Source organism: Enterobacter cloacae complex sp. 2022EL-00981 (assembly GCF_028737495.1).
Classification (GTDB): Bacteria; Pseudomonadota; Gammaproteobacteria; order Enterobacterales; family Enterobacteriaceae; genus Enterobacter; species Enterobacter cloacae.
On the sequence record NZ_JAQZRK010000007.1, the window covers coordinates 1 to 173,991 of the forward strand.

The 173,991-nt window shown below is 55.2% G+C and carries 160 protein-coding genes and 1 pseudogene; 107 read left to right on the top strand and 54 right to left on the bottom strand.

Going from position 1 to position 173,991, the window contains the following annotated elements:
- Positions 1 to 244: 244 nt before the first annotated feature.
- From PUZ33_RS08515 to PUZ33_RS08530, 4 genes are all read left to right on the top strand, one after another.
- Complete coding sequence (locus PUZ33_RS08515; RefSeq protein ID WP_001324699.1) at positions 245 to 1,801, top strand: TnsD family Tn7-like transposition protein; 1,557 nt, start codon at positions 245 to 247, stop codon at positions 1,799 to 1,801.
- An 11-nt stretch (positions 1,802 to 1,812) separates the two neighbouring features.
- A complete protein-coding gene (locus PUZ33_RS08520; protein WP_058680833.1) occupies positions 1,813 to 2,739 on the top strand; it encodes a hypothetical protein in 927 nt (308 codons plus the stop codon).
- A 352-nt stretch (positions 2,740 to 3,091) separates the two neighbouring features.
- Positions 3,092 to 3,391 (top strand): helix-turn-helix domain-containing protein, encoded by a 300-nt coding sequence (locus PUZ33_RS08525; protein ID WP_001097216.1) that lies wholly within the window; start codon positions 3,092 to 3,094, stop codon positions 3,389 to 3,391.
- A 563-nt stretch (positions 3,392 to 3,954) separates the two neighbouring features.
- Complete coding sequence (locus PUZ33_RS08530) at positions 3,955 to 5,781, top strand: AAA family ATPase (protein ID WP_001239419.1); 1,827 nt, start codon at positions 3,955 to 3,957, stop codon at positions 5,779 to 5,781.
- A 168-nt stretch (positions 5,782 to 5,949) separates the two neighbouring features.
- Here the strand turns inward: PUZ33_RS08530 and copM are convergent, their stop codons facing one another.
- The 4 genes from copM to silR all read right to left on the bottom strand — a co-directional run bounded on the left by copM (position 5,950) and on the right by silR (position 9,278).
- Positions 5,950 to 6,300 (bottom strand): CopM family metallochaperone, encoded by a 351-nt coding sequence (copM, locus tag PUZ33_RS08535; RefSeq protein ID WP_000647570.1) that lies wholly within the window; start codon positions 6,298 to 6,300, stop codon positions 5,950 to 5,952.
- A gap of 147 nt (positions 6,301 to 6,447) precedes the next feature.
- Positions 6,448 to 6,879, bottom strand: coding sequence for a silver-binding protein SilE (gene silE / locus PUZ33_RS08540; RefSeq protein WP_000790485.1), 432 nt, complete (start codon positions 6,877 to 6,879; stop codon positions 6,448 to 6,450).
- Positions 6,880 to 7,123: 244 nt separating this feature from the next.
- Entirely contained in the window at positions 7,124 to 8,605 is a 1,482-nt protein-coding gene (gene silS / locus PUZ33_RS08545) for a copper/silver sensor histidine kinase SilS (protein ID WP_000555736.1), read from the bottom strand.
- Positions 8,598 to 9,278, bottom strand: coding sequence for a copper/silver response regulator transcription factor SilR (silR, locus tag PUZ33_RS08550; protein ID WP_000697968.1), 681 nt, complete (start codon positions 9,276 to 9,278; stop codon positions 8,598 to 8,600). The genes silS and silR overlap by 8 nt, the downstream gene beginning before the upstream one ends.
- Positions 9,279 to 9,467: 189 nt before the next feature.
- On the opposite strand from silR, the gene silC reads away from it, so the two are divergent.
- From silC to PUZ33_RS08585, 7 genes are all read left to right on the top strand, one after another.
- Positions 9,468 to 10,853: a Cu(+)/Ag(+) efflux RND transporter outer membrane channel SilC gene (gene silC, locus PUZ33_RS08555; RefSeq protein ID WP_000475506.1), complete on the top strand. Its 1,386-nt coding sequence runs from the start codon at positions 9,468 to 9,470 to the stop codon at positions 10,851 to 10,853.
- 27 nt (positions 10,854 to 10,880) lie between these two features.
- Positions 10,881 to 11,234: a cation efflux system protein CusF gene (gene cusF, locus PUZ33_RS08560; RefSeq protein ID WP_001246155.1), complete on the top strand. Its 354-nt coding sequence runs from the start codon at positions 10,881 to 10,883 to the stop codon at positions 11,232 to 11,234.
- A gap of 113 nt (positions 11,235 to 11,347) precedes the next feature.
- The gene (silB, locus tag PUZ33_RS08565) at positions 11,348 to 12,640 is read left to right on the top strand and encodes a Cu(+)/Ag(+) efflux RND transporter periplasmic adaptor subunit SilB (protein WP_000157620.1); all 1,293 of its coding nucleotides are present in this window, start codon (positions 11,348 to 11,350) and stop codon (positions 12,638 to 12,640) included.
- 10 nt (positions 12,641 to 12,650) lie between these two features.
- A complete protein-coding gene (gene silA, locus PUZ33_RS08570) occupies positions 12,651 to 15,797 on the top strand; it encodes a Cu(+)/Ag(+) efflux RND transporter permease subunit SilA (protein WP_000574029.1) in 3,147 nt (1,048 codons plus the stop codon).
- Positions 15,798 to 15,883: 86 nt separating this feature from the next.
- Positions 15,884 to 16,324 (top strand): DUF411 domain-containing protein, encoded by a 441-nt coding sequence (locus PUZ33_RS08575; RefSeq protein ID WP_000758228.1) that lies wholly within the window; start codon positions 15,884 to 15,886, stop codon positions 16,322 to 16,324.
- A 126-nt stretch (positions 16,325 to 16,450) separates the two neighbouring features.
- A complete protein-coding gene (gene silP, locus PUZ33_RS08580; protein ID WP_001353604.1) occupies positions 16,451 to 18,898 on the top strand; it encodes an Ag(+)-translocating P-type ATPase SilP in 2,448 nt (815 codons plus the stop codon).
- 40 nt (positions 18,899 to 18,938) lie between these two features.
- Positions 18,939 to 19,136 (top strand): DUF2933 domain-containing protein, encoded by a 198-nt coding sequence (locus PUZ33_RS08585; RefSeq protein WP_000843494.1) that lies wholly within the window; start codon positions 18,939 to 18,941, stop codon positions 19,134 to 19,136.
- Between the two features lie 33 nt (positions 19,137 to 19,169).
- Here PUZ33_RS08585 and PUZ33_RS08590 read toward each other — a convergent pair whose 3' ends face one another.
- Positions 19,170 to 19,907: a peptidoglycan DD-metalloendopeptidase family protein gene (locus PUZ33_RS08590; RefSeq protein WP_000287501.1), complete on the bottom strand. Its 738-nt coding sequence runs from the start codon at positions 19,905 to 19,907 to the stop codon at positions 19,170 to 19,172.
- A 288-nt stretch (positions 19,908 to 20,195) separates the two neighbouring features.
- The gene (locus PUZ33_RS08595) at positions 20,196 to 20,645 is read right to left on the bottom strand and encodes a copper resistance protein (protein ID WP_001023257.1); all 450 of its coding nucleotides are present in this window, start codon (positions 20,643 to 20,645) and stop codon (positions 20,196 to 20,198) included.
- Positions 20,646 to 20,879: 234 nt separating this feature from the next.
- On the opposite strand from PUZ33_RS08595, the gene pcoA reads away from it, so the two are divergent.
- The 8 genes from pcoA to PUZ33_RS08635 all read left to right on the top strand — a co-directional run bounded on the left by pcoA (position 20,880) and on the right by PUZ33_RS08635 (position 29,203).
- Positions 20,880 to 22,697: a multicopper oxidase PcoA gene (gene pcoA / locus PUZ33_RS08600; protein ID WP_000925240.1), complete on the top strand. Its 1,818-nt coding sequence runs from the start codon at positions 20,880 to 20,882 to the stop codon at positions 22,695 to 22,697.
- A gap of 5 nt (positions 22,698 to 22,702) precedes the next feature.
- A complete protein-coding gene (gene pcoB / locus PUZ33_RS08605) occupies positions 22,703 to 23,593 on the top strand; it encodes a copper resistance outer membrane transporter PcoB (protein WP_001378118.1) in 891 nt (296 codons plus the stop codon).
- Between the two features lie 39 nt (positions 23,594 to 23,632).
- Positions 23,633 to 24,013 (top strand): copper resistance system metallochaperone PcoC, encoded by a 381-nt coding sequence (gene pcoC, locus PUZ33_RS08610; RefSeq protein WP_000025662.1) that lies wholly within the window; start codon positions 23,633 to 23,635, stop codon positions 24,011 to 24,013.
- 55 nt (positions 24,014 to 24,068) lie between these two features.
- Positions 24,069 to 24,947 carry a copper resistance inner membrane protein PcoD gene (gene pcoD, locus PUZ33_RS08615; RefSeq protein ID WP_229692861.1) on the top strand — a complete coding sequence of 293 codons (879 nt, stop codon included), beginning with the start codon at positions 24,069 to 24,071 and terminating at the stop codon, positions 24,945 to 24,947.
- Between the two features lie 54 nt (positions 24,948 to 25,001).
- Positions 25,002 to 25,682 (top strand): copper response regulator transcription factor PcoR, encoded by a 681-nt coding sequence (gene pcoR / locus PUZ33_RS08620; RefSeq protein WP_001188930.1) that lies wholly within the window; start codon positions 25,002 to 25,004, stop codon positions 25,680 to 25,682.
- Positions 25,679 to 27,079, top strand: coding sequence for a copper resistance membrane spanning protein PcoS (gene pcoS / locus PUZ33_RS08625; protein ID WP_001211180.1), 1,401 nt, complete (start codon positions 25,679 to 25,681; stop codon positions 27,077 to 27,079). Before pcoR ends, pcoS begins: the two co-directional genes overlap by 4 nt.
- Positions 27,080 to 27,296: 217 nt before the next feature.
- On the top strand, positions 27,297 to 27,731 hold the full coding sequence (gene pcoE, locus PUZ33_RS08630; RefSeq protein WP_000723069.1) for a copper resistance system metallochaperone PcoE: 435 nt from the start codon (positions 27,297 to 27,299) through the stop codon (positions 27,729 to 27,731).
- A 446-nt stretch (positions 27,732 to 28,177) separates the two neighbouring features.
- On the top strand, positions 28,178 to 29,203 hold the full coding sequence (locus PUZ33_RS08635) for a TerC/Alx family metal homeostasis membrane protein (RefSeq protein ID WP_014833633.1): 1,026 nt from the start codon (positions 28,178 to 28,180) through the stop codon (positions 29,201 to 29,203).
- A gap of 60 nt (positions 29,204 to 29,263) precedes the next feature.
- Here PUZ33_RS08635 and PUZ33_RS08640 read toward each other — a convergent pair whose 3' ends face one another.
- The 3 genes from PUZ33_RS08640 to PUZ33_RS08650 form a co-directional block, all read right to left on the bottom strand.
- Positions 29,264 to 29,926 carry an HAD family hydrolase gene (locus tag PUZ33_RS08640; protein WP_072203581.1) on the bottom strand — a complete coding sequence of 221 codons (663 nt, stop codon included), beginning with the start codon at positions 29,924 to 29,926 and terminating at the stop codon, positions 29,264 to 29,266.
- Between the two features lie 106 nt (positions 29,927 to 30,032).
- A complete protein-coding gene (locus PUZ33_RS08645; RefSeq protein ID WP_020687718.1) occupies positions 30,033 to 30,827 on the bottom strand; it encodes an SDR family NAD(P)-dependent oxidoreductase in 795 nt (264 codons plus the stop codon).
- A gap of 32 nt (positions 30,828 to 30,859) precedes the next feature.
- Positions 30,860 to 31,741 (bottom strand): LysR family transcriptional regulator, encoded by an 882-nt coding sequence (locus PUZ33_RS08650; RefSeq protein ID WP_029883624.1) that lies wholly within the window; start codon positions 31,739 to 31,741, stop codon positions 30,860 to 30,862.
- Between the two features lie 99 nt (positions 31,742 to 31,840).
- Between PUZ33_RS08650 and PUZ33_RS08655 the strand changes: the two genes are divergently transcribed.
- From PUZ33_RS08655 to arnF, 8 genes are all read left to right on the top strand, one after another.
- Complete coding sequence (locus PUZ33_RS08655) at positions 31,841 to 32,347, top strand: phenolic acid decarboxylase (RefSeq protein WP_029883623.1); 507 nt, start codon at positions 31,841 to 31,843, stop codon at positions 32,345 to 32,347.
- A gap of 324 nt (positions 32,348 to 32,671) precedes the next feature.
- Positions 32,672 to 33,811, top strand: coding sequence for a UDP-4-amino-4-deoxy-L-arabinose aminotransferase (gene arnB / locus PUZ33_RS08660; protein ID WP_058650531.1), 1,140 nt, complete (start codon positions 32,672 to 32,674; stop codon positions 33,809 to 33,811).
- Position 33,812: 1 nt separating this feature from the next.
- Entirely contained in the window at positions 33,813 to 34,796 is a 984-nt protein-coding gene (arnC, locus tag PUZ33_RS08665) for an undecaprenyl-phosphate 4-deoxy-4-formamido-L-arabinose transferase (RefSeq protein ID WP_013099176.1), read from the top strand.
- Positions 34,793 to 36,775 (top strand): bifunctional UDP-4-amino-4-deoxy-L-arabinose formyltransferase/UDP-glucuronic acid oxidase ArnA, encoded by a 1,983-nt coding sequence (gene arnA, locus PUZ33_RS08670; RefSeq protein ID WP_058680279.1) that lies wholly within the window; start codon positions 34,793 to 34,795, stop codon positions 36,773 to 36,775. The genes arnC and arnA overlap by 4 nt, the downstream gene beginning before the upstream one ends.
- Positions 36,772 to 37,674, top strand: a complete 903-nt coding sequence (gene arnD / locus PUZ33_RS08675) for a 4-deoxy-4-formamido-L-arabinose-phosphoundecaprenol deformylase (protein WP_058680280.1) — start codon at positions 36,772 to 36,774, stop codon at positions 37,672 to 37,674. Before arnA ends, arnD begins: the two co-directional genes overlap by 4 nt.
- Positions 37,671 to 39,326 (top strand): lipid IV(A) 4-amino-4-deoxy-L-arabinosyltransferase, encoded by a 1,656-nt coding sequence (gene arnT / locus PUZ33_RS08680; protein ID WP_058680281.1) that lies wholly within the window; start codon positions 37,671 to 37,673, stop codon positions 39,324 to 39,326. The genes arnD and arnT overlap by 4 nt, the downstream gene beginning before the upstream one ends.
- Positions 39,323 to 39,661 carry a 4-amino-4-deoxy-L-arabinose-phosphoundecaprenol flippase subunit ArnE gene (gene arnE, locus PUZ33_RS08685; RefSeq protein WP_013099172.1) on the top strand — a complete coding sequence of 113 codons (339 nt, stop codon included), beginning with the start codon at positions 39,323 to 39,325 and terminating at the stop codon, positions 39,659 to 39,661. The genes arnT and arnE overlap by 4 nt, the downstream gene beginning before the upstream one ends.
- Entirely contained in the window at positions 39,658 to 40,062 is a 405-nt protein-coding gene (gene arnF / locus PUZ33_RS08690) for a 4-amino-4-deoxy-L-arabinose-phosphoundecaprenol flippase subunit ArnF (protein ID WP_038420767.1), read from the top strand. Before arnE ends, arnF begins: the two co-directional genes overlap by 4 nt.
- Here the strand turns inward: arnF and acpT are convergent.
- Positions 40,013 to 40,612, bottom strand: a complete 600-nt coding sequence (acpT, locus tag PUZ33_RS08695) for a 4'-phosphopantetheinyl transferase AcpT (protein WP_252107634.1) — start codon at positions 40,610 to 40,612, stop codon at positions 40,013 to 40,015. The two genes, arnF and acpT, sit on opposite strands and share 50 nt — an antisense overlap.
- 104 nt (positions 40,613 to 40,716) lie before the next feature.
- A complete protein-coding gene (locus tag PUZ33_RS08700; protein WP_013099154.1) occupies positions 40,717 to 41,766 on the bottom strand; it encodes an AI-2E family transporter in 1,050 nt (349 codons plus the stop codon).
- A 109-nt stretch (positions 41,767 to 41,875) separates the two neighbouring features.
- Between PUZ33_RS08700 and PUZ33_RS08705 the strand changes: the two are divergent.
- Positions 41,876 to 43,128: pseudogene (locus tag PUZ33_RS08705) on the top strand (MFS transporter).
- 4 nt (positions 43,129 to 43,132) lie between these two features.
- On the opposite strand, the gene PUZ33_RS08710 reads toward PUZ33_RS08705, so the two are convergent.
- Positions 43,133 to 43,690, bottom strand: a complete 558-nt coding sequence (locus tag PUZ33_RS08710; protein WP_013099152.1) for a DcrB family lipoprotein — start codon at positions 43,688 to 43,690, stop codon at positions 43,133 to 43,135.
- Between the two features lie 72 nt (positions 43,691 to 43,762).
- Positions 43,763 to 44,428, bottom strand: a complete 666-nt coding sequence (locus tag PUZ33_RS08715) for a 7-cyano-7-deazaguanine/7-aminomethyl-7-deazaguanine transporter (protein ID WP_013099151.1) — start codon at positions 44,426 to 44,428, stop codon at positions 43,763 to 43,765.
- A gap of 167 nt (positions 44,429 to 44,595) precedes the next feature.
- On the opposite strand from PUZ33_RS08715, the gene tusA reads away from it, so the two are divergent.
- Positions 44,596 to 44,838: a sulfurtransferase TusA gene (gene tusA / locus PUZ33_RS08720; RefSeq protein WP_014833603.1), complete on the top strand. Its 243-nt coding sequence runs from the start codon at positions 44,596 to 44,598 to the stop codon at positions 44,836 to 44,838.
- A gap of 4 nt (positions 44,839 to 44,842) precedes the next feature.
- Here tusA and PUZ33_RS08725 read toward each other — a convergent pair whose 3' ends face one another.
- From PUZ33_RS08725 to PUZ33_RS08745, 5 genes are all read right to left on the bottom strand, one after another.
- A complete protein-coding gene (locus PUZ33_RS08725; protein WP_040020760.1) occupies positions 44,843 to 46,129 on the bottom strand; it encodes a TRAP transporter large permease in 1,287 nt (428 codons plus the stop codon).
- Between the two features lie 10 nt (positions 46,130 to 46,139).
- Positions 46,140 to 46,649 (bottom strand): TRAP transporter small permease, encoded by a 510-nt coding sequence (locus PUZ33_RS08730; protein WP_013099148.1) that lies wholly within the window; start codon positions 46,647 to 46,649, stop codon positions 46,140 to 46,142.
- Positions 46,650 to 46,660: 11 nt separating this feature from the next.
- The gene (locus tag PUZ33_RS08735) at positions 46,661 to 47,632 is read right to left on the bottom strand and encodes a TRAP transporter substrate-binding protein (protein ID WP_058680282.1); all 972 of its coding nucleotides are present in this window, start codon (positions 47,630 to 47,632) and stop codon (positions 46,661 to 46,663) included.
- Between the two features lie 196 nt (positions 47,633 to 47,828).
- Positions 47,829 to 50,003, bottom strand: coding sequence for a Zn(II)/Cd(II)/Pb(II) translocating P-type ATPase ZntA (zntA, locus tag PUZ33_RS08740; RefSeq protein ID WP_252107632.1), 2,175 nt, complete (start codon positions 50,001 to 50,003; stop codon positions 47,829 to 47,831).
- A 76-nt stretch (positions 50,004 to 50,079) separates the two neighbouring features.
- A complete protein-coding gene (locus PUZ33_RS08745; protein ID WP_013099145.1) occupies positions 50,080 to 50,706 on the bottom strand; it encodes a lysoplasmalogenase in 627 nt (208 codons plus the stop codon).
- Between the two features lie 129 nt (positions 50,707 to 50,835).
- Here PUZ33_RS08745 and PUZ33_RS08750 point away from each other — a divergent pair, with 129 nt between their 5' ends.
- Positions 50,836 to 51,192, top strand: a complete 357-nt coding sequence (locus PUZ33_RS08750; RefSeq protein WP_050860023.1) for a DUF2500 domain-containing protein — start codon at positions 50,836 to 50,838, stop codon at positions 51,190 to 51,192.
- A 54-nt stretch (positions 51,193 to 51,246) separates the two neighbouring features.
- On the opposite strand, the gene PUZ33_RS08755 is transcribed toward PUZ33_RS08750, so the two are convergent.
- Positions 51,247 to 51,528: a DUF1145 family protein gene (locus PUZ33_RS08755; RefSeq protein WP_013099143.1), complete on the bottom strand. Its 282-nt coding sequence runs from the start codon at positions 51,526 to 51,528 to the stop codon at positions 51,247 to 51,249.
- A complete protein-coding gene (rsmD, locus tag PUZ33_RS08760; protein WP_029883606.1) occupies positions 51,512 to 52,114 on the bottom strand; it encodes a 16S rRNA (guanine(966)-N(2))-methyltransferase in 603 nt (200 codons plus the stop codon). The genes PUZ33_RS08755 and rsmD overlap by 17 nt, the downstream gene beginning before the upstream one ends.
- A gap of 127 nt (positions 52,115 to 52,241) precedes the next feature.
- On the opposite strand from rsmD, the gene ftsY reads away from it, so the two are divergent.
- From ftsY to livJ, 6 genes are all read left to right on the top strand, one after another.
- The gene (gene ftsY, locus PUZ33_RS08765) at positions 52,242 to 53,699 is read left to right on the top strand and encodes a signal recognition particle-docking protein FtsY (protein ID WP_038985055.1); all 1,458 of its coding nucleotides are present in this window, start codon (positions 52,242 to 52,244) and stop codon (positions 53,697 to 53,699) included.
- Positions 53,700 to 53,701: 2 nt separating this feature from the next.
- Positions 53,702 to 54,373 (top strand): cell division ATP-binding protein FtsE, encoded by a 672-nt coding sequence (gene ftsE, locus PUZ33_RS08770; protein ID WP_013099140.1) that lies wholly within the window; start codon positions 53,702 to 53,704, stop codon positions 54,371 to 54,373.
- Entirely contained in the window at positions 54,360 to 55,415 is a 1,056-nt protein-coding gene (gene ftsX, locus PUZ33_RS08775) for a permease-like cell division protein FtsX (protein ID WP_013099139.1), read from the top strand. Before ftsE ends, ftsX begins: the two co-directional genes overlap by 14 nt.
- Before the next feature lie 251 nt (positions 55,416 to 55,666).
- The gene (rpoH, locus tag PUZ33_RS08780) at positions 55,667 to 56,524 is read left to right on the top strand and encodes an RNA polymerase sigma factor RpoH (protein WP_008500093.1); all 858 of its coding nucleotides are present in this window, start codon (positions 55,667 to 55,669) and stop codon (positions 56,522 to 56,524) included.
- A gap of 136 nt (positions 56,525 to 56,660) precedes the next feature.
- On the top strand, positions 56,661 to 57,926 hold the full coding sequence (locus PUZ33_RS08785; RefSeq protein WP_038420762.1) for a 4-aminobutyrate--2-oxoglutarate transaminase: 1,266 nt from the start codon (positions 56,661 to 56,663) through the stop codon (positions 57,924 to 57,926).
- 196 nt (positions 57,927 to 58,122) lie between these two features.
- The gene (gene livJ / locus PUZ33_RS08790) at positions 58,123 to 59,223 is read left to right on the top strand and encodes a branched chain amino acid ABC transporter substrate-binding protein LivJ (protein ID WP_014833593.1); all 1,101 of its coding nucleotides are present in this window, start codon (positions 58,123 to 58,125) and stop codon (positions 59,221 to 59,223) included.
- Positions 59,224 to 59,314: 91 nt separating this feature from the next.
- Here livJ and panM read toward each other — a convergent pair whose 3' ends face one another.
- Entirely contained in the window at positions 59,315 to 59,698 is a 384-nt protein-coding gene (panM, locus tag PUZ33_RS08795) for an aspartate 1-decarboxylase autocleavage activator PanM (RefSeq protein ID WP_014833592.1), read from the bottom strand.
- A 424-nt stretch (positions 59,699 to 60,122) separates the two neighbouring features.
- Between panM and livK the strand changes: the two genes are divergently transcribed.
- The 10 genes from livK to ugpQ all read left to right on the top strand — a co-directional run bounded on the left by livK (position 60,123) and on the right by ugpQ (position 70,166).
- Entirely contained in the window at positions 60,123 to 61,232 is a 1,110-nt protein-coding gene (gene livK / locus PUZ33_RS08800) for a high-affinity branched-chain amino acid ABC transporter substrate-binding protein LivK (RefSeq protein WP_028028112.1), read from the top strand.
- A gap of 46 nt (positions 61,233 to 61,278) precedes the next feature.
- A complete protein-coding gene (gene livH / locus PUZ33_RS08805) occupies positions 61,279 to 62,205 on the top strand; it encodes a high-affinity branched-chain amino acid ABC transporter permease LivH (protein ID WP_013099131.1) in 927 nt (308 codons plus the stop codon).
- Positions 62,202 to 63,479, top strand: a complete 1,278-nt coding sequence (gene livM, locus PUZ33_RS08810; protein ID WP_058680284.1) for a branched chain amino acid ABC transporter permease LivM — start codon at positions 62,202 to 62,204, stop codon at positions 63,477 to 63,479. Before livH ends, livM begins: the two co-directional genes overlap by 4 nt.
- Positions 63,476 to 64,243, top strand: coding sequence for a high-affinity branched-chain amino acid ABC transporter ATP-binding protein LivG (gene livG, locus PUZ33_RS08815; RefSeq protein WP_013099129.1), 768 nt, complete (start codon positions 63,476 to 63,478; stop codon positions 64,241 to 64,243). Before livM ends, livG begins: the two co-directional genes overlap by 4 nt.
- Position 64,244: 1 nt before the next feature.
- The gene (gene livF, locus PUZ33_RS08820; RefSeq protein ID WP_013099128.1) at positions 64,245 to 64,958 is read left to right on the top strand and encodes a high-affinity branched-chain amino acid ABC transporter ATP-binding protein LivF; all 714 of its coding nucleotides are present in this window, start codon (positions 64,245 to 64,247) and stop codon (positions 64,956 to 64,958) included.
- A gap of 244 nt (positions 64,959 to 65,202) precedes the next feature.
- Entirely contained in the window at positions 65,203 to 66,519 is a 1,317-nt protein-coding gene (ugpB, locus tag PUZ33_RS08825) for a sn-glycerol-3-phosphate ABC transporter substrate-binding protein UgpB (protein ID WP_058680285.1), read from the top strand.
- Positions 66,520 to 66,621: 102 nt separating this feature from the next.
- A complete protein-coding gene (gene ugpA, locus PUZ33_RS08830) occupies positions 66,622 to 67,509 on the top strand; it encodes a sn-glycerol-3-phosphate ABC transporter permease UgpA (protein ID WP_013099126.1) in 888 nt (295 codons plus the stop codon).
- Positions 67,506 to 68,351, top strand: a complete 846-nt coding sequence (ugpE, locus tag PUZ33_RS08835; protein ID WP_013099125.1) for a sn-glycerol-3-phosphate ABC transporter permease UgpE — start codon at positions 67,506 to 67,508, stop codon at positions 68,349 to 68,351. The genes ugpA and ugpE overlap by 4 nt, the downstream gene beginning before the upstream one ends.
- Position 68,352: 1 nt before the next feature.
- The gene (locus PUZ33_RS08840; protein WP_020687753.1) at positions 68,353 to 69,423 is read left to right on the top strand and encodes a sn-glycerol-3-phosphate import ATP-binding protein UgpC; all 1,071 of its coding nucleotides are present in this window, start codon (positions 68,353 to 68,355) and stop codon (positions 69,421 to 69,423) included.
- Entirely contained in the window at positions 69,420 to 70,166 is a 747-nt protein-coding gene (gene ugpQ / locus PUZ33_RS08845) for a glycerophosphodiester phosphodiesterase (RefSeq protein WP_020687754.1), read from the top strand. Before PUZ33_RS08840 ends, ugpQ begins: the two co-directional genes overlap by 4 nt.
- Here the strand turns inward: ugpQ and PUZ33_RS08850 are convergent.
- The gene (locus tag PUZ33_RS08850) at positions 70,150 to 70,527 is read right to left on the bottom strand and encodes a DUF2756 family protein (protein WP_013099122.1); all 378 of its coding nucleotides are present in this window, start codon (positions 70,525 to 70,527) and stop codon (positions 70,150 to 70,152) included. The two genes, ugpQ and PUZ33_RS08850, sit on opposite strands and share 17 nt — an antisense overlap.
- 122 nt (positions 70,528 to 70,649) lie before the next feature.
- Between PUZ33_RS08850 and ggt the strand changes: the two genes are divergently transcribed.
- Complete coding sequence (gene ggt, locus PUZ33_RS08855; RefSeq protein WP_072203583.1) at positions 70,650 to 72,395, top strand: gamma-glutamyltransferase; 1,746 nt, start codon at positions 70,650 to 70,652, stop codon at positions 72,393 to 72,395.
- 54 nt (positions 72,396 to 72,449) lie between these two features.
- On the opposite strand, the gene yhhY is transcribed toward ggt, so the two are convergent.
- Positions 72,450 to 72,938: an N-acetyltransferase gene (gene yhhY / locus PUZ33_RS08860; RefSeq protein ID WP_045900943.1), complete on the bottom strand. Its 489-nt coding sequence runs from the start codon at positions 72,936 to 72,938 to the stop codon at positions 72,450 to 72,452.
- Positions 72,939 to 73,247: 309 nt separating this feature from the next.
- Here yhhY and PUZ33_RS08865 point away from each other — a divergent pair, with 309 nt between their 5' ends.
- The 5 genes from PUZ33_RS08865 to gntU all read left to right on the top strand — a co-directional run bounded on the left by PUZ33_RS08865 (position 73,248) and on the right by gntU (position 78,199).
- Positions 73,248 to 74,285 carry an oxidoreductase gene (locus PUZ33_RS08865; RefSeq protein WP_023621444.1) on the top strand — a complete coding sequence of 346 codons (1,038 nt, stop codon included), beginning with the start codon at positions 73,248 to 73,250 and terminating at the stop codon, positions 74,283 to 74,285.
- Positions 74,286 to 74,408: 123 nt separating this feature from the next.
- Entirely contained in the window at positions 74,409 to 75,104 is a 696-nt protein-coding gene (locus PUZ33_RS08870) for a pirin family protein (protein ID WP_000639796.1), read from the top strand.
- Positions 75,105 to 75,205: 101 nt separating this feature from the next.
- Positions 75,206 to 76,201: a gluconate operon transcriptional repressor GntR gene (gene gntR, locus PUZ33_RS08875; protein ID WP_014833579.1), complete on the top strand. Its 996-nt coding sequence runs from the start codon at positions 75,206 to 75,208 to the stop codon at positions 76,199 to 76,201.
- A gap of 126 nt (positions 76,202 to 76,327) precedes the next feature.
- On the top strand, positions 76,328 to 76,855 hold the full coding sequence (gene gntK / locus PUZ33_RS08880; protein ID WP_252107630.1) for a gluconokinase: 528 nt from the start codon (positions 76,328 to 76,330) through the stop codon (positions 76,853 to 76,855).
- Between the two features lie 3 nt (positions 76,856 to 76,858).
- The gene (gntU, locus tag PUZ33_RS08885) at positions 76,859 to 78,199 is read left to right on the top strand and encodes a gluconate transporter (RefSeq protein ID WP_014833577.1); all 1,341 of its coding nucleotides are present in this window, start codon (positions 76,859 to 76,861) and stop codon (positions 78,197 to 78,199) included.
- 153 nt (positions 78,200 to 78,352) lie between these two features.
- On the opposite strand, the gene PUZ33_RS08890 is transcribed toward gntU, so the two are convergent.
- A complete protein-coding gene (locus PUZ33_RS08890) occupies positions 78,353 to 78,799 on the bottom strand; it encodes a hypothetical protein (RefSeq protein ID WP_058680286.1) in 447 nt (148 codons plus the stop codon).
- A 407-nt stretch (positions 78,800 to 79,206) separates the two neighbouring features.
- Positions 79,207 to 79,800, bottom strand: a complete 594-nt coding sequence (yhgN, locus tag PUZ33_RS08895; protein ID WP_003861574.1) for an NAAT family transporter YhgN — start codon at positions 79,798 to 79,800, stop codon at positions 79,207 to 79,209.
- A 177-nt stretch (positions 79,801 to 79,977) separates the two neighbouring features.
- Between yhgN and asd the strand changes: the two genes are divergently transcribed.
- The 6 genes from asd (at position 79,978) to glgP (ending at position 90,689) form a co-directional block, all read left to right on the top strand.
- Positions 79,978 to 81,081, top strand: a complete 1,104-nt coding sequence (asd, locus tag PUZ33_RS08900) for an aspartate-semialdehyde dehydrogenase (protein ID WP_013099113.1) — start codon at positions 79,978 to 79,980, stop codon at positions 81,079 to 81,081.
- A 240-nt stretch (positions 81,082 to 81,321) separates the two neighbouring features.
- Positions 81,322 to 83,508, top strand: coding sequence for a 1,4-alpha-glucan branching enzyme (gene glgB, locus PUZ33_RS08905; RefSeq protein WP_023621440.1), 2,187 nt, complete (start codon positions 81,322 to 81,324; stop codon positions 83,506 to 83,508).
- Complete coding sequence (glgX, locus tag PUZ33_RS08910) at positions 83,505 to 85,502, top strand: glycogen debranching protein GlgX (protein WP_058680287.1); 1,998 nt, start codon at positions 83,505 to 83,507, stop codon at positions 85,500 to 85,502. Before glgB ends, glgX begins: the two co-directional genes overlap by 4 nt.
- Positions 85,495 to 86,790, top strand: coding sequence for a glucose-1-phosphate adenylyltransferase (gene glgC / locus PUZ33_RS08915; RefSeq protein WP_013099110.1), 1,296 nt, complete (start codon positions 85,495 to 85,497; stop codon positions 86,788 to 86,790). Before glgX ends, glgC begins: the two co-directional genes overlap by 8 nt.
- The gene (gene glgA / locus PUZ33_RS08920) at positions 86,790 to 88,223 is read left to right on the top strand and encodes a glycogen synthase GlgA (RefSeq protein WP_013099109.1); all 1,434 of its coding nucleotides are present in this window, start codon (positions 86,790 to 86,792) and stop codon (positions 88,221 to 88,223) included. The genes glgC and glgA overlap by 1 nt, the downstream gene beginning before the upstream one ends.
- A gap of 18 nt (positions 88,224 to 88,241) precedes the next feature.
- Positions 88,242 to 90,689, top strand: a complete 2,448-nt coding sequence (glgP, locus tag PUZ33_RS08925) for a glycogen phosphorylase (protein WP_013099108.1) — start codon at positions 88,242 to 88,244, stop codon at positions 90,687 to 90,689.
- Between the two features lie 86 nt (positions 90,690 to 90,775).
- Here the strand turns inward: glgP and glpD are convergent, their stop codons facing one another.
- The gene (glpD, locus tag PUZ33_RS08930; RefSeq protein WP_020687762.1) at positions 90,776 to 92,284 is read right to left on the bottom strand and encodes a glycerol-3-phosphate dehydrogenase; all 1,509 of its coding nucleotides are present in this window, start codon (positions 92,282 to 92,284) and stop codon (positions 90,776 to 90,778) included.
- A gap of 250 nt (positions 92,285 to 92,534) precedes the next feature.
- Here glpD and glpE point away from each other — a divergent pair, with 250 nt between their 5' ends.
- Genes glpE through PUZ33_RS08945 form a run of 3 tightly spaced genes read left to right on the top strand, consistent with a single transcriptional unit; the run spans position 92,535 to position 94,520 of the window.
- On the top strand, positions 92,535 to 92,867 hold the full coding sequence (gene glpE / locus PUZ33_RS08935) for a thiosulfate sulfurtransferase GlpE (protein ID WP_014833569.1): 333 nt from the start codon (positions 92,535 to 92,537) through the stop codon (positions 92,865 to 92,867).
- Between the two features lie 47 nt (positions 92,868 to 92,914).
- The gene (gene glpG, locus PUZ33_RS08940) at positions 92,915 to 93,745 is read left to right on the top strand and encodes a rhomboid family intramembrane serine protease GlpG (protein WP_058680288.1); all 831 of its coding nucleotides are present in this window, start codon (positions 92,915 to 92,917) and stop codon (positions 93,743 to 93,745) included.
- 16 nt (positions 93,746 to 93,761) lie between these two features.
- Positions 93,762 to 94,520 (top strand): DeoR/GlpR family transcriptional regulator, encoded by a 759-nt coding sequence (locus PUZ33_RS08945; RefSeq protein ID WP_013099103.1) that lies wholly within the window; start codon positions 93,762 to 93,764, stop codon positions 94,518 to 94,520.
- Between the two features lie 274 nt (positions 94,521 to 94,794).
- Here PUZ33_RS08945 and malT read toward each other — a convergent pair whose 3' ends face one another.
- Positions 94,795 to 97,500, bottom strand: coding sequence for an HTH-type transcriptional regulator MalT (gene malT, locus PUZ33_RS08950; RefSeq protein ID WP_058680289.1), 2,706 nt, complete (start codon positions 97,498 to 97,500; stop codon positions 94,795 to 94,797).
- A 584-nt stretch (positions 97,501 to 98,084) separates the two neighbouring features.
- On the opposite strand from malT, the gene malP reads away from it, so the two are divergent.
- A complete protein-coding gene (malP, locus tag PUZ33_RS08955) occupies positions 98,085 to 100,478 on the top strand; it encodes a maltodextrin phosphorylase (RefSeq protein ID WP_058680290.1) in 2,394 nt (797 codons plus the stop codon).
- A gap of 9 nt (positions 100,479 to 100,487) precedes the next feature.
- A complete protein-coding gene (malQ, locus tag PUZ33_RS08960; RefSeq protein WP_023619865.1) occupies positions 100,488 to 102,566 on the top strand; it encodes a 4-alpha-glucanotransferase in 2,079 nt (692 codons plus the stop codon).
- 88 nt (positions 102,567 to 102,654) lie between these two features.
- On the opposite strand, the gene gntT is transcribed toward malQ, so the two are convergent.
- From gntT to gntX, 3 genes are all read right to left on the bottom strand, one after another.
- Positions 102,655 to 103,971, bottom strand: coding sequence for a gluconate transporter (gene gntT / locus PUZ33_RS08965; protein WP_013099097.1), 1,317 nt, complete (start codon positions 103,969 to 103,971; stop codon positions 102,655 to 102,657).
- Between the two features lie 389 nt (positions 103,972 to 104,360).
- Positions 104,361 to 104,936, bottom strand: a complete 576-nt coding sequence (gene nfuA, locus PUZ33_RS08970; protein WP_013099096.1) for a Fe-S biogenesis protein NfuA — start codon at positions 104,934 to 104,936, stop codon at positions 104,361 to 104,363.
- A 61-nt stretch (positions 104,937 to 104,997) separates the two neighbouring features.
- Positions 104,998 to 105,681: a DNA utilization protein GntX gene (gene gntX, locus PUZ33_RS08975; RefSeq protein ID WP_058680291.1), complete on the bottom strand. Its 684-nt coding sequence runs from the start codon at positions 105,679 to 105,681 to the stop codon at positions 104,998 to 105,000.
- A gap of 35 nt (positions 105,682 to 105,716) precedes the next feature.
- Between gntX and bioH the strand changes: the two genes are divergently transcribed.
- The gene (bioH, locus tag PUZ33_RS08980; RefSeq protein WP_058680292.1) at positions 105,717 to 106,499 is read left to right on the top strand and encodes a pimeloyl-ACP methyl ester esterase BioH; all 783 of its coding nucleotides are present in this window, start codon (positions 105,717 to 105,719) and stop codon (positions 106,497 to 106,499) included.
- On the opposite strand, the gene feoC is transcribed toward bioH, so the two are convergent.
- The 5 genes from feoC to greB all read right to left on the bottom strand — a co-directional run bounded on the left by feoC (position 106,471) and on the right by greB (position 112,489).
- A complete protein-coding gene (gene feoC / locus PUZ33_RS08985) occupies positions 106,471 to 106,710 on the bottom strand; it encodes a [Fe-S]-dependent transcriptional repressor FeoC (protein WP_013099093.1) in 240 nt (79 codons plus the stop codon). The genes bioH and feoC overlap by 29 nt on opposite strands.
- An 8-nt stretch (positions 106,711 to 106,718) precedes the next feature.
- Entirely contained in the window at positions 106,719 to 109,037 is a 2,319-nt protein-coding gene (feoB, locus tag PUZ33_RS08990; RefSeq protein WP_058680293.1) for a Fe(2+) transporter permease subunit FeoB, read from the bottom strand.
- A gap of 30 nt (positions 109,038 to 109,067) precedes the next feature.
- Positions 109,068 to 109,295, bottom strand: coding sequence for a ferrous iron transporter A (gene feoA, locus PUZ33_RS08995; RefSeq protein ID WP_010436417.1), 228 nt, complete (start codon positions 109,293 to 109,295; stop codon positions 109,068 to 109,070).
- Between the two features lie 303 nt (positions 109,296 to 109,598).
- Complete coding sequence (locus PUZ33_RS09000; protein WP_058680294.1) at positions 109,599 to 111,929, bottom strand: Tex family protein; 2,331 nt, start codon at positions 111,927 to 111,929, stop codon at positions 109,599 to 109,601.
- Positions 111,930 to 112,015: 86 nt separating this feature from the next.
- Positions 112,016 to 112,489 (bottom strand): transcription elongation factor GreB, encoded by a 474-nt coding sequence (gene greB / locus PUZ33_RS09005; RefSeq protein WP_013099090.1) that lies wholly within the window; start codon positions 112,487 to 112,489, stop codon positions 112,016 to 112,018.
- Between the two features lie 232 nt (positions 112,490 to 112,721).
- Between greB and ompR the strand changes: the two genes are divergently transcribed.
- Together ompR and envZ are read left to right on the top strand one after the other, a co-directional pair.
- Positions 112,722 to 113,441 carry an osmolarity response regulator transcription factor OmpR gene (gene ompR, locus PUZ33_RS09010; protein ID WP_006177890.1) on the top strand — a complete coding sequence of 240 codons (720 nt, stop codon included), beginning with the start codon at positions 112,722 to 112,724 and terminating at the stop codon, positions 113,439 to 113,441.
- Entirely contained in the window at positions 113,438 to 114,784 is a 1,347-nt protein-coding gene (gene envZ, locus PUZ33_RS09015; protein ID WP_029882169.1) for a two-component system sensor histidine kinase EnvZ, read from the top strand. Before ompR ends, envZ begins: the two co-directional genes overlap by 4 nt.
- Before the next feature lie 96 nt (positions 114,785 to 114,880).
- On the opposite strand, the gene pckA is transcribed toward envZ, so the two are convergent.
- Entirely contained in the window at positions 114,881 to 116,500 is a 1,620-nt protein-coding gene (gene pckA, locus PUZ33_RS09020; RefSeq protein ID WP_014833557.1) for a phosphoenolpyruvate carboxykinase (ATP), read from the bottom strand.
- A gap of 335 nt (positions 116,501 to 116,835) precedes the next feature.
- Between pckA and PUZ33_RS09025 the strand changes: the two genes are divergently transcribed.
- A complete protein-coding gene (locus PUZ33_RS09025) occupies positions 116,836 to 118,584 on the top strand; it encodes a DUF4153 domain-containing protein (protein ID WP_058680295.1) in 1,749 nt (582 codons plus the stop codon).
- A gap of 34 nt (positions 118,585 to 118,618) precedes the next feature.
- Here PUZ33_RS09025 and hslO read toward each other — a convergent pair whose 3' ends face one another.
- The 4 genes from hslO to PUZ33_RS09045 all read right to left on the bottom strand — a co-directional run bounded on the left by hslO (position 118,619) and on the right by PUZ33_RS09045 (position 122,804).
- The gene (gene hslO, locus PUZ33_RS09030; RefSeq protein WP_058680296.1) at positions 118,619 to 119,497 is read right to left on the bottom strand and encodes an Hsp33 family molecular chaperone HslO; all 879 of its coding nucleotides are present in this window, start codon (positions 119,495 to 119,497) and stop codon (positions 118,619 to 118,621) included.
- Between the two features lie 24 nt (positions 119,498 to 119,521).
- Positions 119,522 to 119,923, bottom strand: a complete 402-nt coding sequence (gene hslR, locus PUZ33_RS09035; RefSeq protein ID WP_013099083.1) for a ribosome-associated heat shock protein Hsp15 — start codon at positions 119,921 to 119,923, stop codon at positions 119,522 to 119,524.
- Positions 119,920 to 120,603, bottom strand: coding sequence for a GMP/IMP nucleotidase (gene yrfG, locus PUZ33_RS09040; protein WP_058680297.1), 684 nt, complete (start codon positions 120,601 to 120,603; stop codon positions 119,920 to 119,922). The genes hslR and yrfG overlap by 4 nt, the downstream gene beginning before the upstream one ends.
- Before the next feature lie 62 nt (positions 120,604 to 120,665).
- Positions 120,666 to 122,804 (bottom strand): intracellular growth attenuator family protein, encoded by a 2,139-nt coding sequence (locus PUZ33_RS09045; protein WP_013099081.1) that lies wholly within the window; start codon positions 122,802 to 122,804, stop codon positions 120,666 to 120,668.
- Between the two features lie 325 nt (positions 122,805 to 123,129).
- Here PUZ33_RS09045 and nudE point away from each other — a divergent pair, with 325 nt between their 5' ends.
- On the top strand, positions 123,130 to 123,690 hold the full coding sequence (nudE, locus tag PUZ33_RS09050; protein WP_029882167.1) for an ADP compounds hydrolase NudE: 561 nt from the start codon (positions 123,130 to 123,132) through the stop codon (positions 123,688 to 123,690).
- 82 nt (positions 123,691 to 123,772) lie between these two features.
- Here nudE and mrcA read toward each other — a convergent pair whose 3' ends face one another.
- Entirely contained in the window at positions 123,773 to 126,325 is a 2,553-nt protein-coding gene (gene mrcA / locus PUZ33_RS09055) for a peptidoglycan glycosyltransferase/peptidoglycan DD-transpeptidase MrcA (protein WP_013099079.1), read from the bottom strand.
- A 120-nt stretch (positions 126,326 to 126,445) separates the two neighbouring features.
- Here mrcA and PUZ33_RS09060 point away from each other — a divergent pair, with 120 nt between their 5' ends.
- From PUZ33_RS09060 to trpS, 12 genes are all read left to right on the top strand, one after another.
- On the top strand, positions 126,446 to 127,222 hold the full coding sequence (locus PUZ33_RS09060) for a hypothetical protein (protein ID WP_058680298.1): 777 nt from the start codon (positions 126,446 to 126,448) through the stop codon (positions 127,220 to 127,222).
- A complete protein-coding gene (locus PUZ33_RS09065; RefSeq protein WP_013099077.1) occupies positions 127,219 to 127,707 on the top strand; it encodes a PilN domain-containing protein in 489 nt (162 codons plus the stop codon). Before PUZ33_RS09060 ends, PUZ33_RS09065 begins: the two co-directional genes overlap by 4 nt.
- A 3-nt stretch (positions 127,708 to 127,710) precedes the next feature.
- A complete protein-coding gene (locus PUZ33_RS09070) occupies positions 127,711 to 128,172 on the top strand; it encodes a HofO family protein (RefSeq protein ID WP_058680299.1) in 462 nt (153 codons plus the stop codon).
- Positions 128,162 to 128,554, top strand: a complete 393-nt coding sequence (locus PUZ33_RS09075) for a HofP DNA utilization family protein (protein WP_029882164.1) — start codon at positions 128,162 to 128,164, stop codon at positions 128,552 to 128,554. Before PUZ33_RS09070 ends, PUZ33_RS09075 begins: the two co-directional genes overlap by 11 nt.
- Positions 128,469 to 129,704, top strand: coding sequence for a DNA uptake porin HofQ (gene hofQ, locus PUZ33_RS09080; protein ID WP_058680300.1), 1,236 nt, complete (start codon positions 128,469 to 128,471; stop codon positions 129,702 to 129,704). Before PUZ33_RS09075 ends, hofQ begins: the two co-directional genes overlap by 86 nt.
- Before the next feature lie 286 nt (positions 129,705 to 129,990).
- Entirely contained in the window at positions 129,991 to 130,512 is a 522-nt protein-coding gene (gene aroK / locus PUZ33_RS09085) for a shikimate kinase AroK (protein ID WP_003861630.1), read from the top strand.
- Positions 130,513 to 130,569: 57 nt separating this feature from the next.
- Positions 130,570 to 131,658 (top strand): 3-dehydroquinate synthase, encoded by a 1,089-nt coding sequence (aroB, locus tag PUZ33_RS09090; RefSeq protein WP_058680301.1) that lies wholly within the window; start codon positions 130,570 to 130,572, stop codon positions 131,656 to 131,658.
- 92 nt (positions 131,659 to 131,750) lie between these two features.
- On the top strand, positions 131,751 to 133,052 hold the full coding sequence (gene damX, locus PUZ33_RS09095; RefSeq protein ID WP_029882161.1) for a cell division protein DamX: 1,302 nt from the start codon (positions 131,751 to 131,753) through the stop codon (positions 133,050 to 133,052).
- Positions 133,053 to 133,119: 67 nt separating this feature from the next.
- Positions 133,120 to 133,932: an adenine-specific DNA-methyltransferase gene (gene dam, locus PUZ33_RS09100; RefSeq protein ID WP_013099069.1), complete on the top strand. Its 813-nt coding sequence runs from the start codon at positions 133,120 to 133,122 to the stop codon at positions 133,930 to 133,932.
- A 41-nt stretch (positions 133,933 to 133,973) separates the two neighbouring features.
- Positions 133,974 to 134,651 carry a ribulose-phosphate 3-epimerase gene (gene rpe / locus PUZ33_RS09105; protein WP_008503032.1) on the top strand — a complete coding sequence of 226 codons (678 nt, stop codon included), beginning with the start codon at positions 133,974 to 133,976 and terminating at the stop codon, positions 134,649 to 134,651.
- Positions 134,644 to 135,405, top strand: coding sequence for a phosphoglycolate phosphatase (gene gph / locus PUZ33_RS09110; protein ID WP_013099068.1), 762 nt, complete (start codon positions 134,644 to 134,646; stop codon positions 135,403 to 135,405). Before rpe ends, gph begins: the two co-directional genes overlap by 8 nt.
- Positions 135,398 to 136,402 (top strand): tryptophan--tRNA ligase, encoded by a 1,005-nt coding sequence (gene trpS, locus PUZ33_RS09115; protein WP_020687783.1) that lies wholly within the window; start codon positions 135,398 to 135,400, stop codon positions 136,400 to 136,402. Before gph ends, trpS begins: the two co-directional genes overlap by 8 nt.
- 145 nt (positions 136,403 to 136,547) lie before the next feature.
- On the opposite strand, the gene PUZ33_RS09120 is transcribed toward trpS, so the two are convergent.
- From PUZ33_RS09120 to nirB, 4 genes are all read right to left on the bottom strand, one after another.
- Complete coding sequence (locus PUZ33_RS09120) at positions 136,548 to 136,718, bottom strand: YhfL family protein (RefSeq protein ID WP_008503029.1); 171 nt, start codon at positions 136,716 to 136,718, stop codon at positions 136,548 to 136,550.
- Positions 136,719 to 136,863: 145 nt separating this feature from the next.
- Positions 136,864 to 138,237 (bottom strand): siroheme synthase CysG, encoded by a 1,374-nt coding sequence (cysG, locus tag PUZ33_RS09125; RefSeq protein WP_058680302.1) that lies wholly within the window; start codon positions 138,235 to 138,237, stop codon positions 136,864 to 136,866.
- 135 nt (positions 138,238 to 138,372) lie between these two features.
- Entirely contained in the window at positions 138,373 to 138,699 is a 327-nt protein-coding gene (nirD, locus tag PUZ33_RS09130) for a nitrite reductase small subunit NirD (RefSeq protein ID WP_013099065.1), read from the bottom strand.
- Positions 138,696 to 141,239: a nitrite reductase large subunit NirB gene (gene nirB / locus PUZ33_RS09135; protein ID WP_013099064.1), complete on the bottom strand. Its 2,544-nt coding sequence runs from the start codon at positions 141,237 to 141,239 to the stop codon at positions 138,696 to 138,698. The genes nirD and nirB overlap by 4 nt, the downstream gene beginning before the upstream one ends.
- A gap of 241 nt (positions 141,240 to 141,480) precedes the next feature.
- Between nirB and PUZ33_RS09140 the strand changes: the two genes are divergently transcribed.
- Positions 141,481 to 142,782 (top strand): cytosine deaminase, encoded by a 1,302-nt coding sequence (locus PUZ33_RS09140; RefSeq protein ID WP_023619836.1) that lies wholly within the window; start codon positions 141,481 to 141,483, stop codon positions 142,780 to 142,782.
- An 18-nt stretch (positions 142,783 to 142,800) separates the two neighbouring features.
- On the opposite strand, the gene tsgA is transcribed toward PUZ33_RS09140, so the two are convergent.
- Positions 142,801 to 143,985, bottom strand: coding sequence for an MFS transporter TsgA (gene tsgA / locus PUZ33_RS09145; RefSeq protein ID WP_013099062.1), 1,185 nt, complete (start codon positions 143,983 to 143,985; stop codon positions 142,801 to 142,803).
- 278 nt (positions 143,986 to 144,263) lie between these two features.
- On the opposite strand from tsgA, the gene ppiA reads away from it, so the two are divergent.
- The 4 genes from ppiA (at position 144,264) to argD (ending at position 147,427) form a co-directional block, all read left to right on the top strand.
- Positions 144,264 to 144,836: a peptidylprolyl isomerase A gene (ppiA, locus tag PUZ33_RS09150; protein WP_013099061.1), complete on the top strand. Its 573-nt coding sequence runs from the start codon at positions 144,264 to 144,266 to the stop codon at positions 144,834 to 144,836.
- A gap of 105 nt (positions 144,837 to 144,941) precedes the next feature.
- Positions 144,942 to 145,526, top strand: coding sequence for a putative adenosine monophosphate-protein transferase Fic (locus PUZ33_RS09155; protein ID WP_013099060.1), 585 nt, complete (start codon positions 144,942 to 144,944; stop codon positions 145,524 to 145,526).
- Positions 145,527 to 145,556: 30 nt separating this feature from the next.
- Complete coding sequence (gene pabA / locus PUZ33_RS09160) at positions 145,557 to 146,120, top strand: aminodeoxychorismate synthase component 2 (RefSeq protein WP_013099059.1); 564 nt, start codon at positions 145,557 to 145,559, stop codon at positions 146,118 to 146,120.
- Positions 146,121 to 146,206: 86 nt separating this feature from the next.
- Positions 146,207 to 147,427, top strand: coding sequence for a bifunctional acetylornithine/succinyldiaminopimelate transaminase (gene argD / locus PUZ33_RS09165; protein ID WP_173647449.1), 1,221 nt, complete (start codon positions 146,207 to 146,209; stop codon positions 147,425 to 147,427).
- On the opposite strand, the gene PUZ33_RS09170 is transcribed toward argD, so the two are convergent.
- Positions 147,424 to 149,511 (bottom strand): YccS/YhfK family putative transporter, encoded by a 2,088-nt coding sequence (locus tag PUZ33_RS09170; RefSeq protein ID WP_058680304.1) that lies wholly within the window; start codon positions 149,509 to 149,511, stop codon positions 147,424 to 147,426. The genes argD and PUZ33_RS09170 overlap by 4 nt on opposite strands.
- 57 nt (positions 149,512 to 149,568) lie before the next feature.
- Positions 149,569 to 150,201, bottom strand: a complete 633-nt coding sequence (crp, locus tag PUZ33_RS09175) for a cAMP-activated global transcriptional regulator CRP (RefSeq protein ID WP_000242758.1) — start codon at positions 150,199 to 150,201, stop codon at positions 149,569 to 149,571.
- 310 nt (positions 150,202 to 150,511) lie between these two features.
- On the opposite strand from crp, the gene PUZ33_RS09180 reads away from it, so the two are divergent.
- Positions 150,512 to 150,916: an OsmC family protein gene (locus tag PUZ33_RS09180; RefSeq protein ID WP_028027906.1), complete on the top strand. Its 405-nt coding sequence runs from the start codon at positions 150,512 to 150,514 to the stop codon at positions 150,914 to 150,916.
- 66 nt (positions 150,917 to 150,982) lie between these two features.
- Here the strand turns inward: PUZ33_RS09180 and PUZ33_RS09185 are convergent, their stop codons facing one another.
- From PUZ33_RS09185 to PUZ33_RS09195, 3 genes are read right to left on the bottom strand one after another with little or no spacing between them, the layout of a single operon-like run.
- Positions 150,983 to 151,852: a phosphoribulokinase gene (locus PUZ33_RS09185; protein WP_013099054.1), complete on the bottom strand. Its 870-nt coding sequence runs from the start codon at positions 151,850 to 151,852 to the stop codon at positions 150,983 to 150,985.
- A gap of 30 nt (positions 151,853 to 151,882) precedes the next feature.
- Positions 151,883 to 152,101: a YheU family protein gene (locus tag PUZ33_RS09190; protein ID WP_013099053.1), complete on the bottom strand. Its 219-nt coding sequence runs from the start codon at positions 152,099 to 152,101 to the stop codon at positions 151,883 to 151,885.
- On the bottom strand, positions 152,098 to 153,120 hold the full coding sequence (locus PUZ33_RS09195) for a hydrolase (RefSeq protein WP_013099052.1): 1,023 nt from the start codon (positions 153,118 to 153,120) through the stop codon (positions 152,098 to 152,100). Before PUZ33_RS09195 ends, PUZ33_RS09190 begins: the two co-directional genes overlap by 4 nt.
- A gap of 228 nt (positions 153,121 to 153,348) precedes the next feature.
- On the opposite strand from PUZ33_RS09195, the gene mdcA reads away from it, so the two are divergent.
- From mdcA to mdcH, 8 genes are all read left to right on the top strand, one after another.
- On the top strand, positions 153,349 to 155,004 hold the full coding sequence (gene mdcA / locus PUZ33_RS09200) for a malonate decarboxylase subunit alpha (RefSeq protein ID WP_013099050.1): 1,656 nt from the start codon (positions 153,349 to 153,351) through the stop codon (positions 155,002 to 155,004).
- Positions 155,004 to 155,861, top strand: coding sequence for a triphosphoribosyl-dephospho-CoA synthase (locus tag PUZ33_RS09205; protein WP_252107628.1), 858 nt, complete (start codon positions 155,004 to 155,006; stop codon positions 155,859 to 155,861). The genes mdcA and PUZ33_RS09205 overlap by 1 nt, the downstream gene beginning before the upstream one ends.
- Positions 155,862 to 155,870: 9 nt before the next feature.
- Positions 155,871 to 156,170, top strand: a complete 300-nt coding sequence (gene mdcC, locus PUZ33_RS09210; RefSeq protein WP_029882152.1) for a malonate decarboxylase acyl carrier protein — start codon at positions 155,871 to 155,873, stop codon at positions 156,168 to 156,170.
- A complete protein-coding gene (locus PUZ33_RS09215; protein WP_013099047.1) occupies positions 156,163 to 156,996 on the top strand; it encodes a biotin-independent malonate decarboxylase subunit beta in 834 nt (277 codons plus the stop codon). Before mdcC ends, PUZ33_RS09215 begins: the two co-directional genes overlap by 8 nt.
- Positions 156,996 to 157,796, top strand: coding sequence for a biotin-independent malonate decarboxylase subunit gamma (mdcE, locus tag PUZ33_RS09220; RefSeq protein WP_058680307.1), 801 nt, complete (start codon positions 156,996 to 156,998; stop codon positions 157,794 to 157,796). Before PUZ33_RS09215 ends, mdcE begins: the two co-directional genes overlap by 1 nt.
- Before the next feature lie 123 nt (positions 157,797 to 157,919).
- The gene (locus tag PUZ33_RS09225; protein WP_029882149.1) at positions 157,920 to 158,879 is read left to right on the top strand and encodes an AEC family transporter; all 960 of its coding nucleotides are present in this window, start codon (positions 157,920 to 157,922) and stop codon (positions 158,877 to 158,879) included.
- Positions 158,880 to 158,881: 2 nt separating this feature from the next.
- On the top strand, positions 158,882 to 159,499 hold the full coding sequence (locus tag PUZ33_RS09230) for a malonate decarboxylase holo-ACP synthase (RefSeq protein WP_023619825.1): 618 nt from the start codon (positions 158,882 to 158,884) through the stop codon (positions 159,497 to 159,499).
- Complete coding sequence (gene mdcH, locus PUZ33_RS09235) at positions 159,499 to 160,395, top strand: malonate decarboxylase subunit epsilon (protein WP_058680308.1); 897 nt, start codon at positions 159,499 to 159,501, stop codon at positions 160,393 to 160,395. Before PUZ33_RS09230 ends, mdcH begins: the two co-directional genes overlap by 1 nt.
- A gap of 62 nt (positions 160,396 to 160,457) precedes the next feature.
- Here mdcH and PUZ33_RS09240 read toward each other — a convergent pair whose 3' ends face one another.
- Both PUZ33_RS09240 and PUZ33_RS09245 read right to left on the bottom strand, forming a co-directional pair.
- Entirely contained in the window at positions 160,458 to 161,390 is a 933-nt protein-coding gene (locus tag PUZ33_RS09240; RefSeq protein WP_013099042.1) for a LysR family transcriptional regulator, read from the bottom strand.
- A gap of 15 nt (positions 161,391 to 161,405) precedes the next feature.
- Positions 161,406 to 163,310 carry an ABC transporter ATP-binding protein gene (locus PUZ33_RS09245; RefSeq protein ID WP_058680309.1) on the bottom strand — a complete coding sequence of 635 codons (1,905 nt, stop codon included), beginning with the start codon at positions 163,308 to 163,310 and terminating at the stop codon, positions 161,406 to 161,408.
- 138 nt (positions 163,311 to 163,448) lie between these two features.
- Between PUZ33_RS09245 and kefG the strand changes: the two genes are divergently transcribed.
- The 4 genes from kefG (at position 163,449) to slyD (ending at position 166,698) form a co-directional block, all read left to right on the top strand.
- Positions 163,449 to 164,000 carry a glutathione-regulated potassium-efflux system ancillary protein KefG gene (kefG, locus tag PUZ33_RS09250; RefSeq protein WP_029882146.1) on the top strand — a complete coding sequence of 184 codons (552 nt, stop codon included), beginning with the start codon at positions 163,449 to 163,451 and terminating at the stop codon, positions 163,998 to 164,000.
- Positions 164,000 to 165,805, top strand: a complete 1,806-nt coding sequence (gene kefB, locus PUZ33_RS09255) for a glutathione-regulated potassium-efflux system protein KefB (protein ID WP_020690480.1) — start codon at positions 164,000 to 164,002, stop codon at positions 165,803 to 165,805. The genes kefG and kefB overlap by 1 nt, the downstream gene beginning before the upstream one ends.
- Before the next feature lie 13 nt (positions 165,806 to 165,818).
- On the top strand, positions 165,819 to 166,019 hold the full coding sequence (locus PUZ33_RS09260) for a YheV family putative zinc ribbon protein (RefSeq protein ID WP_013099038.1): 201 nt from the start codon (positions 165,819 to 165,821) through the stop codon (positions 166,017 to 166,019).
- A gap of 94 nt (positions 166,020 to 166,113) precedes the next feature.
- The gene (gene slyD, locus PUZ33_RS09265) at positions 166,114 to 166,698 is read left to right on the top strand and encodes a peptidylprolyl isomerase (protein ID WP_013099037.1); all 585 of its coding nucleotides are present in this window, start codon (positions 166,114 to 166,116) and stop codon (positions 166,696 to 166,698) included.
- A 51-nt stretch (positions 166,699 to 166,749) separates the two neighbouring features.
- On the opposite strand, the gene PUZ33_RS09270 is transcribed toward slyD, so the two are convergent.
- Positions 166,750 to 166,968, bottom strand: coding sequence for a protein SlyX (locus PUZ33_RS09270; protein ID WP_003861693.1), 219 nt, complete (start codon positions 166,966 to 166,968; stop codon positions 166,750 to 166,752).
- Positions 166,969 to 167,206: 238 nt separating this feature from the next.
- On the opposite strand from PUZ33_RS09270, the gene fkpA reads away from it, so the two are divergent.
- The 9 genes from fkpA to PUZ33_RS09315 form a co-directional block, all read left to right on the top strand.
- Positions 167,207 to 168,028: an FKBP-type peptidyl-prolyl cis-trans isomerase gene (gene fkpA / locus PUZ33_RS09275; RefSeq protein ID WP_013099036.1), complete on the top strand. Its 822-nt coding sequence runs from the start codon at positions 167,207 to 167,209 to the stop codon at positions 168,026 to 168,028.
- A 166-nt stretch (positions 168,029 to 168,194) separates the two neighbouring features.
- Positions 168,195 to 168,917 (top strand): helix-turn-helix transcriptional regulator, encoded by a 723-nt coding sequence (locus tag PUZ33_RS09280; RefSeq protein ID WP_003861697.1) that lies wholly within the window; start codon positions 168,195 to 168,197, stop codon positions 168,915 to 168,917.
- The gene (tusD, locus tag PUZ33_RS09285; RefSeq protein WP_020686857.1) at positions 168,917 to 169,303 is read left to right on the top strand and encodes a sulfurtransferase complex subunit TusD; all 387 of its coding nucleotides are present in this window, start codon (positions 168,917 to 168,919) and stop codon (positions 169,301 to 169,303) included. Before PUZ33_RS09280 ends, tusD begins: the two co-directional genes overlap by 1 nt.
- On the top strand, positions 169,303 to 169,662 hold the full coding sequence (gene tusC / locus PUZ33_RS09290) for a sulfurtransferase complex subunit TusC (protein ID WP_058680311.1): 360 nt from the start codon (positions 169,303 to 169,305) through the stop codon (positions 169,660 to 169,662). Before tusD ends, tusC begins: the two co-directional genes overlap by 1 nt.
- 7 nt (positions 169,663 to 169,669) lie before the next feature.
- On the top strand, positions 169,670 to 169,957 hold the full coding sequence (gene tusB / locus PUZ33_RS09295) for a sulfurtransferase complex subunit TusB (protein WP_013099033.1): 288 nt from the start codon (positions 169,670 to 169,672) through the stop codon (positions 169,955 to 169,957).
- A gap of 124 nt (positions 169,958 to 170,081) precedes the next feature.
- On the top strand, positions 170,082 to 170,456 hold the full coding sequence (rpsL, locus tag PUZ33_RS09300; RefSeq protein ID WP_000246815.1) for a 30S ribosomal protein S12: 375 nt from the start codon (positions 170,082 to 170,084) through the stop codon (positions 170,454 to 170,456).
- A 96-nt stretch (positions 170,457 to 170,552) separates the two neighbouring features.
- Positions 170,553 to 171,023, top strand: coding sequence for a 30S ribosomal protein S7 (gene rpsG, locus PUZ33_RS09305; RefSeq protein ID WP_003861706.1), 471 nt, complete (start codon positions 170,553 to 170,555; stop codon positions 171,021 to 171,023).
- A 96-nt stretch (positions 171,024 to 171,119) separates the two neighbouring features.
- Positions 171,120 to 173,234, top strand: coding sequence for an elongation factor G (gene fusA, locus PUZ33_RS09310; RefSeq protein ID WP_029882142.1), 2,115 nt, complete (start codon positions 171,120 to 171,122; stop codon positions 173,232 to 173,234).
- A 69-nt stretch (positions 173,235 to 173,303) separates the two neighbouring features.
- Positions 173,304 to 173,991 (top strand): GTP-binding protein (locus PUZ33_RS09315; protein WP_274205313.1); only part of this gene is annotated, 688 nt, incomplete at its 3' end.

Here is a 173,991-nt window from a genome sequence, read left to right on the forward strand (position 1 = left end):
CGATCAACAACCTGTTTGACTGCTTCAGTTTTAAACTCTTCGGGATAACGCTTACCGCTCATGGGCACCTCTCTTTAAGCCATCTTAAATGACTCTGAGGTGTCTGTTAAACCCGTGGCGATTCAAACAGCTGAAAAGAAAAATACCTACGATGCTCTTCAGCGTTGCGGGCTTATAAATATAGATCCACTTAATAAATTGTAATGAGGTAACAGTTCGTAACGGTCAAAGAGAGGTGTGGGAAATGAGAATGTTGCCTGTTTTGCCTGATGAATCCTTGTTCAGCCGGTTTTGTCGGACAACTACCGTGTACGGTATGTCCCCATCTTCTCTGTTAACGATCATTTTCAACAAACCTGATATGAACGTCCATCCAATTCTCAATTCAGGATTAAAGGCTATTTCTCTTCATACATCCGAAAGTGCAGATCAGCTCTGGCATGAACAGACTTTACTCCCTCTTTTTGCCTGGGCACTACCAATCAGTCGTAATGAAATTATGGATTTCAACACGACCCCTGCCAGGCTTAATCGATTGTGCCGCCTTAGTAATTTTTCACTAGGGCAGCGCACACTATTGAAGTTTTGCCCGGTTTGCGCTCGTGAAGATACTTTTCATTATGGTGTTACTTATTGGCATCTGGCGCATCAGCTTCATGGGGTTACAACCTGCCATCGGCATCCGGTAGCGCTTGAAAGCATCCATGTCCCTTCTTCACCGCACATACGTATTGGACTGATGCCTCCTGTTTCGTATACAGAACAACTTAGCAATGAGATAGACTTCGATTTTGCTAAGTTTTGTTATGAGTCCCTAAATATAATCAGAAGAAAAGATATTACACACCCCAATTACATGGATGTACTTAAAAAGTTGAATTTATTATCATTGGATGGAAATTTAAAGAAAAATGTATTCTACGCACATGTTTATGCTAAGTGCCAGTTATTTGGGGAGGGTTCATCGGGACTTATACCAACATCCCTAACTGATTATCATTACTGGGAGCCTATACTCAAAGACAAATGTTGTCAGCATCCCACAAAGCATCTTTTGCTTTGTTATTGTTTGTTAAATACTTGCTGGCCAACGTATGCAGGAAGTCGTACTAATAAAAAGAAAGAAATCTTTAAAAGTCATAAGAAATACAGTTTTCATATAGTTGAAAATAATACTAGTGTTAGCAACCTTGGGAAGGAATTTAGTCGCAGCAGATGTTACATTAAAACACTTATTTATAAAAAATACCTGAGGGCATTTAAGCGAAACACAAAAATTAATATATTCACTGAATTGCTTATCAAGTCTATGGCTGTAAGGGGGTTTAGTCTGGCATCCATAGCTGAGAAAAACTCATTATCGGAAGGAGCTGTATCCTCTGTAATTTCATCTTGTTACGGTTTATGCTCATGGCGTAAAAAATGTAAAAAAGATTCTTTAAGACGGCGTCATAAGCAGAAAATATTAAGATTTATACATAATCAATCCGTTTCTATAACACGAAAGTTAGTCAAAGAAAGTTGTTATGCAAGTTTCTATTGGCTAAATAAACATGAATGTGACTGGCTTAATTCCTGTCTTCCTAAAACAATACGATGCTATAAAAATAAAAGAGTAGACTGGAGCGAGAGAGATATTATCTCATCATCATTAATAAATGATGTTTTATCTCAGGGGCAGTACTCGATGTCACTTACAAGTCTAGATGCTTTACTGGGAGGGCATGGCTGGCTTTTGAAATACAGAGATAAACTACCAATGACAATGATACTTCTCAGAAAAATGGAACTAATTAAATAAGAGGGAGTTATATGGTTTACGAAAATGAATTGTGGCACAGTTTTCTTCTGCGTTCACAGATAATGTATAACTTATCCAATTGCAGGAACATAATATCAAAGCATGGCGCACTAAGGTACGATGCCTTTCCTCGTTTCGAACTGATTGATATGTACAAATTGCATAGCTTGCAGGATATATATGACATTCTTGCCACTAGAAATGGTTATATACTAACTTCCAATATAGTGTCGTTATCTTCTGGTGTTTACGGGTATTTTAACGCTGTTGAAGATGCCTGTCGGAAAAATTTTCACATAACTAATTCATATCCATTGGTAAACATCTCAAACATTCGTTACTGTCACAAATGTATTGTTGAAGATATACACTCTAAAGGCATTGGTTATCTGCGTCATAGATGGTTGTTTGAATCTAAATGTGCAGTTCATAGTACCAGTTTATATGAGGTTTGTTTTGATAACTATTTGAATGCAGTGAAAGGACTTAGTGACTTAATTATAAGTGGAATAAATCCTCATGGTTATTGTTCCCTTGTGGTTGACGTTTCAAACCCTTTCAAAAATCCAGTGTATATATTACCATGTGCACGTAATAAAATTTTAAAATGGATTTCGGACAATAAAAATATGCTGATTTACTTTCTCTTTGATCTCTTCAAATGTAAGTCGCATTCAAGTTTATCTAAGGTTATCGAAGTCAAGATAATGCATGATAGATATATTTCTGCGGTGTTCAAGATGTTAAGTGAAGTTAATTTTTGTAATTTCAACTCATTTATTTCTGATATTTTTGAGGACGTAAGTTATGCCTCTGTCGGACTTGATGATTATTCTGTTAATGTGCATTTTCTCAGGCTAAGGGCTGCAGATTGTAAATTTTGCCAGTTGAATGGTAAATATTTTTGCTCACTTTACAATGTAAAACTTCTTCGCTAATTTCACTTCATTTATAAAATACTAAGAAAGCTAGTTAGATAAGGTTTTATATTTTGACTGGGGCAGGAATAAATTATCACTCATAGAGTTTCCCTGGGGGTTACCACCTGTGTATGATGCCGGTTAGCAACAACGTCTAAAAGACCTGCGATCACGTGGGTCCCTCTCCAGCAAAGGGGCAAGGGGTGCTATATAACGGTGTACTGCTTACCCAATACGGCCTTGTATTTGAAAGATGCCGCATCTTGGCAGGATTCGTATTACAGCCTATAGTCTGTTAATGAGCATTACAGCCTATATGCTGTAAATCCCTGCGTTATGCTTGTTAACTCGTCGATACGGAAGGTCACTTATGAACACTCAATACGCTTTGAAGACTTTGAATCAGTTACGTCCTGTTTTAATCGGCTTTCGCAAAGCCAATGGACTGACGCAAAAAGATGTTTCTGAACGTTTGGGTATAACACAGCAAACTTATGCCCGACTAGAGGCCAACCCTGCAAGTGCGGGTTTTGAGCGTTTGTTTAGGGTGTTCAGCGTCCTTGGAGTGGAGATCGTACTTTCATCCAGGGAACCATTGTCAGATGCAAAGCCCGAATACGGAGCTATGCACAATTATTCTTCACTTCCAGCCAGGCGGGAGAAATGGTGACGCCTGGCGCTTCCCGGTCTAATTTTTCTTCAACAAGATTAACCCCTTAGCGGCCTGAAGTATCAGGTTGCGATAGAGCCTTTCATTTCTTCTGTTATGTTAAATACACCATTTTGAGCTATTTCGCTCGGCCTTAAATTATCTCTTCATTCTTCAGTGAAAATTTTATGTCGATCACATTATCGATGAATTTAGGAAATTATCCGTAAATGAAAATCTATCTTCTTTTAAATTCATCAGTGTCAGTAGCAAATATTACGCATAAAAGAATGGTTATTATTATCATTTAAATTATAAAGCTCATGAGTCAATTCCAAAAAATATAATAAGCATTGAAATCATTACCCGTGATTCTGGAGTTTTAACTTTGCCATGTAACCAACCACAAGTTAGTTTCCGGTGTTTTGAGGGGCAGTAAAGTTCTGAAAGCGCGACCAGATCATAATCCCGAAATGTCGTTAAGATATTCTGAATAACGGTTATCCCTGCTTGTTGGCAGGCATTTGAAAATATATTTTGTATTCAGGTTGCAGCAAAACGCTTTCTTACACACAGGACTTCATATGCGGCTCAGAAAATTAAAACTGAAAAACTTCAGAGGCTACAGAAACTCTACTGAAATCATTATTGATGAAAGCATGACGGGTATTGTCGGTCGTAATGACTTTGGGAAATCAACGCTTCTGGAAGCGCTGGCTATTTTTTTTGAAACAGAAGGAATGAAGGCTGACAAGAATGACATGAACTGTTTCAGCCTAAGAGAAGGGGACGGCCGTTTTGAAATAGCCTGTGAATTTGATGACCTGCCCGATTTTATCATGATCGACGACAGGGTGCAGACCACGCTCGCCTCAGAACATCTGCTGAATGAGGACGGCAATTTTGAAATCGTCAAAACGTTTAAAGCAACGACCTCAGGAAAACCGGAGCAGACCTGCATCCGCTGCATCCACCCGGATGAGGAGCCCCTGAGAAATTTACTGGGCATGAAAATTTCTGAGCTCAAGGCGGTGGGAAAAGAAGTTGAAAAAAATGTGGCGGATAAACGCACTGCATCGTTATGGCGTCAGGCCATCAGGGAAGCCGCAGCCCCCTATACCTGTTCGGAAATTATGCTGGATGTCGATAAAGAGTTCGGAACCGACACAAAATCATTATGGGGTAAGATCCTCGATTTGCTGCCCACGTATGCGATTTTCAAAGCCGACAGGGAAAGCAGCGACGGGGATTCCGAAGCTAAAAACCCCTTACAGCAGGCCGTAAAAGACGCTCAGGCTGCGCTGCAGGACAAAATTACAGCGCTGGAAAATGAGATTCAGGACAGCGTCCTGGATGTCGCACAGAGAACGCTGGATAAATTACGTGAAATGGCCCCCGAACTCGCCAGTGAACTGACTCCACGATTTAAGGAGAAACCCAAGTGGACCTTCAATTTCACCCTGGACGGGGAAAATGGCATCCCCATCAATAAGCGCGGCAGCGGGATAAGGAGGCTTATCCTGTTGAATTTTTTTCGGGCTGAGGCTGAAAAGAATGTCGCGGGGACGCCCAGAAATGTGATTTATGCCATAGAGGAGCCTGAAACGTCACAGCATCCGAACTATCAGATGATGCTGATGAAAGCGTTACTGGCACTGGCAGGCCAGCCGCACCGTCAGATTATCGTCACCACCCATGTCCCGGCGCTGGCCGGATTAATCCCTGTCGAAGGCGTACGTTATGTTACCCGAAATGAGGCGGGTGAACCCGTAGTAAAAATGCCGGATGACGCAGTGCTGAAGGAAGCCACTGAAAGCCTGGGGGTGCTGCCAGAGACCGGTATGGAAAGGGCGCAGGGGATTGTTCTGGTAGAGGGAAAGTCGGATGTTACTTTCCTGAGGCATGCGGCCAGTTCATTAAAACAGTCAGGTGCGCTGCCAGCCTCTCTGGAGGACGTGAAAATAGTGCCAGTCCTCATAGGAGGGTGTGGTAGCGTCAAACACTGGGTTACATTGAATCTGGCCAAAGATCTGGGGCTTCCCTGGTGCGTATTTCTGGACTCCGATATTGGGGGAGACCCTGCACAGGTTCTGTCCATCCAGAAGCGTAAAAAAGAAGTAGAGGAGGCCGGTAAGGTATTTTTCGCTACGCGCAAACGTGAGATAGAAAACTATCTGTGCCCGGATCTTATCGAGGAAATTACTGGTGTAGCCGTCACGTTTACGGACACCTGTGACGCTAAAAAAATAATCGGCCGGGCTGTGGGAATGAAACCCGATAATGTACTAGATAAATTCTGGCCTCAGATGACATCAGAAAGAATCATCTCAAGATCAACCTATCATGACGGAACGCAGGAGAGAAGCGAGCTGGTTGAGATCCTGAGCGACATTGTATCCATGACGAGATAATGTATTAAATAAGCATCTCAGGTGCATATATTCCGGTCCTCAACAAAGGACCGGAGTACAGAGTAGTAAAAACCCGAAATTAATCGGGTTTGAATTATATAAAGATTAACCGACTCCCGCGCCCAGGAACGATGTAAAATCACGCTTGTCGTGACATTTCTACAATGTTTACTTTTGACTATCAAGCCATTTATTCATCTGCTCAATTTCACCTTTTTGAGCTTTAATGATGTCCTGCGCGAGCTTTCTCATTTTCGGATCTTTTCCGTATTTGAGCTCGGTCTCAGCCATTGCTATTGCCCCTTCATGGTGCGCTACCATGCCTTTCGCAAAAGCCTTGTCGGGATCGGACTCATTTACGGCAGCCATCATTTTGTCATGCATGTCTTTCATGCCAGCCATATATTCCTGTGACGAAGCCGAGGTAGATATATCAGTCATTTTCATTTCTGAATGTTCTGCTGAAATCGCTGGCAGGGATAACATTAATACTGCAAATAAAGTGTTTCTGGCTTTCATAAAAAATATCCTTTTAGCGTTGATGCCCGTTAACTGTAGCAGAATCTGATAAAAATGCCCCCTGTAGGGGGCAAAGATGTTGCCATATATCCGGTTACGGAAAAATCTATCAAGGAAATAAGGACAGCACAGATACTTCCCTCGCCGTCAGCCTGCACTGAGCATGCGACGATGCGCTTCGGCCATGGCCTGATGTGGGCCAGACTGACCGTTATTCATAAATTCATGGGCAACTGCAGCTCTTTCATGCTCATTCATTGCCGCTAATGACTTCGACGGCCCGGTAGGGGAAACGGTCTGACTTCCCATCATCCTCTGATGACTTTCCACCATTTTCTGGTGCGCATCCGCCGACCCGTTCGTCATGGTTTCATGAGCAATAATGGCCTGTTCATGCTGGTCCATACCGGCCATACGAGGTGCAGTCCCCTGGATCCCGACAGGAGCCGCAGCAGACTGCATCTGGTGAGCAGGTGCCTGTGCATTGTTGACCCGCTCATGGATATTCACGGTTTCAGTGGCCCAGGCCGAAGAAATTAAGCCAAAGCCCAGCAAGGATGCTAATACGATATTTTTCATGATAACTCTCCATTTCTTAATTAGTGATGTCCGGGGGAGTACAACCGGTGTTTTCAGTTCCATAACTGAAACAGGTTCGGAAGTGTTTATTTCTCCGGGAGGGGACTGGATATTCATTTCCTGGCGTCCACTGACGCCGGATATTGATAAAGCAATCCAGCCTTCCTGATAAGTTGCACTAATTATATCGAATGGCTTCTGTTTGCTGCATGACAGGCTAATGACATCTTTGTCATTTAAATCTTTATTCCCAGCACTGGGTGTCCGGAATCATTTTCTCCAGTCTGGGCACGGATAAGATAAAACGCGTTGAGTGTACGTCCGATTCCACCTGCACTCTTCCGTGATGTGCTTCCACGATTGACTTCACAATCGCAAGGCCGATGCCGCTGCCTTCTCCTTTTCGTTGTCTGGACGGATCCACCCGATAAAAACGGTCAAACAACCTTGATAAATGCTCTTCAGGGATTGGTTTCCCCGGATTTTCAATCACAAGGTCAAAAAAGCTCTCCTGCTCTCTTATTGAGACGGTGATTGCCTGTCCCTCCGGGGTATAACGCAGGGCATTGGATAACAGATTATTGATCGCCCTTCTGAACATTTGTGGATCTCCCTCAACCAGGCAGGGCATCCCGTTAAATTTGAGCGTGATATTGCGTTCTTCGGCCCAGGCTTCGAAAAACTCGAAGACTTTCATGACTTCCGCTCTGAGGTCAAACATGACCCTGTCAGGTATCAGCTGATTATTATCTGCCTGTGCCAGGAACAGCATATCGCTGACCATTTTGGTCATCCGGTTATACTCTTCAAGACTGGAATAGAGGACATCCTCAAGTTCCCTCTGTGTTCGATCCTGACTCAGTGCGATTTCAGTCTGCGTCACCAGATTGGTGATGGGCGTTCTGATCTCATGCGCGATATCGGCAGAGAAATTGGCCTGGCGGGTAAAGACATCCTCAATCTTTCCAATCATATGATTGAACGAGATAACCAGTTGCTCCAGCTCAATGGGAACGCGTGTCGGTTCCAGTCGCGCATCAAGATTCTCGGAGGTGATGTTTTTAATGGCATTGCTGACATTACGAAGGGGCAGGTGCCCCTGACGGACAGCGATTCGAATGATCAGAACAATCAACAGGCTTATCACGACGGCAATCGCAATCAGGTTCTTTTTCAGCGCATCGAGGTAATGGAGATGGAAATTAATGGATAGGCCAGTCAGCATGACATAGTTCTGCTGTTTGCCCTGAAATATCGCCTGACCAGAGGAGGCGATAATCCTGTATGTTTCCATCTTCATTTCGGACCCGGTATCCATCGGTCCCGCAGGATCCTCCACCGTCCAGAGAAAGACATCCCGTGCGCGGCTGTGCTCGCTAAAATCTGCTGAATTCACTGCCGGGCGTAGTGCCGCCCCCTGAGCTGAGCTAAAGAGCACTTCCCCCCTGGGATTGAGGAGCAAAAGGGCAACGTTGCGGTAGCTGGCAATTGATTCCTTTATTTTGCTTATTTTTTTATCATCCGGATCCACCGGGGACTGCAGTATACGGTTCAGTGTGGTGCTGATTTGTTGAAGATCGCTGACATCCTGCTCGGCAAAATGATTTTCAACAGAATGCAGCATAAACCAGGTGAATGCGATAAAAGCCAGTATCGTGGACAGGCTGATAAAAAAGGTCAGCCGCAGAGCGAGTGAGAAAGGGCGTCTGGAAGGTTTGCTATGCATCCGGGACCTCCAGCATGTAGCCCACGCCCCGGACTGTCTGGATCAGCTTTGTCTCGTAATCGTTGTCTATTTTAGCGCGGAGTCGCTTTACTGCGACATCGATCGCATTAGTGTCGCTGTCAAAATTCATGTCCCAGACCTGAGAGGCAATCAGGGAGCGGGGAAGAACCTCTCCCTGATGGCGAATGAAGAATTCCAGCAGGCTGAACTCTTTACTGGTGAGCACAATGCGGTTTCCGGCGCGACTGACTTTTCTGGATACGAGATCAATCGAGAGGTCAGCCACCTTAAACTGGCTTTCCGTGATCATCGTGTTTCCCCGCCTCAGAAGGGTTCTCACCCGGGCGAGCAGTTCGGCAAACGCAAAGGGTTTAACCAGATAATCGTCCGCACCCAGTTCCAGTCCTTTGACCCTATGTTCGATCGTGCCGAGGGCTGTCAGCAGTAAGACCGGCATACCCTTTCCGGCAGTGCGCAGCATGCGGATGATATCCCAGCCGTTCACATCAGGTAGCATGATATCCAGAATGACTAAATCATACTCGGCTGTCATGGCGAGATGATATCCGGTAAGACCATTATCAGCGTGATCCACTACGAACCCTGCCTCTGTAAGCCCTTTGCTGAGATATTCACCTGTTTTAATTTCGTCTTCGACGATCAATATTTTCATCTTGCTCCCCGGCTGGCTGCTAATGTCATTCTATTGCGCCCACGATCGTTATCAACGGATTACAGCAAAAATGACAACATTGTCATTATCCTGTCACCCGGCAAACAGAGAGCGTTAGGTAAAGTACCCCTATCAATACTCTGGACTTCATTTGAACCATTTACCAGGTCTGCCTGGACGAGAAGCGTTATGTTCAAATTAAAATTACTCAGCATTAGCACGATATTCATCCTGGCAGGCTGCGTGTCGCTTGCGCCTGAATATCAGCGGCCCGCAGCACCGGTACCCCAGCAGTTTTCACTGTCCCATAACAGCCTGACGCCAGCGGTAAATGGCTATCAGGATACGGGCTGGCGTAACTTTTTTGTCGATCCCCAGGTTACCCGGTTGATCGGTGAAGCTCTGACTAATAACCGTGATTTGAGAATGGCTGCCCTGAAGGTTGAAGAGGCCCGAGCCCAGTTCAACGTCACGGATGCAGATCGTTATCCCCAGCTGAATGCCTCATCCGGGATAACATACAGCGGTGGTCTGAAAGGTGACAAGCCGACCACACAGGAGTACGACGCGAGACTGGAGCTCAGCTATGAGCTCGATTTTTTCGGCAAACTTAAGAACATGAGTGATGCTGATCGCCAGAACTACTTTGCCAGCGAAGAAGCCCGTCGGGCCGTACACATCCTGCTGGTATCCAACGTTTCACAAAGCTATTTCAGCCAGCAACTGGCGTACGAACAACTTCGTATTGCGCGGGAAACGCTGAAAAATTATCAACAGTCCTATGCTTTCGTTGAGCAGCAGCTCGTGACCGGGAGTACGAACGTTCTGGCACTTGAACAGGCGCGAGGACAAATCGAAAGTACCCGCGCCGAAATAGCCAAACGAGAAGGCGATCTGGCTCAGGCAAACAATGCCCTGCAACTGGTGCTGGGAACGTACCGCGCACTTCCGTCAGAAAAAGGGATGAAAGGCGGGGAGATAGCCCCAGTAAAATTGCCACCAAATCTGTCTTCACAAATTTTGCTGCAGCGACCGGATATTATGGAAGCGGAATATCAGCTGAAAGCGGCTGATGCCAATATTGGCGCAGCGCGAGCGGCCTTTTTCCCCTCAATTACCCTGACCAGTGGTCTTTCCGCAAGCAGTACGGAGCTGTCCAGCCTGTTTACGTCAGGAAGTGGAATGTGGAATTTTATCCCTAAAATTGAAATTCCTATATTTAATGCTGGCAGGAATAAAGCCAATCTGAAGCTGGCTGAAATTCGCCAGCAACAGTCGGTGGTTAATTACGAACAAAAAATTCAGTCAGCCTTTAAGGATGTTTCCGACACGCTTGCGCTGCGCGACAGCCTTAGCCAGCAACTTGAGTCACAGCAGCGTTATCTTGATTCACTTCAGATAACTCTCCAGCGTGCCAGAGGATTGTATGCAAGTGGTGCTGTCAGTTACATCGAAGTGCTGGATGCAGAACGTTCCCTCTTCGCTACCCAGCAAACCATTCTCGATCTTACCTATTCCCGGCAGGTTAACGAAATTAATCTGTTTACCGCGCTGGGTGGCGGTTGGGTAGAGTAAATTTATTTAATTAATCAGGAAATTAAAATGCGTAATTCACTTAAAGCCGTTTTATTTGGTGCCTTCTCTGTCATGTTTTCTGCCGGTCTTCATGCTGAAACACATCAGCATGGCGATATGAATACTGCCAGTGATGCTTCGGTACAGCAAGTTATCAAGGGCACCGGTGTCGTTAAAGACATTGATATGAATACTAAGAAAATCACCATTTCGCATGAAGCAATTCCAGCGGTGGGCTGGCCTGCAATGACCATGCGCTTTACTTTTGTTAATGCAGACGATGCTATTAATGCCCTGAAAACAGGCAACCATGTCGATTTCTCGTTTATTCAGCAGGGCAATATCTCTTTACTCAAAAGCATTAACGTGACGCAGTCCTGATTGGCTGTCCGGAGCGATTACATCCTGTGCGCCTGTACATTCACATAGGTATATGTGTGAGTTAACCGTCAGGCGCATATGCCAGGTGTTTTGATTTTTTAGCGGAAAATTGTATGGCTTCTTTAAAGATAAAATATGCTGCAATAATTATCAGCAGCCTCATAGCAGGGGGGCTGATATCGGTTACTGCCTGGCAGTATGTAAACTCAGCACAAAAGACAGAAAAAACAGAACAAAAGGCACCGGAACGAAAGGTGCTTTTCTGGTATGACCCAATGAAACCGGATACCAAATTTGATAAACCCGGAAAATCGCCCTTTATGGATATGGACCTGGTGCCAAAATATGCTGATGACAGTGGCGATAAAAGCAGTGGCGGGATCCGTATCGACCCAACCCAGGTTCAGAATCTGGGATTAAAAACGCAAAAAGTCACGCGAGGAATGCTGAATTATTCTCAGACAATCCCGGCTAATGTCAGCTATAACGAGTATCAGTTTGTTATTGTGCAGGCGCGTTCTGACGGGTTTGTCGAAAAAGTCTACCCCATGACGATTGGCGATCATGTGAAGAAGGGGACGCCACTTATCGATATTACCATTCCGGACTGGGTGGAAGCACAGAGTGAATTCCTTCTGTTATCCAGCACCGGTGGTACTTCCACGCAAATTAAAGGCGTTCTGGAACGGCTTCGCCTGGCAGGTATGCCGGAAGAGGATATTCAGAGACTGCGTTCTACCCGGAGCATTCAGACCCGTTTTACCATTAAAGCACCTATTGATGGTGTCATTACTGCATTTGACCTGCGCACCGGCATGAATATTTCGAAAGATAAGGTGGTGGCTCAGATTCAGGGAATGGACCCGGTCTGGATCAGCGCTGCAGTGCCAGAATCTATCGCCTATCTGCTGAAAGATACGTCGCAGTTTGAAATTTCGGTACCGGCTTATCCGGATAAAACATTCCATGTCGAAAAATGGAATATTCTTCCCAGCGTGGATCAGACAACCCGTACGCTTCAGGTCCGTCTCCAGGTTTCTAATAAGGATGAGTTTCTCAAGCCGGGCATGAATGCCTATCTGAAACTGAATACCAGAAGCCAGGAGATGCTGCTGATACCAAGCCAGGCCGTTATCGATACCGGCAAAGAACAGCGCGTGATTACTGTTGATGATGAAGGCAAGTTTGTGCCGAAACAGATCCACGTTCTGCATGAGTCACAGCAACAGTCCGGCATCGGCTCCGGCCTGAATGAAGGCGATACCGTGGTGGTCAGTGGCCTGTTCCTCATTGACTCTGAAGCCAATATTACGGGCGCACTGGAACGTATGCGCCACCCTGAAAAAACAGAAAGCAGTATGCCAGCAATGTCTGACCAGCCTGTAAATATGCATTCAGGGCACTGAGGAGACGACGATGATTGAATGGATTATCCGGCGCTCTGTCGCCAACCGTTTCCTGGTCATGATGGGGGCCCTGTTTCTCAGCATCTGGGGCACATGGACGATTATTAACACGCCTGTCGATGCCTTGCCTGACCTGTCAGATGTGCAGGTCATTATCAAAACCAGCTATCCCGGCCAGGCCCCGCAGATTGTAGAAAACCAGGTCACCTATCCACTTACCACCACCATGCTGTCCGTGCCTGGCGCAAAAACCGTGCGTGGTTTTTCACAGTTCGGTGATTCGTATGTGTATGTCATTTTTGAAGACGGCACCGATCTGTACTGGGCCCGTTCCCGCGTGCTGGAGTACCTGAACCAGGTACAGGGAAAACTGCCCGCCGGTGTGAGTTCTGAAATCGGTCCGGACGCCACGGGGGTGGGCTGGATATTTGAATATGCCCTTGTCGATCGCAGCGGAAAACACGACCTTTCAGAACTGCGTTCTCTGCAGGACTGGTTCCTGAAATTTGAGCTGAAAACCATCCCGAACGTGGCTGAGGTCGCTTCGGTTGGCGGCGTGGTGAAACAGTACCAGATTCAGGTCAATCCGGTAAAATTGTCTCAGTATGGTATCAGCCTGCCCGAAGTGAAACAGGCCCTTGAATCGTCTAACCAGGAGGCCGGTGGCTCATCCGTTGAAATGGCCGAAGCTGAGTATATGGTCCGTGCCAGCGGTTATCTTCAGAGCATTGATGATTTTAATAACATCGTCCTGAAAACAGGCGAGAACGGCGTGCCGGTTTATCTGCGGGATGTTGCCCGCGTGCAGACCGGGCCTGAAATGCGGCGTGGTATTGCCGAGCTGAACGGCCAGGGCGAAGTCGCTGGCGGCGTGGTGATCCTGCGGTCGGGTAAAAATGCACGCGACGTTATCACGGCAGTGAGGGATAAACTTGAGACGCTGAAGGCCAGCCTGCCGGAAGGCGTTGAAATCGTGACCACCTACGATCGCAGCCAGCTCATCGACCGGGCGATTGATAACCTCAGTTCCAAACTTCTGGAAGAGTTTATCGTGGTGGCCATCGTCTGTGCCCTGTTCCTGTGGCACGTACGTTCTGCCCTGGTGGCGATTATCTCTCTGCCGCTTGGTCTGTGTATCGCCTTTATCGTCATGCACTTCCAGGGACTGAACGCCAATATCATGTCGCTGGGAGGGATAGCGATTGCCGTCGGTGCGATGGTGGATGCCGCCATTGTGATGATTGAGAATGCGCATAAGCGGCTTGAGGAGTGGGATCATCAGCATCCGGGTGAGCAGATTGACAACGCCACCCGCTGGAAGGTGATTACCGATGCCTCCGTTGAAGTGGGACCCGCACTGTTTATCAGCCTGCTGATCATCACCCTGTCCTTTATTCCTATCTTTACCCTGGAAGGTCAGGAAGGACGTCTGTTTGGCCCGCTGGCATTCACGAAAACGTACTCCATGGCGGGCGCGGCCGCGCTGGCCATCATCGTCATTCCGATTCTGATGGGATTCTGGATCCGGGGGAAAATTCCTGCAGAGACCAGTAACCCCCTGAACCGGGTACTGATCAAAGCGTATCATCCATTGCTGTTGCGGGTTCTCCACTGGCCAAAAACAACCCTGCTGGTTGCGGCCTTGTCCATTTTCACCGTTATCTGGCCGCTGAGCCAGGTGGGCGGTGAGTTTCTGCCGAAGATTAACGAGGGCGACCTGTTGTATATGCCGTCGACCCTGCCGGGTGTCTCTCCGGCTGAAGCTGCAGCGCTCCTGCAGACGACGGACAAGTTAATCAAAAGCGTTCCTGAAGTGGCCTCTGTATTTGGCAAGACCGGTAAAGCAGAGACCGCCACGGATTCCGCACCGCTCGAAATGGTTGAAACCACGATCCAGCTCAAACCTGAGGATCAGTGGCGTCCAGGCATGACGATTGACAAGATTATTGAAGAACTCGACAGGACCGTCCGTTTACCGGGGCTGGCAAACCTCTGGGTGCCGCCAATCCGTAACCGTATTGATATGCTCTCAACCGGGATCAAAAGCCCGATAGGTATCAAGGTGTCCGGAACGGTTCTGTCCGATATCGATGCAACGGCGCAGAGTATCGAAGCGGTCGCCAAAACCGTACCCGGCGTAGTGTCTGCTCTCGCAGAGCGACTGGAAGGCGGGCGCTACATTGATGTGGATATCAACCGGGAAAAAGCCTCCCGCTACGGAATGACGGTGGGCGATGTGCAGCTGTTCATCTCATCAGCCATCGGCGGCGCGACGGTAGGGGAAACGGTTGAAGGCGTGGCCCGGTACCCGATTAATATCCGCTATCCGCAGGATTACCGGAACAGCCCGCAGGCCCTGAAACAGATGCCGATCCTGACCCCGATGAAGCAGCAGATCACGCTGGGCGATGTTGCGGATATTAAGGTCGTTTCCGGGCCGACTATGCTGAAAACGGAAAATGCCCGTCCAGCCAGCTGGATTTACATTGACGCGCGCGGCAGGGATATGGTGTCGGTGGTTAATGACATTAAAACGGCGATCAGTCAGAAAGTGAAACTGAGACCGGGTACCAGCGTGTCATTCTCCGGACAGTTTGAACTGCTTGAGCATGCCAACAAGAAACTGAAGCTGATGGTGCCGATGACGGTGATGATCATCTTCATCCTGTTGTATCTGGCATTCCGCCGGGTTGATGAAGCCCTGCTGATCCTGATGAGCCTGCCGTTCGCCCTGGTTGGCGGGATATGGTTCCTGTACTGGCAGGGCTTCCATATGTCTGTCGCAACCGGAACGGGGTTTATCGCTCTGGCCGGGGTGGCAGCAGAGTTTGGCGTGGTCATGCTGATGTATCTGCGTCATGCCATTGAAGCGCACCCGGAATTGTCCCGTAAAGAGACGTTCACACCGGAAGGCCTTGATGAAGCCCTCTATCATGGTGCCGTACTGCGTGTCCGGCCGAAAGCCATGACCGTGGCGGTGATCATTGCGGGTCTGCTGCCAATACTCTGGGGAACCGGTGCAGGTTCAGAAGTCATGAGCCGTATCGCGGCACCCATGATTGGTGGGATGATCACGGCTCCGCTGCTGTCCCTGTTCATTATTCCTGCCGCCTACAAATTAATCTGGCTGCGCAGACATAAAAAAAGCGTGTCCTGAACCTGAAAGGGCACCCCCTGTGGGTGTCCTTCTTTACTGATTCACCCTGACGTCAGGGTTTAAATCGATAATATACAGAGGTGAGTATGAAAAAAGTGGTTCTGATGGCGCTGGCTCTCGGCCTTTCACTGCCCGCGATGGCGAGTGAAAAAGTGATTGATATGTACAAATCTGAAAACTGTGGCTGTTGTTCCCTGTGGGGCAAAGCGATGGAAAAAGACGGGTTTGAAGTACGAACTCACGTCATGAATGATCAGGCGCTGTCAGCCCTGAAAGAAAAGCATGCTATTCCTGCAGGACTGCGAAGTTGTCATACCGCGGTTGCCGGTAATTTGATCATTGAAGGCCATGTGCCTGCGACAACGATACATAAGGCAATGCAGTCTGGTTCAGGTATATACGGTCTCGCCACCCCCGGTATGCCAGCAGGAAGTCCTGGAATGGAGATGGGAGCCCGAAAAGAGGCTTACGATGTTATCGCATTCTCACCGGATGGAAGTAAAAAAGTCTTCCAGCGAATCGAATAGTCAGCGGAACGGCTGATAACGGGACGCCGGTAGCAGGCACTCCTGTGCCGGCGATATTCGTGGTAATCGCATCCATGACATACCCTGAAGACAGAAGATGCTTCGGTATGCATAAGGAGAGTTACTGTGAAAAATGACAATGCAGTGCAACACAACAACCAGACTGCTTCTGAGCAGACATTATCCCCGGACGAGGGCCACGTATTGCATAAGGTGAGAGATCCCGTGTGCGGGATGGCCATCCTGCCCGACAGGGCGCACAGCAGCATTCGATACCAGGACCATCAACTTTATTTCTGCTCCGCCAGCTGTGAGAGTAAATTTAAAGCCCATCCCGATCGTTATCTTACCGAAGATGCCAGTGAACATTCCCATCACCATCACCACGATCATCACGAAGTCAGCCCTGATCAGATAAAACAGCCTCACCACCAGGCGGAAAAAGAGAATTCTGAAGGTGTGTGGACATGTCCGATGCACCCGGAGATACGCCGCAGTGGTCCCGGAAGCTGTCCTGTCTGTGGAATGGCACTGGAGCCGCTCGTAGCTACGGCATCCACGGGGCCGAGTGATGAACTTCACGACATGACAAGACGCTTCTGGCTGGGGTTGTTGCTGGCGTTTCCGGTTCTGGTACTCGAAATGGGATCTCATCTGTTTCCCGAGTTGAGGAATACAGTACCGCCACAGTACAACACATGGCTGCAGCTGCTTCTGGCCTCCCCTGTCGTGTTGTGGTGTGGCTGGCCATTCTTCGCCCGGGCCGGAATGTCGTTACGTAACCGCTCCCTGAATATGTTTACCCTTGTTGCAATGGGGACCGGCGTAGCCTGGGTTTACAGCGTCATTGCAACCGTCTTCCCCTCCTGGTTTCCTGCATCGTTCAGAAACATGGATGGCCTGGTGGCCGTTTATTTTGAAGCCGCAGCAGTTATTACGGTGCTTGTTCTGCTGGGACAGGTTCTTGAGCTGCGGGCACGGGAACAAACCTCAGGCGCCATTACTGCGCTTCTGAACCTTGCCCCCAAAACCGCCAGACGGCTGGATCATGACGGTCATGAAACGGATATTAATGCGGAAGATGTCCTGCCTGGCGATAAGCTCCGCATCAGACCTGGAGAGAGTATTCCGGTCGACGGTATCGTGATCGAAGGCAAAACAACCGTTGATGAATCGATGGTGACCGGGGAATCTATGCCGGTTACCAAAACGGAGGGTGACCCTGTCATCGGGGGGACCATTAATCAGACAGGGAGTCTCATCATCCGTGCAGAGAAAGTCGGTGATGAAACAATGCTCTCACGAATTGTTCAGATGGTCGCTGATGCACAGCGTTCGCGTGCCCCCATCCAGAGAATGGCTGACAGCGTTTCAGGCTGGTTTGTTCCTCTGGTGATACTTATCGCGGTTGTTGCTTTCGTGATCTGGTCTGTCTGGGGGCCCGAGCCCAGGATGGCGCACGGTCTCATTGCGGCTGTGTCGGTCCTGATTATTGCCTGTCCCTGCGCGCTGGGGCTGGCCACGCCGATGTCGATAATGGTGGGGGTGGGCAAAGGAGCCCAGGCCGGGGTGTTAATCAGGAATGCCGAAGCCCTTGAGCGTCTTGAAAAAGTGGACACGCTGGTTGTCGACAAAACAGGCACGCTCACGGAAGGTTCGCCTACGGTGACAGGGATTATCAGTCTCAATCCGGGTGGGGAAACATCTCTTTTGCGTGTAACAGCCGCAGTGGAAAAAGGCTCGCAGCATCCGCTGGGTATGGCAGTAGTTAAAGCAGCACAGGAAAAGGGGATCGCAATACCCGCAGTCACTCATTTCGATGCACCGTCGGGTAAAGGTGTCTCAGGCGATGTCGAAGGTCAACGGGTTGTTATTGGTAATGAACTGGCTATGCAGGAAAACAGTATAGTTATTGATAATCAAAAGGCCGTTGCGGATACGTTGCGGATGGAAGGCGCTACCGTTATCTATGTGGCCACAGACGGGGACCTTGCAGGCCTGATAGCTATCTCGGATCCCGTGAAAACAACCACGCCGGATGCGCTTAAAGCTTTGCGTCAGGCGGGGATCCGCATCGTTATGCTCACCGGGGATAACCAGCTTACTGCTGAAGCAGTCGCACGGAAACTGGGAATAGATGAGGTTGAAGCCGGAATTCTGCCGGATGGCAAAAAAGCAGTGATAACCCGACTGAAAGAGTCTGGCCATGTGGTTGCGATGGCCGGAGACGGTGTGAATGATGCCCCGGCGCTGGCAGCGGCTGACGTGGGTATAGCCATGGGAACGGGTACAGATGTGGCAATTGAAAGTGCCGGAGTCACCCTTCTCAAAGGCGACTTGATGATACTGAACAGGGCCCGTCATCTGTCAGAGATCACCATGAAAAATATCCGTCAGAATCTGTTTTTTGCATTTATCTACAACGCACTTGGCGTGCCTGTGGCTGCAGGTCTGCTTTATCCTGTGTATGGAATACTGCTGTCGCCAGTTATTGCGGCGGCGGCCATGGCTCTTTCCTCCGTCAGCGTCATTGTGAATGCGTTGCGTCTGAAAAGTGTCAGGCTCGGGAAATAACACTGAGTGAAGGGTCAGTTACGAACAGAAGGAGTCCAGTATGAAAAGTACCACCTATGCGCTTATTGCTGTCGCCGCGATCGCGGCATTTGCCCTCCTGCGCGAACACTGGTCACATGTGGCAGGTTACTGGCCATATCTGTTATTGCTGGTCTGCCCGCTAATGCATCTTTTCCACGGCCACGGAGGGCATGGAGATCATCAACATCACGGAAGTGAAAACGATAAAAAAAATTAATCCGGCAGACGGGGCCGCGTCGCGGTCCCGTTATCAGTCCAGGTATCGTTCGTAGTCTCTGGCATGCGCAAAGGCATGCTGTTCGAGTTTGTTATCAGCGGGTGCCGCTGCCCGGAACGCCAGAGAGTTAACAGGGTTGTTATTGATGACCAGCTCGTAATGCAGATGAGGACCGGATGAACGTCCGCTGTTACCGGATAACGCAATAGCACCTCCCCGTGTAACCCTGGCCCCTTTAGTAACGAGTATTTTATTGAGGTGGAGATAGCGAGTTTTAACACCGGCTTTTCCCGTTACTTCAACAAAATATCCCATGGTACTGTTGTATTCGGCCCGGGTGATTTTTCCGTCGATGACGCTGACTATTTTCGTGTTCATGGGCATGGAATAATCAATGCCATTATGGGGACTCACTTTTCCCGATACCGGGTTAAGTCTTGCAGGATTGAAAGGCGAACTGAGTCTTGCTGTGGCCGGTAACGGATAATCGAGACTGCCTTTCCCGGAAGTATCGGAAAGGTTATAGAACTTTTTATCTGATATACGATACGCCGTGTAATTAAATGAACCGGACGTAAATTTATAGGCCACGACACGTGATTTTCCCGCTTTCTTTTGCAGTACGAGTTTTAATGATTCATTTTTTTTCAAATGCCGCAGATTAAACCGGGAAGGCAAGGAGCGCTGAAGAGTAGCGATCTCGTTCGATTCCAGCCCCGAGCGGGTGGCTGAAAGGTAGGCATTTTCTTTTACGACATCGGTAGAATACATTTACTGGAATTCGCCGTTAGCATGAACACTGCGGCGTATGCTAGGGGTTTTCAGGAGGCGTGTCATCTGTCAGTTAATCGGGAGCACCGTTGATGGTCGTCATTTTTGTAACATATCTTGTTTCCCGTTTGCTCCTGAAGCTCTGGGAACTGTATGACCAGCCCGACGGTGATGATTAACGGGACTGAAACAGGTTACGGCAGAGCAATATGGGGCTCATGTCCTGCTACGTAACCCGTCAGTAAAGCCCTGCTGCGCACCTGACGCTAAGCACTAACCCGCCTGCAGTTACCTGGTCGAATACAGCCCGCGAAGCTTTCTTGCCTGCGTCTGATGTGCTTCCGCACCGGCATTATTGACCTGCTCATGCACGAGAGCGGCTTTTTCTCCGGCATTCAGTTCGTTAAAAGAAGAAGACGAGGTCTTTGAATTTGCATCACTGCCGGACAGCATTTTTTTATGTTCCTCAATCATTTTCTGATGCGCATAGGACGCGCTGTTGTTCATAAATGAATGAGCAACAATGGCCCTTTCATGTTCATTCATTTCAGAGAATGAGGGCGTGTTGTTTTTATTAACCCTGTCCGGTAAGTTTTCATGCGTCGAGGAATTCACATGACTGACGGCTGAGGCATTATTAACAAATCGATGTGCTTCATGGGCAATATCACTGGACTGAGCAAAAGCTGCCCCACAAAATAAAGCTGTAAACGCAGTGGTCGTGATTAATATATTCATGTGTAATTACCTTCTGAGGTAAATAAAAGATATCCTTATGATCATATATAAAAATAATCAACCTGTGGGGAAGATGACGTAAATGTAATACAGCTATGTACATTACACGATTGTAATGAATTTGTTTCTTAAGGTGTGCTAGATTCATTTCATTGTAAGTGGATGAACCAGTAATTTAATTTAAATCGGTTCTCGAATTCTGTCAGTAACCATACTTTAAATAAGGGAATGCGCATGCTGTTGAAAACGTCTCGACGAACTTTCCTGAAGGGGTTAACCCTCTCTGGCGTAGCCGGAAGTCTTGGCGTATGGAGTTTCAATGCGCGTTCCAGTCTGAGCCTGCCAGTTGCCGCATCCCTGCAGGGTACTCAGTTTGACCTGACCATTGGTGAAACGGCCGTCAATATCACGGGCAGTGAGCGTCAGGCCAAAACAATCAATGGAGGCCTGCCGGGGCCCGTTCTTCGCTGGAAAGAAGGTGACACCATTACCCTGAAGGTCAAAAACCGTCTTAATGAACAGACGTCCATTCACTGGCACGGCATTATTCTTCCGGCCAATATGGATGGTGTTCCGGGGCTGAGTTTTATGGGCATAGAGCCTGATGATACCTACGTTTACACCTTTAAGGTTAAGCAGAACGGGACTTACTGGTACCACAGCCATTCCGGTCTGCAGGAACAGGAGGGGGTATACGGTGCCATTATCATCGATGCCGGGGAGCCAGAACCGTTTACTTACGATCGTGAGCATGTGGTCATGTTGTCTGACTGGACCGATGAAAATCCTCACAGCCTGCTGAAAAAATTAAAAAAACAGTCGGATTACTACAATTTCAATAAACCAACCGTTGGCTCTTTTTTCCGCGACGTGAATACCAGGGGGCTGTCAGCCACCATTGCCGATCGGAAAATGTGGGCTGAAATGAAAATGAATCCGACTGACCTCGCGGATGTCAGTGGCTACACCTACACCTATCTCATGAACGGGCAGGCCCCGCTGAAAAACTGGACCGGACTGTTCCGTCCCGGTGAAAAGATACGCTTACGGTTTATCAACGGCTCGGCAATGACCTATTTCGATATCCGTATCCCCGGGCTGAAAATGACGGTCGTGGCTGCAGATGGCCAGTATGTAAACCCGGTTACTGTTGACGAATTCAGGATTGCCGTTGCCGAAACCTATGATGTCATTGTGGAGCCTCAGGGTGAGGCCTATACCATCTTCGCACAATCCATGGACAGGACCGGTTACGCTCGAGGGACACTGGCCACGAGAGAGGGGTTAAGTGCTGCCGTTCCCCCCCTCGATCCCCGTCCTCTGTTGACCATGGAAGATATGGGTATGGGGGGAATGGGACATGATATGGCAGGAATGGACCACAGCCAGATGGGAGGCATGGATAACAGCGGAGAGATGATGTCTATGGACGGTGCTGACCTTCCGGATAGCGGGACATCCTCCGCGCCCATGGATCACAGCAGCATGGCCGGTATGGATCATTCCCGGATGGCCGGAATGCCGGGTATGCAAAGTCATCCTGCGTCAGAAACGGATAACCCACTGGTTGATATGCAGGCGATGAGCGTCTCTCCGAAATTAAATGATCCGGGTATTGGTCTTCGAAATAACGGAAGAAAGGTTCTCACGTACGCGGATTTGAAAAGCCGCTTTGAGGATCCTGACGGACGTGAACCTGGCCGTACCATAGAACTGCATTTAACCGGCCACATGGAAAAGTTTGCCTGGTCATTTAACGGAATCAAGTTTTCAGATGCCGCACCGGTGCTGCTGAAATACGGTGAGCGGCTCAGGATCACGCTGATCAACGATACCATGATGACTCACCCCATTCACCTGCATGGTATGTGGAGCGATCTGGAAGATGAAAACGGTAATTTCATGGTTCGTAAACACACAATAGATGTTCCCCCTGGTACAAAACGCAGTTACAGAGTGACAGCAGATGCGCTTGGCCGCTGGGCGTATCACTGCCATTTGCTCTATCACATGGAAATGGGAATGTTTCGTGAAGTCCGGGTGGAGGAATGATGCGAATGAAGAGAAATTTGAAGGCCATACCTGTTCTGGTCGCCGGTTTGTTTACCTCACAGCTTTCTATTGCGGCGGGCTCCGTCTCTGCAGATCCCCACGCCGGGCACGACATGTCTGCCATGCAGATGCCAGCAGATGAGAATTTCACTGAGATGACGTCAATGGAGCCCATTGTAACTGAGAGCAGAACGCCAATTCCGCCTGTTACCGATGCCGACCGGAAGGCTGCATTCGGCAATTTACAGGGGCATGCGATTCACGACAGTGCGATTAATTATCTGGTTCTGCTGGATCAACTGGAATGGCAACGGTCGGATAACACCAACAATTTCAGCTGGAGTGTTAACAGCTGGATTGGAGGCGACACAGATCGGATTTGGCTAAAGAGTGAAGGTGAACGAAGCAATGGGGAAACGGAGGCGGCTGAAGCGCAGTTACTCTGGGGACATGCGGTTGGCCCATGGTGGGATTTGGTTGCGGGTGTCAGGCAGGATTTCAGACCTGCTTCTGCCCGGACCTGGGCTGCTGTCGGTTTTCAGGGGCTGGCACTCTATAATTTTGAGTCTGAAATTACGGGTTTTGTCAGTAATGGCGGAAAAGCAGCCCTTCGTCTGGGAGGAGAATACGACGTTTTACTGACTAACCGGCTCATACTCCAGCCATCCTATGAGGTGAATTTCTACAGTCAGGATGATGAATCGCGGGGTCGCGGCAGGGGACTGACTGACACAGAGCTGGGGCTCCGGCTGCGCTATGAAATACGCCGTGAGTTTGCACCCTATATAGGCGTTTCCTGGAATCAACTTTACGGGAAAACATCCGATATGGCGAAAAGAGAAGGTGAGAAAGACCATCAGGTAGTATTCCTGGCGGGAGCCAGAATCTGGTTTTAACGCACTGATATAAAACACTCAACTAAACAGGTAAATAAAATGTCGATTTTAAATAAAGCCATTCTTACAGGTGGCCTCGTTATGGGCGTTGCTTTCTCTGCTATGGCCCATCCGGAATTAAAAAGCTCTGTGCCACAGGCTGATTCAGCCGTAGCGGCCCCGGAAAAGATTCAGCTTAATTTCTCGGAAAATCTGACCGTGAAATTCTCAGGTGCAAAATTAACGATGACGGGTATGAAAGGCATGTCATCACATTCTCCGATGCCGGTCGCGGCAAAAGTGGCGCCAGGCGCTGACCCTAAATCGATGGTCATTATTCCGCGAGAGCCTTTACCCGCTGGCACTTATCGTGTTGACTGGCGCGCGGTTTCTTCAGATACGCACCCTATTACCGGTAATTACACCTTTACAGTGAAGTAATATTATGAACGACCTGATTATGATTGTTATTCGTTTTCTTCTTTATCTGGATTTGATGGTAATATTTGGATTGCCATTTTTTCAGATATATGGAATAAGCGGTGTCAGACATGAAACCTATAACCTGACTAATTTCAGGTCGTTTATAACTTTTGCTGTTGTTACAGGCATCATTCTTACTGGCATTAATATGCTCCTGGTATCTAATGCCATGAGTGGAGTAACTGACCTCAGAGAATTATCCATCCATGTTATCGAGATGGTGATAGAAGAAACTGATGTGGGTATTAGCTGGATTGTCAGGCTCTGTGCCCTGTTTACCACACTCGGTGCTTTGTTCCTTTACACTAATAAGAGAGTATTGTCCTGCCTGCTGATGACGATGAGTGGGGGCGTGGCGCTGGCTACACTTGCCTGGGGAGGACACGCCGTTATGCATGACGGTCTGCATTACTATCTCCATTTACTGAGCGATCTGACCCATCTCGGCGCTGCAGGTGCCTGGACAGGTGCTCTGGTTGCATTTGCTATCCTGCTGATGCGCAGAAACGAGCATAATGCACAGAGCGTCATTGTGATATCTGACTCCCTGGCAAAATTTGCCACGGCAGGAACGGTGATTGTTGTAGCCCTGATCCTGAGTGCGCTGGTCAACTATCTGTATATTGCTGAGGGTAACTTAACTCCCTTATTCAACAGTTCCTGGGGGAGGATATTGCTTGCCAAGACGGCTCTGTTTGTTCTGATGCTTCTTCTGGCTGCAGCAAACCGGTTTCACCTGGGTCCCCGGCTTGAAGTTATGGTCAGGGAAGGGAATTATGATCGCAGCGTTGCCCTGATGCGAAACAGCATCCTGACAGAATTCGTTGTTGCGATTATCATTCTGGGCGCCGTAGCGTGGCTCGGAATGCTTGCTCCGTCTCAGGTCAGCTAGGGGACAGCCAAAGCTCATGCGTGAGATTTTTACTTTCATATCAGCGAGTTGACCATGCAGCGTATTTTAATCGTTGAAGACGAACAAAAAACAGGTCGTTACCTGCAGCAGGGACTGGTTGAGGAAGGCTATCAGGCCGATCTCTTTAATAATGGCCGCGATGGTCTCGGGGCCGCGTCGAAGGGACAGTATGATTTGATAATACTGGACGTGATGCTGCCTTTCCTCGACGGGTGGCAAATCATCAGCGCACTGAGGGAGTCCGGGCACGAAGAACCGGTCCTGTTTTTAACCGCAAAGGACAACGTGCGGGACAAAGTGAAAGGACTGGAGCTTGGCGCAGATGACTACCTGATTAAGCCCTTTGATTTTACGGAGCTGGTTGCACGTGTAAGAACCCTACTGCGCCGGGCACGCTCGCAGGCCGCAACAGTCTGCACCATCGCCGATATGACCGTTGATATGGTGCGCCGGACCGTGATCCGTTCGGGGAAGAAGATCCATCTCACCGGTAAAGAATACGTTCTGCTTGAGTTGCTGCTGCAACGCACCGGAGAAGTGTTACCCAGGAGTCTTATCTCGTCCCTGGTCTGGAACATGAATTTTGACAGTGATACGAATGTGATTGATGTCGCCGTGAGACGTCTGAGAAGTAAAATTGATGATGACTTTGAGCCAAAACTGATCCATACCGTTCGCGGTGCCGGATATGTCCTGGAGATCAGAGAAGAGTGAGGTTCAAAATTTCCCTGACCACACGCCTGAGCCTGATTTTTTCTGCGGTGATGCTTACGGTATGGTGGTTATCAAGTTTTATCCTGATTAGCACCCTTAATGGCTATTTCGATAATCAGGACCGCGATTTTCTGACAGGTAAACTTCAGCTCACCGAAGAGTTTCTTAAAACAGAGACGTTCAGGAACAAAACGGATATTAAGTCATTATCAGAAAAAATAAACGATGCGATGGTGGGGCACAATGGCTTATTCATTTCTATAAAAAACATGGAAAATGAAAAAATTGTTGAACTCTATGCCAAAAATTCTGTTGTTCCAGCGGTCCTGCTTAATAAGTCGGGTGATATTCTCGACTATATGATCCAGACGGAAGAAAATAACACCGTGTACCGCAGTATCTCGCGGCGGGTTGCCGTGACGCCGGAACAGGGTAAAAGCAAACATGTCATCATTACGGTTGCCACGGATACTGGGTATCACACCCTGTTTATGGACAAACTCAGTACCTGGCTGTTCTGGTTCAATATCGGTCTGGTCTTTATTTCTGTTTTTCTGGGCTGGCTGACCACACGTATTGGTCTGAAACCGCTACGGGAAATGACCAGTCTGGCTTCCTCCATGACCGTACACAGCCTGGATCAGCGTCTAAATCCCGATCTGGCTCCGCCGGAAATCTCTGAGACCATGCAGGAGTTCAATAATATGTTTGATCGCCTGGAGGGGGCATTCCGGAAACTGTCAGATTTCTCGTCTGACATCGCGCATGAGCTGCGCACACCAGTCAGTAATCTGATGATGCAGACGCAGTTTGCACTGGCTAAGGAAAGGGATGTTTCGCATTACCGCGAAATTTTATTCGCTAACCTGGAAGAACTGAAAAGGTTGTCACGAATGACCAGTGACATGCTTTTTCTGGCACGTTCAGAGCATGGTCTGCTGCGGCTGGATAAACATGATGTGGATCTGGCAGCCGAACTGAATGAATTACGTGAGTTGTTCGAGCCCCTGGCAGACGAAACAGGAAAGACAATCACGGTTGAAGGAGAGGGCGTTGTTGCCGGAGACAGCGATATGCTCCGACGTGCTTTCAGTAACCTGCTTTCCAATGCAATCAAGTATTCTCCCGATAACACCTGTACAGCGATACACCTTGAGCGTGACAGTGACTGTGTGAACGTGATGATTACGAATACGATGTCCGGCCAGGTTCCCGCTAATCTGGAACGTTTGTTTGACCGGTTCTATCGCGCAGACTCATCAAGGTTCTACAACACGGAAGGCGCGGGGCTGGGATTATCAATTACAAGGTCGATCATTCATGCTCACGGCGGCGAGCTGTCAGCAGAACAGCAGGGGCGTGAAATTGTGTTCAAAGTGCGCCTGTTAATGGATTAATCCCGTTGTTCAGGAGAAACCTGGAAGGTGACAAAATTGTCATCATTCAGTCACGCGATAAACAGAGGCGGTTTTTTATAATTATTCATAAATCAGGAGCAGCGTGATAACACAATCACCTGGTTCCTGGAGTGATGATTAACCCGCCCTGAGATCAACTGCTTTCTCTGTTATAAGCCATTGATTGTTTGGGTATGTAAACACCGGAGACCCAACCATGAAAAAGATTCTCGTATCATTTGTTGCCATTATGGCTGCCGCTTCATCTGCCATGGCTGCAGAGACAATGAACATGCATGACCAGGTAAATAATGCACAGGCACCTGCCCACCAGATGCAGTCATCTGCTGAAAAAAGTGCAATTCAGGGAGACAGCATGACAATGATGGATATGAGCAGTCACGATCAGGCCGCAATGTCCCATGACATGATGCAAAACAGCAATTCTGCTGCCCACCAGGACATGGCTGAAATGCATAAAAAAATGATGAAAGCTAAACCCGGAGCTACCAACGAAACAGCAAAGTCATTTTCTGAAATGAGCGAGCATGAGAAGGCCGCAGCTGTACATGAGAAGGCGAATAATGGTCAGTCTTCCGTTGTTCACCAGCAGCAGGCTGATAAGCATCGCAGTCAGATCACCCAGAATTAACCCGCAGCTCCACTTGTTAGACCCTCATTTGACGCCGAAGTCACTGGCTTACGCTCCCGTCCGGGAGCGTTTTTTTTCCCATATATCAAACTTTAACTCTGAAGAGGTGGAAGTATCTGACCAACACTGTCACGTAACGCCAGATAACTACAAAAACACCTTTTTCCTCCTGTAAATTGCAGTTCCTGCAAGAACATCAAGGCATAATGTTGGAACAGCGTGTGATACACACTTAGCATCATGTTTTGTATGTGTTTTTTTAAAACTTTACAACTTTAAAGTCTTTTTCAGGTTAAAGGATACAACTTTAATGTCTCTACACAGCCGAAAAGAACGTTTAAACTTTTACTTTTCAGAGTGATGTGCCCAGGGCACCACTCTTTTTCTCTGCTGGCATATGCCAGTCTGCATGGTTTTTGTGTTTTGCCTCTACAAAAGGGTTGTGTATGTCTGCTGCTCATCTCGGTTTCCCGACGGAAACCGTTGTTGTCTTTGTGGTGATGGCTGTCGGGGCGATGTTTATCGACCTCTTCATGCACCGTCACGATAAGCCTGTCTCGCTGAAAAGTGCCGCGATGTGGTCCGTTTTCTGGTTCTCGATGGCGATGGCGTTTGCCGGGTTCCTGTATGTTCACCACGGTGCCGAGATGGCGAGCCTGTTCCTCACCGGCTACGCGCTGGAAGAGGTGCTCTCGGTCGATAACCTGTTTGTGATGATGGCGATTTTTGCCTGGTTCGGCGTGCCGGATAAGTACCGTCACCGCGTACTCTACTGGGGTGTGCTGGGGGCGATTGTCTTCCGCGGTATCTTCGTGGCCATTGGGACCAGCCTGCTGAGTCTGGGGCCGTACGTGGAGGTTATTTTTGCGCTGGTCGTTGGCTGGACGGCGGTGATGATGCTCAGGCGCAACGAAGAGAGCGACGAGGTTGAAGATTACTCCGGACACCTGGCCTATCGCCTGGTGAAACGCTTCTATCCTGTCTGGCCGAAAATCAGCAGCCACGCCTTTATTCTGACCCAGAAAGAGGTGGATGCGGAGCTGGAAAAACCAGAAAACCAGGACGTAATGGTTGGGCGCGTCAAAAAAGCGAAACGTTACGCGACGCCATTATTACTATGCGTGGCGGTCGTGGAGCTGTCTGATGTGATGTTCGCGTTTGACTCCGTACCGGCCATTATCGCCGTCAGCCGCGAGCCGCTGATTATCTACAGCGCCATGATGTTTGCCATCCTCGGCCTGCGTACGCTCTATTTCGTACTGGAAGCGCTGAAGCAGTATCTGGTTCACCTGGAGAAGGCGGTGGTCCTGCTGCTGTTCTTCGTGGCGTTCAAGCTCGGGTTGAATGCAACAGATCACTTCTGGCATCACGGCTACAGCATTGGCGCGACGACCAGTCTCTTCGTGGTATTAGGCGTGCTGGCGCTGGGGATTATTGCGAGCGTAATGTTCCCGGGGAAACGTGAGGCCTGATGCAACGCTCTTCTCCCTCTCCCTGTGGGAGAGGGCCGGGGTGAGGGCACCAGACCGCACCTAACCCTTAATCGGTGAGTTGCGGCGCTTGCGCGGTGGGTGGAAGTGCCGCCAGTGTGGATCCTGCGCTGCGGCCAGCAGTTCGTGGTCGCCACGGGTATCCCCCCAGGCGCGCAGGTGGTACTCGTTCAGATTGCCATACACCTTTTCCAGTCTGGCGACTTTCTGGGCGCAGCGGCAGTTGTTGCCGGTAATGCGCCCGGTCAGCTTACCGTCTTTCACTTCCAGTTGTGTGCCAATCAGCTTGATGCCAAGCTTGTCAGCCCACGGCTGGAGCACCAGTGCCGGAGAGGCGGAACAGATGGTCACTTCCGCGCCAGAGTTCACCTCCGCCGCCACCGCCAGCACCCCCTCGGGGCGCATCAGCTTGTCCCAGTATTTTTCGCAAAACGCTTCCGCCTGCTGACGTAACCAGTGTTCATCCACCCCTGTCAGGAACGTTTTGATCAGCACCTCTTTTAGCTCATCACGCGTTAGCTTGCGGCGTACGCAGTGGAGCGTCGGCAATGCCATACGCACCAGTCGTCCCGCGAAGTAACGTTTCCCGAAGGCAAAACGCAGGAAAGGGATGAAGCTATCGTGGTGTGTTAACGTTCCATCAAAGTCGAAGACAGAGAGCACGTTAGATTTGGCCACGGTCTCGTCGGCAATCATATTGGTCATAAATACGTCTTAGCTGAAATACACATTCTGCTCGTTAGTTTACCTGCTTTGGCGCCACAGTCCTTAAACCTCACGCTTTTTTTCTCATTCTTGCGGCCTGAGCCACTCAGATAATGTCATCCACCACGCCACCGTCGACGCGCAACGCCGCGCCAGACGTGGCGGAGGCCTGCGCTGAGCAGACATAGACCACCATATTGGCGACCTCTTCAACCGTGGCCGCTCGCTGGATCACCGAGCTGGGGCGGTTGGCCATCACAAACTCTTTTGCCAGCTGTTCCAGCGACTTACCGGTCTTCTCGATCTCGTCTTTCATCATCTCTGCGAATCCGTCAGACATCGTCGGCCCCGGCAATACGCTGTTGACCGTCACGCCGCTACCCGCCACGAACTTCGCCAGCCCGCGTGCCAGCGAGAGCTGTGCCGTTTTGGTCACGCCGTAGTGGATCATGTCCGCCGGGATATTGCAGGCCGACTCGGAGGAGATAAATACCACGCGGCCCCAGCCTTTCTTCACCATGCCGGGAAGCAGTGCGCGGGAGAGACGCACGCCGGACATTACGTTGGTCTGCCAGTAACGTTCCCAGGTGTCATCGTCGGTGGCATAGAAATCCTGCGGCCCGTAAATCCCGGCATTGTTGACCAGAATGTCCACGTTATTCGCCACCTTCAGCAGCGACTCGACCCCTTCCGGCGTGCTGAGATCGGCTATCGCGGCACGCACCTGCACGCCCGGCACCACCTGCTGCAGCTGCTGAATACCTTTATTCACCGACTCGGTACTGCGGCCATTGACGATCACTTCCGCACCGCTTTCTGCCAGCCCTCTGGCAATGGCGAAGCCAATTCCACCCGTTGAGGCGGTGACCAGCGCCACTTTCCCCGTAAAATCGATTTTCATCATCTGCTCCTTATCGTTTTAACGTTCGGACCTTAAAGCGTAGCAGGTGACGATGACGGCTCCTGGCTAAAAAGGCGCAATAGCGACTCAACCTGTTCGTCCAGCGGGCTAAGCGAGCGCTTCACAATCAGGTGAAGCGGCGTGGCTCGCCGCACGCCATGGCTGAGCGGCAGCATCTTCAGTACCCCTTGTTCCAGCTGAGTCTGAATGCGCTCCTCCGGCAGCCAGCCGTAACCCACCTGCGACATCACCGCCTCAATGGCCGCGTCAATGGTGGAAAAGGTCCACGAGCCACTGGCGGAGTGCGCCGCGGTCTGGTTGTCCGCAATTTTAATCAGCGGCCACGGGCGGAGCATGTCGTCGTTCAGCGGCGCGTCGAGCTGAAAGAGCGGATGCTGGTGATGGGCTACGGCAACAAAGTCGATATTCATCAGCCATTCGCCAAGCCCGGTCATATCCTGGCGGCGGGTTAAGACCATCACATCGGCTTCATCATTGATGGCATCGGCGCGGGTATTTTCCAGCACTTCGGTGAGACGGACCTGAGTCTGCGGATACTGCTGCTGGAACTGACGCAGGATGGCGAACAGACGACGGCGGGGAAAGATATTGTCCACCACCAGATCCAGCCGCGTGCGCATTCCGTTACGCAGGGTAAGCGCGCGTGTCTCAACGTACGCGAAGGCTTTCAGCAGCGGTTTGACCTGGTTGAGCAGCAGTTCCCCGGCAGGGGTCAACACCGCCCGACGGCCTTCCTGCACCAGAAGCGCCACCCCCAGCCGTTCCTGCAGTAGCGCCAGGTTATAGCTGACGGAAGACTGGCTGCGGTGCGTCTCTTCCGCGGCTCTGGCAAAACTGCCCGCATCCACCACCTTCTCCAGCAAGGACCATTGTTCGAGCGTCGTCTTGTGCATAATCAATCTAAAATTTGGATGAATTTGATTCAAACATAGCGTTATTCATTCATTTTTTGAAGGGGTAGGATCGTCTCATCAAAACAAAGGAGACATTATATGAGCACCTTCGACAAACACGACTTAAGCGGCTTCATCGGCAAACATCTGGTTTATACCTACGATAATGGCTGGAACTACGAGATTTATATCAAAAATGAAAACACCATCGACTACCGTATTCACAGCGGCCTGGTGGGGAATCGTTGGGTAAAAGATCAGCAGGTGTATGTTGTTCGCGTAGGTGAGAGTATTTATAAAATTTCCTGGACTGAACCCACCGGCACCGACGTTAGCCTGATTGTGAACCTTGGGGACAAACTGTTCCATGGCACTATCTTCTTCCCGCGTTGGGTCATGAACAACCCGGAAAAAACCGTCTGCTTCCAGAACGATCACATTCCACTGATGAACAGCTATCGCGATGCAGGTCCGGCCTATCCAACAGAAGTGATTGATGAATTTGCCACCATTACCTTCGTGCGCGACTGTGGGGCCAACGATGACAGCGTAATTGCGTGTGCGGCCAGTGAATTGCCCGCTGACTTCCCAAATAATTTAAAATAAGCGCGACAATTAACTAAAAAGAAAAGTTCCCGGTTATTTCTGTTTTTAAAGAAATAACCGGGATTTTTTTTGTTTGTTGAGCTTTGGTTTAAACGTTACATTTTGAAAAAATTGAGTGCTGTCACAAAATAAATAATTCATAATTTTATATCTTTATGTTTTTAAAGATATTTATATTCATGTGAAAACATTTTAATTCCCTCTCTTAATTTTTCCCTAAGAAATGAGCGCTACCTTGATATGAGTTTATGAACCGTTGAAATAAACGGTCCGCTAATTGGTTAATATCAAAAGCATGCCATTCTTATTGCAAGGAAATTAATGATGAGTGATTTTTTGCCTTTTTCCCGCCCCTCAATGGGTAATGAGGAAATCGCGGCGTTGCAGGAGGTATTAACCTCTGGCTGGATCACGACCGGGCCGAAAAATCAGGCGCTTGAAGAGGCATTTTGTCAGCTGACCGGGAATCACCACGCCATTGCCGTCAGTTCGGCAACGGCCGGGATGCACGTCACCCTGATGGCGCTGGGTATTGGCCCTGGCGATGACGTCATCACCCCCTCCCTGACCTGGGTCTCCACGCTGAATATGATCGTTCTGTTGGGGGCAAACCCGGTGATGATCGATGTGGACAAAGATACCCTGATGGTCACCCCGGACGCGGTAGACGCCGCGATTACGCCGCGTACCAAAGCGATTATCCCGGTGCATTACGCCGGTGCGCCGTGTGATATCGATGCTATCCGCGCGGTGGGGGAGCGTCACGGTATTCCGGTGATCGAAGATGCGGCACACGCCGCGGGCACGTACTACAAAGACCGTCACGTGGGCTGGCAGGGCACGGCAATTTTCTCCTTCCACGCCATTAAAAACATGACCTGCGCCGAGGGCGGTCTGGTGGTGACGGATGACGAACAGCTGGCACAAAAAATCCGCAGCCTGAAATTCCACGGTCTGGGCGTCGATGCCTATGACCGCCAGACCCACGGCCGCGCGCCGCAGGCCGAAGTGATCGCGCCCGGCTTTAAATACAACCTCGCGGATATCAACGCCGCGCTGGCGCTGGTGCAGTTGGGCAAACTGAAACAGGCCAATAAACGCCGTCAGGACATCGCCGAACGCTACCTGCGCGAGCTGGCCGACACGCCGTTCCAGCCGCTCACTATTCCATCATGGCCGCATGTGCACGCCTGGCACCTGTTTATTATTCGCGTGGATGAAGCCCGCTGCGGGATCTCCCGCGATAACCTGATGGCGGCCCTGAAGGAGAAGGGCATCGGTACTGGCCTGCATTTCCGCGCGGCACACACCCAAAAATACTACCGCGAGCGTTTTCCTGATGTATCGCTCCCGCATTCTGAATGGAACAGCGCGCGTATTTGTTCTCTCCCACTTTTCCCGGACATGACTCATGACGACACAACCCGCGTCATTACCGCGCTCCATCAGCTTGCAGGACATTGATATGTTCAGTGCGCCGCCTGTACAAAAAGTTTCTGTGGTGATCCCCGTTTATAACGAGCAGGAGAGCCTGCCCGAACTGATCCGCCGCACCACCGCCGCCTGCGAGACGCTGGGCAAAGCCTACGAAATCCTGCTGGTGGATGACGGCAGCAGCGATAACTCCGCCCTGATGTTGACCGAGGCTGCGCAGGCCGAAGGCAGCCATATCGTCGCGGTGCTGCTTAACCGCAACTACGGCCAGCACTCGGCCATTATGGCCGGGTTCAGCCACGTGACGGGGGATCTGGTCATCACGCTGGATGCCGATCTGCAAAACCCGCCGGAGGAGATCCCCCGGCTGGTCGCCAAAGCCGACGAAGGGTACGACGTGGTAGGTACGGTACGGCAGAATCGTCAGGATAGCCTGTTCCGCAAGCTGGCTTCCCGCACCATCAACCGCCTGATCCAGCGCACCACCGGCAAAGCGATGGGCGATTACGGCTGCATGCTGCGCGCCTATCGCCGCCATATTGTCGACGCCATGCTGCACTGCCATGAACGCAGCACCTTCATTCCGATTCTGGCGAATACCTTTGCCCGTAAGGCGACGGAGATCCCGGTGCTGCACGCCGAGCGTGAGCACGGGGAGTCGAAGTACAGCTTTATGCGTCTTATCAACCTGATGTACGACCTCATCACCTGCCTGACCACCACGCCGCTGCGCCTGCTGAGCGTCTTCGGCAGCATTATCGCGCTGGCCGGGTTTACGCTTTCCGTTTTGCTGGTCGTCCTGCGTCTGGTCTTTGGCCCCCAGTGGGCGGCGGAAGGGGTCTTCATGCTCTTTGCCGTGCTGTTCATGTTCATCGGCGCCCAGTTTGTCGGGATGGGCCTGCTCGGTGAGTACATTGGCCGTATCTATAACGATGTTCGCGCACGTCCGCGCTACTTTATTCAACGTGTTGTCCGCCAGGAACACAAAGTCTCTCAAGAGGAAAAACACCCATGAAAGCTGTTGTCTTTGCCTATCACGATATGGGGTGCGCGGGCCTGCTTGCCCTGCTTGAAGCGGGTTATGATATCGCTGCCATCTTCACGCATCCGGACGCCGCAGGCGAGAATAACTTCTTTGGCTCCGTGGCGCGTATCGCCGCCGAGCGCGGCATTCCGGTCTACGCGCCGGACGATATCAACCACCCGCTGTGGGTGGATCGCATTCGTGAAACCGCCCCGGATGTCATCTTCTCGTTCTACTACCGCAACCTGATTTGCGACGATATTTTACGTCTGGCGACGAAAGGGGCATTTAACCTTCACGGCTCATTGCTGCCCGCCTACCGTGGCCGCGCGCCGCTGAACTGGGTGCTGGTGAATGGCGAAACTGAAACCGGCGTGACCCTGCACCGCATGGTGCACCGCGCGGATGCGGGCGCCATCATCGCGCAGCAGCGTGTTGCCATTGATGCGGATGAGACGGCGCTGCAGCTTCATCAGAAACTCTGCTCGGTGGCACAAAGCCTGCTGCGTGATGCACTGCCGACCATCCTGAACGGCACCTTCAGCGAGACCGCTCAGGACGAGAGCAAGGCGAGTTGTTTTGGCCGCCGCACGCCGGAAGACGGCCGTCTGGACTGGAACAAGCCCGCCCGCCAGCTGCACAACCTGGTGCGCGCAGTGACCGACCCCTGGCCGGGGGCGTATAGCTTTGCCGGCGTCAGCAAATTCATCGTCTGGAAATCCCGCGTGCGCGACGATGTCCCGGCCGCGAAACCGGGCACTATCGTCTCTGTCTCGCCGCTGATTGTCAGCTGCGGCGAGCAGGCGCTGGAGATCGTGACCGGTCAGACCGACAACGGCGTTTATGTGCAGGGCGCGCAGCTGGCGCAGTCTCTGGGGCTGGTTCCTGGCGCCTTGATCACCAGCGCCCCGGTGGTGGCAATTAAGCGCCGCACCCGCGTGCTGATCCTCGGCGTAAACGGTTTTATTGGTAACCACCTGACCGAGCGTCTGCTGAAAGACGATAACTACGAAATTTATGGCCTCGACATTGGCTCCGATGCCATCAGCCGTTTCCTTGACTGCCCGCGCTTCCATTTCGTGGAAGGGGATATCAGCATTCACTCCGAGTGGATTGAGTACCACATCAAAAAATGCGACGTGGTGCTGCCGCTGGTCGCCATTGCCACGCCGATTGAGTACACCCGCAACCCGCTGCGTGTGTTCGAGCTGGACTTTGAAGAGAACCTGAAGATTATCCGCGACTGCGTGAAATACGATAAGCGCATCATCTTCCCGTCCACCTCCGAAGTGTACGGCATGTGTACCGATAAAAACTTCGATGAAGATACCTCTAACCTGGTGGTCGGGCCGATCAACAAGCAGCGCTGGATTTACTCCGTCTCTAAACAGCTGCTGGACCGCGTAATTTGGGCCTACGGCGAGAAAGAAGGGCTGCGCTTTACCCTGTTCCGGCCGTTCAACTGGATGGGGCCACGTCTGGATAACCTGAACGCGGCGCGCATTGGTAGCTCCCGCGCCATTACCCAGCTGATCCTGAACCTGGTGGAAGGCTCGCCCATTAAGCTCATTGAAGGCGGTAAACAAAAACGCTGCTTCACCGACATCAGCGACGGCATCGAAGCCCTGTTCCGCATCATTGAAAACAAGGATGGCCGCTGCAACGGGGAGATCATCAACATCGGCAACCCGGATAACGAAGCGAGCATTCGTGAACTGGCCGAAATGCTGTTGGCAAGCTTTGAGCGCCATCCGCTGCGTAACCAGTTCCCGCCGTTTGCAGGATTCCGCGAAGTGGAAAGCAGCAGCTACTATGGCAAAGGCTACCAGGACGTTGAGCACCGCAAGCCGAGCATTCGCAATGCGAAGCGCTGCCTGAACTGGACGCCAATGGTGAAGATGGAGCAGACCATTGATGAGACGCTCGATTTCTTCCTGCGCACCGTGGAGCTGTCGGAACAGGCCTCATGAAAAAAGTCGGTTTACGCATTGATCTCGATACCTTCAGGGGAACGCGTGACGGCGTTCCCGCACTGCTGAGGCTGCTGAGCAAGCACGATGTGCGTGCCAGCATCTTCTTCAGCGTGGGGCCAGACAACATGGGACGTCATTTATGGCGTCTGGTTAAACCGGCATTTCTGTTCAAAATGCTGCGCTCGCGCGCAGCATCGCTCTACGGCTGGGATATTTTGCTGGCCGGTACCGCATGGCCCGGCAGGCGTATCGGCGCGGGTAACGAAGCCATCATCCGTGAAGCGGCGCAGCACCATGAGGTCGGCCTGCATGCCTGGGATCACCATGCCTGGCAGGCCTGGGCGGGCGTCTGGGACATTCCTCGCCTGGCCCGGGAAATCGAGCGTGGTCTGCGGGAGCTGGAGGCCATTATCGGGCAGTCGGTGCGCTGCTCCGCCGTGGCCGGATGGCGTGCGGATCAACGCGTCGTGAAAGCCAAAGAGCCGTTCGCGTTTCGCTACAACAGCGATTGCCGGGGCAGCGGACCATTTTTACCGCAGCTCGGTGAAAACCGCGTTGGCACGGTGCAAATCCCGGTCACACTGCCCACCTGGGATGAAGTGGTGGGGCGCGAGGTGACCGCCGACGGCTTCAACCGCTACATTCTGGACTGTATACATCGCGACACCGGCACGCCGGTCTACACTATCCACGCCGAGGTGGAAGGGATTGCGTATCAGCATGATTTCGATGCGCTGTTGACGCTGGCGGCGCAGGAGGGGATTCAGTTCTGCCCGTTGATCGACCTGCTGCCAGACGATCTCAGTACGCTGCCCGTCGGCAAAATTGTGCGAAGTGAAATGGCTGGCCGGGAAGGCTGGCTTGGCTATCAACAAACCGTGAGTCCGGTACCATGAAAGTCGCCCGTTATGGCTTAGGGCTTTTCGCCCTGTTTATTGTTTACTATCTCATTCCGGTTGATATCCGTCTGTTATGGCAGCCTGATGAAACGCGCTATGCGGAAATCAGCCGTGAAATGCTCGCCTCCGGCAACTGGATTGTGCCGCATTTTCTGGGGCTGCGTTACTTTGAAAAGCCGATTGCTGGCTACTGGGTCAACAGCCTCGGGCAACTGCTGTTTGGCCATACAAACTTTGCCGTGCGTGCCGGGGCCATCTTTTCCACCGGCCTGACGGCGCTACTGGTTATCTGGATGGCCTGGCAACTCTGGCGCGATAAACGCGTTGCCCTGTTCTCCGGCCTTATCTTCCTGACGCTGTTTCTGGTCTATGGCATTGGCACCTATGCCGTGCTCGACCCCATCATCTCCCTGTGGCTGGCGGCGGCGATGTGCAGTTTCTGGCTGGCCTCGCAGGCGCAGACCCTGGCTGGCAAAGCGGGGGGCTACATATTGCTGGGGCTAGCCTGCGGCATGGGGGTGATGACCAAAGGTTTCCTCGCCCTGGCGGTGCCGGTGCTTGGCGTCCTGCCGTGGGTGATAGCCCAAAAGCGCTGGAAAGAGGTGCTGATTTTTGGCGGGCTTGCGATCCTGAGCTGCGTGCTTATTGTCCTGCCCTGGGGGCTGGCGATTGCCCAGCGTGAACCCGATTTCTGGCGCTACTTCTTCTGGGTTGAACACATTCAGCGTTTTGCCCAAAGCGACGCCCAGCACAAAGCCCCGTTCTGGTATTACCTGCCATTCCTGGTCGCGGGCAGTCTGCCGTGGCTGGCGCTGTTGCCCGGTGCGCTGCGTCTGGGCTGGCGTGAAAAACATCCGGCAGGCGGCGGGCTTTATCTGCTCGGTTGGGTGGTGATGCCGCTTTTATTCTTCAGCATTGCCAAAGGCAAGCTGCCTACCTACATCCTGCCGTGTTTTGCCCCGCTGGCGATCCTGATGGCGCGCTATGCCTGCCTCGCTGCGGAAAAGGGGGCCAGCGTGTTACGCATTAATGCCGGGATCAACCTGGCGTTCGGTACCCTCGGTGTCATCGCGGCGTTAGTCGTGTCGCCGTGGGGGCTGGCTAAGCACCCGGTCTGGACATCGGTCGAGCTGTATAAAGTCTTCTGCGCGGTGGTGGCCTTCCTCGTCTGGGCCGTGGTGGGCTGGTTTAGCTTCAGACGGAGCCAGCAGCGCTGGTGGCTGGCGGCGCTGTGCCCTGCCGGGCTGGCGTTGCTGATTGGTTTTGCCATTCCCAACCTGGTGGTGGACTCCAAACAGCCACAGTCGCTGGTGGATACCGTGCGCGACCCGCTCCAGCAGAGCCGGTTTGTGCTGGCCGATAACGTCGGCGTGGCGGCAGGGCTGGCGTGGGAGCTTAAACGTAATGACATCATCATGTTTGGTCAGAGCGGTGAGCTGCGTTACGGGCTGGATTATCCGGACGTGAAAGACCGCTTTATCACTAAAGATGACTTTGCGCAGTGGCTGGCGAGGCACCGCCAGCAGGGGAGCGTGTCGCTGGTGATCCTGCTGTCGAAGAACGACGATCTGAACCGGGATAACCTGCCAAAGCCGGACTACCTGTATATCCAGGGGCGGCTGGCTTACCTGCAGTATCTGCCGCAATGATGACCTGGCTTTGGCTGGTGCTGGCTAGTCTGCTGACCTGCGCCGGACAGCTCTGTCAGAAACAAGCGACTCGTCCGGCGAAAACCGGGCGGCGTGGCGCGCATATTGTGCTGTGGCTGGGGCTCGCCTTGCTGGCGCTGGGCTGCGGCATGCTGGTCTGGCTGGTGGTATTGCAGCGTCTTCCCGTCGGGGTCGCCTATCCCATGCTGAGCCTTAATTTTGTCTGGGTGACGCTGGCAGCGAAGGGGCTCTGGCATGAGAAGGTGGCCCGACATCACTGGCTGGGCGTAGGGTTGATTATGATCGGGATTGTTCTGCTCGGAGGAAGCCTGTGAAAGGGGCGTGCTGGGCGTTATGCAGCGTGGCGTTAGTCAGTGCCGCGCAGTTGCTGCTGCGCAGCGCCATGCAGGCGCTTCCGCCCGTCGGCGAGGCGCTGGCATTTTTCAGGGCTCTCTGGCATTTTTCGTCCGGTACCGGCGCGCTGCTGCTGGGGCTGATGGGCTATGTGGCCTCTATGGGCTGCTGGTATCTGGCGCTGCATCGCATGGCGCTCAGCAAAGCGTATGCCTTGCTGAGCCTCAGTTATATTCTGGTGTGGGGCGCGGCGATCCTGCTGCCCGGCTGGGGTGAGTCGTTCTCGTGGCAGGGGCTGGCGGGTGTCGGGTTGATTATGCTGGGCGTGCTGGTTATTTTTCGGCCAGCTCAGCGTGTACAGAATGGATCAGAGACGCCGTAATCTCAAAGGGCGTGGTGGTGCAAACGGCGAGGCTCAGCAAACCTGTCCGGCACTGGCTCGTTGAGTGCAGCGCGGCACTGCTGTCAATGCTGACCATTTGCCAGGAATGACCACCGCGTTGTTTAAGGATGGCCTTTTTTAGGGTCCAGATACGCCAGAATGTGGTGAGTTTGTTTTCGGATGTTTCCTTTTCCAGCGCGTCATGCTCGGCATTGCTAAATACGGCATTGGCGAGCGTAGGCCAGTTTTCCTGCGGACGGATATGCTCCAGCGAACAGCCTACGTCACCTTCATCGCTGATAATTAACGCAATATCATCTTCCGAGTGACTCACGCTGAACCACAGAGGATACTCGTCAGCAAACACGGGTTTGCCCTGTTCACGGTAGACAATCTCCGGTAAAGGCTGTGGTGCCAGCACACGCGACAGTAGCCCTCGACCCGCCAGCCAACGGGCGCGTTGAGCACCCTGCGGAGCGTATTGGGAGAGGGCTTGCGCCCACTGGTCTGTGCTCAGCGAGGAGATTTTTCCCAGCAAAACCTGGTACATATAACGTCTGGCCTTCAGTCAAAAACGCGATAGCTGTAAAGTTGCGCGGCGAAACCATTACTATAATCCATTGACCTCAACAATGGCTAATCAGTAACGGAAAATCACCCGGGAAGCCGACTCTTGGGTCGGCCCGGCCCCAGCAGTATCGCCAGTTTGCTGCCGCCTTTGGTGGTCTCCATCCAGATTTTACAGACGCTGGTGAGCGGTACCGACAGCAGCATCCCAACCGGGCCCAGCAGCCATCCCCAAATCAGTAAGGATAAGAACACCACCAGCGTCGACATGCCCAGCCGGTGGCCCATCATCCGTGGTTCAAGAATATTCCCCAGCACCATATGCACCACGAGGAACAGCGCCCCCACCAGCATGCACTCATAAAAGCCATTAAACAGAAACGCCTGAATCATGGGCGGCACGGCGGAGAGTACCGCGCCAATGTTGGGCACGTAGTTCAGCAAAAACGCCAGCACTCCCCACATCAGCGCGAACTGCACGCCCATCAGCATCAGCCCCAGCCAGACAATCACGCCGGTCCAGACGCTTAACAGGGTTTTTAAGGCCAGATATTTGGAGACGCCCTTTAACGCGCGGTGTAAACCGGCGATGTGAATTTGCGGATTATTCAGCGCGAAACGCAGCTTATAGGGCACGTGGCGCACTTCGAACAGCATAAACACCACCGTCATGACCAGCAGCAAAATGCTGGCCATGGCGCCGGACAGGCCGGTCATCAGCGTGGTGGCGTAAGTCATGATTTTTTCGGAATCCATCCGGCGCAACATCCGTTCCGGCGAAATATGCAGATTCAGAAACGGCATCATCTCCTGAAGCGCCACGATCTTGCGCGTCAGCTCTTTGTTGTATTGCGGCAGCATCGTGGAGAACTCGCTCAGCGAGGCGGCCAGCACGCCGAAAAGGGCGGTGAGGGCAATCAGCATCACGATAACCACAATGGTTATGGCCACCGGGCGGCTGATACCCCGGCGCAAAAACCAGGTCACCAGCGGGTTAAGCACAATGGCAAAAAAGAGCGCCAGCAGAAGCTGGACAATAATATCGGCGGCAGCATGGATACCGGCGAGGATCACCACCAGAGAGGCGAGTTTTAACAGGATGTGGAGTCCTGCTTTGTCGGGCGGGTTAGGGGTCATTCGTGTTCCTTAATGTGATTGCCCGTTAAGTGTAGTGCGCGGGTTTCGCTTCGTCTGGCACCGTTAATCTGAAAGTCGCTGCTGATTTTCTGCTGGCGTCGTGGTAATAGTGAAACACTGTTGCAAAAATCCAGGTAAAACCTCATGCCCGAACCCGCCGCCGAACCGGCATTAAGCGGATTACGCCTTAATCTGCGCATTGTCTCCGTTGTGATTTTTAACTTTGCCAGTTATCTGACGATTGGCCTGCCGCTGGCGGTGTTGCCGGGCTACGTTCATGACGTGATGGGGTTTAGCGCATTCTGGGCGGGGCTGGTGATTAGCCTGCAGTACTTCGCCACGCTGTTGAGCCGCCCGCATGCGGGTCGCTACGCGGATCTGTTCGGGCCGAAGAGCATTGTGATCACAGGATTATGCGGCTGTTTTCTCAGTGGCCTGAGTTACCTGCTGGCGGCAACGACCAGCCACTGGCCGTTGGTCAGTCTGGTGCTGCTGTGCCTGGGCCGGGTGATCCTCGGTATTGGGCAAAGCCTGGCAGGAACCGGCTCGACGCTGTGGGGCGTAGGCGTGGTCGGGGCACCGCACATTGGCCGGGTCATCTCCTGGAACGGCATTGTCACCTACGGGGCAATGGCGCTTGGCGCCCCGCTTGGGGTGATGTGCTATGCGTATGGCGGACTGTACGGGCTGGCGGGCACCATTATGGTGGTCGCGCTGGTGGCGATCCTGTTTGCCCTGCCGCGCCCGAAAGTGAAGGCCAGCAAAGGTAAACCGCTGCCGTTCCGGGCAGTGCTGGGGCGCGTCTGGCCGTATGGTATGGCACTGGCGCTGGCAACCACTGGCTTTGGGGTGATCGCCACCTTTATCACGCTGTTTTATGACGCCAAAGGCTGGGATGGGGCGGCCTTTGCGTTAACCCTGTTCAGCTGTGCATTTGTGGGTGCCCGTTTGCTCTTCCCGAACGGTATTAACCGCCTGGGCGGGCTGAATGTGGCGATGATCTGCTTTGCGGTTGAGATTGTCGGGCTGCTGCTGACCGGTATAGCGACCGCGCCGTGGATGGCAAAAGTTGGCGTGTTCTTCGCCGGAGCCGGTTTTTCGCTGGTCTTCCCGGCGCTGGGTGTGGTGGCGGTGAAAGCCGTGCCGCCGCAGAATCAGGGGGCGGCGCTGGCAACCTACACGGTGTTTATGGATATGTCGTTGGGCATTACCGGGCCGCTGGCAGGGCTGGTCATGGCCTGGGCAGGCGTGCCGGTTATCTATCTTGCGGCTGCGGGTCTGGTGGTGATGGCCCTGATGCTCACGTGGCGGCTAAAAAAATGGCCTCCGGTGCAGGCGCCGGAGGCCACGTCATCATCCTGACGTGTTACTGAATCACGATGGTGTTGATGATGTTTTCAGCGGCAGTCTGCGCTTTCTGCTGATCTTCCGCTGGCAGGGTGATCTGCAGGGTCAGCAGTTTGTTATCAACCTTACCCAGCACCACGGAAGAGTAAGCTGTCTGACCTTTTGCAGAGATAATGCTGTCCAGCTGCTGCAGCGTGTGGCCTTTCAGTTCGATGGACTTGTTCGTCACCACCTGCAGCTGCGGGTCGCGGCTGCGCTGCTGATCTTCCAGACGTTTGGACAGCACGGCCAGGTCTTCGCTGGTATCGTCGCCCACAATCACAATCACCGCTTTCTGCCCGGTTGCATCGGAATAGACGTGCATGTTGTTCGCCTGGGTACCCAGCTTGCCGCTCTGGTCAGTCATATCCGCTGGCAGAGAGAAGCTGAGTTTACCGTCCAGCAGGTTCACCGGCTGACCGGTTGCGTTGCTCTCTGCAGACGCGCCCTGAGCAGGCGTTTTCGTGTCGCTGTTATCACAGGCTGCAAGGCCGACAACCAGCAGGCCAATCCCGACATATTTAACCAGATTGCGCATTGACTTCTTCCTTTCGATAAACGGCCATAACGGCTCATTTGTCCATCTTATCACAACTGATAAAGCGAACCCTTAACCAGCCTGCAATGCTGTGATTTCAGATTTATCTGCCAGTCTTTTCAGCAGCATATTCAGCAGCACGCCGTACATCGGCAGGAAGAAGACAATGCTGATAAGCACCTTGAAGCAGTAGTCCACCAGCGCAATTTCCATCCAGTGTTCGGCCATAAACGCATCCGGGCTGTGCCAGAAGGCAATGAAGAAGAAGGCCAGCGTATCGCTGACGTTGCCGAACAGCGTCGAGGCGGTGGGGGCCATCCACCAGCGGTGATTCTGACGCAGGCGGTTAAATACGTGCACGTCGAGGATCTGCCCCAGCGCATAGGCCATAAAGCTTGCCGTGGCGATTCGGGCAACAAACAGGTTGAAGTGGGTTAACGCCTCAAAGCCCTGCCAGCTTCCCATGTAAAACAGGGAGGAAATAACGTACGACACGAACAGCGCCGGCAGCATGACCGCAAAAATAATGCGGCGAGCCAGCGGAGCGCCAAAAATACGCACGGTCAGATCGGTGGCGAGAAAAATAAACGGGAAGCTGAACGCGCCCCAGGTGGTATGGAAACCAAAGATGGCGATCGGCAGCTGCACCAGATAGTTACTGGAGGTGATCACCAGCAGATGAAAAAGCGAAAGCCAGAACAACGCTTTTACGCGCTGCGATTCAGAAAACGGCGTCATATTGTGACCTTTTTATACGTTGGGGTGAGGGAACCCAATAAAAACCGCAGCATGATACTGCTTTGACGGGACTTTGCAATGGTTAGTTTTTACGCAACCGTTAACCTGGTTTGCATTGCTGGCTACGGGGCGTAAACTACAGCCGTTTTTATCTGACCGAGAACACCATGACCGATCTGTTTTCCACTCCAGACCACACCCTTGATGCGCAGGGCCTCCGCTGCCCTGAGCCGGTAATGATGGTGCGCAAAACCGTGCGCAATATGCAAACCGGCGAAACGCTGCTGATCATCGCTGACGATCCGGCAACCACCCGCGATATCCCCGGTTTTTGTACCTTTATGGAGCATGAACTGGTGGCACAGCAGACCGAAGCACTGCCGTACCGGTATTTAATCCGCAAGGGGTAACCCCTTACTGCATGCCTAACAATCCCGGCAGCCACAGCGAAATCGCCGGGATGTACGTTATCATTCCCAGCACCAGCAGCAGCATGCCGTAAAACGGTAGCATCGCGCGCACCACATGTTCGATTTTCTGCTTGCTCACCGCACTGGCCACAAACAGCACCGAACCCACTGGCGGCGTGATAAGCCCGATCCCCAGATTCACCATCATGATCATCCCGAAATGCACCGGGTCGATCCCAAGCGACTGGGTCACCGGCAACAGCACCGGCGTCAGGATCAGAATGATCGGCGCCATATCCATCAGGGTGCCAATCAGCAGCAGCATGATGTTGAGGTACATCAGGATCACGTACTTGTTATCCGAGAGCGAGGTGAAGAACGCCGTGATGCGCACAGGTAACTGCATGTAGGTCATCACCGCGCCAAACGCCGCCGCAAAGCCAATCAAGATCATCACGATAGTGACCGTTTTCACCGTCCGGCACATCAGCTTCGGCAGTTCGCTCCACTTATAGTCGCGGTAGATAAACATGGTGACAAAGAATGCCCACAGGCAGGCGACCGCCGCGGATTCGGTGGCGGTGAATATCCCGGACATGATCCCGCCGAGGATAATTACCACCGTCATTAGCCCCCACAGAGCGTCCAGCAAAATCTTCAGTGCCTGTTTGAAGGGGATTTTTTCGCCTTTTGGATAGCCGCGCTTATGGGCAAAGCACAGACACAGCGTCATCAGGCACAGTCCCAGCAGCAGCCCCGGCAGCACGCCTGCGATAAACAGCGTGGCAATGGAGACCGTACCGCCTGCGGCCAGCGAGTAGATCACCGAGTTGTGGCTGGGCGGGATTAAAATCGCCTGCACCGACCCGCTGGCGGTGACCGCCGCCGCATACTCACGGGGATACCCCTTTCTCTCCATCTCCGGGATCATCACGCTGCCGATGGAGGCCGTATCCGCCACCGATGAACCGGAAATCGCGCCGAAAAAGGTGGAGGCCACGATATTCACCAGCGACAGTCCGCCGCGAATAAAACCAACAAAGACATACGCGAAATTCACCAGCCGTCGGGCGATGCCGCCTTCCGCCATGATCGCCCCCGCCAGGATGAAAAACGGGATCGCCAGCAGGGTAAATTTGTTAACCCCGCTGGTGATCTGGATCATCAGTGCTTCGAGCGGTAACTCGATCCACAACGCGCCCGCGACGGCGCTTAAGCCGACGGCAAACGCCACCGGCATACCCAGCGCCAGCAAAATGGCGAGGGTGAATAACAAAACGAATGCATCCATTGTTCACCCCTTAACTGTGGTTGCCGATCAGCACCACAGGACGGTTTTCCTGTGAGCCAAACAGCAGACGTTCAATGACAAACAGGATCAGCACTGCAGAACCAATCGGCAGCGGCAGATAACTCTCCCCTGACGTCAGGATCGGAAACTCGGCGACTGGCTGCTCCCAGAGTTCGACACACAGCCAGTAGCTGTACCAGAACATAATCAGCGAGATCAGCAGCATCAGCAGATCCACCACACGCGCACACGCTGTTTTCAGCATGTCTGGCAGTCGGTCGGTCAGCATGTTCACCGCGATGTGTGACCCGGCACGGTAGCTCACCGCCGCGCCGATAAACGTAAAGGTCACCATGCAGATGATGGCAATCGGCTCCGGCCAGGATTCACCGCGATTCAGCACATAGCGCGAGAAGATGCCAATCGGGATCACCACCGTCATGACCAGCAGCGCGCATCCCGCTACGCCCATGGCGAGCAGATACAGCCGGTCCATCCACTTCAGGTAGAGTTCGGACATACGTTCTCCGTTTACTGAACGTCAGCAATGGCTTTCATCAGGTCCTGATGCTTTTCGCCATACTGCGCGCGCACCGGCTCTGTGGCTTTGATAAATACCGATTTGTCGATCTCGTGGAACTGCACGCCACCGGCTTTCATCTTCGCCAGCGCCTCGGCGTTATAGGCCTGCCACAGTTTGCGCTGTTCGAACTGCGCTTCGCGCGCCAGGGTCAGGATTTTCTGCTGTTCGTCTGTGCTGAGCTTGTCCCATTTCACTTTTGAGTAGAGCAGCATTTCCGGGGTAATGAAGTGGCCGCTGAGGGTATAGTTTTTGGCGATCGGCATATAGTTATGGGCGATGAAGGTCGGCGGATTATTCTCAGCGCCATCGATTACGCCGGTCTGCATGCCGCTGTAAACCTCACTGACCCCCATCGCCACCGAGTTAGCCCCCATGTCTTTCAGTGTCGCCAGCGCCACCGGGCTTCCCTGAACGCGGATTTTTTTGCCTTTCAGATCCTCCGGTTTGACGATCGGCGTTTTGGTGATCAGGTTACGGGTGCCGGAATCCATCCAGCCGAGAAACACCAGCCGCGATTTGGGGTTGGCGGTCAGTTTGTCGCCAATCTGCTTGCCGATATCGCCGTCGATGACTTTGTGCATGTGGTCTTCATCGCGGAACACATAGGGCAGGGTAAAGACTTCGATATCGGGCAGGATCGCCGCCACCGGAGCCATGGAGACACGGATCATGTCGATCGCCCCCATCTGCGCCTGTTCAATCATCTGCTTTTCATCCCCGAGCACGCCGCCGGGAAAGACCTTGATCTCCAGCTTGCCGTCGGTTTGTTGTTTGAGTTTCTCCCCCATGTGCTGTACGGCTACCACGTTCGGGTAGCCTTCAGGATGAACATCGGCGGCTTTAATGGTTTGCGCAGAAACGGAGCAGGCAAAAGCAGACAGACACAGAGCGGCCAGTAACGGCTTGAGGGTCGTTTTCATCAAGTCAACTCCAGGGTAGTGAGGTAAGTGTTAAAACGGTGTTTTAGTTTTGTACGTTTAAAAATTACACTATGGCCTGGAAAACGGAGGTGAAGCGCCTCACAAAAGCGTGAATTTCTGAAACGCTGGTTTAGATTTTTGAGAAGGGAAGGCCGGGTTGCCGTTACGCTTTACCCGGCCAGGCGTGCATTGCGTGTTATTTGCGTCGCAGTAAGCGGAGCGCGTTGGCCGTCACCAGCACCGTCGCGCCGGTATCCGCCAGCACCGCCAGCCACAGGCCGGTGATGCCGAGCAGGGTGGTGACGAGGAAAATCCCTTTCAGCCCCAGGGCGATGCTGATGTTCTGGCGAATATTGGCGCGCGTGGCGCGTGCCAGGGAAATCATCTGCGCCAGCCCGGTCAGGCGGTTATGGGTGAGCGCGGCATCGGCGGTTTCCAGCGCCACGTCGGTACCGCTGCCCATGGCAATCCCGATGGTGGATGCTTTCATCGCTGGCGCATCGTTGATTCCGTCGCCGATCATCGCCAGCGGAGCATGGCTGTTCAGCTCCGTCACGGCACTGACCTTGTCCGCAGGCAGTAATCCGGCCTTAAAGTCCAGCCCCAGCTCTCCGGCAATCGCGGCGGCGGCACGCGGGTTATCGCCGGTGAGGATCACACCCTGGACGCCCAGCTGATGGAGCGCCGCGACGGCCTCTTTCGCATCATCACGCAGGGTATCGCGCAGTGCCAGCATGCCTTTGGCGACGCCGTCCTGCATGACGGTTACGACAGTTTGTCCGGTCTGTTCTAACGCCTCAACCTCTGGGTTAGAAAACTTACCCGCCGCGACAATCAGCACCTTTTTACCGTCGATGTCGGCCTCAATCCCGGCCCCAACCAGCGCCCGCTGCGCCGTTGCCGCCGGAATGGCCAGCCCGCGCGACTGCGCTTCACGCACAATCGCCTGCGCCAGCGGGTGAGTGGAACCCTGCTCAACGGCGGCGGCCAGCGTAAGCAGTTCATCTTCACCGATATCCTGCGGATACACGCCGGTGACCTGCGGTTTCCCCACGGTCAGGGTGCCGGTTTTATCGAACGCCACCTGCTGCACCTGGCTTAACTGTTCCAGCGCCGCGCCGCCTTTTATCAGGGCGCCGCGACGCGCCGCTGCCGCCAGACCGGAGGTAATGGCCGCCGGGGTGGAGATCACCAGCGCACACGGACAGCCAATCAGCAGCAGGGTCAGACCTTTGTAAATCCAGCCTTCCCACGGCGCACCAAAGAACAGCGGCGGAACGATAGTGACCAGCAGGGCAACCAGCATGATGGCGGGGGTGTAAATCCGGCTGAAGCGGTCAATAAATCGCTCGACGGGGGCGCGACGCTCCTCGGCCTCTTCGATCAGCTTCAGGATACGGTCGATGGCGCTGTCACCGGGTTCGGAAAGTACCGTGAGCTGGACCAGACGGTCGACACTGGTGGCGCCCGCAGGCACTTTTTCACCGGCCGCGCGTTCAACCGGAATCGACTCCCCGGTGAGGACGCTTTCGTCGAAGCTCGCGGTGGCGGTGAGCAGGGTACCGTCCGCAGGCAGGCGCCCTCCGGCAGCGACTTCAATCACATCGCCTGGACGCAGCGCGTTAATGGCCACCGTCTGGCGTTCGTTTCCGGCTACTCGTGTGGCGGTTTCGGGCTTAAGCGCCATCAGGGCGCTGACCCCTTTACGCGCCCGGCTTGCCGCCCAGCCTTCAAGACGTTCGCCAATTAAGAACAGCAGCAGCACCATGGCCGCTTCCGCTGTGGCACCAATGAACAGCGCGCCGATAGCTGCCACGCTCATCAGCGTTTCGATGGCGAACCAGCTGCCGCTTTTCATCAGCCGCAGCGCCTGACGGGCAATGGGATACAACCCGACAAGCGTGGTGGCGATAAACGCCAGATTGCCAAACGGGTGGTTGATCTGCTCCAGACCCCAGCTCAGGGCCATCATCATCACGAGCGCGATAAGGGGCAGATTTTCTCGCAGCGGAGCGGTTTTTTCGGCGGTGGCCGTTTCGCTACGCAGGGAATAACCGGCCTGGCTGACGGCGGACACAACCTGCTCGCTAACGTCACTCTCGGCGCTGACCAGCAGTTTTTCGGTCGCAAAGCGCACCTGCACGTGGCTGACGCCGGGGATCTGTTTTACCGCATTTTCGACTTTGCGGGCGCAGGCCGCGCAATCCATGCCGTCAACCACCCAGCTGTAATGGTTTCCGCTTTCAGGCAGCGGCTGCGCGTTTTGCGTTTCGCATGCCCCGTCACAGCAGCAGTCATCTTTCGCTGGCACCGGGCTGAGCTTAAATGCTGAAAATTGTGGGGCTTTTTTAGGTGTTTCTGGAGTCGACATGGCACTCTCCGGTAATGATAATTTTCTCATTAACCGCAGCATACACTCTGGAGTCGACTCCAGAGTCAAGGCTTATTTAGATATACAGCGAACGCACAATCAGGAAGTGCCCGGCAAAGTAACAGGCGGAGGCAATCGCGTTATCAGCCCGGAAACGACGGCGATAGTGGCTGCCCAGCCAGACGATATTGCCGATTAACAGCAGCGCCGCGCCAAAGAAAGCGGACATCGCCTGTGAGGTTGGGCGGAAGAACCACAGTTCACCGGCCAGCCACACCATCACCAGCGTCATGGCAATAAACGTGCAGACGGGCAGACGCATCTCTTCCAGGCGTGACCAGATCACCGCGATCAACAGCGCGCCGATCACCAGCAGCACCAGCGGGAGCGGCCAGAAGAAGGATAGCGTCATCTGGCTGGCAAAGTAGATGGTGTAAAGCAGATGCGACAGGAAGAACGCCCCCACGGCATACAGCAGACGCTGACGCGGCAGCAGGGTTAAGGCATCGCCAATCAGGGAAGCACACAGCCCGGCGAGGACCAGGTAGCTGATGGCGTTAAACATCGGCGCTTGCCAGGCAAGCAGCAGGAGCAGCAACAGCGTGACGGGTTTAAACAACCAGCGCTGCCAGGCCGGACCGCGGTATGACGCATCGACATAAAGCCATGCGGAAAAACAGACAGCGATAAATGACCAAAGCATATTAACTCCCTGTATCTGTTAAGGCTGAATAATCAGTTTCATCTTCAGTGTAGTGATGCGGGCAGGCGTTTGGCAATGCCGGGGGAGTCAGGGTATCCTGAATTCCGCATAATCTTATGGGATTGTTGAATGAGCAAGATGCCGCTGTTTTTCATTATCGTGGTGGCGATTATCGTCATTGCCGCCTCGTTCCGTTTTGTGCAGCAGCGCCGCGAGAAAGCGGATAACGACGCCGCGCCGTTGATGCAAAAGCGCGTGGTGGTGAGCAATAAACGCGAAAAACCCCTTAATGACCGGCGCTCGCGCCAGCAACAGGTTGCCCCTGCGGGAACGACCATGCGCTATGAAGCGAGCTTTAAGCCGGAAACGGGCGGCCTGGAGATGACCTTCCGCCTGGAGGCGCAGCAGTACCATCAGCTGACGGTAGGTGAGAAAGGGATGCTGAGTTACAAAGGGTCGCGGTTTGAGGGGTTCAGGGCTGAATAATACGATCCCCTCTCCCAGTGGGAGAGGGTTAGGGTGAGGGCATCAGACCGCACCTTACTTCTTCACCTGCGCCTTAAACTTCTTCATCCACACCAGCAGTTCAAACACGCCGAAAATAAACACGCGCAGCTGCTGCCAGCCGGTCATCTGCGGGCCGTCTTTTGGCAGGCCATTTTTCAACATCACCATCTGCAGGGCATGCATGAAGGTGGTAAAGATAAACGCCACGTTCACAAAGATATTCATCGGGCGCGGGAACGGATGCACCAGATTGAGCAGTAAAAACGCCCAGACGCACAGCATCAGCAAACGTCCCAGATTAATCAGTACTGGCATTGGATTCTCCTTGTGCCTGACGATGATACAGACGATAAGCGACCTGACCCGCCACTTTTTCGCGGTGTAAATCCCAGTGAACCGGCACTGGCGGTAGCCCGTTTTCTACTTCGCTTTCAACGTAAATCAGCGCGTCATCCGCCAGCCAACCGTTGCTTTCCAGCAGGGATAACGTCTCTTCCAGCAGCCCCTTACGGAACGGCGGATCGACAAACACCACGTTGTGCGGCGTGCCTGGCTGCGCGAGGAAACTGAGCGTATTGGTGTTCACCACTTTGGCGTTGGTGGCTTTCAGCGTCGCCAGATTTTGCTGCAGCGTCTGCGCGACGCCGCGCTCCATCTCCAGCAGCGTGGCGCTGGCGGCGTAGCGCGAGAGGGCTTCCAGCCCTAATGCGCCGCTGCCCGCAAAGCAGTCGAGGCAGTGGGCGTCTACCATTGACGGGGCCAGCCAGTTAAACAGCGTTTCACGCACGCGGTCGGTGGTTGGGCGTAAACCGGGGCTGTCCGGCACCGGGAGTTTCCGGCCTCGCCACTGGCCACCGATAATACGAATTTGACCGGCTGGGGCGCGGTTGGGTTTCTTCATCTCAGGAAAGCTCTGTTAACAATTGGCCTGCGATTGCGGGCGGTGATGTCAATTAAGTAAAGTGTTAGACTATTTCATCATTTTTTTAGCTTCCATGTATATAGCGCCGCGAGGAGTGTAGTCGCAGATGGCAAAACAAAAAAAACGTGGCTTCTTTTCCTGGCTGGGTTTCGGTGAAAAAGAGCAAGAAACAGAACAGAAAACCGAAGAACAACAAGCCGTTGAAGAGCAGTCTCAGCCTGAAACGCCTGTAGAAACCGCCGCGGTTGTCGAAGCGGAAGAGCATGCGCACAGCAAAGAAGAGACTGAAGCCTTTGCTGAAGAGGTGGTTGAGGTCACCGAACAGGTTCAGGAGAGCGAAAAGCCAGAACCTGTTGTTGAAGCGGTTACTGAAGCGCCGCAGGCCGTTATCGAACATGAAGAGTTGCCGCTGCCGGAAGAGGTAAAAGCGGAGGACGTTTCCCCTGAAGAGTGGCAGGCCGAAGCGGAAACCGTGGAAATTGTCGACGCGGTGGAAGAAGAAGCGGCACATGAGCCGGCGCTGACTGACGAAGAGCTGGAAGCCCAGGCGCTGGCCGCTCAGGCGGCTGAAGAAGCGGTTATCGTCGTGCCCGTGGAAGAACAGGCCGAAGAGGAGATCGTTCAGGAGCAGGAAAAACCGACCAAAGAAGGTTTCTTTGCCCGCCTGAAACGCAGCCTGTTAAAAACCAAAGAAAATTTAGGTTCCGGATTTATCAGTCTGTTCCGCGGCAAAAAGATCGACGACGATCTGTTTGAAGAGCTGGAAGAGCAGTTGCTAATTGCGGACGTTGGGGTGGAAACCACCCGTAAGATCATCGCCAACCTGACCGAAGGGGCCAGCCGCAAACAGCTGCGCGACGCCGAAGCGCTGTACGGCCTGCTGAAAGACGAGATGGGTGAAATTCTCGCAAAAGTTGACGAACCGCTTAATATTGAAGGCAAAACGCCATTTGTTATTCTGATGGTTGGCGTTAACGGTGTCGGGAAGACCACCACCATCGGCAAACTGGCACGTCAGTTCGAGCAGCAGGGTAAATCGGTGATGCTGGCGGCGGGTGATACCTTCCGCGCGGCGGCGGTTGAACAGCTGCAGGTGTGGGGCCAGCGCAACAACATTCCGGTGATTGCGCAGCACACCGGTGCGGATTCCGCGTCCGTGATCTTTGACGCCATCCAGGCGGCGAAGTCGCGAAATGTGGATGTCCTGATTGCCGATACCGCAGGGCGTTTGCAGAACAAATCGCACCTGATGGAAGAATTGAAGAAAATCGTCCGCGTCATGAAGAAGCTGGACGAAGACGCACCGCATGAAATTATGCTGACCATCGACGCCAGCACCGGACAGAACGCCGTCAGCCAGGCGAAGCTGTTCCATGAAGCGGTAGGACTGACCGGGATCACGCTGACCAAACTGGACGGCACCGCGAAAGGCGGGGTGATCTTCTCCGTGGCCGATCAGTTCGGCATTCCTATTCGTTACATCGGTGTGGGCGAGCGTATTGAGGATTTGCGTCCGTTTAAGGCGGACGACTTTATTGAGGCATTATTTGCCCGAGAGGACTAACAATGATTCGCTTTGAACACGTCAGCAAGGCCTATCTCGGTGGGAGACAAGCGCTGCAGGGGGTGACCTTCCACCTGCAGCCAGGCGAGATGGCATTCCTGACCGGCCATTCCGGCGCGGGGAAAAGTACCCTGCTCAAGCTTATCTGTGGGATTGAACGGCCAAGCGCCGGGAAAATCTGGTTCAGCGGCCATGAAATTAGCCGTCTTAAGAATCGCGAAGTGCCGTTCCTGCGTCGCCAGATCGGGATGATTTTCCAGGATCACCACCTGCTGATGGATCGCACCGTTTTCGATAACGTGGCGATCCCGCTGATTATTGCCGGTGCCAGCTATGATGATATCCGCCGTCGCGTCTCTGCGGCGCTGGATAAGGTCGGGCTGCTGGACAAAGCGAAGAACTTCCCGATCCAGCTCTCCGGCGGTGAACAGCAGCGTGTGGGCATTGCCCGTGCGGTGGTGAACAAGCCTGCGGTATTGCTGGCGGATGAACCGACCGGTAACCTGGACGACGCCCTTTCTGAAGGGATTTTGCGTCTGTTTGAGGAATTCAACCGCGTTGGGGTGACGGTATTGATGGCGACGCACGACATCGGGCTCATTTCCCGCCGTTCGTACCGCATGCTGACCCTGAGCGACGGGCATTTGCACGGAGGCCACGGTGAACAAGCGTGATGCAATGAACCAGATTCGGCAGTTCGGGAACCGGTTTGACCGTTTCCGTAAGCCGCAGGGTGGTGGTGACGGTAACCGTAATGCGCCGAAGCGGGCGAAAGCCGCGCCGAAGCCAAACTCCCGCAAAACCAACGTGTTCAATGAACAGGTACGCTACGCCTTCCACGGCGCGTTGCAGGATCTGAAAAGTAAACCGCTGGCGACGTTCCTGACGGTGATGGTTATCGCCATTTCGCTGACGCTGCCAAGCGTCTGCTATATGGTCTATAAGAACGTGAATCAGGCGGCGTCGCAGTACTATCCGTCTCCGCAGATCACGGTCTATCTGGACAAAGCGCTCGACGATAACGCCGCGGCGCAGGTGGTGGGGCAAATCCAGGCCGAGAAGGGCGTGGAGAAGGTGAACTACCTTTCCCGCGAAGAAGCGCTGGGTGAGTTCCGTAACTGGTCAGGCTTTGGCGGCGCGCTGGATATGCTCGAAGAGAACCCGCTGCCGGCCGTGGCGGTGGTGATCCCGAAGCTCGACTTCCAGGGAACGGATTCACTTAATACGCTGCGCGACCGCATCTCTACCATTAAAGGCATTGATGAAGTGCGCATGGACGACAGCTGGTTTGCGCGACTTGCCGCACTGACCGGGCTGGTGGGGCGCGTGTCGGCGATGATTGGCGTGCTGATGGTGGCGGCGGTGTTCCTCGTCATCGGTAACAGCGTGCGCCTGAGCATTTTCGCCCGCCGCGATACCATCAACGTGCAAAAGCTGATTGGTGCGACGGATGGCTTCATCCTGCGTCCGTTCCTTTACGGCGGCGCATTGCTCGGTTTTTCCGGCGCATTTCTTTCACTGATATTGTCAGAAATTTTGGTGATGCGGCTCTCCTCCGCCGTGACCGAGGTGGCGCAGGTCTTCGGAACTAAGTTTGATATCAGTGGTTTAGGGTTCGATGAGTGCCTTCTTCTGCTGCTGGTCTGCTCCATGATTGGCTGGGTGGCAGCATGGCTGGCGACGGTTCAACATTTACGCCACTTTACTCCCGACTAAGAAAAGCGTGATATAATCTTTCCCTGCACCGAGATGTTCGCTCTGCAGGGAAAGCGTCCCTGTTGTCTCTTCCCCTGTTATCATCTCCATGTCACATTTTGTGCGTAATTTATTCACCGTTGCACCTGGAACTTGTGGATAAAATCACTGTCTGATAAAAGAGTGAATGCTAATCTCGTTGCTCAAACGCTTTGGCATGGTTGTTGCCTGATGGGGACAACCTGGACCAGAAGAAACATTGAGAGGAATGAATGACCAAAGAAATGCAAACTTTAGCTTTAGCCCCTGTTGGTAACCTGGAATCGTATATCCGGGCTGCGAACACCTGGCCGATGTTAACGGCCGAGGAAGAAAAGGAGCTTGCTGAAAAGCTGCATTACCAGGGCGATCTGGAAGCAGCGAAAAAGCTGATCCTGTCTCACCTGCGCTTTGTTGTTCACATTGCTCGTAATTATGCGGGCTATGGCCTGCCGCAGGCGGACTTGATTCAGGAAGGTAACATCGGCCTGATGAAGGCTGTACGTCGCTTTAACCCGGAAGTGGGTGTACGACTGGTCTCCTTCGCTGTGCACTGGATCAAAGCAGAGATTCACGAATACGTGCTGCGCAACTGGCGTATCGTGAAAGTCGCCACGACAAAAGCGCAACGCAAACTCTTCTTCAACCTGCGTAAAACCAAGCAGCGTCTGGGCTGGTTCAATCAGGATGAAGTAGAAATGGTGGCGCGCGAGCTGGGTGTTTCCAGCAAAGATGTGCGTGAGATGGAATCCCGTATGGCCGCGCAGGACATGACTTTTGACATGTCTTCCGATGACGATGCGTCCGACAGCCAGCCAATGGCGCCGGTACTGTATCTGCAGGATAAGACCTCTAACTTTGCTGACGGCATTGAAGAGGACAACTGGGAAGATCAGGCCGCGAACAAGCTGAGCTATGCGATGGAAGGCCTTGACGAGCGTAGCCAGGATATTATCCGTGCCCGCTGGCTGGACGAAGACAACAAGTCCACGCTGCAGGAGCTGGCCGACCGCTACGGCGTGTCCGCTGAACGTGTGCGTCAGCTTGAAAAGAACGCCATGAAAAAACTTCGCGCCGCGATTGAAGCGTAATTCCCGCGAAGTATGACGAGAGCCCCTGGATGCGAATCCGGGGGTTTTGTTTTTTTAGCGCCCACTCTGGCGAATTTCTCCCCCCTGGCAAACACTTACTGATGCGCTAAGCAGGCGACTTTCTCAGGGGGACAGGGTGAAAAATAACGAACTGAACGACCGGCGTTTACAGGCGACGCCGCGCGGCATCGGCGTGATGTGTAACTTCTATGCCGATAAAGCTGAAAACGCCACGGTGTGGGACGTCGAGGGCAACGAGTATATCGACTTCGCCGCCGGAATAGCGGTGCTGAACACCGGGCATCGCCATCCAAAAATCATTTCCGCCATTGAAAAACAACTTCATGCCTTCACCCACACGGCGTACCAGATTGTGCCGTACGAAGGCTATGTGTCGCTTGCCGAGCGAATCAACGCGCGTGTGCCGATTGACGGCCCGGCTAAAACCGCCTTCTTCTCAACGGGGGCAGAAGCCGTCGAAAACGCGGTAAAAATTGCCCGCGCATACACCAGACGCCCTGGCCTGATCGCCTTTGGCGGTGCTTTTCATGGACGCACCTCGATGACCATGGCGCTGACGGGGAAAGTTGCCCCTTACAAGCTGGGTTTCGGGCCGTTTCCTGGCTCGGTATATCACGCCCAATACCCCAATGAACTGCACGGTGTCAGTACGGCGGAGGCATTAAAAAGCCTGGAGCGTATCTTCAAAGCGGACATTGCCCCGGACCAGGTGGCAGCCATTATTCTTGAACCGGTTCAGGGTGAGGGCGGTTTCAACATTGCACCGGCGGATTTTATGCAGGCCTTGCGCGCCCTGTGCGATACCCACGGTATTTTGCTGATCGCCGATGAGGTGCAAAGCGGTTTTGCGCGTACCGGAAAACTGTTCTCGATGGAACACCACTGCGTGAAGCCGGATCTGATCACCATGGCGAAAAGCCTGGCGGGTGGCATGCCGCTCTCGGCGGTGTCGGGCCGCGCCGAGGTGATGGACGCGCCTGCGCCTGGCGGACTGGGCGGTACCTATGCCGGTAACCCACTGGCGATCGCCGCCGCACATGCCGTGCTGGACGTGATTGATGAAGACGATCTTTGTACGCGCTCGGCGCACCTGGGTCATCATCTGGTGGAAGTACTGAACAAAGCGAAGGAACACTGTCCGTATATCGCGGATATCCGCGCACAAGGCTCAATGGTGGCGGTGGAGTTTAACGATCCGCAATCCGGGCTGCCGTCCCCGGAATTCACCCGTCAGGTTCAGGAGCGAGCCCTGCAGGAAGGCCTTCTGCTTCTGAGTTGCGGCGTGTACGGTAACGTCATCCGTTTCCTCTATCCGCTCACAATCCCTGAAGTGCAGTTCCGTAAAGCGCTGGACATTATTTCTGCGTCGCTGACTCGTTAAAGCCAGAAGCCCGGTGAAATTCCTGCCGGGCTTATCATATATTCATTTCAAATTTGCTATTCCAAAATCATAAAAATGGGGTATGTTTTAGCAGAGTATGCTGAAAAAGCGCGACTGGTATACCTATAACTGAAATAAAGCGCTACACAACAACATCACAACAATCGTAATAACCATAATAATGGGGAATCTCAGGATGAACATGAAGGGTAAAGCGTTACTGGCAGGATGTATCGCGTTGGCATTCAGCACCATGGCGCAGGCCGATATTAAAGTGGCCGTGGTGGGCGCGATGTCCGGTCCGGTAGCACAGTATGGCGACCAGGAATTTACGGGCGCAGAGCAGGCGGTTGCCGACATTAATGCGAAGGGCGGTATCAAAGGCGAAAAACTGCAGATCGTAAAATATGATGATGCCTGTGACCCGAAACAAGCGGTTGCCGTGGCGAACAAAGTGGTGAACGACGGCATCAAATACGTTATCGGTCACCTGTGCTCCTCTTCCACCCAGCCTGCGTCTGATATCTACGAAGACGAAGGCATCCTGATGATCACCCCGGCGGCAACGGCACCGGAGCTGACGTCGCGCGGCTATAAGCTGATCCTGCGCACCACCGGTCTGGACTCCGATCAGGGCCCAACGGCCGCCAAATACATTGTCGAAAAAGTGAAGCCGAAGCGTATCGCGATCGTTCATGACAAACAGCAGTACGGTGAAGGTCTGGCGCGCTCCGTGCAGGACAACCTGAAGAAAGCGAATGCTGACGTCGTCTTCTTTGATGGTATCACCGCCGGTGAGAAAGACTTCTCTACCCTGGTGGCGCGTCTGAAGAAAGAGAATATCGACTTCGTTTACTACGGTGGCTACCACCCGGAAATGGGGCAGATCCTGCGTCAGGCTCGTGCAGCGGGTCTGAAAACCCAGTTCATGGGGCCGGAAGGGGTGGCGAACGTTTCCCTGTCTAACATTGCCGGTGAGTCTGCGGAAGGCCTGCTGGTGACCAAGCCGAAGAACTACGACCAGGTCCCTGCGAACAAACCGATTGTAGATGCCATTAAGGCGAAGAAACAGGATCCAAGCGGCGCGTTCGTCTGGACAACCTACGCAGCACTGCAGTCTCTGCAGGCGGGTCTGAACCAGTCAGCCGATCCGGCTGAGATTGCCACCTGGCTGAAAGCGAACTCTGTTGATACCGTGATGGGGCCGCTCTCCTGGGATGAGAAGGGCGATCTGAAGGGCTTCGAGTTCGGCGTGTTTGACTGGCATGCCAACGGTACTGCTACTGACGCCAAATAAAAGCAAAAAGGCAACGTAAGTTGCCTTTTTTAATGTTTGCCCCCTCTCCCCGTGGGAGAGGGCTGGGGTGAGGGCATCAGGCCGCACAAATCTAGCGCTTCTCCCACCCATTTTTCTGCGCCGTAAACCCTAACGCCTGCATAAACGCCGCCATCACGCTACGGTCCTCCACGCCTACGTCGGCCATCCACCAGGAGGTAATGCTCGGGTTTTCACGGATCACTTCTTCAATCAGGTACTGCCCTACGCCGCGACGACGGGTGACGTCACGCACGCGCAGAGAGTCCAGCGCTCCTTCCGCGCCGCTCAGCGTCACGCGAACAGCCGCCAGCAGGCGCTCGTTGAAGCGCGCGGCGTAAATACGGTGGGTCTCGTCAACGTTGAGCGACGAAGGGGAATATTCCGGCCAGATCTTGCCCAGGTCGATATGATCCTGGTCGCTAAAGGTCACCAGACGAACGATAGTCAGTTTCATTAGCTGCTTGTCCAAATCAAATTGAGTAGAGGCAGTGTACTCAATTTATTCGCTCAGCGGCTTCCTCTTTTTATTCCCGTTTGCCAGGGGATTAGTTTTTTGCCAGGGCGAAGTGCAGTCTGAAAACACATGGATCGAAAAATAAGCAGAATTTTAACCTGAATGGCAGTGATTTATTCGGCGCTTTGTGCCGTTATTTTATGCTGCAAACTGCACTTTTATTTGTTTATCTCTGCCTGATTTCAGAATATTATCTTTGCTTAATCGCCTGAAAAATAGAGATTTTAGTCTGGTTTTTGATAAAAACCTGCGCTAAACCATTAAAGGCACTGGTAAAAATAGCGTTGTGCATTAAAAGTACAGAATGCTTTTTAACCATAATAAAACAAAATATATACACGACATCACGAATGGGGATTCAGAGATGAAAAGGAACGCGAAGACGTTAATCGCGGGCATGGTTGCATTGTCTCTCTCGCATGCAGCCATGGCGGAAGAGATTAAAGTTGCGGTGGTCGGTGCCATGTCCGGGCCTGTTGCCCAGTGGGGTGACATGGAGTTCAACGGCGCACGTCAGGCAATTAAAGACATCAACGCCAAAGGTGGCATCAAAGGCGACAAGCTGGTGGGCGTGGAATACGACGACGCCTGCGATCCAAAACAGGCCGTCGCGGTGGCGAACAAAATCGTGAACGATGGCATCCAGTATGTGATCGGCCATCTGTGCTCATCGTCCACTCAGCCTGCGTCTGATATCTACGAAGACGAAGGTATTCTGATGATTACCCCTGGTGCCACCAACCCGGAGCTGACCCAGCGCGGCTACCAGCACATTATGCGTACCGCCGGTCTGGACTCCTCCCAGGGGCCGACCGCGGCGAAATACATCCTCGAGACGGTTAAACCGCAGCGCATTGCCATTATTCATGACAAACAGCAGTACGGCGAAGGCCTGGCGCGTTCCGTTCAGGACGGGCTGAAAAAAGGCGGCGCAAATATCGTCTTCTTCGACGGGATTACCGCGGGTGAGAAAGATTTCTCTGCGCTGATCGCCCGTCTGCAAAAAGAGAATATCGACTTCGTTTACTACGGTGGTTATTACCCGGAAATGGGCCAGATGCTGCGCCAGGCGCGCTCGGTCGGTCTGAAAACCCAGTTCATGGGGCCAGAAGGCGTGGGTAACGCCTCCCTGTCTAACATCGCCGGGGATGCCGCTGAAGGCATGCTGGTGACGATGCCAAAACGCTATGACCAGGATCCGGCGAATAAGGCTATCGTGGATGCGCTCAAGGCGCAGAAGAAAGATCCAAGTGGTCCATACGTCTGGATCACCTACGCCGCCGTGCAGTCACTGGCCACCGCGCTGGACCGTACTGGCAGCAAAGAACCGCTGGATCTGGTGAAAGATTTAAAAGCACACGGGGCGAACACCGTGATTGGGCCGCTGAACTGGGATGAGAAAGGCGATCTGAAGGGATTTGAATTTGGTGTCTTTAAGTGGCACGCCGACGGTTCGTCTTCGGCCGCCAAATAATTATCCCGCCGCCCGGACCGCCGGGCGGGTATAAAAAGGTTTGCATATGTCCGAGCAGTTTCTCTATTTCCTGCAGCAGATGTTTAACGGCGTCACGCTGGGAAGCACCTACGCGCTGATTGCCATCGGCTATACGATGGTGTACGGCATTATCGGCATGATCAACTTCGCCCACGGCGAGGTGTACATGATCGGTAGCTACGTCTCCTTTATGATTATCGCCGCCCTGATGATGATGGGTATCGACAGCAGCTGGCTGCTGGTCGCCGCCGGGTTTGTCGGCGCGATTGTGATTGCCAGCGCCTACGGCTGGAGCATCGAGCGGGTGGCCTACCGGCCGGTACGCAGCTCCAAGCGCCTGATTGCCCTGATCTCCGCGATTGGGATGTCTATCTTCCTGCAAAACTACGTCAGCCTGACCGAAGGCTCGCGCGATGTGGCGCTGCCAAGCCTGTTCAACGGCCAGTGGATTGTCGGCGCCAGCGAAAACTTCTCTGCCTCTATCACCACCATGCAGCTGGTGATCTGGGTGGTGACCTTTATTGCGATGCTCGCCCTGACGCTCTTCATCCGCTACTCCCGCATGGGACGCGCCTGCCGTGCCTGCGCGGAAGACCTGAAGATGGCGAGCCTGCTCGGTATTAACACCGACCGCGTGATTGCCCTGACCTTCGTGATTGGCGCCGCGATGGCGGCCGTCGCAGGCGTCCTGCTCGGCCAGTTCTACGGCGTGATCAACCCGTACATCGGCTTTATGGCCGGGATGAAAGCCTTTACCGCGGCGGTACTGGGCGGTATCGGCAGTATTCCTGGCGCGATGATTGGTGGCCTGATTCTGGGCGTGGCAGAAGCGCTCTCCTCAGCGTATCTGAGTACCGAGTATAAAGACGTGGTGTCGTTTGCCCTGCTGATTCTGGTTCTGCTGGTGATGCCTACCGGTATTCTGGGTCGTCCGGAGGTAGAGAAAGTATGAAACCGATGCATTTTGCAATGGCGCTGCTCTCTGCCGCCATGTTCTTCGTGCTGGCGGGCGTCTTTATGGGCGTTCAGTTAGAGCTGAACGGCACAAAGCTTGTGGTAGACACCGCCGCTGACATTCGCTGGCAGTGGGTCTTTATCGGCACCGCCGTGGTGTTCCTGTTCCAGCTGCTGCGTCCGCTGTTCCAGAAAACACTGAAAGGCGTCTCAGGACCGAAGTTTGTCCTGCCGGCTATCGACGGCTCCACCGTTAAGCAGAAGCTGTTCCTCGTGGCGCTGCTGGTGGCTGCGGTGGCGTGGCCGTTCGTGGTCTCGCGCGGCACGGTAGATATCGCCACCCTGACCATGATCTACGTTATTCTGGGTCTGGGCCTGAACGTGGTAGTGGGGCTCTCTGGCCTGTTGGTACTGGGCTACGGCGGTTTCTACGCCATTGGCGCGTATACCTTTGCGCTACTGAATCACTATTACGGTCTCGGCTTCTGGACGTGCCTGCCGCTGGCGGGGCTGGTTTCTGCTGCGGCAGGTTTCCTGCTTGGCTTCCCGGTGCTGCGCCTGCGCGGTGACTACCTGGCGATTGTGACCTTGGGCTTCGGCGAAATCGTCCGTATCCTGCTGCTCAACAATACCGAGGTGACCGGCGGCCCGAACGGGATTAGCCAGATCCCGAAACCAACCTTCTTTGGTCTGGAGTTCAGCCGTACCGCCCGTGAAGGCGGCTGGGATACCTTCAGCAACTTCTTCGGCGTGAAATACGATCCGTCCGATCGCGTGATTTGGCTCTATCTGGTGGCGCTGCTGCTGGTGGTCATCACGCTGTTCGTGATTAACCGCCTGCTGCGTATGCCGCTGGGCCGCGCATGGGAAGCGCTGCGTGAAGATGAAATCGCCTGCCGCTCCCTGGGCCTCAACCCGACCCGCATTAAGCTGACTGCGTTCACCATCAGCGCCGCGTTTGCCGGTTTTGCCGGCACGCTGTTTGCCGCGCGTCAGGGCTTTGTCAGCCCGGAATCGTTCACCTTTGCCGAATCCGCCTTTGTGCTGGCGATTGTGGTGCTCGGCGGGATGGGTTCGCAGTTTGCCGTTATCCTCGCCGCCATTCTGCTGGTGGTCTCACGCGAGCTGATGCGTGACTTTAACGAATACAGCATGCTGATGCTGGGTGGTTTGATGGTGCTGATGATGATCTGGCGTCCGCAGGGTCTGCTGCCGATGACCCGTCCGCAGCTGAAGCTGAAGAACGGGCAATCAAAAGGAGAGCAGGCATGAGTCAGCCATTATTATCCGTTAACGGTCTTATGATGCGTTTTGGCGGCCTGCTGGCGGTCAACAATGTGAATCTGGATCTGCACAAGAAAGAGATCGTCTCCCTGATTGGCCCGAACGGTGCGGGAAAAACCACGGTCTTTAACTGCCTGACCGGTTTCTACAAGCCGACGGGCGGCACCATTATGCTGCGCGACCAGCATCTGGAAGGGCTGCCGGGCCAGCAGATTGCCCGCATGGGCGTAGTGCGTACTTTCCAGCACGTGCGTCTGTTCCGCGAGATGACGGTGATTGAGAACCTGCTGGTGGCACAGCATCAGCAGCTGAAAACCGGTCTGTTCTCCGGCCTGCTGAAGACGCCAGCCTTCCGCCGTGCGCAGAGCGAAGCGCTGGATCGTGCGGCAACATGGCTTGACCGTATCGGTCTGCTGCCGCATGCCAACCGCCAGGCAAGTAACCTTGCGTACGGTGACCAGCGTCGCCTTGAGATTGTGCGCTGCATGGTAACGCAGCCGGAAATCCTGATGCTCGATGAACCCGCTGCGGGTCTGAACCCGAAAGAGACCAAAGAGCTGGACGAGCTGATTGCTGAGCTTCGCGATCATCACGACACCACTATCCTGCTGATTGAGCACGATATGAAGCTGGTAATGGGTATCTCTGACCGTATCTACGTGGTGAACCAGGGGACGCCGCTGGCAAACGGCACGCCGGATGAGATCCGCAACAACCCGGACGTGATCCGCGCATACCTGGGTGAGGCATAAGATGGAAAAAGCGATGTTAACGTTTGACAAGGTAAGTGCCCACTACGGCAAGATCCAGGCGCTGCACGACGTCAGCCTGCATATCAATCAGGGCGAAATCGTCACCCTGATTGGGGCTAACGGCGCGGGCAAAACCACGCTGCTTGGTACCCTGTGCGGCGACCCGCGCGCCACCAGCGGTCGGATTGTGTTTGATGGCAAAGACATCACCGACTGGCAGACCGCCAGAATCATGCGTGAAGCGGTGGCGATAGTCCCTGAAGGGCGTCGCGTCTTCTCGCGCATGACGGTGGAAGAGAACCTGGCGATGGGCGGCTTCTTCGCTGATCGCGACCAGTATCAGTCCCGTATCAAGTGGGTGTACGAACTCTTCCCGCGCCTGTGGGAGCGTCGTATTCAGCGTGCGGGGACCATGTCCGGCGGTGAGCAGCAAATGCTGGCGATCGGCCGCGCCCTGATGAGCCAGCCGCGCCTGCTGCTGCTGGATGAACCGTCGCTGGGTCTTGCGCCAATTATCATTCAGCAGATCTTCGACACCATTGAACAGCTGCGTAAAGAAGGGATGACCATCTTCCTCGTCGAGCAGAACGCCAACCAGGCGCTGAAGCTCGCCGATCGCGGTTACGTGCTGGAGAACGGCCACGTGGTGCTTGAGGATACCGGCGATGCGCTGCTGGCGAATGAAGCGGTGCGGAGTGCGTATTTAGGCGGCTGAGCCGTCTGTATTGCCCGGTGGCGCTTACGCTTACCGGGCCTACGGGATCGAGTAGGCCGGGTAAGGCGAAGCCGCCACCCGGCTTTTTCACATATACCCCTTCACACAACCATCATCCCGCTGACCTTTTGTTGTCACTTATCTGTAAACAAACAGTTATTTTTCTGTCATTCGAGCATGTCATGTTACCTCGCGAGCATAAAACGCGTGATATCGCGCATCCGGCACAATAAGAGAGATGACAATGACATCGTTACGACACACAGCTTTGGGTCTGGCACTGGGTCTGGTTTTTGCGACGAACGCAATGGCTGTGACGACCATTCCGTTCTGGCATTCCATGGAAGGGGAGTTGGGTAAAGAGGTTGACTCCCTGGCGCAGCGTTTCAACGACACCCATCCGGATTACAAAATTGTGCCGGTGTACAAAGGTAACTACGAGCAGAGCCTGAGCGCGGGCATTGCCGCCTTCCGTACCGGTAATGCGCCTGCCATTTTGCAGGTGTACGAAGTAGGCACCGCGACCATGATGGCCTCCAAAGCCATCAAACCGGTCTACGAAGTGTTCAAAGAGGCGGGGATCAACTTCGACGAATCCCAGTTTGTGCCGACCGTAGCGGGTTACTACACCGATTCTAAAACCGGCCATCTGCTGTCTCAGCCGTTTAACAGCTCGACGCCGGTGCTGTACTACAACAAAGACGCCTTTAAGAAAGCCGGTTTAGACCCGGAGCAGCCGCCAAAAACCTGGCAGGATCTGGCGGAGTACACCGCGAAGCTGAAAGCGGCGGGGATGAAGTGCGGCTACGCCAGCGGCTGGCAGGGCTGGATCCAGATTGAAAACTTCAGTGCCTGGCACGGCTTGCCGGTAGCCACCAAAAATAACGGTTTCGATGGCACCGACGCGGTACTGGAGTTCAACAAGCCAGAGCAGGTGAAGCACATCGCGCTGCTGGAAGAGTTGAACAAGAAGGGTGATTTCAGCTACTTCGGACGTAAAGACGAATCCACCGAGAAGTTCTACAACGGTGACTGCGCCATTACCACCGCCTCGTCCGGCTCGCTGGCGGATATCCGTCACTACGCCAAATTCAACTATGGCGTGGGCATGATGCCGTACGACGCAGACGTGAAAGGCGCGCCGCAGAACGCCATCATCGGCGGAGCAAGCCTGTGGGTGATGCAGGGTAAAGACGCCGGCACCTACAAAGGAGTGGCCGAGTTCCTCGACTTCCTGGCGAAACCTGAAAACGCGGCCGAATGGCACCAGAAAACCGGCTACCTGCCGATCACCAAAGCTGCCTATGACCTGACCCGCGAGCAGGGCTTCTACAGCAAGAATCCGGGTGCGGATATCGCGACGCGTCAGATGCTGAACAAGCCGCCGTTGCCGTTCACCAAAGGCCTGCGTCTGGGCAACATGCCGCAGATCCGCACCATTGTCGATGAAGAGCTGGAAAGCGTCTGGACCGGCAAGAAAACGCCACAGCAGGCGCTGGATTCAGCGGTAGAGCGCGGGAATCAGCTGCTGCGCCGCTTTGAGCAGTCCACCAAATCGTAAAAAAATGCCCGGTGGCGCTGCGCTTACCGGGCCTACGACGTGCCATATGTAGGCCGGGTAAGGCGTAGCCGCCACCCGGCACTGTTCAGGAACCAAATCTCAATGTCATCATCCCGTCCGGTGTTTCGTTCCCGCTGGCTGCCGTATCTGCTGGTCGCGCCTCAGCTGGTCATCACCGTTATCTTCTTTATCTGGCCTGCGGGCGAAGCGCTCTGGTACTCGGTGCAAAGCGTTGATCCGTTTGGGCTTTCCAGCCAGTTTGTTGGCCTGGACAACTTCACCGCGCTGTTCCACGACAGCTACTACCTGGATTCTTTCTGGACGACGATCAAATTCAGCGCGCTGGTCACCGTGAGCGGCCTTGTTGCCTCGCTGTTCTTCGCCGCGCTGGTGGATTATGTGGTGCGTGGCAGCCGTCTGTATCAGACCCTGATGCTGCTGCCCTACGCCGTGGCACCAGCGGTCGCCGCCGTGCTGTGGATCTTCCTGTTTAACCCCGGACGCGGGTTAATTACCCATTTTCTGGCGGAATTCGGATACGACTGGAACCACGCCCAGAATAGCGGCCAGGCGATGTTCCTGGTGGTGTTCGCCTCGGTGTGGAAGCAGATCAGCTACAACTTCCTGTTCTTCTTTGCCGCGCTACAGTCCATTCCGCGTTCGCTGGTGGAAGCCGCCGCCATTGACGGCGCAGGCCCGATCCGCCGCTTCTTCAGGCTGTCGCTGCCGCTGATTGCCCCGGTGAGTTTCTTCCTGCTGGTGGTGAACCTGGTGTATGCCTTTTTCGACACCTTCCCGGTCATCGACGCGGCCACCGCCGGTGGCCCGGTGCAGGCCACGACGACGCTGATTTATAAAATCTACCGCGAAGGGTTTGCCGGGCTGGATCTCTCGGCCTCCGCCGCGCAGTCCGTCGTGCTGATGTTCCTTGTCATCATCCTCACGGTGGTGCAGTTCCGCTATGTCGAAAGTAAGGTGCGCTACCAATGATTGAGAACCGTCGCGGGCTGACGATTTTCAGCCATACCATGCTGATTCTGGGGATTATCGTCATCCTCTTTCCGCTGTACGTGGCGTTTGTCGCCGCCACGCTGGACACCAAAGCGGTGTTCGACACGCCGATGACGCTGATCCCAGGCACGCATCTTTTTGAGAACATGAAAACCATCTGGACCCAGGGCGTGGGGGCCAACAGCGCGCCATTCTGGCTGATGATGCTCAACAGCTTCATTATGGCGTTCGGCATTACGGTGGGCAAAATCACGGTGTCGATGCTCTCGGCCTTCGCCATCGTCTGGTTCCGCTTTCCGCTGCGTAACCTCTTCTTCTGGATGATTTTTATCACCCTGATGCTGCCGGTGGAGGTGCGTATCTTCCCGACGGTGGAGGTGATCGCCAACCTGAAGATGCTCGACAGCTACGCGGGCTTAACCCTGCCGCTGATGGCATCTGCGACCGCCACCTTCCTGTTCCGCCAGTTCTTTATGACGCTGCCGGACGAGCTGATTGAAGCCGCGCGCATTGACGGTGCCTCACCGATGCGCTTTTTCCGCGACATCGTGCTGCCGCTGTCGAAAACCAACCTCGCGGCGCTGTTTGTGATCACCTTTATCTACGGCTGGAACCAGTACCTGTGGCCGCTGCTGATTATTCAGGACGTCAACCTCGGCACCGCCGTGGCGGGCATCAAGGGCATGATCGCCACCGGCGAAGGCACCACCCTCTGGAACCAGGTGATGGCGGCGATGCTGCTCACCCTTATCCCCCCGGTCGTTATCGTTTTAGCCATGCAGCGTGCGTTTGTGCGTGGTTTAGTGGACAGTGAGAAATAAGATGGCAGGTTTAAAACTTCAGGCAGTGACCAAAAGCTGGGATGGCAAAACCCAGGTGATTCAGCCGCTCACCCTCGACGTGGCGGACGGGGAGTTCATCGTGATGGTCGGCCCGTCCGGTTGCGGCAAATCCACGCTGCTGCGCATGGTGGCCGGGCTTGAGCGCGTCTCCTCCGGCGATATCTGGATTGACCGCCAGCGCGTGACCGAGATGGAGCCCAAAGACCGCGGCATCGCGATGGTGTTCCAGAACTACGCCCTCTATCCGCACATGAGCGTGGAAGAGAACATGGCCTGGGGGCTGAAAATCCGCGGCATGGGCAAGGGGCATATCGAGGAGCGGGTGAAAGAGGCGGCGCGCATTCTGGAGCTGGATGGCCTGCTTAAGCGCCGTCCACGCGAGCTCTCCGGCGGCCAGCGCCAGCGCGTGGCGATGGGGCGTGCCATCGTGCGCGATCCGGCGGTGTTCCTGTTCGATGAACCGCTCTCTAACCTCGACGCCAAGCTGCGCGTGCAGATGCGTCTGGAGCTGCAGCAACTGCATCGCCGTCTTAAAACCACCTCCCTGTACGTGACGCACGATCAGGTCGAAGCCATGACCCTTGCCCAGCGGGTGATGGTGATGAACAAAGGCGTTGCCGAGCAGATTGGCACGCCGGTGGAGGTGTACGAAAAACCGGCCAGCCGTTTTGTGGCGAGCTTTATCGGCAGCCCGGCAATGAACCTGCTGGAAGGGCGGATCAGCAGCGCGGGCACCCACTTTGAGCTGGAAAGCGGGATGGCATTGCCCATCAACTGGTACTATCGTGGCTACGCCGGGCGTAAGATGACGCTCGGTATTCGCCCGGAGCATATTGGTTTAACCTCTCAGGCGGACGGCGGCGTGCCGCTGGTGATGGACACGCTGGAGATGTTGGGTGCAGATAACCTGGCGCACGGACGCTGGGGCGAGCAAAAAATGGTGGTGCGTCTGCCGCATCAGGAACGCCCGAAAGCAGGCAGCACGCTGTGGCTGCACCTGCCGGAAAATCACCTGCACTTATTTGACGGTGAAACAGGACAACGAGTATGAGCAACTGGCCTTATCCCCACATCGTCGCCCACCGTGGCGGCGGTAAACTGGCGCCGGAAAATACCCTGGCGGCAATTGATGTTGGCGCACGCTACGGCCACACGATGATTGAGTTCGACGCCAGGCTGTCGAAAGACGGCGAAATTTTCCTGCTGCATGATGACAATCTCGAACGCACCAGCAACGGCTGGGGCGTGGCGGGGGAACTGCCGTGGCGCGATCTGCTGAAGGTGGATGCCGGAAGCTGGTTCAGCGGCGAGTACAAAGGCGAACCGCTGCCGCTGCTGGCGGAAGTGGCCGACCGTTGTCGTCAACACGGGATGATGGCTAACATCGAAATCAAACCGACGACTGGTACCGGGCCGCTCACGGGCAACGTGATTGCGCTGGCCGCGCGCGAGCTGTGGGAAGGCATGACGCCACCGCTGCTGTCGTCATTTGAAATTGATGCCCTTGAAGCGGCACAGGCTGCGGTGCCGGAACTGCCGCGCGGGCTGCTGCTGGACGAGTGGCGCGAGGACTGGCGTGAGCTGACCACCCGCTTAGCGTGCGTGTCGATCCATCTCAATCATAAGCTGCTGGATGAGGCGAGGGTTAAGATGCTGAAAGCGGCAGGGCTGCATATTCTGGTGTATACCGTCAACAAACCCCAGCGTGCGGCTGAGCTGCTGCGCTGGGGTGTGGACAGCATCTGTACCGATGCGATTGACCTGATCGGCCCGGACTTTAGTTCTGCGGATTAAGCATACTGCCATTCGACTGCGACGGCAGCATATGCTGCTGTCCGCTGCCTGACGAACTCATCCCTCCCAGCATCCCGCCGTTTTTATTCGGCAGCGGTTGCTCGCGCATCTGCCCCTGCTGCACGCGCTGGGTGTTAGTGTTCATCTGATTTTGCAGGCTCTGCTGCTGCATTCGGGTCTGCGTGTTCAACTGCTGGTTCAGCATCCCTTTTTGCTGTTGCTGCTGACTCATCATCTCCGTCTGCATACGCTGCTGGCTCGGAATGACATAGCCCGGCTGGTTAGGGTTATTCATCGTATTGAGTGGCTGTGCAAGTGCGGCAAACGGGAGCAACGCCGTAAGGATCAGGAAGCGTTTCATGATCTTCTCCTTCTTTGAGGTTTCTCTTAAGTTTACCCCGAATTCACCATGACGATGATTTTTTAGGAGTTGTGAACCAGGCTTAAGCGGGGAATATGGCTCCCTTCACCTGGAGAACAATAATGATGAAACCAACCCTTTTGCGCTGGGTCGCCATCGCTGCGCTGATGGCAGGCGGTACATTTAGCGTGGCGGCTAACCCGCCTGCGGCTCCTCCGGTCTCTTATGGCGTGGAGGAAGATGTGTTTCATCCCGTGCGGGCCACGCACGGGATGGTGGCCTCGGTGGATGCGCTGGCAACGAAAGTGGGCGTCGATATTCTCAAACAGGGCGGTAATGCGGTGGATGCCGCGGTGGCGGTCGGCTATGCGCTGGCGGTAACACACCCGCAGGCGGGGAATCTGGGCGGCGGCGGCTTTATGATGCTGCGCACCAAAGACGGGAAGACGACGGCTATCGACTTCCGCGAAATGGCGCCTGCTCAGGCCTCCCGCGATATGTTCCTTGACGATCAGGGCAACCCGGACAGTAAAAAATCGCTGACCTCGCACCTTGCGTCCGGCACGCCGGGCACCGTCGCAGGCTTCTCGCTGGCGCTGGAAAAATACGGCACGATGCCGCTGAACAAAGTGGTCCAGCCTGCCATTAAGCTGGCGCGCGACGGCTTTGTGGTGAACGACGCCCTGGCCGATGACCTTAAAACCTACGGCAGCGAAGTCATTCCGAACCATGAAAACAGTAAGGCGATCTTCTGGAAAGACGGAGAGCCGCTGAAGAAGGGCGATAAGCTGGTGCAGAACAACCTTGCCAAAAGCCTGGAGCTGATTGCGGAGCATGGCCCGGACGCCTTCTACAAAGGGGCGATTGCCGACCAGATTGCCGAAGAGATGCAAAAGAACGGCGGGCTCATCACCAAAGCGGATCTGGCGGAGTATAAGGCGGTGGAGCGCGAGCCAATTAGCGGCACCTACCGTGGCTATGAGGTCTTCTCCATGCCGCCGCCGTCCTCCGGCGGGATCCACATCGTGCAGATCCTCAATATTCTGGAAAACTTCGATATGCACAAGTTTGGCTTCGGCAGTGCCGATGCCATGCAGGTGATGGCCGAGGCGGAAAAACGCGCCTATGCCGACCGCTCGGAATACCTTGGCGACCCGGACTTTGTGAAGGTGCCGTGGCAGGCGCTGACCAACAAAGCGTATGCCAAATCCATTGCCGATCAGATCGACATCAATAAGGCTAAGCCGTCGAGCGAGATCCGCCCCGGCAAGCTGGCACCGTATGAAAGTAACCAGACCACCCACTTCTCGGTGGTGGATAAAGACGGTAACGCGGTGGCGGTTACCTATACGCTCAATACCACCTTTGGAACCGGTATTGTGGCGGGGAACAGCGGCATTCTGCTGAACAACGAGATGGATGACTTCTCTGCCAAACCGGGCGTACCGAACGTCTACGGGCTGGTCGGTGGGGATGCCAACGCGGTGGGGCCGAAGAAACGTCCGCTGTCGTCGATGTCACCAACCATTGTGGTGAAAGACGGCAAAACCTGGCTGGTAACCGGCAGCCCCGGTGGCAGCCGGATTATCACCACCGTGCTGCAGATGGTGGTGAACAGTATCGACTTTGGTATGAACGTGGCGGAGGCGACCAACGCCCCACGCTTCCATCACCAGTGGCTGCCGGATGAACTGCGCGTCGAGAAGGGCTTTAGCCCGGACACCCTCAAACTGCTGGAGCAGCGCGGACAGAAGGTAGCGGTGAAAGAGGCGATGGGCAGCACCCAGAGCATTATGGTGGGGCCGGACGGGGCGCTGTTTGGCGCGTCAGACCCGCGGTCGGTGGATGATTTAACGGCGGGGTATTAATCTGTTGTCTAATTCCCTCTCCCGGTGGGAGAGGGTTAGGGCGAGGGCAACAAACTACTTCATTCGCGCCATATAATACGCATCCACATACTCGCCGTTGCGCAGGGCGAATTTTCTGCCGGTGCCTTCGATTTCAAAGCCAAACTTCCGGTACAGCGCCAGTGCGGAAGGGTTATCGGCAAAAACCGTTAACTCGATACGTTCGATGCGCAGCCAGTTATCGCACAGGTTGATCATCTCGCGCATGAGCACGCTCCCGACGCCGCGCCCTTGAGCGTGCGCCGCAACGCTGATACCGAACGTGGCCACATGGCTGCGTCGCGGGCTGGTTTCCACCTGAAGCATCAGATCGCCAACGATTTGCTCATCAATGCAGGCGACCAGCCGTCTTTGCCCGGGTTTTACAATAAGACGTTCTTGCCAGTACTCAAGGGAAGGATGAGGTAGCTGTAGCGTGTCGTGATACACCCCTGGATGCATGTAGTTCTGGCGTAAGGCTTCGGCATCTCCCGGTTCCGCATGGCGTATCACTATCTCACTCATTCCTTATTCCTCAGTCAGTTAAACATCCTTTCCAACATCAGTGACTTTGAAATTTGAGTCAACCGCTATTTTTTGCAAAAAGTATTGGACAAGTGCGAATGAGAATGATTATTATTGCTCTGCATTCAGGAAGACCACTACGGGAACCTGAAAGCACGACATTGCTCACATTGCTTCCAGTATTACTTTAGCCAGCCTTTAGCTGGCTTTTTTTTGCCCGTTTTCACCCTCTCCCCGTGGGAGAGTGCTGGGGTGAGGGCAAAACATGCGCTATGGTAAAACCCAGTAACCTTCCAAAAGGACTGAGCTATGACCTTACATTGCGCATTTATTGGATTTGGTAAAAGTACGACCCGCTATCACCTTCCGTATGTTCTCAACCGTAAAGACAGCTGGCATGTGGCGCATATCTACCGCCGTAGCGCGAAGCCGGAAGAGCAGTCCCCGCAGTATTCCCATATTCATTTCACCAGCGATCTCAATGAAGTACTGGGCGACCCGCAGGTTAAACTGGTCATCGTCTGTACCCATGCCGACAGCCATTTCGACTATGCGAAACGCGCGCTCGAGGCGGGTAAAAACGTGCTGGTAGAAAAACCCTTCACCCCGACCATCGCTGAAGCGAAAACCCTCTTCGCACTGGCGAAAAGCAAAGGGCTGACCGTCACGCCGTATCAGAACCGTCGCTTCGACAGCTGCTTCCTGACGGCGAAAAAGGCGATTGAGAGCGGCAAGCTTGGCGACATCGTCGAAATGGAAAGCCATTTTGACTATTACCGCCCGGTGGCGGAGACCAAACCCGGCCTGCCGCAGGACGGTTCCTTCTACGGTCTTGGCGTCCATACCATGGACCAAATCATCTCCCTGTTTGGCCGCCCGGACCACGTGGCGTATGACATTCGCAGCCTGCGTAATAAAGCCAACCCGGACGATACTTTTGAAGCGCAGCTGTTCTACGGCGACCTGAAAGCCATCGTTAAAACCAGCCATCTGGTGAAAATCGACTACCCGAAATTTATCGTTCACGGCACGAAAGGTTCGTTTATCAAGTACGGTATCGATCAGCAGGAGACCAGCCTGAAGGCCAATATCATGCCGGGTGAACCGGGCTTTGCGGCGGATGATTCGGTTGGCGTACTGGAGTATGTGAACGCAGAAGGTGTGACGGTCAGAGAAGAGCTGACGCCTGAAACCGGCGACTATGGTCGCGTCTACGACGCGCTGCATGCAACCCTGACCCGCGGCGTGGCGAATTACGTCAAGGAATCTGACGTTCTGACCAACCTCGAAATCCTCGAACGGGCCTTCGAACAGGCTTCTCCTGCCACGGTAACCCTTGCGAAATAAGCAAAAATGGCTCCTCTGCACTTGTTCATAATTTTTGAACAGAGGAGTCAATTTTCACCCTCTATGATCCCAGGCGGTTTGCGTCCACACTTACTTCATCGAAACGAACTGAGGGTGAAAACAATGATCTACTTACGCAAAGCAAACGAACGTGGTCACGCGAATCATGGCTGGCTGGACTCATGGCATTCATTCTCGTTTGCCGACTACTACGACCCGAACTTCATGGGCTTCTCTGCACTGCGCGTGATTAACGATGACGTGATTGATGCAGGCCAGGGCTTCGGTACCCACCCGCATAAAGACATGGAAATCCTGACCTATGTGCTGGAAGGGGCGGTTGAGCACCAGGACAGCATGGGCAACAAAGAGCAGGTTCCGGCGGGCGAGTTCCAGATCATGAGTGCGGGTACCGGTGTTCGTCACTCGGAGTACAACCCGAGCAAAACGGAAAAACTGCACCTGTATCAAATCTGGATCATTCCAGAAGAAACCGGCATCACGCCGCGCTACGAGCAGCGCCGCTTCGACGCCAAACAGGGCAAACAGCTGGTGCTCTCCCCGGATGCGCGTGAAGGTTCGCTGAAAGTGCATCAGGATATGGAACTGTACCGCTGGGCGCTGGCGAAAGACGAACAGTCTGTACACCAGATCGCCGCGAACCGCCGCGTCTGGATCCAGGTGGTGAAAGGTGAAGTGTCCATCAACGGCACCAAAGCGACAACGGCAGATGGTCTGGCCATCTGGGATGAGCAAGCGCTCTCCGTGCATGCCGACAGCGAAAGTGAAATTCTGCTGTTTGATCTGCCACCGGTGTAATAAATCATAAATAAATGCCCATCCTTCCCTTTGACAGGGGAAGGATGGGCTTTGTCCGTGATAAACTGAGCAAATCTCTCTCTTCAAGATTTCTCAGGACGATGAAAAAGAAACGCCCCGTACTTCAGGATGTCGCCGATCGTGTTGGTGTGACCAAAATGACGGTCAGCCGTTTTTTACGTAACCCGGAACAGGTTTCCGTAGCGTTGCGTGGCAAGATTGCCGCTGCTCTCGATGAACTGGGTTATATCCCTAACCGCGCACCCGATATTCTCTCCAATGCCACCAGTCGTGCGGTGGGCGTCCTCCTGCCTTCTTTAACCAACCAGGTCTTTGCCGAAGTGTTGCGCGGTATTGAAAGCGTCACGGATGCGTTTGGTTACCAGACCATGCTGGCACACTACGGCTACAAACCGGAACTGGAAGAAGAACGTCTTGAATCGATGCTTTCCTGGAACATCGATGGCCTGATTTTAACTGAACGTACTCACACCCCCCGTACGCTGAAGATGATCGAAGTGGCCGGGATCCCGGTGGTGGAACTGATGGACAGCCAGTCGCCGTGCCTTGATATTGCCGTGGGTTTTGACAACTTCGAAGCGGCGCGGCAGATGACGGCGGCGATCATCGCGCGTGGTCATCGTCATATCGCCTACCTGGGTGCGCGTCTTGATGAACGTACTATCATCAAACAGAAGGGATACGAGCAGGCGATGCTTGACGCAAATTTAACCCCGTACAGCGTGATGGTGGAGCAGTCCTCTTCCTATACGTCGGGTATTGAGCTGATGCGGCAGGCACGGCGCGAGTATCCACAACTGGACGGTATTTTCTGTACCAACGATGACCTTGCGGTCGGTGCAGCGTTCGAATGCCAGCGTCTGGGGCTGAAGATCCCCGATGATATGGCGATAGCCGGTTTCCACGGCCATGACATCGGCCAGGTGATGGAGCCGCGTCTGGCGAGCGTCCTGACACCGCGTGAACGCATGGGTCGCATTGGCGCAGAACGCCTGCTGGCGCGCATTCGCGGTGAAGCGGTTACGCCAAAAATGTTAGATTTAGGTTTCACCTTGTCACCGGGTGGATCTATTTAATCCGACAAATTTGAAGTAGCTCACACTTATTCACATCGCGCACGTTTGGATATTGCTTCTCTTTTGCCCCGGCAGGACAATGTTACCGATAACTGTTACCCGTAACAATTGACTGAGGGACACCCTTTGAGCACGACTAATCATGATCACCACGTTTACGTCCTGATGGGCGTTTCCGGTAGCGGTAAATCTGCCGTGGCAAGCGAAGTGGCGCATAAACTTAATGCGGCGTTTCTTGATGGCGACTTCCTCCATCCGCGCAGCAACATCATGAAGATGGCCTCCGGCGAGCCGCTGAACGACGACGACCGTAAACCGTGGTTACAGGCGCTGAACGATGCCGCGTTTGCCATGCAGCGCACCAATAAAGTTTCCCTGATCGTCTGCTCTGCGCTGAAAAAAACCTACCGCGATCTGCTGCGTGACGGCAACCCGAACCTCTCTTTCATCTACCTGAAAGGCGATTTCGACGTCATCGAAAGCCGTCTCAAGGCGCGCAAAGGCCACTTCTTCAAAACCCAGATGCTGGTCACACAGTTCGAAGCGCTGCAGGAGCCGGGTGAAGATGAAAAAGACGTCTTAGTGGTTGATATCGATCAGTCACTGGAGGGTGTTGTTGCCAGCACCATCGAGGTCATTAATAAAAGGCAGTAAGTTTTGAGTACATTAACGCTAGTTTTGACAGCAGTGGGTTCGGTATTGCTGCTGCTGTTTTTAGTGATGAAAGCGCGTATGCATGCTTTTGTTGCTTTGATGGTGGTTTCTATTGGTGCAGGTCTCTTTTCCGGTATGCCGCTCGACAAGATCGCTGCGACGATGGAAAAAGGGATGGGGGGCACACTGGGCTTCCTGGCTATTGTGGTCGCGCTGGGCGCGATGTTTGGCAAGATCCTGCATGAGACGGGCGCGGTCGACCAGATTGCCGTCAAGATGCTGAAATCGTTTGGTCACAGTCGTGCACACTATGCAATTGGCCTGGCCGGTCTGATCTGCGCGCTGCCGTTGTTCTTTGAAGTGGCCGTGGTGCTGCTGATTAGCGTGGCGTTCTCCATGGCGCGCCATACCGGTACTAACCTTGTGAAGCTGGTTATTCCGCTGTTTGCGGGCGTGGCCGCGGCGGCGGCGTTTCTGCTGCCGGGGCCTGCGCCGATGCTGCTGGCTTCCCAGATGCACGCCGACTTTGGCTGGATGATCCTGATTGGCCTGTGCGCGGCAATCCCGGGAATGATTATCGCCGGTCCGCTGTGGGGCAACTTCATCAGCCGCTACGTTGAACTGCATATTCCTGATGATATTACCGAGCCGCACCTGGGCGAAGGTAAAATGCCGTCCTTCGGCTTCAGCCTGTCTCTGATCCTGCTGCCGCTGGTGCTGGTGGGTTTGAAAACCATTGCCGCGCGCTTTGTACCGGTGGGCTCTACCGCGTACGAATGGTTCGAATTTATCGGTCACCCGTTCACGGCAATTCTGGTGGCGTGTCTGGTGGCGATTTATGGCCTGGCGATGCGTCAGGGGATGCCGAAAGACCGCGTGATGGAAATCTGCGGTGCTGCGCTGCAGCCAGCGGGCATTATCCTGCTGGTGATCGGTGCGGGTGGCGTGTTCAAGCAGGTGCTGGTGGATTCAGGCGTCGGTCCGGCGCTGGGTGAAGCGCTGACCGGAATGGGACTGCCCATCGCGGTCACCTGCTTTGTGCTGGCGGCGGCGGTGCGTATCATTCAGGGCTCCGCGACCGTTGCCTGTTTAACGGCTGTTGGCCTGGTGATGCCGGTGATTGAACAGCTGAACTATTCCGGTGCGCAGATGGCGGCGCTGTCTATCTGTATCGCGGGTGGTTCGATTGTGGTGTCGCACGTGAACGATGCGGGCTTCTGGCTGTTCGGTAAATTTACCGGTGCGACCGAAGCGCAAACCCTGAAAACCTGGACGCTGATGGAAACTATCCTCGGCACTACGGGTGCGATTGTCGGGATGATTGCGTTTACGCTGCTGAGCTAACCCCGGTTTTCTCCCTCTCCCTGTGGGAGAGGGTTGGGGTGAGGGCATCAGGCCGCAGAGATCTTATTTTGTCGGGTGGCGGCTTCGCCTTACCCGACCTACAAAAAACTCAGTTCCCGTAGGCCGGGTAAGCGCAAGCGCCACCCGGCTTTTTTACAGCAGCACTGTGCCTTCCGTTGTGCGCAGCCAGCGCGGCGCTTTTAGCGTATCGCTGTAAAATCGCACCAACTCCTGCAGCAGATCTCCCGCCACTCTCTCATCGCTTTCTGACAGCGAATGCGCTAACAGCATTTGCGTTAACAGCTGGCAATATCGCCCTAACTGATCAACTTCCGGCTTGAAGACCGGCACGTCCAACGGCAGGTCATCCACCGTCAGGCTGGCTTTTAAATATTCTGGCACAGGTTCAAGCAGCGTGGGCTGAAGCAGGGTGAGGCAGGCGGAAAGTCGTCCACACAGCGCCATCTTCTGGGTTGGATCGTCACATTCAACCAGCACGTCGACAAACCGCGCGCAGTTGTCTGCCTGCTCGGTGAAGTCGGTGGTGTGATCGAACGGTGTGGTGAATAAGGAGTGAGAAAAGCTAAGGGTAGTAGTCATAAGACCGCCTCTGATGCGTAATGTATATCCACCACTGGAGAGGCTAATCTCACGGGTGGTGGAACCAGACAGGGTTAGCCTTACCGGCCTCATCAGCTACCGGCGCGTCTTGCGACGCCCCCGCCTGGCCCACCATTGGAGTGTAGCTAAGCGCGCGACACGATAACACTCGTGTCGCTGATGAGGAAGTTCAGGAGGCTAATCCCGACGCCTGATTTTGCAGGCGCGGCAAGAAGATACTGCGTGGGGGGGCGGGGTGGCAAGAGAGGCTCTGGAAGGCGGCTCGCAAAACGAAATATTATTTTTGAGGAGTGCGGCCTGTTGCCCTCACCCCGGCCCTCTCCCACGGGGAGAGGGAGCAAACACTAAAAACGGCAATCAAGGATTGCCGTTTTGCATTTACCTTGCTATCCCTTCATCCACGCACGTATCCCGTCCAGGAACATCTGCGTCGCCATCATCACCAGAATCAGCCCCATCAAGCGTTCCAGCGCATTGACCCCTTTCTCGCCCAGCAGGCGCAGGAACAGCGACGATTGCAGCAGAATGATGAACGTTCCGCCCCAGGCAATCAGCAAAGCAATCACCAGATGGCTCATCTGGTTGGGATACTGATGCGACAGTAGCATCAATGTGGCCAGAATGGTCGGCCCGGCGACCAGCGGGATCGCCAGCGGTACGATAAACGGCTCTTCACCCGCAGGCAGGCCGCTGCTGCTGCCTTCCGCGCTCGGGAAAATCATCTTAATGGCAATCAGGAACAGAATAATTCCGCCGGAAATGGAGACCGTTTCGGCACGCAGATTCAGGAAAGCGAGAATTTTTTCGCCAGCAAACAGGAAGATAAACATCACCAGCAGGGCGATGAGCAGCTCGCGGATCATGATCGCCCGGCGGCGCTTGGGTTCGGTGTGCTTCAGCACCGACATGAAAATCGGCAGGTTTCCCAGTGGATCCATTATCAGGATCAATAAAACCGCCGCAGAAATGATTTCACTCATGTAAATTAGCCCTGAATTTCTCTATGGTTATTAGGATGATTAGCTCTTTTTCTGATTGCCGGGCAATCATCGATTAATTTCGCTTGCGACTTTGGCAGCATTTTGTAATGTGAAGCATATCCCAGTTCAATACTGGCTTGCACAAACAGCACACACCCTCTGCAGGAAACAAATGCTATGAAAAACGTTGGTTTTATCGGCTGGCGCGGTATGGTCGGCTCTGTACTCATGCAACGCATGGTTGAAGAGCGCGATTTCGACGCTATCCGCCCGGTCTTCTTCTCCACTTCCCAGCTCGGCCAGGCTGCACCGTCCTTTGGTGGTACCACAGGGACGTTGCAGGATGCTTACGATCTGGAAGCGCTGAAGGCACTCGACATTATTGTGACCTGCCAGGGCGGCGATTATACCAACGAAATCTATCCAAAGCTGCGTGAAAGCGGCTGGCAGGGCTACTGGATTGACGCGGCCTCTTCGCTGCGTATGAAAGACGATGCCATCATCATCCTCGACCCGGTGAACCAGGGCGTGATCACCGACGGCCTGAACAACGGCGTGAAAACCTTTGTCGGCGGTAACTGCACCGTCAGCCTGATGCTGATGTCCCTCGGTGGCCTGTTCGCGCAGGACCTGGTGGAGTGGGTCTCCGTGGCGACCTACCAGGCCGCATCCGGCGGCGGTGCGCGTCACATGCGTGAACTGCTGACCCAGATGGGCCAGCTGCACCAGAGCGTTGCGACCGAGCTGGCAAATCCGGCGTCCGCGATCCTCGATATCGAGCGTAAAGTCACCGAGCTGACCCGCAGCGGCGAACTGCCGGTCGATAACTTTGGCGTACCGCTGGCCGGTGGCCTGATCCCGTGGATCGACAAACAGCTGGATAACGGCCAGACCCGTGAAGAGTGGAAGGGTCAGGCGGAGACCAACAAAATCCTCAATACCGCGAACACCATTCCGGTTGACGGTCTGTGCGTGCGTATCGGCGCGCTGCGCTGCCACAGCCAGGCCTTCACCATTAAACTGAAAAAAGATGTGTCTATTCCGACCGTGGAAGAGCTGCTCGCCGCACACAACCCGTGGGCGAAAGTGGTGCCAAACGATCGCGATATCACCATGCGCGAACTGACGCCTGCGGCCGTTACCGGCACGCTGACCACGCCGGTTGGCCGTCTGCGTAAGCTGAACATGGGGCCAGAGTACCTCTCCGCGTTCACCGTGGGTGACCAGCTGCTGTGGGGTGCCGCAGAGCCGCTGCGCCGCATGCTGCGCCAGCTGGCGTAATAATTTGTTAACTACCGGGGGTGATTTTCACCCCCCTTTTTTTGCGTACTACATGGAGTAAAACGCAGATGTCTTATTTTTTATCAGGAGGAACCTCGTCGTTGGCTATGCTTTAAGGAAGATTTATTTCTCACCTGAGGGTAGGACGGAGCAGAGAGGATGAGCTGCACCGTTTAGGTCACATTAAAAGTCGTCCCGGAGCGAATAAAAAGGGCGACATAAAAAAACAGGATGAATACCATGTCCGATCGTATTTCGAGAGACGTGATTAATGCGCTTATTGCGGGTCATTTTGCCGACCCCTTTTCTGTGCTAGGGATGCACCGTACAGAGGCCGGGCTGGAAGTTCGCGCGCTGTTACCGGATGCCACAGAAGTGTGGGTCATCGAACCCAAAACCGGCCGCAAGGTGGGTAATCTGGAATGCCTCGACTCACGTGGCTTCTTCTCGGGCGTCATGCCCCGTCGTAAAAACCCCTTTCGTTATCAGCTTGCCGTCATCTGGCACGGTCAGCAAAACCTGATTGACGATCCCTATAGCTTTGGCCCGCTCTTAAAAGAGATGGATGCCTGGCTGCTGTCCGAAGGCACCCATCTGCGGCCTTATGAAACGCTGGGTGCCCATGCGGATACCATGGATGGTATTACCGGCACGCGGTTTGCCGTGTGGGCGCCAAACGCCCAGCGCGTCTCCGTCGTCGGGCAGTTCAACTACTGGGACGGTCGTCGTCACCCCATGCGTCTGCGTCGGGAAACTGGCATCTGGGAGCTGTTCATCCCCGGCGCGCATAACGGTCAGCTCTATAAATTTGAGATGATCGATGCCAACGGCAAGCTGCGCATTAAAGCTGACCCGTACGCCTTTGAAGCGGAGCTGCGCCCGAATACTGCCTCGCTTATTTGCGGCCTGCCGGAGAAGGTGGTCCAGACGGAAGAGCGCAAGCAGGCTAACCGCTTCGACGCGCCAATCTCCGTTTATGAGGTGCATCTCGGCTCCTGGCGTCGCCACACCGATGACAATTTCTGGCTGAGCTATCGTGAGCTGGCTGACCAGCTGGTACCGTACGCCAAATGGATGGGCTTTACCCATCTGGAGCTGCTGCCGGTTAACGAGCACCCGTTCGACGGAAGCTGGGGCTATCAGCCCACCGGGTTATACGCACCGACGCGCCGCTTTGGCACGCGCGACGACTTCCGCTATTTCGTTGATGCCGCACACGCCGCCGGGCTGAACGTCATTCTTGACTGGGTGCCGGGCCACTTCCCGTCGGATGATTTTGCGCTGGCCGAGTTCGACGGCACAAAACTGTACGAGCACAGCGACCCGCGCGAAGGCTATCACCAGGACTGGAATACGCTGATCTACAACTACGGTCGTCGTGAAGTCGCGAACTACCTGGTCGGGAACGCGCTTTACTGGATCGAGCGTTTCGGCATTGATGCCCTGCGCGTGGATGCGGTGGCGTCGATGATCTATCGCGACTATAGCCGCAAAGAGGGCGAGTGGATCCCGAACGAGTATGGCGGTCGCGAGAACCTGGAAGCGATTGAGTTTCTGCGCAACACCAACCGCATTATTGGCGAGCAGGTCGAGGGCGCGGTGACGATGGCGGAAGAGTCCACCGACTTCCCGGGCGTTTCCCGTCCGCCGTCAATGGGTGGCCTGGGCTTCTGGTACAAGTGGAACCTGGGCTGGATGCACGACACGCTCGATTACATGAAGCTCGACCCGGTTTATCGTCAGTATCATCACGATAAGCTTACCTTCGGGCTGCTCTACAACTACACCGAAAACTTCATGCTGCCGCTGTCGCACGATGAAGTGGTGCACGGTAAAAAATCCATTCTCGACCGCATGCCGGGCGACGCGTGGCAGAAGTTTGCCAACCTGCGCGCCTACTACGGCTGGATGTTCGCCTTCCCGGGCAAAAAACTGCTGTTTATGGGCAACGAGTTCGCCCAGGGGCGCGAGTGGAACCACGATACCAGCCTCGACTGGCATCTGCTGGAGGGCGCTGACAACTGGCACCACGGCGTGCAGCGGCTGGTCCGCGATCTGAACCTGACCTACCGCCACCATAAAGCACTGCACGAGCTTGACTTCGATCCGTACGGTTTTGAGTGGCTGGTGGTGGACGACCATGAGCGCTCGGTATTTGTCTTTGTGCGCCGGGATAAAGCGGGCAACGAGATTATCGTTGCCAGCAACTTTACGCCGGTTCCACGTCATCATTACCGCTTTGGCATTAATCAGGCCGGTAAATGGCGCGAAATCCTCAACACCGATTCCATGCATTACCACGGCAGTAACGCCGGTAACGGCGGACTGGTCCAGAGCGATGCCATCGAAAGCCACGGGCGCCCCAACTCCCTGAGCCTGACGCTGCCACCGCTCGGTACCATCTGGCTGGTGCGGGAGGGCGAATGACGCAGCTTACGGCAGGTAAACCCGAACCGCTCGGGGCGAGCTTTGACGGAAAGGGTGTGAATTTCACCCTCTTTTCTGCTCACGCGGAGCGGGTCGAACTCTGTGTGTTTGATGGGGAAGGTAACGAACATCGTTACGATTTACCGGCGCGCACCGGGGATACCTGGCACGGTTACCTGGCCGGTGGGCGGCCAGGGATGCATTACGGTTTTCGCGTTCACGGTCCCTGGGCGCCTGCTCAGGGGCACTGGTTTAACCCGGCAAAGCTGCTGATTGACCCGTGTGCCCACCGCGTGGAAGGCGAGTTTAAAGACGACCCGCTGTTCCACGTCGGCTACGGGGAACCCGACCACCGCGACAGCGCCCACGTGGCCCCAAAAAGTGTGGTGGTGGGCGATCGCTACGACTGGGAAGACGATGCCCCGCCGGGCACGCCGTGGGGCAACACCGTGATTTACGAGGCCCATGTTAAAGGGCTGACCTATCTCCATCCGTCTATTCCCAAAGAGATGCGCGGCACCTATAAGGCGCTCGGCCATCCGACCATGATCGCCTATCTGAAACATCTCGGGATCACCGCGCTGGAGTTGTTGCCCATCGCCCATTTCGCCAGCGAGCCTCGCCTGCAGCGACTGGGCCTGAGCAACTACTGGGGCTACAACCCGCTGGCGATGTTTGCGCTCGACCCCCGCTACGCCGCCCACCCGGACAAGGCGCGGGACGAGTTTCGTGATGCGGTGAAAGCGCTTCATGCGGCCGGTATCGAAGTGATTCTGGACGTGGTGCTGAACCACAGCGCGGAAAGCGATCTTGACGGTCCGACGCTCTCCATGCGCGGAATTGATAACCGTAGCTATTATTGGATCAGAGAGGATGGTGATTACCACAACTGGACCGGTTGCGGTAACACGCTCAACCTCAGCCATCCGGCGGTGACGCATTTTGCGTATGAATGCCTGAAATATTGGGTGGAAACGTTCCACGTCGACGGTTTTCGTTTTGACCTGGCGCCGGTGATGGGCCGCACGCCGGGGTTCAGCCAGCAGGCGCCGCTGTTTGAGGCGATCAAAAACTGCCCGGTGCTCTCGCGGGTGAAGCTGATTGCCGAGCCGTGGGACATTGGTGAAGGCGGCTACCAGGTGGGGAACTTCCCGCCGCTGTTTGCCGAATGGAACGACCACTATCGCGATGCCGTACGCCGCTTCTGGCTGGAGAGAAGCCTGTCGCTGGGGGAGTTCGCCGGACGCTTTGCCGCTTCCAGCGATCTGTTTAAACGTGATGGCAAACGACCGTCTGCCACCGTCAACCTGGTGACCGCGCATGACGGTTTTACGCTCCGGGACTGCGTTTGTTTCAATCAGAAACACAATGAGGCAAATGGCGAGGAGAATCGCGATGGCACTAACAATAACCATAGCTTTAATCATGGTATAGAAGGGTTAGGCGGAAGTCTGGATGTTATTGAGCGGCGACGCGCCAGCGTGCATGCGCTGCTGACGACGCTTTTGTTGTCGCAGGGCACGCCGATGCTGCTGGCAGGGGATGAACATGGCCACAGCCAGCACGGTAACAACAACGCCTATTGCCAGGACAACACCTTAACCTGGCTCGACTGGGGAGAAGCGAACAGCGGCCTGATCCACTTTACCGCGGCGCTGATCCACCTTCGTCAGCAGATCCCCGCGCTCACCGTCAACCGCTGGTGGGAGGAGGGCGACGGCAACGTTCGCTGGCTGAATAAAGACGCGCAACCGTTAAGCGCGCAAGAGTGGCAACACGGCGTACCGCGCCTGCAGATCCTGCTTTCGGATCGCTGGCTGGTTACGCTGAACGCGACGGATGACGTCGCTGAGATTGTTTTACCTGACGGGGAATGGCGCGCCGTTCCCCCCTTTGCCGGAGCGGATAATCCGGTAGTAATGGCTGTCTGGCACGGGCCTGCGCACGGAGTGTGCGTATTCCAAGATGATAAAAAAGGAGTTAGTCATGGTTAGATTAGAGAAGAACGATCCCTTAATGTTGGCACGCCAGCTCCCCTTAAAAACGGTTGCCCTGATCCTCGCTGGCGGGCGCGGAACCCGTCTTAAAGATTTGACCATCAAGCGCGCCAAGCCGGCTGTTCACTTTGGTGGTAAGTTCCGAATTATCGATTTTGCACTGTCCAACTGCCTGAACTCAGGTATTCGCCGCATTGGCGTCATTACGCAGTATCAGTCGCACACCCTGGTGCAGCATATTCAGCGCGGCTGGTCATTCTTCAGCGAAGAGATGAATGAGTTTGTCGATCTCCTGCCTGCCCAGCAGCGTGTTCACGGTGAAAACTGGTACCGCGGCACCGCTGATGCGGTGACCCAGAACCTCGATATCATTCGCCGCTACAACGCGGAGTACATTGTGATCCTCGCCGGGGACCACATCTACAAGCAAGACTACTCCCACATGCTCATCGACCACGTCGAGAAAGGGGCGCGCTGCACCGTGGCGTGTCTGCCGGTGCCCGTTGCCGAGGCGACGGCGTTTGGCGTGATGCACGTGGACGCGGACGATAAAATTATCGACTTCGTTGAAAAACCGGCCAACCCACCAACCATGCCGGGAGATGACACCAAATCGCTCGCCAGCATGGGGATCTATGTCTTTGATGCAGATTACCTTTATGAGCTGCTGGAAGAAGACGACAAAGACGAACACTCCAGCCACGACTTCGGTAAAGACATCATTCCGAAAATTACCAAAGCTGGCATGGCCTATGCACATCCTTTCCCGCTGTCCTGCGTGCAGTCAGATCCGAATGCGGAACCTTACTGGCGCGATGTGGGAACCCTGGAAGCGTACTGGAAAGCCAACCTCGATCTGGCCTCCGTCACGCCTGAGCTGGATATGTACGACCAGAACTGGCCGATCCGTACCCATATGGAATCCCTGCCGCCAGCGAAATTCGTTCAGGACCGCTCCGGCAGCCACGGCATGACGCTGAACTCGCTGGTCTCCGGCGGGTGCATTATCTCCGGCTCGGTGGTGGTGCAGTCGGTGCTGTTCCCGCGCGTGCGTATAAACTCATTCTGTAATATCGATTCGGCGGTGCTGCTGCCGGATGTCTGGGTCGGGCGTTCGTGTCGTCTGCGTCGCTGCGTGATCGACCGTGCCTGCGTCATTCCTGAAGGAATGGTGATTGGTGAAAACGCGGAAGAAGATGCACGTCGCTTCTACCGTTCTGAAGAGGGGATCGTGTTAGTCACACGGGAAATGTTGCGGAAGCTGCAGATCAAACAGGAGCGATGATGCAGGTTTTACACGTATGTTCTGAGATGTTCCCGTTGTTAAAAACGGGCGGCCTGGCGGATGTTCTTGGTGCATTACCCGCGGCGCAAATCGCTGGCGGAGTAGATACCCGAGTCCTGCTGCCTGCCTTCCCGGATATCCGGCGCGGCATTCCCGATGCAAAGGTGGTGACGCGCCGTGACACCTTCGCCGGACGCATTACCCTGTTGTATGGACATTACAATGGCGTGGGCATCTACCTGATTGACGCGCCGCACTTATATGACCGACCAGGTAGCCCGTATCACGATACGAACCTGTTTGCCTATACCGACAACGTGCTGCGTTTTGCGCTGCTCGGCTGGGTTGGGGCTGAAATGGCGGTAGGGCTGGATCCGTTCTGGCGCCCGGACATTGTGCACGCACACGACTGGCACGCGGGGCTCGCTCCGGCATATCTGGCGGCGCGCGGCCATCCGGCGAAATCGGTCTTTACGGTGCATAACCTGGCGTATCAGGGCATGTACTACGCCCATCACATGAATGACATCGATCTGCCATGGTCGTTCTATAACATGCACGGGCTGGAGTTTAACGGGCAGATCTCGTTCCTGAAGGCCGGGCTTTACTATGCCGACCACATCACGGCCGTGAGCCCGACCTACGCCCGTGAAATTACGCAGCCGGAGTTCGGCTACGGCCTCGAAGGGTTGCTCCGTCAGCGCCATCGTGAAGGGCGTTTGTCGGGGATCCTTAACGGCGTCGATGAACAGATCTGGAACCCGGAGACCGACCTGCTGCTCGCGGCCCGCTATGGCCGTGATTCCGTGGAAGACAAAGCGGAAAACAAACGCCAGTTACAAATTGCGATGGGGCTGAAGGTCAACGACAAAGTGCCGCTGTTTGCGGTGGTGAGCCGTCTGACCAGCCAGAAAGGGCTGGACCTGGTGCTGGAGGCCCTGCCGGGTCTGCTGGAGCAGGGCGGACAGCTGGCGCTGCTCGGCGCGGGCGACCCGGTATTGCAGGAAGGCTTCCTGGCGGCAGCGGCGGAACACCCGGGGCAGGTGGGCGTGCAGATTGGCTATCACGAAGCGTTCTCGCACCGGATCATGGGCGGCGCGGACGTCATTCTGGTGCCGAGCCGTTTCGAACCTTGCGGCCTGACGCAGCTCTACGGCCTGAAGTACGGCACCCTGCCGCTGGTGCGACGCACGGGCGGGCTGGCGGATACGGTATCTGACAGCTCACTGGAAAACCTGGCGGACGGTATCGCCAGCGGGTTTGTCTTTGAGGACAGTAATGCCTGGTCGCTGCTTCGGGCGATTCGGCGTGCTTTCGTCTTGTGGTCCCGTCCGTCGCTGTGGCGTTACGTTCAACGTCAGGCGATGTCCATGGACTTTAGCTGGCACGTTGCGGCGCAGTCATACCGCGATCTCTATCAACGCTTGATGTAACGAGGCGAAGTTACTGATATGAACGCTCCTTTTAGCTACTCTTCCCCCACGCTCAGCGTTGAGGCGTTGAAGCACTCTATCGCCTATAAGCTGATGTTTACCATCGGGAAAGATCCGGTCATCGCCAACAAACACGAGTGGCTCAACGCCACCCTGTTTGCGGTGCGTGACCGCATGGTTGAACGCTGGCTGCGCTCCAACCGCGCCCAGCTATCGCAGGAAACGCGTCAGGTTTACTACCTGTCGATGGAATTTTTGATTGGCCGCACCCTCTCTAACGCGCTGTTATCGCTCGGTATTTACGATGACGTTAAAACCGCGCTGGAAGAGATGGGGCTGGACCTGGAAGAGCTGATTGACGAAGAGAACGACCCGGGGCTCGGTAACGGTGGCCTGGGGCGACTTGCCGCCTGCTTCCTCGACTCGCTGGCGACGCTGGCCCTGCCGGGGCGTGGCTACGGCATTCGCTACGACTACGGGATGTTCAAGCAGAACATCGTGGACGGACGTCAGAAAGAGTCCCCGGACTACTGGCTGGAATACGGTAACCCGTGGGAGTTTAAACGTCACAATACGCGCTATAAGGTGCGGTTTGGCGGACGTATTCAGCAGGAAGGGAAAAAGTCCCGCTGGGTGGAAACCGAAGAGATCCTTGCCGTCGCCTATGACCAGATTGTCCCGGGCTACGATACCGATGCGACCAATACGCTGCGTCTGTGGAATGCGCAGGCCAGTAGCGAGATTAACCTGGGTAAATTTAACCAGGGCGACTACTTCGCGGCGGTGGAAGATAAAAACCACTCCGAGAACGTCTCCCGCGTGCTCTACCCGGACGACTCGACCTATTCCGGGCGCGAGCTGCGCCTGCGTCAGGAGTATTTCCTCGTCTCCGCGACGATTCAGGATATCCTCAGCCGTCACTATCAGCTGCACAAGACCTACGCCAATCTGGCGGAAAAAACCGCCATTCACCTCAACGATACCCATCCGGTGCTGTCGATCCCGGAGCTGATGCGTTTGCTTATCGACGAGCATAAGTTCAGCTGGGACGATGCGTTTGAGGTGACCTGTCAGGTCTTCTCTTACACTAACCACACGTTGATGAGCGAAGCGCTGGAAACCTGGCCGGTGGATATGCTCGGCAAAATTTTGCCGCGCCATCTGCAGATCATCTTTGAAATTAATGACTACTTCCTCAAGACGCTGCAGGAGCAGTATCCGAACGATACCGGCCTGCTGAGCCGCGCTTCTATCATTGATGAATCGAACGGTCGTCGCGTACGCATGGCCTGGCTGGCGGTGGTGATCAGCCACAAGGTGAACGGGGTTTCAGAGCTGCACTCGAACCTGATGGTGCAGTCGCTGTTTGCGGACTTTGCGAAGATCTTCCCGACGCGTTTCTGCAACGTGACCAATGGCGTCACGCCGCGTCGCTGGCTGGCGCTGGCAAACCAGCCGCTTTCTGAGGTGCTGGATGAGCACATTGGCCGCACCTGGCGAACCGATCTCAGCCAGCTGAGCGAGCTTGAACAGCACATTGATTTTCCGGCGGTGAACAAAGCCGTACGAGAAGCCAAGCTGCTGAACAAGAAACGTCTGTCAGTCTGGCTGGCGTTACATCTGAACGTGGTGGCGAACCCGAAAGCGCTGTTCGACGTACAGATCAAGCGTATTCATGAGTACAAGCGCCAGCTGATGAACGTGCTGCATGTGATCACCCACTATAACCGCATCAAGGCCGATCCGACGGCGGAGTGGGTGCCGCGTGTAAAGATCTTTGCCGGTAAGGCGGCGTCCGCTTACTACATGGCGAAGCACATCATTCACCTCATCAATGATGTGGCGAAGGTGGTCAACAACGATCCGGATATCGGCGACAAGCTGAAGGTGGTCTTTGTTCCTAACTACAGCGTCAGCCTGGCGCAGCTGATTATTCCGGCGGCCGATCTCTCTGAGCAGATCTCCACCGCCGGGACGGAAGCGTCCGGCACCAGTAACATGAAGTTTGCCCTTAACGGCGCGCTGACCATCGGCACGCTGGACGGGGCCAATGTCGAAATGCTGGAGCACGTGGGGGCGGAAAATATCTTTATCTTCGGGAATACCACGGAAGAGGTGGAGGCGTTGCGCAAGAAAGGCTACTCGCCGCGTGAGTATTACGAAGAGGATGAGGAGCTACGTCAGGTGCTGACGCAAATCGCCACCGGGGTGTTTAGCCCAGACGAGCCAGGGCGCTATCGGGACCTGGTGGATTCGCTGATTAACTTTGGCGATCACTATCAGGTGCTGGCGGATTACCGCAGCTACGTGGATTGTCAGGACAGGGTGGACGAGCTTTATCGTCAGCAGGAGAAGTGGACCTGCGTCGCGATGCATAACATCGCCAATATGGGGTATTTCTCGTCCGACAGGACCATTAAGGAGTATGCCGAGAATATCTGGCATATTGATCCGGTGCGGTTGTAAAAACAAAGCCCGGTGGCGCTGCGCTTACCGGGCCTACGGGATCGAGTAGGCCGGGTAAGGCGGAGCCGCCACCCGGCTTTTTTACATCACGACGCCAACGACAGCTCACGCTTCCCCGCATGCTGCAGCAACCACTGCGCAACACGCGACTGCTGTTCGGCATTCAGCCACATACCCTCTTTGGTACGACGCCAGATGGCATCATCCAGACGGCGAACCCACTCATGTTCCACCAGATAGCGCAGTTCGGCTTCGTACAGCTCGTGGCCAAAATGTTCGCCCAGGTCGGCAATCTCTTTCGCGTCACCCAGGATCAATTCCGTGTTGCTGCCGTAGGTACGGGCATAGTGGCGCGCCATGCCTTCTGTGATGAATGGATAGCGACGACGCAGCTTCGCGGCGTAATCATCGCGGTTGTCGCCGATATCACCGCCAGGCAGTACCGCGCCTTTGGTCCATGCCGGGCCAATGCCTTTGTAGTACGGCGCCAGTTTTTCCAGCGCGTGCTCGGCCAGCTTACGGTAGGTGGTGAGCTTGCCACCAAACACGGAGAGCAGCGGTGCCTGACCGTCCACGTCGTGAATATCGAGCGTATAGTCACGGGTAATCGCCTGCGGTGAGTCAGATTCGTCATCGCACAGCGGACGCACGCCGGAGTAAGTCCAGACCACGTCATCACGGGACAGCTGTTTCTTGAAGTGCGCGTTATACACCTTCAGCAGGTAGTTCACTTCGCTCTCGTCGATCTCGACGTTTTTCGGATCGCCTTTGTACTCCACGTCGGTGGTGCCGATGATGGAGAATTCGTCCATCCACGGGATCACAAACACAATGCGCTTGTCTTCGTTCTGCAGAATGTAGGCCTGCTTCTGGGTGTGCACGCGTGGTACCACAATGTGGCTGCCTTTGATCAGGCGGATACCGTACGGAGATGGCAGATGCATCCCCTCGTCGAAGAACTGTTTCACCCATGGGCCGGTGGCGTTCACCAGACCGCGCGCTTTCCAGCTGAACTTCTCGCCGGTATCCACGTCTTCCGCTTCGACGATCCACAGGCCGTTTTCACGGCGCGCAGCGGTGGCGCGGGTGCGGGTTTTCACTTCGCCGCCTTTCTTCTCAACCATCTGTGCGTTAGCCAGCACCAGACGCGCATCGTCCACCCAGCAGTCGGAATATTCGAAACCGCGCACGATTTCAGGCTTAAGGACCGATTCTGAGCCAAAACGCAAACCGTTTGAACCCGGCAGGCTGGTGCGTTTACCCAGATGATCGTACATAAACAGACCGATTCGAATCATCCACGCCGGACGCAGATGCGGGCGATGGGGCAGGCGGAAGCGCATCGGGATGGCCAGGTGCGGTGCCATCTTCAGCAGCACTTCACGTTCGGCCAGCGCTTCACTGACCAGACGGAATTCATAGTGTTCCAGGTAGCGCAGGCCACCGTGAATCAGTTTGGAGCTGGCGGACGACGTCGCGCAGGCGAGGTCGTTAGCTTCCAGCATCAGTACGGATAATCCGCGTCCTGCGGCGTCTGCCGCAATACCGGCACCGTTGATGCCACCGCCTATCACAATCAGATCTTTGGTTTCCATAACACCCTCACGCACTTTCGTTAAAGCTCAGAAATGTTCGATATCGCTCATAATAGCAAAGGAACGCGCTTTTGGTAACATCAAAAAAACAATTTAGAGTGATATGGATAACATAATGGCGTTTACCCGCCGCCAGGACGTACACTACGGGGTAAAATAGTGCGACTAACTTTTCTCCCTCTCCCCGTGGGAGAAGGCTGGGGTGAGGGCATCAGAGCGCACCCAACCTGAACAACAGAAAGAGAACACCATGGATCAGTTTGAATGTATTAACGTAGAAGAAGCCCACCAGAAGATGCACCAGGGAACGGCGGTGCTGGTGGATATCCGCGATCCGCAGAGTTTTGCGATGGGCCACACCCCGGGTGCGTTCCACCTCACCAACGATACGCTGGGCGCGTTTATGCGCGATAACGACTTCGATACGCCGGTGATGGTGATGTGCTATCACGGCAACAGCAGCAAAGGTGCGGCGCAGTACCTTATTCAGCAGGGCTATGATGCGGTCTACAGCGTCGACGGCGGTTTCGATGCCTGGCATCGTCATTTCCCGGCAGAAGTGGAATACGCTTTTGAGCGCTGATCCCGCTATACTGTCCCCTTTTGTGTGGAAATAAGCGACCGCCGCCCATGTTGATGATCACCTCTTTTACCAATCCGCGCGTCGCCCAGGCGTTTGTCGACTATATGGCAACCCAGGGCATCATCCTGACCGTTCAGCAGCACACGAAAACCGATGTCTGGCTGGCGGATGAAAGCCAGGCCGATCGCGTGAATGCGGAACTGGCCCGCTTTCTTGAGAATCCCGGCGACCCTCGCTATCTCGCCGCGAGCTGGCAGTCGGGGCAGACGGGGAGCGGACTGCACTATCGGCGCTTCCCCTTCCTTGCCACCATTCGCGAGCGCGCAGGTCCGTTTACGCTGCTACTGATGGCGGCCTGCATTATCGTCTTCATCATTATGAACGTGGTGAGCGACCAGAGCGTGATGATCGCGCTTGCGTGGCCGTACGGCCCGTCTCTCGATTTCGACGTCTGGCGCTATTTCACCCACGCGCTGATGCACTTCTCGGTGATGCATATTCTCTTTAACCTGCTGTGGTGGTGGTATCTCGGTGGCGCGGTAGAGAAGCGTCTGGGCAGCGGCAAGCTGATTGTTATCACCCTTATCAGCGCCCTGCTGAGCGGCTATGTGCAGCATAAATTCAGCGGCCCGTGGTTCGGTGGTTTATCCGGCGTGGTATATGCCCTGATGGGCTATGTCTGGCTCAGAGGCGAGCGCGACCCCGAAAGTGGCATCTATCTGCAGCGCGGATTGATAACCTTTGCGTTAATATGGCTAATTGCCGGATGGTTTGATCTGTTTGGTATGTCTATCGCTAATGGTGCACACGTCACCGGGCTTGCCGTCGGGCTGGCAATGGCGTTTGCCGACACGCTCCATGCGCGAAAACGAACATAATTCCCAGGGATATTTCATGAAACAAACACAACGTCATGACGCCATTATCGAACTGGTAAAAAAACAGGGATACGTCAGCACCGAAGAGCTGGTGGAACAGTTTGCCGTCAGCCCACAAACCATCCGCCGCGACCTGAACGATCTTGCCGATCAAAACCGTATTTTGCGCCATCACGGCGGTGCGGCGCTGCCGTCCAGTTCGGTTAACACCTCGTGGCATGACCGCAAAGCCACGCAGACGGCAGAGAAAGAGCGCATTGCCCGTAAAGTGGCGAGCCAAATCCCCAACGGGGCGACGCTGTTTATTGATATCGGCACCACGCCTGAAGCGGTCGCCCATGCGCTGCTGGATCACGAAAACCTGCGCATCGTGACCAACAACCTGAACGTGGCCAATACCCTGATGCAGAAAGATGATTTCCGCATCATCCTCGCCGGGGGCGAACTGCGCAGCCGCGACGGCGGCATCATTGGCGAAGCGACGCTCGATTTTATCTCTCAGTTCCGTCTCGACTTCGGCATTCTGGGGATCAGCGGCATCGACAGCGATGGCTCACTGCTGGAGTTTGATTATCACGAGGTGCGCACCAAGCGCGCGATCATTGAAAACTCACGTCACGTGATGCTGGTGGTGGACCACTCCAAATTTGGCCGTAACGCGATGGTCAACATGGGCAGCATCAGCATGGTAAATGCGGTTTATACCGATGTGATGCCACCGGCGGGCGTGATGCAGGTGATTAAAGATAATAATGTGCAGTTAGAGTTATGTTGAGAAGCCTTTCTCCCTCTCCCTGTGGGCTGAGGAATCCCCACTAATTTTTTATTAGTGGTTTCAGAGGATTAGAATGAATATTTTGCGAGCAGTTAGATTCACTCAGCTCGTAGACAGACAGAAAACGCTCATAAATGTGCATCTTCTGTCGAGTTATCGGTTGTTTTTAGCTCCATTTTTGAACAATAAACAACCATTTATCCATATCTAATTTTCTGGGGATTCCTCAGCCCTGTGGGAGAGGGCCGGGGTGAGGGCATCAGCCCGCACAAACCTACACCCCATACCCCATCATCTTCAACAACTGCTGCGCATGCTGCACCGCATCCTGACGGTGCGCCACGCCCAGCTTCTGATACAGATTGCGGATATGCGTTTTGATGGTGGTTGCCGCCACCGCCAGCTCACCGGCAATCTGCTCATTGCTGTAGCCTGAATAGATAAGCCCCAGTACCTGCCATTCGCGCTGCGTCAGCGGGCTGGTGCGAATAAGTTCAGGCACTTCCGGATGGTTCAGCAGGCGTTCAACGAAGTTCTCGTCGAAGTGGGCGAACTTGTGGCGATGGTGCTGGTTAATCTCGCGCAGGATGCGCTGGGCACGGTGCTGATCCAGCTCCGGCAGCGTGTTGAGCTGAATAAGCTGACGCAGCTGTTGAGCCATCACTTCGCCCTCAATCACAAAGTGACTGATAAACCCGGTACGGTTCGCCAGCTGCAACGCCTCCAGCAGTACGCGCTGGGCATCATTTTTACGCCCGGCCTGCCAGTAGAGCTGGTTAAGCAGCAGCAGGTTACGATTGAGATCGCTCATCAGACGCAGGCTGCGGGCGTTCTCGTTCAGCTCTTCCAGCACAATCTCAGCCGGTTCAAACTCACCGAGCAGGATCTGCGCGCGGGCAATGTTTCGCCACTGACTTTGCAGGAAGTGGTTATTTGCAAATTCAGGTTTTGGCGTCTGGCGCAGCCAGTTGGCGGCGGATTTCTTATCACCCGTCATCTGCCAGTAAATCACCCGCACCTTATCGGCGTTCGAAACCCAGTCGCTGTGATACTGACCATTGCCGAGCAGGTTCTCCAGACGGTTCAGGTGGTTGCGGGCATTATCCAGATCCCCGCGCGCCAGCGAGCATTGCACCAGCAGGGCCAGGCACTGCAATTGCTGCTGCGGCTGGAAGCCGGAAAGCACCTCTACGCCCTGACGGGCACAGCTCTCTGCTTCATCCAGGCGTGACCACGCCCACAGAAGCTGGGCGCGAATACGCAACAGGAACTCGTGCATTGGCAGCTGTTCAAGATGCTGTTCGCGAATCAGCTGGAACGCCTTTTCCTGATTCTCCCAGGCCGCCTGCAGGAACCCCTGAGCAAATAAAATTTCGCTTTGCTGGATCAGGCTCCACAGCGCGTAATGCCAGACATCATGACGGCGGGCCATCTGTTCGGTTTGTTGCATCAGCGACAGGGAGCGCGTCAGCTCACCCTTGCAGTGCAGTACCTCGCCGTGTACCGACGTCGCCACAATGCGGCTGTAGAAATTGGCCAGCGGCAACTCATCCAGCGCGACCATCGCCAGCCGCTCTGCTTCTTCCGGATCGCCATCGTTGATTGCTACCTGGGCCCGCAAGGCGTTAAATTCGCCGTGCAGGGTGGTATCCATATCGCTTTCCATCTCCTGCTCGGCACGCGCCAGCAGGGTATTCACTTCGCTGTAGCGGTGCTGGCTCTGCATCAGCCAGGCCTGCAGCAGCACCAGACGCGGGTTCTCCAGCAGGCTCTCCCACGGCAACGCTTTCAGCGACTCTTCCAGCAGTGTCAGTTCGCTGTGGTTAAACAACCCCCACGCGTGGTTGAGGAGGATATCGCGCAGCATGCCGGCATCACCGGCGGCGAGCGCATGATGGATAGCCTCGCTCGGGAAGCCTTGCGCCATCCAGCTCTCAGCGGCAGCCCGGTGGATATCCGGCAATTCAGTCGCCAGCTCCCACTGGCAACGCTGGCGCAGGAAACTGCCAAACAGCGGGTGATAGCTGAACCATTCACCGGGATCGTCCATCCGCGTCAGGAACAACCCCTGGCGTTCAATCTCTTCAAGCTGCAGCTGACCGTTTTCGCAGCCGGTCACGCGCACAATCAGCGCGTCGTTCATGGAACGCAGCAGGGAGCTCTTCAGCAGGAAATGGCGGGTCGAAGGATCGACGCTGTTCAGCACCTCATCCACCAGGTAATCGGAAAGATGGCTGGCGTTGATCCCCGCCAGGCGACGCGCGGACTGATGCGCCGGGCTGTTGTTTTGCCGGGCGGAGAGGGCAATCAGCTGCAGCGCTGTCGCCCAACCGGCGACATCGTCGCACAGGCGGCTGCTTTCAGCGGCCTCAATCGGTGAGTTCAGGCGGCAGTCGAAGAACTGTTTGGCTTCCTGATGGGTAAAGGCCAGCTGTTGGCTACCCACTTCCAGCAGCTGATCGCGCACGCGCAGGTTGGCAATGCCCAACTGCGGCAGGTTACGCGACAGCACCACCAGGGTCAGGTTTTCCGGCTGATGGCGCAGGAAGAAGCGCATGGACTCATGGATCACCGGGTTAGTGATCAGATGATAATCATCAATGACCACGTAAAGCGGGCGGTGCCACTCAGCCAGTTCAATAAACAGCTGAGAGAAAAGGGAGGACAGGCTGGCGTACTGGCGCTTTTGCACCATCACTTCGCTGGCCACGCAGTGCCCGTTGGTGGCCTGCTGAATGGCGGCAATCAGATAGCTGGCAAAACGTTCTTGCTGGTTATCGCCCTCATCAAGGGAGTACCAGCCAAGATCGCTTTTACCTGCGGCCCATTGCGAAATGAGCGTTGTTTTTCCATAACCTGCAGGGCTCGTAACCAGCGCCAGTCGGAAATTATGCGCGCCGGAAAGTTTAGCCAACAGACGCTCGCGGACCACTGTATGGTCAAGACGAACCGGGCGACTTAATTTAGACGGAATCAACATAGGTTTCACTTCACTGTGGGGAACGAGAGAATTTATTTTTTTGCGCTTCGTAATTAATAGATATAAGGTCGGCCAGAAAGAGAACTATTGCAAGTTATGTCTGGTTTTGGTGGCTCTGAATTTGCACTCTGTCACAAAACATTCAGAGAGATGATGGAACTTTCTGGAAAGGGCTGTGATGCCGCGTCAATGCTGGCTTGTATGGCTGTGCTGCGGCTGCGCTGAAACTGGTTTCAGAAAGGTATAGTGACGTCAAATTTAATAAACGCGGGGTAAAGTTTAGTGAAATTAATAATCTTCTTCGTTCTGACCCGGTTGCAGAAATATTATTCTACGTAAGTAATCATTTCAGCGCGTTTTAATTTCACCCGAAACTGCATTTCATTTTCCTGACACGCTTCCCGGTTATCTTTTTATCTTCCTGACACACTCCGACTATGCTCTCAGAGTGGCCTCGATCACACTTTTATGCTCATCCCCGCTACTCCTCCCTGCCTAATCCCCTGCGGGAGGAGGAAGAGGAGAAATGAGCCAGGCACACTAGCGCCAACTTGTGTTTTCTTTCTAAAGGATGCCGATCCCCTATGTCACAGCCTACCTTCAACAAAGCTCAATTCCAGGCTGCCCTGACGCGTCAGTGGCAGCGTTTTGGCCTTCATGCTGCAAACGAGATGACGCCTCACCAGTGGTGGCAGGCGGTGAGCGGTGCGCTCGCAGAGCAGCTGGATGCTCAACCTCTGGCAAAACCGGTAAAAGGCCAGCGCCACGTCAACTATATCTCGATGGAATTCCTGATCGGTCGTCTGACCGGCAACAACCTGCTGAACCTCGGCTGGTATCAGGAGGTTGGGGATGTGCTGAAAGAACACGACATTAACCTGACCGACCTGCTGGAAGAAGAGATTGACCCGGCGCTGGGCAACGGTGGTCTGGGACGTCTGGCGGCCTGTTTCCTCGATTCGATGGCAACGGTTGGGCAGTCGGCCATTGGTTACGGCCTGAACTATCAATACGGTCTGTTCCGTCAGTCATTTGCAGACGGGCATCAGATGGAAGCGCCGGACGACTGGCACCGTAACACCTACCCGTGGTTCCGCCACAACGCGCAGCTGGATGTGCAGGTGAACATTGGCGGTAAAGTATCAAAACAAGGTCTCTGGGAACCGGCATTTACGTTTATCGGCGAAGCCTGGGACCTGCCGGTGCTCGGTTACCGTAACGGCGTGGCGCAACCGCTGCGTCTGTGGCAGGCGAAGCATGCGCATCCGTTTAACCTGACCAAATTTAACGACGGCGATTTCCTGCGTGCCGAACAGCAGGGCATCGACGCAGAGAAGCTGACCAAAGTGCTCTACCCGAACGACAACCATCTGGCGGGCAAGAAACTGCGTCTGATGCAGCAGTACTTCCAGTGCGCCTGCTCCGTGGCGGATATTCTGCGTCGTCACCACCTGGCGGGCCGCAAGCTGGCACAGCTGCCTGACTTTGAAGTGATTCAGCTTAACGATACGCACCCAACCATCGCTATTCCTGAACTGCTGCGTGTGCTGATCGACGAGCACCAGCTGAGCTGGGATGACGCCTGGGCGATCACCAGCCGCACCTTTGCTTACACCAACCACACCCTGATGCCAGAAGCGCTGGAGTGCTGGGACGAGAAGCTGGTGAAAACGCTGCTGCCGCGCCATATGCAGATCATCAACAAGATTAACGACCAGTTTAAAAAGCTGGTGGATAAAACCTGGCCGGGCAACAAAGCGGTCTGGGCGAAGCTGGCCGTGGTGCATGACAAACAGGTGCGCATGGCAAATATGTGCGTGGTGAGCGGCTTTGCGGTGAACGGTGTGGCGGCGCTGCACTCGGATCTGGTGGTGAAAGACCTGTTCCCGGAATATCACCAGCTGTGGCCGACCAAATTCCATAACGTAACTAACGGCATCACGCCGCGTCGCTGGATCAAACAGTGCAACCCGCTGCTGGCCGGTCTGCTGGACAAAACGCTGAAGAAAGAATGGGCCAACGATCTGGACCAGCTGATCAACCTGGAAAAATACGCGGACGACGCGAAGTTCCGCGAACAATACCGCGCCATCAAGCGGGATAACAAAGTGCGTCTGGCGGCGTTTGTGAAAGCGCGTACCGGTATCGAGATTAACCCGAACGCCATTTTCGACATCCAGATTAAGCGTCTGCACGAATATAAACGTCAGCACCTGAACCTGCTGCATATCCTCGCGCTGTACAAAGAGATCCGCGAGAACCCGCAGGCTGACCGCGTGCCGCGCGTGTTCCTGTTCGGCGCGAAGGCGGCACCGGGCTACTACCTGGCGAAAAACATTATCCTCGCCATCAATAAAGTGGCGGAGGCTATCAACAACGATCCGAAAGTGGGCGACAAGCTGAAAGTGGTGTTCCTGCCGGACTACTGCGTCTCTGCCGCAGAGATGCTGATCCCGGCGGCGGATATCTCTGAGCAGATCTCGACTGCGGGTAAAGAAGCGTCTGGTACCGGCAACATGAAGCTGGCGCTGAACGGTGCACTGACTGTTGGTACGCTCGACGGTGCGAACGTAGAGATTGCCGAGAAGGTCGGAGAAGAGAACATCTTTATCTTTGGTCATACGGTTGAAGAAGTGAAAGCCCTCAAGGCCAAAGGCTACGATCCGGTGAAATGGCGTAAGAAGGACAAAGTGCTGGATGCGGTGCTGAAAGAGCTGGAAAGCGGTAAATACAGCGATGGTGATAAGCATGCGTTTGACCAGATGCTGCACAGCATGGACAAACACGGTGGCGACCCGTATCTGGTGATGGCGGACTTCACGGCCTACGTGGAAGCGCAAAAACAGGTCGACGTGCTGTACCGTGACCAGGAAGCGTGGACCCGGGCGTGCATTCTGAACACCGCCCGCTGCGGAATGTTCAGCTCTGACCGTTCAATCCGTGATTATCAGGCTCGTATCTGGCAGGCAAAACGCTAAGGAAGCGCGATGGAGAGTAAACGTCTGGACAGTGCCGCGCAGGCGGCGGGGATCAGCCTCAGTTACATTAATGCTCACGGCAAACCACAGTCTATTGGCGCCGACACCAAAAGACGTTTGCTGGATGCCATGCACAAAACCGACGCGAAAGCGTCGGCCACGCCGGTACCGAACGTTAAAGTCTTCACCGCGGGCAAAAAGATGTCGCTGGCGGTGGAAGGACGCGGCGAGTTTACCTGGCTGCTGACCACCGAAGAGGGACATCAGCACAAGGGTCACGCCACTGGCGGCAAAGCACTCACCCTTCCGGCGAAGCTGCCGGAGGGTTACCACACCCTAACGCTCACCCAGGACGAGCTGCGCTTTCACTGCCGGTTGATTGTGGCGCCAAAACGTTGTTATGAGCCGCAGGCGTTGCTCGAAGGCAAAAAGCTGTGGGGTGCCTGCGTGCAACTCTACACCCTGCGTTCTGACAGCAACTGGGGCATCGGCGATTTTGGTGACCTGAAAAAGATGCTGGCATCGGTGGGGGAGCGCGGTGGTGCGTTTATCGGCCTCAACCCGATCCACGCCCTCTATCCGGCTAACCCGGAGAGTGCCAGCCCGTACAGCCCGTCGTCCCGTCGCTGGCTGAACGTGATTTACATCGACGTGAATGCGTTAGACGATTTCAAAAACAGCCCGGAAGCGCAGGCGTGGTGGGCACTTAGCACCACTCAGCAGGCGCTGAAGCAGGCGCGCGAAGCAGACTGGGTGGACTATTCCACCGTGACGGCGCTGAAGATGGCTGCCCTGCGTCTGGCGTGGAAAGGCTTTTCTCAGCGTGATGACGAGGAGATGGCTGCCTTCCGTCAGTTTGTGGCGCAGGAGGGCGAGAGCCTCTACTGGCAGGCGGCGTTCGATGCGCTGCATGCGTATCAGGTGAAAGAGGACGAAATGCGCTGGGGCTGGCCGGTCTGGCCAGAGGCGTATCAATCCGTCGACACGCCTGAAGTCAAAGCGTTCTGTAAAAAATACGCCGATGAAGTGGACTTCTACCTGTGGCTGCAGTGGCTGGCGTACAGCCAGTTTGCCGACTGCTGGCAGGTGAGCCAGGGCTATAAGATGCCGATCGGTCTGTATCGCGACCTGGCCGTTGGCGTGGCAGAAGGCGGGGCGGAAACCTGGTGTGACCGTGAGCTGTACTGCCTGAAGGCCTCTGTAGGCGCACCACCGGATATTCTGGGCCCGCTCGGCCAGAACTGGGGCCTGCCGCCGATGGATCCGCACGTGATGGCGGCGCGTGCCTACGAGCCGTTTATCGACCTGCTGCGCGCCAACATGCAGAACTGCGGCGCGCTGCGTATCGACCACGTGATGTCGGTGCTGCGCCTGTGGTGGATCCCCTACGGTGAGACGGCCGATCACGGGGCGTATGTTCAGTATCCGGTTGACGATCTGCTGTCGATCCTGGCGCTGGAAAGCAAGCGCCATCAGTGCATGGTGATCGGCGAAGATCTCGGTACCGTGCCGGTAGAAATCGTCAGTAAGCTTCGCGACAGCGGCGTTTACTCCTATAAAGTGCTCTATTTTGAAAACGACCATGAGAAAACCTTCCGCGCGCCGCAAGCGTACCCTGAACAGTCAATGGCAGTCGCGACGACGCATGACCTTCCTACGCTTCGTGGCTATTGGGAAAGCGGCGATCTGACGCTCGGTAAAACCCTGGGTCTCTATCCGGATGAAGATGTCCTTCGCGGCCTGTATCAGGATCGCGAGCTGGCGAAGCAGGGTTTGCTGGATGCACTGCATAAGCACGGCTGTCTGCCGAAACGCGCCGGGCATAAAGCGTCGCTGATGTCGATGACGCCGACGCTCAACCGCGGATTGCAGCGCTACATTGCCGACAGCAACAGCGCCCTGCTGGGCCTGCAGCCGGAAGACTGGATTGATATGGCGGAGCCGGTGAACATCCCGGGCACCAGCTATCAGTACAAGAACTGGCGCCGCAAGTTATCCACCACGCTTGAGACGATGTTTGCCGATGACGGGGTGAACAGGCTGATTAAGGATTTGGATAAGCGGCGAAAAGCAGTCGCGAAGAAGTAAAAAAAAACCCCGCCAGTGGCGGGTTTTTTATTATCCGGTAGCGCTCATGTAGGTCGGGTAAGGCGAAGCCGCCACCCGACTTATGGCATCAGACCACCATATTCAACAGCAGCACCCCGACCAGACCGCACACCGAAATAATGGTTTCCAGCGCGGACCAGGACTTGATGGTTTCACCGATAGTCAGGTTGAAGTACTCCTTGAACAGCCAGAAGCCCGGGTCGTTCACGTGTGAGAAAATCACGCTACCGGAACCGACGGCAATAACCATCAGCTCAGGGCTGACGCCCGTGGTGGCAATCAGTGGCGCAACGATACCGCCCGCGGTGATTGCCGCAACAGTTGCGGAACCCAGCGCGATACGCAGAACTGCGGCGATAGACCAGGCCATCAGAAGCGGCGACACGTTGGTTTCATGCATCATGGCCGCGATGTATTTATCCACACCGCTATCGACCAGAACCTGCTTGAACGCACCGCCACCGCCGATGATCAACAGCATCATGGCAATGATTTTGATGGAAGAGGTCAGCGTGTCGTTGATCTGATCCATGGAACGGCCGCGGTTCAGGCCGAAGGTGAACATCGCGATCAACACCGCAATCAGCGTGGCCATCACCGGGTCGCCGAGGAACTCAGCAACGGACAGGAACGCGTGACCTTTCGGCAGAACCATCTCTGCCACGGCGCGCATCGCCATCAGGATCACCGGGACCAGAGAGGTCCAGACGCTGACGCCAAAGCCAGGCATCTCTTCTTCGGTGAAGGTTTTCGCGCTGTACAGACCTTCCGGAATCGGCTTATCAATGCCTTTCAGGAAGCGGGCATAAACAGGGCCTGCCAGAATCACGGTTGGGATGGCCAGAATCGTACCGAACAGCAGGGTTTTACCCATATCGGCGTGGAAAATGGTGGCGATAGCGGTTGGGCCCGGGTGCGGTGGCAAGAAGCCGTGCGTCACGGACAGCGCTGCTGCCATTGGCACACCGACATACAGCAGCGGAATGCTCGCCGCCGCCGCAATGGTGAAGACCAGCGGCAGCATCAGCACGAAGCCCACTTCATAGAACAGTGCGAAACCGACGGTAAAACCGGTTAACACAACTGCCCACTGGATGTTCTTCTTACCAAACTTGTCGATAAGCGTGGTGGCAATACGCTGTGCACCACCGCAGTCCGCCAGCATTTTGCCGAGCATGGCGCCAAAGCCCATGATCAACGCCAGGCTGCCGAGCGTGCCGCCGACACCCGCTTTAATGGAGCTAATAACTTTGACCAGCGGCATCCCTTGCATCAGACCGACTGCAAGTGCCACCAGAACCAGAGCGATAAACCCGTTCATTTTGAAACGGATCATCAAGAGCAGTAATAACACAACACCGATAGCAACGATGACTAATGGCATGATTTACCTGGCCTTTGAATTGTTATGGGTAACGTCATTGTTTCAACGACACGTTCCGGTTGTCCCAACTGGGAACAGAGTGGTTAACGGCACTAAGACTGATACCTTGGAAACTATTTAGTTTAGTCGGCTGTTATGAGTGTGTTTAGTGCCCATGAGAATGATACGGGTAACATGGCGTGATTGAGAATCACCCTGGAGGGCAAAATTTAAATTATGAGACGCAGGTCAACATATGGAGGTAAACGCAAAACGGTAACCGCAAGGTTACCGTTTTTAATGTTTTCACCCTCTCCCGTGGGAGAGGGGCGGGGTGAGGGCATCAGACCGCACTATTTTTGTAGGCCCGGTAAGCGCAGCGCCACCGGGCAATACAGACGGGCAATGAATCAGTAGTAAGAGTGCTCGCCGCGCTGGTGTTCGGTCAGGTCACGCACGCCTTTCAGTTCCGGGAACTCGTTCAGCAGCTGCTTCTCGATCCCTTCTTTCAGGGTCACATCGACCATGGAACAACCGTTACAGCCGCCGCCAAACTGCAGAATTGCGTAGCCTTCGTCGGTGATTTCCATCAGGGAAACGCGACCACCGTGACCGGCCAGCTGCGGGTTGATCTGGGATTGCAGCAGATACTCTACGCGCTCCATCAGCGGGGCATCGTCAGATACTTTACGCATTTTGGCGTTTGGCGCTTTCAGCGTCAGCTGCGAGCCCAGCTGGTCGGTGACGAAGTCGATCTCCGCATCTTCAAGATACGGCGCGCTCAGCTCATCAACATATGCCGTGAGCTGGTCAAATTTAAGGGCAGTGTCAGTTGCTTCCACCGCGTCTGGCGGACAATAGGAGACACCACATTCTGCATTCGGAGTGCCTGGATTGATCACAAACACGCGGATCTGCGTCCCTTCTTCCTGATTTGCCAGCAGTTTGGCAAAGTGCGCTTGTGCAGAATCGGAAATACGGATCATAGCTTTGGCCTAATAGTTGACTAAATTACCTGGGTATAATCATACGCCCATTGGAGAAGGGCTACAAGGTACGGCACAGACACCATACCTGAACCGACGCGGCGCCGCTTTGCAAAAGCAGTCGGGAAAGTTCAGCAACGGTACTGCCTGTGGTGACGACATCATCCACAATCGCGATATGGAGCCCTTTGACGGCGAATTCAAGGCGAAAGGCGTTTTTGAGGTTCCTTTTGCGAAGCCGGGCGCTCAGCTGATGCTGAATGGCGGTGGCATGGCGGCGCGTCAGCGCAGCGGCTGGGTACTGACAGCCGAGCCACCGGGCGAGCGGGCGACAGAGCAGGTCGCTCTGGTTGTAGCCGCGTCGCCAGTGACGGCGCCGGTATAAGGGCACATTCAGCACCATATCCACTTTCGGCAGCGCGCGCGTGTGCCGTGCCTGCAACACCGCCAGCAATAACAGGCGGGCGAGAGGGCGAGCCAGCGCAATCTGGCCGGAAAACTTCAGCGCGTGGATAAGCCTGCTTAACGGTGGAACGTAATCATCGACCGCCACCAGGGCGCTCCACGGTGGTGGCTTTTTCAGGCAGCGACCGCAGGGAAACTGTGGACTGTACGCCGGTAAACCGCACTGCGGGCAGGTCATGATGCGGCTTGCCAGCGAACGCGTGCAGACGGAACAGACTCCCCACGCGCTCAGCGCAAGTGGCATTCGACATAGCCAGCACAAGCCGGGCACTGTTAGCATAGACAACCTCCATGTAAAAAAGAGAACAGTAACTGATGAAGACGCTGTGGTGGCAGACCGTAGGGACGGGAAATCGCCATCTTGTGCTGCTGCACGGATGGGGACTGAATGCGGAAGTATGGCATTGCGTAAATGAGGAACTTGCCTCGCATTTCACGCTGCATCTGGTGGATTTACCCGGTTTTGGCCGCAGCCGCGGCTATGGGGCGATGTCGCTTGAAGAGATGGCGCAGCAGGTTCTGGCCGCCGCACCGCAACAGGCCATCTGGCTCGGCTGGAGTCTGGGCGGGCTGGTGGCAAGTGAAGTGGCATTAACAAACCCTGAACGCGTGCAGGCGCTGGTAACGGTGGCCTCGTCGCCGAACTTCAGTGCGCAGGAGGAGTGGCCGGGTATTAAGCCGGACGTACTGAGCAACTTCCAGCGCCAGTTGAGCGAAGATTACCAGCGAACGGTAGAACGCTTCCTGGCCCTGCAGACGATGGGGACAGAGAGCGCCCGTAAGGATGCCCGTCTGCTGAAGCAAACCGTGCTGTCGCTGCCGATGCCGGATGTGGAGGTGCTGAACGGGGGACTCGAATTACTGAAAACGGTCGACCTGCGTGAGCCGATGACCGTGCTGGCGGTGCCGCACCTGCGCATTTATGGTTATCTGGATGGGCTGGTTCCACGCAAAGTGGTGCCACTGCTGGATGAACTGTGGCCAGAGAGTCAATCGCTGACAATCGCCAAAGCGGCCCATGCGCCGTTTATCTCGCATCCTGCCGAGTTTTGTTCAGCGTTGATCGCCTTCAGTCACGAAGTGCCCACCACTCCCTGAGACAGGCTTTCCCTTCCGGGCAATGTTTACAACTGCCGGACAGACAACCGTCCGGCTCTTCCTGAATACGTATGGCTTTCCCCATCGCTTCCAGTCTTTCCAGCATGGCATCGATCATCGGCTGCGGCGTATGCAGGCTGAGGCTCAGCTGTTTTGCCTCCATACGCCCCTGCAACGCCAGTAAATCACGAACCTGAATCAACGATGCCATGGCTCCCCCTAGTGACAGTCGCCCGCCGGGCTGTTGCAGCAGGTCGCGGCGGTTTTACGGTTTGCCAGCAGGTTGATATCGACGCGGCTGCGTGCCCGGCGTAGCAGACCGAGAACGAGCACGTTAAACAGCACAACCGCCAGGATGCAGACCAGGCTGTAGCGCGGATACTGGCTGAAGTTAACGGTCTGGTAAAAGAGCGTCGCCAGCGAGTAGGCGATGTTTAAGCCCCACAGGATGGAGAACCCCATCCAGCCGCGGCTGGACTCACGGGCTATCGCCCCCATCACCGAGATGCACGGAATATAGAGCAGGACAAAGATGAGGTAGCTGTAGGCCGCTGACGCGCTGCCAAATTTCTCGCTCATCACGCCCATGGCACCGGTGGCCATTTCGCCGTCGCCTTTGCTGGCTTCAATCGGGTTCGCCAGTACGCTCAGGCTGAAGGTGTCTTTCAGGCTCTGCCAGGTCTCTTCCACCGCGCCGAGCAGTTCATCACCGAGGTGGAACGCCGCCGGGTTAAACTCTTCTTCCTGGATATTCTCAGCGGTGTAAAGCGTGTTCAGGGTGCCGACCACCACCTCTTTTGCCATCGCGCCGGTGAACAGGCCAACGGTCGCCTGCCAGTTGTCTTCATGCACGCCAATCGGTTTAAACACCGGGGTAATGACGCGGCTGACGGAGGCGAGGGCGGAGTCGTTGATGTTATCCGCCGCCTGCCCGCTCAGGGTGAAGCTGTTCAGCGCGCTCAGGAATATGCTGACGATGACAATCACTTTACCGGCGCGCAGCACAAAACCTTTCAGGCGCTGCCAGGTCTGGATCGCCAGGCTTTTCAGATGCGGCACGTGATACACCGGCAGTTCCATCACAAACGGCGACGCTTCCCCGCGCATGATGGTGTGTTTAAGCATGAGCCCGGTCAGGATCGCCATCACGATGCCCAGCACATACAGCGAGAAGACCGCCAGCGCCCCTTCCTGTCCAAAGAAGGCCGCGGCGAAGACCGCAAAGATAGCCAGTCGCGCCCCGCAGGACATAAATGGCGCCATCATGATGGTCATCAGACGTTCGCGGGGGGCATCAAGCGTGCGCGCACCCATTACCGACGGCACGTTACAGCCGAAGCCGACAATCAGCGGGACGAAGGATTTACCCGGCAGACCCAGGGCCTGCATCAGACGATCCATCACGAAAGCCGCACGTGCCATGTAACCGGAGTCCTCAAGGAACGAGAGGAACAGGTACATCATGCCGATTTGCGGTACCAGCGGCAGAACGGTGTTGATACCACCACCGATCCCCTGGGCGAGAAAAATGGTCAGCCATTCCGGGAAGTGCAGGGTGTAGCCCAGCCACTGAATACCGTGGACAAATATCGCCACAGAACCAGCATCGAAAATAGGCTGTAGCGCGCCACCGATGTTAATGGCGAGCAGGAACATCAGGTACATGACCAGTAAAAAGATCGGCAAACCGAGGAAGCGGTTAAGCACAATCTTGTCCACGGCGGCCGTAAAGCGGCTTGGCTCGGCCGTCAGGGCATTACTGACCACGTCGCAAATGGCGGCGATGGCCTGATAGCGCGCGTCGGCGATGTGCAGGGCCGGGTCATCGAGCTCATCGCTCAGACGCGCCAGCGCCACGTCCAGTTTGTCTGCGGCATGGCTCGCATAGGCGCGGCTGTAGATATCGCCTTCCAGCATCTGCAGGCCGAGCCACAGGCGCTGTCTGGCGGGCATGCTGTTGTCCATCTCCTGCGCCAGCAGACCGGCTTCGCGCAGCAGCGGTTGCGCATAGTGCACCAGCTCAACGTCGGCGTTGCCCGCGTGGCGGTCAATGGCCAGCTTCAGCGCGTCAATTCCGCGGGCACGGGTAGAAACCAGCGGCACTACCGGGCAGCCCAGACGCGCGGAGAGGGCATCGACGTCGATACGCAGCTTTTGTTTCTCTGCGATGTCGAGCATGTTGAGCGCCACAATGCAGGGGATCCCCAGCTCAAGCAATTGCAGCGTCAGATAGAGGTTACGCTCCAGGTTAGACGCATCGACCACGTTGATTAACAGGTCCGCATCACCACTCAGAATATAGTGACAGGCAATCTGCTCATCGAGCGAGGTTTGTGACGAAATGGTGGTTAAGGAGTAGGTGCCGGGCAGATCCACCAGGGTGACTTGATTGTCTGTCGTGGTGAACTGGCCTTCTTTACGTTCAACCGTTACGCCCGCCCAGTTACCCACACGCTGGCGTGCACCGGTGAGCTGGTTAAATAACGTTGTCTTGCCGGAATTAGGATTGCCAATTAAGCCAATAGTTAATTTTTTCATTGTTTTCGACTCACTGAAACCGCTGGCTTGTTATTGGGATAAGGCTTCGACTTCAATTAATGCGAGGTCTTTTTTACGCAGTACCAGATTCACGCGCCGGGTTTCGATATGAACGGGATCACCTAACGGGGCCACGCGCACCACCTGGAATGACGAGCCGGGGAGCATGCCCAGCGACAGCAGCTTTTGCCGATAGGCCGGGCTAATTTCGCGGGTAAAACCGGTAATTTTCCATGCACTGTCTGGAGTGAATTGCATAATGCCTGATTCCACGGAAGGTTAAATTATCTACTATGGGATGATAATGAGAATAGTTTTTATCAGCAATATGAAAACTGTGACGGAATGTTGTTAAGCGTATTAATTTACGGCCTGTTTGACCTTGCTCAATATTTGCTGAATTACGGGGCAGGGAATAATAAATGTATTTGTTAACGGAGTGATAAATGGTGGTTTAAATATGGATATGCAATCGGTTTCATATTTTGCGATATAATTTGTCCCCTCACCCCGGCCCTCTCCCCTTTGGGGAGAGGGTTAGGGTGAGGGGCATTTACAACCTTAGCGTTTCTTACCCATCGCGGCCGCCAGCGCATCCATCATCGCGCTGTTGCCCGCAGGCTGCGCATCACGCCCGCGCGGCTTCGCGCCTTTGGCGGCAGGGCGCTGCTGCTCACGGCTACCGCCGTTACTGCCGCGGCGCGCATTGGTTTCACCTGGCTGCTCGTCCAGACGCATGGTCAGCGCGATTCGCTTGCGCTGCAGGTCCACTTCCAGCACTTTCACCTTCACGATATCGCCCGCTTTGACCACCGTATGCGGATCTTCAACGAACTTGTCGGCGAGCGATGAGATATGCACCAGACCATCCTGATGCACGCCGATATCGACAAAAGCGCCAAAGTTAGTGACGTTGGTGACGGCGCCTTCCAGCACCATGCCCGGCAGCAGGTCGTTCATGGTCTCGATGCCGTCGGCAAAGGTCGCGGTTTTGAACTCAGGACGCGGATCGCGGCCCGGTTTTTCCAGCTCTTTGATGATGTCGGTCACGGTCGGCACGCCGAACTGCTCGTCGGTGAAATCGACCGCTTTCAGGTTGCGCAGCGCGTTGCTGTCGCCCATCAGGTCTTTGAGTGCCTGCTGGGTCGCTGCCAGTATGCGCTCAACCACCGGGTAGGCTTCCGGGTGAACGGTTGAGGCATCCAGCGGGTTATCGCCGTGGTTGATGCGCAGGAAGCCCGCACACTGCTCAAACGCTTTCGGCCCCAGACGGCTTACCTTCAGCAACTGCTGGCGGTTCTGGAACTGACCGTTCTCATCACGCCAGGCAACGATGTTCTGCGCCATCATGCGGGTTAAGCCTGCCACGCGGGTCAGCAGAGGAACGGAGGCGGTGTTCAGGTCCACGCCCACGGCGTTTACGCAATCTTCCACCACCGCATCCAGCTTACGCGCCAGCTGCGTCTGGCTCACGTCGTGCTGATACTGGCCCACACCGATGGATTTCGGGTCGATCTTCACCAGCTCCGCCAGCGGATCCTGCAGACGACGGGCGATAGAGACCGCACCGCGCAGGGAGACGTCCAGGTCCGGGAACTCCTGGGCCGCCAGCTCAGACGCAGAATAGACGGACGCACCGGCCTCGCTGACGATCACTTTCTGCGCCGTCACTTTCGGGAACTGTTTCTGCACGTCGAGGTAGAAACGTTCGGTTTCGCGGGAGGCCGTACCGTTGCCGATAGCCACCAGCTCAACGTTATATTTCTCGCACAGTGCGGCCACCACTACAGCAGCCTTCGCCGCCTGACCGGTATGCGGGTAAATGGTTTCGGTTGCCACCAGCTTGCCGGTACCGTCAACCACCGCCACTTTTACGCCGGTACGCAGACCCGGATCGAGACCCATGGTCGCACGCAGGCCAGCAGGTGCGGCCATCAGCAGATCATGCAGGTTACGGGCAAAGACGTTGATTGCTTCGTCTTCCGCACGCTCACGCACGGTGCCCATCAGTTCGGTTTCGAGGTGCATCAGCACCTTAATGCGCCATGTCCAGCTCACCACGCCTTTACGCCAGCTGTCCGCCGGGGCGTTATTCAGGCGCAGGCCGAGGTGATCGGTGATGATCTGCTCGCAGTGGCTCTCTTTTGGCGGCTCATCAAACTGCGGGTCGGCGTTGAGAGAGAGCTGCAGCACGCCTTCATTACGGCCGCGGAACATGGCCAGCGCACGGTGAGAAGGCACGGTTGAAATCGGTTCATGGTGATCGAAGTAGTCGCGGAATTTCGCGCCTTCCTCTTCTTTGCCTGCCACCACGGTAGAGACGATGTGGGCGTTCTTCCACAGATAATCACGCACACGGGAGAGCAGGGCGGCATCCTCGGAGAAGCGCTCCATCAGAATGTAGCGTGCGCCATCAAGGGCCGCTTTGGCGTCTGCCACGCCTTTGTCAGCGTCGATAAATTTGGCCGCTTCGGTTTCCGGGTCGTGTGACGGTTCGTTCCACAGCAGCTCGGCCAGCGGCTCCAGACCTGCTTCAATTGCAATCTGCCCGCGCGTACGGCGCTTCGGTTTGTAGGGCAGATAAAGGTCTTCGAGTTCAGTTTTGCTCAGGGTGCCGTTAATGGCCTTTTCCAGATCGCTGGTCAGTTTGCCCTGTTCGCCGATGGATTTGAGGATTGCCTGACGGCGGTCTTCCAGTTCACGGAGGTAGCCCAGACGGGTCTCCAGGTTACGCAGCTGCGTGTCATCCAGACCGCCGGTGACTTCCTTACGATAACGTGCAATAAACGGCACGGTGTTCCCTTCATCAAGCAGGCGAACGGCAGCTTCTACCTGTTCGGCTCTGGCCTGAAGTTCACCCGCAATAATGCGGCAGAGCGAATCTTTCATCATGGCTTTATCATCTTGTGGGTCAAAAATCAGGGGATAGTTATACGGGCTGACACGGTAAAATGCCAGCCGTGGAGGGCGCTCTCGGACTATTTTACGTAGGTGATCTCATTGACGTACCAGCTCGCTTCTCCGGCAGGCGTCTGGACGACGGCTAAATCACCCACCTCCTTTTTCAGCAGCGCGCGGGCCATCGGCGAGTCGATGGAGATGTAATCCTTACGGCCAAAAATTTCGTCGTACCCGACAATGCGAAAGCGCAGGGTATTGCCATCATCATTCTCGATCTCTACCCACGCGCCGAAGAAGACTTTGCCCTCCTGCTGCGGTGAATAATCGACAATTTTAAGATTCTCGAGACATTTGGTCAGATAGCGTACCCGACGGTCGATCTCACGCAGCCGCTTTTTGTTGTACTGGTAGTCAGCATTTTCGCTGCGGTCGCCCAGGCTTGCCGCCCAGGTAACTTTTTTGGTCACTTCCGGACGCTCTTCGCGCCACAGATAATCCATCTCTTTTTTGAGTTTTTCGTACCCTTCGCGGGTGATCAGGGGCGTTTTCATACTGTGACCTTCAGACTCGACTTCATTGCAAACATTGCGCACATTACGTATCACGTAGTCTATCAGACAGCGTTAATAATCATTTATGTGATGAATTGTGCAGATAAGCTGCTGTTAAATATGCTTTGTAACAATTTCGACTAGAATTTATACCAGAATTCGCTGGTCGAACCCGTGCACTTTTTTAGAATACGCTGTTATTAGACTATCCGAACCTTTGGGAGTACACACAATGCAAGAGAACTACAAAATTCTGGTCGTGGATGACGACATGCGCCTGCGTGCGCTGCTGGAACGTTATCTGACCGAGCAGGGCTTCCAGGTTCGTAGCGTCGCGAACGCTGAGCAGATGGACCGCCTGCTGACCCGTGAATCCTTCCATCTGATGGTCCTCGACCTGATGCTGCCGGGCGAAGACGGGCTCTCTATCTGCCGTCGCCTGCGCAGCCAGAGCAACCCTATGCCAATCATTATGGTGACGGCGAAAGGGGAAGAGGTTGACCGTATCGTGGGCCTCGAAATTGGCGCTGACGACTACATTCCTAAACCGTTTAACCCGCGTGAACTGCTGGCGCGTATTCGTGCCGTGCTGCGCCGTCAGGCGAACGAACTGCCAGGCGCACCGTCGCAGGAAGAAGCGGTGATTGCGTTCGGGAAGTTCAAGCTGAACCTCGGTACGCGTGAGATGTTCCGTGAAGACGAGCCAATGCCGCTCACCAGCGGTGAGTTCGCGGTACTGAAAGCGCTGGTCAGCCACCCGCGTGAGCCGCTCTCCCGTGACAAGCTGATGAACCTGGCGCGCGGCCGTGAATACTCGGCAATGGAACGTTCTATCGACGTGCAGATCTCTCGTCTGCGCCGCATGGTGGAAGAAGATCCGGCGCATCCTCGTTATATTCAGACCGTATGGGGTCTGGGCTACGTGTTCGTCCCGGACGGCGCTAAAGCATGAGGCGAATGCGCTTCTCACCGCGAAGCTCGTTTGCCCGTACCCTGCTTTTGATTGTCACCTTGCTGTTTGTCAGCCTGGTGACAACCTACCTGGTGGTGCTGAACTTTGCGATCCTGCCGAGCCTTCAGCAGTTTAATAAGGTCCTGGCGTACGAAGTGCGTATGCTGATGACCGATAAACTGCAGCTGGAGGACGGCACGCAGTTAGTGGTTCCTCCGGCGTTTCGCCGTGAAATCTACCGTGAACTGGGCATTTCGCTCTATTCGAATGAAGCGGCGGAAGACGCGGGTCTGCGCTGGGCGCAGCACTATGAATTCCTCAGCCAGCAGATGGCGCAGCAGCTGGGTGGCCCGACGGAGGTGCGTGTTGAGGTCAACAAAAGCTCGCCGGTCGTCTGGCTGAAAACCTGGCTGTCGCCCAATATCTGGGTGCGCGTTCCGCTGACAGAAATCCACCAGGGCGACTTCTCGCCGCTGTTCCGCTACACCCTTGCCATCATGCTGCTGGCGATAGGCGGCGCGTGGCTGTTTATCCGTATACAGAACCGACCGCTGGTCGACCTGGAACACGCTGCGCTCCAGGTCGGTAAAGGGATCATTCCGCCGCCGCTGCGTGAATATGGCGCATCGGAGGTGCGTTCGGTGACGCGCGCGTTTAATCATATGGCGGCTGGCGTCAAACAGCTGGCGGATGACCGTACGCTGCTGATGGCGGGCGTCAGCCATGATCTGCGTACGCCACTCACGCGTATCCGACTGGCGACGGAGATGATGGGCGAAGAGGACGGTTATCTCGCCGAGTCCATCAACAAGGATATCGAAGAGTGTAACGCCATCATTGAGCAGTTCATTGACTACCTGCGTACCGGGCAGGAGATGCCGATGGAGATGGCTGACCTGAACGCGGTGCTGGGCGAAGTGGTGGCGGCTGAAAGCGGCTACGAGCGTGAGATTGATACCGACCTTCAGGCCGGTGAAATTCAGGTTCGTATGCACCCGCTCTCCATCAAGCGCGCGGTGGCAAACATGGTGGTGAATGCGGCCCGCTACGGTAATGGCTGGATTAAAGTCAGCAGCGGATCGGAACTCAACCGCGCCTGGTTCCAGGTGGAAGATGACGGTCCGGGTATCAAGCCCGAGCAGCGTAAGCATCTGTTCCAGCCGTTTGTGCGCGGCGACAGCGCGCGCAGCACCAGCGGAACCGGTTTAGGCCTGGCGATTGTGCAGCGTATTGTTGATAACCATAACGGGTTGCTGGAGATTGGTACCAGCGAGCGGGGTGGGTTGAGCATTCGCGCCTGGTTGCCGGTGCCGGTGACGCGGGGGCAGGTGAAAGAGGGGTAATCGGGGTGCGGCCTGATGCCCTCACCCCGGCCCTCTCCCACGGGGAGAGGGAGAAACCATTAAAAAAGGCAACTTTCGTTGCCTTTTTGCTTTTACCTACAGCTTCGGTCCCGCACTCACCAGCGCTTCACCCGCCGGGGTATCGGTATACTTCTCGAAGTTCTCAATAAACAGCTTCGCCAGCGTTTCCGCTTTCTCACGCCACTGTTCCGGGGATCCGTAGGTGTTACGCGGGTCAAGGATATGCGTATCCACGCCCGGCAGCGCCGTTGGAATAGCCAGATCAAACATCGGCAGGGTGAAGGTTTCAGCGTTATCCAGAGAACCATCCAGAATGGCGTCGATAATGGCGCGGGTATCTTTGATGGAGATACGCTTGCCGGTACCGTTCCAGCCGGTGTTAACCAGGTACGCCTGCGCCCCGGAGGCCTGCATGCGTTTTACCAGCACTTCTGCGTACTGCGTCGGGTGCAGCGACAGGAAGGCCGCGCCGAAGCAGGCGGAGAACGTTGGGGTTGGCTCCGTCACGCCCCGCTCGGTGCCCGCCAGTTTGGCGGTAAAACCGGAGAGGAAATGATACTGCGTCTGGCTGGCGGTCAGGCGGGAAACCGGCGGCAGCACGCCGAACGCATCCGCCGTCAGGAAAATCACCTTCGTCGCATGACCCGCTTTCGACACCGGCTTCACAATGTTGTCGATGTGGTAGATCGGGTAGGAAACGCGGGTGTTTTCGGTTTTGGATGCGTCGTCGAAGTCGATAGAGCCGTCGGCACGTACGGTGACGTTTTCCAGCAGCGCATCGCGGCGGATGGCATGGAAGATATCCGGTTCAGCTTCTTCAGACAGACGAATGGTCTTCGCGTAGCAACCGCCTTCGAAGTTAAACACGCCGTCGTCATCCCAGCCGTGCTCGTCATCCCCAATCAGACGACGTTTTGGATCGGTAGACAGGGTGGTTTTACCGGTGCCGGACAGGCCGAAGAACACCGCCACATCCCCTTTTTCACCGACGTTCGCTGAGCAGTGCATAGAGGCGATACCGCGCAGCGGCAGCAGGTAGTTCATGACCGAGAACATGCCTTTCTTCATCTCGCCGCCGTACCAGGTACCGCCAATCAGCTGGATACGCTCGGTCAGGTTAAAGGCGATAAAGTTCTCGGAGTTCAGGCCCTGCTCTTGCCACTGTGGGTTGGTGCATTTGGCACCGTTCATCACGATGAAATCGGGTTTGAACGTCTGCAGCTCTTCGTCGGTTGGACGAATAAACATGTTTTTCACGAAATGCGCCTGCCAGGCCACTTCGGTGATAAAACGCACGGAAAGACGGGTGTCGGCGTTAGCGCCGCAGAAAGCGTCAACAATGAACAGACGCTTGCCGGAAAGTTGTTGGGTGACGAGCCCTTTCAGATGCTGCCAGGTTTCTGGGGAGAGCGGTTTGTTATCGTTCTTCCCTTTGCCTTTGTCAGCCCACCACAGCGTATCGCGGGTGGTTTCGTCTCGGACGATATACTTATCTTTCGGCGAACGACCGGTAAAGATACCGGTATCGACGGCGATAGCACCAAGGTTAGTCAACACACCTCGCTCGTATCCTTCCAGTGCTGGATTGAGCTCTTCCTGATACAGCGTATCGTAATCGGGGTTGTAGACGATTTCCTGGACGTCGTGAATACCATAAGCCTTGAGATCTTGCGGGGTTAAACCAGTAACACGCATATCACTGCTCCTTAGCCAATATGTACTGCCTGAAATTGTAGGGTTTTTCTGAGGTTGTTAACCGCGACGGGGCTCATAGATTTACGTATCTGGTCAAAACCCTTACTAACGGAAAACGCTGCGACTCCAGTCACAGGGCAGGCGGATTATCGCAGGAATCGCTTTTTTGTTGGGGAAAATGTTCCGAAAAGGTTAATGGCTGGTGATTTTATCGGAAAGAATGTGAATGTAATCGCATACACGTAGGAAAATTACGTAAGGGTTACAGTATGAAAACGATTCATGTCGTCCGCGGATTGATGAAACAATACGCTTTTCTGGAAAAGGGATGAGAGATGGAAAACAGTGAAACGTTATCCCCTTCAACGCGCCTGGCCATCGTGCTGGTGGGCGCTTTACAGGGGCTGATTTGCTACGGGATCAGCGAGTACATCGCGTATGCGAAATTGCCATCCGATACGGTGTGGTCTTTGTGCGTGATGCCTGCAACGGTGGCGATGACCGCCACTGTCGCGCTTTCCGTGACGTCATTCAGAAAACCGTTATTCTGGCTGGCGCTCGTGATCGTTGGCGCTGTTGTCGCCGGTATGGGGGCCTGGCTTAAGTGGAGTGTGTCCGGGCTTGAACACTGGCAAATTAAAGAGGCCGTGCTCGTCTGGGGCTTTCATCTTCTGTTGATGATGCTATTGATGTTGCCATGGCTGCAAAGGCGTCTGTCGCCTGCGACGACGGCCTCGTTCTACAGTGATTTTTACGATAAGCACTGGCACAACGCGCTGACTATACTCACTATTTTTATCTCCAACGGCCTCTTCTGGCTGGTGCTTTTCCTCTGGGCTGAACTCTTCAAACTCATTGGCATTCAGTTTTTTGATCGCCTTTTCTTCCAGTCTGACTGGTTTATTTCAGTGGCGATTGGCGTGGTTTCTGCCAGTGTCGCCGTGCTGGCGCGTATGCAGGTGCGCTTGATGCGCGCATTACAGAACCTGCTTACCCTGATCGCCACCGGCCTGTTGCCTCTGATGGCGGCCTTAGCCCTGCTGTTTATTGGCGCATTGCCCGTGATGGGCTTTGAGGCCATTTCCGCACGGATATCCGCGGCGGGCCTGCTGACCGCCTTAGCGCTACTGCTCCTTTTTCTGGTGACGATTGTCTGGCATCCGCAGCGTCAGACGCTACCTTACTATGCGCTTCTCAACGGGATGGTTCGTCTCGCCATCGCTATCGTTCCCGCCTATCCGGTGTTAGCAGGGTGGGCGTTATGGCTGCGCATTTCGCAATATGGCTGGTCGCCGGAGCGTCTGTATGGCGTGCTCATTACGCTGGTGGCGCTGGTCTGGGCGGTAGGATTTTGCATAAGCGTTGTCTTCTGTCGCCGCCAGGCACAAAAACTGCAGGCGTCCGTTATCCCGCTAACGGGGTTAGTTGCGCTTATTCTCCTGATCCTGATTCATACGCCGGTGCTTGATTCGTGGCGTATCAGCGTTGAAAGCCATATGTCCCGTTATCATGACGGGCGCATCAACGCGGATCAGGTCAGCCTGTATATGCTCAGCAACAGCGGGCGTAAGGGACGCGAGGCCATGCAGACGCTGCAATACGATCGGCAGTTTATGGCTGAGCCAAAGCGCCAGCGTGAGCTGTACGGCCTTCTCAGCGGAAACCGGGACGGAGCAGGGAAGATGACAGCCGGGATGCTTGAGAAGCAGTTCACACTCGCACCGGGTACGTCTCGCCCCGACAAGGGGTTATGGCAGGCGATGCTGAATAACCAGTACCGATTTGATTCCTGCAGCCGCGAGCGGAAAACCTGTTTACTGATGTCGCTGGATCTGAACGGCGACGGCAAGCCTGAAGCGGTGATTTATCAGTTTAGCGACCGCACGATTGTGGTATACACGCAAACCGGTACCGGCTGGAAGCTGGCAGGCGATACCTGGAAAATGCCTGATGGTTTATCACGGGAAGAGCTGGAACGCGCAGTGCAGCAGGGGAAGGTGAAACCCGTTGTGAAGCCGTGGGCAGATATTGAGATCTTCGGTGAACGCGTAGAGATAAACTACGATAATGCACTGGTGCGTTAACAAAACGGCTCCTTGTGGAGCCGTTGCTTTATGATCAGTGAACCTGCGGATCCGCCGGAGAGGCGTTGTTGCGGATTTCAGCGATATCCATCGAGTTGAACACATAGTGCGTACCGCAGTAGTCACAGTGCATATCGATTTCACCGTCTTCAGCCATAATGCTGTCGATCTCTTCATCCGGCAGGGTTTTCAGTGCGCCAGCGCAGCGTTCACGTGAACAGGTACACTTAAACTCCACGGCTTGTGGATCGTAAACCGTCACCTCTTCTTCATGATACAGACGCCACAGCACATCGGTCGCCGACAGGTTGAACAGCTCTTCCGCCTTGATGGTTTCGGTTAGCGTCGCCAGGTGCTCAAAATCATTGGTCTGTGCATCCTGTGCAGGCAGAACCTGCAGCAGCATACCGCCTGCAGCGGGTTGCCCGTCTACTTCACCGGTACGGATGAACAGGCGAGTTGGCAGCTGTTCTGAACGCATGAAGTAATCTTCCAGGCAAGCGGCCAGGGTATCGCCTTCCAGACCGACCACGCCCTGATAGCGTTCACCTTCTTCCGGGGAGATGGTGATCACCAGGTAGCCATTCCCCACCAGCGTTTTCAGGTCGGCATTTTCAGGAACGTCGCCCTGAACGCGCGCGACGCCGCGCATCTGCTGCAGATTGTTACCGTTGATCACGGCCAGCGACATCGGGCCATCACCCTGCAGCTGCACGGTGATATCACCGGCAAACTTCAGCGTGGCGGTCAGCAGGCTGGTGGCAACCAGCAGTTCGCCCAACAGGGTTTTCACCGGCAGCGGGTAGTTGTGGTTTTCCAGAATCTGTTTCCAGGTTTCGGATACGGTGACCAGCTCGCCACGCACGGCGAATTGTTCAAACAGATAGCGGTGTAATTGGTCGTGTTGGGCCATAATAGTCTCTCGTGCAGGTGAGGGTTATTCAGTCTCACCGTGTTTAAATTTCATCAGATCGCGGCGCTCTTTTTTATCCGGTCGCCGGTCCGGGTGGGGCATGGTCAGCGCATTCATTTTGCGCGCCAGCGCGGTCTTTTCGCGCTTTTCAATGCTCTCAGCCGTCTCTTCATAAAGCTGTACGGCTTCAGATGCGGGCCGTCGTTGTTCGGTAATGGCTTTAATCACCACCGTTCGTTCATCGTTGCCCTGACGCAGCGTTAAGGTGGCATTCAGTTCAACCAGCTTACTCGGCTTGCTACGCTGGCCGTTGTAATGCACCTTTCCGCCGTCGATCATCTCGCGGGCAAGGGCGCGCGTTTTATAAAAACGGGCTGCCCACAGCCATTTATCCAGTCTTACCCCATCTGAGGGTTTTTCTTTCATGGCGTCTCCTTCACGGTCAGTGAGGGGATCATCTGACGATAGTCACCCAGCCCCGGATGCCGCAGATAGCTTTTGTCCGCCAGACCGGAGTCAGGATTGGTCACGCCCAGGCAGTAGCGAATGCCAAACGCCGCGGCGGAATCCAGAATGGGCTCGTTGTCATCAATGAACAGCGTGCGTTCCGGCTGTAAACCGGTCTCTTCCTTCACCGCATGCCACAACCGCTGATCCTCTTTCGGATAACCAAATGTGTGGGTGGAAAGTAATAAATCAAGGTGTGACGCAAGACCCGTATGTTCCAGCTTCACGGCCAGATTATGCGGATGGGCGTTGGTCAGCAAAATACGGCGCTTGCCGCTTGCTTTCAGCGCATCCAGGAAGGGCACGGTGTCCTCACGCAGTACGGCGCGCGGGCCCTGGGCGGTGGTCATGGCACAAATATCCAAACCGAGTCGTTCGCTCCAGTAGTCCAGACAGTACCAGTTTAGCGTATGTTGCACCGCGCTATATTGCGAACGAATGAATTCCTGCGCTTCTGCCGGGGAGATACCCTGCTGTTCGCCATAGGTCTCCGGGACCAGCTTTTGCCAGAAGTAATTATCGAAGGCGAGATCGAGCAGCGTGCCGTCCATATCCAGCAGGACGGTATCAACCTCCTGCCAGGCGATATCAAGATGCATAGGGGAACTCCAGCCAGAAGAAACGTGCGCGACAGGGTAGCACAACTTGTCGCGCAGCGATGTTATCCGATCAGGCTCTCAGAGGAGGGGACCAGCTTAGGATTAAGGCAATTTTCGTAGTATTGCTGGATCTCAGCAAGCCGGGTGCGCGAACGCTGGTAACGGCGCAGGGCCATGATGCCGTTCCAGAAAATAGACACCAGCATGGCGATCATCAGCAGTGATGTACCGATATAACGCCATAAACCCGCGCTGTCAGGCATCCGGTGCAGGCCGATATGGCGCGTACCGTTGGCATCGGTAAAGATACTGGTCACAATCCCTTCGGCACTGAACGGCGTTTGCATCAGCATCTGCGCCAGGCGCTGGAACTGCCCCCATTGTTCCTGAGCCGGGTAGTCGTACAGGGCAATCTGCGGATAAGGCTGATCGACCAGGTCGCTGCCTTCATCGCTGACAATCACAAAGCCGCCAGGCGCCGGGCTATTCAGCGCCTGGGCCGCACGGGTGGTTTCACGCATCACAAACGGCGCGGTAGAGGTCGCCACCAGGTTATCCAGCGATTCGGCACTCACCGGGCGCAGCAGCACGTTCACCCCGTCCAGACGACCCGCTTCGGCGCGCTTCACCAGCGAGTCCCAGTCTTTGCTGTTACCCAGGTTCACGAGCGCATTTTTAAGGCGAACGCATTCATCCTGTGCAGAACATAAATCCTGCGTTTTCAATACGATTTCGCCAAAGTCATCCAGCAGTACCATCCCGGATTTCTGAATGGCAGAACGCAGGGCAGGGCTGACGCGTGAATCATCATCGGTTTTCGGGTGCAGCTGGCGGTTGAGCGTCTGGGTGAGCGCAGTGGCTTTATTGACGACATCCGATTCTGGCAGCGGCAACGGCGGCGCATCGTTCCAGACGATTTGCGAGCAGTCGAACGGCATGAACGGCGAGTTCTGACGGGTATTCCAGGCCCCTGGGGTGTGGATGTTACACATCCCGGTCCCCTTCAGACGGAGCGTATCACCCACCCGCACGCCAGCGTCATCCAGCTGCTTAACGCTGGTGGCTTCTACGGTTTGTGCCCCTTTGATCCACGACAGGGTGAATTTGATGGGCATATCCAGCGGCACGAACAGCAGCAACAGAGCAAAGACCAGCGCTGCGCCCCCGGCGATAACCGTACTGCGTAGCCAGTGCTGAAGCGGGAAGTTTTTCACTTCATCGTGCAGGGAGAGGAAGCGCCCCTGACGCACAACATGGCGGTCAAGGTAGATATCAATATCGGTTTTATGCCCCAAATCCTGTGCAATCCATGGCTGCCAGTGGCGCGGATAGATAAGGTCAATAATCCCGAGGGAGATATTGTTGATATGTTCCTGATCGTTCTCACCGAACAGGCCCCAGCGCTTAGGGGTGCCGCGCAGGCAGTGAATTTCACGCAAAGAGGTTTTGGCCGGAGGCGCAAAAAGCCCCCACAGCCCGGCGGCTAACAGTAGCAGCGCACCGCCCGCGAGCCATGGGACAAACACATCCGGCGTCAGCAGACAGAAGAAAAAGAGCAGGAAGGCGGCCACAATCAGGACCGCCTCGCGAATGCCATCCGGACGACTCAGGGCGTGCTCTTCATGCGTCTCCTGACGAATGTTCAGCAGTTCAATTTGCTCGGTCTCTTCACCGCGAATGGAGGCCTGCTTTGAACTCGCGCGTTCCAGCGCAAAGCGCGGTGCTTCATGAATGTATTCATTCAGCGTATGGCCGTTCAGGGAGATGACCAGCGGCAGCGAATCGGTATGGATAAGCTCAACGCTGTTTTCGTCATTAATGTACTGCTCCCAGGAGGGAGGCAGATGCACTTCAACGGAGTCGAGGTAGTAACGCCATTTATTGGGATCGTCAGTCGTGATGCCATAACGGGTGATGGAGCGCGTCACGCAGAGCACGGTGTCGCTTTGTGCGTTCAGATTGAGGGTGACAGGCGCAGCCGTAGCCCCCGTTGGCCCGGGCGTTAACTGGGAACGGTTGAGGGTTTCGAGATAGTTCTCAACAGCATCGCGCTCTTCTTGCGTGAGTTTACGCGTTGTGGCACCGGCAAAGGCCGTTAAAAAGGGCAGCCTGAAACGACGCTGTACGCGACGCCTGTATACCCACCCTGCAACTAAAGCGCCGGCCAGCATAGCAGCGAGAACGATCAAAATGGTGCTCATGCTTTCCCCATCTTACTTTATCTTCTTACAGGTGTAGTCAGTGCACCTTTAACAATGAATGAGAGTCTGTGGTTGGCTATCGGCAAGCATGGAGTCGAACTTGAGCATTCTGCAGCGCATCCCAGTGACCGATGATGATAGCAAAGCCTGTCATGGCGCGATATCAGCAAATTCCTGGAAACATTTCAACCTCTTGACATTTGTTTTGATTTGAGGATTGATTCCTGTCAGGTTGCACAAATGTAAATAAAGAACAATTGACATTGCCGAAACCGTGCGGCGTATCGCACAATAAAGTCAGTTCACACTTCAAAGACCCGTCAAGATGAGCAAACCACTACAAAAACCCACCATTCTGAGTGTTGAAACTGTCGCGAAATCCCGGCTGTTTAATGTCGAAAGTGTGGACCTGGAGTTCAGCAACGGCGTGCGTCGCGTTTATGAACGTATGCGCCCCTCATCGCGTGAAGCGGTGATGATCATCCCCATTGTTGATGACCATCTGATTTTGATCCGCGAGTATGCAGTGGGCACGGAATCTTATGAACTGGGTTTCTCGAAAGGGCTTATTGACCCGGGTGAAACGGTCTTTGAAGCAGCAAACCGCGAGCTGAAAGAAGAGGTTGGGTTTGGCGCGAAAGAGCTGTCGTTCCTGAAAAAGCTGAGCATGGCTCCCTCCTATTTTTCCAGCAAAATGAACATTGTGGTGGCTGAAGATCTCTACCCTGAATCGCTGGAAGGTGACGAGCCGGAGCCGCTGCCCCAGGTTCGCTGGCCACTGGCGCACCTGATGGATTTGCTGGAAGATCCTGACTTCAATGAGGCGCGTAACGTGAGCGCGCTGTTCCTGGTGCGGGAATGGCTGAAGGGGCAGGGGCGGCTGTAGTGGCCTGATGCCCCAACCCTCTCCCACGGGAGAGGGAGCAAACACAAAAACGGCAACCCGAGGTTGCCGTTTTGCTTTGTTGTCAGAACAGCTCGTGCGTCTCGCCGTTATCAATAATCTCTGTACCCACCTCATGCACCGCCTGCGTGGTTGGCTGCGTACCTTCGATGAAATACTCCTCACGGCTATTGCCACCGTTGGCTAACTGCCCGGTGCTGCGGTCGATATTGACCGTGACCACGCCCGGCGGTGGCGTCAGCGGCTGCTCCGGCACGCCCTCAAGAACGGATTTCATATAGGCATCCCAGGCCGGTTGCGCACTTTTGGCCCCGCCTTCGTAGCCGGAAATCTGATCTTTAATCGCGCCAGACGCCGTGGTGCGGCCTAAATCGCGGCGGTGATCGTCAAAGCCGATCCAGACCGAGGTCACCACGCCCGGGCCGTAGCCGGAGAACCAGGCATCTTTCGAGCTGTTGGTGGTCCCGGTTTTACCGCCGATATCGTGGCGCTGTAAATCACGCCCGGCACGCCAGCCGGTACCCTGCCAGCCCGGTTCACCGAAGATGTTGGTATTCAACGCGCTCTTGATCAGGAATGACAGCGGGGTGTTGATCACATGCGGGGCATACTCCTGCGCACCGCTCTGCGCCACCAGCGCCTGGTTTGCCTGTTCCAGCTGTGGCTGCGGCACCACGCCGTTCGGCTGCTCCTGCGACACGGCGACATCTTCCATGTCCTTGTTTTCAAGCACGTCAGACTTCGGCGTATTGCCGTAAATCACCGGAATATCGCACTCCGCACAGGCAATTTTCGGTTTCGCTTCGAACAGCACACCGCCCTGGTCGTTTTCGATTTTACTGATGAAGTACGGGTCGATCAGGAAGCCGCCGTTGGCCATGACCGAATACCCCCGCGCCACCTGCAGCGGCGTGAACGATGCCGAGCCTAACGCCAGCGATTCGGTGCGCACGATGTTCTGTGCCGGGAAGCCAAAACGTTGCAGATACTCTGCCGCGTAATCGACGCCCATCGCACGCATTGCACGCACCATCACCACGTTTTTCGACTGACCCAGCCCCTGACGAAGGCGAATAGGGCCTGCGTATTCCGCCGGCGAGTTCTTCGGCTGCCAGTCGGAACCGGCACCGGCATCCCAGCGAGAGATCGGCACGTCATTGAGGATACTGGCAAGCGTTAAGCCTTTATCCATCGCCGCCGTGTAGAGGAACGGTTTGATATTCGAACCGACCTGACGCAGCGCCTGCGTCGCGCGGTTGAATTTGCTCTGGTTGAAATCAAACCCACCCACCAGCGCCAGCACGGCACCGTTTTGCGGGTTAATGGAGACCAGCGCGGAGTTGACGTCTGGCACCTGCGCCAGCCACCAGGCATCGCCCACCTGACGCACCCAGATTTGTTGTCCGGTTTGTACGACATCGGTAACTTTGCGTGGTGTTGGTCCCTGTAAGGTGTCAGAGCGGTACGGACGCGCCCAGCGGATCCCGTCCATACGCAAGGAGACTGAGGTGCCATCCGCAAGCGTTGCTACGGCTTCCTGAGGCGTGGCCTGCGTCACCACCGCAGGCAGCAGCGGGCCGTAGGTAGGCAGCGCTTTCAGCGTACTGGTGATTTTTTTACTGTCCCAGGCGCTTTCGCCCACCTTCCACAGCACGTTGGACGGGCCGCGATAGCCGTGACGCATATCGTAGTCCATCACGTTATTTCTCACCGCATCCTGTGCTGCCTGCTGCCCTTTACGGGTAACCGTGGTGTATACGCGATAACCATCTTCATAGGCCTTATCCCCATAACGGCTGACCATTTCCTGGCGAACCATTTCGGTCAGATACGGGGCAGAGAAGGCGATCTCCGGCGCATGGTAGTTGGCGTCGATGACATCGTTGCGTGCCTGCTCATATTCACTCTGGCTGATGTAGCCTTCGCTCAGCATACGTGACAGAACGACATTGCGACGTGCGGTGGCGCGATCGAGCGAGTAGAGCGGGTTAAACGTGGACGGGGCTTTAGGCAGGCCGGCAATGGTCGCCATTTCGCTTAAGGTCAGTTGCTCCACGGGCTTGCCGAAGTACACCTGTGCCGCAGCACCCACGCCATAGGCGCGATAACCGAGATAGATCTTGTTGAGGTAAAGCTCAAGGATTTCGTCTTTACTCAGCAACTGCTCAATGCGGATCGCGAGGAACACCTCTTTTATCTTACGGATCAGCGTCTTTTCAGGGCTGAGGAAGAAGTTACGCGCCAGTTGCTGCGTAATGGTACTTGCCCCCTGAGAGGCATGCCCGGAGAACAGCGCAACGCTTGCGGCACGGAAAATCCCCACCGGGTCAACGCCGTGGTGCTCGTAAAAACGGCTGTCCTCTGTGGCGATGAAGGCCTTCACCATCACAGGGGGAATTTGGTTTAAGGTCAGCGGGATACGGCGTTTTTCGCCGTACTGCGCCATCAGCTCGCCGTCGGCGCTGTAGACCTGCATTGGGATCTGGAGCCGCACATCACGAAGCGTAGCGACATCAGGTAGCTGCGGCTCAATATATTTGTACAAACCATAAATCGAGCCTGCTCCCAGCAGAATGCAACACACTGCAAGGATTAATAAATACTTTACGAACTTCACCGGAGATTTCCCATCTGGTTTCACTTGGGCAGTTTCTAAACAATCGCGCGGTAGTATAAAGGCAAGCCTGATTCATTGATATAGCCGTCACGGCGACGGGCGATAAGGAGATCGTGAAGCATGGCTTTCAAAACATGGCAAACGGGCGTTCATATTCAACAAGATAGGGTGCTGATTGTCGCGCTGGTTCGTGAGCGTCTCAGCTGGTGTCTGCGCCGCTGGTGGGCGATACCGCTGACGGAAGGCATCATCCTCGACGGGAAAATTTGTCAGCCAGAACAATTGCTTGACGCATTACGTGGCTGGCGGCGTACGTTGCCGCATCAGCACCGGGTGTTCCTCTCATTTCCGGCGGCGCGTACCCTGCAAAGATCGTTACCCCGCCCGGCTATCACCCTGCGCGACAGCGAACAGCTCTCCTGGCTAGGGGCTGCGCTCTCGCGTGAGCTGGAGATGTCCCCTGATGCGCTGTGCTTCGATTACGCACAGGACACGTTCAGCAACACATTTCATGTCACCGCTGCGCAAAACAAAGAGGTTGAAACACTACTGACGCTCGCGAAAACGCTGCATTTACGGCTGGTGATGATTACTCCGGATGCCAGCGCGCTGGCAAATTTTCTTCCTGCGGTGGCACCGGCGCAGTGTGTCGCGTGGCGAGACGAACATCAGTGGTTGTGGGCAATGCGCCACCAGTGGGGGCGCCGCTTCGCTACCGAGGCCAAAAGCGTGGCTGAACTGGCGGCACTGCTGGCTCTCGCGCCGGACGATATCGCGCTCTTTGATAGCCAGCGCGACCCGTGGGAGATCGTCTCTCGCTGTCAGCCCCCGCTGCCGGAGTGCGGTGCCGATTATACCATCGCGCTGGCGCTGGCCATGAGCGAGGTGCCTGAATGAGCATGACCAATCTTCTTCCGTGGCGACAGCAACGACGCGCGCGCCGCGTGCGTTTCTGGGGAGGGCTGTCTGCGGCCACCTGTATTCTGACGCTGGCAACGGTCTTCAGTCTGAGCATGCACGCCCACCTGAAACTGCACGCCCTGCAGGCTGAACTGGCGGGCATGCAGACCGTGCAGCGCGCGCTGTCTTCTCGTCTACCTCTTGCCACACCGGCTCCCACGCGCCAGCCACAGCGTATGGCGTGGCACCCGGTGCTGGCGTCACTCTCCGATGCCATTCCGGCGCAGGCCTGGTTCACTGAGCTTCGTTACCAACCGCCCTCTTTGATGATTAACGGCTATGCCTCAGCACTGCCCGCCCTGTCGGCAATGGGTGATGCTCTGCGACAAATAGCGGGTTTTACCCCAGGGTCAGCAGGAGAGATACGGCAGGATAATCACGGGCGCTGGATGTTCACTTTTCAGCTCACAGGCCAGGGGTAACGTGTGAACAGAATATTTGAACGCTGGTGTGAGAGCCGTCGCCGGTACCGGCTCCTGTGCGGTGGGCTGGGCGTTGCCTTGTTGTGGGGAACCGCATGGGGCCTGTTCCTGAGGCCGCTTAATTCACAGCTTGCTGCGCTTCAGAAGCAAATGGCCGACGCCGTACAGCACCATGCGACGCTCTGGCCTGTCGCCAGCAACGCGCCGCGCCGGACACCTGAGCCTGACGCACGCCCGGTGGTGCGCTTTTCCCCGCTGGATTTTCAGACTGATGGCGCAACGCTGGTGCACTGGAACCCCCTTCCGGGCGGTGGAGAGCTGGCGCTGGATGCCGAGTGGCCAGCAATCCTGACGGCTTTCGCCCGGCTGGCGCAGCAAGATGTCCGGATTGCCGCCTTTACGCTTGCGCCTCAGGGCGCGGCGTTACGTCTGCGAGTGCAACTGGAGCTAGACCATGCGAAATAGCCTGCGCTACCTGCTGGTTTGCTCAGTGCTGTTACTCACCGGGATGCGCGATCCGTTTCATCCGCCCGACGATCCCTGTGCCGTTGGCGAGCTGACGCAGTGGCACTATCGCGGCATGGTCGGCGGGGTTGGCCTGTTGCAGGACGGGAAACAGCGCTGGTATCGCCTGCACTTAGAGGAACGTTTACCGGCGGGCTGGCGGGTCAGCGCAATGAATGAGACGCAACTCGTCGTAGACGTGGGTGAAACCTGTGAGCCAGCGCAATGGACGTGGCAACGAGAAGGAACGAAAAAATATGAATTTAAGGATAACGCTGCTGTTACTGACGATCGTCACTCCGCTGGCCGCCGCACCGAAGCCGGTCACGCTGGTGGTGGATGACGTTCCTGTGGTTCAGGTCCTGCAGGCGCTGGTGGCGCAGGAGAATCGTAATCTGGTGGTGTCACCCGACGTAAGCGGCACATTATCGCTCAGTCTGACGCATGTTCCGTGGCGACAGGCCTTACAGACGGTGATCGCCAGCGCAGGGCTGGTTCTGCGCGAGGAGGGTGGCATTTTCTATGTCAATACGGCGGCCTGGCAGCGCGAACAGCAGGAGCGTAACGCACAGGACCGGGCCCGCAGGCAGCTTGAGGCTCCGCTGCTCTCGCAAAGCATTTCGTTTTCATACGCAGATGCCGGGGAGCTGCAAAACGCAGCGGAAAAACTGCTCAGTCCGAAGGGCAGTCTGTCTCTTGATAAACGCACCAACCGGCTGCTGGTCAGGGATAATAAAGCCGTACTGGAGACGCTACAGCGCTGGGCAACACAGATGGATATTCCCGTCGAGCAGGTCGAACTGGCGGCGCATATCGTCACCATCAACGAAAAAAGTCTGCGGGAGCTGGGGGTGAAATGGAATCTTGCCGAGGCCACTGAAGTGGGCAAGGTTGGGCAAATGCCAACCCTTGGCAGTGATTTGTCCGTGGCCAGCGCCACCAGCCATGTGGGGTTTAACATCGGGCGTATTAACGGCAGGCTGCTGGATCTGGAGCTGTCAGCACTGGAGCAAAAACAGCAGGTCGATATCATCGCCAGCCCACGACTGCTGGCCTCACATATGCAGCCGGCCAGTATCAAACAGGGCAGTGAGATCCCATACCAGGTCTCCAGCGGGGAGAGTGGGGCCACCTCTGTGGAGTTCAAAGAGGCGGTATTAGGTATGGAGGTCACCCCAGTGGTGCTACCGGGCGGGCGCGTGCGCATGAAATTACATATCAGTGAAAATATGCCGGGGCAGGTGTTGCAACAGGCTGATGGCGAAACGCTGGCTATCGACAAACAAGAAATAGAGACTCAGGTGGAGGTAAAAAGTGGAGAAACGCTGGCGCTGGGCGGTATTTTCTCGCAAAAGAATAAAACCGGGAGTGATAGCGTACCCGGGCTCGGTAAAATCCCCTGGCTTGGGCAGCTTTTTCGTCATGACGGTAAAGACAACGAACGGCGTGAATTAGTGGTGTTTATAACACCACGTCTGGTGGCTATTCACTGACGGGTAACGATCCCCGCAATGATTTTGCATTCAGTTTGTTGCAGATGTTTGACGTGGGGCATGAATTAGCATACAAGGAGTACCGATTTGAGTTGGACTGACGTCTTGTTGTCTTATGCGTCTGGTGCGGTGATTTAATCAGTTGCCAAACAAGCCGGAGTATTGAGATAATTTTTAGTCTGACTCTCGCTCTATTGCATATGAGGTTTCAGTTCATGTCCTGCTACGCCGGGTGTCTGCGAAGCGGGGATTACCATTAACGAATAGTCTTAGTAGTACCGAAAAAATGGCAGAGAAACGCAATATCTTTCTGGTTGGGCCTATGGGTGCCGGCAAAAGCACTATTGGGCGTCAGTTAGCTCAACAACTCAATATGGAATTTTACGATTCTGATCAAGAGATTGAGAAACGAACCGGAGCTGATGTGGGCTGGGTCTTCGATGTAGAAGGCGAAGAAGGTTTCCGTGACCGAGAAGAAAAAGTGATCAACGAACTCACGGAAAAACAGGGCATCGTGCTGGCGACCGGCGGCGGTTCTGTAAAATCTCGCGAAACCCGCAACCGTCTCTCCGCCCGTGGCGTAGTGGTCTATCTTGAGACGACCATTGAAAAACAGCTGGCACGTACGCAGCGCGATAAAAAGCGCCCGCTGCTGCAGGTTGAAACGCCACCACGCGAAGTTCTGGAAGCGTTGGCCGATGAACGCAATCCTCTGTACGAAGAGATTGCTGATGTGACCATTCGTACTGATGATCAGAGCGCTAAAGTGGTTGCAAACCAGATTATTCATATGCTGGAAAGCAACTGATTCTGGCTTTATATACACTCGCCTGCGGGTAAAAGCATTAAAGGTGGATGTCGCGTCATGGAGAGGATTACAGTTACTCTCGGGGAACGTAGTTACCCTATCACCATCGCGGCTGGTTTGTTTAACGACCCAGCTTCCTTTTTACCACTGAAAGCGGGTGATCAGGCGATGCTGGTCACCAATGAGACGCTGGCTCCGCTTTATCTTGACCGCGTTCGCCACCTGCTTGAGCAGGCGGGCGTGAAGGTCGACAGTGTAATTCTGCCTGATGGCGAGCAGTATAAAAGCCTGACGGTACTGGATACCGTCTTTACCGCATTGCTGCAAAAACCCCATGGTCGCGATACGACACTGCTTGCTCTCGGCGGCGGTGTTGTGGGCGATCTGACGGGCTTTGCGGCAGCAAGCTATCAACGTGGTGTCCGTTTTATTCAGATTCCGACCACCTTACTGTCTCAGGTCGACTCTTCCGTTGGCGGCAAAACCGCGGTCAACCATCCGCTCGGCAAAAACATGATTGGCGCGTTCTACCAGCCTGCTTCGGTGGTGGTGGATCTCGACTGTCTGAAAACCCTGCCAGCACGCGAACTGGCCTCTGGCCTGGCTGAAGTGATCAAATACGGCATTATTCTCGACGGCGAGTTCTTTAACTGGCTGGAAGAGAATATGGATGCGCTGCTGTGCCTGGATGAGGCTAAACTGGCATACTGCATTCGCCGTTGTTGTGAGCTGAAAGCAGAAGTTGTTGCAGCAGACGAGCGTGAAACGGGCTTACGTGCTTTACTGAATCTTGGGCATACGTTTGGCCACGCGATTGAAGCCGAAATGGGTTACGGAAACTGGCTCCACGGTGAAGCTGTCGCTGCTGGCATGGTGATGGCTGCCCGTACCTCCGAACGTCTGGGTCAGTTCAAACCGGAAGAGACGGCACGTATCATCGCACTGCTGGAACGTGCTGGCTTGCCGGTAACCGGGCCGCAGGAGATGTCGGCGCAAGCGTATTTACCCCACATGATGCGCGATAAAAAAGTATTGGCAGGTGAGATGCGTCTTGTACTCCCGCTTGCAATAGGGAAGAGTGAAGTGCGCGGCGGAGTGCCGCACGATGTCGTTCTTGGCGCTATCGCTGATTGTCAGCAGGCGTAACAACTAGAAAGGTCAGGCCACTGTTACCGGTGGTCGTTTAGCTTCAGGCGAAATGCAAAGTCGTAGGCATAAGCCTTTGAGTGGGGTGTTAAATGGATGAATTCAAACCAGAAGACGAGCTGAAACCCGATCCCAGCGATCGTCGTACTGGTCGTTCTCGTCAATCTTCAGAACGTGATAACGAGCCGCAGATCAACTTTGACGATGTTGATCTGGATGCAGACGATCGTCGCCCTTCACGTAGCCGCAATGCGCGTGATGAGCGAGAAGAAGAGGATTATGAGTCCGAAGAAGATTCAATGGACGAAGAGCCAGTAGAGCGTCGCCCGCGTAAACGTAAAAAAGCGGCCGCGCAGAAACCGGCCTCCCGCCAGTACATCATGATGGGACTGGGCGTTCTGGTGCTTGTGCTGCTGATTGTCGGCATTGGCTCCGCGCTGAAAGCGCCTTCCACGAATTCTGGCGAGCAAACGGCTTCCACTGAGAAGAGCATCAACCTCTCCGGTAACGATGCGGCAGATCAGGCAAATGGTGCACAGCCAGCGCCGGGGACCACCTCCGCAGAGCAGACCGCCAGTAACACAACGACGCCGCAGGATGTTTCCCTGCCGCCAGTCTCTTCTACCCCCGCTCAGAATCAGGCACCTGCCACGCCAGAAGGCCAGCAGCGTGTAGAAGTTCAGGGCGATCTGAACAACGCGCTGATGCAGCCGCAAAACCAGCAGCAGGTGGATAACGTCGTGGTTAACTCTACGCTGCCAACTGAACCTGCAACCGTTGCGCCTGTTCGCGGTGGCAACGCTCAGCCACAAACCGCAGCAACGGAAAGCAAGCCGCGTCAGACTCAGACTGCACCACGTCAGGAACGTAAGCAGGCGGTCATTGAACCTAAGCGTGAAACCAAACCTCAGGCTGTGGTAAAAGCACCAGAAGTCAAAGCAACCCCGGTGCAGCCGAAACGGACTGAAACCGCTGCGGCAAGCGAGCCTGCAAAAGCGCCAGTGACGCAGACTGCACCGAAAGCCACGGCCACCACCACTGCACCTGCGGCGACAACGGCTCCAGCTGCAACCGCCACAGCATCGGCTGGCACAACCGGTAAAACGACGGGTAACGTCGGTTCACTGAAATCTGCGCCATCCAGTAACTACACGCTGCAGCTGAGCAGTTCGTCCAACTATGACAACCTCAACGGTTGGGCGAAGAAATCGAATCTGAAAAACTACGTGGTTTATCAGACGACCCGTAACGGGCAGCCGTGGTATGTGCTGGTGAGCGGTGTGTATGCTTCTAAAGATGAAGCGAAACGTGCCGTGGCGACACTGCCAGCAGACGTTCAGGCGAAAAACCCGTGGGCGAAGCCCATTCATCAGGTTCAGGCCGATCTTAAGTAATGTTTAAAGCGCAGGATGCTGTCGGAGCTTTCTCCACAGCCGGAGAAGGTGTAATCAGTTAGTCAGCATGAAAAAAAATCGCGCTTTTCTGAAATGGGCAGGGGGGAAATACCCCCTGCTTGATGATATTAAAAAGCACCTGCCTAAAGGCGAGTGTCTTATCGAGCCCTTTGTGGGCGCAGGATCGGTGTTCCTGAACACCGATTTTTCTCGTTATATCCTGGCGGATATCAACAGCGATCTCATCAGCCTCTATAACATCGTCAAACTGCGTACCGATGAGTATGTGGAAGAGGCGCGCAAGCTGTTTACGCCCGAGAACAATCATCCGGATGTTTACTACCAGCTGCGCACTGAGTTTAACCAGAGCCAGGATCCGTTCCGTCGGGCGCTGTTGTTCCTCTATCTCAACCGCCATGGTTACAACGGCCTGTGCCGGTATAATCTGCGTGGGGAATTTAACGTGCCGTTTGGCCGCTATAAGCGCCCTTACTTCCCGCAGGACGAGCTGTATCACTTTGCTGAAAAAGCGCAGAATGCAGAATTCCACTGCCTCTCATATGAAGAGTGTATGGAACTGGCGGGGGTAGACTCGGTGGTTTACTGCGATCCGCCTTACGCCCCGCTGTCTGCGACGGCGAATTTTACCGCCTATCACACCAACAGCTTCAGTCCGGCCGAGCAGGCCCGTCTGGCGGAGATGGCGGAAAAGCTGGTCAGCAAAAGAATTCCGGTGTTAATTTCGAATCACGATACCCCTGATACGCGCGAATGGTACAAAGCCGCGAAGCATTTTCAGGTCAAAGTGCGGCGTAGCATTAGCAGCAACGGCGGCACACGTAAAAAGGTGGACGAACTCCTGGCTCTTTATCGCCCCTGAGCCGTTTTGCCCGCCGGTAAACACATTTCAAGGAGATGCGGATGAAACAGTTTTTGATTGCTCCCTCAATTCTGTCGGCCGATTTTGCCCGCCTGGGTGAGGACACTGCTAACGCGCTCGCCGCGGGTGCGGATGTCGTCCATTTCGACGTTATGGATAACCACTACGTTCCTAATCTGACCATTGGCCCCATGGTGCTCAAGGCGCTGCGTAACTACGGTATTACCGCGCCCATTGACGTCCATCTGATGGTGAAACCGGTTGACCGCATCGTGCCTGATTTTGCCGCGGCGGGCGCCAGTATCATTACTTTCCACCCGGAAGCGTCTGAACACGTTGACCGCACGCTGCAGCTGATTAAAGAAAACGGCTGTAAAGCGGGCCTGGTCTTTAACCCGGCAACGCCGCTGAGCTATCTCGACTATGTGATGGATAAGCTGGACGTTATCTTGCTGATGTCCGTTAACCCGGGCTTTGGCGGGCAGTCATTCATTCCTCACACGCTCGATAAACTGCGTGAAGTACGCCGTCGTATTGATGAGTCCGGCTATGACATCCGTCTGGAAGTGGATGGTGGCGTGAAGGTGAATAACATTGGTGAAATTGCGGCTGCGGGCGCGGATATGTTCGTTGCCGGTTCGGCAATTTTCGACCAACCGGATTACAAGAAAGTTATAGATGAAATGCGCCGCGAGCTGGCGAAGGTAAGTCATGGATAAATTGCAGGCAACCCGGGGTATTGCATTTGACCTCGATGGCACGCTGGTTGACAGCGCGCCGGGCTTAACGAGCGCCGTCGACCAGGCGCTGTACGCCCTTGAACTGCCCGTCGCGGGCGAAGATCGCGTCGTGACGTGGATTGGTAATGGCGCAGATGTCCTGATGGAGCGCGCCCTGACGTGGGCTCGGCAGGAGCGTGCGTCACAACGTTCCGCACAGGGTAAACCGAGCGTTGATCACGCGGATATCCCGCAGGAAGAACAGCTACGGATTCTGCGCAAACTGTTTGACCGTTTCTACGAAGAAACCGTTGAAGAAGGCAGCTTCCTGTTCCCGGACGTGAAGGAAACGCTGAGCGCGCTGCATGCGAAAGGCATTCCGCTGGGGCTGGTTACCAACAAGCCGACCCCGTTTGTTGCGCCATTACTGGACGCGCTGGATATCGCGAAATACTTTACCGTGATTGTGGGCGGTGATGACGTACAGAATAAAAAGCCGCACCCGGAACCGCTGTTGCTGGTGGCAGGAAAATTATCCTTAACACCTGCTGAGCTGCTCTTTGTCGGTGATTCACGCAATGATATTCTGGCTGCCAGAGCGGCGGGTTGTCCCTCCGTGGGGTTAACCTATGGCTACAACTACGGTGAGGCCATTACCCTGAGTGAGCCGGACGTCGTGTTCGATCGCTTCAAAGATTTGTTGCCCGCACTCGGGCTTTCATACAGTGAACATCAGGAATTGAAAAATGACTAAGCCCATCGTTTTTAGTGGCGCCCAGCCGTCAGGTGAATTGACCATTGGTAACTACATGGGTGCGTTACGTCAGTGGGTTAGCATGCAGGATGACTACCATTGCATTTACTGCATTGTGGATCTGCATGCTATTACCGCCCGTCAGGATCCTGAGAAGCTGCGTAAAGCCACGCTGGACACCCTGGCGCTCTATCTGGCCTGCGGGATCGATCCTGAAAAGAGCACCATCTTCGTTCAGTCTCACGTGCCGGAGCATGCACAGCTTGGCTGGGCGCTGAACTGTTACACCTACTTTGGTGAACTGAGCCGTATGACGCAGTTCAAGGATAAATCCGCGCGCTATTCCGAGAACATCAACGCCGGTCTGTTTGACTATCCGGTGCTGATGGCGGCTGACATTCTACTGTATCAGACTAACCAGGTGCCGGTGGGTGAAGACCAGAAGCAACACCTGGAGCTGAGCCGTGATATCGCCCAGCGCTTTAACGCGCTGTATGGCGAAGTGTTCAAAGTGCCAGAGCCATTTATTCCAAAATCCGGTGCACGCGTGATGTCGCTGCTGGAGCCGACCAAAAAGATGTCCAAGTCTGACGATAACCGCAACAACGTTATCGGCCTGCTGGAAGATCCGAAATCGGTGGTTAAAAAGCTCAAGCGTGCCGTGACCGACTCCGACGAGCCGCCTGTTGTGCGCTACGATGTGCAGAACAAAGCGGGGGTCTCCAACCTGCTGGATATCCTCTCCGGTGTGACCGGCCAGAGCATTCCTGAGCTGGAGCAGCACTTTGAAGGCAAGATGTACGGCCACCTGAAAGGCGAAGTGGCGGATGCCGTTTCCGGTATGCTGACCGAGCTGCAGGAGCGTTATCACCGCTACCGTAACGATGAAGCCTTCCTGCAGAAGGTGATGAAAGAGGGCGCTGAAAAAGCCAGCGCGCGCGCGTCAGAAACCCTGAAAGCGGTGTACGAAGCGATTGGATTTGTTGCGAAGCCGTAGGTAAAAGCAAAACGGTAACGGCGTTACCGTTTTTAGGGTTTGTACCCTCTCCCTGTGGGAGAGGGCCAGGGTGAGGGCATCACGCCGCATTTTTCAAAACAAAAAAACCGGGGAATCCCCGGTTTTTTTACACCTGTAAAACAGCTTACTGCTGTGCCGCCGGGCCACAACCCCCGATGATCTTCGAAATGGAGATCGCCGGGTGCAGCAGGTAATCGTAGCTGCAGTTATTTTTGGTGTTTTGCACGTGGCCGGTGCAGGCCGTCAGAGTCGATAACAGGCCTACCAGAACGGCAGCTTTAGCCAGTTTGAACATACGCATTCCTTGTCTTAAAAAAACTAAATTGGATGTAACACGAGGGAATAAATGGAAAAGTTCCATTTCGCGGGAGGTATGTTATCGACAGCAGTAACAGGGGAGTAGTCCGGTTAAGGACTACTCGAAGAAGGGAGAATATGCGCTAGTGATTTGAGAACCAGTTGAGTTTATCGCGCAGCTCGACCACGCGGCCGACTATTATCAGCGCCGGGCTTTCAACCTGCTGCGCCAGCTCACCCAGCTGTGTCAGCACGCCATTTACCACGCGCTGCTTAATGGAGGTGCCGTTTTCCACCAGCGCGACGGGCATATCCGCTTCCATGCCGTGTTCCAGTAATTTCGCCTGGATCGTAGCGGCCTGATTCAGCCCCATATAGAAGACCAGCGTCTGATTTTCGGCGGCCAGGTTGTGCCAGTCCAGTTCGCTGCCGGTTTTCAGGTGCCCCGTCACCAGACGCACGCTCTGCGCGTAATTACGATGGGTCAATGGAATGCCGGAGTATGCCGAACAACCGGATGCCGCCGTAATGCCAGGCACCACGGAGAATGGAATACCTGCGTTGCACAGGGTTTCCAGTTCCTCGCCGCCGCGACCAAAGATAAACGGATCCCCGCCCTTCAGGCGCACCACACGTTTTCCTTTTTGCGCTTCCCGCAGCAGGATCTGATTAATCTCTTCCTGCGGCACGCAGTGATAACCCGCACGTTTACCCACAAACACCCGGTCCGCATCGCGACGTACCAGATTCATGATCTCATCGGAGACCAGACGGTCATACACAACGGTATCGGCCTGCTGGATCTGCTGGAGTCCTTTCAGCGTCAGTAATCCCGCATCGCCGGGGCCTGCGCCTACCAGCACCACCTCGCCACGATGATCCAGCGGTTCAGAGAGTAACTGCTCGGTCGTCTCTTCAACCGCCTTCACGTCCTGATTGGCCAGCGACTGGGCCAGCCGGTCATTGACGAAGAATTTTTCCCAGAAGCGACGGCGCTCGCCCACGGTCGCGAAGGTTTGCTTCACCCGGGAACGCAGTTGCCCTGCATAGTGGGCAATTTGTCCAAGATGTTGCGGCAGCAGTGCTTCCAGTTTTTCCCGCAGCAGGCGGGCGAGAACCGGCGAGCGGCCACCTGACGACACCGCAATCATCAGCGGTGAACGGTCGATTATCGACGGCATGATAAAGCTGGCTTCTTTCGGCGCATCCACCACGTTGCAGAATATACGGCGCGCTTCGCAGGCATCGCTGACGCGCTGATTCACTTCATCGTCATCCGTCGCGGCAATAGTCAGCCAGCAGGTATCCAGCAGGGACTCGTTAAACTCCCCCTGATTCAGCGTGAGCATCCCTTCCTTCGCCCAGGCTTCAAACTGTGGTGCGAAGGCGAGGGCGTTAACCGTAAGACGGGCACCTGCCTCTAACAGCAAGCGGGCTTTGCGTTCAGCCACATCGCCGCCACCCACAAGCAGGCAGTCGCGATGGCGTAATTGACAGAAAATCGGCAGGTGGTCCACGACATTACCTCACAGCATTCATGGAGGGGGTAAGAATTGACGTCAGAATAACAGCAGGAATCGCCGGAAACATACGGTTTTTCCTGCCGTTACCCATAAGGGGTCATAAGCCTTTCCTATAGGAAAGGCGGGGGGTTAGGCTTTTAACTGCACTTGGCCGTCCTTCACGCGAACGTCGTAGTGCTTCACCGAGTAGCTTTCATCTTCCATGCACAGTCCGTCGCTTAAACGGAAACGCTGTTTTTTCAGCGGACTGGCGACCCACAGTTCACCCTGATGCTCGGCAATCAGCCCGCGGGAGAGGACGCTGGCCTCAAAAAACGGGTCGATATTGCTGATGGCAAAAACCTGTTCGTCGTGGCGAGGGCGGAAAATCGCGACCTGCTCGTTTCCCAGCAGCGCACAGACGCCGGTTGCCGGCAGAATGTCGTTAATGTTGCAGATGTTTACCCACTGGCTCATGCGTTTTCCTCCACCAGCGTCACCGGAATACGTTCATAAGGTGTCGCCGGACGATGCTGTTCGCGCTCTGCTACTACCTGCACGTTCGGGTCGCGCTGGGTGCTGTTGATGAAGTGTTTGAAGCGTGTCTGTGCCGCTGGCGTGTTGACGGTTTCCGTCCACTCGCAAATCACCGCCGCGCGCAGGCGCGCCATCTCCGCTTCCAGATGTTCGTTAAGCCCCAGCTTGTCGTCGATGATGACCGACTTCAGGTAGTCGATGCCACCCTCCAGATTATCCAGCCAGGAAGCGGTACGGGTCAGTTTGTCGGCGGTACGGATGTAGAACATCATGAAGCGGTCGAGATACTGAATCAGCGTGTCGTGGTCAAGATCGGCCGCCAGCAGGTCAGCGTGGCGTGGTTTCATCCCGCCGTTACCGCAGACGTACAGGTTCCAGCCTTTCTCGGTGGCGATGATCCCCACGTCTTTCCCCTGCGCTTCGGCACATTCACGGGTACAGCCGGAGACGCCGAACTTCATTTTGTGCGGGGTACGAATGCCTTTGTAGCGGTTTTCCAGCTCGACGCCGAAGCCCACGCTGTCGCCCACGCCGTAGCGGCACCAGGTGCTGCCCACGCAGGTTTTCGCCATGCGCAGCGCTTTGGCATACGCGTGACCGGTTTCGAAGCCCGCCTCAATCAGCTGACGCCAGATCTCCGGCAGGTCATCTTTCTGTGCACCAAACAGGCCGATACGCTGGGAACCGGTGATTTTGGTGTAGAGGTTAAATTCACGCGCGATACGGCCCACGGCCACCAGCCCTTCCGGGGTGATTTCACCGCCCGCAGAGCGTGGGATAACGGAGTAAGTCCCGTCTTTCTGGATATTTGCCAGGAAGTTGTCGTTGGTGTCCTGCAGCGGCGTATGTTCTGGTTTGAGGATGTACTCATTCCAGCAAGAGGCCAGCAGGGAGCCGACGGTCGGTTTACACACTTCGCAGCCATAGCCCTGGCCGTGCTTGGCCAGCAGTTCGTCGAAGGATTTAATGCCTTCCACGCGGATCAGGTGATACAGCTCCTGGCGAGAGTACGCGAAGTGCTCGCACAGGTTGTTGTTCACTTCGATGCCCTGTTTCGCCAGTTCGGCGTTCAGCACCTGTGTGACCAGAGGAATACAGCCGCCGCAGCCGGTTCCGGCTTTGGTTTCCGCTTTCAGCGCCGCAACGGTGTGACAGCCTTTGTTGATGGCGGAGATCAACATGCCTTTGGTGACGTCGAAGCAGGAGCAGATCTGCGCGCTGTCCGGCAGTTTATCGACGCCGATAGACGGCTTGCCGCTGGAAGCGTGCGCCGGGAGGATCAGCGCGTCCGGATTCTCCGGCAGTTCGATGGCGTTCAGCACCAGTTGCAGCAGGTTGCCGTAGTCGCTGGTGTCGCCCACCAGCACCGCACCGAGCAGGGTTTTGTTGTCCTGGCTGACGATCAGGCGTTTATAGATCTCTTTGCTCTCGTCGAGATAAACGTAGCTGCGCGCGCCCGGCGTGCGGCCATGCGCATCGCCGATGCCGCCCACGTCCACGCCCAGCAGCTTGAGCTTGGCGCTCAAGTCCGCGCCTTCGAAGGCGTTTTCGTTTCCGAGGATATGGTCAACGGCGACCTGCGCCATTTTGTAGCCCGGCGCCACCAGACCGTACACACGGTTATTCCAGCTGGCACATTCGCCGATAGCATAGATATCCGGGTCGGAGGTCTGGCAGGTATCGTTCACCATGATCCCGCCGCGCTGGGCAACCGCCAGACCGCACTGGGTGGCCAGCTTGTCGCGTGGACGAATACCGGTGGAGAAGACGATAAAGTCAACTTCGAGCTCGCTGCCGTCGGCAAAGCGCATGGTTTTACGCGCTTCGGTGCCTTCCTGCACAATCTCTTTGGTGTTTTTGCTGGTATGGACTTTCACGCCCATGCTTTCAATCTTACGGCGCAGCTGATCGCCACCCATGTGGTCCAGCTGTTCGGCCATCAGCATCGGGGCAAATTCGATGACGTGCGTTTCAACGCCGAGGTTTTTCAACGCTCCGGCTGCTTCCAGACCCAGCAGGCCGCCCCCGACCACCGCGCCGCGTTTACTGCGGCGTGCGCAGGATTCGATGGCGTTAAGATCTTCAATGGTACGGTAAACGAAGCAATCCTGCGTTTCCGAACCTTTGATAGGCGGGATCCACGGATATGAGCCAGTCGCCATGATCAGCTTGTCGTAAAAAACCGTACGGCCAGCGCTGGAGTGGATCACTTTCTCCTGACGGTTGATGGTGATAGCGCGTTCGCCCACCAGCACTTTTACGCCATGCTTCTCATAGAAACCTTCACGCACCAGAGAGAGCTCTTCGGCGGTATGATGGGAGAAGTAGGAAGACAAGTGCACACGGTCGTACGCCTTGCGGGGTTCTTCACAGAACACGGTAATATCGAACTGCTCAGCGCTGGCTTTATCGAGAAGATCCTCAATAAAGCGGTGGCCGACCATGCCGTTACCGATGATAGCGAGTCTGACTTTGCTCATTTTTGCCTCGATTTCTTTTCTATTACTGCCTACCTTAACGATTCAGCAGGGGCACTTATTGATGCAAATCAAATACGCCTTCGCCTACTCCCTAGGTGGTAGATGTATGATTTGTCAGGATTTTTCTAAGTTATGGAAATCGCTGGCTTTTCGTTGTCGTCGATTTTATGTACAAAAAGAGTGGCTATTTTTGGAAAAACAGGTACTCCTTAATTTCAGCCGCGTTTTTCAGGGGAAAGGTATGTCTACATCACCGCTTTGGCTTGTGCAGAATGTTCGTTTACCGGATCGCGAAGGGCTGTGGCAGATCGCCATCGAGAACGGTCGGTTTGGTGCTATCACGCCCATGGACGAGACCCACAGCGAAAGCTATGAGGTCTTGAATGCCCGCGGCGGACTTGCTATTCCACCGTTTATTGAGCCACATATTCACCTGGATACCACGCAGACGGCGGGCGAGCCACACTGGAACCAGTCCGGCACGCTGTTTGAAGGGATTGAACGCTGGGCGGAGCGTAAGGCGCTGCTCAGCCATGAAGATGTCAAAGCGCGCGCATGGAAAACGCTGAAGTGGCAAATTGCCAACGGGATCCAGTTTGTCCGCACCCACGTGGATGTCTCCGACCCGACGCTTACCGCCCTGAAGGCGATGCTGGAGGTTAAACAGGAGGTCGCCCCGTGGGTGACGCTGCAAATCGTGGCATTCCCTCAGGAAGGCATTCTCTCTTACCCGAACGGCGCGGCGCTGCTGGAAGAGGCATTAACGCTGGGCGCGGATGTGGTGGGTGCCATCCCGCACTTCGAATTCACCCGGGAATACGGCGTGCAGTCCCTGCATATCGCCTTTGACCTGGCGAAGAAATACGACCGTCCGCTGGATATTCATTGTGATGAAATCGACGATGAGCAGTCCCGCTTTGTGGAGACGGTCGCCACGCTGGCCTATGAAGCTGGCATTGGCGCGCGGGTCACGGCCAGCCACACCACCGCCATGCACTCTTACAATGGCGCGTACACCTCGCGGCTGTTCCGCCTGCTGAAGATGTCGGGTATTAACTTCGTGGCGAATCCGCTGGTGAATATCCACCTGCAGGGGCGCTTTGACGACTATCCGAAGCGTCGGGGCATTACCCGCGTGAAGGAGCTACAGGCGGCGGGCATTAACGTCTGCTTTGGTCATGATGATGTGTTTGATCCATGGTATCCGCTCGGTACCGGCAATATGCTGCAGGTGCTGCATATGGGGCTGCACGTCTGTCAGATGATGGGATATCCGCAAATTGACAGCGGCCTGAACCTGATCACCCATAACAGCGCCCGCACCTTTGGCCTGAGCGATTACGGTATTGAGACGGGGAACCCGGCGAACCTGGTGATTTTGCCTGCAGAGAGTGGGTTTGAGGCGGTACGCTGTCAGGTGCCGGTGCGCTGGTCCATTCGGCAGGGGCGGATTATTGCCACCACGCAGCTGGCGCAGACCTGGATCCAGATGGATAGCGGGGGAGAAGAGATAAGTTTTGCCAGAAACAGCCCCTCTGCGTAGCGCAGAGGGGCGCAGGGATTAGTGCGACGCCGCTGCAGCGTTATGCTGGCGGTGGCGGGTTACAAAGCCCAGGATGAAGCACATGATGAACACCACGGCGTACAGGCCATTAGCGGTGTGCAGCGCCGCCAGCGGACCGCTGTGGGCGACGATCGGGCCCGTCACCACAAAGGTCAGCATGGTGCCGATGGTGCCGCAGGTCAGGACGAAGTTCACCAGCTTCGGCGAGGCCACTTTGGTCTGCAGGGAGCCCAGGGTGATGATCGACGTATAAATGGCGCTGGAGAAGAAGCCCAGGGTCAGAATGAACCACGGCATGTGGTCCGGGGAACCGTTGATGAACAGATACATCAGCACGGTAGCCAGGCCTGCCAGCACGGTCAGGATGCGCTGCAGATCGAAGAAGCGCAGGATGAAGCTAAACGCCCACATGCCAAACATGTAAGACATCCAGAAATCGCTCACCAGTTTACCCGCGTCGTTCAGGCTCATGCCCAGACCTTTGGCGTATTCCGGCACCCAGGAGATAAAGCCCAGTTGACCCAGGATGTAGCACAGTGCGGCAATGGAGAGGAACAGTACGCCGATACCCCATTTCTCTTTCGCCACAGGCTCTGCCGTGGTCTGTGCTTTTTTACCCAGAACCGGGAATTCGCAGCCGAAGGTCAGGATGAAGATGGCCACGTAAACCAGGCCGATACAGGCGTAGACCCAGTACCACTCAATGCTGCGCGCCAGCAGAACGGCCGCGACCATCGGGAAAATCATCCCGGCCATGCTGAAGAAGGAGTCGGTAAACAGCAGGCGCGCGCCGCGCTGACGGCCTTCATACATATGGGTAATCAGGAAGGTACCAATCGACATGGTGATCCCGCTGACCAGACCGAGCACGAACATGGCGGCGGAGAACAGGGCGATGCTGTGGCTCAGCATCAGACCCGCCACGGCGGCGACCATCAGCACAAAACCAAAACGCAGCTGCGTTTTCAGCGGAACAATTTCCATCAGCCAGGCATTCAGGAAAATGGAGATCAGGATCCCCGCGTTGAGGAAGGTGAAGGTGTTACTCATGCTGGAAACGGGCAGCTGGAAGTAGTCTGCGATATTTCCCATCACCATCCCGGTGACGATCACCAACGCGCCGGTCAGGGCGTAGGAGAAGAAGCTGATCCATGTGAGCTTGATACGATTGCTGTTAGTCATGTCTGGCCTGTTCAGGAAAAGAAAAGCGCCGGATAGGCGCTGAGAGCGGGCAGATTTTAGTCGCGAAAGTGATCCATTCATATCTTTTAAAGAAAATATGATCTTCATTGCAGGTTTTTATGTGATCGTGATCACATAAAATTGCGTCATAACCAATCGTTTGCGCGGTAACAACTGTTTCAATTTCGTAAAATTAGGTAAAAGGCTGGTCTCCGTTCATACTGCTCTTTAGAATCAAGCCATTCGCTTTTTATACTGCGCTTTGTTAAGGAATTCTCATGCTCAAATCAACACTGGCGGCTGTCGCAGCTGTGTTTGCTCTTTCTGCCGTTTCCCCGGCTGCGCTGGCAGCAAAAGGGGACCCTCATGTTCTGCTGACCACCTCCGCAGGGAATATTGAGCTGGAACTGAATAGCCAGAAAGCCCCGGTTTCTGTGAAAAACTTCCTCGACTACGTAAACAGCGGCTTTTACAACAACACCACCTTCCACCGCGTGATCCCAGGCTTTATGGTGCAGGGCGGCGGTTTCAACGAGCAGATGCAGCAGAAACAGCCGAATCCACCGATCAAAAACGAAGCGGACAACGGCCTGCTGAACACCCGTGGCACCATCGCCATGGCGCGTACGGCGGATAAAGACAGCGCTACCAGCCAGTTCTTTATCAACGTGGCGGATAACGCCTTCCTCGACCACGGCCAGCGTGACTTCGGCTATGCGGTGTTTGGTAAAGTGGTAAAAGGGATGGACGTGGCGGACAAGATTTCTCAGGTACAGACCCACGACGTTGGGCCATACCAGAATGTGCCATCCAAACCGGTCGTGATCCTCTCTGCAAAAGTACTGCCGTAATCCTCTTTGACACGGGCGCGTCTCGCCCGTGTTGTTAGCCCTCCCTGCGAAAGCGCGTTTTGCTGCTTATACTTTGGCAAACGGACATATTCAGGGAGGCGTTAAGTGAAAAAACTCACCGATAAGCAAAAATCCCGTCTCTGGGAGCAGCAGCGTAACGTCAATTTTCAGGCCAGTTGTCTCCTTGAAAAGGGTCATGGTCCTTCAGATCCCCAGATTGAGACGCTGGAACTTGGGCCTTCAGCGCCTGGGTTGCCCCATCTGTGCCTTATTCACCGCCATCTGTATCGCAGAGAGATGAAACGGGCAGGTGAATACCGTACGGACGATATTTTCAAAGGGGACATTCCTTTTTGCCATTTCGAATACATTGAGAAGATGGGCAATGAATTGATGTCGGCACTGGAAAGCGACCGGTACCTGGTGGGTCTTCAGAAAGAGGAGTTTATCGAGCGGATAAGCCATTACTATTGTGAAATCAATATGCTGCATCCTTTTGCGAGCGGTAATGGCATTGCGCAGCGTGTTTTCTTTGAACAGCTGGCGATCCATGCGGGTTACCTGCTGGACTGGCGCGATATCGATCCTGAGCAGTGGGTCGCGGCTAACCAGAGCGGCGCAACGGGAGATTTGTCCGCCCTGAACGCTATCTTTGCCAAAGTAGTGAGCGAAGCGCGGGAATCTGAGTAGAATAGGGCGGCATTTTTTTCGGGAGCCGCCATGATTCTGCTGATTGATAACTACGATTCCTTCACCTGGAACCTTTACCAGTATTTTTGTGAACTGGGTGCAGAGGTGGTTGTCCGCCGTAACGACGACATCAGCCTGACCGAGATTGACGCGCTGGCCCCAAAGAAAATCGTTATCTCGCCGGGGCCGTGTACCCCATCGGAATCGGGAATCTCTCTGGATGTGATCCGCCACTACGCCGGCAGGCTGCCGATTCTTGGCGTCTGCCTTGGCCATCAGGCCATCGGGCAGGTGTTTGGCGCCACCATTGTCCGTGCTGCCAGGGTGATGCACGGTAAAACCTCACCGGTTACCCACACCGGCACAGGCGTGTTTAGTGGGTTAAATAACCCGTTAACCGTCACGCGCTACCATTCTCTGGTGATTGACCCGCCGACGCTGCCCGACTGCTTTGAGGTGACCGCCTGGAGCGAGACGCAGGAGATCATGGGCATTCGCCATCGTGAATGGGATCTCGAAGGGGTGCAGTTCCACCCGGAGAGTATTCTCAGCGAACAGGGGCACCAGCTGCTGGCTAATTTCCTCAATCGCTGAATATCTGTTGCCTTACTGTGATTTTTTATGCATATTTTGTGATTATATTTTCACAATCAATGTGACATAAAATGGATGGTCATGACATGGCAACTGAACAATCTGCAATTACCCGCGCGACATTCGATGAAGTCATTCTGCCGATTTATGCACCGGCCGAGTTTATCCCGGTAAAGGGAAAAGGCAGCCGCGTCTGGGATCAGCAGGGGAAAGAGTACGTGGATTTCGCCGGGGGGATTGCGGTGACGGCGCTGGGGCATTGCCATCCTGCACTGGTCGAGGCACTGAAAACCCAGGGCGAAACCCTGTGGCACACCAGCAATGTCTTTACCAACGAACCGGCGTTGCGCCTGGGGCGCAAGATCATTGACGCGACTTTCGCCGAGCGCGTGCTGTTTATGAACTCCGGGACCGAAGCCAACGAAACCGCCTTCAAGCTGGCGCGCTACTATGCTTCCACACGCCACAGCCCGTACAAAACCAAAATCATCGCTTTCCATAACGCTTTCCACGGTCGTTCGCTGTTTACCGTTTCCGTTGGCGGCCAGCCGAAGTATTCCGACGGTTTTGGTCCGAAACCCGCCGATATCATTCATGTACCGTTTAACGATCTGCATGCGGTGAAAGCAGTGATGGATGACCATACCTGCGCGGTCGTGGTTGAGCCGATTCAGGGGGAAGGCGGCGTGACGGCGGCAACGCCGGAATTCCTCAAAGGGCTGCGCGCGCTGTGCGATCAGCATCAGGCGCTGCTGGTGTTTGATGAGGTCCAGAGCGGGATGGGACGTACAGGCTCCCTGTTCGCCTATATGCACTACGGCGTGACGCCGGATATTCTGACCAGCGCCAAAGCGCTCGGCGGCGGCTTCCCGGTCAGCGCGGTGCTCACCACCCAGGAGATCGCCTCCGCGTTCCACGTTGGCTCACACGGCTCCACCTACGGCGGAAACCCGCTGGCCTGCGCCATCGCCGGTGCGGCGTTTGATATCATCAATACGCCGGAGGTATTAAGCGGCGTTCAGGCGAAGCGCGAGCTGTTCGTGAAACATCTGCAGCAGATCGACGAAACGTACGACGTCTTCAGCGAGATCCGTGGCATGGGACTGCTGATTGGCGCAGAGCTGAAGCCGCAGTACAAAGGCCGCGCGCGCGATTTCCTGCACGCCGCTGCTCACGAAGGGGTGATGGTGCTCAACGCCGGCCCGGACGTGATGCGCTTTGCGCCGTCGCTGGTGGTTGAAGAGAAGGATATTGAAGATGGATTAACCCGCTTTGCTGCGGCGGTCGCGAAGATCGTTAAAGGCTAATACTCGGTTCGTTTTAACCGCCGCGTTAACCAAATGCCGTGATGCGGACGCTGACGCCATGCCACCGACGAAATGGTGTGCATGGTGTTCAGATGCCCCAGAATGCGCTGCAGATGCTGCTCCAGCGTGCTCATTGGCCCGTGGGTGAGCGTTTCCGGCGCTTCCAGAATGTTCGAATCCCCTGATTCACCCGGCGCGTCATACTCCAGACGCTGCTGACACCGCTGCAGGGCAATCTCACACGACTGCAAATAGCGCTGCGCCAGGTCTGGCGTTAGCATGGTATGTTCACGCGCCAGCGTGGTCATCGCGTTGATATGTTCGACGATGAACTGGCTGTGCGTTACCCAGAGCTTCATATCCGCCAGATAGTGCGAGTTAAAGCCGGGCTCCTGCATCGCCTGATTCAGCGAGTTGAACAGGGCGTTATGTGCCTGGTTGACCTTCATCCGCTGATACGCCAGCGGGGAGGGCTGCGGATCGTCGCTCAGGATCAGGCGGATAGCCTGCTGGTCGGCCTCCAGCGCGTCGTGGGCGTTCTGCCTGAGCAGGCCGCTTTGCCATTGTGGCCACAGCCAGACCATACCACCAAAGGCAATCAGACAGCCAATCAGGGTATCGATAAGCCTGGCGACAATAAATTGTTCGCCATTGAGCGTAAGCAATTGCAGGGTGTATACCGCCGTGACCGTAAAGCCCACCATCGCCCAGCCGTAGTTTTTGCGGATGATCAGGTAGCTCACCAGGGTGATCAATAGCATGCCTGCCAGCGTATAGCCTTCCGGCACGTGGAAGTGCAGCGTTACGCCGGCGATAATCAACCCCGCCATGGTTCCGCCCGCCCGGTGCAGAATACGCACTCGCGTGGCGCCGTAGCCGTTCTGGGTGACAAACAGTACCGTCATTAATATCCAGTAGGGTTTGGGCAAATGCAGCGCCATGCCCATCAGGCTGGCGATGCTCAGCATCACGCTAATCCGGGCGGCGTTGCGCAGGGCGGAAGATTTAAACGAGAGATAGCTTTTAAGCGCAGGCAGCAGCGGCAGGCGCTTTTGCTTATCCGCCATCAGATCGCGGGGATAGAGCGGGCGCTGGGTACGCAGGACGCGGGCAATACGGCTGAAGTGCCAGGCGGCAAACTGGCCTACCGGGTTATCCTCATGCTGGCGGGCGATTTTGTCCAGTGCGCCGAGCTGCTTGTCCATGTTAAAGCGGGTGGGGTAACGGTGATAAAGAATGTCGTCGGCCAGTACCCGCAGGCGTGCGGACACGGTCTGCGCGTTCCAGCGGATCACCGCTTCGGCATGGCTGCGCTCCACCAGCTTTTGCACCTCCTTCGGGTGGTGCAGGCTCACGGAGATATGCTCCTGCAGATCCAGCCCCACCTGGAAGGTGCGCAGCAGCCGTTTATATTCGTGGTTCTTGTTGGCGGCCAGCATATGCAGTTGCTGGTAGCACTGGCTTATCAGATCCACCACCTTCTGCTGGCGCGTCAGCAGCGGCGGTAGCGATTTTTCCGGGTCGGTATGCTGGGTCAGCAGCGTATATTTGGCTTCGCAGTACTCCGCAAGCTGGACATAGAGCAGGCTCAGGGATTCACGCAGCGGCTGTTCCCGCCACAGCCAGAACCAGAACCAGTTAAACAGGCCATACCATAGCGTACCGAGGGCGTAGATCAGCAGCGGCTCCCACACCGGCATATTACCTGCGAGACTCAGGGTAAAGATGGCCGCGATGAGTGAGGCGGGCAGTAAACGCGCGTGCAGCGAACTGATTTCGGCGGTCACTCCCAGCGTCATCGCCAGCACGCTCAGGATCAGCGGCAGCGGAATATCGCGGGCCAGCAAAAGCTGCACGGCCAGGCTACACCCGGCAAACAGCGAACCGCCGATAATCAGACGTTTGAAAAAACGCTTATGCGGGGTGTCGAGACCGGCAATGTTGCAGCAGGCGGGAACCAGTGAAAACAGCAGCCCCTGCTGAAGATGCCCAAGGATCAGGCCCACGGCCACAGGAAGGCACAACACCAGCGTTTGTCGCAGTGCGTAGTTAACTTCCGGGTGATAAATCAGCCTGCGCCACATGGGGAGTAGAGACAAAAACGGCGTGACACCTTGCGATGGCACGCCGTTTTATCGGGATTAACGGGTTCCGTAAACCACGATGGTTTTACCGTGGGCGGAGATCAGGTTCTGATCTTCCAGCATTTTCAGGATACGGCCCACTGTTTCACGGGAGCAACCGACAATCTGACCAATTTCCTGGCGGGTAATTTTAATTTGCATGCCGTCAGGGTGGGTCATAGCGTCTGGCTGTTTCGCCAGGTTCAGCAGGGTCTGCGCGATACGGCCGGTCACGTCCAGGAAGGCGAGGTTACCCACTTTCTCTGATGTCACCTGCAGACGGCGAGCCATCTGCGAAGAAAGACGCATCAGGATGTCAGGGTTAACCTGAATCAACTGACGGAATTTCTTGTAGGAAATTTCAGCCACTTCACATGCTGTCTTTGCACGAACCCAGGCGCTACGTTCCTGGCCTTCTTCAAACAGGCCCAGTTCACCGATAAAATCGCCCTGGTTCAGATAAGAAAGGATCATCTCTTTCCCTTCTTCATCTTTGATCAGCACTGCCACCGAGCCTTTGACGATGTAATACAACGTTTCCGCTTTTTCACCCTGGTGAATCAGCGTGCTCTTCGATGGGTACTTATGAATGTGGCAATGAGACAAGAACCATTCGAGAGTCGGGTCTGTTTGCGGTTTGCCAAGCACCATGCGCTGTTATCCTCTGTTATAAGCTGTCACCAGAGTCATAAGATGCATCCGGACTCTGGGGTTGCAATCGAATTCTTACCCATACCTGGGAAGTCGGCTGTCGTAACGTTTCGCAGCCAGTAAAGTTTGATGTCCTCTGCATACATGTGTAACGTCAATGTATTACTGTAGCATCCAGAGTGTTTTAGCATAGCTTTCGCCGCGTGTCTCCTGGTGTCTCGCTTCAGCATGACGCAGGTCGCCTTCCATTGCGAGAAATGTAACGCACGCGTAATCTGTCACCAAAAATGCAACGTTGGAGCTAATGAATATGCAAGCGCGCGTGAAATGGGTAGAAGGTTTAACGTTCCTGGGCGAGTCCTCGTCGGGACACCAGATTTTGATGGACGGTAACTCCGGCGATAAAGCACCCAGCCCAATGGAGATGGTGCTGATGGCGGCAGGGGGATGCAGCGCGATTGACGTGGTGTCGATTCTGCAAAAGGGCCGTCATGATGTGACCGACTGTGAAGTCAAGCTCACGTCAGAACGTCGCGAAGAGGCGCCACGCCTGTTCACGCACATTAACCTGCATTTTGTTGTCACCGGGAAAGCGCTGAAAGATGCTGCCGTCTCACGCGCGGTGGATCTGTCTGCGGAAAAATACTGCTCTGTGGCGTTAATGCTGGAGAAAGCGGTAAAAATTACCCATTCGTATGAAGTGATCGAGGCGTGATTGATGGGGCATCGTGCGTGTTGATGCCCTCACTCTAACCCTCTCCCACCGGGAGAGGGAATATGATTATGCGATCTGTTTCCCTTCCATCAACCGCTGCACCAGCGGCGTCATGATCAGCTCCATCGCCAGCCCCATTTTTCCGCCGGGCACTACTAACGTATTCATGTGAGAAATAAACGAACCCTGCAGCATCGCCAGCAGCCAGGGGTAATCGATGCCGTCGAGATTGCGGAAATGGATCACCACAAAGCTCTCATCCAGCGACGGGATACTTTTGGCCGCGAACGGGTTGGAGGTGTCCACCGTCGGCACACGCTGGAAGTTGATGTGGGTGCGGGAAAACTGTGGTGTCAGATAATTGATGTAATCTTCCATTGAGCGCACGACCGAATCCATCACCGCCTCGCGTGAATGGCCGCGCTCGCTGATGTCTCGCGTCAGCTTCTGGATCCACTCCAGGTTCACGATTGGCACCACGCCGACCAGCAGATCCACATGTCGCGCCACGTCGTGATGCGGCGTCACCACGCCGCCGTGCAATCCTTCGTAAAACAGCACGTCGGTAGGTTCCGGCAGCGGCTGCCAGGGGGTAAAGGTGCCCGGGACCTGATTCCAGGGAACGGCTTCGTCGTAGGTATGCAAATATTTGCGGGACTGGCCTTTGCCGCTTAGGCCGTACTCCTGAAACGTTTGCTCCAGCAGGCCGAAGTCATTGGCCTCCGGGCCGAAGTAGCTGATGTGTTTGCCCAAATCACGCGCTTTGCGGATGGCCATATCCATCTCCGGGCGCGTATAGCGGTGAAAGCTGTCGCCTTCGACCTCCGCCGCGCGGAGATTCAACTGGGCGAAAATCTTGCGAAACGCGAGGCTGGTGGTGGTGGTTCCCGCACCACTCGACCCCGTAACGGCAATAACCGGATGTCTGGCAGACATAGCAACTCCCTGACTGGAAAGGTTGAAAGATCAGCCGTGAAACGCGTTGCGGGGCATGATATTGACCGTCTCATGCAGTTCAGACCACACCAGCACCACGTCGCCGCTTTTAAGCTGGCGTTTAACATCGTTGACCTTTTGCTCAAGCGAGCGTTCATGTTCACCATAATCGGTGCCTTCACGCAAGACAAAGCTTTCGATCAGATTATCGAGCGTTTCGGGCGCCAGATCCTGCCAGGGGATAATCATGTTGCACCGTCCAGGTAAGGGGTTAACCAGTCAGGAATGCGCGTCTCCAGCCACATTTTCGGGCGACGCAGCGTTCCGCCGACAAACCCCACGTGACCGCCGTGCTCGGTCAGCTGATAGTGGACGTTGTCGGGCAGAAATTCCTGTGCAGGGATGGAGTGATGATCCATAAACGGGTCATCTTTCGCGTGAATGATCAGCGTCGGCTGAGTGATCTTGCTGAGCAGCGGCATGGCGCTGCACTGACGATAGTAGTCAATGGCATCGGCGAACCCATGAATTTTGGCGGTGATCAGGTCGTCGAACTCACGAATGCGGCGGACCTTTTTCAACTGACGCAGGCTCACCGGCAGGGTATCCGGATAGGCCTTCAGCTTGCGCGCCGCATTGGCTTTCAGCAGGTTGAGCAGATAGCGCTGATAGACCCGGGAAAAGCCTTTCTCCATGTGGTAACTGCACTGTTCCAGCATGAAGGGGGCAGAGACAATCACCGCGGCATTCAGCGGTACCGCGTCTCCCTCTTTGGCCAGCAGACAGGCCAGCATATTTCCGCCGAGCGAATAGCCCACCGCCGCCGTCGGCACGGTGCCGAAATTATCCCGCAGCCAATGCAAAAACCAGGTGCCATCTTCGGTTTCGCCGGAGTGATAGATGCGTTTCTGGCGATTCGGCTCGCCGCTGCATCCCCGAAAATGCATTACCACGCCCAGCCAGCCGCGCGCTTTTGCCGCCTGGATTAACCCATGGGCATACGGGCTGTGCAGGCTGCCTTCCAGACCGTGAAACACCACCAGGCGGGGTTTATGGCGCGCCTGTTCGGGATCTTCGCTCCAGGCGAGATCCAGAAAATCACCGTCCGGCAAATCCAGCCTCTGCCAGTGCGGAGTGAACTGCACCTTGCGGCGGATCAGGCGCGGCAGCATGGTCTGCAGGTGGCAGTTGGCCACGCCGCGCATGGGCACGAAATCAGTGCTGTCTTCGGCGGTGAGGTCGAAGTCTGAGGGAATGATTTGGGTCATAAGGGCGATGCTGATTCTTGTCAGAAATTTACTATACCTTCCGAATTGTACCCCGTTTAGCCTGGTTTTCCGAAGCATGAACTGATCCCGATCACAAATATTTACCTTGATTATTACTCTCAGGCTAATGATTCCACTCTACGCTTAATTGATGCCTTTTCCGCCAGGGTGCAGACTTTACTCAGCGTTAAGCAAATCAAAATGATGTGCTGAATCAGGAGGTTAATAATGTTATCTGGGCAAATACCCACCCGGCAATGGAACACCCGACGCAGCGAAAAAGCGCGTCGTCTGGCCTCCGTACCGGTGCAGGGCAAGGTTCTGCCAACCGGCGACCTTGTCGCCATGCTGGAAAAGCTGATCGCGCCAGGCGATAAGGTCGTTCTGGAAGGCAACAACCAGAAGCAGGCGGATTTTCTTTCCCGCTCGCTGGCCGAAGTAAACCCGCAAATTGTGCATGACCTGCACATGATCATGCCAAGCGTTGGCCGCAGTGAACATCTGGATATCTTTGAGAAGGGCATTGCCCGTAAGCTGGACTTCTCCTTCTCCGGCACACAGAGCCTGCGCATCTCCCAGCTGCTGGAGGATGGTCAACTCGAAATCGGTGCTATTCATACCTATATCGAACTGTATTCACGTCTCTACGTCGACCTTTCACCAAACGTGGCGCTGATCGCCGGGTTTAAAGCAGACCGCAAAGGCAATCTCTACACCGGGGCAAGTACCGAAGATACCCCGGCGCTGGTGGAGGCCGCCGCGTTCCACGATGGCATCGTCATCGCACAGGTTAACGAGCTGGTGGACGACGAATGCGACCTGCCGCGTGTTGATATCCCAGGCTCCTGGATTGACTACGTGGTGGTGGCCGACAAGCCATTCTTTATCGAACCGCTGTTTACCCGCGACCCGCGCCTGATCAAACAGGAACATATCCTGATGGCGATGATGGCCATCAAAGGCATCTACGCTGAACATCAGGTGCAGTCTCTGAACCACGGGATCGGTTTTAACACCGCGGCAATTGAGCTGCTGCTGCCCACTTACGGTGAACAGCTCGGCCTGAAGGGCAAAATCTGTAAACACTGGACGCTGAACCCGCATCCGACGCTGATCCCGGCAATTGAAAGCGGCTGGGTGGAGAGCGTGCACTGCTTCGGCGGCGAACTGGGGATGGAAGAGTACATCCGCGCCCGTCCGGACGTGTTCTTCACCGGTGCTGACGGCTCCATGCGCTCCAACCGCGCCTTCTGCCAGCTGGCGGGCCAGTACGCGGTGGATATGTTTATCGGCTCAACCCTGCAGGTGGATGGTTACGCCAACTCCTCAACGGTGACCCGCGGTCGTCTCTCCGGCTTCGGCGGCGCGCCGAACATGGGCCATGATCCACACGGCCGTCGCCACGCCACTCCGGCCTGGCTGAACATGATCACCGAACCCGACCCGATGCAACGCGGTAAAAAACTGGTCGTGCAGATGGTGGAAACCTTCCAGGCGGGCGTGAAGCCTACCTTCGTGGAAAAACTGGACGCCGTTGACGTGGCGAAAGCCTCCGGCATGCCGCTGGCACCGGTGATGATTTACGGCGATGACGTCACCCACGTGCTGACGGAAGAGGGGATTGCCTACCTCTACCGGGCAAAAGATCTGGAAGAGCGTCGCGCCATGGTCGCAGCCGTGGCCGGTATCACCGATATTGGTCTGGGCGTGGATGCCAGACGCGTGGCGGAACTGCGCCAGAGCGGCAAGGTCGTGTACCCGGAAGACATGGGGATTCGCCGTACTGATGCCACCCGCTCTCTGCTGGCGGCGGGCAGCGTGGCTGACCTCGTTGAGTGGTCCGGCGGTCTCTACAATCCACCTGCGAAATTCCGGAGCTGGTAATGACACTACTGCCCCAGATTCAGGTTGAAGGCGGTGCCGAATGGCTGGCGCGAACCGCCACGCAGTGTCTGATTGACGAAGCACGCTTAAGCCCGAAACCCGGTCTGGTGGACAGTCGGGGGAACGGTGCGCACCACGATTTATCGCTTGCGCTGATGGAGCGCTCCGCGCACAGCCTGACCTCCACGTTTCAGGCGCTGGCGCAGCAGAGCTGGCAGCGTCCGGCGGATATTGCCCTACGGCATACCGTTGGCCGCCTTGGCCGTGAAGGCGAACGGCAGATGATGATCGCCACCGACGGCGTGAATACGCACCGTGGCGCAATCTGGGCGCTGGGGCTGCTGGTGAGCGCGGTGGCGATGCTGGGCGGCGACGCCCGCGCGCAAACCGTCGCTAACACCGCCGCACAGCTGGCGAAACTCCCGGACGACGCGGCACCGAAGGTGTTCAGTAAGGGGTTACGCGCCACGCACCGCTACCGCGTACCGGGCGCGCGGGAAGAGGCTCAGCAGGCGTTTCCGCACATCATGCAGCGCGCGCTGCCGCAGCTTCGCCTGAGCCGTCTCAACGGCAGCAGCGAAACAAACGCCAGACTCGACGCGCTGATGGCAATCATGACCTCGCTCACCGATACCTGCGTGCTGTCGCGCGCCGGAATGGAGGGGCTGGACGCCATGCAGAACGGCGCCCGGGCGGTACTGAATGCCGGAGGATGCACAACGCTCGCGGGGCAGCAGGCGCTGGCGCGGTTAGATCGCCAGATGCTGACGCTCAATGCCTCACCGGGTGGTGCCGCCGACCTGCTCGCCGCCACGCTGTTTCTTGACCGTGTCGAAACGCCCTATTCAAAGCATTAAGAGGATGTTATGGAAAAAATCACATTGACCATGCCAGCCAGCCGCACGTTAAGCGGCCGGGCGCTGGCAGGGGTAGTTGGATCCGGGGATATGGAGGTGCTGTTCACCGCCGAACCGGGCCAGACCTTAACCATTGATATCACCACCTCCGTCGACAACAGCCGTGGGCGCTGGGAGGCGTTATTCAGCCGCCTGGAGACCGTCAGCAGTCTGCCCGCAGGCAAACTGACCATCCACGACTTTGGCGCGACGCCGGGCGTGGCGCGCATTCGTATCGAACAGGTTTTTGAAGGGGTGAGCCATGCGTGATGACAGCAGCTTTATCGAATTAAAAGCGCGCCAGCGTGCGCAGGCGTTGCTCGACGAGGGCAGCTACCGCGAACTGCTGGATCCGTTTGCAGGCATTATCTCTCCGTGGTTGGGGCCACAGGGCATTGTGCCGCAGGCCGATGACGGCATGGTGGTCGCGAAAGGGACTATCAACGGCCAGCCTGCGGTCGTCGTGGCGATTGAAGGCGCGTTCCAGGGCGGCAGCATGGGCGAGGTCTCCGGCGCGAAAATGGCAGCAGCGCTGGAGCTGGCGGCGGAAGATAACCGCAACGGCATTCCGACTCAGGCGGTGCTGTGCCTCGAAACCGGCGGCGTACGCCTGCAGGAAGCTAACCTCGGCCTGGCGGCGATTGCCGATATCCACGCGGCGATTGTTGACCTGCGTCGCTACACGCCCGTTATCGGGATTGTGGCCGGGACTGTGGGCTGCTTCGGCGGGATGTCCATCGCCGCGGCGCTTTGCAGCTACCTGATTGTGACCCGCGAAGCGCGTCTGGGGTTAAACGGCCCGCAGGTTATTGAGCAGGAAGCGGGCATTGAAGAGTACGACTCCCGCGACCGTCCGTTTATCTGGAGCATGACCGGCGGCGAGGTGCGCTATCAGAGCGGGCTGGTGGACGCGCTGGTCGGCGATGGCGTGAATGCGGTGAAAGCCGCGATGAACGAGGCCATCGCCAAAGGCGTCCCGGCAAAACATCGCACCGATAACTACGACGATTACCTGAACCGCCTGATGAATTTCGACACCCGCAAACAGGCCGATGCCGAACAGATTAACGCGCTTTTTGCCCGGGAGGTGAAATGATGAGTAACGCAATGAGCCGTGGCGCACGCTGGCTGGAAACCCTCGCCCCGAAAGCCAAACGTATTGAGGGGCTGTGCCCGTCCGTGCAGGCGGCAGACGGTGAGCTGAACGGTGAAACGGTGCGTTTTATCGCCGTAGTGCCGGATGCCAACAACCACTTCCCGCGCGCGGCGAAAGGGGAAGTCGGCCTGCTTGAAGGCTGGACGCTGGCGAAAGTGGTCAGCGAAACCGTCGCGGCAGATGCTGATAAAGCCGTTAAGCGCCCGATTGTGGCGGTGATCGACGTCCCAAGCCAGGCTTATGGCCGTCGCGAAGAGGCGTTTGGTATCCACCAGGCGCTGGCAGGCGCTGCGGCCGCCTACGCCAACGCGCGCCTGGCGGGTCATGCGGTGATTGGCCTGATTGTGGGTAAAGCCATGTCCGGCGCGTTTCTGGCGCATGGCTACCAGGCCAACCGCCTGATTGCTTTTAACGATAAAGGCGTGCTCATCCATGCCATGGGGAAAGCGTCTGCCGCGCGGATCACCCTGCGCAGCGTGGAGGCGCTGGAAAAACTGGCCGCCACTATCCCACCTATGGCGTATGACATCAGCAACTACGCCACGCTGGGGCTGCTCTCCAGCCTGCTGGATATCAGCAACCCGGATGCCCCATCCGATAGCGACCTGACGCTGGTGAAAACCACCCTGCAACAGGCCATCAGTGACGCTCGTCAGGATCCGACGCTGAAAAGCCGTCTGGGTGCTGACAATCGCCGCAGCTCGGCGCTCGTACGCGAACGTATGCGCGCCAGCTGGTAAGTAAAAAGAGACCTGCCAGATGCACAACCTCACGGGCGTATCCGTTACGCCCGTGCGGGAAACTGCATCCTGAAAATAATAATCATCGCGCCAGTGCTACTTCTTTTTAATCACAGGTGATTTATGACTTACGTAATTGTTCATGCTCTCGCACCGATTTTCGTCATCATGCTGCTGGGATTCTGGGCCGGTAAGGCAAAGATGGTCGATAACAAAAATGTTTCCCTGCTCAACATCTTCGTCATGGATTTTGCGCTGCCTGCCGCGCTGTTCAGCGCGACCGTGCAAACCCCGTGGACCGGTATCGTGGCGCAGTCGCCGCTGATCCTAGTACTGACTCTGGCGATGTGGATCACCTACGCAGCCATCTATTTCCTTGCCACGAAGGTCTTTAAAAAATCCCCTCAGGATGCGGCCGTGCTGACGCTCACCGTCGCGCTGCCAAACTATGCGGCGCTTGGTCTGCCGATTCTGGGCAGCGTGCTGGGTGAAGGATCTACCACGTCTCTGTCTGTGGCGGTCTCTATTGCCTGCGGGTCCGTGCTGATGACGCCGTTCTGTCTGCTGATCCTGGAGCGGGAAAAAGCGCGCGCTGAGGGCAATACCTCCGGCTCAACCCTCTCTATGCTGCCGGTGCTGATGTGGCGATCCATTAAAAAACCGATCGTGATGGGGCCTCTGCTGGGTGTGATTTTATCCGCCATCGGTATCAAAATGCCGGAACTGGTCCTCTCTGCAATTAAACCGTTGGGGCTGTCCGCCACCGCTGCGGCGCTGTTCCTGACTGGGGTGATCCTCTCTGCCCGTAAGCTGCAGATCAACACCATGGTGATCACTTCCACCATCGCTAAGCTGCTTATCCAGCCAGCCATTGCCTGGGGTATCGTTTTAATCTTCGGTCTGCACGGCTCCGTGGCGATCACCGCCATTCTGATGATTGCGCTGTCCGCGGGTTTCTTCGGGGTCGTGTTTGGTAACCGCTTTGGCGTGCAGTCACCGGATGCAGAAGCGGTACTGCTGTTAAGCTCAGTCCTGTGTATCCTGTCGCTGCCGCTGTTTATCTCGCTGACTTCAGGAATGTAATCATGACCACAACATTACGCCCCCACGACCTCATCTGGCTTACCTCGCGCGACGCGCTGGAAGGTATTACTGAAACCTGGGTGGATGCCGCCTGGCATACCGGCCTGCCGGTGGTGGTGCGGCGTGATGTTGATAACGATGACCGAATCCCCGTTGGCGTGCGCGGACTGCGCCGCGACCAGCGGGCGGCTGGATGGGTGAAGCCCGGGAATGTGTTACGCGTGGTGTCACCTGAAGAGCTGTGCGTCACCGCCGATCTGCTGCGTTCGCCGTTTGTCACCCAGCCACCGGTTCAGGTGGCGTTACAGCTTGCGCAGCAGTCGTGGCCTTGGACATGGGGCATAACCGGCAGCACCGGCTATGCGCTGGCGACCGGCATTCCGGTGATCCATGCCGACAGCGATCTTGATCTGCTGATCCGCGCCCCGCAGCCGATATCTCCCGACGCGTTTACCGCCTGGCAGTCGCAGTTGAGTGGTGCGCTGTGCCGGGCTGATACCCAGGTGGATACACCAGAGGGGGGATTCGCGCTGGCGGAGTGGCTGCGCGATGGCAAAACGCTGCTGAAAACCCGCCGTGGGCCACGCCTGGTGGCAGACCCATGGCGCAGGGAGGAGTGATGAAAATACTGTTTACCTTTCCGGGGCAGGGTACGCAGCATGAAGGTATGCTGCAAAACCTGCCGGGAACGGAACTGGCTCAGGCGCGTGAGGTGCTGGGTGCCGAAGTTGATACGCTGGATAGTGCCGCCTCGTTAACCCATACCCGTGCGGTTCAGCTTTCTCTGCTGATTGCTGGCGTGTCCTGGGCGCGCGAGCTGGAGCGACGTGACGTGTCGCCTGACATCGTCAGCGGTTTATCGATTGGTGCTTATCCCGCGGCGGTAGTGGCAGGGGCGCTGGAATTTACGGACGCGCTTAAGCTGGTGGCGCTGCGTGGCGACCTGATGGAGCAGGCCTGGCCCCATGGCTACGGCCTGACGGCCATCATGGGCTTAACCCTGCCGCAGGTGGAACAGCTTATCGAGGGTAGCGGAACGTATATTGCTAACCTGAATGCCGAAACGCAGATCGTGATTGCCGGAAGCGATGACGGGATGGCGCAGGTGGCAAAACGCGCCCTGGAAAAGGGGGCGAGCAAAGTGCAAAGGCTGGCAGTCAGCGTGCCATCCCATTGTGAACTGCTGGCGGAGCCGGCACAAAAGCTGGCGGCGGCGTTTGAGTCCGTCACGCTGGCTCGTCCACGCTGTGCGTACCTGAGCGGCAGCACCGGGCGCGTGCTCTGGCAGCCGGAAAAGATCGCGGACGATCTGGCGATGAACATGGCGCGTACGGTGCGCTGGCAGGAGGCGATGATTTCCGCTAACGAACGCGAAGCCCGGCTGGCGATCGAGATGCCGCCCGGTGGCGTCCTGACCTGCCTGACACGTCAGGCGGCGTGGGAAGGGGAGACCCTTTCACTTGAGCGCAGCGGTGTGGATGTGGCGGTGCATCTGGCAGGAAGGCTTCGTGCGTGAATTTTTAGCCCGGTGGCGGCTGCGCCTTATCGGGCCTACGGGTTCGGTTGCCTTGTTTTGTATCACACACTTTCCTGCAGGCTGCGCGCATACATCCGCCCTTCGGCGGCTAATGCCCGCAGGCTCGGGTCCTGCTCGCGGTTGCGGGCAAAGACAATCGCGATAAGCTGCTGCATCTGGTACGGTTCTGCCAGCTTCAGTAGCTGCACTGAATTTTCGTAGACCTTCTTCATCCTGCCCGGCATCAGCGTAAAGCCGACGCCCGCCTGAACCAGGCTGAGCATTGAGAAAATGTCATTCACGCGGGTGACGATTTCCGGTTCAAATCCAGCGATATGAAATGCTTCCTGGAACCCCGCATAGGTGGCAAACCCTTCTGCCAGCGAGACAAATTTCTGATCTTTGTAATCGCGTAAATCCGCCAGCCCGCTGGTATTCAGCGTGGCAGAGGCAGGCGCGGCCAGGAAAATGTCATCATGAAACAGGGGGAGGACTTCAAGGCTGTTGCGGTCGATATTGCTTTCGGAAATCGAGATGAGGATCGCGTCCAGCGTACCGTCGTCAAGCATATGCAGCAACGTATCGTTAGAGCCCATCGTCAGATCCATCTCCAGATCCGGGCGACGCAGCTTCATGCCCATGATCAGGCGCGGCACGGTTTCCAGCGTCAGCGAGTAGAGCGTGCCGACGCGCAACCGTCCCTGACCAATACCGGCGACTTTACGGGACTCTTCCAGCCCGCGCTCCATCACCTGCATAACTTCCTGACAATACTCCAGCAGCGTCCAGGCGGACGGAAGGGCAATCAGGTTACGTCCCTTATGGGTAAAGAGCGGACAGCGAACGTTCTCTTCCAGAGTATGCAGTGCACGATGCACGCTGACGCCGCTCAGACCCAGCGTTTCGGCAGTACGCGCGATATTGCCCTTCTCCATAAACGTCATGAAGATGCTGAGCTTACGGAATGTAATGTCGCTCGTGATATCGAAACCCATAACCCTCCCGGCGTGTCAGTCAGCCTGCAGCATCGCTTCCAGCTGTTCCTGGGCATCCAGCCATGCCATTTCGCACTCTTCGAGGCTGGATTTGGTCTTCGCCTGGGTTTGCAGACAGTCGGTCAGCTCCGCTTTACGGCTCTGGTCATACAGTTCGCTGTCGCCCAGCTTCTCTTCAACGGCGGCAAGCGTGGCGTTGAGCTTTTCCATCTCTTTTTCGAGACGGGCAATTTCTTTACGCAGTGGTTGAGTCTGAGTACGCAGTTCAGCTTCACGACGCTTCTGATCTTTACGCGCCTGCGCGCTGTTGGCGTTCTCTTTCGCCGGCTCTTCCGGCTGGTTCTCTTGCTTCTGCTCGTCCGTCAGCCACTGCTGATAGTCTTCCAGGTCGCCGTCAAACGGCTCGACTTTACCGTCGTGCACCAGATAGAGATCGTCCGTGGTGGAGCGGATCAGGTGCCGATCGTGCGAGACCACAACCAGCGCGCCCTCAAACTCAATCAGCGCTTCGGTCAACGCCTGACGCATGTCGAGGTCGAGGTGGTTGGTCGGTTCATCGAGCAGCAGCAGGTTCGGGCGCTGCCAGACGATCAGCGCCAGCACCAGACGCGCTTTTTCGCCGCCGGAGAAACGCTCTGTGTTTTCAGTGACCTTATCACCCTGGAAGCCAAAGCCGCCGAGGTAGTCGCGCAGCTTCTGCTCCATCTCCTGCGGCGCCAGACGCGCCAGATGCTGGATAGGGGACTCGTCCGCGCGTAAAAATTCCAGCTGATGCTGGGCGAAGTAGCCCAGCTTGATGCCTTTCGCCAGACCGATTTCGCCGCTTACGGGGTTAAGCTCGCCCGCCAGCAGTTTGATGAGCGTTGACTTACCGGCACCGTTACGCCCCAGAAGACCAATGCGCGAACCCGGCACCAGGTTGAGTTTGATGGAGTCGAGGATGATGCGATCGCCGTATCCGGCGCTCACTTTTTCCATCTTCAGCAGCGGGTTTGGCAGGCTCTCCGGCTCGCGGAAGCTAAAGTGGAACGGGTTATCCACATGCGCCGGGGCAATCATCTCCATGCGTTCCAGCATCTTGATGCGGCTCTGGGCCTGCTTGGCCTTCGAGGCTTTGGCCTTGAAGCGGTCAACAAAACTCTGCAGATGCGCCACGCGCTGCTGCTGACTTTCGTACATCGCCTGCTGTTGAGCGAGGCGCGTTGCGCGCTGGCGTTCGAAAGAGCTGTAGTTACCGGTGTACTCGAACATATTTTGCTGTTCGATATGAATGATTTTATCCACCACCGGATCGAGGAAGTCGCGGTCGTGGGAGATCAGAATCAGAGTGCCCTGATAGCTCTTGAGCCACTTCTCCAGCCAAATGACCGCATCGAGATCGAGGTGGTTGGTCGGTTCATCGAGCAACAGCAAATCGGAGCGGCAGATCAGCGCCTGCGCCAGGTTAAGACGCATACGCCAGCCACCGGAGAAGTCGCTGACGGGACGTTCAAGCTGTTCGTTGCTGAACCCCAGGCCGTGGAGCAGGCTGGAGGCGCGGGAGCGAATGGTCCACGCGTCGATGGCGTCCAGCTTGCCGTGGACGGTGGCGATGGCGTGGCCATCGTTGCGCTCGTTGGCGGCGTTCAGTTCCGCTTCCAGCTTACGGTATTCACGATCGCCATCAATAACATAGTCGAGCGCCGGCTCACTCAGGGCGGGCGTCTCCTGGTTTACCCAGGCGAGCTGCCAGTTTCCCGGATACGTAAAGTTACCGCCATCCGCGCTAATCTCGTTTTTCAGCAGCGCCAGCAGGGTGGATTTACCGCAGCCATTTTTGCCGACCAGACCCACTTTTTGACCTGGATTAATGGTGGCGGTGGCGTTATCCAGCAGGACGCGCACGCCGCGGCGAATTTGTAACGAGGAGAAAACAATCATAGAAGCGCCGTATGTTCCGACTATGTTAATTTGTCATTATGATAATGTAAGGTGTGGGCCATTTTCCGCACCGGGCCGCCATGGTAGCCCAAAACAACGACGATACACAAAAACAGAAACAGAACCGGGAGGGGAGTGATGTCTCAGACAGCAAAAGTGCTGCTGCTGTATGCCCATCCGGAATCTCAGGACTCGGTGGCAAACCGCGTCCTGCTTAAGCCGGCTACTCAGCTCAGTAACGTGACGGTGCACGATCTCTACGCGCACTACCCTGATTTCTTTATCGATATTCCGTACGAGCAGGAATTGCTGCGTCAGCATGATGTGATTGTGTTCCAGCATCCGCTCTATACCTATAGCTGTCCGGCCCTGCTGAAAGAGTGGCTGGATCGGGTGCTGAGCCGGGGGTTTTCCAGCGGGGTGGGGGGCAACCAACTGGCGGGAAAGTACTGGCGTAGTGTGATTACCACCGGTGAGCCGGAGAGCGCCTACCGCTACGATGGCCTTAACCGTTATCCGATGAGCGATATCCTGCGACCGTTTGAACTGACGGCGGCGATGTGCCGAATGCACTGGATGAGCCCGATTATTGTCTACTGGGCACGGCGTCAGGATCCGAAGGCGCTGGCGAGCCACGCCAGAGCGTATGGCGAATGGCTGGCATCACCGATTCCGGCAGGAGGGCGTTAATGGAAGGATCGAATTTACTCCTCGCCGGGGTGCTGTTTTTGTTTGCCGCGGTGGTGGCTGTACCGTTGGCCGCACGGCTCGGTATTGGCGCGGTACTCGGGTATCTGCTGGCGGGGATCGCGATTGGCCCCTGGGGGCTGGGATTCATCAGCGATGTCGATGAAATTCTCCATTTCTCCGAGCTGGGCGTGGTTTTCCTGATGTTCATCATTGGCCTGGAGCTGAATCCGTCAAAGCTGTGGCAGCTCCGGCGCTCTATCTTTGGCGTTGGCGCGGCGCAGGTGCTGTTCAGCGCGGCCATTCTGGCCGGGTTGCTGATGCTCACTGACTTTTCGTGGCAGGCGGCGACCATCGGCGGTATTGGCCTTGCCATGTCCTCAACGGCGATGGCATTGCAGCTGATGCGGGATAAGGGCATGAACCGCAGTGAGTCGGGGCAACTGGGCTTTTCGGTGCTGCTGTTTCAGGATTTAGCGGTGATCCCGGCGTTAGCGCTGGTGCCGCTGTTGGCTGGGCCGGGTGACGATCACTTTGACTGGGCAAAAGTCTCCATGAAGGTGCTGGCTTTTGCGGGCATGCTGATTGGGGGGCGTTTTCTGCTGCGGCCGGTGTTCCGCTTTATCGCCGCGTCAGGCGTGCGCGAGGTGTTTACCGCCGCAACGCTGCTGCTGGTATTAGGCTCTGCGCTGTTTATGGACGCGCTGGGGCTGTCGATGGCGCTGGGTACGTTTATCGCCGGGGTGCTGCTCGCCGAGAGCGAATACCGCCACGAACTGGAAATTGCGATCGAACCCTTTAAAGGGCTGCTGTTAGGGCTGTTCTTTATTTCGGTGGGCATGGCGCTCAATCTCGGTGTGCTCTATACCCATCTGCTGTGGGTTATTGTGAGCGTGGCTGTGCTGGTGGCGGTGAAAACGCTGGTGCTGTATGTCCTGGCGCGTATATCCGGGCTGCGCAGTTCGGAACGTATGCAGTTTGCCAGCGTGCTAAGCCAGGGGGGAGAGTTCGCGTTTGTGCTGTTCTCTACGGCATCGTCCCAGAAACTGTTCAAAGACGATCAGATGGCGCTTCTGCTGGTGACGGTCACGCTGTCGATGATGACCACGCCGCTGCTGATGAAGCTGGTGGATAAACTGCTGTCGCGCCGCTTAAACCCGGCTGACGATGAAGATGAAGCCCCGTGGGTGGAAGACGATAAGCCGCAGGTGATTGTGGTGGGGTTTGGCCGCTTCGGGCAGGTGATTGGTCGTCTGCTGATGGCGAACAAAATGCGTATCACGGTGCTCGAGCGGGATATCAGCGCGGTCAACCTGATGCGTAAATATGGTTATAAGGTTTACTACGGCGATGCGACGCAGCTCGAACTGCTGCGATCCGCAGGTGCCGAGGCGGCGGAGTCGATCGTCATAACCTGTAACGATCCGGAAGATACGATGAAGCTGGTCGAACTCTGCCAGCAGCATTTCCCGCATCTGCATATTCTGGCGCGTGCGCGGGGACGTGTTGAAGCGCACGAACTGTTGCAGGCGGGTGTGAAACACTTCTCGCGTGAGACGTTTTCCAGTGCGCTGGAGCTGGGGCGCAAGGCGTTGATTTCGCTGGGTATGCACCCGCATCAGGCGCAGCGGGCCCAGATGCACTTCCGACGGCTGGATATGCGAATGCTGCGCGAGCTGATGCCGGTACACACGGATACGGCGCAGATTTCCCGCGTGCGGGAAGCGCGTCGCGAGCTGGAGGAGATTTTCCAGCGCGAGATGCAGCAGGAACGACGCCAGCTGGACGGCTGGGACGAATTTGAATAAAGGGTAACCAAATATGGCTGTACGTAAACGCTTTATTGCGGGCGCAAAGTGCCCCTCCTGCCAGGCGCAAGATACTCTGGCAATGTGGCGTGAAAATAATATTGATGTTGTTGAGTGTGTTAAGTGCGGCCACCAGATGCGTGAGGCCGACAAAGAAGCACGCGATCATGTACGCAAAGAAGAGCAAGTGATCGGCATTTTTCATCCGGACTAGCGATATGCCCTGAGTTTTTTTAAGCTAAAGGGTACACGGGTGCAGATTTCCGCTACAATCTGCGCCAGCAATTTTCCCACGCTCAGGAGATATCATGAAAGTAGCAAAAGACCTGGTGGTCAGCCTGGCCTATCAGGTACGTACAGAAGACGGTGTGTTGGTTGATGAGTCTCCGGTGAGTGCGCCGCTGGACTACCTGCATGGTCACGGTTCCCTGATTTCCGGCCTGGAAAACGCGCTGGAAGGTCATGAAGTTGGCGATAAATTTGACGTTGCTGTAGGCGCGAACGACGCATACGGCCAGTATGACGACAACCTGGTTCAGCGCGTTCCTAAAGACGTGTTCATGGGCGTTGACGAACTGCAGGTTGGCATGCGCTTCCTGGCGGAAACTGACCAGGGCCCGGTTCCGGTTGAAATTACTGAAGTTGAAGACGACCACGTTGTGGTTGATGGCAACCATATGCTGGCTGGCCAGAACCTGAAGTTCAACGTAGAAGTTGTCGCTATCCGTGAAGCAACCGAAGAAGAGCTGGCTCATGGCCACGTTCACGGTGCGCACGGTCACGACCATGACCACGATCACGGCCATGACGGCTGCTGCGGTGGCCACGGCCACGACCATGGTCACGACCACGGTAAAGGTGGTTGCGGTAACGGCGGCTGTGGCTGCCACTAATTCCGTATAACGGAAAATAAAAAAGCGGGATTATCCCGCTTTTTTTTCGCCTCAATAGTGAGGTGGTGGCGTCTCTTCAGACTGTGAGGCGATGTTTGATGGCTGCGTAGCCTTCAGCTTTTCCGTCAGCAGGCGCATATGATCCCGCAGTTTCGCCATTTCGAGTTCATGCGCGGTCACGGTCTGGTTAAGCTCTTCGATGGTGATGTCCTGAAAAGCCAGGCGGCTTTCCAGTTCAGCCAGTCTCGCTTCAATCGTTGTGTCCTTCATCATTCACCTCGTCTGTTTCTGATTCGCCATAATGGGCCAGCGGCGGCGAAGTTTAACTGAGTTTGTTCCTTAGTGCAGTATCCATCCCTTTGGCAAGAAACTTATTTAAACAAAAATAGTCTTAAAAGTGGCGAGAATCGGGAGAGTCTGTCTGTAGATTTCTTCCACAACGTTTTATAGTACGTAGCTCATTTACGTTTAATGCTGGGGTGAGAGTCCCCAGGCCCTGGAGATATGGATGAAATCACTGTTTAAAGTAACGCTGCTGGCGACGACGATGGCTGTTGCGCTGAACGCGCCGCTGTCCTTCGCTGCTGATACTGCTGCGAAGCCTGCTGCAACTGCAGACAGCAAAGCGGCGTTCAAAAATGACGACCAGAAATCTGCCTACGCACTGGGCGCATCTCTGGGTCGTTACATGGAAAATTCTCTGAAAGAACAAGAGAAACTGGGCATCAAACTGGACAAAGCTCAACTGATCGCGGGTGTTCAGGATGCGTTTGCTGATAAGAGCAAACTGTCTGACCAGGAAATTGAACAGACTCTGCAGGCGTTCGAAGCGCGTGTGAAAGGTGCCGCTCAGACGAAGATGGAAGCGGACGCGAAAGACAACGAAGCGAAAGGCAAAGCCTACCGCGATACCTTTGCTAAAGAGAAGGGCGTAAAAACCTCTTCTACCGGTCTGGTATACAAAGTTGAGAAAGAAGGTACCGGTGATGCACCGAAAGACAGCGATACTGTCGTGGTGAACTACAAAGGTACGCTGATCGACGGTAAAGAGTTCGATAACTCCTACACCCGCGGTGAGCCGCTCTCCTTCCGTCTGGATGGTGTGATCCCAGGCTGGACCGAAGGTCTGAAAAACATCAAGAAAGGCGGTAAGATCAAGCTGGTTATCCCACCGGATCTGGCCTATGGCAAAACCGGCGTTCCGGGTATCCCTGCCAACTCTACGCTGGTGTTTGACGTAGAGCTGCTGGATATCAAACCGGCACCGAAAGCCGATGCGAAACCAGAAGCGCAGGCAGATCAAAAAGCTGCCGCAGACGCGAAGAAGTAATGTGATGAAAACCGCCGCCTTTAAGGCGGCGGTTTTTTTTATTGTGGGGCAGATATAATTAACACTGGAAAGTGCCAGGTACGCTGTATTAATTTAGTTGTCCGTGTAGATAATGAGCCTGCCCTGAAAACCTAACGACAGGCTCCTGAAAAGGAGTGTTTTTTTCATGTCCAGGTCGCTTTTAACCAACGAAACCAGTGAACTTGATTTGCTGGATCAACGTCCTTTCGACCAGACCGACTTCGATATTCTGAAATCCTACGAAGCGGTGGTGGACGGGTTAGCGATGCTCATTGGGTCCCACTGCGAAATCGTATTGCACTCCCTGCAAGATCTGAAGTGTTCCGCCATCCGCATTGCTAATGGTGAGCATACTGGCCGTAAAATTGGTTCGCCAATTACCGACCTTGCATTGCGTATGCTGCATGACATGACCGGCGCGGACAGCAGCGTCTCCAAATGCTATTTCACTCGCGCCAAAAGCGGCGTGCTGATGAAATCAGAAACCATTGCTATTCGAAATCGCGAGCATCGTGTGATCGGACTGCTGTGCATCAACATGAACCTTGATGTGCCATTCTCGCAAATCATGAGCACCTTTATTCCGCCTGAAACGCCAGACGTGGGCTCTTCTGTTAACTTTGCCTCTTCAGTTGAGGATCTCGTCACGCAGACGCTGGAGTTCACGATTGAAGAGGTGAATGCCGATCGCAACGTATCGAACAACGCCAAGAACCGTCAGATCGTGCTGAATCTCTATGAAAAAGGCATTTTTGATATCAAAGACGCCATCAATCAGGTGGCTGACCGCCTGAACATTTCCAAACATACGGTCTACCTCTATATTCGCCAGTTCAAAAGCGGTGATTTCCTGGGGCAAGATAAGTAATGCGTTTTGCGTTAATGGTGACAGGCCCGGCGTATGGCACGCAGCAGGCCAGCAGCGCGCTGCAATTTGCCCAGGCGCTGCTAAAAGCCGGACACGAACTGGTGAGCGTCTTCTTCTATCGGGAAGGGGTCTATAACGCGAACCAGTTTACGTCGCCGGCCAGCGATGAGTTTGATCTGGTGCGCGCCTGGCAGGCGTTAAATGAGACGCAGGGTGTTGAATTGCATATCTGCGTGGCAGCGGCCCTGCGTCGCGGTGTGGCTGATACAACCGAAGCCGCGCGTCTTGGTTTAGCCGGTTCCAACCTGCAGCCCGGATTTTCACTAAGTGGTCTGGGCGCGCTGGCGCAGGCTGCGCTCACCTGTGACCGAGTGGTGCAATTCTGATGAAACGCATCGCGTTTGTTTTTACCACTGCCCCGCACGGTAACGCATCGGGCCGAGAAGGACTGGATGCGCTGCTCGCGACATCTGCATTGACCGAGGAGATCGGCGTCTTCTTTGTAGGGGACGGGGTGTTTCAGCTTCTGGCGGGCCAGCAACCGCAGGCGATTTTGATGCGGGACTACATCGCCACCTTTAAAGTGTTGCCGCTGTACGACATTGAAACCTTCTATGTGTGCGCCGACTCGCTGGCCGCTCGCGGATTAGATGAGAAGACGCCTTTTGTTCTGGATGTCACGTGCCTGTCTTCTGCTGCGCTGCGCGAACAACTCTCTCACTACGACACTGTTCTGACTTTCTGAGGCTGCCATGCTCCATACCCTGAGCCGCTCACCGTGGCAATGTGATATCGACACGCTACTGAGCATGCTGCGCGAAGGTGATGACCTGCTGCTGATTCAGGATGGCGTACTTGCTGCGCTGGAAGGCAGCCGTTTCGTTGAAATCCTTACAAATGCCCCCATAACTGTCTCTGCGCTAAAGGACGATCTGGATGCGCGGGGTCTTTCTGGTCAAATTTCAGCCAAAATTGACGTGGTTGGCTATACTGATTTCGTCAATCTTACTGTGACGCACGCCAGTCAAATGAACTGGTGATTTGAGATCGCTGTATATTTCTTGACACCTTTTCGACGTAGCCCTAAAATTTCGCGTCCTCATATTGTATGAGGTCGTTTTATTACGTGTTTACGAAGCAAAAGCTAAAACCAGGAGCTATTTAATGGCAACAGTTAACCAGCTGGTACGCAAACCACGTGCACGCAAAGTTGCAAAGAGCAACGTGCCTGCGCTGGAAGCATGCCCGCAGAAACGTGGTGTATGTACTCGTGTGTATACCACCACTCCTAAAAAACCAAACTCCGCACTGCGTAAAGTATGCCGTGTGCGTTTGACTAACGGTTTCGAAGTGACTTCCTACATCGGTGGTGAAGGTCACAACCTGCAGGAGCACTCCGTGATCCTGATCCGTGGCGGTCGTGTTAAAGACCTTCCGGGTGTTCGTTACCACACCGTTCGTGGTGCGCTGGACTGCTCAGGTGTTAAAGACCGTAAGCAGGCTCGCTCCAAGTACGGCGTGAAGCGTCCTAAGGCTTAATGGTTCTCCGTTAAGTAAGGCCAAACTGATTTATCTTAATGTCAAACTAAACTCGTAGAGTTTTGGACAATCCTGAATTAACAACGGAGTATTCCCATGCCACGTCGTCGCGTCATTGGTCAGCGTAAAATTCTTCCAGATCCGAAATTCGGATCAGAACTGCTGGCAAAATTTGTAAATATCCTGATGGTAGATGGTAAAAAATCTACTGCAGAAGCAATCGTATACAGCGCGCTGGAGACCCTGGCTCAGCGTTCTGGTAAAAATGAACTGGAAGCTTTCGAAGTCGCTCTCGACAACGTTCGCCCAACTGTAGAAGTTAAGTCCCGCCGCGTTGGTGGTTCTACTTATCAGGTTCCAGTTGAAGTTCGTCCGGTTCGTCGTAATGCCCTGGCAATGCGTTGGATCGTTGAAGCTGCTCGTAAACGCGGTGATAAATCCATGGCTCTGCGTCTGGCGAACGAACTTTCTGATGCTGCAGAAAACAAAGGTACTGCAGTTAAGAAACGTGAAGACGTTCACCGTATGGCAGAAGCCAACAAGGCGTTCGCACACTACCGTTGGTAATCCCTTCGGAGTATTAGTCACCAGGCGGGCGCTTCAGAGAAGCTGCCCGCTCTGGGTTACTTAACTGAACGCCTAAAGAAACAAACGAGGAATCAAATGGCTCGTACAACACCCATCGCACGCTACCGTAACATCGGTATCAGTGCGCACATCGACGCCGGTAAGACCACTACTACCGAACGTATTCTGTTCTACACCGGTGTAAACCATAAAATCGGTGAAGTTCATGACGGCGCAGCCACCATGGACTGGATGGAACAGGAGCAGGAGCGTGGTATTACTATCACCTCCGCAGCGACTACTGCATTCTGGTCAGGTATGGCTAAGCAGTACGAACCGCATCGCGTAAACATCATCGACACCCCTGGGCACGTTGACTTCACCATCGAAGTAGAACGTTCCATGCGTGTTCTTGACGGCGCGGTAATGGTTTATTGCGCAGTTGGTGGTGTTCAGCCACAGTCTGAAACCGTATGGCGTCAGGCGAACAAATATAAAGTTCCACGCATCGCGTTCGTTAACAAAATGGACCGTATGGGTGCTAACTTCCTGAAAGTTGTTGGCCAGATCAAAACCCGTCTGGGCGCGAACCCTGTTCCGCTGCAGCTGGCAATTGGTGCTGAAGAAGGCTTCACCGGCGTTATCGACCTGGTGAAAATGAAAGCCATCAACTGGAACGATGCAGACCAGGGCGTTACCTTCGAATACGAAGATATCCCGGCTGAGATGCAGGACCTGGCTGACGAATGGCACCAGAACCTGATCGAATCCGCTGCTGAAGCTTCTGAAGAGCTGATGGAGAAATACCTGGGTGGTGAAGAACTGTCTGAAGAAGAGATCAAAAAAGCTCTGCGTCAGCGTGTTCTGAACAACGAAATCATCCTGGTAACCTGTGGTTCTGCGTTCAAGAACAAAGGTGTTCAGGCGATGCTGGATGCGGTAGTTGACTACCTGCCATCCCCGGTTGACGTTCCTGCGATCAACGGCATCCTGGACGACGGTAAAGATACTCCGGCTGAGCGTCACGCAAGCGACGACGAGCCGTTCTCTGCACTGGCGTTCAAAATTGCTACCGACCCATTCGTGGGTAACCTGACCTTCTTCCGCGTTTACTCTGGTGTGGTTAACTCCGGTGACACCATCCTGAACTCCGTGAAAGCGGCGCGTGAACGTTTTGGCCGTATCGTACAGATGCACGCTAACAAACGTGAAGAGATCAAAGAAGTTCGTGCGGGCGACATCGCTGCAGCTATCGGTCTGAAAGACGTGACCACCGGTGACACCCTGTGTGACCCGGATCACCCGATCATTCTGGAGCGTATGGAATTCCCTGAGCCGGTAATCTCCATCGCGGTTGAACCAAAAACCAAAGCTGACCAGGAAAAAATGGGTCTGGCTCTGGGCCGTCTGGCGAAAGAAGACCCATCATTCCGCGTATGGACTGATGAAGAATCTAACCAGACCATCATCGCAGGTATGGGTGAACTGCACCTGGACATCATCGTTGACCGTATGAAGCGCGAGTTCAACGTTGAAGCGAACGTGGGTAAACCTCAGGTTGCTTACCGCGAAGCGATTCGCGCGAAAGTTACCGATATCGAAGGTAAACACGCTAAGCAGTCTGGTGGTCGCGGTCAGTACGGTCACGTTGTGATCGACATGTACCCACTGGAGCCGGGCTCTAACCCGAAAGGTTACGAGTTCATCAACGACATCAAAGGTGGTGTAATTCCTGGCGAATACATCCCTGCCGTTGATAAAGGCATCCAGGAACAGCTGAAAGCGGGCCCTCTGGCTGGCTATCCGGTTGTTGACATGGGTATCCGTCTGCACTTCGGTTCTTACCACGACGTTGACTCCTCTGAACTGGCGTTTAAACTGGCTGCGTCTATTGCCTTTAAAGAAGGCTTTAAGAAAGCAAAACCAGTTCTGCTTGAGCCAATCATGAAGGTTGAAGTAGAAACTCCTGAAGAGAACACCGGTGACGTTATCGGTGACTTGAGCCGTCGTCGCGGCATGCTGCGCGGTCAGGAATCCGAAGTAACTGGCGTTAAGATCCACGCTGAAGTTCCGCTGTCTGAAATGTTCGGATATGCAACTCAGCTGCGTTCTCTGACCAAAGGTCGTGCATCATACACTATGGAATTCCTGAAGTATGATGATGCGCCTAACAACGTTGCTCAGGCCGTTATTGAAGCCCGTGGTAAGTAATCCACAGGATTAAAACCTAAGTCCCGTGCTCTCTCCTGAGGGGAGAGCACTATAGTAAGGAATATAGCCGTGTCTAAAGAAAAATTTGAACGTACAAAACCGCACGTCAACGTTGGTACTATCGGCCACGTTGACCATGGTAAAACTACCCTGACTGCTGCAATCACTACCGTTCTGGCTAAAACCTACGGTGGTTCTGCTCGTGCATTCGACCAGATCGATAACGCACCAGAAGAAAAAGCTCGTGGTATCACCATCAACACCTCTCACGTTGAATATGACACCCCGACTCGCCACTACGCACACGTAGACTGCCCAGGCCACGCCGACTATGTTAAAAACATGATCACCGGTGCTGCGCAGATGGACGGCGCGATCCTGGTAGTAGCTGCGACTGACGGCCCAATGCCTCAGACTCGTGAGCACATCCTGCTGGGTCGTCAGGTAGGCGTTCCTTACATCATCGTGTTCCTGAACAAATGCGACATGGTTGATGACGAAGAGCTGCTGGAACTGGTAGAGATGGAAGTTCGTGAACTGCTGTCTCAGTACGATTTCCCAGGCGACGATACTCCAATCGTTCGTGGTTCTGCTCTGAAAGCGCTGGAAGGCGAAGCAGAGTGGGAAGAGAAAATCATCGAACTGGCTGGCTACCTGGATTCTTACATCCCAGAACCAGAGCGTGCGATTGACAAGCCATTCCTGCTGCCAATCGAAGACGTATTCTCCATCTCCGGTCGTGGTACCGTTGTTACCG

Excerpts from the sequence above, each read along its gene's own strand:
- PUZ33_RS08715 (WP_013099151.1), bottom strand. The coding sequence starts at position 44,428 with ATGACGCCGTTTTCTGAATCGCAGCGCGTAAAAGCGTTGTTCTGGCTT.
- PUZ33_RS08850 (WP_013099122.1), bottom strand. The coding sequence starts at position 70,527 with ATGAAACGCTTCCTGATCCTTACGGCGTTGCTCCCGTTTGCCGCACTT.
- tsgA (WP_013099062.1), bottom strand. The coding sequence starts at position 143,985 with ATGACTAACAGCAATCGTATCAAGCTCACATGGATCAGCTTCTTCTCC.
- slyD (WP_013099037.1), top strand. The coding sequence starts at position 166,114 with ATGAAAGTAGCAAAAGACCTGGTGGTCAGCCTGGCCTATCAGGTACGT.
- ugpQ (WP_020687754.1), top strand. The coding sequence starts at position 69,420 with ATGAGCAACTGGCCTTATCCCCACATCGTCGCCCACCGTGGCGGCGGT.
- PUZ33_RS08635 (WP_014833633.1), top strand. The coding sequence starts at position 28,178 with ATGTCTGCTGCTCATCTCGGTTTCCCGACGGAAACCGTTGTTGTCTTT.
- PUZ33_RS08585 (WP_000843494.1), top strand. The coding sequence starts at position 18,939 with ATGAAAAGTACCACCTATGCGCTTATTGCTGTCGCCGCGATCGCGGCA.
- dam (WP_013099069.1), top strand. The coding sequence starts at position 133,120 with ATGAAAAAAAATCGCGCTTTTCTGAAATGGGCAGGGGGGAAATACCCC.
- arnE (WP_013099172.1), top strand. The coding sequence starts at position 39,323 with ATGATGACCTGGCTTTGGCTGGTGCTGGCTAGTCTGCTGACCTGCGCC.
- PUZ33_RS08890 (WP_058680286.1), bottom strand. The coding sequence starts at position 78,799 with ATGACTACTACCCTTAGCTTTTCTCACTCCTTATTCACCACACCGTTC.
- PUZ33_RS08640 (WP_072203581.1), bottom strand. The coding sequence starts at position 29,926 with ATGACCAATATGATTGCCGACGAGACCGTGGCCAAATCTAACGTGCTC.
- ugpB (WP_058680285.1), top strand. The coding sequence starts at position 65,203 with ATGACATCGTTACGACACACAGCTTTGGGTCTGGCACTGGGTCTGGTT.
- yhgN (WP_003861574.1), bottom strand. The coding sequence starts at position 79,800 with ATGAGTGAAATCATTTCTGCGGCGGTTTTATTGATCCTGATAATGGAT.
- mdcE (WP_058680307.1), top strand. The coding sequence starts at position 156,996 with ATGAGTAACGCAATGAGCCGTGGCGCACGCTGGCTGGAAACCCTCGCC.
- livG (WP_013099129.1), top strand. The coding sequence starts at position 63,476 with ATGAGTCAGCCATTATTATCCGTTAACGGTCTTATGATGCGTTTTGGC.
- PUZ33_RS08755 (WP_013099143.1), bottom strand. The coding sequence starts at position 51,528 with ATGCCAGTACTGATTAATCTGGGACGTTTGCTGATGCTGTGCGTCTGG.
- rpsL (WP_000246815.1), top strand. The coding sequence starts at position 170,082 with ATGGCAACAGTTAACCAGCTGGTACGCAAACCACGTGCACGCAAAGTT.
- arnA (WP_058680279.1), top strand. The coding sequence starts at position 34,793 with ATGAAAGCTGTTGTCTTTGCCTATCACGATATGGGGTGCGCGGGCCTG.
- feoC (WP_013099093.1), bottom strand. The coding sequence starts at position 106,710 with ATGGCATCGTTGATTCAGGTTCGTGATTTACTGGCGTTGCAGGGGCGT.
- nirB (WP_013099064.1), bottom strand. The coding sequence starts at position 141,239 with ATGAGCAAAGTCAGACTCGCTATCATCGGTAACGGCATGGTCGGCCAC.
- PUZ33_RS09120 (WP_008503029.1), bottom strand. The coding sequence starts at position 136,718 with ATGTTCAAACTGGCTAAAGCTGCCGTTCTGGTAGGCCTGTTATCGACT.
- ftsY (WP_038985055.1), top strand. The coding sequence starts at position 52,242 with ATGGCAAAACAAAAAAAACGTGGCTTCTTTTCCTGGCTGGGTTTCGGT.
- tusC (WP_058680311.1), top strand. The coding sequence starts at position 169,303 with ATGAAACGCATCGCGTTTGTTTTTACCACTGCCCCGCACGGTAACGCA.
- aroB (WP_058680301.1), top strand. The coding sequence starts at position 130,570 with ATGGAGAGGATTACAGTTACTCTCGGGGAACGTAGTTACCCTATCACC.
- silB (WP_000157620.1), top strand. The coding sequence starts at position 11,348 with ATGGCTTCTTTAAAGATAAAATATGCTGCAATAATTATCAGCAGCCTC.
- PUZ33_RS09225 (WP_029882149.1), top strand. The coding sequence starts at position 157,920 with ATGACTTACGTAATTGTTCATGCTCTCGCACCGATTTTCGTCATCATG.
- livF (WP_013099128.1), top strand. The coding sequence starts at position 64,245 with ATGGAAAAAGCGATGTTAACGTTTGACAAGGTAAGTGCCCACTACGGC.
- arnC (WP_013099176.1), top strand. The coding sequence starts at position 33,813 with ATGTTCAGTGCGCCGCCTGTACAAAAAGTTTCTGTGGTGATCCCCGTT.
- ugpE (WP_013099125.1), top strand. The coding sequence starts at position 67,506 with ATGATTGAGAACCGTCGCGGGCTGACGATTTTCAGCCATACCATGCTG.
- damX (WP_029882161.1), top strand. The coding sequence starts at position 131,751 with ATGGATGAATTCAAACCAGAAGACGAGCTGAAACCCGATCCCAGCGAT.
- crp (WP_000242758.1), bottom strand. The coding sequence starts at position 150,201 with ATGGTGCTTGGCAAACCGCAAACAGACCCGACTCTCGAATGGTTCTTG.
- arnD (WP_058680280.1), top strand. The coding sequence starts at position 36,772 with ATGAAAAAAGTCGGTTTACGCATTGATCTCGATACCTTCAGGGGAACG.
- nudE (WP_029882167.1), top strand. The coding sequence starts at position 123,130 with ATGAGCAAACCACTACAAAAACCCACCATTCTGAGTGTTGAAACTGTC.
- gntX (WP_058680291.1), bottom strand. The coding sequence starts at position 105,681 with ATGCTAACAGTGCCCGGCTTGTGCTGGCTATGTCGAATGCCACTTGCG.
- hofQ (WP_058680300.1), top strand. The coding sequence starts at position 128,469 with ATGAATTTAAGGATAACGCTGCTGTTACTGACGATCGTCACTCCGCTG.
- mdcH (WP_058680308.1), top strand. The coding sequence starts at position 159,499 with ATGAAAATACTGTTTACCTTTCCGGGGCAGGGTACGCAGCATGAAGGT.
- pcoR (WP_001188930.1), top strand. The coding sequence starts at position 25,002 with ATGCAGCGTATTTTAATCGTTGAAGACGAACAAAAAACAGGTCGTTAC.
- PUZ33_RS09240 (WP_013099042.1), bottom strand. The coding sequence starts at position 161,390 with ATGGGTTTCGATATCACGAGCGACATTACATTCCGTAAGCTCAGCATC.
- PUZ33_RS08645 (WP_020687718.1), bottom strand. The coding sequence starts at position 30,827 with ATGAAAATCGATTTTACGGGGAAAGTGGCGCTGGTCACCGCCTCAACG.
- acpT (WP_252107634.1), bottom strand. The coding sequence starts at position 40,612 with ATGTACCAGGTTTTGCTGGGAAAAATCTCCTCGCTGAGCACAGACCAG.
- pcoB (WP_001378118.1), top strand. The coding sequence starts at position 22,703 with ATGAAGAGAAATTTGAAGGCCATACCTGTTCTGGTCGCCGGTTTGTTT.
- PUZ33_RS08700 (WP_013099154.1), bottom strand. The coding sequence starts at position 41,766 with ATGACCCCTAACCCGCCCGACAAAGCAGGACTCCACATCCTGTTAAAA.
- PUZ33_RS09185 (WP_013099054.1), bottom strand. The coding sequence starts at position 151,852 with ATGTCTGCCAGACATCCGGTTATTGCCGTTACGGGGTCGAGTGGTGCG.
- livH (WP_013099131.1), top strand. The coding sequence starts at position 61,279 with ATGTCCGAGCAGTTTCTCTATTTCCTGCAGCAGATGTTTAACGGCGTC.
- PUZ33_RS09065 (WP_013099077.1), top strand. The coding sequence starts at position 127,219 with ATGAGCATGACCAATCTTCTTCCGTGGCGACAGCAACGACGCGCGCGC.
- PUZ33_RS08945 (WP_013099103.1), top strand. The coding sequence starts at position 93,762 with ATGAAACAAACACAACGTCATGACGCCATTATCGAACTGGTAAAAAAA.
- PUZ33_RS09075 (WP_029882164.1), top strand. The coding sequence starts at position 128,162 with ATGCGAAATAGCCTGCGCTACCTGCTGGTTTGCTCAGTGCTGTTACTC.
- zntA (WP_252107632.1), bottom strand. The coding sequence starts at position 50,003 with ATGTCGACTCCAGAAACACCTAAAAAAGCCCCACAATTTTCAGCATTT.
- malT (WP_058680289.1), bottom strand. The coding sequence starts at position 97,500 with ATGTTGATTCCGTCTAAATTAAGTCGCCCGGTTCGTCTTGACCATACA.
- PUZ33_RS08750 (WP_050860023.1), top strand. The coding sequence starts at position 50,836 with ATGAGCAAGATGCCGCTGTTTTTCATTATCGTGGTGGCGATTATCGTC.
- hslR (WP_013099083.1), bottom strand. The coding sequence starts at position 119,923 with ATGAAAGAAAAACCCTCAGATGGGGTAAGACTGGATAAATGGCTGTGG.
- PUZ33_RS08595 (WP_001023257.1), bottom strand. The coding sequence starts at position 20,645 with ATGAATATATTAATCACGACCACTGCGTTTACAGCTTTATTTTGTGGG.
- glgP (WP_013099108.1), top strand. The coding sequence starts at position 88,242 with ATGAACGCTCCTTTTAGCTACTCTTCCCCCACGCTCAGCGTTGAGGCG.
- greB (WP_013099090.1), bottom strand. The coding sequence starts at position 112,489 with ATGAAAACGCCCCTGATCACCCGCGAAGGGTACGAAAAACTCAAAAAA.
- silE (WP_000790485.1), bottom strand. The coding sequence starts at position 6,879 with ATGAAAAATATCGTATTAGCATCCTTGCTGGGCTTTGGCTTAATTTCT.
- PUZ33_RS09045 (WP_013099081.1), bottom strand. The coding sequence starts at position 122,804 with ATGAGCACCATTTTGATCGTTCTCGCTGCTATGCTGGCCGGCGCTTTA.
- pcoA (WP_000925240.1), top strand. The coding sequence starts at position 20,880 with ATGCTGTTGAAAACGTCTCGACGAACTTTCCTGAAGGGGTTAACCCTC.
- PUZ33_RS08590 (WP_000287501.1), bottom strand. The coding sequence starts at position 19,907 with ATGTATTCTACCGATGTCGTAAAAGAAAATGCCTACCTTTCAGCCACC.
- PUZ33_RS09245 (WP_058680309.1), bottom strand. The coding sequence starts at position 163,310 with ATGATTGTTTTCTCCTCGTTACAAATTCGCCGCGGCGTGCGCGTCCTG.
- panM (WP_014833592.1), bottom strand. The coding sequence starts at position 59,698 with ATGAAACTGACTATCGTTCGTCTGGTGACCTTTAGCGACCAGGATCAT.
- PUZ33_RS08650 (WP_029883624.1), bottom strand. The coding sequence starts at position 31,741 with ATGCACAAGACGACGCTCGAACAATGGTCCTTGCTGGAGAAGGTGGTG.
- ugpA (WP_013099126.1), top strand. The coding sequence starts at position 66,622 with ATGTCATCATCCCGTCCGGTGTTTCGTTCCCGCTGGCTGCCGTATCTG.
- pcoC (WP_000025662.1), top strand. The coding sequence starts at position 23,633 with ATGTCGATTTTAAATAAAGCCATTCTTACAGGTGGCCTCGTTATGGGC.
- PUZ33_RS08530 (WP_001239419.1), top strand. The coding sequence starts at position 3,955 with ATGCGGCTCAGAAAATTAAAACTGAAAAACTTCAGAGGCTACAGAAAC.
- PUZ33_RS09000 (WP_058680294.1), bottom strand. The coding sequence starts at position 111,929 with ATGATGAAAGATTCGCTCTGCCGCATTATTGCGGGTGAACTTCAGGCC.
- rpoH (WP_008500093.1), top strand. The coding sequence starts at position 55,667 with ATGACCAAAGAAATGCAAACTTTAGCTTTAGCCCCTGTTGGTAACCTG.
- ggt (WP_072203583.1), top strand. The coding sequence starts at position 70,650 with ATGATGAAACCAACCCTTTTGCGCTGGGTCGCCATCGCTGCGCTGATG.
- rpsG (WP_003861706.1), top strand. The coding sequence starts at position 170,553 with ATGCCACGTCGTCGCGTCATTGGTCAGCGTAAAATTCTTCCAGATCCG.
- nirD (WP_013099065.1), bottom strand. The coding sequence starts at position 138,699 with ATGAGCCAGTGGGTAAACATCTGCAACATTAACGACATTCTGCCGGCA.
- PUZ33_RS09180 (WP_028027906.1), top strand. The coding sequence starts at position 150,512 with ATGCAAGCGCGCGTGAAATGGGTAGAAGGTTTAACGTTCCTGGGCGAG.
- pckA (WP_014833557.1), bottom strand. The coding sequence starts at position 116,500 with ATGCGTGTTACTGGTTTAACCCCGCAAGATCTCAAGGCTTATGGTATT.
- livJ (WP_014833593.1), top strand. The coding sequence starts at position 58,123 with ATGAACATGAAGGGTAAAGCGTTACTGGCAGGATGTATCGCGTTGGCA.
- livK (WP_028028112.1), top strand. The coding sequence starts at position 60,123 with ATGAAAAGGAACGCGAAGACGTTAATCGCGGGCATGGTTGCATTGTCT.
- yhhY (WP_045900943.1), bottom strand. The coding sequence starts at position 72,938 with ATGAGTGAGATAGTGATACGCCATGCGGAACCGGGAGATGCCGAAGCC.
- glgA (WP_013099109.1), top strand. The coding sequence starts at position 86,790 with ATGCAGGTTTTACACGTATGTTCTGAGATGTTCCCGTTGTTAAAAACG.
- PUZ33_RS08655 (WP_029883623.1), top strand. The coding sequence starts at position 31,841 with ATGAGCACCTTCGACAAACACGACTTAAGCGGCTTCATCGGCAAACAT.
- malP (WP_058680290.1), top strand. The coding sequence starts at position 98,085 with ATGTCACAGCCTACCTTCAACAAAGCTCAATTCCAGGCTGCCCTGACG.
- feoA (WP_010436417.1), bottom strand. The coding sequence starts at position 109,295 with ATGCAATTCACTCCAGACAGTGCATGGAAAATTACCGGTTTTACCCGC.
- kefB (WP_020690480.1), top strand. The coding sequence starts at position 164,000 with ATGGAAGGATCGAATTTACTCCTCGCCGGGGTGCTGTTTTTGTTTGCC.
- tusB (WP_013099033.1), top strand. The coding sequence starts at position 169,670 with ATGCTCCATACCCTGAGCCGCTCACCGTGGCAATGTGATATCGACACG.
- PUZ33_RS08735 (WP_058680282.1), bottom strand. The coding sequence starts at position 47,632 with ATGAAAACGACCCTCAAGCCGTTACTGGCCGCTCTGTGTCTGTCTGCT.
- PUZ33_RS09280 (WP_003861697.1), top strand. The coding sequence starts at position 168,195 with ATGTCCAGGTCGCTTTTAACCAACGAAACCAGTGAACTTGATTTGCTG.
- ppiA (WP_013099061.1), top strand. The coding sequence starts at position 144,264 with ATGCTCAAATCAACACTGGCGGCTGTCGCAGCTGTGTTTGCTCTTTCT.
- glgB (WP_023621440.1), top strand. The coding sequence starts at position 81,322 with ATGTCCGATCGTATTTCGAGAGACGTGATTAATGCGCTTATTGCGGGT.
- pcoE (WP_000723069.1), top strand. The coding sequence starts at position 27,297 with ATGAAAAAGATTCTCGTATCATTTGTTGCCATTATGGCTGCCGCTTCA.
- PUZ33_RS08515 (WP_001324699.1), top strand. The coding sequence starts at position 245 with ATGAGAATGTTGCCTGTTTTGCCTGATGAATCCTTGTTCAGCCGGTTT.
- PUZ33_RS08520 (WP_058680833.1), top strand. The coding sequence starts at position 1,813 with ATGGTTTACGAAAATGAATTGTGGCACAGTTTTCTTCTGCGTTCACAG.
- argD (WP_173647449.1), top strand. The coding sequence starts at position 146,207 with ATGGCAACTGAACAATCTGCAATTACCCGCGCGACATTCGATGAAGTC.
- gntT (WP_013099097.1), bottom strand. The coding sequence starts at position 103,971 with ATGCCATTAGTCATCGTTGCTATCGGTGTTGTGTTATTACTGCTCTTG.
- tusD (WP_020686857.1), top strand. The coding sequence starts at position 168,917 with ATGCGTTTTGCGTTAATGGTGACAGGCCCGGCGTATGGCACGCAGCAG.
- cusF (WP_001246155.1), top strand. The coding sequence starts at position 10,881 with ATGCGTAATTCACTTAAAGCCGTTTTATTTGGTGCCTTCTCTGTCATG.
- rsmD (WP_029883606.1), bottom strand. The coding sequence starts at position 52,114 with ATGAAGAAACCCAACCGCGCCCCAGCCGGTCAAATTCGTATTATCGGT.
- fkpA (WP_013099036.1), top strand. The coding sequence starts at position 167,207 with ATGAAATCACTGTTTAAAGTAACGCTGCTGGCGACGACGATGGCTGTT.
- tusA (WP_014833603.1), top strand. The coding sequence starts at position 44,596 with ATGACCGATCTGTTTTCCACTCCAGACCACACCCTTGATGCGCAGGGC.
- PUZ33_RS08745 (WP_013099145.1), bottom strand. The coding sequence starts at position 50,706 with ATGCTTTGGTCATTTATCGCTGTCTGTTTTTCCGCATGGCTTTATGTC.
- bioH (WP_058680292.1), top strand. The coding sequence starts at position 105,717 with ATGAAGACGCTGTGGTGGCAGACCGTAGGGACGGGAAATCGCCATCTT.
- yrfG (WP_058680297.1), bottom strand. The coding sequence starts at position 120,603 with ATGCATCTTGATATCGCCTGGCAGGAGGTTGATACCGTCCTGCTGGAT.
- trpS (WP_020687783.1), top strand. The coding sequence starts at position 135,398 with ATGACTAAGCCCATCGTTTTTAGTGGCGCCCAGCCGTCAGGTGAATTG.
- nfuA (WP_013099096.1), bottom strand. The coding sequence starts at position 104,936 with ATGATCCGTATTTCCGATTCTGCACAAGCGCACTTTGCCAAACTGCTG.
- PUZ33_RS08575 (WP_000758228.1), top strand. The coding sequence starts at position 15,884 with ATGAAAAAAGTGGTTCTGATGGCGCTGGCTCTCGGCCTTTCACTGCCC.
- kefG (WP_029882146.1), top strand. The coding sequence starts at position 163,449 with ATGTCTCAGACAGCAAAAGTGCTGCTGCTGTATGCCCATCCGGAATCT.
- mdcA (WP_013099050.1), top strand. The coding sequence starts at position 153,349 with ATGTTATCTGGGCAAATACCCACCCGGCAATGGAACACCCGACGCAGC.
- rpe (WP_008503032.1), top strand. The coding sequence starts at position 133,974 with ATGAAACAGTTTTTGATTGCTCCCTCAATTCTGTCGGCCGATTTTGCC.
- glpE (WP_014833569.1), top strand. The coding sequence starts at position 92,535 with ATGGATCAGTTTGAATGTATTAACGTAGAAGAAGCCCACCAGAAGATG.
- arnB (WP_058650531.1), top strand. The coding sequence starts at position 32,672 with ATGAGTGATTTTTTGCCTTTTTCCCGCCCCTCAATGGGTAATGAGGAA.
- fusA (WP_029882142.1), top strand. The coding sequence starts at position 171,120 with ATGGCTCGTACAACACCCATCGCACGCTACCGTAACATCGGTATCAGT.
- malQ (WP_023619865.1), top strand. The coding sequence starts at position 100,488 with ATGGAGAGTAAACGTCTGGACAGTGCCGCGCAGGCGGCGGGGATCAGC.
- PUZ33_RS09195 (WP_013099052.1), bottom strand. The coding sequence starts at position 153,120 with ATGACCCAAATCATTCCCTCAGACTTCGACCTCACCGCCGAAGACAGC.
- PUZ33_RS08840 (WP_020687753.1), top strand. The coding sequence starts at position 68,353 with ATGGCAGGTTTAAAACTTCAGGCAGTGACCAAAAGCTGGGATGGCAAA.
- PUZ33_RS09140 (WP_023619836.1), top strand. The coding sequence starts at position 141,481 with ATGTCTACATCACCGCTTTGGCTTGTGCAGAATGTTCGTTTACCGGAT.
- glpD (WP_020687762.1), bottom strand. The coding sequence starts at position 92,284 with ATGGAAACCAAAGATCTGATTGTGATAGGCGGTGGCATCAACGGTGCC.
- PUZ33_RS09270 (WP_003861693.1), bottom strand. The coding sequence starts at position 166,968 with ATGAAGGACACAACGATTGAAGCGAGACTGGCTGAACTGGAAAGCCGC.
- pabA (WP_013099059.1), top strand. The coding sequence starts at position 145,557 with ATGATTCTGCTGATTGATAACTACGATTCCTTCACCTGGAACCTTTAC.
- ftsE (WP_013099140.1), top strand. The coding sequence starts at position 53,702 with ATGATTCGCTTTGAACACGTCAGCAAGGCCTATCTCGGTGGGAGACAA.
- silR (WP_000697968.1), bottom strand. The coding sequence starts at position 9,278 with ATGAAAATATTGATCGTCGAAGACGAAATTAAAACAGGTGAATATCTC.
- PUZ33_RS08725 (WP_040020760.1), bottom strand. The coding sequence starts at position 46,129 with ATGGATGCATTCGTTTTGTTATTCACCCTCGCCATTTTGCTGGCGCTG.
- ompR (WP_006177890.1), top strand. The coding sequence starts at position 112,722 with ATGCAAGAGAACTACAAAATTCTGGTCGTGGATGACGACATGCGCCTG.
- PUZ33_RS08525 (WP_001097216.1), top strand. The coding sequence starts at position 3,092 with ATGAACACTCAATACGCTTTGAAGACTTTGAATCAGTTACGTCCTGTT.
- envZ (WP_029882169.1), top strand. The coding sequence starts at position 113,438 with ATGAGGCGAATGCGCTTCTCACCGCGAAGCTCGTTTGCCCGTACCCTG.
- silS (WP_000555736.1), bottom strand. The coding sequence starts at position 8,605 with ATGCATAGCAAACCTTCCAGACGCCCTTTCTCACTCGCTCTGCGGCTG.
- silA (WP_000574029.1), top strand. The coding sequence starts at position 12,651 with ATGATTGAATGGATTATCCGGCGCTCTGTCGCCAACCGTTTCCTGGTC.
- PUZ33_RS09260 (WP_013099038.1), top strand. The coding sequence starts at position 165,819 with ATGGCTGTACGTAAACGCTTTATTGCGGGCGCAAAGTGCCCCTCCTGC.
- PUZ33_RS09230 (WP_023619825.1), top strand. The coding sequence starts at position 158,882 with ATGACCACAACATTACGCCCCCACGACCTCATCTGGCTTACCTCGCGC.
- gph (WP_013099068.1), top strand. The coding sequence starts at position 134,644 with ATGGATAAATTGCAGGCAACCCGGGGTATTGCATTTGACCTCGATGGC.
- PUZ33_RS09170 (WP_058680304.1), bottom strand. The coding sequence starts at position 149,511 with ATGTGGCGCAGGCTGATTTATCACCCGGAAGTTAACTACGCACTGCGA.
- silC (WP_000475506.1), top strand. The coding sequence starts at position 9,468 with ATGTTCAAATTAAAATTACTCAGCATTAGCACGATATTCATCCTGGCA.
- arnT (WP_058680281.1), top strand. The coding sequence starts at position 37,671 with ATGAAAGTCGCCCGTTATGGCTTAGGGCTTTTCGCCCTGTTTATTGTT.
- PUZ33_RS09205 (WP_252107628.1), top strand. The coding sequence starts at position 155,004 with ATGACACTACTGCCCCAGATTCAGGTTGAAGGCGGTGCCGAATGGCTG.
- glgX (WP_058680287.1), top strand. The coding sequence starts at position 83,505 with ATGACGCAGCTTACGGCAGGTAAACCCGAACCGCTCGGGGCGAGCTTT.
- gntR (WP_014833579.1), top strand. The coding sequence starts at position 75,206 with ATGAAAAAGAAACGCCCCGTACTTCAGGATGTCGCCGATCGTGTTGGT.
- PUZ33_RS08710 (WP_013099152.1), bottom strand. The coding sequence starts at position 43,690 with ATGCGCAATCTGGTTAAATATGTCGGGATTGGCCTGCTGGTTGTCGGC.
- asd (WP_013099113.1), top strand. The coding sequence starts at position 79,978 with ATGAAAAACGTTGGTTTTATCGGCTGGCGCGGTATGGTCGGCTCTGTA.
- PUZ33_RS09215 (WP_013099047.1), top strand. The coding sequence starts at position 156,163 with ATGCGTGATGACAGCAGCTTTATCGAATTAAAAGCGCGCCAGCGTGCG.
- mdcC (WP_029882152.1), top strand. The coding sequence starts at position 155,871 with ATGGAAAAAATCACATTGACCATGCCAGCCAGCCGCACGTTAAGCGGC.
- PUZ33_RS08730 (WP_013099148.1), bottom strand. The coding sequence starts at position 46,649 with ATGTCCGAACTCTACCTGAAGTGGATGGACCGGCTGTATCTGCTCGCC.
- pcoD (WP_229692861.1), top strand. The coding sequence starts at position 24,069 with ATGGTAATATTTGGATTGCCATTTTTTCAGATATATGGAATAAGCGGT.
- PUZ33_RS08865 (WP_023621444.1), top strand. The coding sequence starts at position 73,248 with ATGACCTTACATTGCGCATTTATTGGATTTGGTAAAAGTACGACCCGC.
- glpG (WP_058680288.1), top strand. The coding sequence starts at position 92,915 with ATGTTGATGATCACCTCTTTTACCAATCCGCGCGTCGCCCAGGCGTTT.
- PUZ33_RS09060 (WP_058680298.1), top strand. The coding sequence starts at position 126,446 with ATGGCTTTCAAAACATGGCAAACGGGCGTTCATATTCAACAAGATAGG.
- PUZ33_RS09025 (WP_058680295.1), top strand. The coding sequence starts at position 116,836 with ATGGAAAACAGTGAAACGTTATCCCCTTCAACGCGCCTGGCCATCGTG.
- copM (WP_000647570.1), bottom strand. The coding sequence starts at position 6,300 with ATGAAAGCCAGAAACACTTTATTTGCAGTATTAATGTTATCCCTGCCA.
- feoB (WP_058680293.1), bottom strand. The coding sequence starts at position 109,037 with ATGAAAAAATTAACTATTGGCTTAATTGGCAATCCTAATTCCGGCAAG.
- glgC (WP_013099110.1), top strand. The coding sequence starts at position 85,495 with ATGGTTAGATTAGAGAAGAACGATCCCTTAATGTTGGCACGCCAGCTC.
- PUZ33_RS08870 (WP_000639796.1), top strand. The coding sequence starts at position 74,409 with ATGATCTACTTACGCAAAGCAAACGAACGTGGTCACGCGAATCATGGC.
- PUZ33_RS09190 (WP_013099053.1), bottom strand. The coding sequence starts at position 152,101 with ATGATTATCCCCTGGCAGGATCTGGCGCCCGAAACGCTCGATAATCTG.
- livM (WP_058680284.1), top strand. The coding sequence starts at position 62,202 with ATGAAACCGATGCATTTTGCAATGGCGCTGCTCTCTGCCGCCATGTTC.
- hslO (WP_058680296.1), bottom strand. The coding sequence starts at position 119,497 with ATGGCCCAACACGACCAATTACACCGCTATCTGTTTGAACAATTCGCC.
- aroK (WP_003861630.1), top strand. The coding sequence starts at position 129,991 with ATGGCAGAGAAACGCAATATCTTTCTGGTTGGGCCTATGGGTGCCGGC.